The 230686-nt window shown below is 41.0% G+C and carries 224 protein-coding genes and 6 pseudogenes (2 of these 230 cut by a window edge); 79 read left to right on the plus strand and 151 right to left on the minus strand.

Annotated features, from left to right (window positions below):
• The 12 genes from C2M33_RS00780 to C2M33_RS00835 form a co-directional block, all read right to left on the minus strand.
• On the minus strand, nt 1-861 hold the 5' portion of the coding sequence (locus tag C2M33_RS00780; protein WP_233999097.1) for an SLC13 family permease. The gene continues 570 nt to the left of window position 1, outside the view; only the first 861 of its 1431 coding nucleotides appear in the window; it begins with the start codon at nt 859-861; the stop codon falls past the left edge of the window.
• Nucleotides 862-918: 57 nt separating this feature from the next.
• Nucleotides 919-1878, minus strand: a complete 960-nt coding sequence (locus C2M33_RS00785; RefSeq protein WP_105173415.1) for a porin — start codon at nt 1876-1878, stop codon at nt 919-921.
• Nucleotides 1879-2091: 213 nt separating this feature from the next.
• Nucleotides 2092-3462 carry a sigma-54-dependent transcriptional regulator gene (locus C2M33_RS00790; RefSeq protein WP_105173416.1) on the minus strand — a complete coding sequence of 457 codons (1371 nt, stop codon included), beginning with the start codon at nt 3460-3462 and terminating at the stop codon, nt 2092-2094.
• A complete protein-coding gene (locus C2M33_RS00795; RefSeq protein ID WP_105173417.1) occupies nt 3459-5198 on the minus strand; it encodes a sensor histidine kinase in 1740 nt (579 codons plus the stop codon). The genes C2M33_RS00790 and C2M33_RS00795 overlap by 4 nt, the downstream gene beginning before the upstream one ends.
• Before the next feature lie 23 nt (nt 5199-5221).
• A complete protein-coding gene (locus C2M33_RS00800; protein ID WP_233999065.1) occupies nt 5222-7204 on the minus strand; it encodes a TonB-dependent receptor plug domain-containing protein in 1983 nt (660 codons plus the stop codon).
• Between the two features lie 193 nt (nt 7205-7397).
• Complete coding sequence (locus tag C2M33_RS00805) at nt 7398-7667, minus strand: CBU_0592 family membrane protein (RefSeq protein ID WP_054552127.1); 270 nt, start codon at nt 7665-7667, stop codon at nt 7398-7400.
• A 147-nt stretch (nt 7668-7814) separates the two neighbouring features.
• A complete protein-coding gene (locus C2M33_RS00810) occupies nt 7815-8066 on the minus strand; it encodes a hypothetical protein (protein ID WP_105173418.1) in 252 nt (83 codons plus the stop codon).
• A 39-nt stretch (nt 8067-8105) separates the two neighbouring features.
• Nucleotides 8106-8510 (minus strand): DUF1761 domain-containing protein, encoded by a 405-nt coding sequence (locus C2M33_RS00815; RefSeq protein WP_063703553.1) that lies wholly within the window; start codon nt 8508-8510, stop codon nt 8106-8108.
• A gap of 152 nt (nt 8511-8662) precedes the next feature.
• Complete coding sequence (locus C2M33_RS00820; RefSeq protein ID WP_105173419.1) at nt 8663-9196, minus strand: response regulator transcription factor; 534 nt, start codon at nt 9194-9196, stop codon at nt 8663-8665.
• Nucleotides 9193-10404, minus strand: a complete 1212-nt coding sequence (locus tag C2M33_RS00825; protein ID WP_105173420.1) for an ATP-binding protein — start codon at nt 10402-10404, stop codon at nt 9193-9195. The genes C2M33_RS00820 and C2M33_RS00825 overlap by 4 nt, the downstream gene beginning before the upstream one ends.
• A 17-nt stretch (nt 10405-10421) precedes the next feature.
• Nucleotides 10422-10826, minus strand: a complete 405-nt coding sequence (locus C2M33_RS00830) for a nuclear transport factor 2 family protein (RefSeq protein ID WP_063703547.1) — start codon at nt 10824-10826, stop codon at nt 10422-10424.
• Nucleotides 10827-10834: 8 nt separating this feature from the next.
• A complete protein-coding gene (locus C2M33_RS00835; RefSeq protein ID WP_105173421.1) occupies nt 10835-12145 on the minus strand; it encodes a metal-dependent hydrolase family protein in 1311 nt (436 codons plus the stop codon).
• A 151-nt stretch (nt 12146-12296) separates the two neighbouring features.
• Between C2M33_RS00835 and C2M33_RS00840 the strand changes: the two genes are divergently transcribed.
• Nucleotides 12297-13370: a ketoacyl-ACP synthase III gene (locus C2M33_RS00840; protein ID WP_105173422.1), complete on the plus strand. Its 1074-nt coding sequence runs from the start codon at nt 12297-12299 to the stop codon at nt 13368-13370.
• 70 nt (nt 13371-13440) lie between these two features.
• Nucleotides 13441-13827 (plus strand): SMU1112c/YaeR family gloxylase I-like metalloprotein, encoded by a 387-nt coding sequence (gene gloA2, locus C2M33_RS00845; protein ID WP_063703538.1) that lies wholly within the window; start codon nt 13441-13443, stop codon nt 13825-13827.
• Nucleotide 13828: 1 nt separating this feature from the next.
• Here the strand turns inward: gloA2 and C2M33_RS00850 are convergent, their stop codons facing one another.
• Together C2M33_RS00850 and C2M33_RS00855 are read right to left on the minus strand one after the other, a co-directional pair.
• A complete protein-coding gene (locus C2M33_RS00850) occupies nt 13829-15190 on the minus strand; it encodes a leucyl aminopeptidase family protein (RefSeq protein WP_105173787.1) in 1362 nt (453 codons plus the stop codon).
• Between the two features lie 88 nt (nt 15191-15278).
• Nucleotides 15279-15689 (minus strand): hypothetical protein, encoded by a 411-nt coding sequence (locus tag C2M33_RS00855; protein WP_105173788.1) that lies wholly within the window; start codon nt 15687-15689, stop codon nt 15279-15281.
• A gap of 106 nt (nt 15690-15795) precedes the next feature.
• Here C2M33_RS00855 and C2M33_RS00860 point away from each other — a divergent pair, with 106 nt between their 5' ends.
• From C2M33_RS00860 to C2M33_RS00870, 3 genes and pseudogenes are all read left to right on the plus strand, one after another.
• Nucleotides 15796-15948, plus strand: coding sequence for an oxidoreductase-like domain-containing protein (locus C2M33_RS00860; RefSeq protein ID WP_082401749.1), 153 nt, complete (start codon nt 15796-15798; stop codon nt 15946-15948).
• Between the two features lie 297 nt (nt 15949-16245).
• Nucleotides 16246-18831, plus strand: a pseudogene (locus tag C2M33_RS00865) (TonB-dependent receptor plug domain-containing protein).
• Nucleotides 18832-18976: 145 nt separating this feature from the next.
• Nucleotides 18977-20461, plus strand: coding sequence for a tetratricopeptide repeat-containing sulfotransferase family protein (locus C2M33_RS00870; protein ID WP_105173423.1), 1485 nt, complete (start codon nt 18977-18979; stop codon nt 20459-20461).
• Here the strand turns inward: C2M33_RS00870 and C2M33_RS00875 are convergent.
• The 13 genes from C2M33_RS00875 to C2M33_RS00935 all read right to left on the minus strand — a co-directional run bounded on the left by C2M33_RS00875 (nt 20394) and on the right by C2M33_RS00935 (nt 27882).
• Nucleotides 20394-21296, minus strand: coding sequence for an alpha/beta fold hydrolase (locus C2M33_RS00875; protein ID WP_105173424.1), 903 nt, complete (start codon nt 21294-21296; stop codon nt 20394-20396). The two genes, C2M33_RS00870 and C2M33_RS00875, sit on opposite strands and share 68 nt — an antisense overlap.
• A 479-nt stretch (nt 21297-21775) precedes the next feature.
• Entirely contained in the window at nt 21776-22309 is a 534-nt protein-coding gene (locus C2M33_RS00880; protein WP_105173425.1) for a hypothetical protein, read from the minus strand.
• A 94-nt stretch (nt 22310-22403) separates the two neighbouring features.
• The gene (locus C2M33_RS00885) at nt 22404-22781 is read right to left on the minus strand and encodes a hypothetical protein (protein ID WP_105173426.1); all 378 of its coding nucleotides are present in this window, start codon (nt 22779-22781) and stop codon (nt 22404-22406) included.
• Between the two features lie 88 nt (nt 22782-22869).
• Nucleotides 22870-23268 (minus strand): hypothetical protein, encoded by a 399-nt coding sequence (locus tag C2M33_RS00890; RefSeq protein WP_105173427.1) that lies wholly within the window; start codon nt 23266-23268, stop codon nt 22870-22872.
• 481 nt (nt 23269-23749) lie between these two features.
• The gene (locus tag C2M33_RS00895) at nt 23750-24082 is read right to left on the minus strand and encodes a hypothetical protein (protein WP_062565550.1); all 333 of its coding nucleotides are present in this window, start codon (nt 24080-24082) and stop codon (nt 23750-23752) included.
• A 115-nt stretch (nt 24083-24197) separates the two neighbouring features.
• Entirely contained in the window at nt 24198-24704 is a 507-nt protein-coding gene (locus C2M33_RS00900) for a hypothetical protein (RefSeq protein WP_105173428.1), read from the minus strand.
• 103 nt (nt 24705-24807) lie between these two features.
• Nucleotides 24808-25086 carry an Imm32 family immunity protein gene (locus C2M33_RS00905; protein ID WP_105173429.1) on the minus strand — a complete coding sequence of 93 codons (279 nt, stop codon included), beginning with the start codon at nt 25084-25086 and terminating at the stop codon, nt 24808-24810.
• Between the two features lie 103 nt (nt 25087-25189).
• Nucleotides 25190-25447 carry an Imm32 family immunity protein gene (locus C2M33_RS00910; protein ID WP_058032185.1) on the minus strand — a complete coding sequence of 86 codons (258 nt, stop codon included), beginning with the start codon at nt 25445-25447 and terminating at the stop codon, nt 25190-25192.
• 124 nt (nt 25448-25571) lie between these two features.
• Nucleotides 25572-25850, minus strand: coding sequence for a hypothetical protein (locus C2M33_RS00915; RefSeq protein ID WP_055022527.1), 279 nt, complete (start codon nt 25848-25850; stop codon nt 25572-25574).
• A 101-nt stretch (nt 25851-25951) separates the two neighbouring features.
• Nucleotides 25952-26254 carry a hypothetical protein gene (locus tag C2M33_RS00920; RefSeq protein WP_105173430.1) on the minus strand — a complete coding sequence of 101 codons (303 nt, stop codon included), beginning with the start codon at nt 26252-26254 and terminating at the stop codon, nt 25952-25954.
• Nucleotides 26255-26346: 92 nt separating this feature from the next.
• The gene (locus tag C2M33_RS00925; RefSeq protein WP_105173431.1) at nt 26347-26958 is read right to left on the minus strand and encodes a hypothetical protein; all 612 of its coding nucleotides are present in this window, start codon (nt 26956-26958) and stop codon (nt 26347-26349) included.
• A 112-nt stretch (nt 26959-27070) separates the two neighbouring features.
• On the minus strand, nt 27071-27475 hold the full coding sequence (locus C2M33_RS00930) for a hypothetical protein (protein WP_105173432.1): 405 nt from the start codon (nt 27473-27475) through the stop codon (nt 27071-27073).
• 107 nt (nt 27476-27582) lie between these two features.
• Nucleotides 27583-27882, minus strand: coding sequence for a hypothetical protein (locus C2M33_RS00935; RefSeq protein WP_105173433.1), 300 nt, complete (start codon nt 27880-27882; stop codon nt 27583-27585).
• 246 nt (nt 27883-28128) lie between these two features.
• Between C2M33_RS00935 and C2M33_RS21170 the strand changes: the two genes are divergently transcribed.
• Nucleotides 28129-28350 (plus strand): phage integrase N-terminal SAM-like domain-containing protein, encoded by a 222-nt coding sequence (locus C2M33_RS21170; protein ID WP_199776345.1) that lies wholly within the window; start codon nt 28129-28131, stop codon nt 28348-28350.
• A gap of 234 nt (nt 28351-28584) precedes the next feature.
• Here C2M33_RS21170 and C2M33_RS00945 read toward each other — a convergent pair whose 3' ends face one another.
• The 19 genes from C2M33_RS00945 to C2M33_RS01035 form a co-directional block, all read right to left on the minus strand.
• Nucleotides 28585-28986 carry a DUF4259 domain-containing protein gene (locus C2M33_RS00945; protein WP_105173434.1) on the minus strand — a complete coding sequence of 134 codons (402 nt, stop codon included), beginning with the start codon at nt 28984-28986 and terminating at the stop codon, nt 28585-28587.
• 124 nt (nt 28987-29110) lie between these two features.
• Complete coding sequence (locus C2M33_RS00950) at nt 29111-29437, minus strand: hypothetical protein (protein WP_105173435.1); 327 nt, start codon at nt 29435-29437, stop codon at nt 29111-29113.
• 107 nt (nt 29438-29544) lie between these two features.
• Nucleotides 29545-29997 carry a hypothetical protein gene (locus C2M33_RS00955; RefSeq protein ID WP_105173436.1) on the minus strand — a complete coding sequence of 151 codons (453 nt, stop codon included), beginning with the start codon at nt 29995-29997 and terminating at the stop codon, nt 29545-29547.
• A 445-nt stretch (nt 29998-30442) separates the two neighbouring features.
• Complete coding sequence (locus C2M33_RS00960; RefSeq protein ID WP_105173437.1) at nt 30443-30805, minus strand: hypothetical protein; 363 nt, start codon at nt 30803-30805, stop codon at nt 30443-30445.
• Between the two features lie 142 nt (nt 30806-30947).
• Nucleotides 30948-31139 (minus strand): hypothetical protein, encoded by a 192-nt coding sequence (locus tag C2M33_RS00965; protein WP_062565556.1) that lies wholly within the window; start codon nt 31137-31139, stop codon nt 30948-30950.
• A 563-nt stretch (nt 31140-31702) separates the two neighbouring features.
• Nucleotides 31703-32206, minus strand: coding sequence for a hypothetical protein (locus C2M33_RS00970; RefSeq protein ID WP_105173438.1), 504 nt, complete (start codon nt 32204-32206; stop codon nt 31703-31705).
• A gap of 99 nt (nt 32207-32305) precedes the next feature.
• Entirely contained in the window at nt 32306-32776 is a 471-nt protein-coding gene (locus tag C2M33_RS00975; RefSeq protein WP_105173439.1) for a hypothetical protein, read from the minus strand.
• Between the two features lie 128 nt (nt 32777-32904).
• The gene (locus C2M33_RS00980; protein ID WP_158685545.1) at nt 32905-33261 is read right to left on the minus strand and encodes a hypothetical protein; all 357 of its coding nucleotides are present in this window, start codon (nt 33259-33261) and stop codon (nt 32905-32907) included.
• A gap of 116 nt (nt 33262-33377) precedes the next feature.
• Complete coding sequence (locus C2M33_RS00985) at nt 33378-33950, minus strand: hypothetical protein (protein ID WP_233999066.1); 573 nt, start codon at nt 33948-33950, stop codon at nt 33378-33380.
• A gap of 56 nt (nt 33951-34006) precedes the next feature.
• The gene (locus C2M33_RS00990; protein ID WP_105173441.1) at nt 34007-34492 is read right to left on the minus strand and encodes a hypothetical protein; all 486 of its coding nucleotides are present in this window, start codon (nt 34490-34492) and stop codon (nt 34007-34009) included.
• Entirely contained in the window at nt 34458-35339 is an 882-nt protein-coding gene (locus C2M33_RS00995; protein WP_105173442.1) for a leucine-rich repeat domain-containing protein, read from the minus strand. The genes C2M33_RS00990 and C2M33_RS00995 overlap by 35 nt, the downstream gene beginning before the upstream one ends.
• 147 nt (nt 35340-35486) lie before the next feature.
• Entirely contained in the window at nt 35487-35924 is a 438-nt protein-coding gene (locus C2M33_RS01000; protein ID WP_138625644.1) for a hypothetical protein, read from the minus strand.
• A gap of 564 nt (nt 35925-36488) precedes the next feature.
• Nucleotides 36489-37043 (minus strand): DUF7638 domain-containing protein, encoded by a 555-nt coding sequence (locus C2M33_RS01010; RefSeq protein ID WP_105173444.1) that lies wholly within the window; start codon nt 37041-37043, stop codon nt 36489-36491.
• Between the two features lie 99 nt (nt 37044-37142).
• On the minus strand, nt 37143-37439 hold the full coding sequence (locus C2M33_RS01015; protein ID WP_105173445.1) for a YrhB domain-containing protein: 297 nt from the start codon (nt 37437-37439) through the stop codon (nt 37143-37145).
• A 139-nt stretch (nt 37440-37578) separates the two neighbouring features.
• The gene (locus C2M33_RS01020) at nt 37579-38088 is read right to left on the minus strand and encodes a hypothetical protein (protein ID WP_105173791.1); all 510 of its coding nucleotides are present in this window, start codon (nt 38086-38088) and stop codon (nt 37579-37581) included.
• Nucleotides 38089-38211: 123 nt separating this feature from the next.
• The gene (locus C2M33_RS01025; RefSeq protein WP_105173446.1) at nt 38212-38586 is read right to left on the minus strand and encodes a hypothetical protein; all 375 of its coding nucleotides are present in this window, start codon (nt 38584-38586) and stop codon (nt 38212-38214) included.
• 29 nt (nt 38587-38615) lie between these two features.
• On the minus strand, nt 38616-38783 hold the full coding sequence (locus C2M33_RS21175) for a hypothetical protein (RefSeq protein WP_188729789.1): 168 nt from the start codon (nt 38781-38783) through the stop codon (nt 38616-38618).
• Between the two features lie 215 nt (nt 38784-38998).
• Nucleotides 38999-39436 carry a hypothetical protein gene (locus C2M33_RS01030; RefSeq protein ID WP_058584251.1) on the minus strand — a complete coding sequence of 146 codons (438 nt, stop codon included), beginning with the start codon at nt 39434-39436 and terminating at the stop codon, nt 38999-39001.
• Between the two features lie 176 nt (nt 39437-39612).
• Nucleotides 39613-40071 carry a hypothetical protein gene (locus C2M33_RS01035; protein WP_054563847.1) on the minus strand — a complete coding sequence of 153 codons (459 nt, stop codon included), beginning with the start codon at nt 40069-40071 and terminating at the stop codon, nt 39613-39615.
• A 326-nt stretch (nt 40072-40397) separates the two neighbouring features.
• Between C2M33_RS01035 and rlmF the strand changes: the two genes are divergently transcribed.
• Both rlmF and ltaE read left to right on the plus strand, forming a co-directional pair.
• Nucleotides 40398-41303 (plus strand): 23S rRNA (adenine(1618)-N(6))-methyltransferase RlmF, encoded by a 906-nt coding sequence (rlmF, locus tag C2M33_RS01040; protein WP_105173447.1) that lies wholly within the window; start codon nt 40398-40400, stop codon nt 41301-41303.
• Between the two features lie 10 nt (nt 41304-41313).
• On the plus strand, nt 41314-42321 hold the full coding sequence (ltaE, locus tag C2M33_RS01045) for a low-specificity L-threonine aldolase (protein ID WP_105173448.1): 1008 nt from the start codon (nt 41314-41316) through the stop codon (nt 42319-42321).
• Here the strand turns inward: ltaE and C2M33_RS01050 are convergent.
• The 9 genes from C2M33_RS01050 to C2M33_RS01090 form a co-directional block, all read right to left on the minus strand.
• Nucleotides 42304-42888, minus strand: coding sequence for a thymidine kinase (locus tag C2M33_RS01050; protein WP_062565567.1), 585 nt, complete (start codon nt 42886-42888; stop codon nt 42304-42306). The two genes, ltaE and C2M33_RS01050, sit on opposite strands and share 18 nt — an antisense overlap.
• A gap of 108 nt (nt 42889-42996) precedes the next feature.
• The gene (locus C2M33_RS01055) at nt 42997-43464 is read right to left on the minus strand and encodes a methylated-DNA--[protein]-cysteine S-methyltransferase (RefSeq protein ID WP_105173792.1); all 468 of its coding nucleotides are present in this window, start codon (nt 43462-43464) and stop codon (nt 42997-42999) included.
• A gap of 2 nt (nt 43465-43466) precedes the next feature.
• A complete protein-coding gene (locus C2M33_RS01060; protein WP_105173449.1) occupies nt 43467-44816 on the minus strand; it encodes a DNA-3-methyladenine glycosylase 2 family protein in 1350 nt (449 codons plus the stop codon).
• A gap of 87 nt (nt 44817-44903) precedes the next feature.
• The gene (locus C2M33_RS01065; protein ID WP_105173450.1) at nt 44904-45515 is read right to left on the minus strand and encodes a superoxide dismutase; all 612 of its coding nucleotides are present in this window, start codon (nt 45513-45515) and stop codon (nt 44904-44906) included.
• Nucleotides 45516-45530: 15 nt separating this feature from the next.
• On the minus strand, nt 45531-46037 hold the full coding sequence (locus C2M33_RS01070; protein WP_105173451.1) for a hypothetical protein: 507 nt from the start codon (nt 46035-46037) through the stop codon (nt 45531-45533).
• A 122-nt stretch (nt 46038-46159) separates the two neighbouring features.
• On the minus strand, nt 46160-46645 hold the full coding sequence (locus tag C2M33_RS01075; RefSeq protein ID WP_105173452.1) for a GNAT family N-acetyltransferase: 486 nt from the start codon (nt 46643-46645) through the stop codon (nt 46160-46162).
• A 127-nt stretch (nt 46646-46772) separates the two neighbouring features.
• Nucleotides 46773-49883, minus strand: a complete 3111-nt coding sequence (locus C2M33_RS01080) for an efflux RND transporter permease subunit (RefSeq protein ID WP_105173453.1) — start codon at nt 49881-49883, stop codon at nt 46773-46775.
• Between the two features lie 9 nt (nt 49884-49892).
• Nucleotides 49893-51020 (minus strand): efflux RND transporter periplasmic adaptor subunit, encoded by a 1128-nt coding sequence (locus C2M33_RS01085; RefSeq protein ID WP_105173454.1) that lies wholly within the window; start codon nt 51018-51020, stop codon nt 49893-49895.
• A gap of 56 nt (nt 51021-51076) precedes the next feature.
• Complete coding sequence (locus tag C2M33_RS01090; RefSeq protein WP_105173455.1) at nt 51077-51454, minus strand: hypothetical protein; 378 nt, start codon at nt 51452-51454, stop codon at nt 51077-51079.
• 170 nt (nt 51455-51624) lie between these two features.
• Between C2M33_RS01090 and C2M33_RS01095 the strand changes: the two genes are divergently transcribed.
• The 6 genes and pseudogenes from C2M33_RS01095 to bfr (C2M33_RS01120) all read left to right on the plus strand — a co-directional run bounded on the left by C2M33_RS01095 (nt 51625) and on the right by bfr (C2M33_RS01120) (nt 57499).
• Complete coding sequence (locus C2M33_RS01095; RefSeq protein WP_105173456.1) at nt 51625-52485, plus strand: cation diffusion facilitator family transporter; 861 nt, start codon at nt 51625-51627, stop codon at nt 52483-52485.
• A gap of 64 nt (nt 52486-52549) precedes the next feature.
• A complete protein-coding gene (locus C2M33_RS01100) occupies nt 52550-53620 on the plus strand; it encodes a PepSY-associated TM helix domain-containing protein (RefSeq protein WP_105173793.1) in 1071 nt (356 codons plus the stop codon).
• 28 nt (nt 53621-53648) lie between these two features.
• Nucleotides 53649-53984, plus strand: a complete 336-nt coding sequence (locus C2M33_RS01105; RefSeq protein WP_105173794.1) for a DUF3703 domain-containing protein — start codon at nt 53649-53651, stop codon at nt 53982-53984.
• Nucleotides 53985-54205: 221 nt separating this feature from the next.
• Nucleotides 54206-56340 (plus strand): annotated as a pseudogene (locus tag C2M33_RS01110) (TonB-dependent receptor).
• Between the two features lie 209 nt (nt 56341-56549).
• Nucleotides 56550-57023: a bacterioferritin gene (gene bfr, locus C2M33_RS01115; RefSeq protein ID WP_063530309.1), complete on the plus strand. Its 474-nt coding sequence runs from the start codon at nt 56550-56552 to the stop codon at nt 57021-57023.
• Between the two features lie 11 nt (nt 57024-57034).
• Nucleotides 57035-57499 (plus strand): bacterioferritin, encoded by a 465-nt coding sequence (bfr, locus tag C2M33_RS01120; RefSeq protein ID WP_105173457.1) that lies wholly within the window; start codon nt 57035-57037, stop codon nt 57497-57499.
• A 57-nt stretch (nt 57500-57556) separates the two neighbouring features.
• Here bfr (C2M33_RS01120) and C2M33_RS01125 read toward each other — a convergent pair whose 3' ends face one another.
• Both C2M33_RS01125 and C2M33_RS01130 read right to left on the minus strand, forming a co-directional pair.
• Nucleotides 57557-58030: a mechanosensitive ion channel family protein gene (locus C2M33_RS01125; RefSeq protein ID WP_062565577.1), complete on the minus strand. Its 474-nt coding sequence runs from the start codon at nt 58028-58030 to the stop codon at nt 57557-57559.
• A 58-nt stretch (nt 58031-58088) separates the two neighbouring features.
• Nucleotides 58089-58544 (minus strand): hypothetical protein, encoded by a 456-nt coding sequence (locus tag C2M33_RS01130; protein ID WP_105173458.1) that lies wholly within the window; start codon nt 58542-58544, stop codon nt 58089-58091.
• Between the two features lie 184 nt (nt 58545-58728).
• Between C2M33_RS01130 and C2M33_RS01135 the strand changes: the two genes are divergently transcribed.
• On the plus strand, nt 58729-59160 hold the full coding sequence (locus C2M33_RS01135; RefSeq protein WP_063707330.1) for a hypothetical protein: 432 nt from the start codon (nt 58729-58731) through the stop codon (nt 59158-59160).
• A gap of 480 nt (nt 59161-59640) precedes the next feature.
• Here C2M33_RS01135 and C2M33_RS01140 read toward each other — a convergent pair whose 3' ends face one another.
• The 7 genes from C2M33_RS01140 to hutH form a co-directional block, all read right to left on the minus strand.
• Nucleotides 59641-60198 (minus strand): YbhB/YbcL family Raf kinase inhibitor-like protein, encoded by a 558-nt coding sequence (locus tag C2M33_RS01140; RefSeq protein ID WP_063530382.1) that lies wholly within the window; start codon nt 60196-60198, stop codon nt 59641-59643.
• Nucleotides 60199-60273: 75 nt separating this feature from the next.
• On the minus strand, nt 60274-61086 hold the full coding sequence (locus C2M33_RS01145) for a helix-turn-helix transcriptional regulator (RefSeq protein WP_105173459.1): 813 nt from the start codon (nt 61084-61086) through the stop codon (nt 60274-60276).
• 283 nt (nt 61087-61369) lie between these two features.
• Nucleotides 61370-61732 carry a hypothetical protein gene (locus tag C2M33_RS01150; protein WP_062568001.1) on the minus strand — a complete coding sequence of 121 codons (363 nt, stop codon included), beginning with the start codon at nt 61730-61732 and terminating at the stop codon, nt 61370-61372.
• Nucleotides 61733-61758: 26 nt separating this feature from the next.
• Nucleotides 61759-62151 carry a hypothetical protein gene (locus tag C2M33_RS01155; RefSeq protein ID WP_105173460.1) on the minus strand — a complete coding sequence of 131 codons (393 nt, stop codon included), beginning with the start codon at nt 62149-62151 and terminating at the stop codon, nt 61759-61761.
• A 526-nt stretch (nt 62152-62677) separates the two neighbouring features.
• Nucleotides 62678-63088: a GFA family protein gene (locus tag C2M33_RS01160; protein WP_105173461.1), complete on the minus strand. Its 411-nt coding sequence runs from the start codon at nt 63086-63088 to the stop codon at nt 62678-62680.
• 121 nt (nt 63089-63209) lie between these two features.
• Nucleotides 63210-65210: a urocanate hydratase gene (locus C2M33_RS01165; protein ID WP_063707338.1), complete on the minus strand. Its 2001-nt coding sequence runs from the start codon at nt 65208-65210 to the stop codon at nt 63210-63212.
• 11 nt (nt 65211-65221) lie between these two features.
• Nucleotides 65222-66715 (minus strand): histidine ammonia-lyase, encoded by a 1494-nt coding sequence (hutH, locus tag C2M33_RS01170; RefSeq protein WP_063707340.1) that lies wholly within the window; start codon nt 66713-66715, stop codon nt 65222-65224.
• A gap of 120 nt (nt 66716-66835) precedes the next feature.
• On the opposite strand from hutH, the gene C2M33_RS01175 reads away from it, so the two are divergent.
• Nucleotides 66836-67732, plus strand: a complete 897-nt coding sequence (locus C2M33_RS01175; protein ID WP_105173462.1) for a LysR family transcriptional regulator — start codon at nt 66836-66838, stop codon at nt 67730-67732.
• On the opposite strand, the gene C2M33_RS01180 is transcribed toward C2M33_RS01175, so the two are convergent.
• The 8 genes from C2M33_RS01180 to C2M33_RS01215 all read right to left on the minus strand — a co-directional run bounded on the left by C2M33_RS01180 (nt 67710) and on the right by C2M33_RS01215 (nt 70949).
• The gene (locus tag C2M33_RS01180; RefSeq protein ID WP_105173463.1) at nt 67710-68210 is read right to left on the minus strand and encodes a hypothetical protein; all 501 of its coding nucleotides are present in this window, start codon (nt 68208-68210) and stop codon (nt 67710-67712) included. The two genes, C2M33_RS01175 and C2M33_RS01180, sit on opposite strands and share 23 nt — an antisense overlap.
• Nucleotides 68203-68592, minus strand: coding sequence for a DoxX-like family protein (locus C2M33_RS01185; RefSeq protein WP_105173464.1), 390 nt, complete (start codon nt 68590-68592; stop codon nt 68203-68205). Before C2M33_RS01185 ends, C2M33_RS01180 begins: the two co-directional genes overlap by 8 nt.
• Nucleotides 68593-68641: 49 nt before the next feature.
• Entirely contained in the window at nt 68642-69058 is a 417-nt protein-coding gene (locus C2M33_RS01190) for a DUF805 domain-containing protein (RefSeq protein WP_199775193.1), read from the minus strand.
• A 189-nt stretch (nt 69059-69247) separates the two neighbouring features.
• Nucleotides 69248-69775: a DUF4240 domain-containing protein gene (locus C2M33_RS01195; RefSeq protein WP_105173465.1), complete on the minus strand. Its 528-nt coding sequence runs from the start codon at nt 69773-69775 to the stop codon at nt 69248-69250.
• A complete protein-coding gene (locus tag C2M33_RS01200) occupies nt 69772-69966 on the minus strand; it encodes a YwbE family protein (RefSeq protein ID WP_036971837.1) in 195 nt (64 codons plus the stop codon). Before C2M33_RS01200 ends, C2M33_RS01195 begins: the two co-directional genes overlap by 4 nt.
• 59 nt (nt 69967-70025) lie before the next feature.
• Entirely contained in the window at nt 70026-70475 is a 450-nt protein-coding gene (locus C2M33_RS01205) for a hypothetical protein (protein WP_063707351.1), read from the minus strand.
• Nucleotides 70476-70477: 2 nt separating this feature from the next.
• On the minus strand, nt 70478-70750 hold the full coding sequence (locus C2M33_RS01210) for a hypothetical protein (protein WP_063707353.1): 273 nt from the start codon (nt 70748-70750) through the stop codon (nt 70478-70480).
• Nucleotides 70743-70949 (minus strand): hypothetical protein, encoded by a 207-nt coding sequence (locus C2M33_RS01215; RefSeq protein WP_063707355.1) that lies wholly within the window; start codon nt 70947-70949, stop codon nt 70743-70745. Before C2M33_RS01215 ends, C2M33_RS01210 begins: the two co-directional genes overlap by 8 nt.
• Nucleotides 70950-71037: 88 nt before the next feature.
• On the opposite strand from C2M33_RS01215, the gene C2M33_RS01220 reads away from it, so the two are divergent.
• Nucleotides 71038-71844, plus strand: a complete 807-nt coding sequence (locus C2M33_RS01220; RefSeq protein ID WP_171038308.1) for an ion transporter — start codon at nt 71038-71040, stop codon at nt 71842-71844.
• Between the two features lie 291 nt (nt 71845-72135).
• Here the strand turns inward: C2M33_RS01220 and C2M33_RS01225 are convergent, their stop codons facing one another.
• The 18 genes and pseudogenes from C2M33_RS01225 to C2M33_RS01310 form a co-directional block, all read right to left on the minus strand.
• Entirely contained in the window at nt 72136-72423 is a 288-nt protein-coding gene (locus C2M33_RS01225; protein ID WP_105173466.1) for a hypothetical protein, read from the minus strand.
• Between the two features lie 6 nt (nt 72424-72429).
• Complete coding sequence (locus tag C2M33_RS01230; protein ID WP_105173467.1) at nt 72430-72810, minus strand: VOC family protein; 381 nt, start codon at nt 72808-72810, stop codon at nt 72430-72432.
• 506 nt (nt 72811-73316) lie between these two features.
• A complete protein-coding gene (locus tag C2M33_RS01235) occupies nt 73317-73751 on the minus strand; it encodes a GNAT family N-acetyltransferase (RefSeq protein WP_105173468.1) in 435 nt (144 codons plus the stop codon).
• Between the two features lie 249 nt (nt 73752-74000).
• Nucleotides 74001-74612 (minus strand): FMN-binding negative transcriptional regulator, encoded by a 612-nt coding sequence (locus tag C2M33_RS01240; RefSeq protein ID WP_105173469.1) that lies wholly within the window; start codon nt 74610-74612, stop codon nt 74001-74003.
• A gap of 61 nt (nt 74613-74673) precedes the next feature.
• The gene (gene asd / locus C2M33_RS01245) at nt 74674-75816 is read right to left on the minus strand and encodes an aspartate-semialdehyde dehydrogenase (protein ID WP_105173470.1); all 1143 of its coding nucleotides are present in this window, start codon (nt 75814-75816) and stop codon (nt 74674-74676) included.
• 119 nt (nt 75817-75935) lie between these two features.
• Nucleotides 75936-76832: a lipid kinase YegS gene (yegS, locus tag C2M33_RS01250; RefSeq protein WP_105173471.1), complete on the minus strand. Its 897-nt coding sequence runs from the start codon at nt 76830-76832 to the stop codon at nt 75936-75938.
• A 392-nt stretch (nt 76833-77224) separates the two neighbouring features.
• The gene (locus C2M33_RS01255) at nt 77225-79858 is read right to left on the minus strand and encodes a TonB-dependent receptor domain-containing protein (protein ID WP_063707375.1); all 2634 of its coding nucleotides are present in this window, start codon (nt 79856-79858) and stop codon (nt 77225-77227) included.
• Nucleotides 79859-79936: 78 nt separating this feature from the next.
• Complete coding sequence (locus tag C2M33_RS01260) at nt 79937-82690, minus strand: hypothetical protein (RefSeq protein WP_105173472.1); 2754 nt, start codon at nt 82688-82690, stop codon at nt 79937-79939.
• A 291-nt stretch (nt 82691-82981) separates the two neighbouring features.
• Entirely contained in the window at nt 82982-84289 is a 1308-nt protein-coding gene (locus C2M33_RS01265; protein ID WP_105173473.1) for a tetratricopeptide repeat protein, read from the minus strand.
• 17 nt (nt 84290-84306) lie between these two features.
• Nucleotides 84307-84912 (minus strand): energy transducer TonB, encoded by a 606-nt coding sequence (locus tag C2M33_RS01270; protein ID WP_062568031.1) that lies wholly within the window; start codon nt 84910-84912, stop codon nt 84307-84309.
• Nucleotides 84913-84924: 12 nt separating this feature from the next.
• Nucleotides 84925-85338, minus strand: coding sequence for an ExbD/TolR family protein (locus C2M33_RS01275; RefSeq protein WP_063707380.1), 414 nt, complete (start codon nt 85336-85338; stop codon nt 84925-84927).
• A 45-nt stretch (nt 85339-85383) separates the two neighbouring features.
• Complete coding sequence (locus tag C2M33_RS01280; RefSeq protein ID WP_054552070.1) at nt 85384-85911, minus strand: MotA/TolQ/ExbB proton channel family protein; 528 nt, start codon at nt 85909-85911, stop codon at nt 85384-85386.
• Nucleotides 85912-85914: 3 nt separating this feature from the next.
• On the minus strand, nt 85915-87282 hold the full coding sequence (locus C2M33_RS01285) for a MotA/TolQ/ExbB proton channel family protein (protein WP_063707382.1): 1368 nt from the start codon (nt 87280-87282) through the stop codon (nt 85915-85917).
• Between the two features lie 10 nt (nt 87283-87292).
• A complete protein-coding gene (locus tag C2M33_RS01290) occupies nt 87293-88045 on the minus strand; it encodes a DUF3450 domain-containing protein (protein ID WP_054552068.1) in 753 nt (250 codons plus the stop codon).
• A gap of 176 nt (nt 88046-88221) precedes the next feature.
• On the minus strand, nt 88222-88827 hold the full coding sequence (locus C2M33_RS01295; RefSeq protein ID WP_105173474.1) for a DsbA family protein: 606 nt from the start codon (nt 88825-88827) through the stop codon (nt 88222-88224).
• A pseudogene (locus C2M33_RS01300) lies at nt 88828-89822 on the minus strand (diguanylate cyclase).
• A gap of 103 nt (nt 89823-89925) precedes the next feature.
• Nucleotides 89926-91815, minus strand: coding sequence for a methyl-accepting chemotaxis protein (locus tag C2M33_RS01305; protein WP_105173475.1), 1890 nt, complete (start codon nt 91813-91815; stop codon nt 89926-89928).
• Nucleotides 91816-92161: 346 nt separating this feature from the next.
• On the minus strand, nt 92162-93433 hold the full coding sequence (locus C2M33_RS01310; protein ID WP_105173476.1) for a sugar MFS transporter: 1272 nt from the start codon (nt 93431-93433) through the stop codon (nt 92162-92164).
• 137 nt (nt 93434-93570) lie between these two features.
• Between C2M33_RS01310 and C2M33_RS01315 the strand changes: the two genes are divergently transcribed.
• Complete coding sequence (locus tag C2M33_RS01315) at nt 93571-94788, plus strand: AGE family epimerase/isomerase (RefSeq protein ID WP_063707397.1); 1218 nt, start codon at nt 93571-93573, stop codon at nt 94786-94788.
• Nucleotides 94788-95741: a carbohydrate kinase family protein gene (locus C2M33_RS01320; RefSeq protein ID WP_105173477.1), complete on the plus strand. Its 954-nt coding sequence runs from the start codon at nt 94788-94790 to the stop codon at nt 95739-95741. The genes C2M33_RS01315 and C2M33_RS01320 overlap by 1 nt, the downstream gene beginning before the upstream one ends.
• A gap of 58 nt (nt 95742-95799) precedes the next feature.
• On the opposite strand, the gene C2M33_RS01325 is transcribed toward C2M33_RS01320, so the two are convergent.
• The gene (locus C2M33_RS01325) at nt 95800-97443 is read right to left on the minus strand and encodes a M1 family metallopeptidase (RefSeq protein WP_105173795.1); all 1644 of its coding nucleotides are present in this window, start codon (nt 97441-97443) and stop codon (nt 95800-95802) included.
• 212 nt (nt 97444-97655) lie between these two features.
• On the opposite strand from C2M33_RS01325, the gene C2M33_RS01330 reads away from it, so the two are divergent.
• Both C2M33_RS01330 and C2M33_RS01335 read left to right on the plus strand, forming a co-directional pair.
• A complete protein-coding gene (locus tag C2M33_RS01330; protein ID WP_105173478.1) occupies nt 97656-98423 on the plus strand; it encodes a hypothetical protein in 768 nt (255 codons plus the stop codon).
• A gap of 75 nt (nt 98424-98498) precedes the next feature.
• On the plus strand, nt 98499-100235 hold the full coding sequence (locus tag C2M33_RS01335) for a hypothetical protein (protein ID WP_105173479.1): 1737 nt from the start codon (nt 98499-98501) through the stop codon (nt 100233-100235).
• 26 nt (nt 100236-100261) lie between these two features.
• Here C2M33_RS01335 and C2M33_RS01340 read toward each other — a convergent pair whose 3' ends face one another.
• The 3 genes from C2M33_RS01340 to C2M33_RS01350 form a co-directional block, all read right to left on the minus strand.
• Nucleotides 100262-100786, minus strand: coding sequence for an RNA methyltransferase (locus tag C2M33_RS01340; protein ID WP_105173480.1), 525 nt, complete (start codon nt 100784-100786; stop codon nt 100262-100264).
• On the minus strand, nt 100786-101283 hold the full coding sequence (locus tag C2M33_RS01345) for a YcgN family cysteine cluster protein (RefSeq protein ID WP_105173481.1): 498 nt from the start codon (nt 101281-101283) through the stop codon (nt 100786-100788). The genes C2M33_RS01340 and C2M33_RS01345 overlap by 1 nt, the downstream gene beginning before the upstream one ends.
• Nucleotides 101284-101349: 66 nt before the next feature.
• Complete coding sequence (locus C2M33_RS01350; RefSeq protein WP_105173482.1) at nt 101350-103173, minus strand: DUF885 domain-containing protein; 1824 nt, start codon at nt 103171-103173, stop codon at nt 101350-101352.
• A gap of 147 nt (nt 103174-103320) precedes the next feature.
• Here C2M33_RS01350 and C2M33_RS01355 point away from each other — a divergent pair, with 147 nt between their 5' ends.
• The 4 genes from C2M33_RS01355 (at nt 103321) to C2M33_RS01370 (ending at nt 108625) form a co-directional block, all read left to right on the plus strand.
• A complete protein-coding gene (locus C2M33_RS01355) occupies nt 103321-104589 on the plus strand; it encodes a Xaa-Pro dipeptidase (protein ID WP_105173483.1) in 1269 nt (422 codons plus the stop codon).
• 196 nt (nt 104590-104785) lie between these two features.
• Nucleotides 104786-107197, plus strand: coding sequence for a TonB-dependent receptor (locus tag C2M33_RS01360; RefSeq protein ID WP_105173484.1), 2412 nt, complete (start codon nt 104786-104788; stop codon nt 107195-107197).
• Nucleotides 107198-107369: 172 nt separating this feature from the next.
• Nucleotides 107370-108230, plus strand: a complete 861-nt coding sequence (locus C2M33_RS01365; RefSeq protein ID WP_105173485.1) for a tetratricopeptide repeat protein — start codon at nt 107370-107372, stop codon at nt 108228-108230.
• A 98-nt stretch (nt 108231-108328) separates the two neighbouring features.
• Nucleotides 108329-108625 (plus strand): hypothetical protein, encoded by a 297-nt coding sequence (locus C2M33_RS01370; protein WP_063529932.1) that lies wholly within the window; start codon nt 108329-108331, stop codon nt 108623-108625.
• 215 nt (nt 108626-108840) lie between these two features.
• On the opposite strand, the gene C2M33_RS01375 is transcribed toward C2M33_RS01370, so the two are convergent.
• From C2M33_RS01375 to adhP, 5 genes are all read right to left on the minus strand, one after another.
• A complete protein-coding gene (locus C2M33_RS01375; RefSeq protein ID WP_233999067.1) occupies nt 108841-109137 on the minus strand; it encodes an energy transducer TonB in 297 nt (98 codons plus the stop codon).
• 98 nt (nt 109138-109235) lie between these two features.
• Entirely contained in the window at nt 109236-109655 is a 420-nt protein-coding gene (locus C2M33_RS01380) for a hypothetical protein (protein ID WP_105173486.1), read from the minus strand.
• A 106-nt stretch (nt 109656-109761) separates the two neighbouring features.
• Entirely contained in the window at nt 109762-110160 is a 399-nt protein-coding gene (locus C2M33_RS01385) for a hypothetical protein (RefSeq protein WP_063707418.1), read from the minus strand.
• A 115-nt stretch (nt 110161-110275) separates the two neighbouring features.
• Nucleotides 110276-110752 carry a hypothetical protein gene (locus C2M33_RS01390; RefSeq protein WP_233999068.1) on the minus strand — a complete coding sequence of 159 codons (477 nt, stop codon included), beginning with the start codon at nt 110750-110752 and terminating at the stop codon, nt 110276-110278.
• A gap of 406 nt (nt 110753-111158) precedes the next feature.
• The gene (adhP, locus tag C2M33_RS01395) at nt 111159-112169 is read right to left on the minus strand and encodes an alcohol dehydrogenase AdhP (RefSeq protein ID WP_105173488.1); all 1011 of its coding nucleotides are present in this window, start codon (nt 112167-112169) and stop codon (nt 111159-111161) included.
• A 250-nt stretch (nt 112170-112419) separates the two neighbouring features.
• On the opposite strand from adhP, the gene C2M33_RS01400 reads away from it, so the two are divergent.
• Nucleotides 112420-112977, plus strand: a complete 558-nt coding sequence (locus C2M33_RS01400; protein WP_054552053.1) for a GbsR/MarR family transcriptional regulator — start codon at nt 112420-112422, stop codon at nt 112975-112977.
• 364 nt (nt 112978-113341) lie between these two features.
• Here C2M33_RS01400 and C2M33_RS01405 read toward each other — a convergent pair whose 3' ends face one another.
• Together C2M33_RS01405 and C2M33_RS01410 are read right to left on the minus strand one after the other, a co-directional pair.
• Complete coding sequence (locus tag C2M33_RS01405) at nt 113342-114367, minus strand: lytic murein transglycosylase (RefSeq protein WP_105173489.1); 1026 nt, start codon at nt 114365-114367, stop codon at nt 113342-113344.
• Nucleotides 114360-114641 (minus strand): YcgL domain-containing protein, encoded by a 282-nt coding sequence (locus tag C2M33_RS01410; protein ID WP_063707425.1) that lies wholly within the window; start codon nt 114639-114641, stop codon nt 114360-114362. The genes C2M33_RS01405 and C2M33_RS01410 overlap by 8 nt, the downstream gene beginning before the upstream one ends.
• A gap of 156 nt (nt 114642-114797) precedes the next feature.
• Here C2M33_RS01410 and minC point away from each other — a divergent pair, with 156 nt between their 5' ends.
• From minC to minE, 3 genes are read left to right on the plus strand one after another with little or no spacing between them, the layout of a single operon-like run.
• Nucleotides 114798-115502 carry a septum site-determining protein MinC gene (minC, locus tag C2M33_RS01415; protein ID WP_054552049.1) on the plus strand — a complete coding sequence of 235 codons (705 nt, stop codon included), beginning with the start codon at nt 114798-114800 and terminating at the stop codon, nt 115500-115502.
• 5 nt (nt 115503-115507) lie between these two features.
• Entirely contained in the window at nt 115508-116317 is an 810-nt protein-coding gene (minD, locus tag C2M33_RS01420; protein ID WP_063707427.1) for a septum site-determining protein MinD, read from the plus strand.
• A 1-nt stretch (nt 116318) separates the two neighbouring features.
• A complete protein-coding gene (gene minE / locus C2M33_RS01425) occupies nt 116319-116582 on the plus strand; it encodes a cell division topological specificity factor MinE (RefSeq protein ID WP_054552047.1) in 264 nt (87 codons plus the stop codon).
• A gap of 38 nt (nt 116583-116620) precedes the next feature.
• Here the strand turns inward: minE and C2M33_RS01430 are convergent, their stop codons facing one another.
• The gene (locus C2M33_RS01430) at nt 116621-117037 is read right to left on the minus strand and encodes a GNAT family N-acetyltransferase (RefSeq protein WP_105173490.1); all 417 of its coding nucleotides are present in this window, start codon (nt 117035-117037) and stop codon (nt 116621-116623) included.
• Nucleotides 117038-117110: 73 nt separating this feature from the next.
• A complete protein-coding gene (locus tag C2M33_RS01435) occupies nt 117111-119900 on the minus strand; it encodes a TonB-dependent receptor (protein WP_105173491.1) in 2790 nt (929 codons plus the stop codon).
• Nucleotides 119901-120290: 390 nt separating this feature from the next.
• Between C2M33_RS01435 and C2M33_RS01440 the strand changes: the two genes are divergently transcribed.
• Entirely contained in the window at nt 120291-121019 is a 729-nt protein-coding gene (locus tag C2M33_RS01440; RefSeq protein WP_105173492.1) for a copper homeostasis protein CutC, read from the plus strand.
• A 23-nt stretch (nt 121020-121042) separates the two neighbouring features.
• Complete coding sequence (locus C2M33_RS01445; RefSeq protein WP_233999098.1) at nt 121043-121822, plus strand: BadF/BadG/BcrA/BcrD ATPase family protein; 780 nt, start codon at nt 121043-121045, stop codon at nt 121820-121822.
• Nucleotides 121823-121877: 55 nt separating this feature from the next.
• Here the strand turns inward: C2M33_RS01445 and C2M33_RS01450 are convergent, their stop codons facing one another.
• Nucleotides 121878-122603 carry an AraC family transcriptional regulator gene (locus tag C2M33_RS01450; protein ID WP_105173494.1) on the minus strand — a complete coding sequence of 242 codons (726 nt, stop codon included), beginning with the start codon at nt 122601-122603 and terminating at the stop codon, nt 121878-121880.
• A 163-nt stretch (nt 122604-122766) separates the two neighbouring features.
• Here C2M33_RS01450 and C2M33_RS01455 point away from each other — a divergent pair, with 163 nt between their 5' ends.
• The 7 genes from C2M33_RS01455 to C2M33_RS01485 all read left to right on the plus strand — a co-directional run bounded on the left by C2M33_RS01455 (nt 122767) and on the right by C2M33_RS01485 (nt 130296).
• Entirely contained in the window at nt 122767-123927 is a 1161-nt protein-coding gene (locus tag C2M33_RS01455; protein ID WP_105173495.1) for a Gfo/Idh/MocA family protein, read from the plus strand.
• Nucleotides 123928-123933: 6 nt separating this feature from the next.
• Complete coding sequence (locus C2M33_RS01460; protein WP_105173496.1) at nt 123934-124986, plus strand: sugar phosphate isomerase/epimerase family protein; 1053 nt, start codon at nt 123934-123936, stop codon at nt 124984-124986.
• Between the two features lie 34 nt (nt 124987-125020).
• Nucleotides 125021-126241 carry an MFS transporter gene (locus C2M33_RS01465; RefSeq protein WP_105173497.1) on the plus strand — a complete coding sequence of 407 codons (1221 nt, stop codon included), beginning with the start codon at nt 125021-125023 and terminating at the stop codon, nt 126239-126241.
• A gap of 24 nt (nt 126242-126265) precedes the next feature.
• On the plus strand, nt 126266-126958 hold the full coding sequence (locus tag C2M33_RS01470) for a 3-keto-disaccharide hydrolase (protein ID WP_054552038.1): 693 nt from the start codon (nt 126266-126268) through the stop codon (nt 126956-126958).
• A 1-nt stretch (nt 126959) separates the two neighbouring features.
• Nucleotides 126960-128639 (plus strand): GMC family oxidoreductase, encoded by a 1680-nt coding sequence (locus C2M33_RS01475; RefSeq protein WP_055199003.1) that lies wholly within the window; start codon nt 126960-126962, stop codon nt 128637-128639.
• A gap of 2 nt (nt 128640-128641) precedes the next feature.
• The gene (locus C2M33_RS01480; protein WP_105173498.1) at nt 128642-129397 is read left to right on the plus strand and encodes a gluconate 2-dehydrogenase subunit 3 family protein; all 756 of its coding nucleotides are present in this window, start codon (nt 128642-128644) and stop codon (nt 129395-129397) included.
• A gap of 68 nt (nt 129398-129465) precedes the next feature.
• Nucleotides 129466-130296, plus strand: coding sequence for a sugar phosphate isomerase/epimerase family protein (locus tag C2M33_RS01485; RefSeq protein ID WP_105173499.1), 831 nt, complete (start codon nt 129466-129468; stop codon nt 130294-130296).
• Nucleotides 130297-130380: 84 nt separating this feature from the next.
• On the opposite strand, the gene C2M33_RS01490 is transcribed toward C2M33_RS01485, so the two are convergent.
• The 4 genes from C2M33_RS01490 to C2M33_RS01510 all read right to left on the minus strand — a co-directional run bounded on the left by C2M33_RS01490 (nt 130381) and on the right by C2M33_RS01510 (nt 135763).
• Nucleotides 130381-130632 carry a hypothetical protein gene (locus C2M33_RS01490; RefSeq protein WP_063707448.1) on the minus strand — a complete coding sequence of 84 codons (252 nt, stop codon included), beginning with the start codon at nt 130630-130632 and terminating at the stop codon, nt 130381-130383.
• Between the two features lie 1320 nt (nt 130633-131952).
• On the minus strand, nt 131953-133083 hold the full coding sequence (gene rnd, locus C2M33_RS01500; RefSeq protein WP_105173501.1) for a ribonuclease D: 1131 nt from the start codon (nt 133081-133083) through the stop codon (nt 131953-131955).
• A gap of 48 nt (nt 133084-133131) precedes the next feature.
• On the minus strand, nt 133132-134793 hold the full coding sequence (gene fadD / locus C2M33_RS01505) for a long-chain-fatty-acid--CoA ligase FadD (protein ID WP_063707457.1): 1662 nt from the start codon (nt 134791-134793) through the stop codon (nt 133132-133134).
• Between the two features lie 118 nt (nt 134794-134911).
• A complete protein-coding gene (locus C2M33_RS01510; protein ID WP_063707459.1) occupies nt 134912-135763 on the minus strand; it encodes an alpha/beta fold hydrolase in 852 nt (283 codons plus the stop codon).
• A 110-nt stretch (nt 135764-135873) separates the two neighbouring features.
• On the opposite strand from C2M33_RS01510, the gene C2M33_RS01515 reads away from it, so the two are divergent.
• A complete protein-coding gene (locus tag C2M33_RS01515; RefSeq protein ID WP_063707462.1) occupies nt 135874-137163 on the plus strand; it encodes an alkaline phosphatase in 1290 nt (429 codons plus the stop codon).
• 88 nt (nt 137164-137251) lie between these two features.
• Here C2M33_RS01515 and C2M33_RS01520 read toward each other — a convergent pair whose 3' ends face one another.
• The 5 genes from C2M33_RS01520 to C2M33_RS01540 all read right to left on the minus strand — a co-directional run bounded on the left by C2M33_RS01520 (nt 137252) and on the right by C2M33_RS01540 (nt 144514).
• Complete coding sequence (locus C2M33_RS01520) at nt 137252-137575, minus strand: hypothetical protein (RefSeq protein ID WP_062565644.1); 324 nt, start codon at nt 137573-137575, stop codon at nt 137252-137254.
• Nucleotides 137576-137663: 88 nt separating this feature from the next.
• Nucleotides 137664-138356 carry a tRNA (adenosine(37)-N6)-threonylcarbamoyltransferase complex dimerization subunit type 1 TsaB gene (gene tsaB, locus C2M33_RS01525; RefSeq protein WP_105173502.1) on the minus strand — a complete coding sequence of 231 codons (693 nt, stop codon included), beginning with the start codon at nt 138354-138356 and terminating at the stop codon, nt 137664-137666.
• Between the two features lie 10 nt (nt 138357-138366).
• A complete protein-coding gene (locus C2M33_RS01530; protein ID WP_105173503.1) occupies nt 138367-140283 on the minus strand; it encodes an ATP-dependent DNA helicase in 1917 nt (638 codons plus the stop codon).
• A gap of 104 nt (nt 140284-140387) precedes the next feature.
• Nucleotides 140388-142250, minus strand: a complete 1863-nt coding sequence (locus tag C2M33_RS01535; RefSeq protein WP_105173504.1) for a M28 family metallopeptidase — start codon at nt 142248-142250, stop codon at nt 140388-140390.
• Between the two features lie 68 nt (nt 142251-142318).
• Nucleotides 142319-144514 carry a M4 family metallopeptidase gene (locus tag C2M33_RS01540; RefSeq protein WP_105173505.1) on the minus strand — a complete coding sequence of 732 codons (2196 nt, stop codon included), beginning with the start codon at nt 144512-144514 and terminating at the stop codon, nt 142319-142321.
• Nucleotides 144515-144876: 362 nt separating this feature from the next.
• Here C2M33_RS01540 and C2M33_RS01545 point away from each other — a divergent pair, with 362 nt between their 5' ends.
• From C2M33_RS01545 to C2M33_RS01565, 5 genes are all read left to right on the plus strand, one after another.
• Nucleotides 144877-145302 carry a MarR family winged helix-turn-helix transcriptional regulator gene (locus C2M33_RS01545; protein ID WP_063707468.1) on the plus strand — a complete coding sequence of 142 codons (426 nt, stop codon included), beginning with the start codon at nt 144877-144879 and terminating at the stop codon, nt 145300-145302.
• A gap of 13 nt (nt 145303-145315) precedes the next feature.
• Nucleotides 145316-146356 carry an HlyD family secretion protein gene (locus tag C2M33_RS01550; RefSeq protein ID WP_105173506.1) on the plus strand — a complete coding sequence of 347 codons (1041 nt, stop codon included), beginning with the start codon at nt 145316-145318 and terminating at the stop codon, nt 146354-146356.
• A 7-nt stretch (nt 146357-146363) separates the two neighbouring features.
• Nucleotides 146364-147896, plus strand: coding sequence for a DHA2 family efflux MFS transporter permease subunit (locus C2M33_RS01555; protein ID WP_063707471.1), 1533 nt, complete (start codon nt 146364-146366; stop codon nt 147894-147896).
• Between the two features lie 65 nt (nt 147897-147961).
• Nucleotides 147962-149041 carry a mechanosensitive ion channel family protein gene (locus tag C2M33_RS01560; protein WP_105173507.1) on the plus strand — a complete coding sequence of 360 codons (1080 nt, stop codon included), beginning with the start codon at nt 147962-147964 and terminating at the stop codon, nt 149039-149041.
• Between the two features lie 225 nt (nt 149042-149266).
• On the plus strand, nt 149267-150550 hold the full coding sequence (locus C2M33_RS01565) for a cation:proton antiporter (protein ID WP_054563878.1): 1284 nt from the start codon (nt 149267-149269) through the stop codon (nt 150548-150550).
• Between the two features lie 27 nt (nt 150551-150577).
• Here the strand turns inward: C2M33_RS01565 and C2M33_RS01570 are convergent, their stop codons facing one another.
• Nucleotides 150578-151543: a sensor domain-containing diguanylate cyclase gene (locus tag C2M33_RS01570; RefSeq protein WP_105173508.1), complete on the minus strand. Its 966-nt coding sequence runs from the start codon at nt 151541-151543 to the stop codon at nt 150578-150580.
• A 90-nt stretch (nt 151544-151633) separates the two neighbouring features.
• Nucleotides 151634-151867, minus strand: coding sequence for a hypothetical protein (locus C2M33_RS01575; protein ID WP_054563880.1), 234 nt, complete (start codon nt 151865-151867; stop codon nt 151634-151636).
• A 345-nt stretch (nt 151868-152212) separates the two neighbouring features.
• Between C2M33_RS01575 and hisG the strand changes: the two genes are divergently transcribed.
• The 9 genes and pseudogenes from hisG to C2M33_RS01620 all read left to right on the plus strand — a co-directional run bounded on the left by hisG (nt 152213) and on the right by C2M33_RS01620 (nt 160414).
• On the plus strand, nt 152213-153112 hold the full coding sequence (gene hisG, locus C2M33_RS01580; protein WP_054563881.1) for an ATP phosphoribosyltransferase: 900 nt from the start codon (nt 152213-152215) through the stop codon (nt 153110-153112).
• A 6-nt stretch (nt 153113-153118) separates the two neighbouring features.
• On the plus strand, nt 153119-154420 hold the full coding sequence (gene hisD / locus C2M33_RS01585; protein ID WP_105173509.1) for a histidinol dehydrogenase: 1302 nt from the start codon (nt 153119-153121) through the stop codon (nt 154418-154420).
• Nucleotides 154410-155506 (plus strand): annotated as a pseudogene (hisC, locus tag C2M33_RS01590) (histidinol-phosphate transaminase). The gene hisD and the pseudogene hisC overlap by 11 nt, the downstream one beginning before the upstream one ends.
• A complete protein-coding gene (hisB, locus tag C2M33_RS01595; RefSeq protein ID WP_105173510.1) occupies nt 155503-156564 on the plus strand; it encodes a bifunctional histidinol-phosphatase/imidazoleglycerol-phosphate dehydratase HisB in 1062 nt (353 codons plus the stop codon). Before hisC ends, hisB begins: the two are co-directional and overlap by 4 nt.
• Entirely contained in the window at nt 156561-157151 is a 591-nt protein-coding gene (gene hisH / locus C2M33_RS01600) for an imidazole glycerol phosphate synthase subunit HisH (protein ID WP_105173511.1), read from the plus strand. Before hisB ends, hisH begins: the two co-directional genes overlap by 4 nt.
• 27 nt (nt 157152-157178) lie before the next feature.
• Entirely contained in the window at nt 157179-157913 is a 735-nt protein-coding gene (locus C2M33_RS01605; RefSeq protein ID WP_105173512.1) for a 1-(5-phosphoribosyl)-5-[(5-phosphoribosylamino)methylideneamino] imidazole-4-carboxamide isomerase, read from the plus strand.
• The gene (gene hisF / locus C2M33_RS01610; protein ID WP_054552014.1) at nt 157895-158674 is read left to right on the plus strand and encodes an imidazole glycerol phosphate synthase subunit HisF; all 780 of its coding nucleotides are present in this window, start codon (nt 157895-157897) and stop codon (nt 158672-158674) included. The genes C2M33_RS01605 and hisF overlap by 19 nt, the downstream gene beginning before the upstream one ends.
• The gene (gene hisIE / locus C2M33_RS01615) at nt 158665-159279 is read left to right on the plus strand and encodes a bifunctional phosphoribosyl-AMP cyclohydrolase/phosphoribosyl-ATP diphosphatase HisIE (RefSeq protein ID WP_054552013.1); all 615 of its coding nucleotides are present in this window, start codon (nt 158665-158667) and stop codon (nt 159277-159279) included. The genes hisF and hisIE overlap by 10 nt, the downstream gene beginning before the upstream one ends.
• Before the next feature lie 172 nt (nt 159280-159451).
• Complete coding sequence (locus C2M33_RS01620) at nt 159452-160414, plus strand: alpha/beta hydrolase (protein WP_105173513.1); 963 nt, start codon at nt 159452-159454, stop codon at nt 160412-160414.
• A gap of 107 nt (nt 160415-160521) precedes the next feature.
• On the opposite strand, the gene C2M33_RS01625 is transcribed toward C2M33_RS01620, so the two are convergent.
• Entirely contained in the window at nt 160522-161436 is a 915-nt protein-coding gene (locus C2M33_RS01625; protein WP_062565660.1) for an AraC family transcriptional regulator, read from the minus strand.
• 176 nt (nt 161437-161612) lie between these two features.
• Between C2M33_RS01625 and C2M33_RS01630 the strand changes: the two genes are divergently transcribed.
• The 3 genes from C2M33_RS01630 to C2M33_RS01640 all read left to right on the plus strand — a co-directional run bounded on the left by C2M33_RS01630 (nt 161613) and on the right by C2M33_RS01640 (nt 165890).
• Nucleotides 161613-162104, plus strand: a complete 492-nt coding sequence (locus C2M33_RS01630) for a (R)-mandelonitrile lyase (protein WP_105173514.1) — start codon at nt 161613-161615, stop codon at nt 162102-162104.
• 14 nt (nt 162105-162118) lie between these two features.
• Nucleotides 162119-162466, plus strand: coding sequence for a cyclophilin-like fold protein (locus C2M33_RS01635; RefSeq protein ID WP_062565934.1), 348 nt, complete (start codon nt 162119-162121; stop codon nt 162464-162466).
• 259 nt (nt 162467-162725) lie between these two features.
• Complete coding sequence (locus tag C2M33_RS01640; protein WP_105173515.1) at nt 162726-165890, plus strand: glycoside hydrolase family 2 TIM barrel-domain containing protein; 3165 nt, start codon at nt 162726-162728, stop codon at nt 165888-165890.
• 13 nt (nt 165891-165903) lie between these two features.
• Here C2M33_RS01640 and C2M33_RS01645 read toward each other — a convergent pair whose 3' ends face one another.
• The 3 genes from C2M33_RS01645 to C2M33_RS01655 all read right to left on the minus strand — a co-directional run bounded on the left by C2M33_RS01645 (nt 165904) and on the right by C2M33_RS01655 (nt 169073).
• Nucleotides 165904-167292 carry a serine hydrolase domain-containing protein gene (locus C2M33_RS01645; RefSeq protein WP_105173516.1) on the minus strand — a complete coding sequence of 463 codons (1389 nt, stop codon included), beginning with the start codon at nt 167290-167292 and terminating at the stop codon, nt 165904-165906.
• A 165-nt stretch (nt 167293-167457) separates the two neighbouring features.
• Nucleotides 167458-168639, minus strand: a complete 1182-nt coding sequence (locus tag C2M33_RS01650) for an NAD(P)-dependent alcohol dehydrogenase (RefSeq protein ID WP_105173517.1) — start codon at nt 168637-168639, stop codon at nt 167458-167460.
• 11 nt (nt 168640-168650) lie between these two features.
• Nucleotides 168651-169073, minus strand: coding sequence for a (R)-mandelonitrile lyase (locus C2M33_RS01655; protein WP_105173518.1), 423 nt, complete (start codon nt 169071-169073; stop codon nt 168651-168653).
• Between the two features lie 185 nt (nt 169074-169258).
• Here C2M33_RS01655 and C2M33_RS01660 point away from each other — a divergent pair, with 185 nt between their 5' ends.
• The 4 genes from C2M33_RS01660 (at nt 169259) to C2M33_RS01675 (ending at nt 171748) form a co-directional block, all read left to right on the plus strand.
• Nucleotides 169259-169996, plus strand: a complete 738-nt coding sequence (locus tag C2M33_RS01660; protein ID WP_105173519.1) for a DUF4097 family beta strand repeat protein — start codon at nt 169259-169261, stop codon at nt 169994-169996.
• A 152-nt stretch (nt 169997-170148) separates the two neighbouring features.
• On the plus strand, nt 170149-170661 hold the full coding sequence (locus C2M33_RS01665; protein ID WP_063707486.1) for a hypothetical protein: 513 nt from the start codon (nt 170149-170151) through the stop codon (nt 170659-170661).
• Nucleotides 170662-170703: 42 nt separating this feature from the next.
• Entirely contained in the window at nt 170704-170889 is a 186-nt protein-coding gene (locus C2M33_RS01670; RefSeq protein ID WP_063707487.1) for a DUF1289 domain-containing protein, read from the plus strand.
• Between the two features lie 64 nt (nt 170890-170953).
• Entirely contained in the window at nt 170954-171748 is a 795-nt protein-coding gene (locus tag C2M33_RS01675) for a glycosyltransferase family 25 protein (RefSeq protein ID WP_063707488.1), read from the plus strand.
• Nucleotides 171749-171768: 20 nt separating this feature from the next.
• On the opposite strand, the gene C2M33_RS01680 is transcribed toward C2M33_RS01675, so the two are convergent.
• On the minus strand, nt 171769-173550 hold the full coding sequence (locus C2M33_RS01680) for a M61 family metallopeptidase (RefSeq protein ID WP_105173520.1): 1782 nt from the start codon (nt 173548-173550) through the stop codon (nt 171769-171771).
• A 201-nt stretch (nt 173551-173751) separates the two neighbouring features.
• Between C2M33_RS01680 and C2M33_RS01685 the strand changes: the two genes are divergently transcribed.
• The 9 genes from C2M33_RS01685 to ilvN all read left to right on the plus strand — a co-directional run bounded on the left by C2M33_RS01685 (nt 173752) and on the right by ilvN (nt 185159).
• Nucleotides 173752-175287, plus strand: a complete 1536-nt coding sequence (locus C2M33_RS01685; protein WP_063707490.1) for a GGDEF domain-containing protein — start codon at nt 173752-173754, stop codon at nt 175285-175287.
• A gap of 71 nt (nt 175288-175358) precedes the next feature.
• Entirely contained in the window at nt 175359-176702 is a 1344-nt protein-coding gene (ppnN, locus tag C2M33_RS01690) for a nucleotide 5'-monophosphate nucleosidase PpnN (RefSeq protein WP_105173521.1), read from the plus strand.
• An 11-nt stretch (nt 176703-176713) separates the two neighbouring features.
• Nucleotides 176714-177487: a flap endonuclease Xni gene (xni, locus tag C2M33_RS01695; protein ID WP_105173522.1), complete on the plus strand. Its 774-nt coding sequence runs from the start codon at nt 176714-176716 to the stop codon at nt 177485-177487.
• Between the two features lie 71 nt (nt 177488-177558).
• The gene (locus C2M33_RS01700; RefSeq protein ID WP_063707493.1) at nt 177559-177942 is read left to right on the plus strand and encodes a DUF3192 domain-containing protein; all 384 of its coding nucleotides are present in this window, start codon (nt 177559-177561) and stop codon (nt 177940-177942) included.
• An 18-nt stretch (nt 177943-177960) separates the two neighbouring features.
• A complete protein-coding gene (locus C2M33_RS01705; protein ID WP_158685546.1) occupies nt 177961-179646 on the plus strand; it encodes a hypothetical protein in 1686 nt (561 codons plus the stop codon).
• Between the two features lie 215 nt (nt 179647-179861).
• Nucleotides 179862-180869, plus strand: a complete 1008-nt coding sequence (locus C2M33_RS01710) for an isocitrate dehydrogenase (protein ID WP_063707498.1) — start codon at nt 179862-179864, stop codon at nt 180867-180869.
• Nucleotides 180870-181178: 309 nt separating this feature from the next.
• A complete protein-coding gene (locus C2M33_RS01715; RefSeq protein ID WP_105173524.1) occupies nt 181179-182153 on the plus strand; it encodes a transposase in 975 nt (324 codons plus the stop codon).
• A 784-nt stretch (nt 182154-182937) separates the two neighbouring features.
• The gene (locus C2M33_RS01720; RefSeq protein ID WP_105173525.1) at nt 182938-184662 is read left to right on the plus strand and encodes an acetolactate synthase 3 large subunit; all 1725 of its coding nucleotides are present in this window, start codon (nt 182938-182940) and stop codon (nt 184660-184662) included.
• Entirely contained in the window at nt 184662-185159 is a 498-nt protein-coding gene (gene ilvN, locus C2M33_RS01725) for an acetolactate synthase small subunit (RefSeq protein ID WP_063707505.1), read from the plus strand. Before C2M33_RS01720 ends, ilvN begins: the two co-directional genes overlap by 1 nt.
• An 82-nt stretch (nt 185160-185241) precedes the next feature.
• On the opposite strand, the gene C2M33_RS01730 is transcribed toward ilvN, so the two are convergent.
• The 15 genes and pseudogenes from C2M33_RS01730 to C2M33_RS01800 all read right to left on the minus strand — a co-directional run bounded on the left by C2M33_RS01730 (nt 185242) and on the right by C2M33_RS01800 (nt 196453).
• Complete coding sequence (locus C2M33_RS01730) at nt 185242-185517, minus strand: HU family DNA-binding protein (RefSeq protein ID WP_036972004.1); 276 nt, start codon at nt 185515-185517, stop codon at nt 185242-185244.
• A 204-nt stretch (nt 185518-185721) separates the two neighbouring features.
• Entirely contained in the window at nt 185722-186255 is a 534-nt protein-coding gene (locus C2M33_RS01735) for a DUF3833 domain-containing protein (RefSeq protein ID WP_063707507.1), read from the minus strand.
• The gene (locus C2M33_RS01740) at nt 186248-186745 is read right to left on the minus strand and encodes a chalcone isomerase family protein (RefSeq protein ID WP_105173526.1); all 498 of its coding nucleotides are present in this window, start codon (nt 186743-186745) and stop codon (nt 186248-186250) included. Before C2M33_RS01740 ends, C2M33_RS01735 begins: the two co-directional genes overlap by 8 nt.
• Nucleotides 186746-186800: 55 nt before the next feature.
• Nucleotides 186801-187295 carry a DUF2878 family protein gene (locus tag C2M33_RS01745; protein WP_063707512.1) on the minus strand — a complete coding sequence of 165 codons (495 nt, stop codon included), beginning with the start codon at nt 187293-187295 and terminating at the stop codon, nt 186801-186803.
• Nucleotides 187273-188534: pseudogene (locus C2M33_RS01750) on the minus strand (class I SAM-dependent methyltransferase). The gene C2M33_RS01745 and the pseudogene C2M33_RS01750 overlap by 23 nt, the downstream one beginning before the upstream one ends.
• 4 nt (nt 188535-188538) lie before the next feature.
• Nucleotides 188539-189288, minus strand: coding sequence for a DUF1365 domain-containing protein (locus C2M33_RS01755; RefSeq protein ID WP_063707517.1), 750 nt, complete (start codon nt 189286-189288; stop codon nt 188539-188541).
• Nucleotides 189281-190537: an NAD(P)/FAD-dependent oxidoreductase gene (locus C2M33_RS01760; protein ID WP_105173527.1), complete on the minus strand. Its 1257-nt coding sequence runs from the start codon at nt 190535-190537 to the stop codon at nt 189281-189283. Before C2M33_RS01760 ends, C2M33_RS01755 begins: the two co-directional genes overlap by 8 nt.
• Entirely contained in the window at nt 190534-191244 is a 711-nt protein-coding gene (locus tag C2M33_RS01765) for an SDR family NAD(P)-dependent oxidoreductase (protein WP_105173528.1), read from the minus strand. The genes C2M33_RS01760 and C2M33_RS01765 overlap by 4 nt, the downstream gene beginning before the upstream one ends.
• Complete coding sequence (locus C2M33_RS01770) at nt 191244-191690, minus strand: nuclear transport factor 2 family protein (RefSeq protein WP_105173529.1); 447 nt, start codon at nt 191688-191690, stop codon at nt 191244-191246. Before C2M33_RS01770 ends, C2M33_RS01765 begins: the two co-directional genes overlap by 1 nt.
• A 1-nt stretch (nt 191691) precedes the next feature.
• Nucleotides 191692-193083 (minus strand): deoxyribodipyrimidine photo-lyase, encoded by a 1392-nt coding sequence (phrB, locus tag C2M33_RS01775; RefSeq protein ID WP_105173530.1) that lies wholly within the window; start codon nt 193081-193083, stop codon nt 191692-191694.
• Nucleotides 193083-194036, minus strand: a complete 954-nt coding sequence (locus tag C2M33_RS01780; protein ID WP_063707535.1) for a YbgA family protein — start codon at nt 194034-194036, stop codon at nt 193083-193085. Before C2M33_RS01780 ends, phrB begins: the two co-directional genes overlap by 1 nt.
• Nucleotides 194037-194046: 10 nt before the next feature.
• Complete coding sequence (locus C2M33_RS01785) at nt 194047-194697, minus strand: ChrR family anti-sigma-E factor (RefSeq protein ID WP_105173531.1); 651 nt, start codon at nt 194695-194697, stop codon at nt 194047-194049.
• Nucleotides 194690-195313, minus strand: a complete 624-nt coding sequence (locus C2M33_RS01790) for a sigma-70 family RNA polymerase sigma factor (protein WP_105173532.1) — start codon at nt 195311-195313, stop codon at nt 194690-194692. Before C2M33_RS01790 ends, C2M33_RS01785 begins: the two co-directional genes overlap by 8 nt.
• Nucleotides 195314-195375: 62 nt before the next feature.
• On the minus strand, nt 195376-195954 hold the full coding sequence (locus C2M33_RS01795; RefSeq protein WP_063707545.1) for an LON peptidase substrate-binding domain-containing protein: 579 nt from the start codon (nt 195952-195954) through the stop codon (nt 195376-195378).
• A gap of 220 nt (nt 195955-196174) precedes the next feature.
• Nucleotides 196175-196453 (minus strand): hypothetical protein, encoded by a 279-nt coding sequence (locus tag C2M33_RS01800; protein WP_063707548.1) that lies wholly within the window; start codon nt 196451-196453, stop codon nt 196175-196177.
• Nucleotides 196454-196711: 258 nt separating this feature from the next.
• On the opposite strand from C2M33_RS01800, the gene trhA reads away from it, so the two are divergent.
• The gene (gene trhA / locus C2M33_RS01805; RefSeq protein WP_063707551.1) at nt 196712-197341 is read left to right on the plus strand and encodes a PAQR family membrane homeostasis protein TrhA; all 630 of its coding nucleotides are present in this window, start codon (nt 196712-196714) and stop codon (nt 197339-197341) included.
• Here the strand turns inward: trhA and C2M33_RS01810 are convergent.
• Nucleotides 197338-197646, minus strand: coding sequence for an MGMT family protein (locus C2M33_RS01810; RefSeq protein WP_063707554.1), 309 nt, complete (start codon nt 197644-197646; stop codon nt 197338-197340). The genes trhA and C2M33_RS01810 overlap by 4 nt on opposite strands.
• A complete protein-coding gene (locus C2M33_RS01815) occupies nt 197630-198541 on the minus strand; it encodes a LysR family transcriptional regulator (RefSeq protein WP_063707562.1) in 912 nt (303 codons plus the stop codon). The genes C2M33_RS01810 and C2M33_RS01815 overlap by 17 nt, the downstream gene beginning before the upstream one ends.
• 117 nt (nt 198542-198658) lie before the next feature.
• On the opposite strand from C2M33_RS01815, the gene C2M33_RS01820 reads away from it, so the two are divergent.
• From C2M33_RS01820 to C2M33_RS01835, 3 genes are all read left to right on the plus strand, one after another.
• A complete protein-coding gene (locus C2M33_RS01820; protein ID WP_063707563.1) occupies nt 198659-199744 on the plus strand; it encodes an efflux RND transporter periplasmic adaptor subunit in 1086 nt (361 codons plus the stop codon).
• Nucleotides 199744-202815 carry an efflux RND transporter permease subunit gene (locus C2M33_RS01825; protein WP_105173533.1) on the plus strand — a complete coding sequence of 1024 codons (3072 nt, stop codon included), beginning with the start codon at nt 199744-199746 and terminating at the stop codon, nt 202813-202815. Before C2M33_RS01820 ends, C2M33_RS01825 begins: the two co-directional genes overlap by 1 nt.
• Nucleotides 202816-203409: 594 nt before the next feature.
• Nucleotides 203410-203952, plus strand: a complete 543-nt coding sequence (locus C2M33_RS01835) for a hypothetical protein (RefSeq protein WP_063707579.1) — start codon at nt 203410-203412, stop codon at nt 203950-203952.
• Between the two features lie 72 nt (nt 203953-204024).
• Here C2M33_RS01835 and rluF read toward each other — a convergent pair whose 3' ends face one another.
• The 12 genes from rluF to C2M33_RS01890 all read right to left on the minus strand — a co-directional run bounded on the left by rluF (nt 204025) and on the right by C2M33_RS01890 (nt 220653).
• Nucleotides 204025-204969: a 23S rRNA pseudouridine(2604) synthase RluF gene (gene rluF / locus C2M33_RS01840; protein ID WP_105173534.1), complete on the minus strand. Its 945-nt coding sequence runs from the start codon at nt 204967-204969 to the stop codon at nt 204025-204027.
• A gap of 89 nt (nt 204970-205058) precedes the next feature.
• Nucleotides 205059-206081, minus strand: coding sequence for an ABC transporter substrate-binding protein (locus tag C2M33_RS01845; protein WP_063707782.1), 1023 nt, complete (start codon nt 206079-206081; stop codon nt 205059-205061).
• 112 nt (nt 206082-206193) lie between these two features.
• Complete coding sequence (locus C2M33_RS01850; RefSeq protein WP_105173535.1) at nt 206194-207276, minus strand: DUF418 domain-containing protein; 1083 nt, start codon at nt 207274-207276, stop codon at nt 206194-206196.
• A 7-nt stretch (nt 207277-207283) separates the two neighbouring features.
• The gene (locus C2M33_RS01855) at nt 207284-208498 is read right to left on the minus strand and encodes an EAL and HDOD domain-containing protein (protein ID WP_105173536.1); all 1215 of its coding nucleotides are present in this window, start codon (nt 208496-208498) and stop codon (nt 207284-207286) included.
• Nucleotides 208499-208589: 91 nt separating this feature from the next.
• Nucleotides 208590-210128 (minus strand): glycogen synthase, encoded by a 1539-nt coding sequence (locus tag C2M33_RS01860; RefSeq protein ID WP_105173537.1) that lies wholly within the window; start codon nt 210126-210128, stop codon nt 208590-208592.
• Nucleotides 210129-210250: 122 nt separating this feature from the next.
• Entirely contained in the window at nt 210251-211552 is a 1302-nt protein-coding gene (gene glgC, locus C2M33_RS01865) for a glucose-1-phosphate adenylyltransferase (protein ID WP_105173538.1), read from the minus strand.
• An 18-nt stretch (nt 211553-211570) separates the two neighbouring features.
• Nucleotides 211571-214093, minus strand: a complete 2523-nt coding sequence (locus C2M33_RS01870) for a glycogen/starch/alpha-glucan phosphorylase (RefSeq protein WP_063707596.1) — start codon at nt 214091-214093, stop codon at nt 211571-211573.
• On the minus strand, nt 214086-216143 hold the full coding sequence (glgX, locus tag C2M33_RS01875) for a glycogen debranching protein GlgX (protein WP_105173539.1): 2058 nt from the start codon (nt 216141-216143) through the stop codon (nt 214086-214088). Before glgX ends, C2M33_RS01870 begins: the two co-directional genes overlap by 8 nt.
• The gene (gene glgB / locus C2M33_RS01880; RefSeq protein ID WP_105173540.1) at nt 216133-218370 is read right to left on the minus strand and encodes a 1,4-alpha-glucan branching protein GlgB; all 2238 of its coding nucleotides are present in this window, start codon (nt 218368-218370) and stop codon (nt 216133-216135) included. The genes glgX and glgB overlap by 11 nt, the downstream gene beginning before the upstream one ends.
• Nucleotides 218370-220088 carry a 4-alpha-glucanotransferase gene (gene malQ / locus C2M33_RS01885; protein ID WP_233999069.1) on the minus strand — a complete coding sequence of 573 codons (1719 nt, stop codon included), beginning with the start codon at nt 220086-220088 and terminating at the stop codon, nt 218370-218372. Before malQ ends, glgB begins: the two co-directional genes overlap by 1 nt.
• On the minus strand, nt 220067-220345 hold the full coding sequence (locus C2M33_RS21220) for a hypothetical protein (protein ID WP_233999070.1): 279 nt from the start codon (nt 220343-220345) through the stop codon (nt 220067-220069). Before C2M33_RS21220 ends, malQ begins: the two co-directional genes overlap by 22 nt.
• 8 nt (nt 220346-220353) lie before the next feature.
• On the minus strand, nt 220354-220653 hold the full coding sequence (locus C2M33_RS01890; RefSeq protein WP_054562386.1) for an isoamylase early set domain-containing protein: 300 nt from the start codon (nt 220651-220653) through the stop codon (nt 220354-220356).
• A gap of 1209 nt (nt 220654-221862) precedes the next feature.
• Here C2M33_RS01890 and C2M33_RS01895 point away from each other — a divergent pair.
• Both C2M33_RS01895 and C2M33_RS01900 read left to right on the plus strand, forming a co-directional pair.
• The gene (locus C2M33_RS01895) at nt 221863-223785 is read left to right on the plus strand and encodes a putative bifunctional diguanylate cyclase/phosphodiesterase (RefSeq protein ID WP_105173541.1); all 1923 of its coding nucleotides are present in this window, start codon (nt 221863-221865) and stop codon (nt 223783-223785) included.
• 42 nt (nt 223786-223827) lie between these two features.
• Nucleotides 223828-224750: pseudogene (locus C2M33_RS01900) on the plus strand (hypothetical protein).
• Nucleotides 224751-224759: 9 nt separating this feature from the next.
• Here the strand turns inward: C2M33_RS01900 and C2M33_RS01905 are convergent.
• Nucleotides 224760-225908 (minus strand): cellulose-binding family II protein, encoded by a 1149-nt coding sequence (locus C2M33_RS01905; RefSeq protein WP_138624908.1) that lies wholly within the window; start codon nt 225906-225908, stop codon nt 224760-224762.
• A gap of 71 nt (nt 225909-225979) precedes the next feature.
• Complete coding sequence (locus C2M33_RS01910; RefSeq protein WP_054554593.1) at nt 225980-226408, minus strand: Lrp/AsnC family transcriptional regulator; 429 nt, start codon at nt 226406-226408, stop codon at nt 225980-225982.
• A 203-nt stretch (nt 226409-226611) separates the two neighbouring features.
• On the opposite strand from C2M33_RS01910, the gene C2M33_RS01915 reads away from it, so the two are divergent.
• The 4 genes in view from C2M33_RS01915 to C2M33_RS01930 are tightly spaced (at most 46 nt apart) and all read left to right on the plus strand, a layout consistent with a single transcriptional unit that may run on beyond the window.
• Nucleotides 226612-227817, plus strand: coding sequence for an aspartate aminotransferase family protein (locus C2M33_RS01915; RefSeq protein WP_063707612.1), 1206 nt, complete (start codon nt 226612-226614; stop codon nt 227815-227817).
• 46 nt (nt 227818-227863) lie between these two features.
• Nucleotides 227864-228898 carry an arginine N-succinyltransferase gene (gene astA, locus C2M33_RS01920; protein WP_063707614.1) on the plus strand — a complete coding sequence of 345 codons (1035 nt, stop codon included), beginning with the start codon at nt 227864-227866 and terminating at the stop codon, nt 228896-228898.
• Nucleotides 228899-228916: 18 nt separating this feature from the next.
• Complete coding sequence (gene astD, locus C2M33_RS01925) at nt 228917-230389, plus strand: succinylglutamate-semialdehyde dehydrogenase (protein WP_105173543.1); 1473 nt, start codon at nt 228917-228919, stop codon at nt 230387-230389.
• Between the two features lie 40 nt (nt 230390-230429).
• On the plus strand, nt 230430-230686 hold the 5' end (the start) of the coding sequence (locus C2M33_RS01930) for a DUF1338 domain-containing protein (protein WP_063707620.1). The gene runs 547 nt beyond the window's last position; only the first 257 of its 804 coding nucleotides appear in the window; it begins with the start codon at nt 230430-230432; its stop codon lies off the right edge, out of view.

Raw genomic sequence — 230686 nt, forward strand, 5'->3', positions numbered from 1 at the left:
ATCAGCCAGTAGAGGCCTGAAGATCCAGCATACTGCCGCTAAAACAAACACGGCTGCTACGCCTTTTTCAGCACGTTGCATTGCACCAAGCTCTTGTAACTGCGATAAGAATAACGATTTAGTATCTTTACTCGCTGCTTTTGCACATTGTGTATCTACTTTGTAGGCAAATTTAGTTAGCCACACCCAGCATAAAATAAGCATCACGGTTGCAAGTGGTACACCGACTTTCATCCACTCAGCAAAACCAATATCAATCTTGTAGCTGTCTGATAAATACGCAGCCATTAATGCATTGGGTGGTGTACCAATTAAAGTAGCAATACCACCGATACTTGCACCATAAGCGATTGATAATAACAACGCTTTACCAAATTGATCATTTTCAGGGTTAGACTGTTTAACCAACATAGTAATCGACATAGCAATTGGTAACATCATCACAGCAGTTGCTGTATTTGACATCCACATTGATAAAAATGCCGTTACTAACATCATGGCTAAAATTTGTAGGCTTGGCTTAGTACCAGCACGAAGCATAGTATTAAGTGCAATGCGCTTATGTAAACCCCAACGCTCCATCGCGATTGAGATCAAAAAGCCGCCTAAGAATAAAAAGATCAAAGGGTGTGCATAAGGTGACGCGACCCCTTTGATTGCTGCAATGCCAGCAAGAGGTGATATAACCAGTGGCAATAATGAAGTTGCAGGAATTGGCACTACTTCACTCACCCACCAAGAAGCCATCCAAAAAGCAAGGCCTGCGGTACGAAGTGCTGGTACGCTCATACCCGCTGGTGGATCAATTAAGCACGTTAATAACATCACTAATGGGCCTAGCAGTAACATTACTGTGCTCATTAATGGGCGTGGCTGTGAGCCATCTTTTGTTTGATTTACTAATGACATACCGACTCCTTAGAACTTGTATTTAAGGCCAAGTGCAACGCTGTTGTCTGATTCAAGTTCTAAATCTAAATCAGTATAGAATAAGTATGCTGTAGTTTGTTTATCGAAGTTATAGTCAACACCTGCTGTCCATTGTTTACCTTCTTCAGCATGGCGGATCTTTGAGTCGTCTTTAACGTATTGCAGTTTCGGTACCCATTTATCGATTGCGTAGCTTGCACTAATTGCATAACCATTGCCTTCTTTCGTACCGTCGGTAGATTCACTGCGTTGGAATAAACCTGCTAACTGTAGGTTTTCATGTTTCCATGCGGCAACCACACGGCTTGCTGTTAACTTATTTAGTGCATCAACATGGCTGATAGCGACATAGTAGTCTTTAGATTTTAATGCACGGTCACCATAAATAACCGTTGCAGCATAACCAGATTCATCATTGCTGCTATCATCTTTTGGTGCATAAGTTAGCGCAAGTGATGCGCCACCATACGTTTTTGAGCTGTAAGTAATGGTATCGCCGATACGGTCTTGACCAGGGATCAGCTGAGCGATATCAGCTTGGGTTTCGTTAAAGCCGTCAATTTTACCTTCAGAATATTTAAAACGGGTGTCGTTACGGCCTACAACGACTTCACCAAAATCGCCTGCAAGACCTAAGTAAGTATTACGAGCTGAAAATGGCTCATCAGTATCATCATGCTCAAAGCCTTTTACTTGTACTTCGTATTTGAATACTGCTTTAAGTGACTCAGTTAATTTGTGGCTACCTTTAATACCAATACGCGAGAAAGGGGCTTCGATTTGAGTGCCCTCTTCTGCATAACGCATAACGCCTGTATCTGTGTTTGCTATTTGAACTTCTGCTTTACCGTATACCGCGTAATCTGCTGCCATTGCTGAGCCTGCTGTGCTCGCTAACACTACTGCCGCTGCTACACGTGTTTTTGTATGAGTGAATATTGTTGTCATTATGCGCCCCTTATTAGGTTCAAATTGTTGTTCCTAACTAGTAAGGCAAGTTGGTTGCCAACTTAGATAATTTAATAAAAACCCTTAAATAACAGCAATTTAACTTTATTGACATTTTTTAGGCTGGCTTTTATGGGTGGATCTCCACACATTTTTAAACCTGTGCTGTCACCAGTTCCACCCATTGAGAAGCGTTTAATGTGAGAGGTTTGTTTAATCTTTGAACATTTCGCGATTAATACCGTATTTGCTCATCTTGTCGTAGAGGGTTTTACGTGCAATTTGTAATGTGACCATGGTGTCTTTTATGCTGCCGTTGTTTCGCTCTAACGCTTCTTCGATGAGTGACTGCTCATAAAAGCTAATCTTCTCGGCAAGACTTAAATCCTGAGCAAGTTCGTTTTCATTGTTTGTATCACTATAAGAAGCAAAAGCCAAATCAGAACCTAGCAATACCGCACGTTCAGCCTGATTTCTAAGCTCTCGCACATTTCCCGGCCAATCATACGCAAGGAGTCGCTGCTTTGCTTGACTACTTAGTGGTGCAGGTGGTTTATGAAAACGTGTCGCTGCTATCGAGCTAAAATGCTTAAACAGCAGTGGAATATCAGCTTTTCTATCGCGTAATGCCGGGATACTCACTTTCACTAAGTTTAAGCGGTAATATAAATCAGCTCTGAACTCCCCTGCTTCAACTAAGCTCATTAAATCAACTTTGGTGGCAGCAACAATACGCACGTCTAAATCAATAGCATGGTTATCACCTACAGGCGTTACTTTTCGCTCTTCAAGTACCCTTAATAACTTTACTTGTAAACTTGCGGGCGTTGACTCTATTTCATCTAAAAAGACAGTGCCGCCTTTGGCAAATTCAAACTTACCTTGGCGAGATTGTGTTGCCCCAGTGTATGCGCCACTGGCTGCACCAAAGAGTTCGCTTTCGATAAGTTGCTCAGGGATTGCACCGCAGTTTATGGCAACAAAATTAGCCGCTGATCTATTACTTTGATCGTGCAAGTAACGAGCGACTAACTCCTTACCCGTGCCTGTTTCACCTTCTATAAGCACATCGGCGGGGGTATCGATTACCGCATTGAGTAAATGCATCATTTGTTGCATTTGCTCGGTTTCACCTAAAATTCGCACACCAGGTGCAGAGGTTTTCTCTACGGCAATTTTTAAGGCTCGGTTTTCCATCACTAAAGCACGTTTTTCTGAAGCGCGCGCGATACAGTCTAACAATTGCTCTGTCAGTGGTTTTTCAAATAAATCATATGCGCCAAGTTGCATGGCTTTAACGGCCACAGATACATCAGCAAAGCCGGTAAGAAAAATAACCGGTAGCTCACTATCAAAGGCTTTAACTTGCTCTAAAAAAGCCAAACCGTCCATTTTGGGCATGTTTATATCACTTAATACAATCCCTTCAAAACGACGACTTAATTTTGAAAGTGCCGCTGTAGGCTCACTAAAACACTGAACTTGATAACCTTCAATCTCAAGGAGTTGCTTTAATGAATCGCGGATCACCGCTTCGTCATCAATAACGATTACCTGATTACAGGTCGCTGCAACTTCACTCATGAGGGTTCCTTATTTGTTTGTAAGGTTATTATAAATTGTGCGCCGCCTTCAGGGCGGTTGTGCGCAGATAATCGACCATTAAATGAGTCGATAATTTGCCGTGAAATAGATAAGCCCAAACCTAAACCATTGCTGGTTTTAGTACTGTAAAATGGCTCAAAGATGTTACCTAATGCGTGTTGATCGATACCCGGGCCAGTATCAAGAATAGAAAGTTTTACGCGGTCGTCGAATAGTTCGAGCTCGAAACTCAATTCGCGCTTTTCTGATTCACTCATTGCTTGGCTGGCATTGGTGATCACGTTTACCAAGACTTGTTCAAACTTAACGCTGTCGACCCACACAGTGATGTTTGCGTCAATATCAGCGGCTTTTACCTCGATATCGTCTTGCTTAAGTTGAGCGCTGGCAATCATTAAAGCATTCTTTAACATGCTCGCTAAGCTTTGCTGCCTCAATTGAGTTTGCGCAGGTTTACTAAAATGCTTAAGCTGCGCGACAATCTTATGGACACGCTCTATGAGTGACTGCACTAGCACTAAATTTTCACTGGCTTGCTCAATATTGCCTTTAATAAGTAACCGTTTTGCACTCACTAAATATGTATTCATGGCACTTAGTGGCTGATTGATTTCATGATTAATGCCCGCACTTAATTGACCTATCGTTGCAAGTTTAGCTGTTTGGATCAGCGCTTTTTGGGCTTTTTCGAGCGCTTGAGTTCGCTCGATCACTTCTTGCTCAAGGCTGTGCCTTGAAAACAGAAGCTTTTTATAGCCCGCAAAACGCACCATAGCCATATGAATTAACACCACGGCAATGGCATAAAACACACTAAACCACAAAAGCCTTGGAATTTGTGCAAGTTCCACATTCGTTACATCCACCAGCACAGTGGCGTTAGCGTTAATAATCGCTATTTTTTCTGAAGCGCTGATATAGCGCGCTTGTTTGCCATCAAGTTGTATATTTTGCTGAGCGGTCTGTTCACTTAATGGCTTATTAGTATAAGCCAGTAAACTCGGTTTATGAGACAAGTAGCGCCGCGACTTAATCAAAGCGGCCATTTGTTCATCATTAAGTGATGTAAGTGCTTTTAAGCGCCAATCCTCAACGTCTGACATCACTATGACACTGTCTTCTAATGCGATATAAAAATGAGTGCTGTCTGATGCATTAAGTAGCTGACGGTCTTGTTCAAACTTTTTAGCATTCACTTTTAAAGTGACAACGGCAATAACGTTACCTTTATCGATAACAGGCTCTGAAAAGTATATGCCTCGCTCACTTGAGCGCATGCCTAAAGCAAAATAAGCCACTTTTTCACCTTGCTTGGCTAAATAAAAATAAGGCCTAAAAGCAAAGTTGCTGCCCAAAAAGGTGTAATCAACCTGCCAATTACTACTTGCCACAACTGAGCCTGTTAAATCCATCAAATAGACATCAGATGCACCACTGGCACGTTGAATATCTTCTAAATAATAATTAACGGCTTGCTCGCCAATCCCTTGCTTTACAACAAAAGATTTAACTAAATCATTGGCGCTCACTAGGGTAGGAATGGTTTTAAATCGGGCTAATTCACTTGAGAAATAATGACTTAACTGAGTCGCTTGTACGCGACTTTGTTGCTCTGCTTGTTGATAATCGTGAGCGCGTCCAACGTAAAAAACTAACACAAGCAACAACAAAAGCATTGCACCTGCAATAACTAACTTTTTACTTAATGACGACATTCAAACCTTTGTGAGCAGCGCAACTAGAAATTGAATTGGTAGTGTAACGATAAATCTTCGCTTGTACCAGCGACTGCGCCATTGTCCATTCGAGGATCAAACACGTTATATTTTTTGCCGAATAGGTTTTCAGCTTTCAGCATAAGTTGGCTATTGGCGTTTAACTGCCATTTTACACTACCACCGACTAAGCTATAGGCCGACTGTTTGAAGTGAGCACCGGTAACTGAACTTACCTCAACTTTATCACGCCACAATAGGTTTAAACTCACTTGCCAACTGTCAGATAAGTTATAACTACTCACTAAGCTTGCAAAACGTTTAAAGCTCGCATTAATTGGATCTTCAAAGTATTGCGTATAAGTGCCCGTTACAGAGAACTCTTTACTTGATTGCCAAGTGCCATCAAGCTCGATACCACTGTTTTGGGTATTAAATGAATTTGCAAATGTAAACAAAGCGTCCGTAGATTGTGTTGGCTCAATGTTAATAAAATCATTGAGTTCATTATAAAAAAGCACAGCATTAGCTTGTAACTCTGAGGTTTGATAATGCCAAACAAGCTCAGTCGTTTTTACCGACTCAGAGCGAAGTGATGGGTTGCCTACGGTGACATCATCATTTGAAAAAAGCTCATTAGTAACCGGAGTTCTGAACGATTCTCCATATTGCACTTTAACGGTATGCTCTGGGTTTATTACATAAACAGCGGCAAGACGAGGCGAGAATTTACTGTCGATGTCCTTCACATCGTCATAGCGTGCCCCTACAAATAAAGTAAGTGCATCTGAATAAGGTATTTTTAACTGCCCGTAGGCGCTATATGTTTCGAAGGTATATTTAAGTGATGCAAATTCAGGGAAGTCCATCACAGTCACAATACCTTGCTGATAATAAGCGGGATCAATAATGACTAACATCGACTCATCATCATAGTAACTAGTACGCACCCCTGCTTCGACTTGTTTAGCCTCTGCGTATTCTATACCCGCAGCAAGCTGCCATTGATTTTCAAACTGATAACTCAGTTCAGTCTCAAATTTGCTATCGGTTGTTTGCCAAGCTGGGCCAAGTAAAAAGTCAGGTATATCGTCAAATGCAGCGATTAAACCAGCACTTGAGATATTATGTTTGGTGTACGAGTAACTAGAGTCTAGCTTTAACCTATCGTTATTAATCCAGTTATATTTAACGCCAACAAAAGTGTTATCACTGGTGTGTTGGTTTTGCGTTGAATAGCCAGCAAGGTTTAAAAATTCATCAAGAGAGGTTTCGTTGTAGCGCGCGCGTAGTTTAAGCTTTTTGTAATCAACACCTGCTTCTAGGTAAAGCGCTTCAAGAGGATCTTTTACCCCTTGCGGATAGCTTTCGCCGTCTTTTTGATCATAAGAAATACTCGCAAAGAGTGATGTATCATCACTAAAAGAGGTATTAAACTGCCCTGTTGCCCCATAGCGACCATTGTTGCCAACCACAAGTTGCAGTGCGTTTCGTTCTTTAGAGGTAACAATATTCATCACCCCTAAAAACGCATTACTGCCATATAGCGCCGAGCCGGGGCCGCGAATAAACTCTATTTTTTCGATCACTTCAATAGGAATATAAGGCATGTAAACAGAGGCTTTACCAAATGATGATTCATTGACTCGCTCACCATTGATCATCACCAGTACATTACCGCTATCAAGATACACTCCCCGAGCATGATCTTTAGGCACGGCACCAACCCAATCACCACGGGTTGATTGCATACCTGGCACAAAATTCATTACTTCATAAGCGTTATCAACACCAAGTGCTTGAATTTGTTTACGGCTAAATACACTCATTGTCGAGGGAACAGAAGACAGGGTTTCGCTGGTTTTACTAGCAATATCGACTTGAACATCAAGCAAGTCTTCAAAACTTAAAGAGAATAAGTCTTGCTCGTCTGTTGCGTTTGCAACCAGTGGAATGGTTGAGGCAACTGCAATTGAAAAAAGTGCTGAACATCTTAAAAGCTTCACGCTGCGAGATACCTGTACTAAAAGCCCATGCTGCAAAAGCAACACCTTGTTTACACTATTAATACAAAAGATTGGCAAGCTTGCAATGTTTTTATAGTTTTAGTTGAAGAGTTCTCAGAAGTAGAGACAAAAAAACCCATTTTCAGCTGTAAATGGGTCTTTAAAAAGGTCTGGTTTAGTGAAATAGGCTTAATTAAGCTGTTTCAACATTTCCAGTACGCTTTGCTTTGATGTACTTATATAAACCAATAAGTGACGCCGCTATCCAGAATATTTCGATAACAAAACTAGCAAGGTTGAAGTTATAACAAAGACTAATCAGTAACAGGATTGCACCTGTTAAGTTCATCATGTTATACACAAGGCCAGTTGGCGATGCTTTATTCAATTGTAATAAAAAGAAAGCACCAACCACTAAGAATGTGCCTGTCATGCCAATAATATCAAATAAAAGTGCTATCACGTGCGTGAATCCATTTTGTTCATGTGTTTATACCCATACAACTGGCCCAATCCATGGGGAGGGTTGTTTTCATTCATTGAAACAGCAAACCGGTCAATAGTATCAGAGCATAAGGGAGAAACGAGGATAAATGTCCGTATTTTAATTCTATTTATGGGTCACCTTACCACCGATGATTTTTAGAGCAGGTGCGCCGCGGATCATGGTTTCGCGGGCGAATTGACGTTGGCAGTCAGGGCATGTTCCGGTTTCATTGGTAAAGTCTTGGCTAATGCGTTCGACAAAACATTTAACCAACGCGCCCTTTCCACCTTTGCGGTATTTAAATAATTGGCTTTTACATTGAGAGCAAAAAATATCGACCGTTTTAGTCGGGCCTTTTTTGTTAGGTTTTGCCATGACAACTACATTGCTAAATTAAAACCTTACTTTACCATGTTAAGGCCAGAGCCCCAAAACTAAGCCGATAATAGAAAACTGTAATATTGAATAACTTGCATTAACTAAAAACAATTTTAATGGGCGTTGTTCAAAGATATAACCAATCCCTAAAGCACAGCTTACCCAACACAAGCCAATAATAAAGCCAGTGCCTACGGCCACTCCCACATTGACATTTGCACCAATAAATAGCGATAAACTAAAGGCAATTAAACAACATAAAACAAAGCTGCCACCAAACACCATAACCGGGTTGATGCTTTGCAGGTCAAGCTCAGTTAAACCACAGCTTTCCATCCAAATACGTTTAAAAAGCCAAGGAGAGTACCACACAGCGCCCAATAGGAAAGATGCAAGGGCAGCAAAAAAAATCGCGAAGAAATTAAGTTCAGAAAAATGCATACACCAGACTCATAAAACTAACAGGGTTAATTTGACTTTAGTTAAGTATCAGCGATGCGGCAAATCAAAAAGGCTGAGATTTGTACCCATTTACACTTAAACCATACTTTTGCATTAAACCCTGCATTATTTCAGATTAATAAACAATCAATTTAGTGTTGTACGGGTTTTTTCTGTAATTTACGTTGTAGGGTTCTTCTGTGCATATTAAGTTGGCGCGCAGTTTCAGAGATATTACCATTGTTGCTATGCAATACATGTTGAATATGCTCCCACTCAAGGCGCTCTGGCGACATTATTTGGCTTGGCTCTGTGCTTTCCAACGAAACGCCTGCTTCAACATCACCCAAAATTGTTTTTAACAATGAATTAAAATCGACAGGCTTTGGTAAGTAGTCATCTGCACCTAGCCGTATGGCTTCGACGGCACTGGCAATACTGGCAAACCCCGTGAGTAATACGATACGCGCTGAAGGAAATTGTTCTCTTAAAGGCTTAATTAACGCAAGGCCGTTATCATCCCCAAGTTTTAAATCCACTAGAAAGTGGCTTGCCTCAAAAGTGGTTATTTGTTGTAAAGCTTGCTCACTGTTATGAGCGAGCTCACATGTAAAGCCTTGTTTTGTAAAGCGCCTTGCCAGTGTAGTAGCTAGGTTTACATCATCTTCAATAATTAAAAGTTTCATACAATTTTTAAACTAACCATCGCAATCGCGCCTTGCTGCGGGTGATTACTGAGTGTTAATGAGCCATTCAAACGCTCTAACGTCACATTCGAGAGCATCACAGCCATCCCCATTCCATCGCTACTTGGCATAAGCTGACCACCTAATGATGCCATTTGCTGCTCACTAAAGCCTTGACCGAAATCACGCAACGACAATGAAAGTGTTTGCTTATCGATTTGCCACTTAGCCTCAATCTTGTGTTGCTGATTGTGGTTGTTTGCCGCTACGGCGTTTTGCAGTAAGTTCAAAATAGCTGGCAACAGCATGGCATCACTTAAAATCGAGCATTCAGGGGCGTCATTTTGCCACTCTAAACTTTGCTCTGGAAAATGCAGAGTCATCGCATCTTGAATGGTGTTTTGTAGTGTTTTAGCGCTAATCACCTGTTTCGTTTCACCGGTTCTTAACGCATTTGAAAGTGATCTAAAGTGCTCAAGCTGCTCTTTACACTGGGCTAATGGTTTAGCCATTTCTTGCACAATAGGATCATTAGCTTGCTGCTCTTTAAGCTCTTCAAATAACAGCTGTAAGTTTGCTATCGGCGTTGCTAGCTGGTGCGTTACTTGTGCTGCTGCGCCATCAAGCGTTAATAACTGCTCATGCCTTAATTGTTGCTCGCGAGTGCGTGCAATGGTGGTTTCTCTGGCTCTTAACGCACTGTTTAATGTGCCAATTACAAAGGCAATAACAATGGCGCTGATAACAAAGTTAATCCACATACCAATAAAATGATGTGTCATCTGCATTTGGTGCATGGTGTGTTCAGGCATTTTTATCAGTAAAAAACTATAAGCGGCGATTGCCAGCACTGCCGTGTAGGCAAGCCCTTTTGCATTAACAGACACCGCCGCTATCATTATTGGTAACAGCAATAACGAAACAAACGCATTGGTTGCCCCGCCACTTAAGGAGAGCAAAATAGTTAAAAACAATAAGTCGGCTGTCAACTGCATTAACACAGCAGCAGGCTTGGCTTTCGTTACTTTTCTATATGCAAATATACTTAACAGCTGAAAGATTGCTTCAACACAAATAACAGCAAGTAAAGGCAGTAAAGGAATTTGGTATTCAAATAAAAAATACACCGCTATCACAGCAACAAACTGCACAGCGATTGCGGCGCTTCTTAAAATTAGCAGGCGACTTATCGCCGGATCGGTTTGCATAACGGACTCTTTAAAGCTTAATCATCGTCCATAGAAATAGTAAAAACAGCACAAGGCGTTCCTTGATGAAACACCATTTGCCATTGTTTACCATTAAAACGCCACAGTGACATACGCACTGAGTAGTTAAACTCTGAGCGAGCAGAACGTCTAAAGGCCGCTTGATAGCTTAGCTGTGCAACATCGTCACTGAGCATACGACCTTTAAAATGTTGATTATAAAACTGCGGTACCACCTCAGTTGGTAGGCGGGTTAAAACTTGGAATTTATTAAATGACGTGCCATCAGCGGCTATTTCAATAAAATCATCATCTAGTAATGCATCAAGCGCTTCAGCAGATTGCCGAACCTCTGGCTCAAGAAGCTGTCGTTCTGCATCAATTAAATGATTAAATAACGTCTCTTTAATTTTACCGCCCATAGTAACCCTTACTGTTTGAGCACTTTACCGCCCTTCATAACAAACTGAACCTGACTAAGTTCACTAATGTTATCAAGCACATTCATATTTACGCTGATAATATCTGCTTGTTTACCAACACTCAAGTCACCAAGGCTTTCACTTTGACCTAAAAGTTTTGCAGCTTCGACGGTAGCTGATTTAATTGCTTGCTTTGGTGTCATGCCATATTTAACTAATAACTCAAACTCTTTGGCATTATCGCCATGCCTAGATACGCCAGAATCAGTACCGAAGGCTATTTTAACGTTATTTTTTAACGCTAACTTAAACGATGCTTCCATTTTTGGGGCGACTACTTCTACTTTATCAGCAATCGCTTTTGGCATATTTGGGTTATTTAGCACTTCTTCTTTTACTGTAGCGCCAGCGAGTAACGTTGGAACTAAATACGCGTTTTGCTTTTTGAAAAGCTTAACAGTGTCTTTATCTAAAAAAGAGCCATGTTCGATTGAATCAACCCCCGCTCTAAGCGCTGCTTTTATGCCCTCTGTGCCATGAGCATGAGCGGTTACTTTACGGCCTAAATGATGAGCCGTGTTGACAATGGCATTGAGCTCTTCATCTGTAAATTGCTGGTTCACACCCGCAGCGGTATTACTTAAAACACCACCTGTGGCGGTAATTTTAATCACATCGGCACCACTTTTGATTACATCACGCACTGCACGAGTACAATCATCAGCGCCATCACACACACCCAAGCCACCCCCTTCTGTTGCTTTAGTAATATCACGACGATAACCATGCATATCACCGTGGCCACCGGTCGGTGTGATCATATCCCCTGCTGCAAAAATGCGCGGGCCAACAATGTCGCCACGTTCAATCGCTCGCTTTAATGGGAAGATAACTTGATAGCTGCTACCTAGGTCACGCACAGAGGTAAAACCTGCATCAACCGTACGTTGTAAGTACTTTAAAGAACGAAGTGCATAGTCAGCTTCGTATTCAGTTGTCCACTGATGTGGGTTACGTTTTGCATCACGCTCAAAAGTAACATGAACATGCATATCAATCAGACCCGGCAATACCATCTGATTTTTTAAATCAATAATATCTGCATCACTGAGGTTTAACTGCTGCTTTGTTAAATAGCCTGCTTTTATTGCAGCAATTTTATTATCTTCAATAACCAGTGTTTGTTGTTCTTTGACATCTTGTACCGTGCCTACCAGCACCTTTCCAGCATATATAAGCGTTGTTTGTGCATTAACCGCAAACGCTGATAATAAAGATAGTACCGATAATGTGCTTATTTTTAGGTTTATTTTTTTCATAATCGCCTCTTTTTTATACTAGGTTTAACTTAAATACGCGGTAATTGCCATTATTTACGACATAGCAAAGCAATGAACTAGTGTTAACAAGTGAATTTTGATATAACTTCGGGAAAATTTAACAAGTCTGACCACATAAAGAGAACACATTATGTCTTATGCCCAAATTACTGGCTGGGGTAAATGTATACCACCAGCAAGCATCAGCAACGATGAAATTAGCAATATTGTTGATACCAACGATGAATGGATCACCACACGTACAGGCATCAAATCTCGCCGTGTCAGCCATGTTTCTACTGCCGACTTAGCTACGGTTGCTGCAAAACATGCCCTTGCCTGCGCGGGCGTTGATGGCAAAGACATTGATCTTGTGATACTTGCAACTTGTACTCCATCAACAATGGTGGCAAATACAGCGTCTCTAGTGCAAAAAAATATTGGTGCGGTAGGCGCAGCAGCAATGGATACTAACGCTGCATGTTCAGGCTTTTTATATGCATTACAAGCAGCCACTGCGCAAATTCGTGCAGGTATGATCAAAAAAGCAGTCGTTATTGCTGCTGAGCGCATGACGTGGTACATCAACTGGGCGCGCCGCGACAGTGCTGTATTATTTGGTGATGGTGCTGGTGCCGTTGTATTAGAAGCCTCAGATACACCATCTGGTTTACTTGCAACTAAAACCGGCTGTGACAGTGAAGATCGCGATATCTTACACATCGAAAACTTTGGTAGCGATTTAAATAAATACGAGCCAATTGGCCCGTCTAACTTGTTATTCGAAGGTCGTGAAATCTTCAAGCGTGCAGTTAAAGGTATGAGCGAAGCCTGTGATGACGTGCTAAACCAAGCACAATTACAGCTTGATGATATTGACGTATTAGTTCCTCACCAAGCAAACTTACGTATTATCCAAGCTATTCAGCAACGCTTGAAAGTAGCTGACGAAAAAGTCATGGTGAACATTGCCGATTACGGTAATACGTCTGCTGCGACAATTGCGATTGCAATTTGTGAAGCTGTTGAACAAGGACTAATCAAGCCAAACTCAAACATTATGTCAGCAGCATTTGGTGCAGGCTTAACGTGGGCGGCAAGTTACATTAAATGGGGCGAGCGCGTGACACCAATTGCGGTGTCTGATGCAGCTTTACCTGAGTGTGATAAAACAGGTCTTGAACTTGTTGCACCGGCTGTTGCGGCATGTAAAGCGGCAGAATAAAAAGCTGCATTCATTAATAGAAAAGCGCGGCTTAGTCCGCGTTTTTTTATGAGCATAAAAGGAATCGACCATGGAATTATTAGGCATCCATCACGCTGCAATCATCTGTAGTAATTACAACAAATCAAAGCATTTTTATAGTGAAGTATTAAAACTGCCGATTATTCACGAGCTATACCGCGCTGAACGTGACTCGTATAAATTAGATTTAGCACTTCCTGATGGTAGCCAATTAGAATTGTTTTCGTTTCCCGGAGCGCCACAAAGACCCAGCTATCCAGAGGCACAAGGGCTTCGACATCTAGCATTTAAAGTTGCCGACATTGCAAACGCTAAGGAATATTTAGAGCAACAAGGTATTTCAGTTGAAGAAATAAGAGTGGATGAAATCACCGGGAAGCAATTTACGTTTTTTGCCGATCCCGATGATTTACCGTTAGAGCTTTACCAACTCTAGATTATTGAAAGCGATCTTGTAGGTAGTTAAACACGGCGCGAATACCCAGTGCTTCCCCCCCTGCAGGACGACCTGGTAATGAACGTAAGTTCCAAGCCATCACATCAAAGTGCACCCACGGCGTGCTTGGCTCGACAAACTCTTTTAAATAAAGCGCAGCAGTGATTGCACCACCGAATGGGCTTGATGCACAGTTGGCAATGTCAGCTACGTCGCTTTTTAATAATGCTTTGTATTGATCAAATAACGGTAATTGCCAAATTGGATCATGACAGCTTTCGCCGGCATCCATTAATTTGTTCGCAACATCTCGGTCATTTGCGAAAAAGCCAGGCAATTCAGTCCCTAAAGCGATACGACAAGCACCTGTTAGGGTTGCAAAGTCAACAATCAGCTCTGGGTTGTCGTTTTGCGCTTCAGCAAGTGCATCGCACAGTACTAAACGACCTTCAGCGTCCGTGTTATCAATTTCTACAGTGATCCCTTTGCGTGTTTTGATCACATCACCGGGTCTAAATGCATTACGAGAAACCGCATTTTCAACTGCAGGTACTAGTACTCGTAAACGAATTGGTAAGTTGGCAGCCATAATTAACTGTGCAAGGCCAATAACATGCGCAGCACCGCCCATGTCTTTTTTCATGTTGCGCATGCCTGAACTTGGTTTTAAATCTAAACCACCAGAATCAAAGCACACACCCTTACCTACTAGGGTGATCTGCGGAGCATCTTTTGCACCCCAACGTAAATCAAGTAAACGCGGTTTATTCTCAGATGCGCGACCAACCATGTGGATCGTTGGGTAGTTTTGCTCTAATAATTCATCACCAACCCACTCGCTAAACTCACCATCAAAGGTGTCTGCTAAATCTGCCATCACTTGAGAAAGATGTTGCGGCATCATATCTGCAGCAGGCGTATTAACTAGATCACGGACTAAATTAATCGCACTTGCATGCTGCGATAAACGCTTAACTAAGCTTTCATCTTTAATAGCTAGTGTGGCACGTGGCGATGGTTTTTCTTTATATTCACTAAACTCGTAACCACCTAACACAAAACCCAGCGCTACTTGTTCTACAAAACTATCATCACCTTGAATTTGATAACAACCTGCTGGCAGTTTTGTTGATAAGTCACCTGCTAACCAAAAGTCTTGTAAATCATTAACTAAACAATACACATGCTCAAGTGAACCGGTTTCACTATCAGCAATTAAGGCCATGCCTTTGTTTTTGAAATCACAATTTGTTAGCCAATTTTGTAAGGCTTGCGGCTGCTCGGTTAACCACGTTGATAGGTCAGCTTTAGCAATAAATGACAGGGGAATTCCCGTAGAAGAATGGCGAATTAATGAACTCATTAAACGACTCGATATAAAGAAAAGGTATTTAAGCATACCAATATCTTGATACAAAAGGTATAGGCAAAATCAGATAAGCAAAACCTAATCAGTGTTTGTTTTGCTTCTCTTTTTCTTCTTTTTCGACTTGTTGATCAAGCTCTTTAATTGAGCGGTTCATATTGAACGAACTAGGTAAAACATCAACACCGACCCATTGCCCTAGTTTAACAACTAAAGGAATGGTGATAGGTGAAAATGGTAATACAGCAAAGACACCTAAACCGAGCCCTTTTAAAATATCTAAAAACTGCTCATTGGCTGTATGTAACTCTTCTTTAGTAGCTAAGCCTTGAGTGTATCGCCTATAGATATGAAGCATCTCTTTTGTTTCTTGCTTTTCTTGGGCAAGTGCGATTTTAAGTGCTACCATAGCGCGCTTGAAACGTAGGGTCTGACGCTTTTTGGTAATTTTAGCCACTCTGAATGGGGCTCGATGAATAACTTTGTATAATCGCATTTGGCTATTTTCACACAGCATGCGAAGTTCACAAAGCATAATTTACTTATATTAGTTTTTGTTTTATTCTTCATACTCTATTCGTAATTATTTTTCAGTATTAAAAATGAACACACCTATACAACAGGCTGAGCCAAAACCCCAAAAGCCGGCCCCAGATGAATGTTGTGGTGGTGGTAGTTGTTGCCCATGTGTGTGGGATGAATACCGAGAAAAATTAAAACAATGGCAATTAAACAACATTCCGCAACAAGCCTAATAGACCGTTCCAAATCCAATTCCGCTCAAAAACCAATCAAAAAATTCCTTTTTTAAAATATTTTTGGATATTTTATATACTTTCTTACACATAAAAGAAAAAACAAGAATAATTTATCCCCTGCAATTTCATGCACATAATTAAAAAAACAATAATAACTTGCAAATTAAAAAGCCAAAAACAACATCGTATTAACAATTTGCAAAATAAATTTACAGGCTGTATAAAAGATTTACACCAAGTTTTTTGATTAGCTTTGGTGACATAATCATAAATATTCTAACTGGGGAAGTCGGAATGAAATTCAAAAATAATGCGCTACAACAAGCAATTAAATTTGCTTTAGCGACAACAACAGCAGGCCTGTTTGTGTCGGGTTCAGTTGTTGCTGCAGAGCAAGCAGCAGAAGAAACTAAAGTTAATAAAAATGTAGAAAAAATTGCCGTGGTAGGTACTCGTTCAGCACCACGTTCAATCGGCGATTCACCAGTACCGATTGATATCATCGGTGGTGAAGAGCTAGATAAAGGCGGCAACACTGATATGCTTGAGCTTTTAAAAGGCTCAGTTCCTTCTTTTAACGTTCACCAAAACCCAATCAGTGATGCAGCGTCACTTGTTCGCCCTGCTAACTTACGTGGTCTTCCATCAGACAGCACATTAGTGCTTGTTAATGGTAAACGTCGTCACCGCGCATCAGTTATCGCCTTCTTAGGTGGTGGTATCAATGATGGTGCTCAAGGTGCTGATATCTCAGTTATTCCAAGTATTGCTTTAAAGCAAGTAGAAGTACTTCGTGACGGTGCTGCGGCACAATACGGTTCTGATGCAATCGCAGGTGTAATGAACTTTGTATTAAAAGACGCGTCTGAAGGCGGTTCATTTGAAATACGCCAAGGCGAATACTACGAAGGCGATGGCGATACAACGCAAATTTCAGGTAACGTAGGTTTACCATTTACTGACAGCGGTTTTGCTAACTTAAGCTTCCAATATAAAACAGCTGATGCAACTAGCCGCTCAGTGCAACGTCCTGATGCAGCAGCGCTTAACGCTGCAGGTGTGCCAGACGTTTCTTCTTTAGCACAAGTTTGGGGTGCGCCTGAAGTTGATGATGATATCTCAATCTTCGGTAACATCGGTTTAGACTTAAGCAACACATCGCAATTCTACATGTTTGGTAACTACTCTGAGCGTGATGTACGTGGTGGTTTCTACTATCGTAACCCACACACTCGCCCAGGTGTTTACTCAAATGATGGTGGCGAAACACTGCTTGTTGGTGATTTAACTGGCGATATGAGCGGGAACTGTCCTACCGATATCATGATTGATGATAACGTTTTAGATAACCAAAGATAAATCGATCTAGTTGCTAACAACCCAGACTGTTTTGCATTTAACGAAATGCTTCCAGGCGGTTTTACACCTAACTTCGGTGGTAACATCACAGATACTGCTTTAACAATTGGTACTAAAGGTGAAATCACATCTGGTTTCCTTGAAGGTGCTTACTATGATTTAAGTGGTACAGTTGGTTATAACGAATCACGTTATTTCATCTATGACACAATCAATGCGTCATTAGGTCCAGATAGCCCACGTGATTTCAGCCCAGGTAAATACTCACAGTTAGAGAAAAACTTTAACGCTGATTTATCAAAAGGGTTTGATTTTGGTTTAGCTTACGATGTAAACGTTGCCGGTGGTCTAGAATGGCACGAAGAAACATTCACAGTTGTTTCTGGTGACGAAGCGTCTTTCACTGCGGGTCCACTAACTGAACAAGGTTTTGGTATCGGTTCGAATGGTTTCCCTGGTTTTAAACCATCTGATGCGGGTGAATACACACGTCGTAACTACGCAGCGTACGTTGATGTTGAAGCTCCATTCACAGAAGACTTCCTAATGGGCTTAGCACTACGCTATGAAGATTATGATTCATTTGGTTCAACAACAAACTACAAGTTAACGGCTCAATACCACTTAACTGAAGACCTAAACGTGCGTGGTTCAATCAGTACTGGTTTCCGTGCACCAACCGTTGGTCAAGCAAACGTAAGTAACGTTCAAACAAACTTAAGCAGCGGTGTACTTGTTGACTCAGCACTTTTACCACCAACAAACCCAATTGCCGTGCAATTAGGTGGTACAGAGCTTGAACCCGAAGAATCACAAAGCTATACATTTGGTGCAGTTTGGACAATTGGTGACTTATTCTTCACTGTTGACTATTACAACATCCAAGTAGATGACCGTATCAGTCAATCAGATAAAATTGAGTTAAGCCAAGCTGATAAAGACACACTTGAAGCAGCGGGTGTACCAAACGTACAAAACTTAGCGCAAGTAAGCTTCTTCACGAATGACTTTGATACAACAACGCAAGGTATTGATGCAGTTGCTAACTATTCAACTGACCTACTAGGCGGTAGTTCAACATTCAGCTTAGCGTACAACTGGAACGACACTGAAGTAACTAAGTCAACAGACATTACTGGTGAGTTTAAAGTAAGCCGTTTAGAAAATGACTTACCAAATCACCGTGCAACGCTTAGCTGGGCACAACAGTGGGAAAACTTCTCTGCATTTACACGTGTTAACTACTATGGCGAATACCAAGGCGTACACGTAGATTACGATGCAACAGCGAAAACAGCTGATGCAGCAGTAACGATTGATGCAGAAGTAACTTACTTCCTAACTGAAGAGCTTAGCTTCTCTGTAGGTGCTACAAACTTATTCGACCAAGAAGCAGAGAAACTTGATTTCTATGACAGTACTGGCATCCCTAACAACAACTGGGGTGGTAAATACTACGAAACGTCGCCGTACGGTATCAACGGTGGCTTCTATTACGTGAAAGCTACGTATACTTTCTAAATAGAACCGCTTTCTAGGTTGAGCAATCAGCCTAGAAAGTCGATACCCCGGATTTATTCTGGATATTTATAGTTATTCAAGGCGAAAGACATTTCGCCTTTTTCGTTTTATAGTAAATAAAAATAACAAATAACCCGCCATTCCTATGCTGTTAGAAAAAGCGAACCAACTACTGAATGAAAACAAGCTTAAAGAGGCCGAGTTTCATTTTAAAACCATTCTCGATTCAGATCCTGAAAATGGCGAAGCGTTATTTGGATTAGGCCGCATTGCCCTGCGTTTAGAGCGTTATGATGCAGCGGTTTACCTTCTACAAAGAGCCTGTGAACGACTACCTCACATGCTTGAACCACTCCATGCCCTTGCCGATGCTTTTAATGGCGTGCATTCGCCACAAGATGCCTTAACCGTACTCGAATATGCAAAGTCAATTGCCAGCCATAACCCTGAGCCACATTACTATCTTGCTCAGCATTATTTAACCTATGGTGAGCTAGACAAAGCCTACAATATTTTAAAACATGCCCTTGGTATGGGAAATTACCCTGTAAAAGCATACATTTTATTTGAGTTAGTGCAGTTTGGACGTTTTAACAACGAACAAAATTACATAAATGAGCTACACCAGTTTTTAACTTTAACCAATAATCTGCGCTTAAAAATGGTGTGTTATTATGCACTGGGTAAAAGCTATGATCAGTTAAATGATACAGAACAAGCTTTTAACTACTTCAGCCTTGCTAATAAGCTACAAACAAAACTCACGCAGTTTAAAACCCGTGACTTAGTGCCTTTTTATCAGCGCATCATAGAGCAAAATACAGCTGAGCTAATTGATGCCAGAGACAAAACATTCACAGGCACAATTACCCCCATTTTTATAATTGGCATGCCAAGAAGTGGCTCAACGCTGGTAGAGCAAATGCTGGCAAGCCACAATGACTTTGCCAGCCTTGGCGAAGATGCCAGTATCAGTAATCAGGTTGTTGCATACCTTGAACAACAAACGCAAGTCCCCTACCCAGATTGCTTAGCAGAGCTAAACCAAGGGCTAATTAACAATGCCCGCACTATTTATATTGAACGAATAAAACAAGCGCCAGTTGTACGCCCCTTTATGATCAATAAGCTGCCTGCTAACTATCAGTCACTTGGATTGATTTACTTACTCTTTCCTAACGCCAAGTTTATTAATATGCAGCGCGAGTATAATGCAATGGCTTGGTCAGTTTTTAGCAACTATTTTGCTGAAAACGAACCTTATTTTTGTTCACTCCCAGAGTTTAAACAGTACTTTGATTTGTATCAGCAGTTAATGGAACATTGGCAAAACGTGATGCCAGAGGCGGTTTTTGATTTAAGCTATGAAGCACTTATCAGTGACAGCGAACAAACACTAACAGCCCTGTGTAAGTTCTTAGACATTGAGTACAGCACACAATTTTTAGATTTTTATAAGTCAAAAAAACCGGTGGCAACGCTCAGCAAAACGGCTGTGAGACAGCCGTTAAGTGATAAAGCATTAGAGAAATACAAACGCTACGAGAGCGCAATGCACACGCTTATGCGTGAGTCTCAAACCAGTTCAACAAGTCAACAAACTGATCAAAACGCGCCTGTGGGTGAGTAAGCATATTTATGTGATCATAATCGACCTTATGGCCAAACTTACGGCCATAAATGGTCATCGTTTGCTTGCCGATGCCAGACTCTTCCATAAACTTTTCAATATCAATCGGCTGGCATAGGGCTTTATCTTTAATACCCGCCACATGCATAATGGGCGGCAGCGCCTTATCAGCTAATGCGTTGGCGTAATCAAAGCCATCGTCAGTATCGACCCAAGGTTTACGCTTAGCCCACTGCATACTTTGATAATGCGATTTACGGGTTTCATCATCACTGCCCCACTTCAGCTTTTTAGCCGGAACAAAGCCATGCTTACGGGCAACTAAGGGTGCCAAGCCATACCAAATTAAATTACCTTGAATATACTTGCTTGGATGATGGTTATACAAAGACCGTTTAGAACCAAAATAGCCGCAGGCTTTAACATCATCAATCAACTCAGGAAAACGGGCAAACACACTGTTCATTAACACCCCGCCCCATGAGTGCGCCACCCAATAACGAGCAGGCTCGCCTTCAAGCTGCTTAATTTTATCTAAAAATGCAGGGATATCTTCTAAAATAGCCTCGGTTTGACCATACTTTGCATGCTTTGAAATCGCAGGTTTACTCTCACCACGACCACGTAAATCTGCCACATAGCAAACATAGCCATGCTCAGCTAAAAATGGTGCTAAACCTTTATTGCTGTGGGTGTAAAAGATTTTGCCATTTTCAACGGCACCATGCATAAAAAACACCGCAGGGCCTTTCGCATCATTCTTACTAATACGGCGTAAATGTAAGGTTTGGCTTTCGGCGAGTTTAATAAACACCGATTCTTGTTTAATCGTCACGTTTGACCTTTTTATTCTTATAGACTCATCGTACCAGTGTTAAATTACGCCAGTCTCTTCAGCAAAGCAAGTTTTGGCGTGGCGATTGCCATTCAAAATGAGAATCTCAGGCACGATGAGATTTTGACTAAATTGTAACACCAATGCAGAGCCATTATTCATTGAAGTTAGAAGTTCGAGATACATAAGCCTTTGGCTAAATGAGCACTAATGAAAAGCTATGAAATGGTGCTGAAAAAGTTTGTTTGATGATTTTAATGCTACGTAATTAACATATGCGGAGGAGACAGCCATTAGCTATCTTAAAGCCATCGTTGAGTACGAGCAGGCGTTGAGCATGACTTTGACTTTATCTGGACAAAAATGTTTAGAGTATTTATTTGGTAGCGCCACACTAAGAGGCTGGTAATGCAGGGCATAAACTTGTGTAGCGAAGCGAAACTGAGCCAAGCGTTAGCAGTCACACCTTAATTAGATTGTTATGTTTTATTAGTTGTAAAATATTCTATAAGCTTGTTTAAATAAATACGTTTAATCAACCTAGAATTACGATTGCAAGTAGCTGGAACCTCGATTTCTTCATATAATTGCTCGGGGATTTCCTCAATATAATAAAAAGAAAACATACTAGAATCTGTATAGATCTTTCGGTTAGTGTAATTTTTTTCGAGTTCCCAGAATGACTTACCCAATGCCGCTGCACTATATTTTCCGTTCTCGTTTTTTTGCAGAAAAACGACATGATCTTTATATATGTTGAATAAAGCAGATTGAATTGTACTTATTTTCCAATCAATAAGAACAAAGTCAGTCTTATTGTCGCCTTTGAGGATTTTTTTTATCTTTACTTTTGACGTGCCTGAACCCTCCGAGTTTTTCATTACCTCTTCAATTGAAACTTGCGCTATTAAATCCGAACGAGATACTAAATCACTCCAAATAGTGAAGCCTTGTTTAGCATGCACAGAAAATGGCAGGAGAGTTAGAGACAAAAAAATATGTTTTAATTTCATTAGAGTAAAAATCCGTGGTAATAACTAACGCCGCCAGAATGGGCCAAAATTGCGAAGCATATTTGGGGCCTGCATGGCTGGCCTTGTTAAGTGCCTACTTTGCTTTTGACACTGTTTTATTAATTAGATCAACATTAAATTTACGACCTAGTTCATCTGTTACTTTTAGACTAGTACCAAAGAAATTAATCTCAGTGTTTGTGATAAAAACATCTTGAATATCTTTCTCGATATTTGGGTCATATTCTGTTTTGTAAATTTGAATACCCCAATCTTTAACACCTGTCTTTGCATCTAGTACGCCAATGTAGCCACCATTTTGATCTGTGCCGTTATCATGAGCCCAATGAGTTACAACATAAACATAGTTACCATGAATGATGGCAGACACCTCTTTAGGCGCAGGTCTCTTGGCATAACTTATTGATGCAATCATCAAAAGCATGATTGTAAATAATGTTTTCTTATTCATTTGCAGTTTACAATTGCCTAACAGCCGCAAAATAGCAGGCTAAACTTATGAAAGAATGAGCGCAGCCCTGCTGTTCTGCGTCCATTGTTTAATTAATTTGTTCTGTTCTCTTTTTAAACTGTACGTATTTAACATGTACTTTATTACCGTATGTACCAAATGCATTAGGTAAGACTATTGCTTTTCTCAGCCCTCTTAATATTACCCTTGAATGTATTCGTGGTGGATTAATACTCAATATTTTTAAATTTATTACTTTACCTTCATTTGATACATCAAATTCCACGGTGCCTTCTGTATTTGTTACTGCACAAGCAGAAGGTAATGAAGAGTTGAACCGTATTGTACTGGGTTCAAAAATACTGTCTTTACCTTCTATTGGTGCTGCGATGCTTATGGGCTCATCTAGCAAATCAACATCAGGGTCATTGCATGCTTTAGTTACGCCGAATTGGACACCAACCACAAGTAATAATGTGCTAATCATTATACCTCCTGAGAATATAACGCTTTGCTAAGGGGCAATTGACTGTTGGCAATACTTGCGCGAAGCGCCAAGCCAACTGTTAATTGTCCCAGTGAGTTTACGAACGAACTTGAGCAACTTGTTATAAGCCATCTTTAGCACCATGCGTAAACAGTAAAAACTTGGGGGCATAACCCGTAAATACAACATGCCCTGATATATATGACATACCAAACGTCACGATACCTAATAGCCAAATACTATGATCATATGGTTCAGTGAACGCAAAAGTTCCGTAGCTAAAATAGCAAACAATGAGAGTACAAAGATGAAACCCGCAAGCACCCTAAAAGGAGTTCTAACTTTAGCTAATTGTTCCTTCGGTAAACTCATATCTTCCTTTGGCTTATAACGCTTGGCTAACCGGCGCAAAATAGCAGGCTAAAATTAGCGACGAAGGAGCGCAAGCCTGCTGTTTTGCGTCCCTAGGTTTAGGCACTTGTTATGTATTTTTTAACCTTAGCTTATACAAACCAGTTAACCTTTTTGATAAGCCCATACAAATCATCACTGCATAGAGCAATGCAACAATATTCCACCCTAGATAAATTAGAACTCCAGTATTAATAAAGCTATTAATATACAAAGCCCAACCTAAATTTCGGTCTATTGCTCCTTGGGCAAAGTCAGTACTATTTACTGTAAATAAAGCAACAGTCCCCATTAACGCAAAAATGAAGAAAAGTACTGAAACAGGATAATAAATCCACACAACTTCAAAATATGCACTTAAAGCGAAGATTATGGTGATTATTGCCCACCTAATTGTTTTCATACTCAAAACCTAAGAAATACATAACGCTTGCCGTAAACGGCACAAAATAGCAGGCTAAAATTAGCGACGAAGGAGCACAAGCCTGCTGTTTTGTGTCCTTTGTTTAACGGCCTTGTTAGCAGTTGCTTTGTTTCCGCCATGCTCTTATTTTTTTAACTAAAGAGACTTCATTTTCACCAGCTACTGAAGAGCCATAAAACTGCGGGTTAATTTTGAAACCATAAGGCCCCATAACTCTGTACTCTGGAGCAACTGAGATAATTACGAGACCGGCTTTTAGGCCTCCAGTAGCTCTATGAACTGGATTTTTGCAACCTCTCACGGCTTTTTTAGGTATGGTCTTCATCCCAAAAACTGTGCAAACTTTTAAAGAATCAGAGTTAAGCTCCAATGCTCTACCACGTGGGAAGAACAGCATTATTTGATAACCAAATTCACACAATACAATCCATATGAGACACGCAACAAAAACAATAAAGTAAAAATCACTTAACTCATTAAAATTAACAACGCTATCAACAAGATCTTGCCACAAAACATTGATCAGCCACACTCCACCAATAAAAAGAAGTATGTTCAGAATTAATGTTGATAATTTGAAGGTAAAATTTTCGTTGTTCACTTTTGACTGCTAACGCCCTGTTAATGGGCGGATTACGCTTGGCTAAAATTAGGAACGAAGTGACGCAAGCCAAGCTTTATTAGTCCATGCGTTGATGCGCTTGTTAGGTTTCGGACTTCCCGATATTTAATTCAACACCTTCAGGTTTTATTGAGACCTTAGGCATTTCGACTTCATCTAAGTGTTTGTGATAACCCGGCACATCACAATTGGCGACCTCAATTAATTTGGCAGCTAAAGCCAATAGTCCATTTTTATCACCTGACAGATAAACCGATTTATCAGCTACGTCCAATTCTATAGAGCCACTATGCTCAGTTTCACTAAAAGGAATTCCACTTTTATTGACAATGAATTTGTGACTGAACTCAACTTCTTTCATAAGAAACCTAACGCCGCAAATAAACGGCAAAAATTAGTTGGCTAAACTTGTGAGGAACGAACAAAGCCAACTGATTTTTGTCCGCCCTTTTTAATTTGCTTTGTTATATGCCTGTTGTCTCTATTTTATGGCCGTAAATAACAAGGTGATTAATAATCTCTCGAGACTCGGGGTTACCAATTAACTCATTGGTTAACTCATGACCTCCCCAATCTTCTGTCATTAGATGATCATGTGCATTTCCAGACTTTTCGGCTTGCGCTGCAATAGCCTCTAATCGAGATGCTAACCAGCGAAGCTTTTCTGGTGATGCATGAATGAAAACTTGTTCAGCTTTTTCGTCTTTTTCTAAAGTTAACATCCGAACCCTTTTGGCATATAACGCCCTGTTAATGGGCGGATTACGCTTGGCTAAAATTAGCGAAGAATGAGCGCCAGCCAAGCAGTAAGGCGTCCATTTTAAACAGCTTGTTAGGTTACTAACCTCAATCTACATTGTGATACTGTGCTGCTTGTTCGTAACAGTTAACACATACGACTGACATTTGATTAAACTCTCTGAATCTTTCTGTCATGCCGTCCTCTTCCTCAAAAACAGCCTCACATTGATAACACCAAGCTTGAAGATCATTTGGAACGCTTGAATTTTCAATGAAACCGAGAGGCTCTCCCTCAGGTTTGACAAGATGACCACATAGTACGGCAGCCACTCGCTTTCCATGCTTACCGCAATCAATATACATCGGTTCTATATCTGTACTCATTAGTAACCTAACGCCCGCATAATGGGCGGATAATGCTTGGCTAAAATCAGCGAGGAACGAGCGTCAGCCAAGCTTTAGACGTCCGTTCATTAATGCGCTTGTTATACGTTTTTACCACTGATAATGATGTTACAAGCTTTAGTAACACTGTCCCGGTAATACTCGATAGTTTCTTTTAATTCTTTATCAGCTTTAGCCAGAAACTCTTCTGAGCACTTTGACCTAACATGAGTTAAGGGTAAATGATCTGTTTCTGATTCAATTTCACCAAAAATATGAAATTCAGTGTTCCAGCATTGGCCATACTTTTCATTACCAATACGCCATAGCTTAATTACGTTATCTAAGTAATCTTCATCGCTTTCCAGCAGCTTTTTCGCAAACGTAATTGCTTCTTCAGGCACTTAATTTACTCCGAACTCTAGAAACGTATAACGCCTCATTCAGAGGCAAATAATTGTTGGCTAAAATCGCGACGCAGGAGCAAAGCCAACTGTTATTTGTCCTGCTGTAATGACTTGTTAGGCATATTCTCATCCAACTTGTTTATTAAAGAATTTGGTACCATTATTTTAAACAAATCCAATGGTAAAAATTTACTGATTTCACGCATTGATTGATTATGCGATTTTGAAGTTCCGTAACTAATACCGGGATAATTTAAGGCTGTATTTGCAAAGTACGCAGCTTCCATAAGTAATTCCTTGATATCAATTTCGCCCATATAAACGGGTGGAACAAGTAAACGACCTATAGTAGTTCTTTGTAAGTTAACTTGACCAATATACTCACTAATTTCAGGGTCAGTATCTTTGCCGTATTCAAATAAAAAAGCCGAACCTTCAGAATACCAATCGGTTTCCATAGCGTCTTCCCATGAGATTTCACCTTTGCAAAGTTTCTCAGCAGCTTCAACACCTTTTCTACTACCTGAGTCAGGAAGTAGCTCCCAGATTCGCCTACAGCATTCAAGTAAGTATTTTTGAATAATAGTCATTGATTCGGGATCTTTAAGGTGTCCACGCTCTCTTAAAAGATAAATAATCTCCCAAGAGGATTCTTCACATGCTTGATCTACAGGTTGAATATTATCGACAGGGTTCACCATATGCCTAACGCCGCCATATGGGGCGCACAAATGCTTGGCTAAACTTAGCGACGAAGGAGCGCAAGCCAAGCGTTTTGCGTCCAATTGCCATGATGGCCTTGTTAGTTGCCAATTACTCTAAATTCTGCAAAATATCATTAGCCTTATCATCAAGGTTTCTCACCCAAATATCTGAACCTTTTTTGAGTAAAACTATTCTATCCATTAAGTCTCCATAAAACGAACAGCCAGTTTTGACTTGGTTAATATCACCAGCGACTCCTTTAAGAGAGCGCTCTGTAATTAACCTGACACTCTTTTGAACAGGAATCATAATGCGCAATTCAGCTTCCTCTGATGATTCGTTTGAATCACCTAGCAATACAGCCTCTGCTTCTGGAGAATAGATCCCTGTTATGTAAGCTATTGCTACAACATCAGCCTCAGCAACCTCATTTGCAAGATCAAACGGGGCTGGTCGACATGCCAGTACAGGGAAACAAGCTATGGAAAGTAAAAAAGCTAGAATCTTATGCATAATCATCCTTGGCAACTAACGCCTTACTAATGGGCGCATAAATGCTTGGCTAAAATTAGCGACGAAGGAGCACAAGCCAAGCGTTTTGCGTCCTTTTGAGTAACTTGTTAGCTGTACTTAGCCACAAATTTAAACCTTTCTGTATAATATTGAATTAGCTTCTCTAACTCTTTATTTCCGTCGAATTCAATATGTAGAGCACAAATATTTTCTTCTTCTGAACCATCAAAAGTAATCGTAATTAAGTTTTTGTCTAGTTCCCAAATCGAAGTGTTACTAGTGAAATTATAATAATTCCAACGTCCACCATGCTCTTTGATACTTATATGTTCAAAAACGACGCCTTCTACTTTTGTTGAATCTAAAAAAGTAGACCAGCCTTGCTTTGGAGATAACTCAATTTTCAAATTACTTCCTTGTACAGCTAACATGTTTATAGCGAGCGAATCGCGCGTTTTTCTTCTATAGCATCGCTCGCTTTTCTTATTAGATTATTTTTAACAAACATGTTAACTAATTGCCAGTGTTATTAAAATTTAGGAGTTCTCGCTTATACCTCAGGATAAAAACGAGCGATTGGGTCGTTTTCTTGACTATACGAGCGACTGAGCTAAAACTGTATATATACACAGCTTCATTTCAAAGGAATGAAAATGAAAACTCGCTCTCCTTATTTAAACTACATTGCAGACTATATGCTCACTCGTCAGTATTCATTAAGAACAATTAATGCTTATTTAGGTTGGATCACAAAATTTATTCTCTTTCACAACAAACGTCACCCAAGCTCAATGGGAGATGCAGAAGTCAAAGCGTTTTTAGACCATATTGTATTAAAACGTAATATGTCACCTAAACACAAAGCGCAGCTTTAAATGCGCTGGCTTTTTTATATAAACATATTGTCAAAAATGAGCTTTCTTTAAACTTGAATTTTGCACGAAGTAATCGACAACCCAAGCTGCCTGTAGTGATGACGCCTGATGAAGTAAAGCAATCTCTTACTCACCTGCACATATTGCAAAGAGCGACTTTGTGTAAAAAAAATGAGCGCCATAACAGACATAAACAAAACGGGCGTAGCAGTATGTGTCAGGTGCAGCAATTTATTAGCCGTTTAAGTTTGACAATATACTTTCTATATTCCCCTTCCATGCAGGGTAATCTTCTTCATTTTCTAGCCACAACTCATTTAGTTCTGACTCTCCTGATAAAACTCTCCGCAGGCCTTCAGAAATATCAGACTTTAAATCTTCAATTCCTTCTTTTCCTTGCTTCGATAGCCATTCGTCATAGCCTTCGGTATTATGATTATATTTTGTACCGTTTAATAAGTAGTCCATTATAGAAGCAGCAACAATAACTTCGTGGCATTCATCGTATTCCAGATACTCCGCATCTTTATGGTTTTGTGCTTTTTTGATAAAGCTGAGAGCGTCTGTTTCCATAGCTTCATAAAGTAAGTCACAAGAAGTATCATCATCAAACACTCCCATTCCCCATGCACCCATATCATTTCTCCTTTGTTGATTTGATTTCGGCCAAAGCCTTTATAACCGGCAGCCTGCCGCGAAGCTGCGTTTAGTCTGTCTAGCGTCGCAGTGGCGGTGGCTGTTAAACTTGTTAGGTGACTGGCTACGCATTTTTTATTACACCAAATTCATACTCATATGCCGCCCCCCCCTCATTAAACACCCAACCTTCTTCGATAGCTCCTTTAATAATATTACGAATGATATTTGGGGTTATTTGAGTTTGATGACTAGATAGCCAATTATCTGGCCGATCAATATTCAGAGTAACATATAAAACCTTGGGCATTTCACAGTCCAATTCTTGAATACCTATGGTCATTGGGCTTTGAAATGCCCCCTGAGTGTAAGTTGGCATTGAACGAATTAACCAACCGTATGTATGCCCTTCATACTCAATTTTTCTAATTCCTTTTTTAGGTAGTGCCATTCAACTTTTTAACCTAACGCCGTAATAAACGGCACAAAATAGCAGGCTAAAATTGGCGACGAAGGAGCACAAGCCTGCTGTTTTGCGTCCATTGTTTTATGGCTTTGTTAGGTAGCGAAAACCTCTGCTTTACCAATCACTTTTACAATAGGGCTTTCTCGACAAACAACCTCTAAACATTCGTCAGAAGTAACTATTAAGTGAGACCATTCACCATCATTTCCTATAAAGAAGGTGAGCGGACTTTCTTTGTGCCAGCCGTGACCTCTTATTTTAAAAGTATTGAACTTTGGTCGTTTTTCGCTCCAAACTTCAGTCAACCCATGCTCATCAAGACAACGAAAGCCATTTACAGATTCAAATAATAGCTGGTATATAGTTTGTGATTCTTCGTGAAATACACGAGCAACAAGTTCATGGTTTTCGTGTTTTGCGTCGCCTTTAATCAGGTACTTTACACCATTCGATTTCTCTAGAGTCCACTCTTTAGTACCCCATGACAAATCAACTAACCACAAACTGCCATTTTCAAAAGGTGTTGGCCAACTCTGAAATTCCATCTAGCTACCTAACAATTCAATAGTGCGCGCGTCACGAATCTTTCTGCCAATGTCACGCTCATGTATTTAATAAATCTATTAGTAACAAATAACTTAAGGCATCGGCAACTCGTATTTTTAATTAATCCTAAAGGGTTTCAGAAAAATAAAATGCGCTCGTTGCTCATTTTTTAATATATGTGCGTACTACATAGTTTGGAAACAAATTAACTATTATTTTAAGCCAACCTCAATGTTTAGCTATCTCTGAAAATAGACATTTAGGGTATTTGCGTTAACTAACTACTGGAAAAAACATTTTAGAGAGTCGGATGTATTAGGTGAATTTCGCATAAACATTTCTATTGGCTAGCGCACCACTGAAGAGCTAGAAATAGCAACAAAGTGACGCAACCCATTTGTTAGCGCCTCAGCGAGAGTATTTAGTGGTTTGTTATAATCCGAACTAAAGCCCACGTTGCCACCGCTTTGGATAGATACCTTTAAATACGATATTATTAAGTTCTTGCCTATCGATATGCCCTTTCTTGCACTTAATTCCATAGTAAATAAAGGCAGTTAAAGCACAAAATGCGTATAGTGATAAACAAAGAATTAATAAGCATATTGTGAACATTACAGATACTGTACCAACATCGTAGCTACGTATTGGGATATCTGACTCAATACCAAAGCTCGAGGCAATTATAAAGAATAACGGGTACGCTACTGAAAGCCCAAGCAGGCAACCAATACCACCAACTTTAGCAGACTGCGAGTAGAAATATGGTTTTAGTCTTCTCTGACTATTAATCGCTTGAATTAGCACAAAGCTTTCCTATGGTGTATAACGCCGCAATATGGGACGTATTAAGTTTGGCTGAAATTTGAGAGGAACGAGTGCCAGCCAAGCTTAGACATCCATTCATTGATGCGTTTGTTATATTTACTATGCTACTGAAAGCATATAATCATACCCACAATTCACCACCATTTTTCAGAGCCTTAAGTTTTTTTAAAACCTCTTCAGCGTGCTCCCAGTCTCTGCAAGGAATAGAAATTTTGCCTTTACTTTTTTTTCTATTCCAGATCAAAGGAGTTCCAGCCCTGGATTCAATAATTTCGCATTCACCAACATTTTTAGGAATTTGATATTTAGGCACAGATCGAATCCTTAAGTAAATATAATGCTTAGCTAACGGACACAAATTGTAGCGCGAAAATGCCAAAGGCGCGCCCCGTTTTTCTCCCAGTGAACGTGTTAAGCGTCTTTTATGTTCAAAGCAGGAATTTAATTCATTATCTCGAAAACGCTAAAACTTTCACAACGGTTATTTTTTATAGAAATAATTAAGGATAAACCCGGTCTCTGTGGTTTTGATATCTCTACGAAAACATGCAGCTCACTTTGATTTTTACCAATCAAGCGAGCATACTTGAAATGTTCATTTTCTGAACTTGTTAGCTCATTTATCAAGTCAAACTGCTTTTTACTGTATTTGCATTCTGAGCCTTCATTTTTATGACTACGAACATCCTCAATCAGTTGATTTAGATAAACGATACCTACGTCTGAGTAGCAAAATGCCCGAGAGCTTCAAATGCCAATAATAAAAATATACTAAAAGCTTTTCTCAAAAAAACTCCTTGTTAAATAAGAACATAACGACCGCATATGCGGCTGGTTTGGAGCGCAGCGGAAAACCAGTCCGACAATATGCGCTTGTTAGGCATTCTTGTACTCTTTCTTGGTTTTCCACCATATATAAGGCCCACCAATTAAAAATAGTACCAATATAAACGGCATAAGTAGGTTATCTGATTTCCACGCCTTTTCTGATTCGGCATAGGAACGGATTACATTTTGCTCTATCTTGACTTCAAATACATCGTGAAACTCTTTAGTTGTATATATTGGCTTCGTACTTTCTCTAGGTTCAAATAGAACCTCAACTCTTTTCCCTTTAGAGTTGAATAATGAGTCATAAACTATGCTCTGGCCGTTAGATTTAGAAGGGTAATTGAAATTATAATTATCATCTACAAATGCAAAGCGAATTCCGTAATCATACTCCTGCACCCAATCGATATACCCATCACGACTAACCAGCTCTTTTTTATAAGGGAAGCCACCGTTTTTTTGAGTTAGTTGAACATAGCTAATAGATATACCAAGAGCAACACAAACAGCAGCTAATATAAGATTTCTATAATATGTAAACTTGGACATGCCTGATTGCCTAACGCTATATTAACGGTTAAAAAATTGTGGGCTAAAATTGAGCGAAGCGAATAGCCCGCAAGTTATTTATCCCTGTTTAATTGCTTGTTAGCTCTCGTTTACTAACTTTGCCTCAACTAAAAATTCATAAAGCCCTGTAGCGATAAAGCGGCCATAACTATCCTGAGTGTAACTTTCACCATCATAAACCCGATCTACAACAACAAAATACATTTCACCTCTTTTGGTAAGTGGAACCATCAAATTCAAACCTATGGTGTCGTTCTTTGTTTTAATTCTAATATATAGTTTGGTGTTTTTGGGTGGTCTCTTAGCGATTGATGCTTGCTCCGCACTAGTAATAGCATTAATTAATAGTTCTTTTGATTGGGTAGAATTTAATGCTGAATTTGTCACATTAATATACTCAGAATTTATCGCTTCAATTGAGACAATATCTTCAATAGTAAGACTACTAAATTTAGCTAGTTTATTTGATCCTTCTGAATTATCCCAAAAATAACCAATCCACCCATAAAAAATATAAGTGACAATTATAACAGCTAAAACTTTCCTCAATAGTCAATCCTTACTTTAAAAGCTAACGCCAGCATAATGGGCGGATTAAGCTTGGCTAAAATAGCGAGGAACGAGCGCCAGCCAAGCGTTAGGCGTTCATTATTAATGCGTTTGTTATATGCTCTCAGCTAACCAGTTACAATTCTATGTTTTTGTTTGGCTGGTTCGGTTAGTGACCAACCCATCTCTTTAGCAACCAGCTTGGCAAGTGACCTAATTTTATCCCAATTAGAATCTTCATATAGAGCATTATTTTCAAGGTACATGGCTGAGAATTGCGCACCTGAATGCTGATTAATGAAAACATCTAACGCTTCAATAGATGCTGCTTGTTCAGGTGTTAAATCACTAATTTTCAAGTCGTCTAAGCATTCATTAAACTCAAGCACCAACTCATCACCAACAGCCGCGAAACTTGGATAAAGTGCCTCTTGAACTTTTGCTGATGCGGCAAGTGCCATAATCGAACTTTTCAGGTTGTCCATATTTCTACCGGAATACATAACGCCCGGCTCACCAAGCAAATTTTTGATGGAAACTTTTTTGCCACGCCAAAAAGGTGACAGCGAAAATTTGTCCGGTGCAGCCGTTTGTTAAGCCTTTATTGCAACAATGAACGTAATAATGGCGCACGATAATCATTGTCCTTTTCATTGAACTCCAGCCTTTTCTCAGAAAGATCAATGTTTATGAAAACCTCAGAATACAGCGCTTCCTCTCCGTCAGGATTGAAGAAGAACTTCATTCTGCAGGGTGAGACCTCAAGCTGATCAGGATTGCATGCAAGCCCAACCACTTGGGCGTATACCTCATTTGAAACCGATGCACCACTTACGGTAGCTCCGTAGAGACTAGCTAGTGATCTTATAAAGGCAACTGACTCCGCCCCGGTATTCTTGAAGAATGCCTCTCCCCAATAAAAGGGAGAATCAATACCTTCTACTGCTTGCGGGTTCCATGATGGCAACAGCTCGATTGCAAACCCAACTATATTGCCTTTCAGGTTGCCTTTAACGACAACTTCATATGAACCAGATTCTAGCTTCTTGGAGTTTGAAATTGTAAAGGTCAGATCGACAAAACCATCTTCCTCACCAACAACTACTTCAGGATAGTCTTTGGCGGAAGAAAAAATACTCCAAATCATTATTAGTATTCCTAAAACGTATTTCATATATGCGCCTAGAGCCTTAACGCCAAGCTCTCTATGTTCGCCATTTAAGCTATTTGTTATGTGCGTTTGTATGCATTTTCATGTGAGATACCAAGATTTACTAATAAATCTTCAAAATAGCCAACACCTTCTAACTCGCGATTATCTTCATAAGCCAAGCACAAAATAATTCTCATCTTTGCTACTTCTGGGTCAGATATGTTGTAACCATCGTTACTATCAACCCAAGACCACAAATCATCTTTTAACTGCTCAAGGTTAATATATTTATGTTCAACCCAATAACCTTTTAGCTGTGAAAATGCACTTTTTGCCAAAGGAATTTCCGGCACACCAAGCTTCTCTAACCAAGAAATCATATGGGCTGCATACTTATAATTTTCGTTCAAGCTAGGAAGCTCCCCTGATCTCATAACGCCGTAATAAACGGCACAAAATAGCAGGCTAAAATTTACGATTAATGAGCGCCAGCCAAGCGTTTGGCGTCCTTTGTGGTTAAAGCGTTTGTTAGGAATACGTCGCCACCAAACCCAAAAACTCATCTTCTAGTTTTTTTACTTTTTGCTCACTACAAACTGTACAAATCTGCCTTTTTTTCTTAGCCATAGGCTGCACCATCTCCCCTTTCATGCACTTTACACAAACTTCATTTGTCTTACGGTAAGCATAAATATCATGATCACAATTTGGTAGCGCTGCATAAATACGAGCAAACTCGGATAAAGGGTAATAAATGGGAAGGTCTAAATATTTGAGATTTTTCAATCTGGTAATAGCTGATACATCTTCACTTTCTACTTTTAACCTATGAAAATCTAGAAATTCAAGATTCTCTAAATGAGAGATTGCATCAATATTAGTTAAGAATTGCTTACCAAACACACCGCCTGTAAATGTTAAACCAATCAGGTTCTTCAGATCTTTAATGGCAGTAATATCTTTAATTTTTTTTAGCTCATGCATTTCTAACCATTTCAGGTTAGTTAATTCCTTCAAGCTATCTAATGTTTCTAACTGAGTACAACTACCAATGTACAGTCTTTCTAATGTTTTTAATTCACCAAGGTTTACTAAATCAGTAATTCCATTACCGCTCCATTTGATAAATAATGATCTTAATTTCGGTAAGCTTGCAACCGAGTTTAGTAGTTTTTGAGGTACGCGACTATAAAACCAAATATGCTCTACATCGGTTAGAGTTGGTATTAATTCGGTCCATTCCTCGACTAATTTTTTCTGCTTTGATTGTGGTAAATTTAATTGTGTACAAGCGATACGTAGGTCTGTTTGCCCATCATACTCGGACGGGAAACTAATAGTTTTCGGGCATTCCTTACGATGCTCCCATGACAGGAACTGCTCAATACTTAAGTCTACGTATGAATTCAATAGTATTCCTAACGCCCGCATAACGGGCAAAAATACGTAGGCTACAATACCAAGCGAAGCGCAGGGAGCCTACGTGTTTTTGTCCCTAGCGAGCGCAGCGAGTGTTAATGCGTTTGTTATGTGCGCACTTGATAATACATGCGCCCTTTATTGTGTGGTAAAAATAACTGGAAATTGGATATACATCCCACAATCTTCTCCATACGTAATGGAAAGGTAATTCTCGCTAGCTAGATATGACTTAACTGTATAAAAAATATGACCATAGCCATCTTCTTTTTTCCATGGCGCGATAGGCATGGAAAAATCGTGATTCATTAAAGTTGCATCAAAGACAGGTTGACCCTTAAATAACCAAATACCTTCAAACTCTGATTCTCCCAGCTTAAGCGGAAATGAAGCTTCAACGAGAAACTCACCGTCCTTTTCTTTAGCTGTTATCTGAACGTCTTCACCATATTTTTGATTCCATTCATTCACCATATCTTCGGTGATATAGCAGCTACTAGCACAGACTGAAGACGCAAAGCAGATTGAAGCAATAAAGGAGAGCGCGCGATAATAAAAAACTTTTAAGAAACTCACTTTCCGTAAAACTCCCTAATGCACATAACGCCGCAAATAAACGGCAAAAATTAGTTGGCTAAAAATTTGTAAGGTACGAACAAAGCCAACTAGTTTTTTGTCCGCACTTTTTAATTTGCTTTGTTATATGCCGATTACCAATTCGCCTGCTTAGTTTTTTTATAACCTAGCCACATAGTAATTACTAGTGTTAAACATCCCAACAAAATGAAAATAGCTGTTACATTTGGGGACTCTTGCACTATGCCAAGTTTTCCATTTAACCATGCAGGGAAGAATATACTAAACGGAATGTAGGTAACGATAAACAACAGAAACCAAATATATTGGCTAAACACGTTTAACAAACTACGACGATTAACCAGTTTAAGTTTATCTGCTAAATGTTTATGGAACTTTACGATACCCCCAAACATAGACCACAAATGAAACTACAAAAATAGCAATATTCACATAACTCTCTTAGGCATATAACGCAGTTGTAAATTGCAGTTTTGGAGGAGCCCGTTTGTGCTATTAAGCACAAAAAAGAGCGACGGAAAAACTGTCAATTTGACAACTTTGTTAGCTGCTGTGATTGTACCGTTCACGCCAATACTTAAGCCGCTCTTCATCCACTTCCTTCCCCTCCAATACGTATCTTATTGGACCATCTTTAGAATCCATATCACCCAAAACATATCTTCTTAAGTGCTCAGGTGTAGATTCATATTCATCTTTTAGCTTCTTGGCAATATCCGAGTTCGGATTTCGAAGGAATTCACTAAATGCTTCTCGACATCTTTCAGAGCTTGATTTCCTACCCTGAAGCTCATCAAGAGTATCTCTAACTTCTTTGATAAACTCTCGTTCATCTATGTAGGTGTTTAAATCATCAGATTTACCAATAAACGAGTGAAACCTAGAAACATCTTCCCCTTTAGGAACTTGGGTAACAACCCACCCGGAATTAACTTTATTAACGAAGCCCTCGAAATCAACTTTTTCCCAGCAATCAATTACCCCATCTTCATAAACTTTGATGGTTACAAGGTGATATTGCATATTGTGAATAAAGGCAGGTAAACCAATGCCTTTTACAATCTTTCCGTCTTTGCTCTCTCGATATATTTTTTCCATTCTTTATACCTGTAAAGCTAACGCCCCGCTAAACAGCGTGCGTTAGCGAGTCCGGTGGAGGCCATGCTTTTTGTGGCCGGAACGAATTTGAGCGGCTTGTTATGTGTTTGCTGGTAATTTAGCTTCATATTCGCTTATATAATGTTCCACTTCATGAGCTGTGCCAGTATGAAAAAGCTCGCCTGTATTGCGATTTACAATTATTGGAGCATTGCCACCTAGCATTTCACGGAAATCACCCGTTTCAACATATGATTTAGCTTGGTAGAAAAACACCCAACCCCACTGCTTTTCAATAGTTTCTTCTTCAAGAATGACACACTCTACTGGATCGAATTTATCGGCACTTTTTTCAAGTTCAACTTCTACCAATTTTTGTGCTTCTTGCTTATTCATGCTCCGAACTCTTTTGACACATAACGCCGCGTTAAGTAGTGAACAACGCGACCACTGAACCTAAACCATTGTGCTATAAACACTAAAGCTGATTCGAACTAAAAATGCCAAGCGTTGTGAATCCGTCTTAAACGCTTTGTTATGTGTATTTTTCCATCTCAACTTTTACTGACACCTTTAGTCCTGCCAACACTTCTTTCACCGCTTTTGTTGAGTCTTCATAAGATACATAAGTACTTGGATCTGATTTGTTATTAAGCTCTAACATATCGAATTGATGATGAACTTTGTATATTGTCTTCTGCGTCAACTTTGAATCAAATGGGATGTTTGAAAAATACAATGATGACAGCATTTCGATTTTATCTGAGAGCTCTACACTCTCCACCATCTTGTTAATAGTAATTTGATCTGATGCAGACTGCTGATAGAGACGCGAAAGAATATCAAAGCAAAGCCTTTCGTATGCATAAATCGTAGTCGCAAACTCCTCCAACTTAGAAACTCGAAGATTTCGTTTATCTTTTCGGGTACTAAACCACTGATTTAGCAATAATAGGACTACCGCTAATGTTGTAGAAACAGCTATTGAAAACAACGTCGCCTGTTGAGACGATGATTCAAAAGTTTTACTAAACCATTCAAACATAAAAATTAACTCAATCTTTACTAATACACATAACGCCCGCATAAGGGGCGGATAAAGCTTGGCTAAAATTAGGAACAAAGTGACGCAAGCCAAGCTTTAGACGTCCCACTTATAATTGCCTTGTTAGGTGAACTTTTCGACTATTTCAATAGCTCGTTGTTTTGTAAAAACACCATTAATTTCTGGATCTGTTAATTCAGCTACGTAGTCAAAAATTCCTTCCTCTTCAAAATCAACTAAATCACATAGTTGAAGAGCATCAGCGATAAAGCATAAGTGATTTATATTTAGTTTATCTTGAATGAACAATTCACATAGTTTCTTTATATCAGCAAAAGATATAACAATCTCTTCATCTTCAATGATATCGAGAGTAATAGAAGAACCTTTGATATCCAATTTATTTTCATAATCTGAAAATTCAGTTATAAACTCTCCTAGAAACATTTCTGGAGATATGTACTCATTTAATAATTTGGATAGCGATGAAAGCTTCACCTTTACTCACCTAACAGTGTATTTGTCCATTAGTCTTTACACTCAAAACCTTTAGAGTCGACTTTGGCGACGTTGTCTTTATTGCCACACTCTTTAATTGCCATCTCTGTGTGATTGTGCTCATTGTATTGTTTAGCAATTGCGCCAAGGCTTAGCACAATTACTACAGCTATCACTATTTTTTTAATTTTAGACATAAACATTCCTTTGAAAATAAACTATTTAAAAACAAACAGTTGCGCTTGCTATTATTGATAAAACTAAATCATATTGAAACCGATTTAACCATTCAAAAATGCAGCAAAATATTTTACAGCTCTGTTTAACTACCGACAACGAACCATAACCTTACCTTTTAACCCTTACAACAATGTTTTTTAAAAGTAATTTAATTTATATCATGCAAAATCTGCTATGGTTTCCTCGGTGGTGGGATAACTTCAGGAGGGCTTTCAACGAATAATAAATCATTGATATTTAGCTTTACTCTATTACCGCCACACATCACAAGGCCACCATCTTTGGTTGTTGAGTAATTTAAATAAATCTCGAAAGTGTTTACCAAGTTAGGGTTAATAACGATGTAAGTTTCTTTAAAATCTGGGTAAATGTGAGCATCTTCAAATTTTAAGCTAACACTTTGCTCGTTCTCTTTGTACAAATTAATCTCTGTTAAAAAAAGATCACCATTTTTCTTAGGAACAAAAATTTCGTAAAGCCTTAGGTTATTTTGCTCATTCCTTTCATCTGATTTTGCAAATGGTACTTTTTCAGCTTGCTCAGTATTTCCCATTGCTTGAGATGTAAAAGATATAAAAATGAATAAACACACCGCGAATAGTTGTTTCATTGGCTTCCTTGTTGTTATGGCTTTCCAAACACAATATTAACCCATTAAGGGCCTAGTAGAGGGTTTATGCGATAGCATATATAGTCCTTTTTGCATTAATACGTGACATTTTGGCTCATCAACTATTAACGAAAAGACTAAAACAATGAGACCAGTCGTTACTCTTACCCCTAAACTTAATCAATAAGCGCCATAGAATTTAAATTGAAGTTATAAATAGAAAATGACTCACCTTCTTCTTTCAACGTGACGGTTATTTTTGCGTCTCCATTAGTGTATGAAGCTGGAATTAAATAAGTAACATAAGTACCAGAACCACCTCCAGTGACAGCTTTAGAGCTAACATTTATAAATTCAAATTCACCTAGTTCTTTTAATTCGCCCAACTTTGAGAATGCACGCATGATTTTAGAAATATCTTCATCTGTGGCATTTTCAATTGATGATGGGGTCATATAGTTTTTGAGAGTCTGAGGGTCCCATTGAGAGATATCTGTAATTGCTGAATTTAGGTAAGGAATAGCAGTTTCTTTGTAAGCAGAGGATTTATTCGCAGTCCAAATTGCTAAAAGTACAAATAAGCTAATTAACACTAAAAATGTTATACCAATTCCTTTAAGTATCTTTTTAACCATGATTTTTATTATTTTTCCTTGATTGAATTACTTACGAATTTATCAGCTTTAAATGTCTTATGGTAGTACCCAATGTGGCCCAATTTGTGTCGAAATTTTTTAAACACAAATTTTAGTTGCTTGTATCATCCCCAAAATCTCCGTTCTTTCGCTCTTAACCTCAACTAGCCCATACTTTGAGTAAATCCACTCAATCAGTTTTCAACTTATTTTACTCACCATTTATTAATGCTACTAAGCAAAAATATCCACCGCAAACTAACTCAGAGCAAAGATTTATTTGGTACAATCAGCCTTTGATATGGCTAACAGATAGGTTTTCCTTAATGCATCCGCGAAATCGCCACTTAAATGGCTACGACTTTACTTTGCTATGCAAAGATACTCCTGCCCTAACACCTTATATAACGCAAACGCCAGCGGGCACTGATAGCATTGATTTCACCAATGCATTAGCGGTTAAAACCCTCAACCAAGCGTTATTAAAAAGCCATTATAAAATCGATTTTTGGGATTTACCCGACAACTACCTTTGCCCACCGGTTCCTGGCAGAGTGGATTACATTCATCACTTGGCTGATTTATTAGCAAGCGATAACCAAGGGCATATTCCGACGGGTAAGCAAGTAAAAGTGCTTGATGTAGGCACGGGTGCAAATGTGATTTACCCGCTTACAGGTAATCACGAATATGGCTGGCACTTCACAGGCTCCGATATTGATGCCTTGTCTGTTAAAATTGCCAAACAAATCGTGCAATTCAACCGCCTGAAAATTAATGTTAAGCAGCAAAACAACGCCGATAAAATGTTTAAGGGCGTGATATCGAATAAAGATGTTTTTCACCTAACTTTATGCAACCCACCGTTTCATGCCAGCGAGCAACAGGCCAAAGCAGGTACTGAGCGTAAATGGAAAAACCTAAACAAAGTGCCACAAAAAGCGCTTAATTTTGGTGGCCGCCAAAACGAGCTTTGGTGTGAAGGCGGTGAACGCGAATTTATCAGTAAAATGTGCATTGAGAGCCAAGAGTTTGCAGAGCAATGTATTTGGTTTACATCGCTTGTTTCTAAGTCTGACACTTTACCGCATATAAAAAAGCTACTTAGCACACTTGATGTGAAAGAAGTAAAAGTTATAAAAATGGCACAAGGCCAAAAAATCAGTCGCTTTATTGCTTGGAGCTATTTTGACCAAGCCGACCGCGAAGCCATTCTTAACGAACTAGTATAAGGATAATAAGATGATCGACTTTCGTTCAGACACAGTTACAAAACCAACAGCAGCTATGCGCGCGGTCATGAATGACGCCCCAGTAGGCGACGACGTTTATGGTGACGACCCAAGCGTTAATCAACTTGAACAATTTGCTGTTGAGCGCCATGGCTTCGAAAGCGCCCTTTATTGCAGCTCTGGCACGCAAGCAAACTTACTAGCATTGATGGCACATTGTGAGCGTGGCGACGAATATATTTGTGGTCAACAAGCGCATAACTACAAATTTGAGGGTGGCGGTGCCGCTGTATTGGGTTCTATTCAACCACAACCAATTGAAAATAATGCCGATGGCAGCATAGATTTAAACAAAGTTGTGGCTGCAATTAAAGCTGATGACTTTCACTTTGCTAAAACCAAACTACTTAGCTTAGAAAACACCATTGGTGGCAAAGTTCTCCCGCTAAGTTATCTAAAAGAAGCCAGAGAGTGTGTTGATAAACATAACCTTGCTCTGCACTTAGACGGTGCCCGCGTGTATAACGCGGCGGTTAAGTTAGGTGTTGATATCACTGAGATCACCCAGTATTTTGATTCAGTGTCTATTTGCTTATCAAAAGGACTCGGTGCGCCTGTTGGCTCACTATTACTAGGTAGCAAAGCACTGATTGATAAAGCACGCCGCTGGCGTAAAGTACTTGGTGGTGGTATGCGCCAAGCGGGTATGCTGGCAGCCGCTGGCCAGTATGCACTTGAGCATCACGTAGCAAGGCTTGCTGAAGATCACGATAACGCGGCGTATTTAGCTGAGCAGTTAAACACGTTAACTGGTTTTGATACGTCAACTTTTCAAATCGATACCAACATTGTTTACGCAAATGTTGCCGAACATATCGATTTAAAAGCAGTGGCACATGCACTAAAAGAGCAAAATATGCTGTTTTCACCGGGTAAACCACTGCGATTAGTGACCCATTTAGGCGTCACTAAGCAAGATATTGATAGCTTTATCTCGGCATTAGCGGCCGAGATTTAACGCTTCTTTATAATGTTTGCGGCACACCGATACATATCGGTCGTTGCCGCCAATTTCTACCTGATTACCGTCTGCAATCGCATTGCCATGCTCATCAGTACGCAGTACATGGTTAGCTTTACGACCACAGTGACACACTGTTTTTAACTCAATTAGTTTGTCTGCCCAGGCAAGTAGGTATTGTGAACCACTAAATAGCTCACCTCTAAAATCGTTACGTAAGCCATAACACAGCACCGGAATACCAAGCTCATCAACCACATCTGTTAATTGCATTACTTGGTCTTTTGATAAAAACTGACACTCATCAACTAAAATACAATGGCGCTTTTGCTCTGCATTTAATGATTTGATTAGCTCAAATACATCTTTATCTGCATCAAAAATATGCGCATCAGCCTGTAAACCAATACGTGAAGACACCTTGCCAACACCTGCTCTATCATCAATAGCCGCTGTTAAAATAACCGGTTCCATACCACGTTCGCGGTAGTTAAATGCAGATTGTAAAAGTGTGGTAGATTTGCCTGCATTCATTGCAGAATAATAAAAGTACAGCTGTGCCATGATGTTGCCCAAATTTTAAAGTCGCAATATGCTACCTTAATCGCGCGACAACATCATCTATTACCTTACTCTTATTACCTCAATCGTTGTCCCAGTAAAATTGCTGTTTTATAACAAGCCTTCGTGTTTCAGTAACCACTCTTTTCTTTCAAGGCCACCTGCATAGCCTGTGAGTTTACCGTTTGCACCAATAATTCGATGGCACGGCACAATAATGCTAATCGGGTTTTTACCATTTGCAGCGCCCACTGCACGCACCGCTTTTGGGTTATTAATGGCAAGTGCAATATCTTGGTAGCTTTTGCTTTGACCAAACTCAACATCCATCAGCGCACGCCACACTTGCCTTTGAAAGTGAGTACCTTGGGTATCAAGGGGTACTGTAAAACGTATACGCTCACCGTTAAAGTATTCATTAAGCTCACTTATACAAATTAAAATGGGTGTAAGAGTGTGCTCATCAACAACCTCTGTTTGCATTGCAACCACCGGGTAAAAGCCAACGTAACTGACGCCTTTTGATGTACTTTGAATGGTTATATCGCCAATCGGGCTTGGCATAATAACTTGTTGCATACTCATAATTGTTGCCATAGTTGAAAAGTTAAATAAGAGCGAAATGGCGCACAGTGCTCGCTATTAAATTCGCAGATTCCAGCGAGGGCTTTTTTAACCCCTAAGTCGCCCGCCAATAGAATATCAGGGTGGCTTTGACCGCGTAGTTTGGCGTAATTAACGGTCCACGGGCCAATACCTTTGAGCTCTAACCAATTATCAAGCTCTTGATTATCTGGGTTTTGCTGACAATAGGCACTTAAACGCCGTAGCGCATCTTTGCGTGATTGTGGCATTTTAAAAAAATCGAGTTCAGAATTAGCAACCCATTCAGGGCTTGGAAAATAGTGGTTATTACTTTGCTGATTAAACTCACTTACAAGCTGTGTAACGAGATTGTGAGCTGCTGTAACACTCACTTGCTGACCAAGTACCGCACGTATGCCCGCTTCATAGTCTGACCAAATTCCCGGCAAACGCAGCCCAACACAAAGCGGCATCGCGCCTCTAAGCTCTGCATCTAAATGCTGTTCAATAGTGTGCGTGTCGGCGTCTAAATCAAGCACACGGCGAATGTTATGGATCACTTGCTGTAAATAGCGGGTGTTATCAATATCAATTGCTACTTTAAAATGGTTTTTATGCTCAACAAAATGCGCTGTGAATTGCCCTTGGCAATATTTATCTTTAAAAGTGCGACCATAGCTTGTTGCGCTCAACCATTCTAGGCCGCTAATTAAACGGCGCTGCAAAAAATCATGGAGTGCTTGCCAGTTATAAGGCGGCCTAAATGCCAGTGTTAGAGTTAATGTTGAGGCTGGTTTTTTATCTGACTTGCGTAACTTTGAAGGGGCAATATTTAACTGCTTTAAAAAAGCATCATTAAAACGACGAATACTATTAAAGCCTGCCGCAAAAGCGATATCAGCTACCGACAAATCAGTTTGTTGTAATAGCTGCTTGGCAAAATTGCATTGGTTAAATAATCGATACTGGGTGATCGACAGTCCAAAATGTTGGTTAAACAAACGGCGTAAATAGCGACTCGACACCCCTAGCCTGTCTGCTAAAACCTCACAGTCGTAAGCCTCACCTTTATCAATCAGTTGTTTTGCACGTAATGCGGTGGTTTTAGTACCTAGCCAAGCGGGGCTATTCGGTGCACTATCTGGGCGACAACGAATGCAGGGTCGAAAACCATCTTGCGCAGCCAAGTGCGCATATTGGTAGTATTCAACGTTCTTTTCTTGTGCCGTTGGTGCAGGGCAAATGGGTCTGCAATAAATGCCAGTGCTTTTTACCGCCACAAAAAACACCCCATCAAAGCGTGGGTCGCGGCTTTGCCTTGCTGTTTGCCATTGTTGGCTAGTCATAATTATTCTCGTTACACGCTAATACCCTTAGCTTAACTGAATATTATTTTTTGACTAGCCAGTTTCGGACCTTAACTATTTAAACAGCTATTTAACTGCTGCTAGATATCGGCGCTCAACTTCCGGCCAATTGATCACTTCGTAAAATGCAGCAATATATTCAGGGCGACGATTTTGATACTTCAAGTAATACGCATGTTCCCACACATCAAGCCCTAAAATAGGCGTTTGATTATTCATTAGTGGGCTATCTTGATTGAGGCTACTTTCAACGACCAACTGGTTATTTTCATCAACACATAACCACGCCCAGCCACTACCAAAGCGGCTTACCGCGGCATTAGTAAATTGCTCTTTAAATGCGTCAAAGCTACCAAATGTATCAACTATTGCAGTGTTTAACTCTGCACTTGGCGTACCACCGCCATTAGGAGACATAACTTGCCAAAATAATGAGTGATTATGATGACCACCCACATGCTCTTGTACTGCTTTTTGTAAAGACTCAGGCATTGATGAAATAGTGAGGAGTAATGTTTCAGCATCTTGCTCTGAATAATGGCTGCCCTCTAGTGCAGCATTCGCTTTATTAATATAGGTTTGATGATGCAAGGTGTGATGTATTTCCATGGTTTTCGCATCAATGTGCGGTTCAAGTGCATCATAGTCATACGCTAAATCGGGTAATGTAAAAGGCATACTGATTCCTTATCGTTAATGTAATAACTGCGTTTTATGGGGATGGTCAGCTAATAGCTGGTTGATTCGGTTAATAAGTGCCGGAAATGCCGATGCCATGCTCGCAAACTTAACCAGCTCATAATAGGTTTTATGATGATGGTGCAGCACCAAGGTGCGAACTTGCTGCTCTGGGTGATTTAATAGCACGCTTAATCGTTGATGAGCATGACAAAGCCAGGTGCATGCTTTATCGTGTTTTTGCATGACTTTAAAGGTGTCGGCAAGATTCAAAGTGGCAACAACAAATGCTGCAATACAATGCTCTAACGAGCGAGTTACCGAATGGTTGATTGGAATATTAGAAAATTGCGCCAGTAGTGTTTCGGCGCAGCTGCTTGCAACCGTGTAATGATCACGCGCAGTAATAAGCTCGCCAGATTCAAATGCTAAGTTGCCTTGATAAATAGCACTTTGCCAAGGAGCAAGCGCATCATCAATGGCGTGCGAAGTTAACGGTGTGTGGCGTGTTGTTTGAGTCATAAAAATCACCTGCACTTATACCAATCATTCTATGTGTATTTAAACTACACACAGAAAAGATCAAATGCAAATGATTTTTATTTATATTGTTATTTGTTGATTTTTATTTATAGCAACATTACTTATTGATGCGCAAAGTCGATAAGCTCTTGGCCTGTTAGGCGGTAAATAATCCATTCGTTTTGCGGTTTAGCACCAATGCTGTCGTAAAAATCAATGGCTGGTTTATTCCAATCAAGTACCACCCACTCAAAACGACCACAGTCTTTTTCGAGTGCTTGCTTAGCAAGATATTGCATAATTTGCTTACCAGCGCCTTTACCACGGCTGTCAGCACTGACGTAAAGATCTTCTAAATACAAACCATTTTTACCAAGCCAGGTTGAGTAATTATAAAAATACACAGCAAAGCCAATTGGTGTGTCGCCGTCTAAACAAATAACACTATGCGCCGTTGCGCCTTCACTGAACAACGTTTTTAAAATAGCTTGCTCGTCTGTTTTAACTGCGTCGGGTTCTTTTTCGTAAATAGCAAGTTCGGTAATAAAATGTAGGATTGTTGCAGCATCACTTGCGACTGCCGGACGAATTGTAATTTCGTTACTCACTCTGTATTCCTTTTTTACATCATTATTGTAACGCCCAGTTTATAAGGGCTTTAGCATGGTGTAAACGCCCTTTACAGAAATACACGGCATTTAAAAAGGGGCTACTAAAAGTTAGCCCCATTATGCTTTATTTACTCATCGACTTATAAAGTACCGGAAGTACAAATAAAGTTAAAAAGGTTGCACTGACCAAGCCGCCAACAATAACCGTAGCAAGTGGCTTTTGTATTTCGGCCCCTATTCCTGTGCTAAGGAGCATTGGAATTAGCCCAAGCATTGAAGTAAGCGCAGTCATGAGTACGGGTCTTAGCCTTGAAACAGCGCCTTCAAATACTGCTTTATCTTTGCTATCTCCTGCACTAATCCTTTGATTAATACTTTCGACCATCACAACACCATTCAATACAGCAACACCAAACAGTGTGATAAACCCTACTGAACTGGGTACAGATAAGTATTGTCCTGACACATACAATGCAATCACCCCACCAATTACAGCCAAGGGAACATTGACAAGAATAAGCACCACTTGCGATAGGTTACTAAAAGCAAAATAAAGCAATAACGCAATCAGTAATAAGGCCACTGGCACTACTATCATTAGCCGCTTTTGTGCCCGTTGTTGGTTTTCGAACTGACCGCCAATCGCCACACTGTAACCACTAGGTAACTGCATTTTATCGGCAATGGTAGCGCGTATATCGGCAACTACAGATCCCATATCTCGCCCCTGCACATTCGCTTGAATAACCACCCGCCTTTGAACATCATCGCGACGAACTTGCGGAGCGCCAGACTCAATTTGTACATCAGCTACATCCCCCACCCTTACAATGGCACCCGTGGGGGTTTGCAGTCGAAGATCAGCAATCACATTTGGGTTTTGGCGAAAGCTTTTTGCTATACGCACATAAATATCATAGCGCTCATTGGCATTAATGATTTGCCCTGCGGATTGCCCGCCAATACCGTGCTGAACTACATCCATTAAATCAGCCACCGATAAGCCAAAACGCGACAATGCCAAACGGTTAGGTTTAACTATCAGCTGCGCTTCGCCGCCTATTTGCTCCATAGCGACATCTTTAGCGCCAGGTATTTGCTGAACTAGCTGCTCAATTTGTTGGCCTTTTTCAGTTAAAACGCCTAGGTCACTACCAAATAATTTTATGGCCAATTGCGCTTTAACACCTGATAAAAGCTCATCTACTCGGGTTGCTATAGGCTGTGAAAAGTTAAACAAAAGCCCTGGGAACTGCTCAAGCTTGGCTTCCATTAGTTGCTGTAATTCGACACGCGTTTTCGCGTTTACCCATTGCTCATGAGGTTTTAAGCCTAAATAGATTTCAATGTTGTTAACTGGTTCTGGATCTCCCCCTACTTCAGCCCGACCGATTCGGCTCAGCGCATATTCCACCTCACTAAATTCAAGCAACATGGCTTCAAGCTTTGGTGCAACTAAGATTGCCGTATCGAGACTTGCAGATGGAGCTAGTGTCACAAGTAGGTTAATAGTGCCTTCTTCAAGCTCTGGCACAAATTCAGTACCCAACCTTGGAAGGATAACAGCCGCTACAATCAGTAATAACCCTGCTATAGCTAAAACGCTACGTTTAGCCTGCAATGCTTTTTGTAAAGCCCGTTGATAAAGCATATCGATAGGTTTTAACAGAATACTTTGCTTTACTGTCACGCCCTTGGCAAATAAGTACACGCACAGAGCTGGCACCACAACCAAGGCAACGATCACAGCGCTAATAATCGCAAGCATAATACTTACAGCCATTGGCTGAAATAACTTCGCCTCAACGCCTTCAAAGCTAAACAGCGGTAAAAATACCGTTAGTATGATCAAAGAGGCAAAAAAGATAGGCCGTGCGACTTCTTTTGCAGCAATAGCAACCAGCTCCGAAGAAGGCTTATGTTGATTATGCTTAAGCCCTAAGTGCCTAAATACATTCTCAACCATCACAACTGAGCCATCTACCAGCATACCGATTGCAACAGCAATCCCACCTAACGACATTAAGTTTGCCGACAAGCCAAGCCATGCCATTACACTCAGTGCTAAGCCAATCGAAATAGGGATCGACAACAACACCATAAATGTTGCTCTTAAATCCAACAAAAATAGCGCTAATACAATGATAATAAAAACAAAAGCTAAAAGCAGTGCATCAATAACCGTTTGTACCGCTTGGCTAATAAGTTCTGCTTGATCGTAAATGGCTTTAAATTCAACCCCTTTTGGCAGTGCTTGATTTATCATCTCGATACGCGCGTTAATGCCATCAATCGTTTGCTTGGTATTTGCCCCCATTCTTTTCAGCACGATACCAGTCACCACTTCACCACGATTGACTATTTCCCCTTGTTCATTGCGTTTAGACAAGGTGACAGCGCCTTGGCGAATTTCACTTCCAAGCTCAACATTTGCAACATCGGCCACTTTAACGACTGTACCATCAATGGTTTTGATAGGTGTTTGCGCAATCTCAGCAAGCCCTTTGTCTCCTGGGGTAAACCAACCTGTACCACGAATAACAAGCTGCTCTTGACCACGATTCATATACCAGCCACCCACATTACTGTTGTTAGCATCTAGAGCGTCACTAACATCTTGCTGTGTTAAGTCATAAGCAAGTAACTTATTGGGGTTTATGTTCACTTGATACTGCCTAACCTCACCGCCAAATGACAGAATATCGGTCACACCATCAATGGGTAATATAAGTAATTTAACCACCCAATCATTTAAGCTACGCAGTGCCATGCTATCAATGTTGGCATCTGGCTTTGCTTCAAGTAGATATTGGTAGACTTGTCCAAGTCCTGATGTATTAGGGCCCATGGTTGGCATACCCACACCATCTGGGATCAACTCTTTAGCAGACTGCAAACGTTCAAAAACCAGTTGCCTAGCAAAGTAAATATCGACGCCTTCTTTAAACACCACAGTGACGCCCGATAACCCTGTTTTAGAAATAGAGCGTACCTGCTCTACATCGGGCAGCGCATACATAACCGCTTCTATCGGGTAGGTGATCAGCTGCTCAACTTCTTCAGCCGCAAGCCCTGGCGCTTCGGTATTCACCGCAACTTGCAAATTCGTCACATCAGGAAAGGCATCTAAATTAAGTTTTGGGATCATAAATGCACTCACCGCAATCGCTGCAAGCAAGGCCAATAACACCAGTAAACGGTTCTTTATAACCGCCTCTATTAATAAATTAAACATGCATCACCTCTAGTGGTTATGCGGATCAAATCCGCCTTTAGCTAGCTGTGATGCAATAAAAAAAGCACCTTGGGTGACAACTTCAAGCCCGGCTTTAATACCTAACACTTCACGATAATCACCAAAACTTCTGCCAAGGGTTACTTCTTGGGCAGCAAAGCCACCATCGTCATCAACGACAAATAACTGCCAGTCACCATCTGCACTGCGTGTTAATGCATTTTCTGGTACGGCAAGTACCTCTTGCTCTGTCTCAAAATGAAAATACACATCCGCAAACATGCCTGGGTGCAAACTATGCTGGGTGTTTTTTACCTCGAGCCTAACAGTTCGTGAACGTGTTTGTTCATCAATGGTATGTGCTTCTTGAATAACCCTTGCTTGATAGCGATTGCCGTTAACTTCTAACAGCGCCGTAGAGCCATTACTGATAGTACGGTCTTGATTAGCTGAAAGCTGAGCAGCAACCCAAAGCGCAGATTCATCGGCTATTAGCATCAGCTCAATCCCCGAATCAACTCGCTGACCTTGGGCAAAGTTATCGGTTAAAACAGCCCCCGATGTTTGTGCAAACAAGGTGTATTCACCGAGTTTTTCTGGGCTTATGGTGAGTGTTTGTGCAATAGCTTGTTTTGATAAACCAAAGGCAACTAATCGGCTATAGGCGACTTCATACTCGGCTTTGGCAGTTAAGATTTGTTTTTCGCTGACTGTGCCCGCGGTCATTTTAGTAACACGTTGCCACTCGGCTTCTGCTAATCTAAATTCAGTTTGCTGGCTGGCTACTTCGCCACTAAATAAAGTGACTAAAGAGTCTCCTTTATTTACATGCTGCCCTAATAAGGCATGGCGTTTTACAACGATAGAATCAACACGAGGTGACACCACATAACTGACGTAGCCATTGGCTTTAATTTCGCCCGGTGCATACAAGGTTTGATTTTGTTTTTTCAACACAAGGCGCTCAACCTTGATATTAGCTAGTTGCTGTTGCTGCTCAGTTAAACTGACTTCATTAGCATGCTCAGCTTGCTCATTTTCTTGATGATTATGCGCTTGTTCTGTCGCATAAATATTTGTCACAGTCATATAGCATACGCACAGCAATGCGTAACGCATAAAATTTCTTAAATACATAGAGTGTCTCTTACTTAAAATGGGCTAAGCCCAAAAAATCTAAAAAGGGTTTTTGATTAAGTAAGAGCTAAAATAGGTGGGCGATGTAGCGGTGCTAAGTCAGCCGATTTGAAGTTGAAATCAAGTGATTCGATTTTAGTGAAATAGATACCAGTAGGTTCAGACAATTGCAGCGAATCGACAAACGCAGGGCTGTGACAAACATGACAATGGCCTTTTTCGGCTGAGTCAGACAACTGTTTGCTAAGCTCGGCATGCTCTGATTGATGTAACTGGTGATCGCCATTGGCAGTGCAATGGGCTTCAAGGTCAATTTCTTCTGATAACAGTACCGAGGTGTGATTAAACGCAGCATTATGATCGGCCACATCAAAGCTATCCAGCAGTGGCTGGAGCAATAATACGCTAATCAAAATAAAAAATGCAGCTTTCACATTGAGCCTAAAAATTAGAACTAAAAATTGGTACAACGGCGCTAAATTAACAAATCTACCGGCATTTGAACAGTAAATTATAATCTGCACACGAACAATGCATTACAAACATTTCAATACCACGGCACGCATGGTATAAAAATAAAGCAAATCAATAACTCGGTATTTTTATGGGACACGGACACCACCATCATCACGATACAAATAACCAAAGCACCCGCCAACTCATGCTGGCAGTTGCAATCAATGTGTTATTAACTGTCGCTCAGGTGATTGGCGGCCTTGTTTCTGGCAGTTTATCGTTAATTGCTGATGCACTGCATAATTTAAGTGATGCCTCGTCGTTATTCATTGCCCTAATCGCCCGAAAAATTGGTGCCAAACCTGCTAATGATCGTTATCAATACGGCTATAAACGCGCTGAAATTTTAGCAACCCTATTTAACAGCTTAAGTTTAATTGTGATTGGTGGTTACTTAATTGTTGAAGCTATCTCCAACTATTTAAACCCTGAGCCCATTGATGGTTGGATCATCATTTGGGTCGCTGGACTTGCGCTCATTATTGACCTTGTCACCGCCCTTTTAACTTACAAAGCAGGTGCTAAAGACAGCATGAATATTCGTGCTGCGTTTATACATAATGTGTCTGATGCATTAGCTTCAGTGGTGGTGATCATAGCTGGTACCTTAATCATTCTTTATCAATGGTATATTGTTGATTTAATTGCCACTATGCTGATTTCTGTGTATGTCATTTACCATGGTGTTTTGTTGTTAATAGCTAGCAGTAAAATTTTGATGCAGGCAGCCCCTGATAATTTTGCTTTAACAGCAGCTATTACTGAGCTTAAAGCCCAATTTGCCATCACTGATGTTGATTACCTCAAAACGTGGCAAATAGATGATCATCACGTTCATTGCGAGCTCAAGTTTAGTGCCAAGCAAAACATCAATAACGATGAAATACGTCACTTTTTACATGATAACTTTGCAATTGAGAGCTGCACCATTGAACAAGTTTTAGTGTAAATGTTACGCGTTATCATTTACTATTCAGTTTTGTTTTAACAGCAAACTGAAGGAACAAACCTTGTTGAAGTTGTGGTTACGTCGTACGCATTTATTGCTTGCCTTAGTAAGCGGTTTATTTTTGATTTGTTTAAGTTTGACCGGTGCGTTGCTTATTTACGCAAAAGACATTCAATACCTTACTCAAAGCGATAAATGGACGGTAAAACCAGCGGCTTCAGCTCTTGATTTTGATGACCTCATAAAACACGTTTCAGCTTCAACTAAACAACCAGTTACCCTGTTAATGCCTGATCAGCGCAGTGATCTTGCTTGGCAATTACAGTTGGCAAACAACCGCTATGTCAGTGTAAATCCTTACAACGGCCAAGTGTTACATGAGTACGATTACTACAGTACGATTTATGGCTTTACCATGGCTTTGCACCGCTGGCTGCTATATGAAGATGGCGATAAAAACCGCCCATTAAGAAACTGGGTTTCGGTGTGTGCGCTCATTCTTATTATTGAAATTCTGCTCGGTTTTTATATTTGGGTTAAACCAAAAAATCGCATGAAGCGCTTGGCTATTAAGCGTAAAGCAAAATTTAGAGTGCTGATGTATCAGCTACATACCGTTCTGGGTGTGTATTTTTTAATTCCACTCATTTTAATTGCTTACACAGGTATGGCGTTTCATTGGAAAGAACAAACCAAAGCCGTATTAGAATTTGTGATGCAAGGCACTGTTGAAGAGAGACCTAAACCGCCAGCCGTTATTCCCCCTTTAGCGGACACGCCTTTACAAGTGCAAAAAGCGTTTGATAACGCACAAACTGTATTTCCGGAGGGTAAGTTATTTAGAATTTATTTACCGAAAAAACCAACTGATAACATAGGCTTTAGAATAGAAAACCCGGGTGAAAGCCATGCCTATAGTTGGGTATGGGCAAACCCATATTCAGCAGATATTGTTGCAAGCTATGATGCCAGCCAAAGCTCATGGACCACGCAAACATGGAACTTTAAATATAAGTTTCATATTGGTGATTTTGCAGGCCCTATCGTGCAATTACTGTGGTTACTATTGGCTTTGTCACCGTTATTTTTCACAATTTCAGGTATTTACTTTTGGTACAAACGGCATTACAAATAAACAACCATTACTGAAAATGACATTCGCCATGAATAGTGAGCTTAAACATGCCTTTAACACCGAAATGATATTGGCTAAAACGAGTTATGAGAAAGCAGATTACACAACCGCTTTTTATCACTTAGAGCGAGCTCATATTCTGGGTCAAAGCTATATCATTGCGCATACTTACTCGCATTGGTGGATGTGTAAAATTGGTTTTAAAACCCATAATGCCAAGGAAATAATTGGTCAGTTTGCTCGCATGGCTGCTTCAATTGTGTTTTCGCGTATATGGGTCCCTCTCGGTAACACTGGTGGCACTAATGTTAGCCCCTTCAAAACAATGCCTATACCTGATGACTTGAAACGTTTTTTAAGCTAAAGCCGCTTTAATCTGCAGTTACTTGGTAGCTATTAAACACGACAATCCCCTATTTATCATGACTCTCCATTTAAGCCCTTTGGCTTAAGCAAGCAAATACAAATGACTAAAACCTGTCAACTTATTATTGCAAATAATTATCATTAGCCTTGCCTTTACACTTCTTTACATTTAGACTGCCGCACAATCACATAATAAATACTGATTTAACAAGGACAAGCATGTTAAAAACTTCACTGACTCTGGTCGCTCTTGCACTAAGCAGCCAATCATTTGCTGATGAAGCCATCAATAAAAAACTTACCGCAGAAGAAATGGAACACGTTGTTGTATCAGGCAGCCGTGTATTTGAAAGCATTGATGAAGTACCCGCTTCCGTCACGATTATTAGCCAACAGCAAATTGAAGAGCATTTAAAAGTTAATCCAGAACTACAAAGCTTACTTGCGCAAATGGTACCAGGCCTTGCACCAGATACAGGTAGTTCGAGTAATACAGGTCAGAGTTTACGCGGCCGTGCACCACTTGTGATGATTGATGGTGTGCCACAATCTACACCTCTCAGAAACGGCTCGTTAGGAGTTAAAACACTCGACCCAAGTGCCATTGCGCGTATCGAAGTAATTAAAGGTGCTACCTCTGTTTATGGTAATGGCGCATCGGGCGGTATTATTAACTACATCACAAAACAAGCAACAAGTGATGGTCAGCCAGAAGGTGAGATCAGCCTATCGTCACGCTTTAGTGCAGTTAAGTTAGAAGAAAGCGCTGGTGCGCGAGTCTCCGCGGCAATTAATGGTCGTGCTGATAAAATTAGCTATTTATTCACCGCAAGTTACGAAGAAAATGGCGTTCAACGTGACGCTGAAGGCGATATTCTTGGCTTACAGTACGGTTTATCTGATGCAGTAACCGAAAACTACTTCACCAAACTTGGTTATGATTTTGACGATGAGAAGCAACTGCAATTTAGCTATAACTACTTTAGCTCTCAACAAAAAACCGATTTAGGGGATGTTGTAGGGGATCTTAATGATGGCGAAAAAACCTATGCCATACATGTACCTAAAGAGCTGCAAAAGCAAGGTAAACCACAAGGCCCAGACGGTAACGAAAACATTACCTTAAAATACACAGACTACGCCCTGTTTACTAATACCCAAATGACACTCGACCTTTACATGCAAGACATCGAGAATGTGTTTTTCTTTTCTACAAACTTAGCTAACCCAGACGAAGGCTACGAAGGCGGCCAATCAATTATTCGCTCTGAAAAGAAAGGTGCACGCGCTACCTTCAATACCCTTGTAGATTTTGACAATGTTGAAGCTACCTTCATTTATGGCCTGGATGCACTTAATGATGTGACGTCTCAACCACTTGTTGATGGTCGTGTTTGGGTACCAGAAATGGATATGGAAAGTCTTGCTGGCTTTTTACAAACAAAATGGGTTATCAATAATGATTTAGTTATTAAAGCGGGTGTGCGCCAAGAGAGCATTGATTTAACCGTTGATGACTACGAAACCTTAAAGCTTTGCCGCTCTGAAACACAGTGCTCAGTGCCGCTTAGTGTAAAAGGTGACACCATAGATTACGATGCAACCACTTATAACGTAGGTGTGAAATACAATTTACTTGAGGTCTTCAGCCCGTTTGCCAATTATTCACAAGGGTCTGATATCTCAGATATTGGCCGCCTATTACGTGCTGCAACGGTAAACGATATTGGTTTAATTCAAACAGAAGCATCAATCATCGATAACTATGAAATTGGTTTTACCTCACAGTTTGATGACTTACGTTTTGAATTTGCAGCTTACCGTAGTACATCAGAATTTGGCACCACGAATAGCTTTAATGAAGTAACCGGTGTGTATGAGCCGGTACGTGCACCGCAAGAGATTTGGGGTTACGAAACATTAGTTGATTATAAAATTAACCCAACTCTAAAACTGGTTGCAACTTACAGCTATGTTGAAGGTAAAAACACCAAAGACGACATTTACTTAGGTTCGCGCCAAATAAGCCCACCAAAAGGCACTGCTAACTTAAACTGGCAACCTAATGATGAATTATCACTGACGGTAAGTTATTTATATGTGGGTTCTCGCAAACGCTTTGAACCAAATGCAGACGGTGACTATGTTGGCGACCAAGGGCCAATTAGCAGTTACAACCTATTTAACCTAAGCGGTCGTTATAACTTTAGTAAAAACTGGCAAGCGTTTATGGGGGTAGAAAACCTATTCAATAATGATTACTACCCTGCCCGTGCCCAGTCATACACCTATGGTGGCTATAACATTAAAGGCTAGGTACCACTGTTACACTTGGTGCAACTTATAGCTTCTAAATTACTTTAATGAAGAACAACAAGCCCTTCTTAGTAAGGGCTTTTTTCATTTAAGAATAGAAACGATAGATTGTTCATTTATCAACCATTAACGCAAACTTAAACGAGAATCACACTCAATAGTAAACAACTGATTTACAAAGGAAAAAGTTTGCAATCTTGTTTTTATATACTACAATTACCGCAACTTGGAATTCGAGGACAGCATTATGAAAGGTAACCAAAAAGTCATCGATAGTTTTAACAAACTACTCGCAAACGAATTAGCCGCTATAGATCAATACTTTATTCATTCTCGTATGTATGATGATTGGGGCCTAAATAAGCTGTATGAGCGTCTTAACCACGAAATGGAAGAAGAAAAAGATCACGCTGATTGGTTGATCAAACGTATTCTATTTTTAGAAGGCGTACCAAACATGACTAAACGTCGTGATCTATTAATTGGCTCAGACGTTAAAAGCATGATGCAAAATGATTTAACACTTGAGCTAGAAGTTGTTGACTGCGTTAAAGAAGCAATTGCTATCTGTGAAGAAGAAAAAGACTATCAGTCACGCGAAGTGCTTGAAAAGCTATTATTTGATACAGAAGAAGATCATGTTTACTGGTTAGAACAACAGCTTGGTCTAATCGACAAAATTGGTAGCCAAAACTACCATCAATCTCAAATGGGCGAATAGAGGCTAATTGTATGAAAGGCGATAAAAGCGTCATTGCTGCACTTAATAAAGTATTAGCGAATGAATTAGTAGGTATTAACCAATACTTTTTACACGCTCGTATGTTTAAAGATTTTGGCTTTTCAAAATTAGATAAAGCTGATTACAAAGTATCTATTCAAAAAATGAAAAACGCCGACCGTTTAATTGAACGTATTTTGTTTTTAGAAGGTTTACCAAACTTACAAGATTTAGGTCGCCTACGTATTGGTGAAAACTCTGAAGAAATGATCGGAGCGAATATGAGCTTTGAACTGGATTCATTACCTGATCTTAAAGCGGCAATTAAACTTGCTGAAGAGAAAAAAGATTACATCAGCCGTGAAGCGCTTGATCACATCTTAGATGAGCAAGAAGAACAGATTGATTGGCTTGAAACACAGCAGCAGTTAATCAAAACCGCAGGGCTTGAGAATTACCTGCAATCTCAAATGTAATTTGCTAAAACTTAAAAAAGCAGCCTAGGCTGCTTTTTTTATAGCTAAAATTTGTGATTAATCGTCTTCGCGATCAATGATTGACACTTTATTACTTAAAATTAAAGAGTTAGGAATTAAATGCACCGCTCCTTCGCCTTTAATTGTGATATAGCGCAAATTAAGATCAATCACAGTGCCCTTTGAATTACTCACTTCAATGTAATTACCAAGCTTTATGGGCTTATAAAGCACAATCATCACACCTGCTACTAGATTTGAAATAGCATCCTTCAACGCAAAACCCAATGCAAAGCCTGTTAGGCCTAAGCCGGCAACTAACGCGGCTACGTCAAAACCCAGTTTCGATAACGCAAGCACAATACCTATGAATAATAAAATAGCGCGCTGCGAGTTAGAAATAAGCCGAAAAGTTTCAAGAGCGGTTGAATCAAAGCGACGTTGAAACTGTTTAATAGCACGGTCAATAATAAGGCTTGCTATGTAAAAAGCAGCAAGTACTAAAAATGCTTGAATAAGTTGGCTAGTCATAAGATTTTCAAGTAAAAATAAAGCCCATCATAGGCTTAAAATTGTATGAGGAAAACTATTATTGCTTTTCAAACACACAAGAAACATCAGGTTTACTCAGTGTATAAGTGATATTGCCATTGTCTTTAAAACGCAGATCTTCTGTTGTTGAACCGTTGTCGTCTTCATTATCACAGCGAAAGTAGCGCTTGGTTCTAACAATGCCATTTACAAAGTATTTTAACTTCGAACTGACAACGCAAAAGTGTGGTATCTTTTTTACCTGCGTGCCGTTATGTAAGTCACTAAAATCGATTAACGTCCCTAAGCTAAAGCCTTGCGTTGATTCTTTTATCAATGAAAAAGATGCGTTTTGGCAAACCGCATCACTGCCCTCTTTTGTTTTGTAATCACCTTGTTTGTCTTTTATCAGTGCCAAAAACTGCGTTTTATTGCTCGGTGTTACATCCAGCAGAGCACTGGCAATTGACGAAGTCGAAAGGAAAAAAGCCACTAAACAAAAGTAATATCTCATTGAAAATCCATAAACTTATAGACACTTTACTAGCATAGCATGCTGATTAAGGTTGGTGAATTTATAACGTATTAGTTAATACGATTAAAAAATGCTTTTGGTTCTATTTTATGAACTTTGCATAGGCAACCAATCTGTTTATATGCTATAAATTTAAATGATGATAACTTTTGGAGGGAATCAAATGAAAATAGTCAAACTCATCGCTTTAACAACATTTTTAGCCTTAACCAGCGTACAAAGCCTAGCAAGTGATGACGACTGGAAAACGATTGCTGAGAAAAAAGTCAGCTACAAAAGCGAAACCGATACCGTTAACCCAATCACCAGCAGCAACTACAGCCATATTAAAATCAAATGCACTCATGGCACGGTGAATCTTAAAAAAATTAAAGTCGTTATGAACAACGGTGAAGAAAAAGTATTTGATAACCTTGGTGTTTTAACCAAAGGAATGTCATCACGTAGCTTAAGTTTGCCAGACAAGAACGACGCCAAACTCGATAAAATCAAACTGGAATATGAATCGGTAGGCAGCACAGCCCTTAGTATGGCAGGTGTAACTGAAAAAGCCGAAGTTGAAATTCTCGCGAAAAAAGCAAAGAAAGAAGATTAAAGTTGCGAGATGCGAGATGCGAGATGCGAGATGCGAGATGCGAGATGCGAGATGCGAGATGCGAGATGCGAGATGCGAGATGCGAGTCAATGATGTTTGAGTCTATACAGTTTCACAAGTAGCGGCGTCTTTCCGCCGCGATTATTTAAAAACAAACGCGCGAAACAAATTTTACACTTTCGAGTGCCCATGTAGGTCGTCATTTATGGCGACAAAAACCGTGGAAATTTTCACGTAGGAACGGCTTCAGCCGTGAACCTGAGAGGTTCGGCGTTAAAACGCCTCCTACAAGCTTTACCCTCGAAACTCACTCACTTTACCCTTTTAACGCGCTAAAGCACGACCTACAAACTTGTATCTCGCAAACTTTACTCTCGTATCTCGCAAACTTTACTCTCGTATCTCGCTAACTTTACTCCCGTATCTCGCTAACTTTACTCTCGAAACTCGCTAACTTTACTCTCGTATCTCGCTACTCTCTTAACGCTTATAAAGCGCTTCAATTGTCGCTGAATCAAGTGAATAGGCATTAATCATATAGCCTGCTAACGCACCTGATGCGTTTTCTGGTAATTCAAGTTTTTGTGATAATGCATGTAGTGTAAATTGATATCGGTGAGCGCCATGGCCTTCTGGAGGACAAGCGCCGCCAAAGCCTTTGAAACCATAATCATTTGTGATCTGCACACTGCCTTTTGGCATTGCATTCTTCTTTGTACTGCCTGCACCGCTTGCTAAACTTGATACCGACTTAGGGATATTCACAACTTGCCAATGCCACCAGCCACTCCCTGTAGGCGCATCTGGATCATAAACGGTCAATGCGAATGCTTCAGTTCCTTTAGGTGCATTTTGCCAAGCGAGTTGTGGAGAAAGGTTATCGCCATTACAACCAAACCCTTTAAACTCTTGCGCACTCCCCATAAAGTCACCATGGGCAATGTCTTTGCTTGTTAGCGTAAATGTCTCAGCGAATGTGGTGCCAGATAAACATAGCAAAAATAACGGTGTAGCAATTTTCAATGTTGATGATTTCATAATATTCTCCGATTAATAAGAATAATCATAATACCTAGCAAAGACAGATCAAATTAGTACCAAAACTGTCAATTATTAGCCTGCTTCGCTCATTATTGTTTTACGAAGGGCTGTTGGAGTCGTATTAAACAAAAGTTTAAACTTATCGGTGAATCTAGATTGCGACGAAAAACCACATTGCTGGGCAATAGTGCCAATAGATTGTGAGCTACTTTGAATCAAATGTAGTCCATGGCTTAAACGCGCGTTATCTTTAATTAACTGAAAACTACTGTCTTCTGCGGTTAACTTTCTTCTGAGTGTCGATTCGCTCATCGCTAACGTCGCTGCAATACTGCTTGCATCCCAATCACGCGTTAAATCACTCGCGATAATAGTATGTACTTTGTGAGTCAGTGTTGGTGGCTCAATAATTGAACCTAAGTCTTTGAAGCCCTGCGAATATAGTACTTGCAGCAGCTCTTGTCTTCTAATTGGCCATAATTGTGGTGGTGTTACTGCAGCCCATTCAATAAATTGTTTTAAGGTCATTTGAAACAGTGAATCGACTTGCCCAGTAATAAACTTTTTCTTTGCGCCGGCTTGATATTTCAAACACTCGAAGTCGGTGTAATCAAATTCAATCAATAACGCAATATAGCCAAAGTTTTGTGGAATATTGCGCATTGCTACCTGTGGTGTATTTGCCAATAAGACAAAATTACCTGCATCACAGTTAACTTCTTCTGTATCTATTAGCGTTTTGCTGCCAGATAACACAACGACAAGTAATGGGTTTGCGATAGGCACATTTACAATATGTTGTTCATCATTAGCGCAGTAAATCGAAAACGGTAAAAACGGATGTCGCTTTACAGTGCTTAAACCTATCTCTATCAATTCATTCATAATTTACAGTGTTTTTTATTGGACTCGAAGGAACGGATTGGACCGTGATTCTTAGTTATTCGGCGTTAAAACGCTACCGGCTAACTTTACACTTTAATCGGGCTAAAGCACGACCTACAAACGCGTGAAAAAACATTAGGCACTAGGGTTTAGGCTCTAGGGCACGATGTAAAATCGCTGCTACTTGTTCGGCGTTGAAACGCCTCCTACAAACTTGTATCTCGCTAACTTTACTCTCGTATCTCGCTAACTTTACTCTCGTATCTCGCTAACTTGAACCCAATCAAACAAGCATATTGTTTAACATCATTCCTGGCATTAAAAATACCATTGCAAAAGAGAATGAGCCGGTGAGTGCAACTGCAATACAGCAGAATACCGTTTGCATTAAAAAGACGTTGGGTTTACCAGAGGCACTTTTTTGAAATGACACATAGGCAAGTAACAGTTTTTCTCTAATTTTTTGAAGGTAAGAACGCACTACTCTGATAATAGGCAAGCTGTACATTGCTAAAAAAGCAAATACAACTTCTATTCCACCAAAATGAAATAACAGTGCAATCTCAGGTGAGAACCAACCGACAATAGCTATCAAGCACCAAAATGCAGCTTTTTGATATTTATTTAGTTCGTGCCATTTGATCATCGTCTTCCTTGTATTTCCAATTATATTTAAATTAAGTGAGCAGCTGATTTATCTAATTTAGTTATATACGCTTTAAGCTCTGCAAGCTGAAGTTTTTCGCCTTGGTGAGCATTCATCGCTTTTGCAAAGTAGCTATTGGCTTGCTGCTGATCACCTGCATGCTCATGAATGAGTCCAATGCGAAGATAAGTAAAAGCAAGATTATTCGGGCCTATTTCTGTTTGCAGCGTTTTAGCGCTATCAAGCTCAAGAATTCTTGAAAGTGCATTTAACGCATAGAGCGCACTATCGCTCGAACCTTTGATGTACTGAGAATGAGCAAGTTCTAGCTCTTTTTTAAGAAATTCGCTTGTAATTTCATTTGCGTTTGTAGGTACTGCTAACGAGACTAAAACAGCTAAGGTTAAAACTTTAAACATATAAAACCTCCTTTTAAAATGTGCTTTACAGATTAATCAAACTCGACCAACTGGTCAAACTTTACTCTCATATCTCACTAACTTCTCTTTTGACGCGCGAAACAAGTTTCACGCCTACGATTGAAAGCATAAGGTGCTAGGATTTAGGCTCTGGGACGCGATGTAAAATCGCTGCTACTTGTTCGGCGTTAAAACGCCTCCTAGAAACTTTACTCTCGTAACTCGCAAACTATACTCTCTTATCTCGCTAAACACTCTTTTAACGCGCTAAAGCACGACCTACATAATATCGCGCGAAACAAGTTTCACGCCTACGAAAGAAAACATTAGGCGCTAGGATTCAGGCTATGGGACGCGATGTAAAATCGCTGCTACTTGTTCGGCGTTAAAACGCCTCCTACAAACTTGTAACTCGCTAACTTTACTCTCGTACCTCACTAACTTTACTCTCGTATCTCGCTAACTTCTCTCTCGTATCTCGCTAACTTTCCACTTGAGTCTCGCTAACTTTACTCTTTAACCGAGCTTAATCGCGACCAAAACCTATCAGCTTTTTACCATTTAATCCTTTTTTATGCCATTCGGTTTGCTCTTCGCAAAATATTTGCGCGTCTAATTCTTTACTTGGCTCTTCATTTAAACTGCCTGCAGGTACAAGTAGGTATTTACTGTCTTGTGATTCAAATGGCAACGCAGAGCCACAGGTTTTACAAAACGCCCTAGATAATGCACGACCAGGGTAATTAAACCGCGTAATGTGATTTTGGCCTTTAACCCATTCGATAGCATCAGGTGAGGTAAACAAGTTTGCAGCGTGAGCAGTGCCAGTTAGTTTGCGGCATTGTTCGCAATGACAGAAGAAAAAACGCCTAAAGTTATCAGCGACTTTATAACTCACTTCGCCGCAGCAGCATCCACCAGTAAGTCTTTTAGTCATATCTATCTCCTTATTCGCTAAGCTAAAAATTTATACCCTAAACGATGCGCTATTTACTAATTTTTGGCAATAAAAAAGGCCATATTGCACTTACAACATGGCCTTTTTGCATTGACACAACTTAGAAATCTAAGTTTGATAAAACTTCATCATCAACGTTATTAGACAAGGTCACTTTAAGTTTAGGGGTACGAGCCATTTCACGTTTAATAGCAAAATTAGCTTCTTCGTTACGCGCCCAACTACGACGAGCAATACCGTTGTTTACATCAAATAATAGCATAGATTTCAAACGACGCTCTGCGGCTTCACTACCGTCTAGTAGCATACCAAAACCACCGTTGATCACTTCGCCCCAGCCAACACCACCACCATTGTGGATAGATACCCAAGTAGCACCACGGAAACCATCACCAATTACATTGTGAATCGCCATGTCTGCGGTGAAGCGGCTACCATCATAAATGTTTGATGTTTCACGGAAAGGTGAATCTGTACCACTTACGTCATGGTGGTCACGCCCAAGTACAACCGGACCAATTTCGCCACGATTAATGGCATCATTAAAGGCTTTAGCAATTTCAGCGCGGCCTTGTGCATCTGCATAAAGAATACGAGCTTGCGAACCAACAACCAGTTTGTTTTGCTTCGCATCTTTGATCCACGTGATGTTGTCTTGCATTTGCTGTTGGATCTCTTCAGGCGAGTCTGCCATGATTTTATTTAAAACGTCTGCAGCAATTGCATCTGTTTTATCAAGATCTTCTGGTTTACCTGATGTACATACCCAGCGGAACGGGCCAAAGCCGTAGTCAAAACACATTGGGCCAAGAATATCTTGTACGTAAGATGGGTATTTAAAATCAATACCGTTTTCAGCCATTACATCGCCACCAGCGCGTGATGCCTCTAGCAAGAACGCATTACCGTAATCAAAGAAGTAAGTTCCTTTTGCCGTGTGCTTGTTAACAGCATCGGCGTGGCGCTTAAGCGTCGCTTGTACTTTTTCTTTAAATACTTCTGGCTCTTCACGAATTAAACGATTTGACTCTTCATAGCTGATATCAACCGGGTAGTAACCGCCTGACCAAGGGTTATGAAGTGAAGTTTGGTCTGAACCTAAGTGAATGAAAATATCTTCAGCTAAGAAGCTTTCCCATACATCAACCACGTTACCGATAAAGGCAATTGAAACCACTTCTTCATTTTGCTGAGCCGTACGTACACGCTCAACAAGCTCTGGCATGTTATCAATTAGCTCATCAACCCAACCTTGTTGATGACGCTTAATAGCTGCCTTAGGGTTAACCTCGGCACATACGGTGATACAGTTAGCAATGTTACCCGCTTTAGGTTGCGCACCACTCATACCGCCTAAACCAGCAGTTAAGAAGATCTTACCTTTTGGTGATTCGCCTTTTTCAAGTACTTTACGGAATGCATTCATTACCGTAATGGTTGTACCGTGCACGATGCCTTGTGGGCCAATGTACATAAATGAACCCGCAGTCATTTGACCGTATTGAGTTACACCTAGTGCATTGAATTTTTCCCAGTCATCCGGCTTTGAATAGTTCGGGATCATCATACCGTTTGTCACAACCACGCGCGGTGCTTCTACTGATGATGGAAATAACCCCATAGGGTGACCCGAATACATGTGCAGCGTTTGGTCTTCTTCCATTTCGCTTAAGTACTTCATGGTTAATAAGTACTGTGCCCAGTTTTGGAATACCGCACCGTTACCACCGTACGTGATTAGCTCTTCAGGGTGCTGTGCTACTGCTGGATCAAGGTTATTGTCGATCATTAACATGATAGCGGCAGCTTGTTCGCATTTAGCTGGGTAATCGCTGATTGAGCGCGCTTTAAGTTCATAGTTAGGCTTAAAGCGATACATGTAAATACGGCCAAATTGCTTAAGCTCAGCGGCAAATTCGACGGCTAATTCTTGATGCCATTCTTTAGGGAAATAACGCAATGCGTTACGAATTGCTAATTGCTTTTCGTCAGCTGATAAAATGTCTTTACGTTTTGGAGCTCGGTTTGCATCATTTGGATACGGTTTTGGCTCTGGCAATACGCTTGGGATACCTTGCTTAATTTGTTCTTGAAAAGTCATTATTTGCTCCCTTAGTTAACTTTAAACGCTTGCGATTTAACAAGTGCAACCATGGCATCAATGTCTGGCTTAAGTAAGCGGTCTTCTTCTAGTTTGGCAACTTTGCTGCGAATGAGCGCAAAGTTTTCTTCAATAATGTCTGAACACTTGTTAGGACGTCTAAATTCGATTGCTTGCGCTGCATACATCAGCTCAATCGCAAAGATTTTATCAAGGTTACCTAAAATCTGGTTTAACTTACGACCAGAAATACTACCCATAGATACGTGATCTTCTTGGCCCATTGATGTTGGTACGCTGTCTGCTGATGGCGGGAAACACAATGATTTATTTTCTGTTACCAGTGCAGCTGTCACGTATTGCGGGATCATCATGCCAGAGTTTAAGCCACCCGATGTCGTTAATAAACGTGGTAAGCCGTGTAAGCCCTCAAGCAGTAAATAACAACGACGATCAGCAATGTTACCAAGCTCTGCCGCTGCGATTGATGCGTAATCTAATACCATAGCAAGTGGTTGACCGTGGAAACCACCACCCGAAATGGCTTCTTCTTCGCTGATCACAATTGGGTTATCTGTTACAGAGTTCATTTCTGTTTCAGCAAGCTCTTTTAAATGGTAGTACGCGTTACGTGATGCACCATGAACTTGTGGAATACAACGTAATGAGTAAGGGTCTTGAACACGGTCACAATCAGTGTGTGAAGCCATGTTTTCAGATCCTGCAAAAAAGCTACGCATACGCGCTGCAACTTCAACGTTACCTTTAAAAGCACGAATTGCGTGTAACTCTTCACGGAACGGCGATTGGCTACCCTGCATACCTTCAATACTCATAGCACCTGCGATATCTGCAAGGTCTAATAAGTAACGCATTTTAGTAAGCGCAGTAATGGCATGCGATAAAATAAACTGAGTACCGTTAATTAACGCTAGGCCTTCTTTAGCATGTAATTCTAAAGGCGCTAAACCGTGCTCTTTTAATACCTCTGCTGCTGGTTTGATTGTGTCGTTTACCCAAAACTCACCTTCACCTAAAAGAGGTAAGAATAAGTGCGATAACGGTGCTAAGTCACCCGATGCGCCTACTGAGCCTTGCTCTGGTACTACAGGGATAATATCAAGTTCAATAAACTTAAGCATACGCTCAACAACGGTTAAACGAATACCTGAAAAACCTTGGCTTAATGCATGTACTTTGGTGATTAGCATCAGCTTTGAAATAGGTTTAGCGATTGGCTCACCCACACCAACAGCGTGTGTGATCAATAAGTTCTTTTGTAATAGGTTGGTTTCTTCTGGAGAAATTTGTGTATCACACAATGGGCCAAAGCCCGTATTGATACCATAAATGGCTTTATCTGAGGCAGCCATTTTGTCTACGTTTTGGCGGCTTTTATTTATTTTATCAATTGCTTCTTGGCAAAGCTCTGCCTCTAACGTACCGGCTGCAATAGCATTAACGCTGTCTAACGTTAATTGGTCAACACCATACTTAAATGTCATTTATAACTCCTAAAGAACAGGATTAAGTTTTATTTAGATGAAGTCTAGCTTGCTCTAGTTGTTTTACAAATGCATAATTATCGTTATTCATTCCAGATTTATCGAACTAAAAGAAGAGCTATGCAAGTTCATGACGTAGACCTGCGCTTATTGCGCGTTTTTGTAGCAATTGTTGAGTGTGGCGGGCTTTCAGCCGCAGAGTCACGTTTAAATATTGGCCGCTCAACGATCAGTGCGCATTTATCTGATTTAGAAGTAAGGCTTGGCATTAAATTATGTAAACGTGGCCGCAGTGGTTTTGAAATTACAGACGCTGGTGCCATCACTTATCAGGCATCGATTGAACTGCTTCAGCAATGCGAAGCCTTTGCTAATACCGTAGCAAGCTCTAAAAACGAGTTATCGGGGCGTTTAAGTATTGCCATGATAGATACCATGGTCAGCGACCCACGTTGTGCCATTCCACGCGTAATCGCAAAGTTAAAAGGCAAAGGTAAAAACATTCAGTTCGATATTAATGTGTGCGAGGCACGAGAGGTAGAAACCGCAGTAGCCAATGGCCGTTCATTAGTGGGAATTGGTGTTAGCCGCCATCATATTCGTGGGTTAGATTACACTGCCCTACACAATGAAACTAACTTTTTGTATTGCGCAGTCGGTCACCCATTATTTAAGTGTGAAGAAAAACAAATAAATGAGCTCATTAAAGAAGCCGAAGTCATTACCAGTAACTACATGCGCGATAAAGAAAGCCGAAACGACGGTTTAAACTATCAAAATAGTGCTGTGGCTTATCACGATGAAGGTATTGCACATTTAATTTTATCGGGTGAGTTTATTGGTTATTTACCCGACCACTACGCACAGTTCTGGGTTGATAAAGGTATTTTCAAAGCTATTCAACCGAGTAAATATCACTACGATATTCCTGTGGTATTGATCACCTCAAAAACAAATGCCAGCTCGCCTTTAGCAAACGCCATGATTGACGAAATTAAGCATTGTTACGCGGTTTAGTTTTAAACTTATTGATTAAACTAAAAACAATCAAAATCAGACCAAAAATACCAAGCAATATACGCGTAATATTGCTTTTAAATATTGCCTGTTCATAACTTTGGATCATCTTACCATTTAGTTGTAACTGATGAACTTTATACGCTTCGGCACTTTTATTATATGAAGCTAAAACATGAACGTGATCATTTAATTCAATTGGTAAGTTCGTTGGTCTTAGGTATGTAGTCGTCTTTTCCGTTCCTACAACTGTCATAAGTTTACATTTATTGTGTTGCCCACAATTTCTATGTGATTCATAAAAGCGCTTTACTACACCCTGCTCATCTAGTAGCTGTTCTTTTATAGGCAAATCCAAAAAATAGAATGCGGCAATTATTTGCAATAGGCCTATTAAAAATAAATAAGAAGATAAAAACTTTTTTTCTTCTTTTTTCGTGTATTGAGTGATTGGCGACTGATGCGGTGTATTAAGCATTGAGCTGCGGCTCTTTAGTTTCTTTAATTAGCACAAGGCTAAACGCGATTATGGCAAAGTTTGTAGTCACAGGATTAAACGCTTCGATTAAAAGTGCAGGTTGTAAAACGGCAACAAACAGCATTAGTCCAACTAAAGCGACTATATTGAGAATATTGATTAAGATTGAACGGTAGAAGATAAAAAACAGCACGGCAAATATAATTTCACCTATGCCAGCTGCCCGAGTAATGAGCATTGAAATTTCAGCATTAAAACCAAAACTTGCCGTCATTTGTTGTTCTAAGGGGGCAATATGAATTAGTTTTGGCATCAGCCCATGATAAAGCCAACAAAAGCTGATAATAAATCGAGCGATGTGAATCGTACTTAAATGCTTCATTGGGTAAGTTTACTTTGTGTACTCTGATATTCAGAGCACACAGTATAGCTTATAAGCTAGTAGGTTTACCGAAACGGTTCTCAGCTTCATCACCCGCTAAAAAACCATTTTCAATTAACGCCCAGATACCACCAATAACGGGAACTAAGCCAATCAGTACCCACCAACCTGATTTATTACGGTCATGCCAGCGCTTTACTTGAACCGCAAGCGAAACCCACATAAGTGGGATATAAAAGATGAGTGTGATCACAGAAATTGCTGTTTCATTACCCGCTGTTAATAATGCGACTAAGAACATAAAAACAAATGAAGCTACGATAATACCTAAGAAAGAATACCAATAGGTTTTTCTAGGTATACGACCATTAAAAGAAAACAAAATTTCTTTCATCGTTAAAGTGGTAGTTTCTGTTGATGCCGAAGCGAGGTTTGCTTCTGGGGCTTGATATACGTTTTCTGACACTGTCATTTCCTTTGATATGTGTTGTAGCAGACCGAATTAATCTAGTCTGCTGATTTATGTTGTTAATAGTGCTGAATTAAGCATGAATAATATAACACAAAATGATTGGATTTGGGTACTAAGAAATTGTTGATAAGCTTTAGACAGGTATGTACTAGGCCATAAAAAAGCACCCTTAGGTGCTTTTAATTAATTCGGTTGTTGCCAATATTTGGCGTATAAATTTGGATAGGTTTGTTTTAAATACTTGGCTTTATCTTTAAAGCGTTTACCTTTTGGTTGCTCAAGGCCTGATGGTACAAAAGGTAATTCGTCATCATTACGTTCTTCGTAAAGCATACCGGCAATTAAATCGTATTCATCTAAATACGGGTAAGGCTGTTCGTTTAAATGATAAACTGGCTTACACTCAGCAATTGAGTCTGGGTTTTCAAGCGCCTTTAAAAAAGCCTGTTCACCACGTGAAATAAGCCAACATAAAAACTCAGAAAAGCCATAATCATCGTTACAACCGGCCATTACATAAGCGGCACCAAATAAGTCCCAGGTATAGGCTTTGCGCAAACGTAGGTTAAACTGCTTATCAAATTCCATCAGCTGCTGGTCAGATAAATCAGTCAGCTTTGCTTTTAATGCATTACAAACAGATTCAGGCTCAGCAGTTTTATCTTCGGCGGTTACGAGTTGCCAAAATTCACTTTCACTTAAAACACTCATGATAAAATCTCTTTCACGCGCCCTACTTGACCATCATCAAGTTGAACTTTAATACCATGCGGGTGGTTTGGGGATTTAGTTAAAATACGTGACACCACACCTTGAGTTAACTGACCTGTTCGTTGATCTTGTTTTAATACAATGTTGACTTCGCAGCCAATTGAAATTTGTGAACGCGTAGGCACTGCCATTGCTATATCTCTTTCAATAATTTTTGCCGATTATAGCCATTTGCCGCTAGCTTACCAAATTAAACCTGTTTGATTGGGCTGTTTTTAAGCAGCGCCTTTGGCAATACCTCATTTAAACGTTCGATGATGGCTTCAGCTTTACCCTTTATTTGAAAGTCATAACCTTGCCCGTTGCCATCTAATATGACGGCTAAATAGTTATCAGCAACTTTCAATTGCGAAATACGACTTAATTCAAGTATCTCTTCTTTTTCGCATTGGTAGTACACCTGCTTAACCGTTAGGCTTGTGTCTGTTGCAGTGATTGTATTACTAAGCGCTGCTTTGGCTACGAATTTTTCTGTTGAGTAATAAGCCTGCACCACACATGCAATTGCCAAGGTAAAGCAGGTATAAGGTGAAATAGGTAATGAATCAGATTGCAAGCCGTACACGCCTACACCACTAAACAACACAGCAAGAGCACGATTTAACCTAACCATCTGTTTAGGGGTTAAATTAAAGTACATTATTATTCCTTTAAAAACGTAATTGCTTTTACATTGATAGCTAAATCTACAGCGCTCAATTCTTTGATAATTAAACTGGTAATTAACTGGGTTTGCTCAGCGGTTATCGGCAGCTCTTTGCAATAACAACTTACTTTTAGTGATTGTGGTAGCTTTTTTAGGTCAGCAGTATGCGTTAACCATGAAAATTCGTGTACGTGCTCTTTTGCTTGTTCGCAGGCTTGCGTTAAAGCCTCTCGAATAGCCTTATCTAGGCGCTTTTCAGTTTTAGTCATGTTCTGCTTGTTGTTTTTTAAATTCTTCGTAGCTATCTTGCTGGCGCTTTACACACTCATGGTACTCTTTATCTGCCATATGATTGCATTCACTTAAGCGCGCTGATTGAATTTCATGATAACGGGCATCTGAGCTACACGCTGATAAAACCACAGCAAGCGTTGCAATCACGGCCAATTTTAAAGCATTAAAAAACATTAAATTTCCTTTATGTAGTTATACATTGGTGCTGCGTTTTCCTGTATATTGCGGGGGTTTAAATATTATAACCAAAGGGTTCTATATGATGTTGTCGCAGTTACAAGAGCTGTTTCAGCGTATCGATAAAAGTAAAATTTTTCAATCATTTGTTATTGCTGTCATTGTTATTTCAGCGCTAACAGTGGGGGCACACACCTACTCATTACATCCAACTGCCGAGCTTGCCTTACACTGGATGGACTTAGGGATTACAGTATTCTTTTTAGTTGAACTGGTGATCCGTTTTATTGCCAGTCGTGGCTTTAAAGATTTCTTCAGCAAAGGCTGGAATATTTTCGATTTTATAATCGTGGTTGGTAGCCTTTACCCTGCTGCTGGCTCAACCCTTTTCATCGCCCGATTATTGCGTATTTTCCGCGTATTGCGACTAGTGTCGATGATCCCAGAACTTAGATTGCTGGTTAACTCGCTTCTAAAAGCTATTCCGCAAATGGGCTATATCGCCCTGCTTATGTTCGTGATCTTCTACATTTATGCCGCCATGGGTAGCATGCTGTTTGCTGACATTAACCCAGTATTGTGGGGCGATGTATCAATTTCTATGCTAACTCTATTTAGGATTGCAACGTTTGAGGATTGGACCGATGTTATGTATGAAACGATGGCTGTGTATGAACTCAGCTGGATTTTCTATCTAACGTTCATCTTCTTAACGGCCTTTGTATTTTTAAACATGATGGTTGGTGCGATTTTAGAAGTTATGTCTGAAGAGCATCGTAACGCCCGTGAAGAGCAAACATCTGATGCCGACATGCCTGCAACCAAAGGGCAAATTGCTCAGCTGCAAGCTGAAATGGCCGAACTCAAACAACTATTGAAAGAAAAGCAGTAAGGCTTTTTGAGCTAAGCTTTTTAGATAATAGTTTTTAGCTATTAGGCGCTAGGACCTAGACCCTAGCGCTTCTACTTTAAAATTTATAAATATGAAGCAGCTTTTTGCAATCGAACTCAACCTGAAAATTTACGATCCAACTCGATAATTTCTTCTTTTATAGCTTTCACTTGCTCTTGTGCAGCGGATGCTCTAGCAAACCCAATTCAATAATGCCTGTGCATTTATTTATAAATGTTATCTAGCCCACTATTTAACCTCAAAGCACTTGTTTAAATTCATGGATTATTATCAAAATAAGCTTGATATCTGGCCTTCTGCTATTTTTGTATGACATACAAACAATTCAAAAGGCATACCAATATACATACCTTGAAGAGCGGATGAATCCAACACTTCTATAAATATATCAGCAGTTTCTCCATCAAAGAACTCTTTACCCTCTTCAAAAATAAGTCTACAGCTGGTATCGACACGGTTCAAATATGAAATTCGAGGGTAACAACCACTTCCTGTATATCTAAATGCATGAGGCGTGCGTTCTATGACTAAGAAAGTAACTTTTGCTGTAATATTCATTACATATCATCCTCTTTTTTCTACCTTCCATGGCGGGTTTAAGCGGTTTTCTCCGGCCCAATATAATTTAATTTTATTCCCTGATGGGTCTTTTAGAATTGCTTCCGTCCATAAATAGCGCTGTGCGGTTGGCGGCTGTTCAAAGCGAATGCCTTTTTCAACAAGGCTTGCATAGAGCTCATCGAGCTGCTCATGTTCAAAATATATTACCGCACTGTTACTAAACTCTTCAGTTTCTAATGACAGCGAAAATGTGGCATCACCATCTGGGCATTGAAAGCGCGCATAATGCGGGGTATCCACTATCTGAATCATTCCCAGTGTTAAGTAAAAAGCCACCGCTTCATTCATATCCTTTACAGGTAACGTCACCTGATTGAGATTCATTTGCTACTCCCTTGTAATGCTTTATTCGTTGCTTCAGCATATCGCGTTCATTAAATTAAGCAAAAGATAAGTGACGAGTTAGCGAGTTACAAGTTGCGAGAGTAAAGTCAGTAAGAGTTTGTAGGAGTCGTTTTAACGCCGAACATCTAAATTCACGGCTAAAGCCGTTCCTACGGGATTCATCGGAGGCGTGAAACTTGTTTCGCGCATTGTAGGTCGTGCTTTAGCGCGTTAAAAGAGAAGTTAGCGGGTTGCGAGAGTAAAGTTTGTAGGAGGCGTTTCAACGCCGAACAAGTAGCAGCGATTTTACATCGCGTCCTAGAGCCTAAATCATAGAGCCCAATGTTTTAAATCGTAGGCGTGAAACTTGTTTCGCGCGTTTGTAGGTCGTGCTTTAGCGCGTTATAAGAGAAGTTAGCGAGTTTCAAGTTGCGAGAGTAAAGTTAGTAAGAGTTTGTAGGAGGCGTTTCAACGGCGAACATCTAAATTCACGGCTGAAGCCGCTCCTACACGAGCTCCAAGTGCAATATTGGAAATGGTTTACCCATATCATCTAAGGGCGAGCGTGAGGCAACTTTAAAGCCCATATGCTGATAAAAGCCAACTGCAAGTGGGTTTTGCTCATTTACATCCACTTTGTGAGAAGCTAATTGCTCAACCGCATAGTTTAGTAGGGCTTTACCTATACCCTTACCTCTTGCGGCATCTAAAATAAACAGCATTTCAATTTTGCACTCATGTACGCCAACAAAGCCTAAAATTGCCTGATGCTCATCCTTAATACACTTTAAAGTAACATTAGGAAACGCCTGCTCTATGATAATTGGCTTAAAAAAAGCGATGTCGTCTTCTGTTATAAAATCATGGGTTGCTCGTACTGAGTTTTCCCATACAGCAAGTAGCTCTGGGTAATCTTCAGCGTTCACATTGTCTATTTTCATTGATTAAATACTCATAATTGCTGCTAGCAAAGTAACATCAGGTTTTAGAATTCACACAAGTATTATTCAAGCAATAAACCAAAGTAAAGCATTGTCACGATTTCAGACATAACTCCCGCGAGCGATAAATATGACATTTAGTTGACAGGGGCATGGAATGTACTAACTTTAGTTTTAGTAATTAACATGCTTTTAACAAAGCAGTGCTTGATACTTTCCAACCAATTGGCAGCATTTGCGGGATGCAAATTAGCTGCCTATTCCTACTTCATGTTTAAGCATATAGCTAAGTAAAGCTTGGGCATCTGGGTGTTTATCTGCCCTTAACCCTGTTACAACACCTTGTTGATCTGCCGCCGATTTATGCTGGCCTAACTTCTCTTTTGCCTGAATTGAATCAAGTTCGATTTTAATACCCACTATGCCACGGAGTAATTTGGCTTGATAATCAGCTGGCAACAAACTGGTGTCGTTTAAAATACTTGGCTCGTATTGGCTAATTAGTTCATCTAGGCAGGCTAAGGTGTTGTCATCATCGAGGTATTCTACTTTGCCCTGGGCATGCACCGCAGCGTAGTTCCAAGTCGATACAGCTGGCTTCTCACTATACCAAGTCGGTGAAATATAACTATGTGGGCCATTAAAAACCACCAATACACGGGTATCTTGCAAGCTTTTGCCATGACGATTTGCCCGTGACACATGACCATACAAGGTACCAAACTCGCCCTCATCGGGTTTATAAACTAATGGTAGATGGGTTGCCTCAAACTCACTATCAACCATCAATGCAAAGCTGTAGGTTTTGATGAACTGCGATACTCGCTCTGGTGTCATTTTCCATTTATTAGGGGTGTGCATTACTTTCCTTTAGTGCTAAAAAAGGCCAGCAAACTGCTAGCCTTAATATTGAGTTGTATGATTAATGTTGACCATCAACAATAATGCGTAACATACGACGAAGTGGCTCAGCAGCCCCCCATAGCAGTTGGTCACCTACTGTAAACGCACTGATATATTCTGGACCCATCGCTAATTTGCGAATACGACCTACCGGAATAGACAGTGTGCCGGTTACTTTTACAGGTGTTAAATCAGTTGATGTAATGCCACGATCATTCGGGATCACTTTGACCCACTCATTGTGAGAAGCAAGAATTTCTTCAATTTGCTCAACGCTAATGTCTTTGCGCAGCTTAATTGTCATTGCTTGTGAGTGACAACGCATTGCGCCAATGCGAACACATAAGCCATCAACAGGGATAGGTTGTTCGCTGCTGCCTAAAATTTTGTTCGCTTCAACTTGCGCTTTCCACTCTTCTTTACTTTGACTGCTTGGCATTGGTACATCAATCCAAGGAATAAGGCTACCTGCTAGAGGCACACCAAACTGGTCTTGTGGTAAATCGCTTGAGGCAATTTTTTCGGTGACTAACTTATCAATCTCAAGAATCGCAGCATTTGGATCTGCAAGTTTGTCAGCAACAGTTTCGTGAATTGCACCCATTTGCGCAATTAACTCTTTCATGTTGCGAGCGCCTGCACCAGACGCCGCTTGATATGTCATTGGGCTTACCCATTCAATCAAGTCTTGCTCAAATAAACCGCCTAGTGCTAATAGCATCAGTGATACGGTACAGTTACCGCCCACATAGGTTTTAACACCTTGCTCTAAACCCGCACTGATAACGTCTTTATTTACCGGATCTAGCACAATAATACTGTCGTCACTCATACGCAGTGCCGATGCCGCATCAATCCAGTAACCTTGCCAACCTGATTCACGTAATTGCGGGTAAACGGCTTTGGTATAGTCACCGCCTTGGCAAGTAACAACAATATCCATCTTCGCAAGCTCAGCGATATCATTGGCATCTAAAAGCGGTTTAGCAGGACCCGCAAGATCAGGACCTAATTGACCGGTTTGTGAGGTGGTGAAAAAAGTCGTGTCGATATTAGAAAAATCATTTTCTTGCTGCATACGTTCTAATAACACAGAGCCAACCATGCCCCGCCAACCGACTAATCCTACTTTTTTCATTGTTTGTTCCACTGTTTGATTCATTCCAATTACCTAAACTGTTAAAAATTAAAGTCCATTGCGTGAGAGTTTAATTTTTACAGAAGTAATCTAGCATTGCGGCCCAAGCAAAACCAGCGCTAACCGAGTAACATCAAAATTTTTCATCTTAGCATTGGACATGCGTCTGGTAGCACTAAGTTTAGCGCACCAGCATGCACTTCAAAACGTTGTTGCTTTGAGGTGATTGGCTCGCCATCTAAGTTTATTGGCATTTCTGTTTGTGTTTGCCATTCAAGCCAAGGCACTTGAAAGCGTTTTACCCACTGTTGTGATGAGTTAGGGTAATTGCTGAGCTCTTCGATAACCGCTGGTACATCTGAAATTGCAAATGAGGTAAACGCCACTAAATCAACCAAGCCATCATTTATGTACGCATGGGGCGCAAGGGGCTGACCGCCACCCGCTTGGCGTCCATTACACACGGCAGCGGCAATAATATCGCCCGAAGTTCGTTCACCATCAGGCAGCGTTAACTCGCCACTGTAAGGCACAAAACTTAGCGCTTGTACAAGCCCTGCCAAGGTATACGCGCCGCCACCGAGTAAGTTTTTCAGTGCAGGCGGTGTGGTTGCGGTAATTTTTGCCCCAAAGCCAGCACTGGCTACATTTACGAAATAACGCTTATCAACCTCTACCGTATCAATTGCATACGGCTGACCCTGTGCGGCAAGTTTAAGCGCTGGCAAGTACCCGTGGGGAATATTAGCGGCTGTAGCAAAATCATTTGCTGTGCCCATAGGTAAAATTGCAAGCTCTAAACGTTGTGACTTTTCTAGTTTCATTAATGCATTAACGGCTTCATTAACGGTGCCATCGCCACCAGCTACGACAATACGTTTTACACCTTCTGCGACGGCTTCATTGATAAAGCGCTCAATGTCACCGCCTTCATAGGTAACACGCACCGCCAGTGGCTGACTAGTTCGAAATTGACCAATGGCATCACGAAGCTGCTCATCAGCCGCTTTTTTACCATTTATAATTAACCGTAAGTCCATTTTTAATCCCTGTTTAAACACGTTGAACTACCATAACACGCAATGGTTTAATATACCCAAACTACCTCAAGATGCGAGTTTCAGTTGGAATTAAAAGCGATTTAGGCAAGGCATTGATTGCAAGTAATAGTGGTTCTATTGTTAAAATCAATAACGCAGTATAAATCGCTTTTAAACCAACCCTTTGGGCGCTTCACAGGCACTTACTCTCATCGTTGTTACTTCTTAAAAGGGACTGCCATTCTTGCAAAGTAACGCCTTGATATTAAGCACCTGTGAAACGCTGAATTCTGCATCTTGAGGTGGTTTGGGTATAGAAACAAAAAAGCCCTGCTAGTGCAGGGCTGAATCAACGTTAGGATTTATTATTGTATCCTTCCTTGGTCAGAGATTTAAAACTGATATTTGTACTCAATTGAGAACTCAGTGCCTTTCTCTTTAGAGCGAGTTAAGGTACCCGCTGACTCTATTTCAGATTTTGCGCCCAAGATATTCGTCACTTTAAACTTCAAGCTTGAGTTGAAATCAGGGAAATAGGTGTAGTTAAAGTCTAGAGAGTGGAAAGGTTGCTCCATCCAATCTTCTTGACCTTCAATGCCAGGAATTATAATTCGCTCACCAAATACGTTATAGATTAGCGTTGAAGCATGTTGCCCACTAGGTGCGTCATAGCCTAACTGCATGTTTACAACATATTTTGAGTGACCCGTCATGCGACGTGTTGTATTTGTAACCGCTGCAGAAACCCCTGTTTGTTCAACAATCGCCTGACGGTCCATGTTGATTTCTGAGTCACTTAAAGTCACGTTACCAGTCATGAATACGTCTTGCCAGAATCCACCTAAGAAAGCGAAATCTTTCAAGTATTCAAATTCAACACCCGCAACATAGCCATCTTCTGCATTAGCAATACGTACCAGAGGTGGACCATCTTGTGCAGGTGATTGAACAGACTCAATTGGGTCAACCATGTCTTTATAGAACACACCAACAGAGAAGTTCTCGCCCGTATCAAAATAGTTTTCCCAGCGGAAATCATAGTTTTTGATTTGGGTTGTACGGAGACCTGGCGTACCACCTACAGGGTATTCAGTAAGCGGATCGATGTAAGTTGCATCAGAAATCTCACGTAAATCTGGGCGAACAACAGTTTCACCATAGCTTAAGCGCCATTGCGTTTCGTCACTTTGTACATAAGTTAATGCAAGTGCGCTATAAACGTCATCTTCACGGAATGCGAGCTGATCTAACTCATCATAATCGATTGAAGATGCAAGGCCACCAGTGAATGGGTCAAGCGGAACAGATACTTGACGGAAATCTTCCCAACGTAAACCACCGGTAATACGCCATGTGTTATTGAAGAAGAAATCAGCTTCGAAGTAGTATGCATCCACTTTTTGCGCTGACTTATAGTCATCGCCTGATACCGTTGTGTCGTTTAAGATTGGCTGCGTTAGTGACGCGTTTGTAAGTACATCATCAGATAAAATGGTGTTTAACTCATTTCCGTTTAAGTCAACATCTGAGAATGCACGTGTATTGATATCAAAACGACGGTTAGTTGCTGAGCGCTCTTTAGAGATAAAGTCAGCACCTGATTTAAGCTCAACATCCACGCCATCTAGCATGATAGGCAACGTAAAGTTAAAACCGTAGTTCTCTACTTCATCATCCAAATCTTGGAAAGTGTAACGTGCAGCTGTTGTTGCATTCGTTAGTGCGCTTTCGTTAACTGTATCGTAAAACCCATCTTCGTTAGCATCAGTAACAATAAAACGCGTTTCCATATTACCTGGTGCGTAACGATTTGAGCGACCAATTGAATACTTCCAATCGAGGCCAGCATAATTTAACCATTCAAAGGTATGCATACCTTTTAATTGATTAACAATCAGTTCACGTTCTTCATAACGAACATCGTACGAGCGTACACGCTTGTTATCAGAGGTATTGTTGTTTTGGTCAATACCTAAACGGTCTGAAATTTTATCTTCAGTATCGCGTAAGATTAAAGCCGTGTAGTCAATTTTATGCGCTTTGTCATACTCAACACCAACCGTAACCATTCCTGATGTCTTAACCGTGTGCTCTGTACTTAGTACTTGGTCATAACCACGGATCATGGTTGTTGAGTTTTCACCAATCAAGAAACCTTGACCTTGATACTCATCTGAAACAACGTGCTTATTATCGTAGCTAAGCGACGATAAGAAACCGTAGCGCCATTTATCAGATTCAAAGCTGTTACCTAACGTGGCAGTGAACTTTGTATTTGGATCAACCTTTGCTGATTTTGGATCATAATCGCGATTTAACGACAGTGCTAAAGCACGGCTTTGCTCAGGTGTTAAATCATCAAGCGATTGACCACTTTGGTATACATCAAGGATAGGACGCGGAATTTCGCGTGTGCCATCGTCAACACCGTACCAGTCATCCGAACCACCGTTGTATTCAAGACCATCATCAAAGTTATTGGTGTTATAACCAAGCTGACCCGTCACATCAAATACAAACTGATCAGGAATTGATTTCAAGCGAATATCAACGTTACCACCACCAAAAGATGCTGGCATTGACGGTGAATATGATTTTTGTACTGATAAGCTTTCGATAATACCTGATGGAAATAAATCCAGTGGTAATACAGAACGCGTTGGATCTGGGCTTGGTACAGCAGAATTATTTAACTGTGTACTTGAATATCGTTCACCTAGACCACGTACATAAATAAACTTACCATCAACAAGTGTTAAACCTGTTACACGGCGTAGCGCTGCAGCAGCGTCACTATCACCACTACGTGAAATTTGCTCTGCACCCATAATATCAGCAACGAATGCTTGCTGTTTACGCTCTTCTAGAACAGCTGTTGCAGTGCCTTTTAAACGACTTGCACTTACAACAACTTCTTCAAGAACAGCTTCTTCGTCTGCTTCAGCTGCGTGTGCTGAGACACTCAATCCGCATAAGATAGCTGCGCTTAGTGCTGTTAAGCTGAACTGTTTTGAATATTGTTTCATGTTTACCTCTATCTGAAATAAGTTACAGAAAGTTGTTTAAAGGTGCTAAACACGTTGTTTAGCACCTCGCTTACTGTGTTATTCCAGACCTACTGTCCAACCTTCAGTCCAGTTGTTATCAGCAGATACTGCACCAATGTGCGTTGTTGTATCGAAGAAACCGTCGATTGCTTTAACGTCTGTCGCTGTTGTTGTATCGATAGTGAAGATACCATTTACAACTTGCGTTTGACCTGTAGCAACTAAGTTACCTAATGTGTTTGTCCACCAGTTTTCAACACTGAAATCTACACCACTTGGGTCTTTGAAGTTTTCAGAACATGCAATCACTGATGATTTAATCATTAAAGTACCATCTTGAGCATTCTTAACTGTTTCACTTTCACCTGAAGCAGCACCTTCAATCTCTAGACATTCGCCCATACCTTCAGGGCCGGTTACGATTGCGTTATAGATTTGCGCACCCGTACCTTCACGGAAGTACATACCTTCTGAGTCATCTTCACCATCAAAGGTATTACCGATGATTGTTAAGTTAGCAATTGTTGGGTTTGACTTAGGTGTTTTAGACGGTGAAGAACCATCGTTGTCTGCTTCAATACCACGGTTTGCGTCTGAGTTATCAGCTGCCTGCTTAACAAGAATGTGCTGCATTTTACCTTGGAAACCATTGTCCCAGTCGATGCTGTCATCTTGAATGCTTGTTAGTACTAAGTACTTCGCTTGAACATTACCACCGAAGAACTCAACACCGTCATCCGCATTTTGGTGTACTTGTACATACTCAACAGTTGTACCAGAACCAACACCACCGAACGTGATACCGTTTAATTCGTTATCTGGTGCGATTTCGTAACCACCATTCATCACACGAACATAACGCAGTGTACCTGAGTTATCCGTTGTATCAGTACCACCGAACACCGCACCTGACTCAACACCTTCAACTTGAAGTGCGCAATCACCTTCTGCTGGACACTTGTTTGATGGTGCGTTACCAAGAAGTACTAAACCACCCCATTGACCAGCGGCTGTAGTACCACCCATCACATCTTGGCTTGAAGTGAACGAGATTGGCTCATCTTTAGTACCGTTAGCATTAATTTTTGAACCACGGCTAATTACTAAGTAATCATCACCTGTACGGCCATATACTGTTACGCCTGGCTCGATTGTTAAAGTAGCTGAATCTGCATTATCTTCACCTACAAATACTGCGCCGCTTAATGCGTAGTAGTTACCCGCAGTAAGAGTTAAATCAGCGGTGATACGACCAGACACCTCACATGTTGTTGTGCTGCCATCAACTGGAGAAATTGACGTTGTACCTGATGGACAACCTGCTACTGCTGGTGGTGCAGTTACTTCACCGCCACCGTAACCAAATGCCCAACCTTCACGCCAGTCATCTGAATCATTCAGTGCACCAACAAAGTCAACTGTATCGAAGAACGCATCAACAGTATTCGCTACATCTTGGCCCGCGCCTAGTAATGGAGAACCTGCAATTGGTTGACCGTTTGCACCAAGCATTGGCTTATCATTGATTACGTTACCAGATTGTGCTGTAAACCACGTTTCAAGCTCTAGTAATGAATTGCCGCTACCATCAACTGGGTTTTTGAAGTTTTCGCCATTAGTACACGACATGAAAGTGTTTTGAATTAAGATAGTACCATCGTTAGCGTTATTAACTGTTTCGCTTACACCGTCTTCAGCACCTTCAATTTCTAAACACTCACCCATTTCGTCAGAACCAGTGATCACAGAGTTGTAAAGGTGTAAACCTGTACCTTCACGAAGGTAGATACCCTCAGCATCGTCTTCACCGTCGAAGTTGTTGCCGATGATTGTTAAGTTAGAGATGATTGGTAATGATTTTGGTTCTTTAGAAGGTGTGCTACCGTCGTTATCTGCTTCGATACCACGGTTTGCATCTGTTGAATCTGGATCTTGTTCAACGTAAACGAATTGCATTTTACCTTGGTAACCATTGTCCCAGTCGATGCTATCGTCGTCGATGCTTGTTAATACAACGTGCTTCAGATTTACCGCACCACCGAAGAATTCAACACCATCATCTGAGTTGTTGTGAACTTGTAAGTACTCAACCGTTGTACCAGAACCAACAGCACCAAATGTAATACCATTTAATTCATTATCTGGGGCAATTTCATAACCAGCATTTTTAACAACAACGTACTTTAAAGTACCCGAACTATCTGTATTGTCTGTACCGCCGAATACAGCACCAGATTCAACACCTTCAACTTGAAGAGCACAATCGCCTTCAGCAGGACACTTATTAGAGATACCGTTACCAAGAAGCACCATACCGCCCCATTGGCCTGCAGATGTTTCTTCACCAACTACGTCTTGCTTAGAAGTAAAGATGATCGGGTCGTTTTTAGTACCTGTAGCTTCAATTTTAGAGTCACGGCTAACAACTAGGTAATCAGAACCGCTGTTACCGAATACTACCGCACCCGCTTCAATTGTTAACGTTGCACTGTCTGCTTTATCGTTACCAACGAATACAGCACCATCAAGCGCCCAAAATGCGTCTGTTGATAATGTTGTATCTTCAGTGATTACGCCTGAAAGAACTTGTACTGTCACATCACGACCTAATGCAGCAGACACTTCGTTCGAAAGACTTTGGCTGTATACACCCGGTAACTCTTCAGTTGTTGGTGGTGTAGTTGGGTTAGTAGGTGTAGTTGGTTGCTCAACTGTTTCTTCTACGTTGATGTTGATATCACCACCGCCACAACCTGCTAGTGAGATTGCTGTAGCTACAAGACTAACCTTGAATAAGCCAGATAATTTCATTGTTCACTCCGTTAAGATAGATATTTAATTATTGTGTTAGCGCATAAACTCAAGTCACCGAAAAAGCACTGCAAAATAATGCTTTTGGGTCACTTGAGTTTTAAACTGCGACTACCTTACGGGAGCTGTATGACAAACTAGTTACACTTTAATAAACATAAAATGACAATATTAATTATTTAAAAAAGAGTAAGTTAGTTAATTTTAGGAACGGAAAAAAGCCGCCCGAAGGCAGCTTTGGTGTTGCGATTATAAATTAGTTCTTTTGTACGCTTACCTGTTGAATACGATTTAGAGTAAAGCGGTACGTAATGTTTCGGCGTGCACTTTTTCACGCTTCACATACTTGATCCATTGCTCAGCTAAACGCTGTGACTTTTTGTGTTTTTCCGCTTGCTCAAACGCTAAAATCGAGGCATCAAAATTTTGTAAATTGTACTGCGCCATACCTAAGGCAACATACACATTTGATTCAAACTCTAAGCCGCCTTTATCTAGGGCTTTACGTGCTGCATCCGCTGCTTCTTCATATTTTTCAAGGTTAATGCTTACCTCTGCAATACGTTGTTCGTACTGACCATGCGTAACTAAATCAGCGGCTTTTGCAAAGTAAGGAAGTGACTTTTCACCCTCTTTTGCTTGTACCATCGCTTCTGCAACAAAGGCATAGTTTTTCGCTGATTTTTCAGCGACACCGTCTTGCATTGCTTTACTCATCACGTTCGCCGCTTTAAAAGCCAGGCCGTTGTATAAATACACTTGTGATAATTGACGTAAATCTGATTTAGATTTCATGAAACCTTGTTGATATGCCGCTTCTAAAATCGCTAATTGCTTTTTCTCTGCGCCCGTTTCACCGTACATGCCACCTAACTGAACCCAGTACTCAGGCTTGTTGTAAAGCTTAACTAAACGCTCAAGTACCTCGACCACTTTGTCAGACTGGTTAAGTGAGTAGTACATAGCACGCTGTAAGATTAACCAGTTTTCTTTTGGCATTTCACCTTTGCTGTCGGCTTCTGCGATAGCAAGGTTAATGTTTTCAATGCCTTTTTGGTAATCTTTAAGCTGATAATATGCTTGTGACTTTAATACGTAATAAGCATCTGTTTTAGGCTTGTCGTTAATCACATCCCACTGCGCTAAATATTTGATTACCTTTTCGTAATCGCTATTAGCCATTGCAAGTTGCGCTAAGCTAAAGGTGGTGCTTACACGTAATGTTTCTGGGATCGCATCTTCGTTTACTACTTTTTCAAACGACGCAATTGCTTTATCTAAGTCGTTTTCGTTGTAGTAAATAAAACCGTAGAAATTATGCATCATGGCAATTTCATAGGAGTTCATGCTTGAAGAGCGCTCTTGAATACTATCAAGGGCTGCTAATCCTGCTTTTGCATCACCATCATCAGCTAGCTTTTGTGCTCGTGCTAATTGGCTATACACTTTTTCACGCAGTGCAGGTACGCGTTTGGTTTTTTGTTCTTCAGCGTAAGCTGTTGCCAGTGTAACACCTGGTAACATGCTAACAACGCTTGGAATTACCAGGCTGCTTGTGAAAGCAGCCGCGCAAATCACGGCAACTTTTAAAGGTTTCATAATCGCATTCCTCTTTTCTAACCGTTAATTTGGAAAGAAATTTTGTTCTGTACGCCCGCTACTTCAACAGCTTCACCGTTAACAACGCGCGGTTTATATTTAAATTTAAGTGCTGCATCCATCGCAGCGCGGTCAAACAGTGATTCTGGTTCAGCTTTCACTACTTTCGGGTCACGTACTGTGCCTTGTTTAGTTACTGTAAACTCAACTATCACATAGCCTTCGATACCACGCGATAAAGCTCGGCGCGGATAAACAGGCGCTACTTTTACAATCGGTAGGTATTCACCGTCACTTGATTCAAGGGCTAAACCACCGGCTAAGTTAACGTCGGCTTCAACACTGGCACCAAAGTCAAAGTTCGCATTGCTCGCGTTAGGATCACTGTTTTGCATTTGCGGTGATTCCATTGGCGGAGGTGGCTCTTTTGGCGTTGGTGGCTTTTGCGGTTTACGTTCTTTCTTTTGCACTGTCTCTTCTTTTTTCAGACGAACAAAATCAAGTACGTTTCCTTTTACGGGCTCAGACATGGCCCCTTCACCACCGGTGATCAGTGCCTGCATGCCTAAAAACAGCATGACAGTCACGATACCCGCGATGATTAATGCAACTATATAACGCATCGCTCACATTCCTTATGATGCTTCTTGCGCAGCAATCGACACATCAAATGCGCCTGCAGCACGCGATGCATCCATTACTTTGATAAGTACATCGGTTGTGGCTTTCTTATCAGCTTGAATAACCACGCTACCTTGTGGGTTTTCTGCTTTTAAGCGTTCGATATTTGCTTGTACTGCACGAATATCTACTTGGCGTTTGTTGATCCAAATTTCACCTTTGTCAGAAATAGCAACTAAGATGTTGGCACGTTCTTTTTTCACTGCCGTTGCCGCTTCAGGACGGTTTACATCAATACCGGCTTCTTTTACGAATGATGCTGTTACGATAAAGAAGATAAGCATGATGAAAACAACGTCTAGCATTGGCGTCATGTTGATTTCTTCTGCGTCGTCTTCTTGAAATAAGTTACCTAGTGGCGCTCTCATTGTTAGTCTCCTAGTGGGTGATGCTCACATCACCCTAAAATTCGTTTAGTGGTCTAAGACCATGTTGTCTTCAAGTAATTGCACTTCGCGTTTTGCACGACGTTGTAAGAACGTTGAGGCGAAAACCCCTGAAAGTGCACCCACCATACCGGCCATTGTTGGGATAGTGGCTTTAGACACCCCTGATGCCATCGAACGTGCACTGCCTGTGCCTGTGATTGCCATTACATCAAATACTTCGATCATGCCGGTTACGGTACCTAACAGACCTAAAAGTGGACATAACGCAACCATTACGTTGATTAGCGCAAGGTTATTATTTAGTTGCATGCCAGCGCGTGAAATCATCGCTTGGCGAATTTGCTCTGCGTTCCAGCTGTTACGCTCTGCTCTATTGCTCCAAGTGCTTTTTACGTCTTTCTTGTAGCGTTTAAAGCCACCAAAGAAATACATAAAACGCTCAAGTATCAATAACCACATCGCGAAGATGAGGACCCCGATGACCAAGAGAACTTGGCCACCTGTGTCGAGGAAATCACGTAGAGCATTGATTGCATCAATCAATAGCACCATGATTTATGCTCCTTTCTCGCTTCGCTCTGCGATGATACCTGCGCTTTGCTCTTGTAAAATCAACAGCATGTTTTTAGAGCGCGTGTTAAGAAGTGTGTATAAGAATACTGTTGGGATAGCCACAACCAGACCAAGTACCGTTGTTACAAGTGCCTGAGAAATACCACCCGCCATTAGTTTAGGGTCACCTGTACCGAACAAGGTAATTGCTTGGAAGGTGTTAATCATACCGGTTACCGTACCTAGTAGACCAAGTAGCGGTGCTACCACAGAGATAATCTTGATTAGCGTCAGGTTACGAGTAATTTTTGGCATTTCACGAATGATTGCTTCGCTTAATTTAAGCTCAAGCGTGTCGTACGCTACATCTGGGTACTGATCTTTCACTTTCATTACGCGACCAAGTGGGTTGTCATCACGTGCCACGGTGTCTTTAAGCTGACGACGGATTTTGCTACCCATAATCATCAGAGATACAAAACGCTCAAGTGCGATTAGTAAAGCGATTAAGCCAACACCTAAGATGATGTAACCTACTGTACCGCCTTGGTGAACTTGCTCTTCAGTATCTGGTGCTTGTACTAAAAGACCTAAAATTGAACCACCTGTAGGGTCAAGCGCGAACTGCACAACACCTGATTTTGTTTGTTGTAAGTCAGTCGCAGTTGCAGTGTAACGGCTGCTTGGCTGACGCGTAAGCTGGCTGATTGTGTTCGTAGCCGGTGTGTACTCTAGGTATTTACCATCTGCGATTAAGTTAAATGCACCAACACGCACCACTTCTTTTTGTGCTTTGCTGCCACCTTCAACGATAACATCTGTTGTAAAGCGAGATACTTTACCTTGCTCAGTCATTTCGCGTTGTAATTCAAACCATACTTTTTCGATATCATCGATTGAAGCAAGCTTTGACGTTGAACCCATTTTTTGTGCCAGCTCATCCATGAAGTTACTACGACCTGGAAGCTCAGCAGAAACAACTGACGTCATGAATTTGTTGCTTGAATCGCCCGCTACTTGTTGTAACACACCGAATAGCTCTTTAAGTGAACCCATGCGGTTTGAAAGCGTGTCTGTTAAGTTAGCAAGCTTTACTTCGTTCTCTTCAAACTGAGTTTCTAAACGCTCAGACTCGTTAAGCATTGCAGCTCGCTTTGCTTGCGTATCTTTAAGCATTTGTACTTGTTCGTTTTGACGTGCCACGAACTCTTGCTCACGTTGCTTATTCTCAACGCTTTGCTGTGCTTTACCTTGCTCTAATGTTTTTAGTAATGAGTCTAAATCCATTGGCTCAGCCGCTAGGCTGCTACCAGCAAAACCAAGGCCAGCTGCAAACACGGCCATTTTTGTCATTTTCGTTAATAATTTCATCTCAAACCTCTTATTCAGCAGCGTGGACTGGCAGTGTTAACATATCTGGGGCAAGTTGCTTACGTGCAATGCGTAAACCTTTGTTGATTTGGCTGATTGCAGAATCTGGTAATTCAACAAATGATTTTGTTTCTTTATCCCAGCTACCTGCTTTTTTGCCGTCGCGTGTTAAATAAATAAGTTCTAAACGACCGATGCGTAAGAAATCCACTTCGCGCTCTTGGCCATCTACATTAAGTAATGATGTGTACGCTTCGATAGTGCGACCGTAATCCACTTCTACTTGGTAAGCTTCAAGTAAGCGGCGGAATTTTTCACTAGAAGTGATGTCTGCGCGATCCATCATTTCTTTTAATGATGCAATACGCTTGCTACGTTCTTCAGTTAAGAAAGGCACGTCTAGTGCAACGAATTGCTCAAGACCTGTGATCATTCGCATCATTAACGGCGTAATTTGACGCTCGATAACCGATACCTGATCCATTGACTCGTTTAACGCGTCCATTTCAGCAATTTGGTTGTTTAATTGCTTAGTAAGTTGCGCGTTATAAACAGTTAAGCCGTCAATTTCTTTATTAAGGGCTTTGAATTGTTGTAAACGACCTTGCATTGAATCTGCAATCTTGTCGATTTTAGTTTGTGATTGCGCTGCAGATTTGTTTATCTCGCTGCTTTTATCAATTACTTTATCTAGATCGTTTGCATGTACTGCTGCAGATGCCGCTACAATACCTGCTAAAATCAGTGGTTTAACGCCTTTCATCGCATACACCTTTACTCGTTAAGTTAGCTTAATTTGCTAGTTGGGTTGTTTTATTGTGCGAAAGGATAACGATGAAAAATGACAAGCATGTTGCGCAAAAAATACAAAAATATGACAGCTGTAACAATTAGTTTATATTGCGCAAAGATAAGGCAAAAGTTGCAGGGTTTCAGGAACTAAATATGGGATGTTATTTGCTGATAAGTGCTTTGCCAGTCTTGATAATTAACCGGGATAGCAGCGTAGAGCCCTTTATTTTCAAGGACTAAAGACGGAAAACCTTGAATAGGTAAGCTTCTCGCTTGGTTTATTTCGGCCATGAGTAACGAATTTATTTTTTCACTTTCAATTTCGTGAATAAATGCGTTTTTTTCTAAGCCAATTTGCTCAGCAAGGCTTGCAAGGGTGCTGATGTCAGATGGATTTTGTGCATTTAAGTAGTAGGCTTTTTGAATGGCATAGAGCATCTCGTGCTCTTTATTGTACTGCCTTGCAACAAGCACTGCACGGCATGCTGGATAAGTAGAGCGGCGTGGTTGCGCGAAATGCCAAAACTCATGATTAAATGGCGTGCCAAGTTGCTGTTCAATACGCTGCCATGTTTGCTGTAAAAACTGCTGCATCTCTTTTGGCATAGGCTCATCTGAATCAGGCGCGAGGCCACCCACTTTATATTCAATAGCCAGTTTATCGCCAAGGGCTGCTTTTAGTTTTAACCAGGTTTCTCTGTAGCCCCAACACCAACTACACATTGGGTCGTATACATAAATTAGCTTTGCCATTTAGCTTATCTCAGTTAGATCAGAGACCACTACATTACGCCCTTTTGCTTTGGCTTTATAGAGGTTGTCGTCTGCTTGTTTAATCGCTTTACTAAATTGGCTGCCTCGTTCAAGGCTAGCAATGCCAATACTACAGGTAATAGTCACAGACTGCCCCACATCATAAGGGATCTGTTTTTCGGCGACATAACTACGCAGTTTTTCAGCCACGGCATGGGCAATGTTAAGCCCGCTTTTGGCAGCAAAATAATAAACTCTTCACCGCCATAACGGGCTTTTATATCTGTGCCACGTAATTTATCGTGCAGCATAGAGGTAAAGGCTATTAAAGCCTGATCGCCAAAATCATGACCATAACTGTCATTAAGTGATTTAAAGTTGTCTAAATCAATTAATAATACCGACATAGGTAAGTAGTTTGCCGCTTCAGCTTCAAGGCGCGGTTGAATATGCTCATAAATGTAACGACGATTGGCAAGGCCTGTTAGTGGGTCAGTCAATGCATCGCGTTTTTCTATTAAAGTGATGTCAGCAATTTTTTGATGGCTTTTTTGTCTAAAGTATTCACTAATTGCAGAGAATAAAATCACTAAACTAAATGATGCTAAAAAGCGCGAGGTTTCAACTTGCCCGTAATGTGCTTGGCCAAAATTAGGGCTAAAAAGCAGTGCAACTGCACTAGCGTACATAATACCAACCAACACACTGCCTACTTTTAACCCTAAGGTGACATAAGCCACAATGGGGTAAAACATAAGCCAATATAAAGCGGTGTTTTCTTTGCCGCCGGTGTACACCAAGGCCACACAGAGCAGCAAGATAATCGATAAAATAATGCAACTAATAGAGACCAACGCGCCGGTGCGAAAGTAATACACCATGCAAAGCACAATAGTGACATCGCTCACCACTAACATAATAGTGAGCGGCAAGGCGTAAATTTGATAGTTAGATAACACTAACGAAGTGATTAATACGATGGCAAAAAAAGCCATGGTAAATAAGGTGAAGGCACGGCGCTGTTTATCCGCCGTGTCGACACTGTTTAACGTTATGGCACTAAGCCAATTTTGATCCAAAATTGCAGTCTCTTAACAACTAAACTTTAAATTTAAGTACCAATTTTTCAAGCTCATAGAACTGGGCTTTTAATTTAGTGCACTCGCTCAAGGTGTTATTAAGATTACTTTGACCTTGAGTAGACAGCTCACTAATTGAGTGTATGTCACTGTCTAAGCTTTGAATTACTTGGTTTTGCTCAGTTGTGGCATTTGCAACACTGTGGTTCACCTCATCGATTGACTCAATAGCACGGGTAACCTCAGCCATTTTTTCGCCCGCTATATGAGCTTGTTCAACACTCTTTTCACTATCGCGAATACTGGTTGTCATTACCTCAACCGCAGACGCAGAGCCTTGTTGTAACTGAGAAATAGTGTCTTCGATTTCTTGTGTTGATTGCTGGGTACGGTGCGCAAGTTGACGTACTTCATCTGCTACAACCGCAAAGCCACGACCTGCTTCACCCGCACGGGCCGCCTCAATAGCTGCATTAAGGGCTAGTAAGTTAGTTTGCTCACTAACACCTTTGATCACTTCAAGTATTTGGCCGATGCTTACAGTGTGCGCATCTAAACTATTAATGGTTTTTTGTGCCTGCTCCATATTGCGAGACAAGGCATTAATTGCTGTTAAGTTATCAGCTAATGCAGATTGGCTTTGTAATGATTGGCTATTCGCACTCGTTGCTAACGTTGACGCATGACTTGCACTGTTTGAGATTTCTACCGCGCTCGATGTCAGCTCGTTAATAGCTGTGGCAACGTTATCTGTACGCTTTGTTTGATCAGCATACATGGCTAATGTGCCTTGAGTTTGGTTAACTAAACTCTCAACTAAACGCTCAAGCTCAACGGTGGTATTTTTAACTTGTTCAATTGATGTGTGAATTTTCTCGATGAACGCATTAAAGTAATGGCTTAGCTCGCCAAACTCATCATTATTTTCAACCTCAAGACGACGGGTTAAATCACCCTCTCCTTGCGCAATATCTTTAATTGCATCGTTTAAGCGCTGCATTGGGCGCATTAAATAACGAAGCAAAAATTGCATCATTAATACAATCGCGACAATACCCATTAGCATGTAAATAGCCGCCATGTTTCTAAATGAGGCAACCGATGAATAAGCAATTTCTTCGTTGATCACCACACCTAAATACCAATCAACGTTTTGAATTCCTTTGATTTTGGTGAATGACACTAATTTGTCTAAACCACCCACTTGTACTTCTACAAACTCAGATTGTAACGACAGGCTCTTGCCGAATAAATCACGCATGTTTTTGTCGTTAAATTTAGTTTCTGGGTGGCTTAAAATACGGCCTTCACTATCTAGTAAAAAGCCATAACCAAACCCTAGAAAGTCAATTTCGTTGACAATTTTAGTTATCGTTTTCATGTCAATGTCAGCACCTGCAACACCGCTAAACACACCGTTAGCTTGCATTGGCGCTACAGCCGAAATAGTCAGTTCATTGGTGGTTACATCAATATAAGGCGCTGTAAAGGCTGTGTTCGTTTTGTTTTCTACAAGTTTGTACCACGGGCGTGTTGTAGCATCGTAATCCGGTGGTAAAACAACCGATTGGTCATTCAATACAAAGGTGCCGTCAGTGATACCGATGTAGGTGTTTTTAAAACCACCGGCTTTGTCAGCAGTATTGAGCTGTGTGAGCGTAAGCTCTTTGCTATCACCAAGTTGATAGGTATCAGCAACAGACGAAACAATCGCTAATTTAGCATTTAACCAGTTAGCTATGTTTTGCGACACTGACTGAGAAATCTCTTGAAGAACAAGCGAAAGCTGCTCCTGCGTTTGGCTGCGCATAGAGATGAAGTTATTAATCGTGAATAAACCGAGCACTATCACTAAAACCAGTGATGCAGCCACAGTTACCTTGGTGGTAAATTTAAGAGTGCTTTGCATGACAAACCTGTTTGTTATTTTTTTCGTTGTTAGCCTCTTTATATTTAACAAATTTAAAGCTCTTTGTCTTATAAAATTAAGCTAAAACTAGAAAAACGTTCCTTTTATTAAAGTACGCTTTCTTTGAAAATCAATTACTTTGTTAACGGCAGCACATTCAACTTCTTAAGTCGCCTTTAATAAATAACAGCAAAAACAACCTTGGAACGTTCCTACAAATTACTACTTTAACCACCCCTGAATACGTATTCATTAAATCATTTTGTCATCAAGTTTTGTTGGCTCTAGCAAAAAATGGCACAAAAAAACCCCGCAACTCAGTGCGGGGTTTTATTAATCGTAATTGTTAGCCGATGCGTTTTTTCCAGCTATCAGCTAAGCGAACAACGTTTAAGCCGTACCAAGCGATAAATGCATAACAAATCACTGGTACAAAGAAGCTTTGTTGAATACTAACAGTATCTGCAACCACACCTTGCACTAACGGTACTAATGCACCACCCACGATTGCTAAACATAACCAACCCGACCCTTTACTGGTCAGTGATCCTAAGCTTTCGATTGCAACTGAGAAAATCGTTGGGAACATGATTGAGTTAAATAAACCAATCGCAAGTACTGAGTAAAGCGCAACATTACCTTCAGTGAAAATAGTCACTAACAGTAATACAATTACCATCATGGCATTAAAGAATAACGCTTTTGAAGGCGCAATCTTTTGCAGTGCTGCAGAGCCAATGAAACGACCTACCATTGCACCGCCCCAATAATAAGCAATTAGGCTTGCAGCCGCATGCTCTTCAAGGCCAGCAATGTGTGCTTCACCAAAGTAGTTTACTAAGAAGCTACCAATTGAAACCTCTGCACCTACATAACAGAAGATACCTACAACACCCATCATTAAATGAGGCGCTTCAGCTAGGCTGTGGCCTTTTGCTTTGCAGTCTTGCTCTTCTGAGTGCTCAGAAATAACCGGTAATTTAAAGAAGGCAAATACCACAGCAATGGTCAGTAGTGCTGCTGCAAGCACAAGGTATGGCACTTTTACAGATTCAGCAGTGGCCGCGTTTGCAGCTAGTGTGCCCGCTGTACCAAAGAATAAAATACCACCCACATATGGTCCAACTGTAGTACCAAGTGAGTTAAGTGCTTGAGCTAAATTTAAACGTGACGACGCCGTTTTTTCAGGACCTAACGCCACAACATACGGGTTAGCAGATACCTGTAATACGGTAATACCTGATGCTAAAACAAATAACGCACCTAAGAATAACCAATATTCATGCACAACAACTGCTGGGTAAAATAACATACAGCCAATTGATGCCACGACTAAGCCGGTTAGCACGCCATTTTTATAGCCCAGTTTTTTAACCAACATGCCCGCTGGTAGCGAAACAATAAAGTAAGCACCAAAGAAACAAAACTGAACCAGCATTGCCTCTGTATAGGTTAAATCGAATACCCCTTTTAAGCGCGGGATCAACACGTCATTTAAAACTGTAATGAAACCCCATAAAAAGAACAGGGTTGTCATTGCCGTCAGTGGTAGCAGGTAGTTTTTATTTTGCTGCGAACCATCGGCGACAAACGATTGGTTTGTATTTATTTCACTCACGTGGTTTTCACTCCGTTAACAAGTTACCTTTGATTCTACACATTGAAGTAAAAATAGCACAAAGATTTACTAGGAACGTTCCAATATTTTTATTTCCTGCTATAGTTGCTAAATGTACACAGATTTATTGATAGACCATGGCAACAGTTGACTTTAAAAGCCCTGATTTTCTTAAGCAGCATATCCAAGATACCCTTGCTTTTTATCACCCCCATTGTGTTGACCATTCAGCTCATGGCTTAGCGGGCTTTTATCAGTTCTTTAAAAATAATGGCGCGATTTACGATAAACACACTCGCCATTTAGTTTCGAGTACCCGCTTTGTATTTAACTATGCGATGGCATACATCGAATTCAAAGAGCCAGAATATTTAAGCCTAACTAAACATGGTTTAGCCCACCTTGAACATGCGCATAAGCAAGCATCTGGTGGTTATGCTTGGCTTATTAAGCAAGAAGATAACGGCGCAGTCACTGTGTTAGACGATACTAACCATTGTTACGGGCTTGCCTTTGTTATGCTTGCAAACGCAGTAGCCTTAAAAGCAGGGGTAAACGACTGCAAAAATACAATTTCTCAGGTTTGGGATTTATTAGAGCAGCACTACTTTGAACCCCAGCATAATGCCTATTTAGATGAGCAAAATGCCGATTTTAGCTGTGCAGATGACTATCGCGGCCAAAATGCCAATATGCATTTATGCGAAGCCTTACTCATGTGTTTTGAAGCAACCAACGAGACCCGTTATTTAAAACGTGCTAAACAACTTGCCGAAACTTTTACGGTAAAACTGGCAGCACAGAGCCAACAGTTTGTCTGGGAGCATTACGCTAAAAATTGGCAAATCGATTTAGATTACAACAAAGATGACCCGCAGCATTTATTTAGACCTTGGGGATTTCAACCAGGGCATCAAACTGAGTGGGCAAAACTGTTACTTATTTTAAACCGCCATATAGATGAACCTTGGCTGGTAACGCGTGCTAAAAGCCTGTTTGATGAAACCCTGAGCATCGCGTGGGATCAGCAACATGGGGGCATTTTCTATGGCTTTGCACCAGATAAACAAATTTGTGATAGCGATAAATACTTTTGGGTGCAAGCCGAATCATTAGCCGCAGCAGCCCTACTCGCTGATGCCACACATGACGAAAGCTATTGGCAATGGTACGAAAAAATTTGGCAATACAGTTGGCAACATATGGTAGATCACCAATATGGTGCGTGGTATCGCATTTTATCAGCACAAAACCAACCATACAGTGACGAAAAATCGCCAGCAGGTAAAACCGACTACCATACTATGGGTGCCTGCTACGAAGTATTAAGAACCTTAACCTTGAGGAATGCATAATGAGTTTAGTGTGTTTTGGCGAAGCATTAATCGACTTTTTATCAGATGGTAAACAACCAGAGTCATTTACCAAATACGCAGGCGGCGCACCTGCTAATGTGGCTGTTGCAGCAGCAAAACTAGGCCTAAACACCAGCTTTTGCGGCATGTTAGGCGATGACATGTTCGGTCACTTTATTAAACAAGAACTTGACCAGCATGCAGTAAACACCCAGTACTGTACATTCACCGATGCCGCGAAAACAGCGCTGGCGTTTGTATCACTTGATGACAGTGGCGAACGCTCGTTTAGTTTTTATCGCCCACCAGCCGCTGATTTACTGTATCGCGTAGACGATTTTGACCATGCAATGTTTGCAAATCACGCCATCATGCATGTATGCAGCAACAGTTTAACTGAGCACAACATCTATCAAACCACAATTTATGGTTTAACGCAGGCGAAAAAAGCCGGTGCAATTTGTAGCTTTGATATGAATCTGCGCGAAAACCTATGGCCAAGTATGCGCCATACTATAGATAGAATGTGGCATGTTATTTCACTGGCAGATATCGTTAAACTCTCATTTGAAGAGCTTGAGTTTTTAAATCAAAAAAGCCATCAAGAAATGCCTCTTGAGCATACTATCGATGCCATTTTAAAGGCCGGTGTAACCTGTTTGCTAGTTACCAATGGCGGCGAAGCAATCAGCTTTTATCACGCAGACTTTAAAGGCCAAGTTAGCCCACCAGCGACAAAAGTGGTTGATACCACAGCCGCAGGCGATGCATTTATTGGCGGCATGCTGTCAAAGATTGGTCAGCACTGTGAAAACAAACAAAGCTTTAAAGCGTTTTGCCAAACGCCAGAGAATATCGAACAAACTATTGCTTATGCAGCTAAAGCCGGCGCTTTTGCTGTAAGCCGTTATGGTGCATTTGCGTCTTTACCAAGCGCAGCCGATTTAGCCTAGAACTTTGTTTAGGTTGAGTAATAAGCCCAGCATTAGTAATTAATGCCGGGCTTATTCGCTATTGTTCAGCTTTACATTTATCGATAATTGGTAAATACCTAAACACCTTCATGTTTGGATCGATCACCACATGATCCCCCGCTTTTAAAGCAATGCTAATCTCGCCATTTTCAACAGAATAAGTTTGCAACGAGCCGTTTATTTGCACCGGAACTGGCATAGGGAATGGCTTACCTTGCAAAGAGTTTTTGTTCCATTTCAGCGTCAGGCTGTTAGCTGATTGAATAACATCAAGTTCCGGTAATTGAGCCTGTTTTAAATACACATCAAACAGCCAGCTATAATCTTTCGCCGTTAAGCGGTTAACAATAGCAATAAACTCATCGGTATTTCGATATCGCGGTGAAATTGGATAAGCCAATTGCTTGGTGTCGTTCACCCCATAAAGCAGCTCACGGGTGGCTTGCCAAAATAACTCATCACCAATCAACCAACGTAAGGTATGTAAAGTCCAACTGCCTTTGCCATAAATATCAGGGTTGAATGCTTGATCTGAGGTTATATCGCCATCAAGAACAATGGCTTTACAGTTTTTCAGCCCTAAATACGACTTATACATGCTGTGGTTATAGGCCGCTTCACCGAATTTATACAAGCTATAACTTGGCTGCATGTAACTGCCAAAGCCTTCGTGTAGCCATGCATCGTTGAGTTTTTCATGGGTCATTAAATTACCAAACCACTCATGAGCTAACTCATGCTGTAATAACCAATCATAACCGCCTGCATCACGCTTATATTTTTTACCATAGGCATTGATAGTTTGATGTTCCATACCTAAATGCGGTGTTTCAACAAAGCCCAGTTTGTCATTCCCCCATGGGTAAGGCCCTAAAAAGCGCTCAAAAAACGCGACTTGAGAACGTAAATCCTGCTCTATTAGCATCGACGCTTGCTGTGTGTGTTTAGCAAGTGCCCAAAATTCAATCGGAACCTCAGTGCCATTAATACTGGTATAACTGCGCTCAATACGTTGATACGGGCCTATGTTCAGAGCAATGTTATAGTCGCTTGCAGGCACAGATAGCAGCCAATCAAATTGTTGTTTGTGTGAACCGACTGGTTTTACGCTTTGCAATACCCCGTTGGTTACCGCACTTAAACCATTTGGTACTGTGAGCCTTATGCGCATGCTATCGGCTTTGTCAGCAAAATGATCTTTACATGGCCAGAATAAATCACAGCCCTCGCCCTGCACTGCGGTAGCTATCCACGGCTCGCCGCTTTCGGTTTCAGCAAATACAAACCCGCCATCCCAAGGGGCGTTTTTAGCAATATGGGGGTTGCCTTCATAGGCCACCGCAACACTCACTGTGCTGCCCGCAGCGTATTGCTTACCTAAATCGATATTTAGCACACCTGCATTGCGGGTATAGTTAAGTGTTTTATCGTCAGAGGTTATGGCAGTGATTAAAAATCGGCTATCAAGTTTTAGTTCAACAAATTGGCTTGCAGATAGCATTTTAAACTGCGTTTTCGACACGCCTTTAATGCGTTTATCATCAGGAAACACTTCAAGTGATAAGTCGTAAAATTGCACATCGCTTTTTAGTGCAACTGCCGATAATGGCTGACCTGTATCACCAACGCTTGGATCAAGTGGCAAAGGTTTAACACTACAGCCAGCTAAAATGGCGGTCATAGCAATCGCTGTAGCGCTTTTAAAAAAATGAGTTACCTGCAAAACATCTACTCCATGTCGTTATTATTGTTATTAAAATATGACATAGCTGAAAGATTAAAACTGTGCTTTGCGTTGAATAACAAAACGAAAATAATTCATCATCAAATCAAGGAAAAAAAGCCCAAGCGTTTCTATAATTAATACTGTGATTTATTTAAAAGGATTTGATTATGCTCACTTTAAAACAACCTCGTATGTTAACGCTTTTATCTTTCGGTTTAGTATTCGCCTCACCAACCGTTTATGCCGACCAATGGCAATTTTCTGTAGAGCCTTATTTAATGGCCACTGCGATTGATGGCAGTTCGGCAATCGGCACTATAGAAGCTCCCCTTGAAGTCGAATTTGATACCATTTTAAACAACCTCGATAGCGCATTTATGCTCCATTTTGAGGGCTATCATCAATCAAACTGGGGCTTTATTGCTGACTGGGGCTATATGGATTTAAGTAAATCTCATAACGCCCCAAAACTTGGGGTGCTCAGTGCCCGGGTGCGCCAAGCCGTGCTCGAATTAAGTGTTGCGTACCGTTTTTCTAGTCATTCGATGGGTGATTGGGTTAACTATGTGGGTATTCGTCGTTGGGATAACAGCTACGAATTCGACCTTGACCCTAACTTTATGTCACAAGTGTCAGTGGTCGACAGAGATGAAGATTGGATTGACCTAATTTTTGGCTTTCACTTGAACAAACAATTAAGCGAACATTGGCAGTTAACAACTGCTGGGGATCTCGGTGGCTTTAACTTAAACGCTAAATTGACTGGCAGCTTTAAATTAGGTGCGGTGTATCAAATAAACCCGCATTGGGATCTGGGTATGAGCTATAAAACCACTTATGTAGATTACCAAACAGGCCAACGCGGAAATAAAAACTTCTTTAGTTATGATACGTTTACCCATGGTCCGCAAATAAGCGTGAGCTATCAGTTTTAGTCGTTAGCCTGCTAGTAATTTGTTTCTATTTCATGGTATGTTTTTTAACTAATTAAAGAAAAAGGAATTCATCCTATGAATAATAAGCTTCTTGCTGGGGGCGCGATTGCGATTGTTGCAGGTGCGTTGTTGTACTCACAAAATAAAGCCAGTGTTGATGTAGATTTACCTGAGCTTGCATACGTACCTGCCGACACGGCGGTTTTTTATGGTCAACTTAAACCGTTTCCGTACAGCAAATACTTCGCGCTTATGCCTGATGCAATGAAAGGCACGAGCGATTTAACGCCCATCATTGCTGAGCTTAAAACTGTTGATGATAAGAATGCCCTATTCCTTGCATCACTGATGGAAAAATACCAACAATCACTGAGCTCTTACGATGCCTTCAAATCGATTTGGGGCTTTGGTGATGACTACAAAGGCATGATGTATGCGCAAGGTTTAATGCCGATTGTGCGTTTTCAGGTCGCTGATCAAAGCAGCATTATCAATAGCATTAAGCAATCTGCTGATGAAGCAGGTATTGCGTATACAACTGAAAGCCTTGAAGGCGTAAGCTACACACGCTTTGCCATTGAGCTTGAAGGCTTAGATAACTTCAACCTAATTGCATCAACTCACAACAATTGGGCTACCATCACGCTAACCACAGCGCTTTCTAACGATCAAGATTTACGTATTGCCCTTGGCGTAGAAAAACCGGCTCAATCACTGGCTGAAACTAAAAAACTACCTGAGCTTATTAAAACTTTTTCGCTTGATGGCAACTCGGTTGGCTTTGTTGATCATCAACGTATCGCCAACGCTGTAACAGGCAAAGAAGACTCTCGCTTACACCAGATGCTTAAAGAGCTACTTGATAAAGCCCAGCAAGCGAATGCGTTAGCAGCAATTTCAACACCTGAGTGTCAAGATGATATTGCAGCCATTGCCGCTAAATGGCCTGCAACAGTATCGGGCACAACAAAAACCCGTATTACCGCCGACTACGCCGACTTTGACGTAAAAGCAGTATTGCAAAGCACAGATCAAGACTTACTAAATACGCTACAAGCTGTGCGTGGTTTTGTGCCAAAACATACCACTGGGCTTGACGGGCAAATGATGAGTGTTGCTTATGGTATTGATGTAGCAAAAGTCCTGCCGCTAGCCAACACATTAACGGGTGCAATTAAATCAGCTGAGTTTAACTGTGGGCCAATTGTCGCACTACAAAATGAAATGCAAGAAGTAAGCACCGCAGGCCTTGCTATGATGTCGGGCTTTGCAAATGGCGTACAAGGCATGAGTGTCAGCGTTCAAGATGCTGCATTTACTATCGATGACTACAATGGCCCACAAATAGACAAGCTTGATGCCATCGTTACCCTATCGGCGACTGATGCCCATGGTTTGTATTCAATTGCGCAAGGTTTTGTACCGCCGCTTGCTAACATAAAACTACCAGCCAATGGTGATGCAGTACTGATCAATGAATACATTCCATCGCCTGTGCCACTTAACTTTGATATAAAAATGGCGCTTAAAGGCAATCATATTGTGATTTTCACGGGTGATAAATCTGCACAAATTGCCGAGACCTTAGAGTCGCAAAGTGTCACTAAAAATGGCTTTGTGAACATGGCATTCGACGTACAAAAAATCTTATTACCTTTGCTTGATACGATTGCTGCAACGGGTCAATTAAGTGATGAAGAAATGGCTGAGCTTGATTCCCTTCGCGACCAACCTGTCGGTGTTTATTTTGCCACAGACATTACCGATAACGGCATTGGCCTTGAAAGTAACGTACAAATTACTAAAAAGTAATTTTGAATTTGAATCTAAAAAGAGCGCTATTTAGCGCTCTTTTTTTGTTGCCATTTTAGTGAGTTGTTAGTGTCTCGACTATTGCAAATGGTGTCGTTTGAACTATCAATACCACCGAGTTTGGCAAGTCGGTCGTACAGCACAACATTGCAGGTTGCAGCTAAGTTCATACAGCCTATGGTTGGCACATACACTACTTCATCACACCATTTCAGCACGTCTTTACTAACCGAGCCATCTTCAGGGCCAAACACATAAAATGCGTTTTCAGGGTGCTTAAATTCAGGCAGCGGCGTTGCACCTTCAACAAGCTCAATCACCACCGTTGTGGCACCCTCAGGCTTTGCTTGCTCTAGGCTTTCGACTTGCGTTAGCGGAATATGCTCAAGCACATTTTTGGTATCTGTGTGATACTTATTAGCGCGTAAATAGCGGCTACCAGTAAAAAACACCTGCTTGGCATTGTAACAACCCGCGGCACGTAATACGCCTCCCACATTGGTTGGGCTTTTTGGGTTTAACAAGCCAATGCTTGCTTTAAGGGCGCTCATTAATCAATGTCTCTGGTTGGCCACTCGGCCACGTAAAGGTCAAAGTCATCAAGGTCTACATCACAGTCTTTCACTGTTTTGTCACGCACAGAAATACCTAACTCATGCATCAAATCTTTACTGCCACCGTTCAGTAACGGGTGCCAAGACGCAAGGCCACGGCCTTCGTAAAGGCGACGGTAGCTACAGCTTTGCGGCATAAAAAAGATATCTTTGAGGTTTTCTTTAGTGAGCTTTACACATGAAGGCACCAAAGTTTGGCGGTTCGCATATTCGCTACACCCACAGGTGTCGTTGTCTAGGTATTGGCAAACGATATTAGTGAAGATCAGTTCTTCACCCTCGCGAAGTTGATCCGTTGCGGTAAATTCATCTTCGTCTTCACTGTCGATAAATGTGTTTAAACAACATTTACCACAGCCGTCACAAATGGCTTCCCATTCGGGTTGTGACATTTGCTCAAGCGAGCGCTTAAGCCAAAATTGATCTTCTAACATGGTATTACTCAAAGCCCCTAAACAGCGCGCATTCTAGCGTAAAGCCAGCATGCGCGCAAAGTTTAGCTATTTTTGCTCGTTAACCCAACGCTTAATTTTCTCTTCAAGAATTGGCATAGGTAATGCGCCATCAATCAGCACTTGCGTATGGAAAGCTTTAATATCGAACTTATCGCCTAGCTCTTTGCTCGCGTAGTCACGTAGTTCTTGAATTTTGAACTGACCTAACTTGTACGACAGCGCTTGGCCCGGCCATGCAATGTAACGCTCAACTTCGGCAATAATGTCACTTTCGGCCATTGATGAGTTAGCCAACATGTAATCAATACCTTGTTGACGTGTCCAACCTTTTGCGTGGAAACCAGTATCAAGCACTAAGCGCATTGCACGTAATTGCTCATCTGATAAACGGCCGTACCACATGTAAGGGTCGGTAAATAAGCCAAGCTCTTTACCTAAACTTTCTGCATACAATGCCCAACCTTCTGCAAATACCGTGTAACCACCAAATTTACGAAACAGCGGTAGTCCTTCAATTTCTTGTTGCAAGGCAATTTGAAAGTGGTGACCCGGTGCGGCTTCGTGAATAGACAAGGTTTCAAGCAAAAACTTAGGCTGTGCTTTTAGGTTAAAGGTATTGATATAGAAAATACCTGGGCGTGAGCCATCTGGCGCTGGTGACTGATAAGATGCACCCGCAGCTGATTCTGCGCGGAAGTCTTCAACTGCTTTTACAACGTATGGCGCTTTTGGCGCAATATCGAACATTTGCGGCAGCTTAGCATCAATCTTTTCTTTTACAGCTTCGTACGCGGCAATTAACTCTTCTGGCGTATCGTAGTAAAACTCATCTGAAGTTCTTAGGTGTTCAAAAAACGCTTTTAAATCGCCTTCGAAACCGACAGTCTCTTTGACTTTTTTCATCTCAGATAAGATGCGCGATACTTCGCTTAAACCAATGTCATGAATTTCATCGGCGTTTAAGCTCAGCGTTGTATGCTGTTTAATTTGGTACTCATACCATGCTTTACCATTTGGTAGGTCACTGTAACCAATGCTTTCACGGGCATTTGGAATGTATTCATTCGCTAAAAAGTCAGCCATTTTTTGATACGCAGGCACTAAACGCTCGCTGATCATCGCAGTGTACGCGCTTGTTAGCTGTGCTTTTTGCTCGTCGCTGAAAGATTCAGGTAACTGAGCAATTGGCCCCCAGAATAATGACTCTTCTGGTTTTTCTACAATATGAGTTTGAAATTGCGGTAATAGTTTTTCAGCGAGCGGTTTAGGAAGAACCACTTTGTCTTTAATGCCTTGGCGCATTGATTGTTCAACACTGTCTAACCAAGCGATGAAACCGTCAGCACGTTTTTCAAATGCTTGATAATCTTCAACCGTGTTAAAAGGTTGTGCGCTTTGCCCAGAACCTAATGCAGCAAAGGTATTATGCGCCCCGCCCATTTGGTTAATTGGCATTAAGTAACTTGGAAACTGAGCGCCTTCAATCGCAAGGTCTAAATCGCGGGCTAGAATTTCGTAGCTCAATAATGACTGACCCTTTAATTGCGCTTTGTCGATATTTGCTAGTTTGTTCTTGTATTCTTTAACAAAGTTAAGCTGCTCATCGCGGTTTGCTTTACTAATAGGTGCAATAAATTGGTCGTTATATTCGCTACGGCCAATGTAAGTACCACCAATTGGATTAAACTTTAAGCCTGCTTCAAAGTAGTCTGCTAGTAATGTATCAAGTTGCTCTGTGGCTGACGTTGCGCTTGGCGCTTGTTTGCTCACTTCTTGAGTTGGTTTTTCGTTGCTTGGCGTTGATTCATTACAACCAAGTAATGCAAACATCACTGCCGAACTAAGTAGTGCTAGTTTTACGTTTTTCATTCTTTCCCTGCCCTTATATTAAGTACGCGTAAATTATGAGGGTTTAGTTCCCTATTTAGCAAGTATCGCTGCAACTTATCGCAGTTTATTTACACTTTGCAAGCTGATTGCTAGAGTGGCGGCTCGACTTACCAATTTTGAATAAAAATGAAAAAGACAGCTCTTGCTATTAGCCTAGGCCTAGCTTGCCTAACCTCTCTAAATACCTACGCAACAACCTACTTATCGGCAAAAGCCATGGTAGATGTAAATTCAGGTAAACTGATTAAATCACCACTTATCAGTATAGATAATGGTCAAATTACAGCTGTACAAAGCAATAAACAGCCAAACTTAAAAGACGGCGATAATCACATTCAATTATTAGAACTGACTTTGGTGCCGGGTTTAATGGATATGCATGTGCATTTAACGAGCGATCCGACCGTGCCGCGCAGTGAGCGAATTGGTCAATCGATTCCGCGTAAAGCGATTAAAGCGGCGCACTTTGCCGAAAAAACACTGTATGCAGGTTTTACAACGCTGCGTAACTTAGGCGCAGAAGGCTACAGCGTGATTGCCGTACGCGATGGCATTAACGCAGGCGATATTGTTGGCCCACGTATTTGGGCAGCTGGCCCGTCTTTAGGTGTTACTGGCGGTCACTGTGATAACAACCGTTTACCACCAGAAATGAAATACACCGCCGAAGGCGTTGCTGATGGCCCATGGGCTGTGCGCGCTAAAGTACGTGAAAACATTAAGTACGGTGCTAATGCCATTAAGTTTTGCGCTACAGGCGGGGTATTTTCAAAAGGCACAAAAGTCGGTATTCAACAATATAGCCAAGACGAAATGAACGCCATTGTTGACGAAGCTCATTTACGTGGCCTAACCGTTGCAGCCCATGCGCACGGTACCAGTGGTATTAAAGCAGCCATTGTTGCTGGTGTAGACAGTGTTGAGCACGTTAGTTTTGTCGATGACGAAGCCATTAAACTTGCCAAAAAACACGGCACTTGGTTCTCAATGGATATTTACAACACTGAGTACACCCTTGCCTTTGGCGAACAAAACGGGGTTGCAGAAGAAAACCTCAATAAAGAACGCCAAGTCTCTAAAAAGCAACGCGATAGCTTTAGCCGTGCAGTAAAAGCTGGCGTAAACATGGTGTTTGGTACTGATGCAGCGATTTACCCTCATGGCGATAACGCGAAGCAGTTCTCGCGTATGGTTGAATTTGGTATGACACCACTGCAAGCCTTACAGTCTGCCACCATCAATAGCGCTAAACTGCTAAAAATGGATGATCAACTTGGGCAAATCAAAAGCGGTTTCTTAGCCGATATTATCGCCGTTAAAGGCAACCCACTTGAAAACATTGCAGTACTTGAAGATGTACAATTTGTTATGAAAGACGGCAAGGTTTTTAAATAAGCTATTATGCTGGCTTTGCATGAGTGGAGCCAGTAACCTTTCCTTGTATCTATATCGTAAACAAAATTACCAATCATAAAACCAATTGTTAGCAACCTGTGTCCAAACAAAGAAATTACCTAAAACAGATAAATAAAACTTGGAATGAAAATAGCTCGCATTATCATTACCGAAAAATTTCGACAATTTACCTGTAATGACGACACATAAATACTCAATTTTAGCCCTAGCCTGCTTAAGCGCATTCAATGCAAACGCCAACGATTTAGACTCAGTTGAACGTATCACCGTTTACGACAAACAAAACCGTGTAGTACTTGATTCGGGCCTTGCCACTAAATCAAATATGACCCTAATGGAAACGCCAGCCCCGGTTGTAGTTGTTGATCAAGAACTTATCAACTCGCAAGGCGCAACAAACTTACAAGACTTAGTGCGTAACATCAGTGGTGTAACCCAAGCCGGTAATAACTACGGTATTGGCGATAACTTAGTGATCCGCGGTTTAGGCGCTAACTATACATACGATGGCATGTACGGCGGTGCAGGCCTAGGTAACACCTTTAACCCTACACGCTCAATGACCAACGTTGAATCTGTAGAAGTACTTAAAGGCCCTGCAACGGGTTTATATGGTATGGGTAGCGCAGGCGGTGTTATCAACCTTATTGAAAAGAAACCACAATTCACTGAAAAACACACCGTTAATGCCGAGCTTGGTCAATGGGATAGCTACTCACTAGGCTTTGATAGCACAGCAGCATTAACAGAGAACCTTGCTTATCGCCTTAACGCAAAAACCGCTCGCAGCGATGGTTACCGCGACTTAAAAGACGACCGTGATGAAATTTATGGCGCGTTAAAATACGTTTTAAGCGACAAACAAGACATCATGATTTCTGCCGCTTATATCAAAGATGCCATTGCCGTTGATTCAATTGGCCACCCTATACGTATTTTTAACAGCGACTCAGTGAATGGTAAAACCGCAGATGAAGTAACCGCTGCCGATTTAATTAACGATGCAACGGCAAGAGGCCTGCAACTAACCGAACAGCAACGCCAACAATTAGCAGACTCACTGGCAGCAAATGATGGCCTAACGCCTTATACCTTTGGTCATAACGGTATTATCTCGCCAATGGCAAATGATAACGAAGGCGAAGAGCTGCGCTTTAAGTTAACCCATAACTACTTCATTACCGATAATTTATTTTTAAATCAGCAACTACAATACCGTAATTACGAATCGAGCTTTGCCCGCCAAACAGGTGCTTATAACTATGTTTATTGGAACCGTAATGGCGTGATCAATGCCGACCCGCGCGCTCCTTTAGTAGTTGATGACGTACTTTACCCATTTGCAGCGCGTCGCCAAGAATACCGACAAGTAGAAGCTGACGAAAAATCATGGCAATACTTTGCTGACTTGCGTTATGACTTTAGCTTTGCCGGTATTGATAACGAACTACTGGTAAACGCCAACTACGAAGACCGCGATATTCGTTTTAAACAATATTCAATTTACGATGCTGATCAGGTCATTAAAAACAAAGATGGAGAGGTTATTTACCAAGGTCAATTACCTTACATTTTTGATATTCGTAACCCGAACTGGGGCGAAGGCAGCTTTTTTGATTACGATCCGCTAAAAACCAGCGATTACAACAAAAAGGTTCAGGCTTGGGGTGTGGGTATTCAACATGTTGCCTATATTCACGATACCTTTACAACCCGAGTAGGCGTTGCCTTTAACCGTATCAAACAAAGCTACGAACACTTTGGTGTTGATGCACGCTACCGCGCCAGTGCCGCCGAGCCAACACCAGAAGCAGATACATCAGACAGCGGAATGACCTACAACCTAGGTGCAACCTACAAACTGAGCGATGATATCTCGTTCTTTGTAAACCACTCTAAAGGTCGTACAGCCTACAGCGTGCTTGGCAGTGTATCGGGTAACGAAGCAGACCGCGATGACGCCGAGTCAGTCAGTAACGACATTGGTATGCGTGTAAAAGCCTTTGACGATCAACTACTAGCCTCACTTGTGATATTTGATAGTGCCCGTACAAACCTTGAGTATGCCAACCCAGATTACGAAACCGGTGTATCTGATGCCTCAGTACCAAAAAGCTTTTACGATGGTGAAGAGCAAACCAAAGGTGTTGAACTTGATTTAAATGCCGATTTAAACGAGCAGTGGAAACTTAACGTAAACGCGGTGTATCAAGACGCGCGCGATAAGCAAAATCCAAATTCATCAAGCTTTGATTCTCGCCAAAAAGGTGTGCCTTATGTAACAGCAAGCAGCTGGTTAAGCTATGACGCTAAATGGTTTGATTTAGCCGAGCCACTGACAATTAGCGCAGGCGTACAGTATGTTGATGACCGCAGCACTCATTCAACCTCGTTTGGTATTCCTGATGGCTACGTACCGAGCTACACGGTTTACGACGCCGCAATTCAATACCAAACAGATGATTGGAAACTACAGTTAAACCTAAATAACTTGTTTAACAAAACCTATTACTCAAAAGCAATGTTCTTAGGCGGCATGCCAGGAGAAGAGCGTAATGCTAAATTAACTTTTAGCTACACACTTTAATTGTGAATTGATAGCAAAAAGCGCGGCTTAGTTAGGTCGCGCTTTTTTGTTTGGATTTTTGGTAATAAACATAAGATGATAGATTATAAATGACAGATAATTTTGCAGAGATTTTGTGAATTTTAAGACAATTTTTCTAGTTACAACGCTAGTTTCATTTAAAGGAATCACAATGGAAAACACATACTTCACATGGGCGGCGTTCTCTAAAAATTATAACGATGAAATTAATAGTGCAGATTCTGTTTATTTCAGCATGGAGTCGAATGGCTTAACACCGTATTCAATGCTCGCTTTCGATTTTCATTTTCTTTCTGACAGTAAAGCCAAATTAAATAATTTGGCTTTACTTCTGAAAAATAGTTACGGATATAAAGTTTTAGAGCCAGTTAAGACCGAAAATGGTGTATGGGATTTATCAGGAAAAACGAGTCCCTTTCCTGTAACTGCTGATAACTTGGTGTATTGGACATTAGATATGTACAAAAGAGGATACGAGTTTGATGCAAAATTTGAAGGGTTTGGAGCGCCATTCGATAAAAACAATCAATTTTTTCCGCCATTTGAGGCAACAACAGCAGACGAATTTTTTAACAAAGGTTTTGATTACTATAATCAAGGCAATCTTTCTGCTGCCATTGCGCAATGGACAAATACACTTAAAGTGAATAGCAAAGACGTAGACGCTCTTTATTCGAGAGCGATAGCAAAGAATGAATTATATGCTTCTAATGCTGCAATGATTGATTATGATAAAGCGATAGAGATTGCACCAAACTTTTCTAGCGCATTATTAAATAGAGGAGCGTTAAAAGATGACAACGGCGATCATCTGGGGGCAATTGCTGATTATGGTACTGTAATTGAAATTATCCCGAAGGATGAAATTACATTGCAGCGCGCTTACGCTAATATGGCAAACTCCTTCAAAGCCTTAGGCGATTTAGAAGCCGCTTGTCAGAATTGGAAAAAAGCAAAAGAGCTTGGTGCAGATTACGTTAATGCACTACTAGCGGAATACTGCAAGAGTTAGATAGGCTATTACAGTCTGTACTGTAACTTCGATGAGAGTTGATAGGATAACAGCCAAACTTTAGCTATACATGTTATGAAATACCAAAAGGTCTGCCATTGAAATACTACAATTCGACAATTATAAAGACTGCAGCAAAAGCATCGTTCTTTTATATCTCTTGGCTAGTTGCATTAATCGGTATTCCAATAGTGTTTTTTAGGGATGGACTTGATCTCATTGAAAAAGCCTTATTATTCACAGGGTTTCTGTTATTTTTCTGGTTGATGTATTTGCTTTTATGTATTTCATTTCATCGATTTAGTATGCGAAATGAACAAAGTCGTATCAGCTATTTAGCTAAAGAGGATATTGAAAAGGGTAAAGAACTAGGTACATATTTGGATGGTTGGTAAGCATTCAAGTTTTATAAATTTGAGTATGTATAGTCTCATTTATAAATTAACCCGACAGGTTAGCGTGTTTCTAACTGGTGTAGCATTTATATGCTTGAAACGAGTATCGTCGAATTTAAAAAGAAATTCCTTTTCAATTTCAAGATTAGCACCCGCTTTAGCCTATTGTGATTGTTTAAAACAAAGAATGAGTAATATGAGCTTTTATTGGATTATTAATTTTCGTCATTCAACTCAAAATCCAATCTCACTTGCATTTCCTTTTGAGCAACTGGAACACCATTTACAACTTTAGGTTTGAATTTCCATTTCTCCAAGGCAATAATAGCTTCTTTATCAAAAACGATAGACGGATTTGACTCAAGAACTTTGATATTAATAGGATTTCCATTGCTATCAATATCGAACGAAAGCAAAACCCAGCCTTTTGGAACAGGTTCCACATCAGAAGAAGCACACCCCGATAAAGCATAGATAAGACAAATCAATATTAGCTTTTTAATTTTGAACATCCTTTTGACAGTTACCGACCCATTTAGGTTGTAAGTAATACAACGGGATCTTACGCTCTAATAATTAAGCACATAATCAATGTTTGATAAATTGCTTATTAATCCCACCAAACTGCTACTGGGCGGGTTTCAGCGGGTATTTCATAAGCCTCGTAATCTTGATTAACAAAGCCCTCCCAAATTTCGTCGGGTTTTAAGTGTTCAGGGAACCATGAACCTACCTCAGATTCAGAAGCAGAGGTCATTATGTACACTGTATCCGAAAATGGCCAATCTGGATCATCAAAAGCAGACTCTTGGATTCTAATATCCTTCACATCAGGTCGGTGGATAATAGCCTTAAATACTCTTAAAAAATCATTGGGATGCGGAATATCAATTAAATTGCATCCTATGCTTCCTACTACATCGTTTCCCTCGAAAAACTCATCAATTGAAAGTAATGGTCTTGGTGTCTCCGGGTCATCTGGATGACCGTTGCGACATACTCTTTCAGTGATTCGTTCTAGTGCTTCCATGGATAACTCTCTCCTAATTAATAAATTTATAGTTCGCTGACACTGTTGAACACAATGAAAACAGCCAACTGTTAATTTACCCACTTACTGTCTTGTTATAACCCCTTTACTTACCTGTTCTTATTTGAGGGAGTTGTATTTGCAATATAACAAATGCAGGAATCAATGGTAAAAAAGCCAACCAAGATAATGGATTAACAACCCAAAACCAGATAAACCAAGCTTCTGCGATAATTAAAAGAAGTAATTTATTAACGCGCTTGAAAAGAATGCATTCACCGATAGCTAATAAAGGTAAACCAAAACATAACGAGCCAAATAAGACTATAAATGGGTGCGGAGCCTCAATTTGAATGTTTTTTATCACAGAAAAGTAAAATTCGTTGCCATAGCTAAATAACAATGGGCTCATTAGTAAAAACACCCAAACTGCGCTCCAGCTAGCATTACGCTGATGCTTAGAGTGGATTTTATTTTTTTCTTGAAGCTTACTCAATGCATCCATTTAACTCAGGCTCTCTAAGTAGATAACGAAAAACTATGTGCTATTGTTTAGGCACGAAAGCGCACGCCAAGGTTTTGAGTCCCAACGAGCGGTAGCGAGTACAATAACCTGTTTGTTATACTTTTGACTGAGCAAAAAACTGCCTCATGCCAGTGCTAAAGAACACATAGTACGCCCAAAAAGCAATTATTGTCCCACCTATTACTACCCCAGTTAAAGAATAGAAAGACATGAAGGCAATAATAGATGCCCAGTATAAAAAAGTACCTACACGGCCAGCCCAGTGTTTATTCACTGAAGCGAAGCAAATTGCAATGATTAGTATGCAAAATAATAGGAAACCAGGTGCCATGCCTGTTAACCAAAATTCTTGGTAAGTAAGGCTGCGCCCATTCAACGAATAGTCTTCGTTTGGCCAAGGCCAGAAAGCAAAAAGTACCATTAGTGAATATGTAATTGAGTTAAGCATATGCTGAAACTGGAATAACTTTGGCATCCCTTTCGTTTCTTTGAATACTCTAATGAATTTATTAAAAATCATCTGTGATGCCTGTTCGACGTATAACAATTTTATATTGCGCGCTTCGCGCATCTTTCTGCAGATGTCACGCTCATGTATTAATAAATCTATTCTTAACAAATAACGTATGTATTACCAACTATAATTTTTTATTAATACTAGAGAGATTCAGAAAGATAAATTGCGCTCATCGCTTATTTTTTGAATATGGAAGCACAACAAGAAAACTAATATATTTACACAGTCCCTCGTATTGGTAATAACATAAAAGTTATGTGGTATGTCAGATTTATGGAGTTTAGCCAATAGCATTAAATGCATGGCACCGTATCGGATCACTCAAAGCAGACCTATTGAGTAATTACGTTAGCTCATCTAGAGGCAATAACGAGTTACAACCCCCCTATTTTCTAGCATATGAAAAACTGTCAGATTCAATTGATTACTCAACAAACCTGACAGCGTTAACTGACTCAGCTTAAAGCGTCATCACGATTCGGCCTGTGATATCGCCTTTTAGCATGTCGTCAAAAATATCGTTGATATCTTCTAGGCGTTTTTCTTCAATAATGGCTTTAACTTTACCTTTGGCTGCAAAGTCGAGGCATTCTTGTAAGTCTTTACGCGTACCAACGATAGAGCCTACAACAGACACACCATTTAACACGGTATCGAAAATTGGCAATGGCATATCTTCGGGTGGTAAACCTACAAGCACGCATTTACCGCCACGGCGCACGCTTTTATAGGCTTGCTCAAAACCGGGTTTTGAAACAGCAGTACACACAACACCATGTGCGCCGCCTACTTGTTCAAAAATGGTTTCTGAAGGCACTTGCTTCATAAAATCTATGGTGATGTCTGCACCAAGCTCTTTAGCCAGTGCCAACTTGCTATCACCTGTATCAACGGCAATCACATTAAAACCCATTGCTTTCGCGTATTGCACCGCTAAATGCCCTAGTCCGCCAACACCGACAATTGCCACCCAATCGCCTGCCTTAGCATCAGTCACTTTAAGCGCTTTATAGGTTGTAACCCCCGCACAAAATAGTGGTGCGGCTTCTGAAAAACCTAATCCTTCAGGAATTTTAACCACGTAATCGCCATGGGCTACACAGTACTCGGCGTAACCTCCATCAACTGAATACCCAGTGTTGTGCTGTTCAAGGCATAAAGTTTCTTTACCTTCTAAACAAAACTCACAATGACCACAGGCGCTATATAACCAAGGAACACCGACACGGTCGCCTACTGATAGGTGTTTAATGTTTGCGCCTACTTTTTCGATAGTACCTACCCCTTCATGACCCGGCACTAATGGCATTTTAGGTTTTACTGGCCAATCTCCATGACAAGCATGTAAATCTGTGTGGCACACCCCACACGCGGCAATTTTAACTAGCACATCGTTAATTCCCACTTCTGGGCATGGGATATCTTCGATAGTTAATTTACCTTTGTACTCTTTATTTACTGCAGCTTTCATAACGTTCCTCCATGGTATTATTAGATTTCAGCCTATACGATAAACTTATTAACTGTCACTATTATTGATCCACATCAAATAGCTAATCACCACGGCATTTAATTAAACTACACTTTAAATTCAATAACTTAAATTTAAAATATGGCGTATCTACACTTTAGTAGTAGCAGATTGCATAGTGGCTATTTCTTTTAGTTATACCCCGAGCGTGCTAGCATTTAATTTCTGAAATTTTTGAATACTAAAAATTATGAGCCTATCTGAAAAAAATTTAGCTTTTGTTATGCACTGCGGTGAAATGGGTAGCCGTTGGGGCTTTAACCGCACCATTGGTCAAATGTGTGGTTTATTAACCATTACTAAAGAGCCAATGACCGCCAATGAAATTGCCGATACCTTAAGTATCTCGCGCGGAAACGTCAGCATGGGCATTAAAGAGCTACAGTCTTGGCGCTTAATTAAAGTGCATCATATTCCGGGTGACCGCAAAGAATACTACGGCCCTGCTGGCAGCATTTGGGATATGGCCAACCGCGTATTCGAAGAGCGTAAAAAACGCGAGATAGACCCAACCCTTAGCCTGCTTCGCGATAACATTTTAGAAGAAGCCCACAATGATGATGAGCGCTTTGCTCAACAACAAATGCAAGAAATTCACGACCTGCTCGAAACCGTAACCAAATGGTCTGCAGAGCTACAACGCTTAAGCCCTGAACAGCTTCAAAGCCTTATGAAACTAGGTTCTGGCATTGGCAAGGTACTTGATTTTAAAGACAAGATTTTGAAAAAACCGGGGAAAGGGGAATAAGTTAGCGAGTTGCTAGGGGCGAGAGGAAAGTTAGCGAGTTACAAGGGGAAAGTTAGCGAGTTACAAGGGGAAAGTTTCGAGTTACAAGAGTAAAGTTTGTAGGAGGCGTTTTAACGCCGAACATGTAGCAGCGATTTAATATCGCGTCCCAGAGCCTAAATCCTAGCGCCTAATTTTTATATCGTAGGCGTGAAACTTGTTTCGCACGTTGTTTTGTAGGTCGTGCTTTAGCGCGATTGAGGGGAAAGTTTCGAGTTACGAGAGTAAAGTTTGTAGGAGGCGTTTTAACGCCGAATAAGTTAGCAAGTTGCTCGGGTAAAACTTATTGCTTTACCCTTGATACTTGCTAACTTTTATTACTCGATTACTTAATCGCTGGGTAACCGATGCGATCTGATAAGTAACCAACACTGGTTGCAAAGTAATACGAGCGATTCCAGTGCATAAGTGCTTTGTAGTTATCGTAGGCTAGGTACATACGGCCATTGGTATCATCTGGCATTACCATTGCGGCGGTAACATCAACGTTTGGTAAGTCGCTACCATCCATTTTACGCACACCAAGAGCTTGCCAGTCAGCAAGGCTGCGCTCTGAGTTTTTCCAATACTCTAGCCATTGACCGCGCGTTTTGGTGCCACGCTTAAGAATATTTGCGTTATCAAAGCCTTCAGGTAATTTAACTTGGCGACCCCAGGTTAAATCATCGTTCCAACCTTCTTGCTTAAGGTAATTAGCAATTGAAGCAAAAGCGTCTTCTTCTGTGGTCCAAATGTCTTTACGACCATCGCCGTTATAATCTACTGCGTATGAATTAAACGACGTTGGCATGAACTGTGTTTGACCCATTGCACCAGCCCATGAGCCTTTGAACTTATCAAGGGTAATGTGGCCCTCTTTTAAGATATCAAGCGCAGCCCAAAGTTGGTTTTTGTACATGGTTTCGCGGCGACCATCAAAAGCAAGTGTGACTAATGATGCAATCACACTATGACCACCTTGAATTTTCCCGAAGTTACTTTCAAGGCCCCAAAGTGCCACAATAAAACGCGCTTGAACGCCGTATTCTTTAGCTACTTTTTCAAGTACGTCTTGGTGTTCTTTGTATAATTTACGGGCGCGGTCAATTTTCCATTGCGGCACACGTTTAGGTAAATAGGTTTCGAGGGTTTCTTTTACTTCTGGCTGATTTTTATCTGCTGAAATAACTTTCTTTTTAAATTTAGCCGTTGCGAATGCTTGGTCGATAAGTGCTTGATCATAGCCCTTTTCAATCGCTTCTTTTTTTAATGCAGCAACGTATACGTCAAAATCAGCTTGTGTCTTTTCTTCTGCCAATACTGAAGTGCTTAATGAAGCACTGAGTAAAATAACGGCAAGTTTTTTAATCACTCTCAACTCCCTTGTCTTTTTTAAATTGGGTTAACAGATTTTCTTCCGGCGGAGGTAATTGCAAGTAAAAGCCTTTATCAATTAACGCTTGCTTAACCGTTTCTAAATCTGCCACACCTAACTTTTCACGGCTTGCTAGATTGATGATCATCACATACTTAGGTTGACCGAACGTTTCTAGTAAAGGTTCAGGTACGCGAGAGAAATCATCTCTTTTTTCTACAAAAAGGTATGTATCCGCTTTTTTAATACTTTTATACACCGCAGTTAGCATTATGACCCTATAATATCTTGCTTAACGAAGGCGCACACTATAACATGAGTCATATAATAAGTTAGAAAAAATAGATTAGATTTTTACTGTATATGCCTTGTTCAGCCTGTGTTTATACTTAAATAATGCTAATCCAGACAATTCAATTGAGCGTGTATGTCGGAACAAATTTTTGAATTAAAAGGGAACCTTTTTACGTTATCTGTTTTACATTTATTTTCAGCAGATACAGCCCTTTTAAGTAAGCAGTTAGATGAGAAAATCGCCCAAGCACCTAAGTTCTTTGCCGGTGCGCCTATCGTAATCAACTTAAGCGACGTACAAGATGAAGCGCTTGATTTCTCTTTCTTAAAATCAATGTTAAGTGGTCTTTCGTTAAACCCAGTTGGGGTTTGTAATGGCTCTCAAGAGCAAAACGAAAGCGCAAAAGCTGCGGGCCTGTCGGTTTTAAATTATTCACAAGACGTTAAGGGTGCGACCGCTAAACAACAAACAAATACATCTATCGTTGAAAAAACCGTTCACCTGCCTGCGCAAGTTATTCATGGCACTGTACGTTCGGGCCAACAAGTGTATGCTAAAGACCGCGATTTAATCGTGATTGGCGCTGTAAGTCATGGTGCCGAAGTGATTAGCGATGGTAATGTGCATATTTATGGCACCTTACGCGGCCGTGCAATTGCAGGGGCAAAAGGTTACAACGAAGCAAATATATTTTGCCAAAAATTAGAAGCAGAACTTGTTTCAATTAATGGTAGTTATTGGATCAGCGACTCTCTTCAGGGTGAACACTGGGGCAGCGCAGTACAAATCCAACAAAAAAATGATTCATTAGAAATTTCAGCTTTGGTTAAAGGATAAATCTCATGGCAAAAGTGATTGTCGTTACTTCTGGTAAAGGTGGTGTTGGTAAAACCACATCGAGTGCTGCGATTGGCACAGGTTTAGCGCTTAAAGGCTTTAAAACCGTTATTATCGACTTTGATATTGGTCTGCGTAATCTTGACCTTATCATGGGTTGTGAACGCCGTGTTGTTTATGATTTCGTAAACGTAATCAATGGTGAATCAAACCTAAATCAAGCACTTATTAAAGATAAGCGCGTCGATAAACTATACATTTTACCTGCCTCACAAACACGTGATAAAGACGCCCTAACCCGTGACGGTGTTGAGCGCGTACTTAACGAGCTGAAAAAAGATTTTGATTACATTGTGTGTGATTCACCAGCGGGTATCGAAGCCGGTGCAATGATGGCAATGTACTTCGCTGATGAAGCGATTGTAACAACGAACCCAGAAGTATCATCAGTACGTGACTCTGACCGTATTCTTGGCATTTTACACAGCAAGTCAAAACGTGCTGAAGAAGGCCTAGAAAGCGTAAAAGAACACCTACTATTAACACGTTATAATCCTGAGCGTGTTGAAAAAGGCGAAATGCTTTCGGTAGAAGACGTACAAGAAATCTTAGCGATTAAATTACTGGGCGTTATTCCAGAATCACAAGCTGTACTTAGTGCATCAAACTCTGGTCAACCGGTTATCTTAGATTCTGAATCGGATGCAGGCCAAGCGTATACAGATGCTATCAATCGTTTATTAGGCGAAACTGTTGATTTTCGTTTCTTAGACGTAGAGAAAAAAGGCTTATTCAAACGGATTTTTGGAGGTTAATGTGTCTTTACTTGACTACTTCCGCTCAGAAAAGAAAAGCAGTGCGTCATTAGCAAAAGAGCGATTGCAGATCATTGTCGCGCACGAACGTTCACAGCGTGGTACACCAGATTACTTACCACAGCTAAAACAAGACATCCTTGATGTTATTCGTAAGTACGTGAATGTAAACACTGATGCAGTTCAGGTTCAGTTTGATCAAAACGAAGATGACTTAGCAGTACTTGAGCTAAACGTCACCTTACCTGACGAAGAAAAGAAATAGTCAAAATTGGGCGCTTAGTTTTTTAACAGCGCCCTTTTTTATTTCTGCCACTGCATATGAAACTCATAGTCGTCTTCGCCTAGCGTTTTAAACCCTGTCCGTTGATATAATCCATACGCTGGATTCGCTTTTAGCACCGTTAAATTAATCTCTGCTGTTTGCGCTTTGAGTGCATCTAACACCTTAGTGCCTAACCCCTTGCCCTGCTCTTTAGGTTCAATTTGTAGCTGTAACAAACTGATAGCTTGGTCACTCAAGATGAACTTTGCAGCGCCTACACATTGCCCATCATTTAAAACTAAATGACTGTGCTCAAAATGCTCTGCCACTCTTGCTTGATGTTGCTCAAGTGATAAAAATAACCCTTGATTCTCTAAGTGCTCAACCATGGTATTTAATCTTAAGTCGAGTAAATAGGCTTTGTCTTGCTCCGTTGTTTTTACAAATTCAATCATTATTGTCTTAAAAAAGAAAAAGGTACTTTAATAAAAGTACCTTTTTAGGTTGCAACAAACAACATGTCTTGGGTTAGAAATTATAATTTGCGCCTAAGTAAAAACGGCGGCCTGAATATTGGTTATAGGTAAAGCGATTGCTTTGTTTCCAATATCCTTCTTCTATTTCTTCTGTTAAGTTCACCACTGACGCGGTAAACGAAAGATCCTCTGTTAAGTTATACGAGGCATTCACATCTAGCTGACCATAGTCTTTGGTATATAAGTTGTAGCCTTGGTGAATACCGTTGGCACGGTCATCTTTCCAGTTATATGACGCACGAACACTAAAGTCGTCATTCTCAAAGTACACCGACACATTATATTGGTGCTTAGCGGTGCCTGGTATTTCGGCCTCTGTTTTTTGTCCGTCTGTCGAGACTTCGCTGGTGCTGGTATCTGTGTAGGTATAGTTAGTTAAAATACCAAAACCATTATCAAACGAGTGCTGGAAGAACAGCTCTAAACCTTCTGATTTTGCATCACCCCCACCCACTTTGGTGTTCATTTCGACCTCAATTGGGCCGTTACAACAATCATGTTCACGCTCTACAATTTCTACTGTCGAGATTGGTAAGTTAGAAATATCTTTTGAGAATAACGTGGCACCCAGTGCAGAGCCATCGCCGTAATACCATTCAATACCTAAATCAAATTGGTCAGATAACATAGGTTCAAGCCCTGTGTTTACCGAGGTACCATTACCACGGCCTGTCCATGAATCAGGCGAGTTAATGTTCACTGGAGGACCGTATGACTCTGCTTGGCTTAAGTCTGAATAGCTCACTCTTGCCATAGTGCGTGCTGCGGCAAAGCGCACCACTAGATCTTCAGTTGCATCCCATGCAAGGTTAAAGCTTGGTAATACTTCACTGCCATCACTACTGCGCTCATTTGGATCCGTGTCGTCATCGTCTTGACCTATAACATCATCGTAGGTCAAGGTGCTCAGCTCTGTATTTACATAACGCACACCAACATTACCGCGGAAATCTTGCCATTCAAAATCCGCTTGGGTGTAAACAGACCAAATTTTTTCTTCTAGGGCATAGGTACCCGAAAGTGTTGGCACCACTGTCTGACTAAAGTTTTCTTTTAAGTAATCATCCAGCGCTCTGAAATCGAACGCTAAGAAGTTAAATGCGCCTGTATCACCCGCACTGTTATCAACCACATGGTCGCTTACTAAGGTTGGCGCATCTGGGTGAAAATCTGGATTATGGAACCACTCAGTGCCTGGCAAGTAACCGCGGTAACCGCCGTTATCAGCAATGCCGTCATCCCAACGAAAGTCATTACGAATGCCTTTAATTTCGTGGTCGCGGTATTTACCACCCACATAAACACGAGTGAAAAAACTGCCATCAAGGTCAAATTTCACATCTGTTTGAAAGTAATCTTCTGAGTCCTCATTTTCAGATGAGTATGAGTCAAACCAATCGTAATATTGATATGCTTCTTTATCAGAGGCTAAATCAGTCGACACTTCGTAGCTTGGTTTTCCGTTTTCAATTGACCACAACCAGCTGTTTACTGAGCCTAAACGTGCATCAATATTGGCGTAGGTTTCTTTTGAGGTTCCGCCTTTAGCTACAGTATGACCAAGCTTTACTGTAATGCTGTAAGTGTCGCCATAATAAGTACCTTCAAAATCATAGGTGTTTGATTTTGACTCGCCAAAACGCTCACGCCCTGTTAACTGCGGCGATAACAAACCACGGCGAACAGCCACACCGTCATTTACATCGGCATCACCCCAGTTATTATCATTAAGTAAACCATTATCGCCATTACCGTAGGCAACCACGGTATCGCCATCAAGTACAATGCCGTAATACGGGTTGTGGTTATCGTTCCACTCGGCAAAAGTAATACTTTGCCCTGTTTGGTCGTAGCCTAACTTGGCACCAAAATAGTTAAAGTTTAAATCAAGTCTGTCACTCGGTGCCCACTGCACAGCGACTTGATAACCATCGCGTGTACGGTCTTGGTTGGAGTTTGTAACGTACATAGCCCGTGGCGCCCATACATTGTTATACACTTCGCCAGTGGCTTGGTCTACCAGCGCTGGGCGCTCTGCCCCTTCAACGGTATCTGAGTGAAAACGCCAGTGTGATGCATTGTTAGTGATGGTTGTTACGGTGCGATCTTGACGAGTAAAACCGGCCAGTACACCAAAGTTTTCGTCGTCATTTTTCCATGAATACAGCACGTTGACTTGCGGCTTAGTGTCTTCAGACACATCATCGTAAGTCACCTCTGCACTTAGTGCCCCTGAGTTTGCTTCCATTTCAAGCGGTTTACGGGTGTGTAAAATAACCGTACCACCAATACCGCCTTCATCGATGCGTGCTTCAGCACTTTTGTACACTTCTACACTTTTGATCATGCTTGAAGGCAATAACGTGTAATTAAAACTACGGGTAGGAGTACCAGAACCTGATGAAGCAATATAGTTACCGTTTAATTGGGTGAGAGTCCAATCCGGTGACGTACCACGAATACTCACGCGGCTACCTTCGCCACCGTCGCGGTCAATCAAAACGCCCGATACACGTTGCAATGAATCAGCGACGTTTTTATCAGGAAACTTACCAATATCCTCTGCGGTGATTGCATCAACTGTCGCCGTTGAAAGTCGTTTTATTGCTAAGTTTTCTGCGGTTGAAGAACGAATACCTCGTACTTCAATCACTTCTACATCATCATTAGCTTGCTCTGCTGCATAGCTTGTATTAATTGCAGCCAGTAGCGATATTAAAATTGCATTACGCTTAAAATGCCTTCCTTGCCCTTTTGTTTTTATTACAGTTTGCTTGCCCATGCCTATCTCCAGTTGTGTGTTCTGTTTTTGTTTAAGAGCCTTTAGCCCCTGCAAAAACGATTTATTGTTGTCGGTTTTTAAACTGATTTTCGGTAGTTAACAGCTTGTTAAACTCAAACTCAGAATAGGGTGAGCGGTCAAAAAGTGATAATAAAAATTCGGTGAGAGATATGACAAAATCGGCGTTAGGAATATTTTATATTCATTTTTATATTTTCTGAATTATAGTTAAGCTCAGCGATTTTGAGTTTATCGGCTCAGCAAAACAAACTCAAAATAACATTTAAATTATTGATAATAAATAATAATTATAAATTCCATGTATTTGTTAATCACTCACAAATTGAGTAACTAAAAAATAGGTGTAATAGATATGGTAAAAACACGCCCATGAATAATGGTAAATTTCTTGAAGTATGCCTAAACGAAGGGTGCTTAAAGCAGCTTGCTAACAACATTTCAATGGCTAGTAACTTAGGCGCGAAACGCTTTGAATTGTGCAGTAATTTACACCTAGGTGGCTTAACACCAAGCGTTAATGCGATTGACTGTGCGGTGAAAAACCTGACTAATAGTGCAGAGTTAGTGGTGATGATACGCCCCGAAGCAGGCAACTTTTTTGTTAGTGCTGAATGTCGCAACCTAATGCAAAAACAAATTACACTGGCAGCGAACGCGGGGGCGCATGGCGTGGTATTTGGTGCAATTAAACACGGCGAACTTGATTTAGAAGTGACCCGCTCTTTAGTTGCCACAGCCAAACAGCATGGCCTGATGGTGACCTTTCACCGTGCATTCGATACCCTTACAAACCCGTTAAGCGCACTTGAGAAACTGATTAGTTTAGGAGTTGACCGCATCTTAACAGCAGGCACGCCATGGCAAAGCTGTCAAAGTGCTGTAGATGGCTACAAGCTGCTCAACACATACTTAGCGCACTGCGCTAATCAAATTGAAATTGTTATGGGTGGTGGCGTTACTTTAGAAAACGCGGCAACACTTTGGCAATTAATAGAAAATCATTCAGCACATGCATCTGTGCATGTACACTCATGCGTGCATAACGAAAACGGTGCAATTAACGCTGAGGCTATCAATAAGCTTCTTTCAAAGGATTAAGCATAGCAACGTATTTTTTAGGAATTGATGGTGGTGGCAGTAAGTGTAAAGTCCGTTTAGAAAACGAAAACGGCACTCTACTCAGCGAAGCTATAAGTGGCTCGGCAAACGTGGCCACCAGCTACCAACAAAGCCAAGAGTCAATACTCCACGCGACTGAACATGCTTTTCATGAGGCAGGGCTTGCCTTAAGCGAGCTAAAAAACACTTATGTGCATGCAGGGCTTGCCGGAGCTAATATCGACTCAGCTTACCAAGCTATGACCAAGTGGCAGCACCCTTTTGCCAAGTTTACCCTGTCAACAGATATGCTGATTGCCTGTAAAGGCGCTCATCAACACCATGATGGCGCGGTGATTATTCTTGGTACGGGCTTTTGTGCGGGTTACCAGCTGCAAAACCAATTTAGCGAATTAGGGGGTTATGGTTTATTACTGAGCGATGGTGCCAGTGGTGGTTGGTTAGGTTTACAACTTTGCCGTAAAGCATTTGCAGTACTTGATGGTGTTGCGCAAAGTTCAGCTGCAATAGATACCCTACTCACCCAGCTTAATTGTGACTCAAGCCAAGCGTTAAGTCAGCGTTTAATATCAGCGCGCCCTGCAGAGCTTGCCAAATTTGCGCCCCTAGTTTTTAGCCATTCTGACGATACTTTTTGTCAGCAATTAATCAATGAAGCGTGCGCATACATTAGCCGCTATATCGCTTACTTTGAAAAACAAGGTATTGAAAACGTCACCTTGATGGGCGGCATTGCCAGTGCCATCACGCCTTACTTAACTGATGCCAGTAAAGCGCTTTAACCCCCGCCCTTGCCAGTGCAGAGCAAGGGGCTATTTTAATGGCAAGAGCTGCAATTTAATCTCCTAATTGCGAGCGCATTTGTGAGGGAATTTCACCAAACAAACGCCGAAATTGTTTGCTGAAGTAACTCGGCTCCGAAAACCCACACTGGTAGGCCACTTGTGAAATGGGCAGTTGCGTTTTAATCAGTAGCTTGCGGGCATTTTCGAGACGCACTTCGTTAATAAATTGATTAGGTGTTTTTGCTAAATGCTTTTTAAAGCGGCGCTCTAAAGCACTTACCGACAAATGCGCAAGCTCTGCTAATTCATCAATGCTGATCTGACGATGGTAATGCTCGCGAATAAATTTTACCGGCTCTTCAATTGCCCTTACATGAGAAAGCGCTTTTGAGGTTTTTTGTAGATGTCGGGTTACTCCGTAAGTGCCAATCACATTGCCATCGTGATCTTTTAAAGCATGCTTTGATGTAGAAAACCAACCAAGCTCACCTTGTTGGGTTTGGTTCAGCTCTAAACGGTCAGTCACTATGTAGCCTTCCATCACCCGTTTATCGTCATTGACGTACTGAAACGCAAGGTGCTTTGGTGAAAAATCGAAGTCTGTTTTTAGCAATATTTGCTCCAGTGTTTTATAACCCTGATGCTCAATAAAATGCTGATTACAATGCAAGATTCTACTATCTGTGTCTTTTACCCAAAAGAGGATATCTGGCAGTAAATCAAATGCAGCAATTAGCTGATTTACGCCAGCTTTTTTTATTATTTCTTGAATATCCATCGCTTAATTTTGTCTCAATAAAGAACAGCCCTATATATTTTAAACGCCGATTTTGTTGCATTGTCAACCGAATTTTTATTAGCGCTTATTGGCTAAGCTTTCCTATTATCAATAACATGACATTAACAGTAGCAGACGCTATTTAAATTTAGGAGCGCTTAAGATGAGCAAAGCTAAGATCCGCATGGCAATGGTAGGCGGTGGCGATGGTGCCTTCATTGGCGCTATTCATCGAATTGCAGCGCGATTAGACGGAATGATAGAGCTTGTTGCAGGCGCATTCAGTTCAGACGCAAACAAATGTAAAGCAACTGGCGAACTACTTGGGCTTGATAGCAGCCGTTGCTACGACAGTTACCAAACGCTTTTTGCCGAAGAAGCAAAATTACCTACTGATAAGCGTATTGATTTTGTGGCTATTGTCACACCAAACCACTTACATTTTCCGGTCGCGAAAATGGCGCTTGAACATGGTTTTCATGTGCTCTCAGATAAACCTGCAACGCTTACTCTCGCAGAAGCAGAGCAATTACAAAGCATTATTGCAAAACAGCAGGTTTTATATGGGTTAACCCACACTTACACCGGTTACCCTATGGTCAAAGAAGCCAAGCATCGCGTAAAAGCAGGCGAGCTCGGCTGTATACGTAAAGTCATTGTTGAGTACACTCAAGGCTGGTTAGCACACAGCGAAGACGAAGGTTCAAAACAAGCAAGCTGGCGTTTAGACACTAGTAAGTCTGGCATTAGTTGTTGTATGGGCGACATTGGCGTGCATGCAGCTAACTTAGCCGAGTATGTCTCTGATCTCGAAATCACCGAGCTTTGCGCTGATTTAAATCATGTGGTTGAAGGCCGAGCCCTTGATGATGATGGCACTGTGCTTCTTAGATTCAACAATGGCTGTAAAGGCGTTTTACTGGCAAGCCAAATTGCTATTGGCGATGAAAACAACTTACGCCTGCGTATTTATGGCGATAAAGCCAGTCTTGAGTGGTCGCAACTTGAGCCTAATAGCTTATGGCTAAGAGGCCACAATCAAGCCGCCACATTACTTAGAGCAGGCGTGGGTGAATTACACCCTGACACGCAAAATGCCCTGCGTGCCCCTGCCGGTCACCCAGAAGGCTACCTTGAAGCCTTTGCCAATATTTACCGCAATTTTGCAGCTCAGATCCACGCTTTTAAGCAAGGCGATAACGCAACAAATTCAGCATTTGATGTGCCTGGCATCAATGAGGCTGTGCGTGGTATGGCGTTTATTGAGCATGTTGTTGCTTCATCGAAGCAAGATACTAAATGGCACAAATTACAGATTGGATAAAAAAGAATGAATAAAATCAAAGGGCCAGCAATATTTTTGGCGCAGTTTATTTCAGATCAAGCACCCTTCAATAGCTTTCGTGGTTTATGTGAGTGGGCAAGCGGTTTAGGTTACAAAGCGATTCAAGTGCCAACCTCAAACCCGACTATTTTTGATTTAGAAAAAGCAGCTCAAAGCCAGCATTACTGCGATGAAGTCACTGGTATTGCCACAGAGTATGGACTTACAATTTCAGAGTTATCAACACATTTGCAAGGCCAGTTAATTGCTGTTCACCCTGCCTACGATGAAATGTTCGATAACTTTGCCGCAGAGCATGTAAAAGGCAACCCTGCAGCGCGAACAAAGTGGGCAACAGAGCAACTGATGATGGCTGCTAAAGCAAGTAAAAACCTTGGCTTAACAACCCATGCGACATTCTCGGGTTCTTTTTTATGGCATACCTTTTACCCGTGGCCACAGCGTCCACAAGGACTTGTCGAACAAGGCTTTAGTGAACTTGCTAAGCGCTGGTTACCCATTTTAGATTGCTTTGACGAGCAAGGCGTGGACGTGTGTTATGAATTACATCCGGGTGAAGACCTACATGATGGTGTGACATTTGAGCGCTTTTTAGCAGCAACCAATAATCACCCTCGCGTTAATATTCTTTATGATCCGAGCCATTTTGTATTGCAACAGCTCGACTATTTAGCGTTTATCGATATTTATCATTCGCGCATTAAGGCGTTTCATGTCAAAGATGCCGAATTTATCGCAAATGGCCGCTCAGGTGTTTATGGCGGATTTCAAAACTGGCAAGACCGACCAGGGCGTTTTCGTTCTTTAGGTGATGGCCAAGTAGATTTTAAGCAAATCTTCAGCAAGTTAACTCAATATGGTTTTGATGGTTGGGCTGTACTTGAATGGGAATGCTGCTTAAAGCACCCAGAAGATGGGGCAAGAGAAGGCGCTGAGTTTATTAAAGCACACATAATAAACCCAACAGATAAAGCCTTTGACGATTTTGCCAGTGGCGCAACAAACACTGAGCGTAATAATCGAATTTTAGGTTTATAAAACCGACAACAATAGAACACACAGGACACACAATATGGACAACAATAATTATAACCGCATTGTCTTTCGGCTTTGCTGTATTGCACTGATTGTGACCTCTATGACCTTTGCCATCCGTGCTGGTATTTTGGGTCAACTTGGCAGTGAGTTTGGCTTAACCGACACCGAATTAGGTTGGGTTAATGCCATGGCATTTTTAGGCTTTCCGGTTGCGACTATGGTCGGCGGTATTATTTATAATGCCATTGGCGCGAAGAAATTAGTGGCGTTAGCGTTTATCTGTCATTTACTTGGTCTTGTTTTGACGATAACAGCTGATGGTTTTTGGGGCTTACTGGTTTCTACCTTTTTAATTGGTTTTGCCAACGGCGCTGTTGAAGCTGGCTGTAACCCACTGATTGCAGAAATGTACCCTAAAAATACCACCACTATGCTAAACCGTTTTCATGTTTGGTTCCCTGGTGGCATTGTGATAGGCGCACTTGCGTCGAATTTTATGTCGGGAGCAGGTTTAAACTGGCAATGGCAAGTAGCATTAATTTTAATTCCTACGGTTATCTATGGCGCTATGCTGATCAAAGCACAATTTCCACGCTTTGATACGCGTACTCACTCAACAAGCAGCAATATTCGCTACTTATTTACGCCGTTATACATCTTTTTAATTGCCTGTATGACGTTTACCGCAACCACTGAATTTGGCACTCAGCAATGGATTGAGCGTATTTTAGGTTCATCAGGTGCCTCTCCTATGGTGGTCTTAGCCTTGATCACTGGCCTAATGGCGGTTGGTCGTTTCTTTGCAGGCCCCATTGTGCATAAGCTCAACCCTACTGGTGTATTACTTGGATCTGCCATTTGTGCAAGCTTAGGTATTTTTATGATGAGCCAAGCCGAGGGCAGCATGATTTATCTAGCAGCGATGCTTTTTGCACTTGGCGTAACCTACTTTTGGCCGACCATGCTTGGCTGCGTTGCTGAATACATTCCAAAGTCAGGAGCGCTGGGTATGTCGTTAATGGGCGGTGCAGGCATGTTTGCTATGAGCATCTGGAACCCTGTAATTGGTAGCTGGATAGATACGGCACGCTCATCGGCAGAAGCAAGTGGCGCAAGCGCTGAACAAATTGAAATTTTAGCCGGACAGGCTGTATTACAAAACCTACTGATCTTCCCAATTATTTTAATCGTCGCATTCATTGGGTTGCATTTAGTAATTAATAACAACAAACGCACCGAAAAATGTGCGTCTTAAGCAAGTAAATCGTCGAGGAACACTATGTTTAAATCTCTTAAAGCACTGACTTTAATGCTCACCGTTAGTAGCTGTGCACTCGCTAATGCGGCTGACAATCAGCTAACACAACAAGAAAAGCAAGCTGGCTGGCAGTTGTTGTTTGACGGCAAAGATATGTCGCAATGGCGTAACTTTAAAAGCGAATCTTTAAATCCTGCATGGGTCGTTGAAGATGGCGCTATGACATTAACCAAAGGTGGTGGCGACCTGCTTACTAAAAAGCAGTACCAAAACTTTGAATTACAGATTGATTGGAAAATCTCTACCAAAGGCAATAGCGGTATTTTTGTCTTAGCTGATGAAACCGGACAGATGATTTACTCTCATGCACCTGAAATTCAAATTATCGATAACGAAGAACACCCAGATACCGAAATTGACTCGCACTTAGCAGGGTCAATTTACGATTTATTTGCAGCGCCAGTTGCGGCGCACAAACCAGCAAATAGCTGGAACCATGTACGCATTAAAATGCAAGACAACCACTTACAAGTTTGGCAAAACGGTATTAGCACCACCAGCATTGTGATTGGCAGTACAACATGGAACACCCTTGTAAAAGGCAGTAAGTTTGCAACCTGGAAAAACTTTGCAACGGCTGAACAAGGTCATATCGGGCTTCAAGACCATGGTGACAAAGTGTGGTTTAAAAATATAAAAATCAAGGAGCTATAAGATGTCTGATTTTAAACATAAGGTATTAGTTGTTGGCTCTGGTGCTGGCGGTGCAATGGCCGCTTATACGCTAACCAAACTTGGCCACAAAGTGTTATTACTTGAAGCGGGTCGTAATTATGACCCGAAAACAGAAAGCCCGATGTTTCGTCGTAACAACGAAGCCCCACTTATGGGTGCAGGTAACAAAGACAAAAACTTTGGCTTTTACGATGCAACCGTTGATGGCGGCTGGCAAGTACCTGATGAGCCATATACCAGCGCCAAAGGAAGCGACTTTTATTGGTGGCGCGCACGTATGTTAGGTGGTCGAACTAACCACTGGGGCCGCTATTCATTACGCTTTAGTGAACACGATTTTAAAGGCAAAAGCCGTGATGGTCATGGTGCCGACTGGCCATTTGAATACGCTGACTTAGCACCTTGGTACGATAAAACCGAAGAACTTGTGGGTGTATGTGGCACCAATACAGGCCATGAAGATATGCCAGATTCGTCACCGGGTATTTTACAGCCACCACCAAAGCCGCGTGTTCCTGAGCTTTTAATTGCCGCTTCTGCAAAGAAAATGGGCATTCAAGCAGTGCCTATGCACCGTGCGGTATTAACTCGCCCGAAAGATGATCGCATGGCGTGTTTTTATGCAACGCCTTGTGGCTCTGGTTGTTCAATTGGTGCTGCTTTTCAAACTACTACATCGCTATTACCTATGGCAAAAGCCACTGGTAACTTAAAAGTTATTACTGATGCCATGGTTAAATCAGTCAAAGTTGATGAGCAAGGTAAAGTCACTGGCGTAACTTATGTTGATAAACACACGGTAACCGAACATGCTATTGATGCCGATGTGGTTATCTTAGCCGCCAGCGCCTGTGAATCAGCGCGTATTTTATTAAATTCAAAGAATCAAAAGCACCCTAAAGGCCTTGCTAACTCAAGTGGCCAAGTAGGTCGAAACTTGATGGATTCGACGGGTGCATGGTTAGGTGCGCAAATTCCGGCACTTAAAGGTCGCCCACGTTATAACGAAGATGGACATACCGCTAATCACTTATTTATTCCTTGGTGGGGTCATCAAGCACAAGCTAACAATGAATTAGATTTCCCACGTGGTTATCACTTTGAAATTGGCGGTGGCTTTAGACAACCAGGCTCGGGTGTATCGGGTGATAAACAAGGCTATGGCCCTGCCCTTAAACAGCAAATTCGTGATGCATATGGCTCTTACGTTGGTTTTGCTCTGCGTGGCGAGATGTTACCGAACAAAGATACCTACATGGAAATTGACGAAAACGTTAAAGACAAATGGGGTATTCCGGTATCAAAGTTCCACTTTAAGTGGTCTGACAGAGAATTAAAGCAAATCGAACATGGTTTAAAAACTGCGAAGCAAATTCTAGAAAACATGGGTGCGACCGTTGGCGAACTCCCACCTGCTGAAAAAGCAATTTCAAAAGGTGGCGAAATCATTCACGAAGTGGGCACCACACGAATGGGCAGCTCAAAGAAAGACTCTGTCACCAATCAATGGGGTCAAACATGGGATTGTAATAACCTATTTGTAATGGATGCGGGTGTATTTGCTTCTAACCCTCATAAAAACTGTACGCTCACCATCATGACACTGGCAATGCGTAATTCAACTTGGCTTGCTCAACAAATTGATAACGGGGTACTTTAATTATGCATCATCGTAACGAACACGACTCATATAACTATGTTTCAAACATGAGCCGCCGTGAGTCTTTAAAATGGCTTGGTCTATTAGCTGCGGGCTCGGCGATTGGTTTAACTGCTGGCTGCACAAAAGCACTGGAAGATGACGTTGCAGTCTCTGCAAAAGAGCATTGGCCTGATTTAGATATCAAGCCTGTAACCGCTAAAGGCTATGGCCAAGATCCTAATTTGGTGATGCCACCAGAATCACCTTGGCCACTGACCTTAACCGCAGACGAACTCACGTTAGTAGCGCTTTTATCTGATTACATTGTACCGCGCGAAGGCGCTATTCCTTCAGCCAGTGAGCTACAAGTACCGGCTGTTATAAATGAATGGGTGAGCGCACCGTATGAAGGCCAACAACGCGATAGAATTAAAATTTTAAATTCATTAGCATGGCTTAACGATGAAGCACAACTTCGTTTTAAAAAGCAATTTGTTGCACTTAACGAAAAGCAACATCGCGCGATTTTAGACGATATTGCGTTTTTAAACGAGCAAACACCTGCGCAATTTCAGCGTATTGGTAAAGCCTTTTTACGCTTTAAAGAGTTAGTGCTTGCTGCCTTTTTCTGTACACCTGAAGGCTGTAAAGACATTGGTTACCTTGGTAATGTACCTATTGCAGGTGATTACCCTGGTCCTTCTGATGAAGCAAAAGCCCATTTAGATCAGGTTTTAGCTGAGCTTGGTTTAAGCGAGTACGCCTATATCGATTAACTTTCCCCCTTGTGTTATTTGTAACACAGTGCAGGGGGTCAGCCCCCTGCTTTTTTTAGGATTGAAGAATGTTTAAAACCCGCATTTTATTGCTCATTATTAGCCTTGTATTTAGTGGTCAATTATTCGCAAAACTGCCAGTGAGTGTGCAGCTATGGTCAGTCAAAGACACCTTAAAAAATGACTTTCATGGTACGCTTAAGTCTCTTGCCGAAATGGGGTTTGACGGCGTGGAGTTTGCCGGAGACTTTGGCCCATATTCAAATAATCCAGCAGCCTTAAAAGCAGAGCTCAGTGAATTAGGCTTAGTTGCCAGTAGTGCCCATATAGGCTTTGATGCACTCAGTGAAAACACTATTGATAGCACCCTGCTGTTTTACAAGACCCTTGGCGTTACTACACTTTATGTACCTTGGGATGAAAGAGCATGGCACCCTGAGGGAGTTAAATCTCTAGTTAAAGAGCTTACTAAAGTCAGTGATTATGCGACCCGCTTTGATATGAAGATCGGTTTTCACAATCATAATAAAGAGTTTAATGCTTTTAATAATGCAACGTTTTGGGATTACATTGCCAGTAATACCCCCAAGACCATGCCATTGCAGTTAGATATTGGCTGGGTCAATTACGCAGCTAAAGATCCAATCTACTTTATTAAAAAGTACCCTAACCGCACGCTTGCTACACACATTAAAGTACGTACGATTGAGGGAAGCAACATGAGCCCTATTATCGGCGAAAACAACATTGATTGGCCTGCCATCATCGATACTTTAGAGTCGCACGGCAACACCAAGTGGTTAGTGCTTGAGCAAGAAGAATACCCAAGCGGACTAACCCCACTACAAAGCGTTGCTAAATCAAAACAAAACTTAGATAAGATCTTACTTGTTTTATAAGGTTATTTAGGAACGAGCTCACTTTAAACTAGTGAGCTCATGGCTTGGATTTAATTTGAATAGTCGTTCACTCATAGCTCTTTATTAGGGTTCATCTTGCCAGGAGCTATTGCCTTCAGAACGTTTTGCAAAGCTTTCTGGTTTCCTGATTGGTTTATCTATACTTTTATAGAATATCAAGATTCCCGCTCCACCTATGACAGGGAGTAACCAAACCAACACTATTTGTGCTACTTTTTGAAAAGTTTCAAAATCATTTCTTTTATAAATTACTAAACTAATCAATATATTGAACAGTACCAGTAACCCCAAACCAGCTAGTACATAGTTTTCCATATCTTAATCCTATTGATGCCAAAAACACACTGTGGAAACGACCGAATGACGGCTTAAATTGTTTGTTATACGCTTTAAAACAAACAGCTAATCGTCCTTTCTTCGGTGTTTAAAGATAAATCGCCCAAATTGAAAACATAAAACTAAAAAATACAATGAGAAAAATGAGCCCATTTGCCCACTCAGGCAAAAACGGCACAATCTTCGGAGCAATGAGTTTAAGAATACCAAAAACAACAACGATGAGAAGAATGAATGCAGTCCCTTTCACAAAAGCGCTCCTAAATTTCCATTCATAATATCCATTTATATTTTAAGAATACCAATGTCAAAATAATTTGCGGGAATATCCTTCGATGTACCCCATCTCGCATAGAGGCAAAAAGGAATGGGCTATATTAACAAGCAAGTTTCTACTAGGTCTACAGCGGTTTGTTATGTGGTCCCCTCCTGATCTTTATATAGTTTTAAAAAATTACTTAAAGAATTGCTATTACAAAGTTTTTTAAGACTTTAATGTAAAGTTAAACACTATAATATATTCGCATCGTTCATTTCCATGTAAATATACGCAAAGAATAATTCGGGCGTTATCAATGACTCAGTATCCTTAATGCAGATATATACCTTGAGTTATTACACCACCCTCTTTTACATATATTCTTATATCTTTCATCGTTTAATATCTCATTTAATTTCAACAAGCTAAATAAATTACACTGCAAAAAATAATAATAAAACATTAAAAACAGCGTTTACTTTCATTTGTTCGGCAGATTGTATTATCTAAGTAGCGAAGTACTATATTAAAAAAGCCTCTCAAGGACTGAGAATGAACGTATTGAATTTAAGGAAGAGTTCAGAGAAAAGCACACTTGCGATCCTCGTGACTTTAGCTGTTTTAACATTGTCTATTCTAAAAGCGACATCCCAAAAGCACCCGCTTTATGAGCTACTTTTGCTAGCTTTTATGCTTACATCGTTAATAATTATTTTGTTGGTATTGAGCAGTAAAAATGAGCTGACTATATGTCGTCATGGAATTTTTTACAGTTCAGTGTTTGGGAATGTTCATATTGAACCGAACAAAACTAAACAAATTAAACAATTTTCTAAATATGGCTTTAATTGTGTGGTAATCATTGGCCATGGCTACTTTATATTCGCGCCATTTTATTATTTAACGTCGAAACAAAAACAACGATTAAAACGATATGATAATAACTTACTGCATTGGTTAGAGGTTACGCGTAAACGCAGTAAGTTTCAGGGCTTTTAATGCAAGTCAAAGCATAAAAAGCCCTTTAAAAAGTTAGTTACTTAGTTTTGCCACTCTTTAAGTACGTCTTTCACATACTCATAGCGCCATGAGTTAAACAGATCTGGCTTTGATGCAGCTTTACGCTCATCAGCATCGAGCTTCCAATTCCAGCTGATAAGCTGGTTAATCTGTTTTTTAGAGGCTAATACATCTTCAGGAATGCCCTGCTCTTTTGCAGCTTTGGTAATTTTTTGTTTAATATCTTTAGCGGCTTTTTTGTAAGCCGGAAAATCAATTAAACGTTTTAATTGTGCAGGTTGTTCGTTGACAGGAACGGCTTTACCACGCTCAATACATTTTAAAATTTCAACGCCCGAACGGTTCACTTCCATTGGCTCAACACCCGGCACTCTGCGTAACGCATTTAAACTTGCAGGCTTACGCTTAGCAATTTCAACCATATTGTGCTCTTTTACTACAAAGTTAAGAGCGAGGTTTTTGCGCTCTGCCTTTTCGCGGCGCCATGCAGCAAGCTCGCGTAATACTGCTAAGTCGTGCGGTCGTAATTGCCAAGCATTTTTAATATCTTTATAAAGCTGATCTGCTGGTGGTTGGTAAGCACGTTTTTGCGCGACTAACTCGCTTTCGCTGATCACGATGTCAAAAAAGCCAGCTTCATCAATTTGTTTTTTAATAATTTCAAAACAAGGCAGTAAGTGATACGTATCGGCAGCGGCATAATCTAGTTGTTTTTCTGTTAGCGGTCGCTGTAACCAGTTAGTGCGCGATTCGCTTTTATCAATTTCGATATCAAGCAACTCTTTAACCATGTGGGCAAAGCCCATGCAGTTACCATGACCTAATATTTGCAGTGCAAATTGAGTATCAAACAGTGGTGTTGGTACAAAGCCAGCATATTTTTGAAACACTTCAATATCTTCTGACGGTGAATGCAATACTTTTAACACCTCTGGGTTTTTAAGTACTTGCCAAAAATCAAAAAGCGACAACTCAGCCAGAGGGTCGATTAACGCTAAATGCTCACCATCATATACTTGAATAAGTGCAACTTCAGGGTAAAGCGTACGACGACGCATAAACTCGGTATCAATTGCCAGTACCGGTTTACCTGTAATTTTTTCTACAAAATCATTTAATTGATTTTGTGTTTCGATCAGTTGATATTGCACTTATACCCCTTTCTATACCATAAAAAAGCCGGCTAATGCCGGCTTTAATTATTTCTTTTCGTCCTTTAAGGCTCTTCTTAGAATCTTACCAACGTTTGTTTTTGGTAGTTCATCTCTAAACTCAACGAGTTTAGGCACCTTATAGTTCGTTAAATTATCACGACAGTGTTTTATTATATCTTTTTCAGTTAAAGATTGATCTTTTTTCACGACAAAAACTTTAACTTGTTCGCCACTGACCTCATGAGGGATACCAATAGCTGCCACTTCAAGCACGCCTTCGTGCATAGCAACAACTTCTTCGATCTCATTTGGGAACACGTTGAAGCCAGATACAATAATCATGTCTTTCTTACGATCAACAATATAGAAGAAACCTTCATCATCGTAAGTTGCAATATCACCCGTTGCAAACCAACCGTCTTTTAAGCATTCGGCTGTTGCATCTGGGCGGTTGTAATAACCTTGCATAACTTGTGGGCCTTTAACCCAAAGCTCGCCTGGCTCACCTTTTGCTGCCTCTTCACCATTTTCAAGCATAAGCTTAATATCAGTGCTAGGTGCTGGTAAACCAATTGAACCGTTATAACCTTCAAGGTCGTAAGGGCTGACCGTTACAAGTGGTGCACACTCAGTTAAGCCATAACCTTCCATTAATTTGGTTTTCGTTACAGCTTGCCATTTTTCAGCAACTGGGCGTTGTACCGCCATGCCACCGCCAAGTGACATTTTTAATGTTGAGAAATCAAGCTCAGCAAAACCTGGGGTATTTAGTAAACCATTGAATAGCGTATTTACACCCGTTACCGCGGTAAACTTGTGTTGTGCTAACTCTTTTACAAAGCCAGGCATATCACGAGGGTTCGTAATAAGTACGTTTAAACCACCGTATTTCATAAATGTTAGGCAGTTCGCAGTCAGAGCAAAGATGTGGTAAAGCGGCAGTGCCGTAATAACCACTTCTTTTCCGCGCTCTAATACTTTGTCTAAACAACCTGATACTTGTTCAAGGTTACCAACCATGTTGCCATGCGATAGCATTGCACCTTTAGATACACCCGTTGTACCACCTGTGTATTGCAAGAATGCTAAGTCATTTAAATCAACTGCTGGCTTTTTATAGCTTGCTTCGTTACCAGCAAGCGTATCTGCAAATTTGATTGCATTTGGCAATGTGTAGCTAGGCACCATTTTCTTAACGTGCTTAACCACAAAGTTAACGATGTGCTTTTTAAGGCCGCCCACCATGTCACCCACTTGGGTAACCACAATGTGCTTAACGTTGGTTTTTGGTAATGCTTTTTCTAGGGTATCGGCAAAGTTAGCAAGAATGAAAATTGCTGATGACTCTGAGTCATTTAACTGATGCTCTAATTCACGCACGGTGTAAAGTGGGTTTACGTTTACCACTACACAGCCTGCACGAAGAACACCTAAAATAGTCACAGGCGTTTGCAGTAGATTCGGCATCATAACCGCTACTTTGTCGCCTTTTTTCAGACCAAGATCATTTTGAATGTACGACGCAACACGTTTTGTAGCACTGTCTAACTCACTATAGGTCAACACTTTACCCATGTTGGTAAAGGCTGGAAGGTCACTATAGTCAGCAAAACTTTTTTCAAACAAGTCGAGTAGCGAGTGATAATGCTCAGGGTCGATTGTTTCAGGCATACCTTCTGGGTAGCGTTTAAGCCAGATTTTTTCCACTCTTAGCTCCTGTTTATAATTATATTTTTTTAATAACCTTAATCTAACTAAGGCCGTTTCTCAATGGAGTAAATACTCTAATGGTGCAGATAATCCCACATTTGGTGCAATTATACAATTAACTTGCTTTATACTGCCCAATAAATGCATGAATGTGCTCTAAGGTTAATGCAGGACTTTGCATATGGCAATGGTGACCTCCAGGTATCTCATGAATTTTTAACTCCTTGTAATATTTACCATATGCCTCTAGGTTATCCCTAACAAAAGGGTAACCCTTATCTCCTAAGAGAAGCTGACATGGTGCGTTAATTTGTTTGATGGTTGCAATACATTGCGCCTCATCAAAGCGAAATCCTGAGTGATTTTTAAGCTTTGGATCGGTTGTTAAATACCACTTCCCTGCTTTTTCGTAACTATTTCGTGTCATTAAAAGCTCTGCTTGTGGGTATTCAAGGTCACCACTTGCAAGCCTTGCACTAATAATGTGCGCTATTGAGTCAAATGCGCGAGGGCCTTTACTGTTTACCCGCGCTCTATTTAATATTGCTTTTCGAAGTTGGCTGCTCACTTCATTGCTGTTAGTTGTAGCGCAGCCGATCCCCTCAATAAAGTTTACCGATGCGACCTTTTCAGGGAAGCAACTAGCAAAAACGCCAGCCACCATGGCGCCCATAGAATGACCAACTAAATGCACTTTCGTTACATCAAGCGACTCAATAAACTTATAGACGTCATCAATGTAGTCAATAAAGTAATAATGGGCGTCACTACTTCGCCAATCAGATAAACCATGGCCAGGAAAATCAAGACAATACCAGCGCTGATTTAGCTGCGCATTTTGTAACATAGGTATGTAACTATGTGCGTTATCAAGCCAACCATGTAAGGCAATCACAACCTCTTCGCCATGACCAAAGGTTAGGCCATGCATTGCCTGAGTGCCAGTTTGAAAAGAAAAAGGTTGCACAATTGCTCCTATTTATTAAGCGTTTCAACTTAAAGGCGTTTATTTATCGTCTGGCTAGTATACAATAATCCTCGCAGTATAAATAAGGGCACAATAATAAGGTTACATCAATGAAATTAAAATTAAGTCTTTTAGCATTATTATGCTCAGCAGGCTCAGTAATGGCTGAATCAGCACCAAAAAACATCATTTATATGATTGGTGATGGTATGGGCCCAGCGTACACAACTGCATATCGTTACTTTAAAGATGATCCAAATACTAAAGTTGTTGACCCAACTGTTTTCGATACGATTTTACGTGGTATGGCTCATACCTACCCAGACGATCATACCTATGTAACAGACAGCGCTGCTGGTGCAACAGCACTGAGCAGTGGTCATAAAAGTTATAATGGTGCAATTGCTGTTGATACTGATAAAAAACCAGTAAAAACCATGCTTGAAGTTGCCAAAGAGCGCGGTATGACAACAGCACTCGTAGCTACTTCGCAAATTAACCACGCTACACCAGCAAGCTTTGCTTCACATAACGAATCACGCCGTAACTACGACGAGATTGCTAACGACTATATCGATAACAAAATCGCGGGTAAATTACCGGTTGATTTAATGTTAGGTGGCGGCACGAAATATTACGTTCGTGAAGACCGTAACCTAGTGGAAGAGTTTAAAGCAGCAGGTTATCAGTACAGCGATGACTTTGCAGCAATGAGTGACTTAAAACAGGTTCCAGCACTTGGTTTATTCGCTGAAGTAGGTTTACCGTTTGCGCTTGACGAAAATCCAACGCGCCTTACGCAAATGACAACTAAAGCGCTTGATTTACTTGATGGTCAAAACGACAAAGGTTTCTTTGTGATGATCGAAGGCAGCCAAATTGACTGGTGTGGTCATGCAAACGACATCGCATGTGCTATGGGCGAAATGGACGACTTTGCTAAATCGATTGAACAAGCAAAAGCGTATGTTGATAAAAACCCTGATACTCTGCTTGTTATCACTGCCGACCACTCAACAGGTGGCTTAACACTTGGTGCTCATGGTCAATATAAGTGGGAAACTGACGTAATTAAAGGTGTTAAAGCAACAGCTGGCACTATCACAAAAGATCTACTTGAAAGCGATGACTTAAAAGCAGTATGGCAAAAGTATTCTGATATCGAATTCACTGATGCTAACAGCATTAAGCTAAGCGAAGCTAAGAAAATGGGCGAGAAAGCACTGCTACTTGCTGTAAAAGATATCATCAATCATGCCAGCTTCACGGGTTGGACTACTGGCGGCCACACCGCTATTGATGTGCAAGTGTTTGCCTATGGTAAACGTGCAGAAGATTTCTACGGTTCGCAAAACAATACCGCGATTGCCGACAAGCTGATTGATTTTATTAAGCAGTAATTTATATACCTTAGTAATCCAATCCAATCATAAAAAAAGCCTAAACATTTTGTTTAGGCTTTTTTGTGAATTCAGTATTAGCAATTAGCTAAGCATATACATCAACGCCAATAAGGCTTTGCACTTCGGCGCGACGCTCTAAGTTAGCAAATTCCGTATAGGTTGAAATAGCGCGACTGGTTTTTGGGTTGCTTGGTTTGTCATAAATTGTTTGCTGATAGCTTTGCGACTCAGCTTTAAACTCATCAGCAATAGCAACAGCTTGAGGGCTTGATTTAACATACTCTGTTGACGATTTTTGCTCAGCCGTTTGGTCTGATATCGCTTTAGGCTTATCAGTAACGGTATTTTTACGGCTATATTGACCGGGAATGTCACCAGTATAAAAGCCTGAGCCAATAGGTAAAGTCAAACTCGTAATTCCACATCAAACATGACTAAATTATGTGCCATAACTGACGGGCACGCAAGTCCCGTTACTCTCTCAGTTAATATCTCTGTTACTCTCGGCCTGGTAGCTTTTTCCAAGTCACTGTATCACGAACATATTTAGGCTGTGCATTGGCTGCAGTCACTGTATCACCGTAAGCAAAAGCCGTTGCAACCGAGGCAAGCATATACTTCGCATCAGGCAATAAAATGTTTTTATTTAGACTTACATTTGCAAGTTCTGAAACAAGCGAAGGATAGGTCTGCCAGCCAGTACCCACCGCAGTTGCCGCTATTTCAGGTAGCGTAAGCAACTCAGGTTTAATAACTTGCTCTTCATCAACAAGTAGCATTAAGCCATTATCATCAGCTTTATAGTGAGCGTAATAAATCTCGCCCATACGTGCATCAATCGCAGAAAACACATCGCTGGCTTGGTCTTGCTCAGACGCTTGTTGCGCCATCATCTGCAATGTTGATACGCCAACCAAAGGTAAACGTGCGGCATACGCTAAACCTTGAGCAATCGCAACACTAATACGCACGCCCGTAAAGCTACCCGGTCCTTGACCAAAGCCAATCACATCTAAATCGGTTAGTTTACATTGCGCCTTTGCGAGTAACTCATCAATTAAAGGCAAAATCTTTTGGCTGTGCTGCTGTGGGCACTCTTCAAAATGATGAAATGTTTGCCCTTGATAATGTAGCACCAGCGATAACGCTTCAGTTGATGCATCTAAGGCAAGAATATTGTGTTTAATCATCTAAGTTACTCTAATTGATATGTTCTAAAAACGCGTTTGCCATTGCTAAGTCGCGCGTGCGGCGCATGGGTGGCAAACTTTTTAAAAATACTTGGCCGTAATGGCGTGTTACTAAGCGGTTATCACAAATAACCAACACACCTTTATCTTTACTATCGCGAATAAGTCGCCCTACCCCTTGCTTTAATGCAATGACCGCTTGAGGTAATTGAATATGCGCAAATGGGTCTTTACCTTGCAGCTGGCAATCTTGCATTTTTGCTTGCAATAATGGGTCATCTGGTGCGGCAAACGGCAATTTGTCAATGATAACACAACTTAATGTACTGCCTCTAACATCTACGCCTTCCCAAAATGAGGCTGTGCCGAGTAAAACGGCATTTCCATGACGGGTAAACTTCTCAAGGATAATGCGTTTAGACATTTGCCCTTGCATATAAACCGGATAATCCATTTGCGTGGTTAAACCTTCCGCCACTAAGTGCATCATACGATAGCTAGTAAACAGCACAAAGCAGCGACCTTTAGCTGATTTAATTAACTCAAGGGTCAGCTTGATAATTGCATGGGGCATATTATTCGCATGAGACTCAGGTAAGTAGCGCGGCAAACAAAGTAGTGCTTGTTGTTGATAATCAAATGGACTTTCAACAATCATGCTTTGCGTTGGTTTTAAGCCAAGGCTAGCGTTAAAATGCGCTAAGTCGTTATCGACTGATAAAGTCGCCGATGTAAACACAAAACCTGCTCCTGTGTCTTTCATCATCTGAGCGAATTTAGCCGATACATTAAGCGGTGTAATATTCACAGTTAGGTATCGGCGAGTGGTTTCGTACCAATAACTATAGCCCGTTTGTGCGGTATCAAATACCCGCTCTAACTGACCTTTAAAGGCCAGTGTACGCTCAAATGGATGCTCTATTTTTTCGCTACGGTCTAAGCATAACTTTAATACTTGGTATAAAAAGTCGAGGTCGCTAATGACCCGGTGCAGTGCTGCACAAATATCTTTATCAGCCAGCTTTTCACGCCAATCACCTCGGCTACCATCAACCCCAAACTGTAAGCGTAAATCTGCTACGCTGGTTTCTAACTTGTTGAGGGTTTTACCTAATTGCAGCATATCCGGGATATCTGCACGGTATATTGCTCGTAAGTCATTAATTAAATCCACCAGCTTTTTAGTGCTAACACTTTCACCAAAATAGTCACTGGCAATTTCACTAAGCTGATGCGCCTCATCAAAAATATAGGCATCTGCCGTAGGCATTAATTCCGCGAAGCCTGTGTCTTTCACGGCCATATCGGCAAAAAATAAATGATGGTTGATCACCACCACGTCAGCTTCCATGGCATTTAAGCGCGCTTTACGAATATAGCAATCTTGAAAATCGGGGCACTCTTTACCCAAACAGTTATCAGCAGTTGAGCTAACATAAGGCAGTACCTTGGCATCTTCTTCTATGCCGATACAATCTGCTAAATCGCCGGAACGGGTTTCACTTGCAAACTTTGCCACCATCGCGAGTTGATGCATTACATCAGGATCATCAGTTGGCACATGCGCAACATGCTGACTTAAACGATACGTACACAAATAATTCGCGCGGCCTTTTAAAAGGGCGACTTTTTTAGTGGCGCTCAGTGCTTTGACTAAATTGGGTAAATCACGGTGAAACAACTGCTCTTGTAGTGCTTTTGAACCCGTAGAGATGATGGTTTTGCCTTTTGATTTTAACGCAGGCGCTAAGTAAGCATAGGTTTTACCCGTGCCTGTGCCCGCCTCAACCACTAATTGGTGACGTTTTTTTAAGGCATCGTCAACTGCAACAGCCATGTCAATTTGTGGCTGCCGAGGAGTATATCCATCAAGAGAAATTGCAAGGGGGCCAGTGGCACTGAAAAGTTGTTTGATAAACTTCGCCAATAGATTAAAAGTGATGGGCAGATTTTACGTAACTGACTTGCCAAGGGCAAGACTAAATGAGGAAGCAAGGCTTCCTCATGGTTAAAAGTATGATTGCATTTAAATCATTGTCCTTGAATCGTTAATGTCACGCCCGATGCAGCTCGGTAACCCTGTAAATCTATGTACCAAGTTCCACTTTGTGGGTTCTCAAATTGACAACTTTCTTCGTTACCATTTTTGTAGGGCCGACATAGATAATTTGAACTTGTTGACGCTGAGCCATAGTTAACATACAAATCTGCATCGCCACTACCGCCAGTAATCGTCACCGTTAAATTACCAAGGCCTGCTGGTATTTGTTGAGTAAAGCGCTGCCAACTGCCGGTAGCAACACTCACGTTTGTCTCAGTTCGATCAACGTTGTCGCCGCCACCTGAGTTGCTATAACTTCCCGTGAGTGACACATTCGAAATCTCATTCCACGCTTCAACCATGACATGATACGTGCCAGTTTGAACTGACGACATCACACAGCTTTCATTACTTGTAGAGGTTGTGCTTTTACAATCAAAGTCCTGTAAGGTCGGCTTACTGCCAAATTTAACGTATAAATCGGCATCACCGGAGCCCCCCTCAGTTACAAACTCAAGGTTACTGCTCATTGCAGGTACTTCAAGCGTAAAGAATAGCTGCTCTTTTGCTGCGCCCGCCAAACCCGTTTTAGCTACGCCATTTTCAAGCTGATTAGTCGGCTCCGTTACTACATCACCGGCATTTTTTGCCATTTCAGCAACATAACTCACTGCTAGTTTTGCAAATTTACTCGCGTGAGCCGCATCAAATTGGGCATCATTTGATGTGTGGATCAAAGGGTTAATGTCACTCATTGTTGATTCAAATGGCATTGAGGCGGCAAACCCTTGTTGATACCAAGAGGCATGATCTGAGCAGCCATAACCACATTGATCAAAGCCATAGCTCACTGAGGGCTGGTAAGCATCGAGCAACTGAGATAAATACTGATTTTGCGACGAGTTTGTGTAATCGGTCATCATCACAATATCTGTGCTACTGCCGTTATTACCAGTCATATCAAACTGCACCATGCCTACAACATTCTTACCCAGTGTTTTATAACTTTGGGCAATATCTTTTGAGCCTCTAAGGCCTACTTCTTCAGCGGCAAAACCCATAATTTGTATGGTCCGCTGAGGTTGGTAGTTATTTTCCACTATTGCTTTTAGGGTTTGTGTGAGCACTGCAATACCCGAGGCATTATCATCTGCACCAGGAGCTCGACCATTGCTTGGATTAGACTGATTGATTGAGTCTAAATGACCACCAATAATGACGATTTCATCTGCTTTTTCTGCACCAGGAATGGTCACAATAACTGATGATTGAGAAAAGCTATGGTTAAAATACTCAACAGTTATATCACTGCGGCTACTGGCTATTTGTTGCCAATGGCCCTTTAACCAATCTGCTGCATCAACACCACTTTGCACTGCATAATATCGGTTATGAAAGTTCATCATGCTATTAACCGTATCACTCAGTTCACTACTATCAATCGATGATAGTAGCGCATTAACTGTCGCGGCATTATCAATACTGTAATTAACAAGGCTCGCATTCATTGTACCTTGCGAAACCGCATTTAATTGCTGAGTATAAAGCTCGGCATCTGCTAATGATTCATGGGCGACAAAACCACCGCAGCGATGATAGTTATCGTGCATAAACTCACTTAAACCAGCAATATCCTGCTTGTTAACGCGCATAAAATTAACTTGATTCAAAGCCGATTTTTGCATCGCAAAATTACTGCTTTGTTTACGTTTACTCACTGTATCTTGTTGAAAATGTTGTGCAGCAAGGGCATCAATGGTGACCCAAATTGTTTCGTCTTGCGCTGCATAACTTACTTGGCTCAGTGATAGCGTGGCAAAACCCACGAGGCACTGCGTTAGACGGGTTGTCATAATCAATCCTTTTATGATGTGTATTTTAATAAAATAAAAAAGGGAGCCGAAGCTCCCTAAAAGGGTGGCTAGTTAGCCGAAATGGTGAGAGTTACACCACTTGCAGCGCGATAGCCGCGAAGGTCGATATACCAAGTACCCGCTTGTGGGTTTGTAAATGTACAGGTTTCGCTATTGCCGTTTTTATAAGGACGGCAGTCATAGCTAGATGTTGTCGATTGCGAACCAAAGTTCACATACAAGTCAGCATCACCAGAGCCTCCAGAAATAGTCACATCCAGTGACGAGTAACCCGCATCGAGGTCTTGCGTGAAACGAGTCCAGCTATTTGTACCAACACTTAAGTTAGACTCAGTGCGGTTAATTGGTGTTACACCACCACCGCTGCCCGAATCAAAGCTACCTGTAAGTGATACACCTGAAATTTGATTCCACGCTTCTACCATTACATAGTAAGTACCCGCTTGCACATTACTAATAGCGCAGCTTTCTGTGCTAGTAGATGAAGTGCTTTTACAATCAAAGTTGCTCAGTGTTGGTTTTGCGCCATACATAACGTAAAGGTCTGCATCACCACTTCCACCAGTTGTATTGAATTGTAAATTCGTTGCACCTGCTGGCACTTCAAGAGTAAAGAACATTTGATCTTTCGCTGCACCACTGATCCCTGTGCGCGCAACGCCATTAGTTAGTTCTTCATCACCGCTTGGAGGTGGCTCAGTCGTGCCACAGCTACTACCCGCACTTAAGCTTGAAGTCACACCCACCGCCGCAAGTGCCGCTTGAACATCTGCTGGGTCATAGCTTAAATCACACGCCGCATCCATCACGCCATTACCTGCTAAATCCCAGTTTGTGCTGGCTGTCCAGTAAAGTTGGTTAGCACGCGCCATCACAACAAATGCCTTTTGCGTATCCCAACCTGGTGTGGTTGCAAGGTTATAAAATGCCTTGTTGAATACACCTGAGCTGTAGTGCACATCCATACCAGAGTAGTAATTGTTTTGATGGTCAATCGAGCTGCCATCTTGGGTTGGGTTATTCATGTAACGAAGTGCACCGTTACCTTTGAAGATTTCCTGACCCACTAACCAATCGTTTGAGCCTTTCATATAAAACTCAGCCGCTTCACCTGCCATATCAGAAAACGCTTCGTTCAAACCACCTGATTTACCAGAATAAACGAGGCCTGAGTTTTGCTCGGTAAAACCATGGCTTACTTCATGCGCCGATACATCAAGACTAACCAGTGGGTAGAAGGTATTTTGACCATCACCAAAGGTCATAGCACTACCATCCCAAAACGCATTTTCGTAATTACTGCCGTAATGAACGCGCATTTGCAATTGGAAAGTTAATGGCGCAGTACCAACCCAATCGTTATACATATTAAAAATTACGTTACCGAAATAATGCGCATCATTTAAAGGCGAGTACGCACCGTTAATTTCTTTAAAGGTATTTTCTGGGCATGTAAACGAATATGCTGTCGAACCACTTGTACCACCATTTAGGTTAATGGTTTTTACATTGGCGTTGTTCATCGTACAAGTGCTGCCCGACTGAGCAACATCTAGGCTGTCAAAATCAGTACCATAAATGTACTTACCCGTTTTTAAGTTACCACCTGGGCCTGTTGCACTGGCATGTTGTAAGTTATCGAAGCTAAATAAAACTTCACCGCTGTTAGCATCAATAATTTGATATGGACGAGATGGGTTGTCGCCATACGTCACATAAGATACTTCATACACGAGGTGTGCAACACTGTCTTCATCCAGCCAAATAGCTAAACGTGTTTTTTCATTATGCTTTTTTAACCCAACTGATTTAATTGCAGCTGGTGAGTTAGCAAGGCCTTTTGCCATTGCTTTTTTCTTGTTCAGTGCCGGAGACACTGAGTCGATGTCGGCGGCAATGTCATACACCGCTGCACCATGTGCGCGCTTTAATTGGCCATTACCATCAAATGTAAGGCTAACCGTATCGCCGATAACAGGTAGACCTTGATACATCTGCTGATAACGGCGCGTGGTGTTGCCGTTACTGGTTTTGATTTCTTTTAATACAACTAAATCATTCCCTGCACCTAAACCAACTAACTGATTTGGATTTGCACTCAATACTGATGATGCATTGGTTTGCAAAGCTTGGTTAATCCCTGTTTGTTCGTTTAGGTATTTCTTGTTCGCAGCTACTGCACTTGTTGCTTGAGTCAAAGCAAAAGCAGCAAGAGTTGCTAATGTGATTTTAGATAAATTCACGTTTACGCTCCGTTAGATTGTTATGTATTTAATATTTTCCTAGTAACCGGACTGCACTGTTCCCGATTAGTGACCAGCCTAGATTGAATGGAGCGAAATTGAAAATGAAACAAAAAATTTACATTTAAATTATTCAAAAAACCATACATATTATTAAAAAACAATAAGTTAAATATTGAATTGTGATTATTTTGTTAACCCAAGAACCTTGAAATGTAAAAATATAATTACAGATCATTAACAAATTGGATACATTCGTACCTGTTTTATTTTTAGCTACAACAAAATAGATCATCATTAAGTATTGAAAAAAGCAAAGCCAAGCATATAATAAGCAAACGTTACTATATGGTTTGTTTACTATGTCTAATTACAACTGCAGCTTTTTACTCGCGGATGTTACGCGATTAATGCGCCGAAACTTTATCCAGCAATTAGAAGGTTCATCAATAACCCTCGCACAAGCAAAAGCACTCAAGTACGTCGCCCGACAACAAGGTGTTAGACAAGTTGAATTAGCCGACAAACTCGAAGTACAACCTATGACTCTGGCAAGGCTAATAGACCAACTTGAGCAACAACAATTAGTTGAGCGTCGTCCTGATCCGAGTGACCGTCGTGCCTACCTTATTTATTTAACCGAGCACGCTGATGATCATCTAAAAGAAATTGAGCTAGCGGGTAATAAGGTCATCGAACATGCTCTTGGTGATTTGAGCCAACAGCAAGCTGACGAGTTTAAACACGCCCTACAAATTATCCGTAACACTTTGCTAAACAAAGAATAATGCAGGAGTAACTATGCAAGCGTCGAGCAAAAGCAATGGCTTAAAACGTGCCTTTCTGTTAGTTGGAATACCGGCAGTAATGGCTGTTATTGGTGGCTATCTATATTTAGCTGGAGGTCAAACCGTCGAAACTGATAATGCCTATGTAAAGGCTGATATAGTGCGTGTAAGCCCAGAAGTTTCGGGCGTGGTTGATCAAATTTTTGTCAAAGAAAACCAAGTTGTCGAACAAGGACAACTGTTATTTAGTTTAGATCAAACGCCTTATAAAATGGCTGTTGCACAAGCAGAAGCAAAAGTTGCGCAAGTAAAAACAACCCTTGCTGAGCTTAAAGCGAGTTACCATCAAAAAGAAGCGATTATAGCGTTAGCTAACAGCCACTTAAATTTCACTGAAAAAGAGCAAAAGCGTCAACAAGACCTACTGACAAAACATTATGTTTCAGCCTCTGAATACGATGAAGCAGATCAAAACCGTGATCTAGCCCGCTTAGGTGTCGTAGCACAACAAGCGGATCTTGAGCGTATCGCTCAATCATTAGGTGGCTCAGTCGATGCACCCGTTGAACAACACCCGGATTACAAAGCCGCGATTGCTCAACTCGATCAAGCTAAGTTAAACCTTAAGCGAACAAACATTTATGCACCATTGACGGGGATTGTTAGCGAGCCGCCTAAGCATGGCCAATACCTTGCGACCGGTAATGCAGCGATGACACAAGTGTCTCGTCAGCATCTTTGGCTAGAGGCTAACTTAACCGAGAAAGAGCTTACTTATGTTCGCCAAGGGCAAGCTGTTGATATTGAAATTGATACCTACCCAGATCTGCATTGGCATGGGGTTGTTGATAGCTTAAGTCCAGCCACCAGCGCAGAGTTTTCAATTTTACCGGCGCAAAATGGTACTGGTAACTGGGTAAAAGTGGCGCAACGTGTTCCTGTTCGCATTAGTATTGAGCAATCGGCTGATTTACCTGAGTTAAGAGCAGGTTTAAGTGCAATTCCACATATTGAAACAGGTCATAAACGCAGCCTTTTCGGTATTACGCTGTAGGCCTACCATGACGCAATCAACCACAGCAGATAGCAACGAGAACGCTGATGGCCACAAAGGACTGATTGCCATCTCAGTAATGCTTGCAACGATTATGCAAGCACTCGATACCACTATTGCCAACGTCGCCTTGCCCCATATGCAAGGTGCCATGGGGGCAAGCCAAGACCAAATTTCTTGGGTTTTAACGTCTTATATTGTTGCAGCCGCAATATGCATGCCCTTAACCGGTATTTTAACAGCTAAATTTGGCCGAAAACGCGTGTTTAGTTGGTCGGTAATTGGTTTTACCGTGGCCTCAATGCTTTGCGGCGCGGCGCAAAATCTTGACCAAATAATTTTATTTCGATTATTACAGGGTGTCTTTGGCGCCAGTTTAGTCCCGCTTTCTCAATCAGTGTTACTCGACACCTACCCTGTAGAAAAACATGGTTCAGCCATGGCAATGTGGGGCGTCGGTGTGATGCTCGGGCCAATTTTAGGCCCTTCATTAGGTGGCTGGTTGACTGAGTACTATAACTGGCGCTGGGTGTTTTATATCAATTTACCGTTTGGTATTTTGGCGTGGTTAGGTATCTCAAGTTTTGTTAAAGAAACTGCGATTGATAATTCAAGGCGCTTTGATTACCTGGGCTTTGCCTTTTTAGCTATCGCGATTGGTGCTTTACAAATGATGCTAGACCGAGGCCAATCAGAAGATTGGTTTGCGAGTTCAGAAATCGTCGTTGAAGCCATTTTAGCAATAGGTGCATTTTATTTGTTTGTTGCACATATTTTTACTAAATCACACCCGTTTATAGACCCCGCTATTTTTCAAGACCGTAATTTTACCATTGGTATTATCTTCATTTTTATCATCGGTATTATACTGCTTGCGACGATGGCGTTGCTCCCCCCATTTATGCAATCACTCATGGGATACCCAGTAATCGATGTTGGGCTACTGCTTGCTCCACGCGGTATGGGCACCATGGTTGCGATGATCATCGTAGGTAAGCTTTCGGGTAAAGTCGACATTCGTTACAAACTTTTACTCGGGCTTGGCTTAACCGTGTTTTCGCTATGGCAAATGACGTTATTTACCCGTGATAGTAGTTCATTCGATATTATTAGTACTGGGGTGATACAAGGCATGGGATTAGGCTTTTTATTTGTGCCTCTATCAACTATTAGCTTTGCGACATTAGAGCCAAAATACCGCAATGAAGGGACCGCTTTATTTAGTCTGATGCGTAACATTGGCAGTAGTATTGGTATTTCGATTGTGATGACTTACTTAGCGCAGCGAATGCAGATCAATCATGCATTTTTCAGCGAGTTTATAACGCCATTTAATCAATCTTTACAACAGGCTGCGAATGCTGGTCTGGTCAATACTGATTCTGCAAAAGGACTTAGCCAACTCAACGCCATGGTTAATCAAGAAGCAGCAACACTAGCCTACCTGCAAGACTTTAGATTAATGATGTGGATCACCTTAGCTGCCACGCCGTTAATCTTATTATTCAGCAGTAAAAAACCAAGTTTACAACCCGCATAGCCTTATATTTTCCCTAGGTACATAACTTGCAGCAAAGCTAAGTACCTAGGGTTTAAGGACTAAACATGATTACTGAACTGATACAAAGCGAGTGGCTAAATGAGCCTTGGTTAATCGTTATTGGCGGCACAATTTTAGCTGCCATAACTTTGTTTTTATTAAAGTTTGTAATCATCTACTGCCTAAAAAAGTGGACGCAACGTACTGACTTTGTGTTCGACTCGTTACTGGTTGACTCACTCTCTACACCATTAACCTTATGCACAATGATGGTGCTTGTGATCGTTTTTGGTCAGTTATTAAACACCACCGGCTTTATGGCCGAACACCCCTTACCTATTGCGGCCACCGCTAAAGCCATTTGTATTTTTGCCTTAGTGTTATTTTTAGACCATTTCTTATTTGGCACCGTTGATTATTACAGTGCCCGCTCAGTAGTGGTTTCGAATAGTCATAGCATCATTAAAGGCTTGATCCGCTGTGCAATTGTATGTGTTGGTTTATTGGTGTTATTAGGTACGTTAGGCATATCAATCACTCCGATTATTGCCTCTTTGGGCATTACCTCTCTTGCCGTCGCTTTGGCTTTACAACCGACACTCGAAAACTTCTTTTCTGGCGTTCAGTTGGTGATTGATAAACCTATTCGGGTCGGCGACTTTATAGAGCTTGAAAGTGGCGAGCAAGGGTTTGTTGAAAAAATTGGTTGGCGCTCAACCTGGGTAAAAATGTTGCCTAACAACATGATAGTCATCCCCAATAGTCAGCTGTCTAAATCACGCATCATTAACTACTTTTATCCCGAAAAAGAGCTCAGCGTTCCCGTTGAGGTGGGTGTTCATTATGGCTCAGACCTTGAAAAAGTTGAGCAAGTGACTTTGGATGTAGCAAGACAGATTTTAAAAAGCCATGAATGGGGCATCGACGATTACGAGACCTTTGTGGTCTTTCATACCTTTGATCAATCAAGTATCAACTTTACCGTCATGTTAAGAGTAAAAGAGTATTTTAATCGCTTTTGGGTGAAATCTGCGTTTATCAAAGCATTACATCAACGTTACGCAGAAGAAGGAATTGTGATCCCTTATCCAATTAGGGCAATTAATACCAGCCAAGAATCAGCTCAATTTAAACAGGCTGATTGACCTAACTGAGGTTATCACTATTGCGCTTTTATCAGGTTTATTTTGTCTCTTTTGAGACATTATTAACAGCGATTATACATATGCAATCAGCCCCTTGAATTTTTACTCTAAAATGTCATAAAAATCGCATAAACACTGTGACATACCTATATTAGAGGCGTACTATATGCGGCCAGAAAGTGACAGCTTTCTGCGTCTTGTTATACAAATATTTAAGGTCAAACAATGAATGCTTGGTACCTCATTTGTTTTCTTTCAGCATTAGCTATTTTTATTGCTTTTGCTAACCAATATATCCTCAAAATGCAAACCACGATTGCTATAACAACAGGCTCTGTTGTTATTTCTTTACTTCTTATACTTGCGGTTAAAATGCTCGGTGATAGCACGGCCCTCGAAATGACTCAAATTGTCTCAAGTATCAACTTTAATCAGTTGCTATTAAAAGGCATGCTCGGGTTTTTACTGTTCGCAGGTGCGCTGGAAATCAACTTAGCAGCCCTTCGTAAGCAACGCTGGGAAATTACCGCATTAGTGTTATTTTCAACCATAACCTCAACGGTCATTGTTGGTTACTTAAGCTATTATTTGTTTGCTTTTGTAGGCTGGCCTGTACCGTTTATTTACTGCTTGTTGTTTGGTGCTTTGATCAGCCCAACCGACCCGATTGCAGTGTTAGCCATTATTAAACAAATGCGAGCCCCAGAAGGTATTTCTGTGCAAGTTGAAGGTGAGTCTTTGTTTAATGATGGTATTGGTTTGGTGATTTTCACAACGATATTTTCAGTGGCCTTTTATGGCACCGAAGCCACCTTTACTGACGTTGCTGAATTGTTCTTAGTTGATGCAATTGGCGGTATCGTGTTTGGTCTCGTGATTGCGTTAGTCGGGCATTTTTTAATTATTAATAGCCGCGATGTGAACATTCGTTTGCTACTAACCTTGACCATTCCAACAGCCGGCTTTGCAGCAGCGAATATTTGGGAAATCTCAGGTGCGCTTGCTATGGTCACCAGTGGTATTTTACTTGGCAATATTACTCGTTCAAAAGCAACAGAGCGTACGGGGCCTGAAGATACTCGCTACGTGAAAGACTTTTGGCATGCCACCGATAGTTTTTTAAACGCCTTGCTGTTTTTGATTATCGGTATGCTCATCGTCACCATGCCTATTACTCTTGAAGAAATTGGCTTAGGTTTACTGATGGTACCTGTGGTGTTGCTAGCGCGATTCATAAGTGTAGGTGCGCCATTTGTATTCTTTAAAAAGTATCGCCAATACGATAAGCACTCAGTGAAAATACTCACTTGGGGTGGCTTGCGGGGTGGTTTAGCGCTGGCAATGGCAGCTGCCATCCCACGCGATCAAGTAATGATTGCAGGCTCTGATCTTCACAACCTAATTGTTATTGTCACCTACGTAGTAGTGATCTTCTCGATTATCGTACAAGGTTTAACAATTTCGCCGCTGATCCAAAGTAGTATTCAATCAGCAGAAGCGAAAAATTAAGCAGTACTTTTTACTTTAAAGGCTCGATTATCGAGCCTTTTTTTGTGCTTTATCGGCATACATTCGCGCGTCTGCAACAGCGAGTAACTTCGTCAGTGAACAAGGTTGCTGATCAGAAAAATCGGCAATACCATAAGAAAAGCCAAGTTCAACTTGGTTATTAAAGCTATTAGGTAAGTCACTGAATGACAACAATAAGCGTTGCATTATGGTGTCGCATTCGCTGGTATTTAAATCTGTAAATAAAATCACAAACTCATCACCGCTCAAACGTGCATATAAATCAGCCTTGCGACAACAGTTTTCTAGTAATCCTGCAAAATCTCTCAGTACTCTATCCCCGGCTGCATGACCAAATTTATCGTTAATTGCTTTAAAATTATCTAAATCAATAAACACTAATTTTGCTTTTAAATGCTGGCGAATACACAAATCAAGGTAATGCTCTGCGGTGCTAATAAAACCGCGACGATTAGGCAATAAAGTAAGCTCATCGGTAGTTGCTAACTGCACGATTGCAAACTCTCGTTCAACGATTGCAGCAAAGTCTATTAGCGCTTTAGTTTCTTGTTCGTTAAAACTACGCGGTTGATGGTCGATAAGGCACAAAGTGCCTATCCTATTTCCTGATTTAAGTGTAATTGGGCAGCCCGCATAAAAGCGAATATTTGGGTCACCCATTACCAGTGGGTTGTCTGCAAAGCGCTTGTCGTTTAAGGCATTTTCAACCACTAGCGGGTCTTTGTATAAAATAGCATGGGCGCAAAATGAAATGTCTCTTGCGGTCTCTGTTACATCAAGCCCCACACATGACTTAAACCACTGTCTATGCTCATCAATTAAGCTGACAACACAAATAGGTACAGAGAAAAATTGCTGGGCAAGGCGAGTGATTCGGTCAAAGGCGGGTTCACTTTGAGAGTCTAAAACATCTAATGAGCGAAGCTCTTCAAGCCTAGCTTGCTCATTTAATGGTACTGAGGGTCGTTCCATTGAATTGCCTTGTAAGTTACAACACAAGTGTTTCTTAACGTTAGCAGAAAAAACCGCACAGTTGCATAAAAACAAATTTTATATTGAGTATTAAGCCCATGTATCTAGGTGTTTATTACCCTCTTCATCTTCTTCTATGGCACTTTTGTTGCCTTTATCTTCTTTTTTTGCGGCTTTTTTACGACGTTCTATTTCACGCTTTTGACGCTTTTCAAGCTCAATTCGCTGCACGTTCGCATCTTTTACGCCCGCAATGTGAAACGCACCTTTACTTTCCAATTGTAAGCGCGTAATTCGACCTAAAAAGGGGATCATGATATCCATTTGTACCTCCTATCTATCCATTTATTATCGGCAGTTATAGCATATACTTTAATTTCGCAAAAAAAATGCTTGCCAAATATTAGCAAAGCATGTTTATCTATATACATAACTTATTTAAACAGATTTACGCACTGGTTTACACAAACGAGTGCAATACAGGAAAAATTATGCGCTTCAATCTGACAACTATCCATCATCACCATCATTCACCGGAATAGCCTGTCAGGTTTTTCGCTGAGAGGTTATTCCTAAAAGGAACCTCTGGCGAGCAATCAACCAAATTATTTATTTTCGCCCTGAGGTTCCCTCGGGGTTTTTAGTTTTTGAATTAAAGGAAAATGAATAATGAGCAATACCAACCGTTTACGAATCGCCATCCAAAAAGGCGGCCGCTTATCAAAAGACTGCCAAGAGTTACTAAAACAACTTGGTGTTAAATTAAATCTTCGTGAACAACGTTTAATCGCACACTCTACCAACATGCCAATTGATGTACTTCGTGTACGCGATGACGATATTCCAGGCCTTGTAATGGACGGTGTGTGTGACTTAGGTATCGTTGGTGAGAACGTACTTGTCGAAGTACAAGCCGAGCGCGAACGCCAAGGTGTGGCATTTGAAGTGAATAAACTTTCTAAACTTGATTTTGGCTACTGCCGCCTAGCGCTTGCATGGCCACAAGAGCTTGGCCCACAAGATAAAAGCTGGTTCGAAGGTAAACGCATTGCCACTACTTACCCAGAAATCTTAAGCCAATATCTAAAACGCGAAGGCATTAACGCAAGCACAGTCATGTTAACGGGCTCTGTTGAAGTCGCACCGCGTGCTGGTTTAGCTGATGCAATTTGTGACTTAGTGTCTACTGGTGCAACGTTAGAAGCAAACGGCTTAATGCAAGGCGACACCATCTTAGAATCAAATGCATGTTTAATTCAAAACAAAGACCTTACTGATCAAAGCAAACTTGATTTAATCAACACGTTAATGCCGCGTCTACGTGGTGTACGCCAAGCAAAAGAAAGTAAATACATCATGCTACACGCACCAAAAGCAAAGCTTGATGAAGTGTGCGACTTACTACCGGGTACTGGCCAACCTACTTTACTATCGCTTGCTGGTAGCGACGATTATGTTGCACTACACATGGTTAGCAGCGAAACCCTTTTCTGGGAAACAATGGAACAGTTAAAAGCACTGGGTGCCAACTCAATTCTTGTTATGCCAATTGAAAAAATGATGGAGTAATTATCCATGTTTCGCTGGAATGAGGAAAATCAACAAGCACAGCAGGCGGTACTTACCCGCCCTGCTGTTACTGCAAGTAAAGAGGTTGAAGCAATTTGCATCGACATCTTAAATGCAGTTAAAACACAAGGTGACGCAGCGTTATTAAAAATGGCAAAAGAGTTTGATAAGCGCGAAACACCTCGCTTATTAGTGCCAGTTGAAGAAATAAACCAAGCTGAGCAGTTATTATCAAACGAGTTAAAAGCCGCCATCGAAACGGCCTACGCCAATGTAAAACGTTTTCACCAAGCACAATTACCTAAAGACATTAAGTTAACAACACAACCAGGCGTATTGTGTGAACTTAAATATCAAGCCATTGAAGCGGTAGGTATTTACGTGCCAGGTGGCAGTGCGCCATTGCCATCGTCAGTGATCATGCAAGGGGTGCTTGCACAATTAAGTGGTGCACAAACCGTTGTGCTTACTACACCTGTGAAAGCCGATGAAACTATCAACCCTGCCATTTTATATGCGGCAAAACTATGTGGTATTAAAACCATTGTAGAAAGTGGCGGCGCCGGAGCGATTGCAGCTATGGCTTACGGTACAGAGTCAGTGCCTAAAGTGAACAAGATTTTTGGCCCGGGAAATAGCTTTGTCACCATGGCAAAACAACTTGTTGCACAAACTATTCCGGGCATGGCGATTGATATGCCAGCGGGCCCTTCTGAAGTGCTAGTGATCGCTGATGAGCGTGCAAACCCAGAGTTTATTGCGGCAGATTTATTATCGCAAGCGGAGCACGGTGCTGATTCACAGGTTATTTTGCTGTGTAACAGCGAGCGCATTATTGAAAAAACACAGCAAGCATTAACAGAGCAGCTAGCAAAATTAAGTCGTAAAGACACTGCCGAGCAAGCCCTTGCAAACTCAAGCTTGATATTAGTGAACTCGGTTGAGCAAGCCTTTGCTGTGTCTGCTCAATATGGTCCTGAGCACCTTATTTTACAACTTGCTGATGCGCAGCCTTATCTAAGCTTAGTGAAAAATGCTGGTTCAGTATTTGTAGGTGATTACACTCCGGAGTCTGCCGGAGACTATGCATCGGGTACTAACCACGTACTACCAACGTATGGTTACAGTGCGACCTATTCGAGCTTAAACTTACTGGACTTCTTTAGAACTTACACAGTGCAAACCATCAGTAAAAATGGCTTACGTGAATTATCTAAAGCAATTTTACCTTTAGCTGCAGCAGAGGGGCTTGATGCTCACGCTAATGCTGTTTCAATTCGTCTTGAGGCTATGAACAATGAGCGATAATTCAAAAATAACAACGCTGTTGCCAGATAACATTGCAGCGCTTACAGCCTATAGTTCAGCGAAAAGTGAAAAACTAACAGGCACAACGTGGTTAAATGCCAATGAAAGCCCGTATTCACGTACGCCAAATATCAATTTAACTGATTTAAATCGCTACCTGATCCGCAGCCTCAGCAAGTGATCACTCGTTACGCTTGCTATGCTAATTTAGAGCCAGAGCAAGTACTGATGACTCGTGGCGCTGACGAAGGTATTGAGCTATTAGTACGTACTTTTTGTAGCCCTGCTAAAGATAGCATTGCACTCTTTTTGCCAACTTACGGCATGTACAAAGTGACTGCTGATACCCACAACATTGCGATTAACGGTTTAACTCAAGAGCTGTTATTAAAAGGCACCGTTGATGAGATTGTCACTGCGGTTGCTGATTCAAAGCTGGTGTTTATTTGTAATCCAAATAACCCTACCGGCAGCATGACAAGCCTAGACAAAATCAGAAAAATCACCCAACAACTTGCGGGTAAAGCGATTGTAGTGGTGGATGAAGCTTATATAGAATTTTGCCCAGAACAAACAGCGGCAAGCCTGATCAACGAGTTTAGTAACCTTGTGGTATTAAGAACCTTATCAAAAGCATTTGCACTTGCGGGTTTAAGAACAGGCTTCACATTAGCCAACAGCGAGCTACTTGCACCTATTCGTAAAGTGATTGCGCCTTACCCTGTATCAACGGTGGTTGCGAGCATTGCCGCAGATGCATTAAGTAGCGACAACATCGCTTCAATGCGCCGTCAGGTAACGATTTTAAATAGCTTAAAAGCCAAACTGAAAAGCTGGCTTGAGCAATCACCTGCTGTTATCAAAGTACTGAGCGGTGAAGGTAACTTCGTCACCTTAAAACTAAAAGACAAACAATCATTTAATATCGCACTTGAGCAAGGACTCGTGATGCGTGCCTTCACTTTATATGGCGAAAATGATTGGTTACGAATTTCTATCGGTAACGAGCAAGAACTAGAACAAGTAAAAATTTGGTTAGATGGCTTATCACTGACCAGCAATACAGTAGAACAGGAATTATCATGAGCAACCCGTATTTATTTATTGACCGCGATGGCACGATTATCGAAGAGCCGATCACCGACAAACAGGTTGATAGCCTAGAAAAATTAGTGTTCTTGCCGAATGTGATCCCTGCTCTATTACAACTTCAAGCGGCAGGTTACCGCCTTGTGATGGTTTCAAACCAAGATGGTTTAGGCACTGATAGCTTCCCGACCGCTGATTTTGATATTGCCCAAGACAAGATGATGGATATCTTAAACAGCCAAGGGATTAAATTTGATGAAGTACTGATCTGCCCGCACTTTGATGAACAAAATTGTGACTGCCGTAAACCAAAAACCGGCTTACTTACTGAGCTGATGCGCTCAGGTAAAGTCGATTTATCACGCTCATTTGTGATTGGCGACCGCCAAACTGACATCGGACTTGCCAATAACTTATGCTGCGAAGGTATTTTGTATGATGGCAGTTGGGATGCCATTGTCACTAAGCTGACAACCGCGAACCGTGAAGGCCGCGTCACTCGCAATACCAAAGAAACGCAAATCGATGTGCAAGTTAATTTAGACCAAACAAAAAATGGCGAAATTAGCACTGGCCTTGGCTTTTTCGATCACATGCTTGACCAAATTCGTACACACGCCAATATCGGACTTAATATTCAAGCCACTGGCGACTTACACATTGATGAGCACCACCTAGTTGAAGATATCGGCATTGCACTTGGCCTTGCCCTTAAACAAGCGCTAGGTACAAAAACGCAAATTGGTCGCTATGGCTTTGCACTCCCTATGGATGAATGTAAAGCAGAATCGCAAATTGACTTATCGGGCCGCGCCTCGTTTGTATTAAATGCCGATTTTAGCCGTGAAAAAGTGGGCGACTTAGACGTGCAAATGGTTGAGCACTTCTTTAAAAGCTTAAGTGATAATGCCGCAATGAGCCTAATTCTGTCGGTTAGCGATGGTAATTGTCATCACCAAGTTGAAGGCCTTTTTAAAGCGTTTGCAAGAGCACTTCGCGCTGCGATTGCAAAAGATGCCTCGCAACAAACTGCCAGCTCTAAGGGGTGTTTATGATTGCCATAATTAATACCGGTTGTGCCAACATTAACTCAGTTCGTTTTGCCTTTGAACGCTTAGGGAAAACGCCTGAGGTGATCACCTCACCTGAGCAATTAAAAGGCTTTGAACGTGCTATTTTACCTGGTGTAGGCCATGCTTCTGTTGCGATGAAACGCTTAAAAGACGGTGGTTGGCAACAAGCAATTGATGATTATCAGCGTCCGTTGATGGGCATTTGTTTAGGTATGCAATTACTTTGCGACAGCACTGAAGAAGGCAACGTTGATTGCCTTGGCAAAATTCCAGGTGTTGTTAAGCACTTAGAAGTGGGCACATTAACCTCACCACATATGGGGTGGAATGACCTAAGCGTGCTAAAAGAGCATGCCCTTACCAAAGGGTTATCGGCACAAGATCAAGTGTACTTTGTGCATAGCTTTGCGCACACAGTAAACGATGCCACCCTAGTTAGCGGTGAATACGGGCAAGCTTTTTCAGCGATAGTTGCCAAAGATAACTACGCAGGCATGCAGTTCCACCCTGAGCGAAGCGCCAAAGTAGGCACGCGACTTTTACAAAACTTTTTAGATTGGCAGCTGTAAGCGCAGCAAAAAATAAGAGAAATAAACGTGATTATTCCAGCACTCGATGTATTACAAAACCAAATTGTGCGCTTATACCAAGGTAAGTATGATACAGCACAATTTTACCCTTACGAACTTGGCGCACGCTTACAAGAGTACGCAAACAGCGGCGCAGGCAAACTGCACCTAGTGGATTTAGAAGGCGCGCGCGATCCAAATAAAAAACAGTGGCAGCATATTCAAGCTGCAACCAAATCGCTTAATGTGCCTTATCAAGTGGGCGGTGGTATTCGCTCAGAACAAGATGTTGCTGACTGGCTTGAAGCCGGTGCTAATCAAGTCGTGATCGGCTCAATGGCCGTTGAAAAGCGCGAACAAGTAAAGGCGTGGATTGAAAAATTTGGCAGCTCTCACTTTGTTATCGCACTGGATGTTAATAAAACTGACAACGGCTGGGCACCCGCAACACATGGTTGGTTAAGTGAATCTGAGTTTGGTTTGTTCGAACTTGTTGATTTTTACGTGGCACTGGGTGTGGTTGATTTTCTGTGTACTGACATCAGTAAAGACGGCACCATGACCGGTCCTTCGTTTGCACTTTATGAAGATTTAACCAACCACAACAGCGAGATTAAAGTTCAAGCTTCAGGCGGTGTAAGCTCACTGGATGATATTGCAAAGCTGAAGAAACTGGGCGTTGGCGGTGTTATCTTAGGTAAATCATTGCTTGATGGTGCCTTTAATGTTGAGGAGGCGCTAGCATGTTATCAAAACGCATAATCCCTTGTTTAGATGTAAAAGACGGCCAAGTCGTAAAAGGTGTTAAATTTAAAGGCCATGAAGTAGTTGGTGATATTTTAACGCTTGCTAAGGCATACAGCGATGCCGGTGCGGATGAACTGGTGTTTTATGAAATCAGTGCCAGCGTCGAAAAACGCCTACTTGATGTTAATTGGGTAGAGAATATTGCACGCCACATTGATATTCCATTTTGTGTGGCAGGCGGCATTAAATCTGTTGCCGATGCAGCACGTGTTTTGGAACGTGGTGCAGATAAAATCAGTATTAACAGCCCTGCTATCGCACGCCCTGAGCTTATCAAAGAGTTACACGATGAGTTTGGTAAACAGTGCGTGGTTGTGGGAATAGATAGCTTTTATGATGAAAACACTGGCGAGTATTTAGTGTATCAGCTGACTGGCGACCCAAATGCATCAAGCCGTACTCGCTATAAAACTGAAGAATGGGTTAAGCGTGTGCAAGATCTAGGCGCTGGTGAAATCGTACTTAACTGCATGAACCAAGACGGCGTGCGTAAAGGCTACGACAATGTTCAGCTATCAAAAATGCGTGCACTGTGCGATATTCCTCTGATTGCTTCAGGTGGCGCAGGGACGATGCAAGACTTTGTTGATGTATTTCAACAAAGCCAAGTTGATGGCGCGCTCGCTGCAAGCGTATTTCACAAGAACGTCATTGATATTGGCGAACTAAAACAATTTTTAACTGATAATAATGTAGCGGCAAGACTATGCAATTAACCAAAGATACTCTTTCTCAAGTCGATTTTGCCAAAAGCGAATTGATCCCAGCTATCGTGCAAGACGCACGCTCTGGGGTAATTTTAATGCAAGGCTTTATGAATCAAGATGCATTAGCTGCCACTTTCGACAAGCAAAAAGTAACCTTTTACTCGCGTTCTAAAGAGCGCTTATGGACCAAAGGCGAAACATCAGAAAACTACCTTGAAGTAGTTTCTGTGCACACCGACTGTGATTACGACTCACTATTAGTACTGGCAAACCCACTTGGGCCAACATGCCACCTAGGTACACAAAGCTGCTTTGGCGATGATGCTAAACCTAGCTTGTCGTTTTTAGCTGAGCTTGAACAAGTGATTGTTTCGCGCAAAGACGATGATCCAAGCAAAAGCTACACAGCGTCTTTGTTTGCAAAAGACTTAAGCCGTAGTTGCCAAAAAGTGGGTGAAGAAGGTGTTGAAGTTGCCCTTGCAGCCATGAAACATGATAACGATGAATTAACCAATGAATCGGCAGACTTACTGTATCATTTAACTGTGTTATTGCAGCGCCAAGGCCTATCGCTGGCTGATGTGGTGAGCTGTTTACAAGGCCGCCACAAGTAAATGAATAAGCTGCAGCGCTTGCTGCAGCTTTTTATACATTCGACACTTTTAGGCAATAAATCGACTGTTCTAATATAACGCCAAACTGCATAAATATCCGACAATAACCTCATCAAAGCTGCATTGTGAAAACAAATTGCAGTCCCTGTTAATCACAAAATAGGAGAGTGTTATGACTACCTCAACGGATAATTTTTACCAAAGCGATGCTGTTAACTTTGAAAAAGTAATTTTCAAAAACCAATTACAGATGAATGTAGTCGGTAATCTTTTTACACCAAAAAATGCTGAGAAAGGCGCGAACCATCCGGCACTTGTAATTGGTCACCCTATGGGTGCGGTAAAAGAGCAAAGTGCTACTTTATATGCAACTAAACTTGCAGAGCTAGGCTTTGTAACTTTGGCAGTTGATCTTAGCTTCTGGGGCGAAAGTGACGGCGAACCACGTAATACTGTGCTGCCTGATTTATACGCAGAGTCATTCAGTGCGGGTGTCGATTACCTTGCTAGCCGTTCATACGTCAACAAAGAAAGCATTGGTGGTTTAGGTGTATGTGGTAGTGGTGGTTTCATCATTAGTGCCGCTAAAATTGACCCACGTATCAAAGCTGTAGCAACAGTGAGTATGTATGACATGGGTGGCGCAACGCGAAATGGTTTAGGTAACTCTATCGACCTTGATATGCGTAAAGGTATGCTTGATGAAGCCGCTGAGCAACGTAATGTTGAGTATTTAGGTGGCGAAGTGCAATACACTGGCGGCTGTCCGCATCACATTGATGAAAGCTCACACCCAATTGCAAAAGAGTTTTATGACTTTTATCGCACTGAGCGTGGCGAATATACACCAGAGCGCTCATCAGCAGATTTAACAACACACCCAACATTAAGCAGCAATGTGCGTTTTATGAACTTTTATCCATTTAACGATATTGAGACTATTTCACCACGTCCATTACTGTTTGTTGCCGGTGAACACGCTCACTCATTTGAGTTTAGCCAACAGGCCTATGACTTAGCTGCTGAACCTAAACAATTATTGGTTGTACCAAATGCAGGTCATGTTGATTTATATGATGATGTGGGTTTAATTCCATTCACTAAAATTGCTGAATTTTTCAAAGCAAGTCTTTAACTAAAACGTGTCATGGTAACGAATGGGACATAGGGATATGCCCATTCGTTTTTTATACCAATTCGCTTAATTAACTATTATTGCCCATTGGTATTATATGTAGCCGGCTATTTAGCCGTTGCTAAAAACGCCTCTACATCTCGTTTTGGTGATAAACCAAAAAACCGAGAATACTCACGAGAAAATTGTGAAGGGCTTTCGTAGCCAACCTTAAAAGCAGCACCTGAGGCATCCATACTCTCGCCAACCATCAACCTTCTTGCTTCCATTAACCTTAAACGCTTTTGATATTGCAACGGACTCATTGAAGTTAGATCTCGAAAATGATGGTGGAAAGTCGATTTACTCATTTTCGCAAGACCCGCTAAGTCCTCTACACTCAAGGGTTGATCATAGTTTTCTTTTAACCACTTAACACTACGTGCAATTCTAAGCCCTTGGCTACCTGTTGACACTATATGGCGAAGCTCTGCCCCATGCTCACTGTTAAGTACACGCCAAAAAATTTCGCGTTTAATTAATGGCGCAAGTACTGACATAGACTCAGGATCATCAACCAGATCAATTAATCGTGTAAAAGCGTTAAGTAGTGGCTCAGTCATCTCACCTAAGGTCATTCCCTTATTGAGTGATTGCTTGTTTAATTTGTCGAGCGGTATTTGCGAAATCAGTTCACCTAACATAGCCAAATCAAGCTTTAACACTAAGCCTAAATAAGGTGCGTCGTCTTTTGCTTCAAGAACTTGCATTTTTGCAGGCAAATCAATTGAGGTAATCAAGTACTTGTGTGGGTCATACTTGAAAACATCTTCGCCCAAGGTCATGCTTTTTGCCCCTTGTAGCACCAGTGCAATACTTGGTTCAACCACACACATTGAACAAGAGGTGGCGGCCTGTGTTTGTCGATAAAAAAACAAATCCTCAATCACGCTATCAGCGGTTTCTTGCTGGCCAATAAGCGGCGCAATCTTATCTGCTAAAGCAGCGCTCATTTTAGCAATAGCATCATAATCTGAATGCATAACCAACCCAATTAAATTCAAGATACTTAACTATACGCTCGGTTATACAATATTGACCAGTGGTAAATTTGCCGCCTCGGACTAATAGGCAATAACTTGCGTGCATTGTACTTTTTAAAGGCACAGTTTTTAGCCAAAATGAAGATTCGTTCGGTTACAAACACATGGAGAAAAGTATGAAGTATATTATCGGTACCCTTATCTTAACGATGAGTGCATTTAGTTATGCAGAAAACGCCTCTTCACAACGTTTAGAATTACCGCAAATCACAGTGCAAAAAAATGGCACTCAGTACCCAATGACTGGGCTCGACAAGTATTTCACGGGCAAAGTACGCGTCGAGCCTAGTTTCCAAGCTCATGGCGAAGCGAAAGCCGCTGGTGCCATGGTAACCTTTGAGCCAGGTGCTCGCACAAACTGGCACACTCACCCTGTTGGCCAAACCTTAATTGTTACATCAGGTATGGGTTGGGTTAATCAGTGGCACGGACAACCTCAGGTTATAAAACCAGGTGACGTTGTACATATTCCTGCTAATGTTAAACATTGGCACGGTGCTACAGATAAAACAGCCATGATGCACTTAGCTATTCAAGAGTCAAAAGACGGTAAGGTTGTTGATTGGTTAGAGCCAGTAACAGATAAGCAATATTTAAAAAAGCAGTAAAGATGGTAAGTGAAATGCAAATAAAGTTCACCAGTAACGGCAAAACTATGCAAGCGACTCTAGAAAGTAACAATGCCGCTAAGCATTTTTATCAACTTCTACCACTGACTCTAAAAGTAGAAGACTTTGCCAATGCTGAGAAAATTGCCACTTTACCAGAGAAATTAAATCTACAAGGCTTACCTGCTGGCACCGATGCTAACGCAGGAGACATTACTTATTACGCACCTTGGGGTAACCTTGCGCTCTTTTATAAGCAGCAAAGTTATGCAAATGGTCTGATAAAACTTGGTAAAATAACGGGCGATAGTCAGTTTTTTAAAAGTTTAGGCCAAGCGGATGTCACTATAGAGCCCTTGTAGTAGATACTAACTCTCCAGTTAGCAAAGCTGCTTTTTATGCATTCTAAAAGCAGCTTTTATCTTGCCTAATACTCTCATTTTCTTGCCTGTTTGTCCGAGCTCTCTTCATACAGCATCCTACACAACCATAACCAACTGAATTTTATGAATAAAAAACAAAAGCCAATCAGTCTTGGTATTTTTGCTTCATCTTTACAAATCACGCTAAAAAGTAATATTGTATTAACAATAAAAAGAACACACAATTAAAGGACTTACAATGAACCGCTCTCTTTTTGGCAAGTTTAAACTTCCGCTACTTTTATTAAGCAGCTCATTCCTACTCACTGCATGTCAGCAAAACTCAACCAAAGTAAATAAAAGTAATGTATCAAGCAGTCCTAAAAACGATTGGGAAAACCCGGCTGTTTTTTCTGTCGGGACACTCGCAGAACGTGCGTATTTTGCAAGTTACAATTCAGAGAATGCTGCGGTACTTGCTGATGACAAAGCATCATCACAATACCATACGCTCAATGGAGACTGGCACTTCAATTTTGCTGAGAAACCAAGTTTACGTCCTATGGATTTCTTTAAACCGAGTGTTGACGTTTCTGATTGGCCTACCACACCAGTTCCTTCGAACTGGCAATTACAAGGTTACGACTACCCTATTTATGTTAATCATGGTTATGGCTTTAAAAAAAATAAGCCTTATGCGCCTGACTATAACCCTGTCGGTTCGTACCGACGAGATTTCACGATAGCTGACGATTGGCAAGATAAGCGTATTATCCTTCATTTTGGTGCAGTTCGCTCTGCTTTTTATGTTTGGGTGAACGGTAAAAAACTAGGTTATAGCCAAGACGGTAAACTCCCCGCCGAGTTTGATATAACAGAGGTTGTTTCGCCTGGTAAGAACACACTTGCTGTTGAAGTATTCCGTTGGAGTGACGGCAGTTATTTAGAAGATCAAGATATGTGGCGAATTAGTGGTATTCAACGTGACGTTTTCTTGCAAGTCGTGCCAAAAACTCAATTATGGGATTTCCATGCTGCAACATCGCTAATTAACAATTTTAAAGATGGTTTGCTTAATTTAGACGTCACTGTAGAAAATACGAACGATGATGCTAGCAGCTCAACATTACATAGTGCTATTTTCGATGGTGACACCCTACTTTGGCAAAACACACAAAAACTAAAAAGCGAAGCTGGAGAAAAACACACGATTAGCTTCAATACAACATTGAAAGACATCACAGCTTGGTCGGCTGAAGTCCCTAAGCTGTATGACTTACAGCTTACTTTGACACAAGATGGGCAAGAGCAACAAGTCGTTCGCGAAGCTATTGGTTTTAAAAATGTTGAAATAAAAGATGGCTTATTGTTAGTAAATGGCCAACCAATTGTGATTAAAGGTGTTAACCGTCATGAGCATGAGCCTGAAAATGGCCAAGCAATTGGTCGTGAAAGCATGCGTAAAGATATTGAGTTAATGAAGCTTAATAACATCAACACCGTAAGAGCATCACATTACCCCAATGATCCTTACTGGTACCGTTTATGCGACAAATATGGTCTATATGTCATCGATGAAGCAAATGTTGAATCTCATGGTTATGGCTTTGAAGAAGATAGCCTAGGTAATGATCCACAATTTAAAGAAGCCATTTTAGATCGCGTAAATGGCATGATTGAACGAGATAAAAATCACCCTTCTATTATTTCGTGGTCTTTAGGAAATGAGATAGGCCCAGGCCCGAGTATTCGTGAGGCTTATCTTCTTGCCAAATCAAAAGACAGCAATCGCATTGTACAATACGAAACCCGAGCTAACTGGTATAAAGAAACCATGACTGATGTTGTTGGATGGATGTATGCTGACCGAAATGAAATTACCAGCCAATACTTAGGTAATTACCCTGATAAACCTTTCATTTGGGTTGAATACGCCCACACCATGGGAAATAGCGGTGGCAATCTAAAAGAATTATGGGATTTCGTTTACCAGCATTCGCAAGTTCAAGGTGGTAGCATTTGGGATTGGGTGGATCAAGGTCTCTATAAAACGGATGAGCAAGGCAAACGTATACTCGCTTATGGTGGTGATTTTGAACCTGAAGGTACACGAAATGCTAATAATTATCTGGCAAATGGTCTAATTGGTGCAGACCGAGTACCTCACCCAGTCTTATTTGAAGTTAAAAAGCTTTATCAGAATGTCGCTGTAAAAATGGTTTCAGCAAGCCAATTTAAGATCAGCAATCGAAACTTTTTCCGTGATTTAAGCTATCTAGATACACACTGGCAGCTACTTGAAAATGGCTTAGTTGTTAAGCAAGGTTCATTAAAGCAATTAAGTACACCCGCTCAACAAAGTGAGTTGATTACTCTTAGTGAACTCAATGACTACACGCGATTAAAAAATGCAGAATATACTCTCAATATTCAATTCAAACTAAAACAAGAAGAAGGCGTTAGAAATAAAGGGCTGGTCGTCGCAAGCGAGCAATTTATTTTACAAAGTAGTTTGTCTCTTGCCCACTTAAAAGCTGATGACAGCCTAAGAGTTGCAGAATCTGACCTTCAGGTCACAGTTAGTACAGCTAAAACTAAGCTGATATTTAATAAAGAGACAGGGCGACTTTCGAGCTATCGTTCAAACGAAGTAGAGCTAATCAAGCAAGGTGTATTTCCAAATTTTTGGCGAGCGATGACCGACAAAGATAATGGCAACCGGTTATGGGAAAAATCTGCTGCAGCTTATAAAAATGCATCGCAACTTGCTGAGGTTACGCATGTAGATGTTGTCTCATCAGCAGGTAAAGCAAAGGTGACATTCACGCTTCATTTTCCAAGTTTAAATAGTGATGCCCAAATAAGTTACACTGTTGGCGAATTTGGCCAAGTCGACATTGATTACCAAGCAACCCTTGATAAAGGGCTACCTGAAATGCCTCGCTTTGGGTTACAGCTACAAATGCCTGACGGCTTTGATTTTGTAAAGTGGTATGGTCGAGGACCATGGGAAAACTATCAGGACCGTAAATATGCAGCGGATTTAGGTATATACTCAAGCTCAGTAGCCGATTTATACACCCAGTATATTCGTCCACAAGAAAATGGAAATCGCAGCGATACCCGCTGGCTTGAAATTCGTAATTCGCAAGGGGTTGGTTTAAAAGTTCAGGGAGAGCCAAAATTGGACTTTACTGCACACCATAATACGGTTGCCGACTTTGACTATCCTAAAACTGGCACAAACCGTCATGCTACCGATATCACTCCAAGACCATTGACTGAGCTAAATATTGATTTACGCCAACGTGGTGTCGGTGGTGATAACAGTTGGGGAGCTAAGCCTTATGACAATTACCGTTTAGAGCCAAGTGTTCAGCAACACTACCGCTTGCAATTGAGGTTAACGCCACTTAGCCATTAACCTCAAATCTAAATTAGTGACTGACTTTACCCAGTGCTTTTAAAACATCACGGGTAAAGTCATGTTCACTAAAGCCTTTAAGACCCGCAAGGTCATACCCTCGCCTAACAATCACTAACTGCTCGCTTGGAATAATCACCAAATATTGACCACGGTTGCCTCGCGCCGCAATAGTATCGTTTGGTAATTCAGGAAAACGTTCGTTATAAAGCCACCACTGTGCGCCGTATCCCGGTGCCGTTTCTGGGGGTTGAGCAGGAGCTGGTTCACTAATATAACTTAACCAGTCTTTTGGTAATATTTGCTCCCCTTGCCAGCGACCATTATTGAGGTGTAATAGCCCTAAGCGAGCAAGATCCCTTGAGGTAGTCCACACTTGCGATGACAAAATAAAGTCACTTTGCCAATCTGTCTCTAAAAATGTGTGCTGCATACCGATTTTATCGAGTAAATTGTCATACGGATAACGCAAATAGCTCGCCTCATCGTTGAAAGTTTCTCGTAAGGCACGTAGCGCTAACATGGTGTCGTTATTGGCGTATTTCCAGCGGCTACCAGGCTTTACTTCTAATGCGGTATGCGTTGCAGTATCAGACACTAAACCGCCGCCCATATACACACGGTCTGTCCGGTTGCCCGCTTTATTACTGTCTAAGCCTGATGCCATGTGAAGCAAATTTTCAAGGGTAATTTCGCCACGAGGGTCAAGCGGGTGAGACCAGCTTTCAAGCCCCGCAGGCTTTGTAACATCAAGTCGTTTTTGTGCTACCGCCACACCAATGATGCTCGCGCCAATACTTTTTGCAACAGACCAAGTACGCTGTGCGGTTTCTGGGGTAAAGCCTGCTTTATATTGCTCTGCTAAAATCGCCTCAGGGCTTGCTATTAAAATTGCTGAAGTGCGTGCGCCTTCACCATAATGACGAGTAAAAGCCTGAGCAATAACCTCATCAAGCGCCTTATTACCCGTTGCTTTATTAACACCATTTAACGTTTGCCAAGGCTTACCATCATCCTTTTGGTAGGCTAAATTTTCTTTAAACGGTGCTTGCACGAGTGTTGCAGCTTTAAGGCTTGCCCCTACGGGTAAATCAACACAGCCTAAACGAGGACGCCACACCGATATGCGCTGTTTATCTTTATCGTAATCAACAATGACTCGCTTGTGCTCAGTATCAATGTTCGCTTGCAGTGTTTTTACGGTGTCTGCGATTAAAGGGTAAATACCGGTAAGTTCATCAATATCGATTTGATCTTTGCTTTTACCAGCGTTAAACGTGGCACTACAGGTAAAATTGGCGACGTACCCAGCGGCATAGGCTTTTAAGGTTGTATCTGTTTCTTCGCTACAAACAAAAAAGCTGGTGCACAACAACGTACTTAGGAAGGTTATTCTTTTCATTATTACTCCTTGGGGGCCAAAGAGTTTAAATTAGCAAAAGAAAAAAATAATGATATGTTTTTACGGCAGTATTCGCTCTTTAAGCGACAAATCGCCGAATAAAAAAGGAACAACAAAAAACGCCATACTGGGTATGGCGTTTGGCTTACTCAATCTAAAAATTATTTAAAATGTTGAGGCATCAATGACATAACGATAGCGCGCTTTTTTATCCACCACGCTTTGCCATGCATTATTGATTTCAGAGGCTTTGATTAACTGGGTTGCTGGCAGAATATTATTCTTAGCACAGTAATCAACAACGTCTTGCGTTTCTTGCATATCACCAATTAACGAAGCATTAAAGTTTACGCGGCTTGCAGCCAATGCTAATGCATTCATGTTTAATGAAAATTCTTCTGGCATCCCCACTTGGGTGTAGGTGCCAAATGGTTTTACTAATGAAGCATATTTAGCGACATCATATTTAACTGGCAAGGTATTAATTAAATAATCAAGCTGCGACTTATGTTCGTTGTAAGCGTCTTCACCGTCCACAACAACCACTTTAGCGCCAAAGGCTTTAATATCGGCTACTTTGTCTTTAGAGCTAGTGAACGCGTAGACATCAGCACCTTGCGACGCAGCCAATTTAACAGCTAAGTGCCCAAGCCCACCAATACCAACAACACCTACTTTATCGCCTTTTTTCAAGTTGAATTTAAGCAGCGGAGAATACGTTGTAATGCCGGCACATAATAAAGGAGCAGCATGCTCTAAACTCATGTTTTCAGGAATATGCACTGCAAAATGATCGCGAACAACAATGTTATTCGAGTAACCACCTTGTGTGATACCCGTCGGTGAGCGCTCATCAGGGTATCCATAAGTGAATTTTGTTACTGGGCAATATTGCTCGCCTTGATCTTTACAGCTATTGCAGTCAAGACAGCTATCAACCATACAACCTACACCAGCACGGTCGCCCACTTTAAACTTAGTCACATTCTTACCGACCGCAGTTACGATACCTGCAATTTCATGACCCGGTACTTGAGGGTATTGCTGTGCGCCCCAATGGCCTTTCATCTGATGAATATCTGAGTGGCAAATACTGGCGAATTTAATTTCGATTAAAATATCGTTATCACCAACTGGGCGTCTTTCAAACTCCCATGGTTTTAGTAAGCCTGAATTATCAAAAGCCGCATAGCCTCGAGATTTTATATTGCCATTTGCAAGCTGCTCAGATGATGCTGCAAACGAAGGCGCCGCAAAGCCACCTAATAACAGGCCTGCGCCTAAAGCCGAACTCGTTTTAATAAAATTACGACGTGATAAGTCTTGCGTTTCATGTTTGTCACACATTCCAATGTACCTTATGCTAAATAATCTTCATCAGAAACAGCTTCGAACCAATCAACAGGTTTACCATCCAGTGCTTCTTGAATTGCTACGTGCTTCATTGCACTATCAGCTGTTGCACCATGCCAGTGCCTTTTTCCGCAGTTACACCAAATTAAATCACCTGGATTGATGACTGTTTTCTCACCACCCTCGCACTGTGTCCAACCTTGACCTTCTGTAACTAATAAAACTTGGCCGAGTGGATGAGAATGCCAATTGGTGCGAGCACCTTTTGAAAACTCCACCACAGCAACACCAACGCGTGCAGGTGCAGGGGCATTAAATAAAGTACTAACTTGCACTTTACCTCTGAAACATTCGGCTGGCCCTGCAATTGGATCTTGAGAACCTGACTTAATCACTTGCATATCGTTTGTTTGCGCTGAATCACTCATGTGTTTCTCCTTGGCTTGCTTAGGTTATGGTCTACTATTTCAGTCTAAAGCATCGCGAAAAACCATAAATGCCTGAAGCTCGCGCATTCTTGCCTATTTGTGTAAAGAATTTTTAAACCCTTTAAACCTTTTTATCAGCACCTGCGACTAAGCTAATAACACCACACATTTGAAAGGGAAGAACCATGTTAAGTACAGTAAAAACACTCTCACTCATTGCCGCAGGCTTATTATCAGCACAGACATTTGCTTGGGGTGAAATGCCTCTACAAGCAACTAAAAACCTAACGCTAGATGCAGCATCATTAAGTGCTTTAAAAGTAGAGGCAGGCTCAGGTTTTTTACACATTACCGGTAGTGACAGTGATCAAGTGACCGTTAAAGCCGAGATTTATCAAGAAAAGCCACATGATGAGTATTGCTTAACGCTTGAAGCTAAAGATAAGCGTGCTGCGCTAAGTGCAGGCCAATGTGAATATCAAACCAACAAACAAACTCGCATTGATTTAACTGTTTCTATCCCTCGTTCATTTAATGTTGATGTGCACGATGGGTCGGGTGAAATTATTATCAGCAAAGTCGCTAATACAGTGATCAACGATGGTTCTGGTTCAATTACCGCGAATGACATTACAGGCACATTAGAAATCAATGATGGTTCGGGTAGCATTGATGTCCGTAATGTAAGCCATGATATTAAAATTCATGACGGCTCTGGCAATATTAATGTTGCTAAAGCACAGGGCAATATTGAAGTACACGATGGCTCAGGCGGTATCGACTTAAATGATATTTCGGGTGATGTTGTCGTTTCAGATGGTTCGGGCAGCATTCGCGTTGATACCGCAGCAAACTTTGAGTTACTAAGTGATGGTTCTGGCTCAGTAAAAGTGACCAACATTGCTGGTAAAACTAAGATGTAAGCCTACGCTTTCACAGTTATTAGCAACTAAAATGCCTTCCTTTGCGAAGGCATTTTAAATTGTAATCACCAATCTTTATTAGCATTTTTACAAGGGCTTAGGTATCCTTTAGGAAACGTTTAAGGAACTGCTATTTAAAAGGATAGCCTGATATGAAAAAGCCACTCGCCGCCTTACTAACTGGCCTTGTTTTAACTGGTTGTACAGGACTGACAACTGAACAACAAGCGGCCATTGATAACCTAACCCCTTGCGAGAAAATCAATGCCCTATTAGGTGCTTACGACAACCGCTTTGAAGGCTTAAAACGTAGCCGTGTAAATACTAAATACATGGAAACATGGACAGCAAAATACAACCTTATTGCCGATAACTGTCAAATCACAGCGCTTGATAAAGACAATGTCACCTACCGCTGTGTAGGCAACTATGAGCAACAGCAGCAAGCTGTCGCTGATCACACCCGTGCGGTTAACTTTACCCAAGCGTGTTTAGCAGGTAATAATTGGCATCAAACACAAAAAGAATCTGCTGAATCGTTACGCACCACGTTTGTACTTGACGAAAACAACCCTGTTATTTCAATTCACTCGGGTAAAACCCTGTCGCGTAAACAGCCTTGGTCTACCACCCTTGAAATTGGTAAGCCAGTTGAAGGTAAGTAATACACTTTGGAAGGCTAATAGACATTAGCCTTCACATTAACTATGACAAAATCAAAAATACCAACCAGCCACTTTAAAACAGATTGCATCGGTCAATGTCATCGCCTAAACGGCTTTTGTACTGGCTGTGGTCGCAGTAATGATGAAATTTTTGATTGGATCATTTTATCCGAGCAAGAAAAACAAGCGATTTTAAACACTCCCCGTCCTGACATAAAAGCGAAATAGTTCTGACACCCAAGCGTCATTAAAGCTTGTTAGCCTGATTAAAACTGACCATCAGGTAACGATAATGACCGCAATTTTTGTAATCAACTTAGCAAGCTCTACTGAACGATTAAACCGTGTAAGCCATGAGCTCAACGCACAAAATTTGGCATTTGAACGCCTTGATGCAATTGATGGCAGGACACTGTCGGATTCAGCGATTGCCCAGTATTACAGTGCTGATTTAAACCTGAAAAAATATCATAAGCCCTTGAGTAAGGGTGAAATTGGCTGCTACCTGAGTCACAGAAAAGCATGGCAAACTATTGTCGATAGGCAGTTAGAATACGCGATTATTTTAGAAGATGACTTTGTTCTCGACCGCTCAATTCACAGTGCAATTGAAAACATAAATACTTTGAAACAGCCTTGGCAACTAATAAAGTTGGCAGCTTATAAAGACCGTAATCGCGACATTGCTTTTACAAAACCCCTTGCTGATGAGCAACATTTAGTTATTCATAAAAAGCTTATGTCTGGCTGCTGTGCAACGGCTGTTAGTTTGGCCGGAGCAAAAGCGCTATTAAAAGCCACTGCCACATTTGGCCGCCCCGTAGACTGCGATTTACAGCACGTTTGGGAAACTGGCGTATATGGATACTCTTTACTGCCCTACCCGGTATCACAACCCGATAATTCACAAAGCGATATTCGTGATAGATCAAGCAAAGTTAAAAAGTCGTTTTGGCGACGTAAAAAGCAGCAACTTCACAGTGCACTATTAAACGCACAATACACTAAGCAGTTTGTAAAAGCGCAGCAAACACCAAACAAAAAGAAAGGAGCCGCAGCTCCTCTCTTACCAATCAAAAATCATTAACGAGTTATTTTGCTTGACTGTTATTTAGCTTGATTTGGGTGGTCAACACCCATCCATGCTTTAAACAATGCCATTTGAGCTGGTGTTGCATCTTTTAATGCTTTAACCTTTTTCTCTTTATCAAAGTCTTCGCTCAGTGTCAGCGTTGTGCTTTGCAGTGCATCACGTCTAATGAAATCAACAGTGACTGTGTCGCCTGCTTTAAAGGTTTCGAGGCTGGCAGTTAAATCTTTACCCACATGCTTTTTGTTGAACGCGACAATTTTATCTTCAGTCGTTAAGCCCGCTTGCCATGCAGCGCCACCACGACGAACATGAGTAAGGGTAAGTAACTCACCGCTATCTTTTGCCATAGAATCAATACTCGGTACTGATTTTGCGCCTTCTGGGCGAGTTAAACCTAAACCGACTTTTGCAAGTAGCGAATCAAAGTCGATAGCAGCTGGCTCATCCACATTCGCTTGCCACCAAGCACTGTAATCGCGACCTGTTAGCTCTTTTAAAATCGCTTTAACATCATCTGGGGTAAAACCATCTGGTAAACGATGCTTGTTGTAAAGTGCACGGTGAACATCGCGGTAACTGATTTTGCCATCGCTCTTTTCTAGTAAATCAATATCAAGCGCCATTGAGATCAATGAACCTTCTAAATAGATATTGGTGCTGTAGTTACGAGCGTGGTCGCCGCCTTGGTTGATCCACTTATCAAAACTGGTTTCGGTTGCACTTTGCACTTCACGACCTGGTGTTTGTAAGTGACGATTAATCGTTTTAGTTAACGTACCGAAGAACTCATCCGTTGTTTCAATACCCGATCGCACCATTAAGTGATCTTCAAAGTAGCTGGTTGAGCCCTCAGCAATCCATAATGTTTTTGCGTAGTTAATATTGGTGTAGTCGTACGGTGCAATACCTTTAGGACGGTACGCTTTTACGTTCCACGTATGAATAAATTCGTGTGCTGCGGTGCTGATAAACGCAAGGTAATCTTTGCGAGAACCAAAACGGTCACGTGGGCGCTGGATAATTGTTGAGTTTAAATGCTCTGTGGCACCGCCGGCACCTGACGTAGCATGAACCATAAATACATAACGCTCATACGGGTAACCATCCCAAATAACATTACCCGTTGTGACTAGCTTTTTAAGGTCGGTTAGCATTTTATCTACGTCGTAGTTGCCATCACCCCAAATAACGAGTTCGTATTCACGGCCATCAACGGTGAACTTATGTAGCTCATTGATGCCACTTTCGATTGGTGAATCGACTAAGATATCGTAATCAGCGGCTTTAAAGCTGTGTTTAGAACCCGCGTTTTCCATTCCCGATACTGAACGCCATGCTTTTGGTACATTTAGTTTTACGGTTACCGGGTCTTGACGAAATGATTCGCTGAACATGAAAAAGCCCGATGCATCAATAAATGCATGGCTGTCATCAATGTGACGAGCACGTTTACCTAGCTCGTTTGCGTACACTTGGTAATCCACATTAACTTGAGTTGGCTCATTTAGGTGAACACGCCAAGTGCTGTGATCAATTTTTTCCCACTTTAGTGGTTTACCGTCATCGTCTTTTGCTTCGAAAAAGCGTACGCCATTGGCAAGGTTTAAAATTTCGTAACGACCAGTTCGCCATGCAGGTAGTTTAATATCTAAATGTGCTTGAGCAGTTTGGGGAAATTCAACACTCACATTACCTAGATGATGCTCAGGCTGAGTAATAGACAGTGAGTAGTTTACATCTGCAAACGCACTGCTAGAACAGGCCGCCAAAATAGACATTGCCAAAAACTTTTTCATAACAACTCTTTTTATTACTATCAAAATTGCGAAATAGCCTAACAATTGCGAGAAAAAATGTGAATTAAAAACCGATAAACTGCCATTGCAACAAGTTTGATAGACAAAATAGCTAAGTTTTTGACTTGGAACCTACATTTCGTATTAATTTGTTGTAAACTTAGCGTATAGCAATTTGAATCTTGATGGCGGTATTACTAGGTGCAGCAGCAGCATGATGTTCTTAATAAAAAGTTAAAGCAAGCGATCGACGCTCGAACAGTGGTCGAGGACGCGCGCAAGCATCAAGTTGATGTACTTTCTCAGTTCGCAGCGAAACTCTCGCTCAGCTGTAAAGGACTAGACATTGAGTTAGACAATCGTTTAGCTAAATTCAGAAATGCCCTTAAGAAAGGGGTTAAGTTTGAATTGCTGACGCCATTTATCGATGACGTGCTTGGCCTATTAAGGCAACAAGAAACCAAGCAGATGACATTGCAACGCGAATTGAACCAAAGCGTTACAGATGCAGGTAAACAGCTACAAAAAGTAAAAGGCTTACCCGATGATGCCCGTCGCTCATTACGCTATTTACTCGATCATGAATTAAATAATATTCAGTCTAATCATGACTTTGTACCACTACTTTCAAAGCTAGTGGTTATCTATCATCAAGCACTTCAAGCTAAGCTTGCAACAACAAGTACAGCTGAGGCGCAAATTAAACCTGAACTTGCTAGACAGCTACTAACCCTAGCAAATGACTTAGTGCTTGAAGATGAAAGTGCCGAGCAAATTAAGACTATCAAAAGTCAAATTACTCATAATGATAGTGTTGACGACCTGCTTGATTCGGCGCTGAACATTATCAGCATTGTCACGCGTAATATGAGTAAAGAGCGCCAATCTGCTCAAAGCTTTTTGATCTCTTTAAATCAAACAATCGAAGATTTACATCATTCTATTGTTTCTACCAGTAAGCATTCAGAATCACTCAGCGCTGAATACGAAACGCTTAACAAACAAATTGAAGCAAAGATAAAAAACTTGCACACGCAAACGCAGCAAGCCACGTCTATTTCTTCGCTTAAAGAGCTAGTAGAAGAAGAGTTAAAATCATTAAGTGATGATTTAATTGCAAAAGAAAAACTAGAACAAGCAGAACGCGAGAACTTACTTGCAAGCTTTAACGATATTAATAGCCGCATTAGTCATTTAGAAACAAAGCTTTCGACCTACAAACAGCGCCTCAATGAGCAGCGCTTTAAAAGCTTACTCGATGGCCTAACTAAGTTGCCAAACCGTGCTGCTTTTGATGAGCGTTTTAGTCATGAATTTAACTTATTTAATGTGCAAGAATCAGACATTACCTTTGTGGTGATAGATGTTGACCACTTTAAATCAATCAATGACAAATATGGCCACAGTGCTGGTGATAAAACGCTGCAAGTGATTGCTAAAGCACTACAAAAATCAATTCGTAAATCAGACTTTATTGCCCGTTACGGTGGCGAAGAGTTTGTGTTATTAATGACAGGAATGTCGATTGAAAATGCCGCTATGCCGCTTGAAAAACTGCGCAAAACAATTCAAGGCATTCCGTTTAAATTTAAAGATAAGCAAGTAGAAATCACCATTTCTCTTGGTGCAACCCAATTGAAAAAAGGTGATACCCCGCTGATTGCCTTTGACCGTGCAGACGAAGCACTATACAAAGCCAAGAACGAGGGACGAAATAAAGTTTGCATTAGCAAATAAAGGCCTCACCTACTAAGTGAGGTCTTTGACACACAATGATAAAGGCTCATTGACGAGCCGGGAGAGTGCTTATGTTAAAACAACTGAATCCTACAGGTGTACTGGATTTACTATCGCAACTAGAAGTTGATCTACTCGAACAATCATCCACCAGCGAGCGCTATAAATTATTTAGGAACTGTGTGCTCGCGGTTCTCAATGTGGGCAGCCACACCGACTCAAGCTCTGAAATTTACAATAAATACGAAGACTTTGATATTCGCTTATTAAGCCGCGAACGTGGGATTAAAATCGAACTTGAAAACCCACCTGAATCTGCTTTTGTTGATGGCGAAATTATTACCGGTATTCATGAACATATCTTCTCGGTTATTCGCGATATTCTGTTTATTTGTCAAAAGTACGAAAAAGATTTAACAGAGCAAAAAGCCATTACTCATATGGTCTTTGATATGCTGCGAAACGCAGGTGCGCTAAGAGTAAATAGCGACCCAAGCATGATAGTTTGTTGGGGCGGCCACTCCATTAACGAAGTTGAATACAAATACACCAAGCAAGTTGGTTATGAGCTTGGCCTTCGTGGCTTAAATATTTGTACTGGCTGTGGCCCTGGGGCAATGAAAGGCCCGATGAAAGGTGCCACCATTGGTCATGCCAAGCAGCGTATTACGAATAATCGTTACTTAGGTTTAACTGAACCAAGTATTATTGCTGCTGAGCCGCCTAACCCGATTGTAAACGAGCTAGTGATTTTACCAGATATCGAAAAGCGTTTAGAAGCATTCGTTCGTACTGCCCATGGCATAATTATTTTCCCTGGTGGTGCGGGTACCGCAGAAGAGCTGTTATACCTTTTAGGTATTTTGCTTCACCCAGATAACGAAAAGCAGTGTTTACCTGTGATCTTAACTGGCCCTAAACAAAGTGAAAATTACTTTATTGAGCTGTGTAAATTCGTTGAGAAAACATTGGGTAAAGCTGCACTTGATAAGTTTGAAGTGATCATTGATGACCCAGAACGCGTTGGTAAAACGCTTAAAGCCAAAATGGCTGAAGTACGTGAATACCGTAAAAGCCAAGGTGATGCTTATTACTTTAACTGGACACTTAAAATCGATCATGATTTCCAACAGCCGTTTGCACCAACACATGCTAATATGTCGGGCTTAGATTTGCATTTAGATCAACCCACTCAGCAACTCGCAGCAAATTTACGCCGTGCGTTTTCAGGCATCGTGGCTGGTAATGTTAAAGATGAAGGCTTACAAGCCATTAAGCAACATGGCCGCTTTGTGCTAAGTGGCGAACCCGCGCTTATGACTGATATGGACAAACTGCTGGCAGCATTTGTTGAGCAAGGCCGTATGAAGTTACCCGGCAGTAAATACATTCCTTGCTATGAGATCAAAGCCTAACAGGAGCCAATGTGACAACCCAATTACTTTTAATAGATGCGCTAAATCTTATTAGGCGCATCTATGCTGTTGATAGTAATCAGAGTCATCACAGTGAAGAACATATGATAAAAGCAAGCTGTGCCCGCGTGGCACATGCTTGTAAAAAATTACGCCAGCAGTGTAATGCGACTCATGCTATTGCCGTGTTTGATGGCGAGAAAAGCTGGCGCTATCATTACTTCGAGGCATACAAAAGTACTCGTTCACCAATGCCTGTCACCCTCAAGCAAAACTTATCACGCTTTAAACAAGCAATTGAAGACACTGGCATTGTGGTGTTTTCACCTGATAACGATGAAGCCGACGATATCATTGCCACCCTTGCTCACAAAGCCGCGACTAACAATGTAGCTTCGACAATTGTTTCTACCGACAAAGGGTTTTTACCGTTTTTATCTGAGCAAATTGCAATTTTTGATTACTTCAAAAAGCAATACATTGAGCTTGAAGATATCAAGCAGCGCTTTGATGTACCAAAGCATCGACTTGCTGATTTTTGGGCTTTAGCTGGTGATAAAACTAACGATATTCCGGGCGTTAAAGGGATAGGTAATAAGTCGGCGCAGCAACTAATAAACGATTATGAATCAATAGAAGCAGCCATTAACGATGATGAGCTCAACCCAACTCTAAAACGCAAGCTGAGTTCAGAAATGGACATGTTTGTGATATCAAAAAACCTCGTTATGCTGCGTACCGATATTAACTTAGGCTTTAGTTTAAAGCAGTTAAGACTCAATTAGTCGCAATCTCGTAGCACAGTTTGCTAACTGAGCGTATACTGAAAATTCGCGTTAGTTTTATAGAGTTACACATGTTTAAAAAGGTTTTCCAATATCTGGTACTTGGGTTAGGTGTTTATGCACTGATAGCAACCCTTGTGATCACTTTTTATAAAGATGATCCGCAAGCCATGATCTGGCAAGACCGTGAAGCTTTTAATAAACGCTACATCGCAAAACTAACGATTGATAAGCCTGAAAACCTTAATGCGGTGCTTGATTATTTAGGCAGCCCCGATCTAACCTATGCTAAACGAGTCAAAGACAATGTTTGGCAGATTATTTTTTACCGCACTCAGCATGTTAAATCTGATGGGATAACCACCATAGATGAATGCACAGGCCTACTTTTTAAAAATGGTCAGCTGGTATTATGGGGGCCAAGTGCCTATGAAAGCTATCAACAAGAAACCTAACCGCTTATGATGGAAAACGTGACGCCACGGGAATTGGCACGCTTATTTGATAGTACGCACCAGCTACTTAAGCTTTATCATCAAAAGCAAAAATGGTCACAAATTTTCCCTTTATTAAGTAACCTTGCTGAGCGGTATTACCTAATATACCAAGCTTGCCCAAAAGGGATGCAAGCGCAACTAAGCCTGTATGTATCAAACCACGGCTACACCACAAATTTAGTCGTAAACCAATGTGTTATAGCTTGTATATTGTGTCGTAGTCTTAACTACAACCAAGCTATTAGTGAACAAATTATTAGCTGCTGTTTAGCGAACTATCTTTGCGTGCAATCCCAAAGTAATAAATTGGCCGCAGGTCAGGCACTGACGCCTCAAGATAAAAAGCTTTGGCAGTGTCGCCATCAGTTAGCAGCAAAATTGCTAAAAGACTCAGGCCCACATACACTCTCGATTCAGCATTTATTAGCGCGTTTAAATAAATATAAGCAAGCCCTATTAAGCGCGCCAAAAATTATGATTTACGATGGCGCAACAACCCTAGTTGCTTTGGCTAATATTATTGCCATGAATACGACTTATCGCGAATCAGGTGGTCACATTAGTGTGCATAAAGCCTTAGCTGATATTTATTTGCGGACACCGAACGAGTTTGCTCAAAATGCAATAAAAGCACTGATTGCACATATTGGCCCTTATATTCCAGCCAGTGAAGTAAAGTATGCGGAACAAGTGCTTATCTATTTAACCACTGATGAACATGGCCGCCATATTTTGGTTGATGCCAGCCGCCCTGAAAAGATTCGCTGGCATCGCTTTAAAGCAAATCTAACCATATTTGATAAACAAAGACCTTGCCAAGACACTCGTTTGCTATACACAGTATGGTTTAGTGAAAACATTAACTTTGCTGAGTCACAACCACTTAATCAGCAGCGCAGGCAGCACTATTTAACGTTAATCAGTGCGCTAAAAGTATCAAAAGAATACAGCTACAGTGGCTTAAATAAGCTTTTGAGCCCCTACCCTGAATTGATTACGCAACTTACAATTGCTGTGAAGCCATACAATAAAGAACAGCAAAGAGCCAAAGATTTACGCCATTGTTTATCAATGGTCGGATACGATAACGCCCCTGCAATTATCCAAAAAGTCTTGTTTCAGCGTTTAGTTGCAACCACATCGCACCCGCTTTTTCAGCATATTTCTAAACGCCTAGAAAATATGGTGCGAATTATTCAGGCGCTATTTAAACACTCAGAGACCGTTCAATTTGAGCAGGTTGCTTTACCTTTATATGCTTATGTTTTATACCTTTGTGAGCATCAAGCAACGAGCCTTTCTCGCAAAACCGTATTTGAGCAGGCCGAAGAGCAGGTAATAAGCCCACCACTTGCCTGTTTATTTGGAGTAAACCACCTAGATCAGGCTCCTTTGACAGAGTATTTAAATCAACTGATTGGTGATAATAGCTGGACACAGCATTTACTTGGCAGTGAGCAACAAAAGAAACAACAGCTTGATATCAATGAAAAGCATTGGGTCGCGATTAAGCTATTTACCTATTACGTTTTTCAGCCTAAGGCGCTGTTTAGTAGTTGGCAAGAACAGATTATTTTCGACAGTTTATCGGCTGCTGGTTGGCACTCAAAAGCAGATTTTTATGCATATCTGAAAAACTGTGAATTTGCAGACAATTTTTAGAATGTGTTGTTAAAAAGTGCGAAAACGTTAAATAAATATGAACTTTAGTCTGTTTATAGTCAGTATTCACAGGATAAACTGGCAAAAAGCTGAATAAATTGCTATAAAAGCCGCTTAAATTTTCAAACACATCCACGTAAACCTTCTAACAAGTAAATCGCATGCTATTTCGCGACGAGTTTACGTGTTTATCTACTCATAAATAGGAAAAGTAAATGGCTAAACAAACCATCACAGTGATCAAAGGCGACGGCATTGGTCCTAGCATTATTGATTCAGCACTTGAGATCCTTAAAGCTGCAGGTTGCGATTTTGATTATGAATTCGTTGATGCTGGCCTTGCTGCCCTAGAAAAAACTGGTGAGTTACTTCCGCAAGAAACAATCGACACAATCGCGCGTAACAAGATCACTTTAAAAGGTCCATTAACGACACCTGTAGGTGAAGGTTTTACATCAATCAACGTAACTTTACGTAAAAAGTTTGGCCTTTATGCAAACGTTCGTCCTGTTAAATCATTCGCAGGTACGCAAGCTCGTTACGACGATATCGATATCATTACAGTTCGTGAAAACACGCAAGGTATGTACTCAGGTCTTGGCCAAGTTGTTTCTGAAGATGGTAACGAAGCAGAAGCGATGTCAAAAATCACCCGTGAAGGTGCTGAAAAAATCGTCACTTTTGCATACGAACTAGCGGTTCGTGAAGGTCGTAAAAAAGTAACGGCTGTACACAAAGCTAACATCCTTAAATCAACATCTGGTTTATTCTTAAAAGTTGCACGTGAAGTCGCTGAGCGTTACCCACAAATCGAATCAACTGAAATGATTGTTGATGCAACATGTATGAAACTAGTTATGACTCCTGATGAGTTTGATGTAATCGTTACTACAAACTTATTCGGTGACATCTTATCTGATCTATGTGCTGGTCTTGTTGGTGGTCTAGGTATGGCTCCTGGCGCAAACATTGGTGAAGATGCAGCTATCTTCGAAGCTGTACACGGTAGCGCACCAGACATCGCTGGTAAAAACCTTGCAAACCCAACATCAGTGATCTTAGCATCTATCCAAATGCTAGAGCACCTAGGTATGGCTGACACTGCAGAGCGTATCCGCAGCGCTGTTGCTGATGTTATCAAAACAGGCGACCGTACAACTCGCGACCTTGGCGGCAGCCACGGTACTACAGACTTCACTCAAGCTGTAATTGAGCGTCTATAAGAGAACTCTTGTTTAAGGCTTATTAAAAGCAAATAACCCTTAAACACCTCTTTATCAAAAGCCAGTCTCCGACTGGCTTTTTTGTTGCCCTACATTATTGGATTCTTATTTGGACATCCACTTTTATCTAAGAATACTTAATTGGACATCCACTTTTAATCCACTTTTATCTAACAAGATCTAAAACATAACTAGACACCCACTTTACCCTTGCTCTTCAACAAAACTAAATAGACGTCCAACTTAATATTTCTCACTTCTCAAAACTATGACTAAACTTAAATTGTTCAACTCATGGAGGAGAAGAGCATGGCAACCCCTCGTAAAAACTTAATTAGCGTTTCAAACACACCCTACTATCACTGTATTTCACGCTGTGTTCGTCGCGCTTATTTGTGCGGACAAGACCCACTAACTGGCCGTTCATATGAACACCGGCGCGATTGGGTTGAAAAGAAACTTCTTCAACTTGGCAGGATATTTTGTATTGATATTTGCGCCTACGCTGTTATGAGTAACCACACGCATTTGGTCCTTCACATCGATATAGCAAAAGCAAAGCGTCTGAATAATAAAGCAATTCTGATTAGGTGGCATAAGGTATTTAAAAGTACATTCTTATGTCAACGATTCTTAAATGGCGAATTACTAACACAAGCCGAACTCGTTGCGGTTAATGCCAGAGTTAATTTATATCGAGAACGACTCAGCAGTATTAGTTGGTTTATGCGTGTGCTTAATGAGAGCATTGCACGAAAAGCGAATCTAGAAGATGGATGCAAAGGGCGGTTTTGGGAAGGTCGCTTTAAATCACAAGCTTTACTTGATGAAGCAGCACTTGCCGCTTGCCTTGCGTATGTTGACCTAAACCCTGTAAGAGCAAAAGTGGCTGATTTACCCGAAGATTCTGACTACACCAGTATTAAATCTAGAATTAATGCAGCTCAAAATAATAAACAACCAAAATCACTAATGCGCTTTGCAGGTAAACCACGCAAACACATGCCTAGAGGGCTACCATTTGAGCTCAAAACATATCTAAAACTTGTTGATTGGACGGGCCGCTCAATACGAGAAGATAAGCCAGGGAAAATCTCAGAAGATGCGTTACCAATTCTTGAAAGACTAAATATTTGTAGTGATAACTGGCTTACACTCACCACCTCTTTTACACGTTCATTTAAAAATACAGCGGGTAAAGAGCAAGCTATAAATACTTATACAAATCACATGAAACGAAAACGAAGAAGCTCTATAGCAAATAGCTTAGCCTTATTTGCTTAATTGAGCATTCGACACTAGAAATCAATCTTACAGATCCAATCCTTTTCATTCGAGAGGCAAAATGACTTATGCAACTAGAGATATCCAATCTGCAAAACTCAAGAATATTTCAGCACATAAGGCTGAAATTTAATTGATGACAATGAAAAATCACTACTTTCCTAGCAATTCAACTTGTTCGCAATAATTCACATCTATATTAAGCTGCATCATATTAAAAATAAGATGGGTGTCTGGTTAAATTTAAGTTGGCTGTCTTTTTAAAAATTAGCCAAACCTTATGGTAGCGAGGTGTTAAATTGGGTGTCTAATTATAAAAAAAGAAACCGATTCTGATAGTAGCTAAGTTATGCAAGGCAGTTATGTAAATGCATTATCTATTGGTGTAGTTAGCAATTTGCCACACGAACAATTCAATGCATAGTTCCACCCAAAAATAATGACAATTAAGCATGTAGATGCAACAAAAATATCAAAAAATCGATATAATGAAAAATTAATGCAAAAAGCCACATTTGCGGTTGACATCAGTTTCCAAAACGCTTAAAAATACTCCTAACATTTTTTAAACAGCAGCTATCTAGTCGGCTGTGCATTTTTTAGAAGAAAATTAAAAAATAATGAATATTCGCCGTCACCTTTTAGTCGTCAACGTTCTCGTACTGGTCTTAGTTACAAGCCCAGCGGGAGGCTATTAAAAGGTGAAAGCACGCTTTTTAAAAAACCCCCGCCATATGCGGGGGTTTTTTTATGCATTTATGCTTGCACACACAGAGGAATGAGGATGAGTACAACTGAATACAATGGATCCGAACTAGTTGTTCGGGCACTTAAAGAATTGAATGTTAAATATATTTTTGGCTACCCAGGTGGGTCAGTTCTTGATTTATACGACGCGTTATTTCAACAAGAAGATATTGAACATATCCTAGTACGTCACGAACAAGCCGCAACACATATGGCTGATGGTTATGCCCGTGCTACCGGTGACGTCGGTGTGGTGCTTGCAACTTCAGGCCCTGGGGCTACAAACTGTATTACTGGTATCGCGACTGCTTATATGGATTCTATTCCAATGGTGGTGTTATCTGGCCAAGTTCCTACTGGTTTAATTGGTGATGATGCATTCCAAGAGACTGATATTGTTGGTTGTTCTCGCCCTATCGTAAAACACAGCTATAACTGTCGAAGTGCAAAAGAGATCCCTGCCATCTTAGCAAAAGCTTTCTACTTAGCCAGCACAGGCCGCCCTGGTCCGGTTGTGGTTGAATTACCAAAAGATATGCTTAATCCTGAGCTAAAGTTCCCATTCGAATTTCCAAAAACCACTGAGCTTCGAACTTATAACCCAAATACTAAAGGTCACTCAAAACAAATTCGTAAAGCAGTGAACGCTATTTTAGAAGCTAAAAAGTTGGTTATTTACTCAGGTGGCGGCATTATTCTATCAAATACCTCTGAGCAACTTACTCACTTGGTTGAATCATTAAACGCGCCTATCACTAACACCTTAATGGGTCTAGGTGGTATCAGCGGTACTCACCCTAACTTTATTGGTATGTTAGGTATGCATGGTAGCCTTGAGGCAAATAAAGCGATGGCAAACGCTGATGTTATTTTAGCTTTAGGTGCTCGATTCGATGATCGGGTAACGAATAATGTTAAAAAATTCTGCCCTAATGCCACGATTGTTCATGTTGATGTTGACCCAACTTCAATTTCTAAAACAATTAAAGCGCACATCCCGGTTGTTGGCTGCTTGCAAACAGTACTTGAGCAGTTACAAACCGCGATTGATAAGAGCCCTATTTCAATTGATCGTTCAGCACAAGAAGATTGGTGGCGTCAAATCATTAGCTGGCGTGAACAAAAATGCCTAAGCTACAGCACAGATGGCGATAAAATCAAACCTCAAGCGGTTATCGAGGCAATTTACAAAGCAACCAATGGTGATGCTTACATCAGCTCTGATGTAGGTCAGCATCAAATGTTTGCTGCTCAGTATTATCCGTTTAAACATCCTCGCCAATGGATCAACTCTGGTGGCTTAGGCACCATGGGCTTTGGTTTACCTGCAGCAATGGGCGTTAAGCTTGCCTTCCCTGGTAAAGAGTCTATCTGCGTGACGGGTGATGGTTCAATTCAGATGAACATTCAAGAGCTATCAACTTGCTTACAATACAATTTGGCTGTGAAAGTTGTGTCGTTGAATAACCGTTCACTGGGCATGGTACGCCAATGGCAAGATATGATGTATTCAGGTCGTCACTCATCATCTTACATGGAATCACTTCCTGATTTCGTAAAATTAGTAGAAAGCTATGGCCACGTAGGTATTCGCGTTGATCATATTGATGAGCTTCAGCCTGCTATTGAAAAAGCCATGTCTATTAACGACAGATTGGTATTTTTAGATATCTGTGTAGATGAAAAAGAACATGTTTACCCAATGCAAATCAAGCTAGGGGCAGTCGATGATATGTGGTTACGTAAAGGAGTAAAAGCATAATGCGCCGTATTTTATCAATCTTATTAGAAAACGAACCTGGCTCGTTATCGCGCATTGTAGGCCTATTTTCACAGCGCGCTTACAACATCGATAGCCTAACTGTTGGCACGACCGACGATCATTCTCTTTCGCGTATTACCATTACAACCATGGGTGATGATCGCATCGTTGAGCAAATTACTAAGCAAGTTAACAAACTGGTAGATGTTCTTAAGATTATTGACTTAACCGAAATGGCGCATATCGAGCGTGAGCTATTATTGGTGAAAGTTTTTGCCCAAGATGAAACCACTCGAGCAGCGGTAACGCGTGTTGCTGATGTGTTCCAAGGTGCTATTTTAGATATGGGTCGCCACAGTTACACACTGCAACTTGTAGCGAGCACAGAAAAGGTTGAATCTTTCCTTGATACACTGCGTCACGAATCAGACATTATTGAAGTTGTACGTTCAGGTGCGGTTGGTATTGGTCGTGGTGATAAAGCGTTAAAGGCATAAGCCTTTTTCGCTAACGCGACAAAACGCAAGATACAAAAAAAGGGCTATAAGCCCTTTTTTCAATAATTAGTAAGTTACCCTATTAAGGATTAACTTGGTCTTTAAGACCTTTACCCGCTTTAAAGCTTGGGATAGTTGCTGCTGCGATTTGGATTTCTGCACCAGTTTGTGGGTTACGGCCAGTACGCGCTGCACGCTCTTTTACTGAGAAAGTACCGAAACCAACTAATGCTACTGAGTTACCTTCTTTAAGAGAGTTAGTAACTGCGCCAGTGAATGCATCTAGTGCACGAGTTGCTGCCGCTTTTGAGATTTCTGCATCAGTAGCAATTTTTTCAACTAATTGAGCTTTATTCATTGTTAGATTCCTATTCGTTATTATTTTGCCTTCGCAAAACCTATCTTTATGCATTTTTGAGAAGTTAGCAACAGCAAATTGCTATTTTTACGTAATTTATTCAAAAATGACTACTATTTAACTATCAATCACAAGGTTAGTGACATCAGTATTAATAAAGACTTAATTTAACTACCATCACAAAAATTTATGATAGCCAAACCATCATTCAATTTTCTCGATAACCAAGGTAACTTCCCCGACCTCAAAGCCAAACTTATCAATAGCGGTACGGTTAATCAAGCGTGATTGTGTTACCAAGTACATCCAATCATCGAAATTTACCACTAAAGTACTATCATCGTACGGAAGCTCGACAGAATATGTCCAATGGAACACACTGCCATTGCTGTCACCTTTTGCTTCGCCAATAACATCAGATGCAGTCCCTGTGATACTGCCATCATCATTAATGGTGATATACCAAGTACGCGTTTGCTTTTCGCCGTCATCATAAACAAATTGCTCGTCAATCACTCCCTGATTGCCGTTCCAAGACGCTTGCATATCAACTACCAGCTTACGGGTTAATTCACCTTTGTGGTCTTGTACAACGCCGTAGGCTTTGAGCTCACCGCTAAAAAACTGCTTAAAGTCAAACTTCGGCTCTGTGCCCTGATAATAATCAACATCTGGTGCAGAGCAGCTGGTAATTAACAGTACCATAGCAAAAATAAAGAATGCTTTGAGCTTAATCATGTTTCCCTCCAATAAGCTGTTTACGAAGTGATGGTTCAGACGTGTCGGCGCTTAACCAAATTGCTAAAAAGTTGTCAGCAAATTTATTATCATCGATCTGACCTAGCTCTTTGCCATTAAAGTAAAAAGTACCAATTCCTTGCTCGTTTGTTTGAAACGACAATGAATCGTTTTTTTTGATATCAGGCCAAAGAGCTAATAACTGTTCGTCAAATGCGCCTACCATGTCATTGAGCTTTAAATGTTGCCATTGCTCGTTGGTAGCCTTAACGATGTCTTTGGCATCGAAATCTCGCAAATAGGTCAGTGTAAGTTTGCTAGGGTGTTGGCCAAACTGATACGAGCCCGATGGGGTCTCTAATTTGGCGTTATACACATCCCAAAACAGATACTCCATCTTGGCCTGGCCCACTGTTTTAAAGCCATTTGCATACACACCTGCACAGAACGATAACGCAGCAAATAAACTTAAATTAAGTGATTGTTTCATCAAATAACCCTTAAAGTTGTATTATTAAACACTACGAAAAACCACTTAAAACTGATCATTCAGCCGCTAAAAATCGCTTATTTATAGCGATTATAGCCATAAACATACTTGCCCAACCTAAGCCATAAACAAGCCAAAATTGCCAAAGAACAAGCTCAGTATTAAGTACTTCAAAGCGCATTCCAGCGTAGTAACTAGCAGGAGCAAATAACACACAAACACCCCATGCAATATACCAAGGCAGCTTTTGTAGGAATTGCATCGAAGTATTAATGGTTAAAAGCAGTGCTGCCCAAAGTACAGCAAGCCATAAGGGAAAGGGGCTCTCTTTAAAGGCAAGTAAGTTTAAGCTGCTGGCAAGCCATTCGTAGCCGAGTGCGAGAGGTAAACCACATAAAAGTAGCCAACTATCTTGCTGACGTTGCTTTGATAGGTAAATCATCAAAGCAACAACAGCTAAAGCGGGTATTAGAGAGTTGCGCTCAAGGAGTAAGGCCATAAACCATACTCCTTGAAACAAAACAAAGTTAATAATCGAGCGCGATATCATCGCCAGAATGACCAAAACGAGGTTTACGGGCAACTAAATGACTGTACTGATAGCACGGGTTCTAAACGCACCTTCACAGTAAGCTAAATAAAATAACCATAAACGATAGAATCGTTGGTCAAATTTGACTTTATCTATTTCAGGCCAGCTAGCGACAAAGCGCTCGCGCCAATCAGCCAATGTTCTTGCATAGTGAACGCCAATATCTTTTACACTATGCACAACCATGTCTGTTTGCTGCTTTATTTGCTTATTCATTTCATCTAAACAAGGCAAACAACCACCCGGGAAGATGTACTGCTGGATGAAATCGGAATTTTTAAGGTAGTGGCTGTAACGCTGATCAGCTATGGTGATTGCTTGAATAAGCATTGCACCACTGTCTTTTAATAAAGACTTACATTTTGCAAAAAAGCCAGGCAAATACTCATGACCGACAGCTTCAATCATTTCGATTGATACAAGCTTATCGTACTTGCCGTCTAAGAGGCGGTAATCCTGCTTTAATAAAGTAATTTTATGCTCTAGGTTAAGCTCTTTAACCTTTTGTTCCACATAAGCATGTTGCTCGTCAGAAATGGTGGTCGTCGTTACATGGCAATCAAAATGCGTTGCGGCATAAATCGCAAAGGCGCCCCACCCTGTGCCAATCTCAATCACCGAATCACCTGGTTGTAAATCAACCTGCTCACAAATCAATGCTAGTTTGTGCGCTTGGGCCTGTTCAAGGCTAGCTTGTTTTGACGGATAAACAGCACATGAATACAACATTTCGTCACTTAAAAATGCACTGTATAAATCGTTGCCTAAATCATAGTGCGCCGCAATGTTCTTTTTTGAACCACTTGCTGAGTTTTTATTTTTAATGTGATTAACTCGGTGCGCAATGCCACTTAAAAAGGCAAATTTTTTCTCGAATGCATCTAACTGATCTTGGTTTAAAGCGAATATTTCAATAAGTTTAGTGAGGTTGTCACAATCCCAATAGCCAAGAATATAAGCCTCGCCGGCACCCACACTGCCAGATAACGCAAAAGACTTATACATAGCAGCATCATTTACCGTGACCGTTGCGTGTAAATCACTTGTAATGTCACCGAATTGCTCTTTTTGATTACCCTCTTTTAGGGTAATGCAACCGACATTGATACTATTGAATGCACCTATTACCAGTTTTTTATAAAGTTTTGTCATCCAGCCGGTCGTTGGGGCTTGTGTTAAATTTGATACTTTTTCCATCACATCACCTAGTTGAATTCTCTTGTTTGCCCGAGTGGCCAATAAATGGCACACGTTTGCAAAACAACTTCAAAGCATGAAGGTAAATACCTTTAAAAATACTTAACGTCATAGCCGGAAACTGTTTAAGCACGGCACTAACCTGCTCTTTCGTGAGAGGGTGCTTTTGCAAACGCAGGGTTGCATCAAACAAAAGAGTGTCGTCTTTTTTATTTTCAATATGAATCATGGTGTTATCAGAATTCATTCTAATATGCCAATGATAGTTCATATCTAAGTTCATGAAAGGTGATACGGAGAAAACCTTTTTAAAGTTCACTTTTTTTTCAAGGGGTACGACATAATAATGACGTTCATTCCAAGGCGTGTTACTGACTTCAGCAAGCATGTGAGTGAACTCGCCATGACTAGTTTGAAAGAAGAAAAAGTTAACCGGGCTAAAATAAATTCCTAAACAGCGCACCTGTCCGAGCATAAAAACATGGGTAAATTCATCGTCAATGCCAAGCTCTTTAATTTTATTAAGTGCACGCTGTTTGAGTGGCAGTTGCATATCAGTTTGAAAATTAAAATAGTCGCTCTGATTAAATTTAAGCGCCTTAAAGCCACTTGAGCCAAGCCAAGGGTGAACACCATTAAGTTCATCAGGCTTAGCTAAATCAACCCACATCATATAAAGCGGGTACTTAAAGTGATGCTCTTTGACGGCAAAGCGCCTGTGGCGAACATCACCTACATATATGGCGCTATTCAAACTCGACTCCGAGTTGCTTTGCCACATTTACAGCACTTCTTACACCATCTTCGTGGAAGCCGTTGTACCAATAAGCACCGCAAAAATAGCTATTATTTTTACCGTCTATAAGAGGCTTTTGCTGCTGTGCGGCAATCGACTGTTTATTAAATACCGGATGATGATAAGTAAACTCACGCAGAATTTTGTCTTTTCTAATGCCGTCAAGGTGATTAAGCGTGACACAAAATTGCGTGTCGCTTTGAATGCCTTGCAGAATATTCATCTGATAAGTTACAACAGCGGCTTTATCTGTGTTGTTATTTAACAGGTAATTCCAGCTCGCCCATGCGGCTTTGCGTTTTGGTAGCAGTGTAGTATCTGTGTGTAGTACCACTGAATTAGCCGTATAAGGTATAGCTGAGAGAACGCTTTTTTCGTCCTCGCTTGGGTCTAACAACAGCTTTAAAGCTTGATCTGAGTGACAAGCAAACACAACTTTATCGAATGTTTCACTGTGGCCATCATCAAAATGAACATGCACACTGTCATCTTTTCGAGATACCGAGCTGATATTACTATTTAAACGAATTTTATCAGCAAAACCTTGGATCATAGGTTTAATGTATTCGCGAGAGCCACCCGGAATAACATACCACTGCGGGCGATTAGTGATATCCAACAAACCGTGGTTATAAAAAAACTTAACAAAAAACTCTACGCCAACTTGCGCCATTTCTTTAATGCTTGTTGACCAAATAGCAGCGCCCATCGGCAAGATATAATGAAAACGGAAGAACTCGTTAAAATCATGCTCGTCTAAAAACTCACCTAGGGTTTGATTTTCTTTGTAATTTTTTTCAGCATGTAATGATTTACAGACATCATTAAAGCGCACAATGTCTTTTAAAAGTTTCCAGAATTTAGGGCGAAAGATATTGCGTTTTTGTGCGAACAAACTCCAAAAAGTATGACCGTTATATTCAAAGCCTGTTTGTTCATTATGCACACTAAAGCTCATTTGGGTCTTCTGACGCTCTACACCCAAGCGCTTAAGTAGCTTTTCAAAATATGGGTAAGTTCGGTCGTTAAAGACAATAAAGCCAGTATCAACAGCGTACTCAACGCCATCAACTTTTACGTCTATGGTTGCAGTATGACCACCTATGTAGTCGTTTTTCTCAAATACGGTTACATCGTAGTGTTTATCCAATAGGTGCGCACAGCTTAAACCTGCTATGCCAGATCCAATAACAGCCACTTTTTTCAACGTGATAATCCTTTTGCAAGCTTCAGCCAAAGTGGCGTAGGAAGCATTCTTAAAAATTTTAAAATGAGGGTAAAACGGTGCGGAAAGTGCACTTCTTTGCGCCTTTTCGCGATCCCTTTATAAATATAATTTGCCGCTTTTTCTGCACTCACCGCCATTGGCATAGGGAAGTCATTTTTATCAGTCAGCGGCGTTTTAACAAAACCTGGGTGAACTAAAGTGACATCAATATCTTTTAAATCAACCGCTAAGCTATTAGCTAAATAACTTACACCGGCTTTAGACGCGCCATAAGCTTGGCTGCGCGGTAAGGGTAAGTAAGTCACACTAGAGCTTACGATGACCAGCTGACCACCGGGCTTTATTTTTGGTAATAGCGCCTCAAGGCAATAGCCCATACTGAGCAGATTGGTCGTGATCACCCGTTCAAACAAGCTACTGTCAAAATTGCGAGCATCATCAATGTATTCACAATTGCCGGCATTGAGAATAACCCGGTCAAATTCTGTATAAGCCACTGTGCTCGAACGAATGTCTTGAAGGTCTGTTGCATCAAATTGGCAAGACTCAATATTTTGATGTTGGCTCAATTTAGCAAGCTTTTCTGAATTTCTACCGCATGCAATGACCTGCTCATCGTTGTCTGCATAAAGCGTTGCTAATGACTCGCCAATACCTGAGGTTGCGCCTGTAATTAATGTCGTCATTATGCACTCGCTCTTTTGTCAATGTATTTCACAGCTGAGCCGAGTACCGGAATATGCCTGTAAAGCATAGCGCCTACGTCAAAATAATCGCGATGGTTAATTATTTTTTCGCCAGAAAATTTTAAACGACTATGACCTGCAACCGAAATCGCTTGGCCTTTATTGAGCTTTGGATGGCGATATTGCATGGTCCAATAAATAAATGCAGTGTCGTCTTTACCCTCTGTATTTTCAGTCACATAGCTGTCTTCGATAGCAAATTCACAAGAAAGCACATTGGCATAGAGATTTTTAAAATAATCTCGCAGCGAGCCAAGACCAGTTACCGCATGCAAGGGATCTGCAAACTGGATATCAGGATGATAAATTTCATCCAGTAACTGTAAATTGTCTTTATTGAGTGTTTGATAAACATCAATAAACCTATCAAGGATCGCCTTGTCCATGTCACACCTTAAATGCGTTTAGCGCTCGCTCTCGCGCGGCTTTATGATCAACAATTGCTGGCCAATAGCTGCTCGACTTACCCTGTTTCGCTAAATAGTCATGCGGAAAATGGATTTGCTTGGCAGGTATTTTTTCCAGCTCTGGTAAATATTTACGGATAAATTCACCATCTGGATCAAATCGCTCGCTTTGGGTGATAGGATTAAAAATTCGAAAATATGGCTGAGCATCACACCCCGTACTTGCAGCCCATTGCCAGCCACCGTTGTTAGATGCAAGGTCGCCGTCTATGAGATGCTGCATAAAAAAACGCTCGCCTTTACGCCAATCAATTAATAAATGCTTGGTTAAAAAGCTCGCAACCACCATGCGTAAGCGGTTATGCATCCAGCCAGTTTGCAGAAGCTGCCTCATTGCAGCATCAACTAACGGGTAGCCTGTTTTACCTTCGCACCATGCTTTAAAGTCGCTGTCATCATCACGCCATTTCACAGCGTTGTATTTGTCGTTAAAATTTTCGTACTTATTTAGGTTTGGATAAATCGCGATAAGATGGCGATAAAATTCACGCCAAATCAATTCGTTAACCCAACAAAACAAGTTACTTTTACTGCTGCGTAGTACATCAGGGTGACGCTGCTGGATCAGTGCCAATAATTGATGAACGCTGACAATACCAAGGGCTAAGTAAGGGCTTAAACCCGAGGTGCCTTTAATGCTTGGGATATCTCGTTGGTCTTGATATGTTGCGAGTTTTTCTTCAATAAAGCGCGCGCAAACGTGGCTGAGCGTGTCATCATCAACAGGCCATTTTTCTGAGCTGCCGTCTGAGGCCAATAACTCACTTGGCTGCCACTCAATGGGCTCAAACATCTGCGGTGGTTCAGCAAAATAAAAGTGGGTGCCTTGATAAACTTTTAGCCATGCATTTTTAAATGGCGTAAATACTTTGAACATCTCACCGCTTTGATTTTTAATGCTTCCCGGCGGCGCAATCACATCACCGTCGTATGCGTAAAAAGCAATCCCATTGCTGTCAGCGTGCTGTAAAAAGGCTTTATCTCGGTTTACTTCGTTAAGCTCATATTCGTTGTTGGCGTAGACATTTCTTACTTGATGTTGCTCGCAAAATGACGCTAATTTTTCAACACAACCGGCATAATCGGCTGCATCAATAATGTGTAATTCAATACCTTTACTGGCTAAAAGCTCACCTAAAAAGTGAAGCCTACGCTTTAATAAATCTAGCTGAATAGCAGCCACATCATGCTTTTGCCATTGCTTTTCAGTAATAAAAAACACTGCATTTCGGCAGCCATTTTCGATTGCCTGATACAAGGCATCGTTATTAAAAAGGCGCAGATCGCGCCTAAACCAAAATAATGTGTTCATTAAATTCCGTAGCGTAGTTTTAATTCGTTCGGATAAGGGTCAAGGTACACTTGCTTAGCAAGGTACTCATTTGGATGCACTTTTAAATGATGCTTAATTAACGTAAGAGGTACGTAAAGTGGCACTAAACCTTGACGGTATTCATCAATGGCATCTCGCAGTTCTTGCTTTTCAATCTTAGAAAGCGATTTTTTAAAATAGCCTTGTAAATGCATTAAAGTGTTGGCGTTATTTTTACGAGAAGCTGGTTTTTTAAGGGCTGTCATTAACCCTAAAATGTATTCATCAGCCAAAGTTTGGATATCTTCGCCGTCAAAAGTGCCAAGCAAGTTCCCCAGACTACGGTAAGCCTCGTAGTTATGCGCCATCAATAAGTACTTATATTGGGCGTGAAACTGGGTCAATCTATGAACTGTTAATGGCTGCTCGCTTAATGTTTGCCAGTGCTTATAGGTATAAACACGCATTACAAAGTTTTCGCGAAGATGCATATCATTTAAACGACCGTTTTCTTCGCAAGGTAACAATGGGTTATGTGCCATTATTTGCTCTGCAAAAAAACCCACACCTTCTGAAGTATTGCCAGTACCCGCTTCGTTATAAATTTTAATACGTTCCATACCGCAACTAGGACTTTTCGCGCAAAACACAAAGCCGCTTAACTCAGCGGTTTGCTCTGTTGCCACTCGTTTACCATATTCTGTTAGTTTAGGGCCAACATCGCCAGTGCCATCTGGACGACACACTTTAATGGTATCGCCAACACGCACTTGACGAATAGTTGGTCTGGGGATTGGTAGCCCTACCGCTACTTCAGGGCAAAACTTTTTATATTCGACATGCTTGCCAAGCTCATCCATACAGAAATTTGATTTTTTATGGCCTGTATCAAAGCGTACTTTATCGCCTGCTAAGCAAGCACTTAAACCAATTTTTATTGTTGATTGCTGCATATAAACCCTACTAATAAATAAGATTACCAATTGGATTCAGGAGTTTGCTAATACCTTTGTTGAAGTGCAGCGCACTGCTAACTACGGTAAAACATAAACAACCTTGTTCAGTTTTTGGCGTGTGATTATGACGACCATCAAGCATCATAAAATCACCCGGTACATAGTGTCCGTCTTCATCACTGAACTCACCATCTAACAATAACGTTAGCTCAAAACCCGTATGTGTGTGCTCAGGAATTTCACCACCCGCATCAATATGGAGCAGGCTTGCTCGTAACGCGCCATCTTCTAAATCAATGCGAGAGCGGGCAAGTTTACCTATTTGCATAAACTTACTATGACCAATCCGGGTAAGCGCTCTAGGTAATGTGTAAGTTTTGTCTTTAACATCTACCGACACCTGTGCTTGCTCGTAAACTTCATCAATAGTTTCATCAGCTGTGATCGCATCAAACATACTAGAATCAAACATGTCATCCATATCAATAGCGGATTCTGCAAATAAAGTGTCTGCATTTTTGGCTTCAAGCGCAGCGAGCTCTTTTTGACACACAGGGCACATTTCAACATGAATAGCGACTGCAACACTCAAAGTGGCAGGTAAATTACCTTCGCTGAACTTGGCAAGTAATTCATTGCTAGGATGGTGCTTAATCATGGTGATCTCCCATTTCATTGCGTAACTTCTGCAAGGCTAAGCGAAGACGAGATTTCACTGTGCCTACGGGAATGTTTAAATGTTCAGCAAGTTGTTCTTGCGACATATCTTGAAAATATACGCCGCGCACAACTTCTCGTTGCGCAAGGGGTAATTTATCAAGGTATTGCTTAATCTGTTTATCTTCTAAATGGTCACTAAATTCGTGTTGGCCCGGCTCGGCTTCATCTATCAATGGCCAAATATCTTCACTAATACACTCTTCTTTGCTGATCTTCATTTTTCTTAGCATATCGAAAGAAGCATTACGCATTACTGTGTATACCCATGTTGTCGCCGCACCTTTTTCTTTGTGATAAAGATGCGCTTTACGCCAAACTGAGGTTAGTGTTTCTTGAACTAATTCCATCGCTTGCGCTTCAGAACCAAATTGTTTGATCCCAAAACGTTTTATTTTTGGCGAAAAATATTGGAACAGCACTGCAAACGCACGTTTATCACGGTGCGCAGCAACAGCAAATAAGGCATCAGCAAGCTCTTTGCTTGGTGTATCTGGCATGGCAGAGTATTGACCTGTGTTAGGTTTACAACCTGTTTGAAGTTGTTGACTTACCATCTTTGTGTCATCCAATTATTGTCGTAAGAATTTATACGCCAAAAAGTTGATGTGAGATCACATTAATCAGTAAATTCGTTGTTAATTAGAGTATGGAGGAAACTTAGCAAATTTTCAAAATTAGATTTAAAGGCAAGTTGTTGTTTTTTAACTAATGAAATAGGCAAAATTTCAAGCCAGCGGGCAACAACCCAAGCAAGATTGTCAAATTGTGGGGTTTTATATAGACCTGCTAAATCAGGCTGATTTGCAAACACAGCACGAAGCGTGTCGCTTAGTAAGGTGTTTTCGTCATTGATTGGTGTGTTTACATACCATGAAGGCGACGTAATTAGTTCGATGTCGGCATGGCGTAGTTGCTGCTTATCTTGATATGCGTTATGCATAGACACTGCATGTTCAGCATAAACATCAATTAATAATTGGCCACTATCATCTTGATTGAAGTCGGTTATTTGCACTAAACAACCCATTTCTGGCAAGTTAAGATCTGTGTCGTGTTGGTAAGTGCACAGCACAAAACCTGTATTATTTTGTACAGCTTCTTTGACCATCGTTAAGTAACGCTGCTCAAAAATTCTTAGCTTGGTGAACCCTTCAGGTAAAATAAAAACCGGTAAAGGAAAAATCGCACGCTTCATAAAGTCTACTATTCTAAAACCACATGCCTTTAATTACGTGCGTTTTTAATCCGCCGATCAATATTTCATGAAATCTTAATATCTACTTTGTACTCTAGAAGTTGAACCATTGCGCAACGTTACGAAATAATTCGATTGATGCATACGCACTGAGTAAACTCAAAACCGGTGCAACCATAAGTAAAAATAAGCTGATTTCACTACTCATTGTCTTGTTTCCTTACTGCTTGTTTGTTGCTTTAGGAGCTTGAGCAATTTTTACTTCGTCTTCTTTCGAAGCAATTGCATCTTCACTCATGTAAGTATCTAGTAACTTTTGAGCATCAAACTCAATGCTGTTCATTACGCTTTCTTTCAACTCAATGCTTGCTTGTTGAACATAGCTTTTAACAGATTGTGTAATTGTGTTGCTGATATCTAATTCAAAGTCAGTAGCGCTTGCTTGAGTTGACCCTAATACAAGTAACGCAGCAGTAGTTAATTTAAGTGAGTTATTCATAGTGGTATTCCTTGTCTCTTTAAGTAATTAGTCGTAATTACTTAATCAAAGGTTGTGCCACCCTGAAAATATTTTTTAATTTATTGATTTTTAACGATTTAAAAATAAATTAAATTTTCAACCGCATTCAGGTTTGGTTAATAAAACCAACGAATTTAAATATTTTGACCAACATTTAGTGAAAAAATAAGCATTGCTAACTTCAGCGCACACTTGTACACTGAAACTGTTTTATTCACTCATTTTTAGTAGATAGATATGACACAACAACTCCCTTATTCACGCCAAGAAGAACAACTTAACGTGCTCACTCACGGTATGGGAGTCCTGTTTGCGGTATATGTGCTGTGGGACTTAATTTCACAATCTAAAGTTGTGTCAGCTACGGTGAGTGCTATCGTGTATGGCTCAAGCCTACTGGTATTATTTTTAGCCTCGACCTTATATCACGCTAGTACCAGAGAGCGTATACGAGCCATTTATAAAAAATGTGACCACTGTGCGATTTACTTGCTTATTGCCGGAACCTACACGCCTTATTTGGTTATTTCGTTATCTGGGGCTTGGGCAATTGCTGCTTTAGTGTTTATTTGGTCTTTAGCGCTTGGTGGTGTTGCATATAAATTACTGGTCAAAAACACGAATAAAAAAGTCTCTCTCGCTACCTATTTATTAATGGGCTGGTTTGCATTAGCACTTGTTTATCCACTTTATTTGAACCTTGATTTAAGCGCTTTATGGTGGCTGCTAGCTGGCGGGATTGCGTACAGTTTAGGCACAGTGTTTTACAGCGCTAAAACCCGCCATTACAGCCATGCAATTTGGCACGTATTCGTGTTAGTTGGCTGTGTTTGTCATTATCTATCAATTAGCTTGTATGTTTATTAGTCCCACTGGTGCAGGCGCATATTAATTTTAGCCTTATTAAAGGTAACACCTTCACTGAGTAGTTTTTGTCGTTGCTCCAGATGCTTATTGCTGCCTTCAGGAAACGATATTTTACCCTGGCTATTAACTACCCGATGCCAAGGAATGTTTGAGCCTTCGGGCATTACTTTTAATAACCTGCCCACTAACCTTGAGTTATTAGGGTATCCTGCAAGCTTTGCTACTTGCCCATAACTGGCAACTTTCCCCTCAGGAATGGCACAAATAATGGTATAAATTAAATCTTCTTTAGTTGCCTGCTGCACGACTCGACTCCAAATAGTGTTTACTGACCTCGCTAAAATCTTGCCAAATAGCTCTTGCAACAGGGCCATGATGAACCGAGTGCTGTCTAAAAACTCGAATTTCTGCGCCAAACTGGTGTTCACGATCGACAATTTTAATTTGCTGCAATAAACCAGCGTCGATTTCGGCTTGGCAATGTTGCAAACTGATCATTGCCCAGCCCGCACCAGAAAGTAAAAACGACTTAACACTGGTTATATCGTCAATTTTCATTAATGCAGAGCCTAGCGTATACGAAAGCCTATCACTGTCAAAACTCAAGTCGCTTTCAAACATGGCCAAACACGGGTAATTTTGAATATCTGAAAAGCTGATTTCACTAGGCACCACATCAGGTGCACTGACAATACCGATATCAAATTTACCAATCGGTAAACTTTCGAGATCCCCTGTTGCATGAAACAAATCAAACCAAGGGCCAATTCCTAAATCAGCCTGATGACTATTAACCTGCTCAAGAGATACAAAGCGCTTCCCTGAGGAAATACTAAACTCTGTACTGGCGAAACGTTTAAAGGTTTTGCTGATCACTTGGTTATAACTGTTTTGATGGCAAAGTTGTTCATAGCAAATTTTATAATTGGCTTCATTCCCTAGTGCCAGTTCTTTAGCAAGTGAGCTTAACTCACTGTTTGCATTAAGTAATAAGCGGGCCTCACGATAAAAAATACGGCCTTTTTCTGTTAAGTGTAACCGATATTGACTGCGGTCTAGTAGCTCAAAACCTAGCTCTGATTCTAGCTTTTTGATTGCTAACGTGAGCGCGGGTTGAGTCTTATGCAATTTAAGTGCGGCTTGGCTCAAACTAGAGCTTTGCACAATAGCATCTAGAATGATTAATTGATTTAAATTCATTAATGGCAAACTATATAAATAAAATTTATGCTGTTTCTAAAATTTAATAATTTTTATTTTATATCTTTGCAGCGTATCCTGCAGCAAATTTATGCTTTCTTATCTATGGAGAAGACAATGAGATTGGCACCCGCCGTGTTAATGAGCAGCATGTTTCTGTTACTTGCGGCATGTTCAGAGCAAGCACAACAAAGTGAAGCAGAGCCGGTAGTTCGCCCTGTTAAACTTTTTAATATTGGCAATAATTCAGAGCAAAGCATTCGCAGCTTTCCTGCTGAAGTGGTTGCTAACCAAGGTTCTTATCTTGCCTTTCGTGTGAATGGTGAGTTACTTGAGTTCCCTGCTCTTGCGGGCCAACACGTTGAGAAAGACCAGCTTTTAGCCAAACTCGATCCTGAAGATTTTCAACTGCAATATGATGAGCGCAAAGCACGCTATGAACTAGCAGAATCTCAACTTGAGCGTGTGCAAAAGCTATTTAACCGCTCAATTGCCAGCCAATCTGAGTTAGACCAAGCGCTTGCTAATAAACAGGTTGCTGAGTCAGCGCTTAAAATTGCCAAAACCAACCTAGATAATAGTGAATTACGCGCGCCGTTCGCCGGTACTGTGGCAAAGGTGTTTGTGAAAAACTTTGAAAACATTCAAGCAAAACAAAACATCCTTCGCCTTGAAACCCGCGACCTAATGGACGTGGTTATTCAAGTACCCGAAAAACTCATTGCACGCATCGATAAAGATGTTCACTACCAACCTGATGTTGTATTTGATGGTTACCCAAACAAGTCATATCAATTAACGGTCAAAGAGTTCGATACCCAAGCCGACCCAATTACTTTAACGTATAAAGTTGTGTTTTCATTACCTGTGCCAGAAGATTTTAATCTACTTGCCGGTATGACTGGCCGCGTTGATATAGATTTAAGCAAAATCACCAGCTCACAATCACCTTATACATTGCTGCCAGTTGAGGCGGTATTCTCAGAGCCTACTGAGTCTGAAAACAACAACAGCTATGTATGGCTTTATGACGAAAACACTGGTTTAGTGCACAAACAAGCTGTTGAAGTTGGCCAATTACATCGTGATGGCATTGAAGTACTCTCAGGTATTAAAGAAGGCCAAATCGTTGTGGCTGCTGGTGTGCACTTTTTAGAAGAAGGCATGAAAGTGCGTCCATGGCAAAAAGAGCGAGGCTTATAATGAGCTTTGCAGCACTCGCTATTGAAAGAAAAGTCATTAGCTGGATGTTCGCGCTGTTTTTACTGATTGGTGGAACGGTCGCTTACTTTGGCTTAGGACAACTAGAAGACCCTGAATTCACCCTAAAAAAAGCCATGGTAATCACCCTTTATCCGGGCGCGTCACCACAGCAGGTTGAAGAAGAAGTCACCTTCCCTATTGAAAATGCAATTCAACAACTACCGTATGTTGATTACGTAACCAGTATTTCATCACCAGGTAAATCGCAAATTACCGTCGAGATGAAAAGCAATTATCGTAAACAAGACTTACGCCAAATATGGGACGAACTGCGTCGAAAAATTAACGATCAAGCATCGTCGATGCCCTCTGGTGTTTATCCAAGCAAGATTATGGATGACTTTGGGGATGTATACGGGGTGATGTATGCAGTCACTGGCGATGGTTATTCTTACGATGAGCTTAAAGATTACGTTGATTACTTAAAACGTGAGCTTGTTTTGGTTGATGGCGTTAGTAAAGTAACCGTGGGTGGTGAGCAACAAGCACAAGTCATGGTTGAGATTTCAACCCGCAAACTTGCCCAGTTAGGTATTTCGCCTAATCGTATTTATCAGCTTTTACAAACTCAAAATAGCGTGTCGAACGCAGGTAAAGTCCGCGTTGGCGATGAATCAATTCGCTTACACCCAACCGGTGAATTTAAAGACGTAAAAGAGCTCGAAAACTTACTTATTTCTAAGCCAGGTGAAAATGAGCTTATTTACTTAGGTGATGTTGCTACCGTTTTTCGTGAGTATGCAGAAGTCCCTAACAATATTATTCGCTATAACCAGCAGCAAGCATTACTGGTAGGCGTATCGTTTAGCACAGGCGTTAACGTTGTTGATGTAGGTGCAAATATTGATGCCCACTTAGCGTCACTGGAATATCAACGACCACATGGTATGGAAATAAACAGCGTTTATAACCAACCAGCTGAAGTAGAAAAGTCAGTAAGTGGCTTTATTATCAGCCTACTTGAAGCCGTTGCCATTGTTATTATTGTGCTTTTAGTCTTTATGGGCTTTAAAAGCGGTGTATTGATTGGTGTAATTCTCCTCCTGACCGTTCTAGGTACCTTCATTTTCATGAAGTTGTTTGCCATTGATTTACAGCGAATTTCGCTTGGAGCCTTGATCATAGCCTTAGGGATGCTGGTTGATAATGCCATTGTAGTAACCGAAGGCATATTGATAAACCTAAAGCGCGGACAAACAAAACTGCAAGCAGCAACCAATATCGTTGAACAAACCAAGTGGCCGTTACTAGGCGCAACGGTTATAGCCGTTACGGCCTTTGCGCCAATTGGCTTGAGTTCAGATGCCAGTGGTGAATTTGCTGGCAGCTTGTTCTGGGTATTGTTTATTTCATTATTACTTAGCTGGATCACCGCCATTACCTTAACGCCGTTCTTCGCTGATTTAATGTTTAAACAGGCAACGGAGAAACAACCGCATCATGATGAAGACCCTTATCAAGGGGTTATCTTTAATGTCTATAAAGGCGTGTTACATGCAGCAATGCGTTATCGTAAAACGACACTACTGCTAATGGTTATCATGCTTGTAAGCTCTGTATTTGGCTTTAAATTTATCAAGCAGTCGTTCTTCCCTGCATCTAATACACCGATGTTTTACGTTGATTATTGGCATACACAAGGCGCTGATATTCATACCACAATGGATGGCGTCGCAAAGCTTGAAAAGTTCTTACAAGCAGACCCACTGGTTGAAGAGGTAACCACAACGGTTGGCCAAGGTGCACCGCGTTTTATGCTGACTTACGCACCTGAAAAATCATACCCAGCCTATGGGCAATTAATTATTCGTGTTAAAGACCGCGAAGCTGTTACTACCATGATCAAAAAAGTGCGTGATTACCAACATGAGCATGTACTTGATGCTCAGCTTAAAGTTAAACGTATGGAAATTGGCCCATCAACAGATGCAAAAATTGAAGCGCGTTTTTCTGGTGCTGATCCTGTGGTACTTCGCCAATTAGCGAAACAAGCGAAAGATATTCTGCATCAAGATGCGGGAGCATTTAATATTCGTGACGATTGGCGTGCTCGCTCGAAGTTAATTCGTCCGCAATTTAACGAGCAAAAAGCCCGTCGTTTAGGAATTGCTAAATCAGACCTTGATCAGCTGCTTCTCACTAGCTTATCGGGTAAACAAGTGGGTGTTTATAAAGACGGCACACAAATGCTGCCAATTATTGCTCGCTCGCCTGCTGAGGAGCGCTTAAACGTTGAAAGCCTGCGAGACTTACAAATTTACAGCCCAGTGTTAGGTGTGTTTGTACCGGTGACACAAGTAGTTGATGATTTTATTGTTGAATGGGAAGACAGCTTGATCATGCGACGTGACCGTAAGCGAACCATCACAGTGATGGCCGACCACGATGTCATTGGCGATGAAACACCTGCTAAACTCTTTGCCCGTGTACGAAAGAACATTGAGGCAATTGAGCTCCCACATGGTTACGAATTGCAATGGGGCGGCGAATTTGAATCATCAAGCAAAGCACAAAAAGCGATTTTTGGTTCATTACCACTTGGTTACTTAGCCATGTTCGCAATCACAGTGCTGCTGTTTAACTCGGTTAAACAACCTTTAGTAATATGGGCGACGGTGCCATTGGCAATCATCGGTGTATCGGCAGGTTTATTACTAATGAATGCAGCATTTAGCTTTATGGCCCTGCTTGGCTTACTTAGTTTAAGCGGCATGCTCATCAAAAACGGCATTGTGTTAGTTGACCAAATTAACCTTGAACTCGATAGCGGCAAAGACCCTTACAAAGCTGTGTTTGACTCAGGTGTAAGTCGTGTGCGTCCTGTAGCGATGGCTGCGATTACCACCATTTTAGGCATGATCCCACTGCTATTTGACGTGTTCTTCCAGTCAATGGCGGTAACTATTATGTTTGGCCTTGGTTTTGCCACAGTGCTGACCCTGATTGTTGTGCCTGTGCTTTATACCATGCTGTTTAAGATCAAAGTACCTAAACAGCGTCACGCTAATTAATACAGATTGACTCTCAACCAAAAGCCCTATCAGCAAATTGTTAGGGCTTTTTTATTACCTTTTATTTTAATAAACAAAAAGGTAATAAAATCCGCCACAGCCAGCAAATGAAAATAAGCAACACCAAAAATAAAAGCGCACTGGTTCTTGGTGCTTATAAATGGTGCTAATGCTCCCTGTATAACTTCGGCTACCTACACGAATTTTATTCGTTAATAACCCCAACACCCCATAACCAACAAACAATAGGGATGCGATAAAGATAAATACATTCTGAAAGCTAGCCATTGATAACCCTGTTTATGAGTCGTGCAAAATTGGTCAGCTATCAATTATTAACTTATTTATAATTCTCGGTAAAGTCGAATGCAGAGAGCTCGCCTGTGTCTAGCATAAGTATTTTGTTATTTAAGGTTTAAGGTGGGTGTCTAGTTACTTTTAGAGTGGGTGTCCATTTTTGATGTTCTGGTTGTGGTTTTAAATAAAGTGGGTGTCTGTTTAATGATTATCTTTAAAGTGGGTGTCTATTTAATGATTAATCTATCAGCTTGTGTGCTAACCTATTTCTGCTGATTTAATACTTGAAGGGCTAAGATGCGTAGAAAAGTACTTTACTTATTGATTGCAATATTCAGTGGTACCTTAAGCGCCAATGAAAATACACACTATCAGCATGAGTCTAATGTAGCTTTTCATGTTGCCGTTGAAAGTTTATCTGATGCTGTTTTAGCAATTGAAGGACAAAATGGATTGATATTTAACTCAAGATGGATTTTTGGGGAAATAGGCACGCCAATCGCAGATATTTGTGAAGGGCAACAATCAGCCGATTTAGAGCTCGAGTGTGATTCTGTTTCAAACCGCACTGTTGAATCTCATTATGACTTTCCACAACACAGCCAGGTTGCTCTGTATTTTAGACCTAACTTGATTGTGAATGGACTCAAATTGATTGAAGCAAGCGTTAAAAACAATGAAGTAGCACTATTACTATTTGAAGATAACAATACAAAAGAGCTGTTCTTTGTAAACAAACATCAACTTAACGATATTATCGCGAAAAAACTCTCTAAAAAAGAATTTAAACCGAAAAGAGACCTTTTGGAAGATGATGCCATTTACCCTAATAAAGGCTAAGGTTGAAATCTGTATCATTTAGAACCCTGAAGCAAACCAGTAAAGACTAGTCAGGGCTCTAATGCACTAAGTTTACTTTTTCAGGCTTAATGTGCCGATGCGTTTAGTACTGCTACGCTTCGTTTGGTTTGGTTTTGATGAGTGTGGATTGCCAGCTTTTGATCTTGATTGACCTTGCTTAGCATCACTGCGTGCTTTTTTCACGTATTTAGAAAAGTCGCGCTTTTTTTCTTCTTCATTATGTGGCTTTTGCTTGGCACGGGCTTGGGTTGACTGCTTGTTTTCATCAATTGAACGCTCTTCCGTTTTACCTGAGTCGACAATTGAATTATTGATCTCAGCCATTTCTTGTTCGGTTAAGTGACGCCACTGCCCTACTTTTAAACCCTTTAGGGTCACGTTCATAATTCGTGTGCGCTTTAGAGTCACCACTTCATAGCCTAAATATTCACACATACGGCGTATTTGGCGGTTTAAGCCTTGTGTTAGCACTATAGTAAATTGCTGCGGGCCTGTTTGTTTAACCTTACACTTTTTAGTAACGGTATCGAGGATAGGAATGCCGTTTGCCATCTTATTCACGAACTGGCGGTTTAGCGGCTTATCAACCGTTACTACGTATTCTTTTTCATGATTATTACCAGCACGAAGAATTTTATTAACGATGTCGCCTTCGTTAGTTAAGAAAATTAAGCCTTCTGATGGTCTATCTAAGCGTCCAATCGGGAAAATACGTTCTGGGTAATTAACAGCTTTAACAATATTGCTTTGGATTTTTCGCTCAGTTGTACAAGTAATGCCAACAGGTTTGTTGTAGGCAATATAAACCAGCTTAGGCTTTGCTTTTAAAGGTTTGCCATCTATAAGTACATCATCGGCGTCACTAACTTTTACGCCCATTTCAGGCAAGTTGCCGTTAACAGTAACACGACCTTCTTCAATATATTTATCTGCCTCACGGCGTGAACAAAAACCTGTTTCACTGATAAATTTATTTAATCGCTTTAACTCTGTCATGGCACACTTCTGTCTGGATTTTAAAGCCGCTAGTTTATACCAGAAGCCTTTACCAAGCTAGGTAGAATCTAGGCTCTTTGACTACACTTTTAGTGTTGCGCTGCGTTTTTGGGCTTTTCGCTCAATAAACTATGTAGCGTATCAAAATCGAAGGCGTACTCAGTGCTTTTGCTGTTTTGCAGTAAGAAGGTTTCAAAAGGGATAACCGACCAATCTTTGATGTTTCTTAGCCAGCTGTAACTTTGAATATTGTGCTTTGTGATCACCCCAAGCTGAAACTTAATCTCATCGTGATTTTGCCAATAAGGGTTACCATTATGATGATCGACCACGCTAATTAAAGCCCATGCTCCCATCATAAAATGCCCGCCAACACTGGCAGTGAGTTTTTGTTGTTCTATTAAGTCTAAATTATCATCAAGCCAATCAATGCCACCTATGAAATAGGCTTTATCTTTTTTACCTTTTACTGCTTCTAGGGCACCTTGCGCCATCAAATCAGACGCACACCAAATCACATTCGTATCTGGGTATCGTTGTAATAATCGGCTCACTTTATTCTCGGCTTCTTGCTTATTCCAACTGGCATACACAACTTGCTCAAGCTCAACATCTTGTTTTCGTAAATAATGAACAAGGCCGTCACTGCGGGTGTCTGACTCTGTGCCATAATGACCATTAATCGCAACAAAGTGAGGCGTTTGCTTTGCATTTATTGCCTCATTAAGTAAGGCTTTACCAAGTTGCTCACCGGCTTTGAAGTTATCGTGAAATACTTCACCTAACCAATACTTAAAGCGCTGACGGGGTTTACCCACTTCGTCACGCTCTACGCCAACAATCGTTTCTTCGAGAGTGATAAAATTCACTTTGTGTTGTTCAAGCAAGCTCATTGACTGCTCTGCGCCACCTGGGTAATTAATTAAAATGGCGTAATCAGGTTTAGGGTTATATTGCAGGTATTGTTTGAGTTCGGCTAATTGAATGTGGCGATTTCCACCGCCATAAATTGTTGTGAGAGAAACATTATTTTGCTTTGCAGCAACCTGCATCACATTAGTCACTTTTTGCCAAAACAAATCAGTTTTAACTGAGGGATTAACTAACAGCACAGAGAATTGCTCGCCAGCATAAAGTGGTGAACAGCAAAGCAATGTAAAAACCAACAAGCAAACTCGCATTACCACCCCGCTTTGTTTTTCTTTGATTGTAGTATACGAGGAATTATCTAGACAATTTTCGCCAAATTAATTCACACGGACCATGTGTAAAGTACTGACTATACACTTTACAAAAAAACAATTGAAAAACAAGCACAACAGCAATGACCAACCAATAATCTATGCGATCAAAATTAACTGCTGCGGTTGGGTATGCGACTTTAAAAAACAGGATAAATATGACTGTTTGCATTAGATATAACGTCAATGACATGCGTCCAGCCTGCTGTAGCAGCAACCAGTTACTGGGAGAGTTTTTAACTATTTTCACAATGATGTGGCAATAACAAATGGCCATGGCTAAAGCTGCCAGCCAATTAATCGGTTCTAAAATCGCGTACATAAATACGCTCTGATCCGAGTTTATCAGCAACCTCAGAGCCGTAAAACTTATCGCTGCAGCAGTAATCAACTTAAGCTGAGGGTGTGTTAAACCATGAACAAATACCCCTTGTTTATATAAATAAACACCCACCAGCATTAACCCTGCAGCCATCCACATTGTGATGAGTGGCACAGCAATAAGCATTATGATAAACATCAAAAAATTGCTGACGAATCCTGCAAAATAAGAAGAATAAGCTGCATCATACGCCATTAAAAAGCTCTCAGAGCTTCTCGTTACAGGGCTAAACTCTGGCTCTATAAAGGAGAGTAAAAATGAAATGAAGGCACCAAGAAGTAAAAACAGCATGCCCATACGCAGTATTTTTTCGTCATCTTGCTGGCTAAATTTAAGCGTTAACCAGCCTGCACAAGAATAAATAAACAAAATATCGCCAGCCCACAATAAAAAACCATGGGCAAGGCCTATACATGCCAAAACTTTTAGCCGCTTATGTTGCTTCTCGACGCTTTGCCAAAGTTGCCATTGAATAACTAAAGACGCACCGAATAACAGACAAAAAAGGCTTCTAAAACGCCCATCAATAAACACTGTATTGATGGTGTAAATGAGTGAATCTGAAAATGGTGGCGTAGCACTTGGCGTATAGTCATACTCAAACACTGCAAAGGTGTAGATGTTCATAAACATCAAGCCGAGTACCGCAATACCCCGTAAAACATCCATATTTATATTGCGCATAAATCCCTTATAGGTTTTGCCTGCAGCTATCGCTCCAATTTACTGCATTTTCGTATATCTTGGGAAGATCAGAACTTTCAATACTTAGATAGGCAACAGCCTGTTCAAGCGCCCACCAGCTACCAGTTTCGTACGCTTTAACCGTTTCAAGTATGTAATAGAGGATATTTTTTTCTTGCATAAGAGCAGCATGAATTTCGTCAGGAAACGGCAATCGATCCAATAGCTTTTCCATTGGCTGATCTAAGATAGCATCAAGTAATGAAAACAGCCCCGTTAAAAACGCTTCACCAGTTTGCTGTTTTGCGACACGCTGCGCAATAAGCTCACAAAATCGCGCTCTAACAACACAAAGCCGAGTAAGCTCAGCGGGTTTTGATTGAGCACTGTGGGCGGTAATAATTAAGCTTACAAACTTTTTCAGTCGTTCATGGCCTAAATAGACAAGCGCTTGTTTTAAAGAGCCAATTTTACTCTTTATTGGAAACACGCCGCTATTAATTAAGCGCAGCAACTTATAAGCAAGTGCGGTATCTAACGAAAACAAACCAGCAATCTCGCTGATGTTTGGATCTGGGCGCATGACTTCAGCATAAATTGATAATACCAGTGCGTAGTTGTAATCAATATCGCGATGCTGAATCATTTTGGGTTTTGCAAAGAAATAACCTTGGAAAAAATCAAAGCCCATTTTATAGGCTTTGTCGTAATCATCGGCTGTTTCAAGCTTTTCTGCCAAAAGCTTTATTTTTTTATGTTTTTTAAGTTTATTAACAACAGGGGCAATTTCTTCAAAGGGTGTTTGCTGAACATCAAATTTGATAAGACGAATGAGTTTTAAAAAGCGATCCCACTCAGGTTGGTAAACAAAATCATCCAGTGCCAACTTGTAGTTATTGTGAAAAAGCTCACGACAATATTCGTAATTTTCGTCGGTAGGCTCCATGGTTTCGAGTAACTCGATCACCACATCTTTGGTTGGCAAAAACGCGCAAAGGTCCAGCTTCAAAGACTCTGGACCTATATTAATTAACGCTTTTTTGCCCGACGTTATATGACGGGTACCTAAATTGAGCTGGTTTTCCATAATGAGTCGAGCTGTTGCTGTACTCTCAGACACATCAGGAAAACTATTCTGTAAACTATCTCTAAATAGTAGCTCATAGGCGACAACTTGTTGACGACGATTAAAGACCGCTTGCCTAGCAACAAATACAGCCACTTTACCTACTTTTTATATTTTATCTCACACTAAGTAATTAATAGCTGAAATTGACAAAAAAGTCACTTAATTACCATGAATCACGCATTTTTTATTGATATAAGCCTGATAAATAGCCTTCTGCAACGGATTGCCATGTAAAACGGGCATTTTTAGCCTGTTCACATATTGAACACCATTGCTCTGGTTGTGATTTCTTAAGCTCAAGCGCATCGCTAAAACTAGTAACAAGTTCGTAGCTTTGTGATGCTAAACTCTCACCTTGGAAACTAAAACCACTCACATGATGCTCTACCGTATCACGCAAACCGCCTACACCATGTACTAAACACGGCTGACCTGCTCGCATCGCTAACATCTGACTGATACCACAGGGCTCAAACGAACTTGGCATTAAAAATAAATCGCCTAAGTGATACATGTATTCGCCAACAAAATGTGCGTACCCTTTTAAAAATAGCAGGTTTTCTTGGCGAGCCATAACCGATGTCATTATTTGCTCAAGTTCAGCATCCCCAGAGCCTAAAATAATCATATAGCCGTTATATTGTTTTAAGCGCTGACATAACTCATCTAACACCAGTCCTTTATCATAAGGCTGGCGAAGTAACAGCGCTTTTTGGTCCGTTAAACGACCCACACTGGTGACTAATGGCCCAGAAAACGGCTGAGTTTTAAATTTGAGTAAGCGTTGATGCGCGATGTAATAGCTTGAATCTAATACCGGGCTTTTTGCCATCCATTGAAATAACGCATTTTCGGCATGTTGATAAAGACTCGCTAAGCTAATGTCATCAAGCTTCATTCCTGGGTATTCGCAACCATTAAGAATGCCCACTACGCGGCCTTGTTCATAGGCTGCTTGCAAGTCTGCTTCAAGCCCTTCACCACCAAAAAAGCCCTTTTCAGCATCACTTGGACGCAATACTTCTTGGCAATAGGTTGGCGAAACGAGGTGTACTTTATCAACCAGATTAATTGCTGTACGCATTGGATTGAAGCAATCAAAATAACGCGGATCGCATAATCGTTCGCCGTTATAGCCTAAGCTTGGGAACCAGGCTTCTAGGCTTGAGCTATCCCCTTTAAAAGGTCGTATCCCTTGCAATGCAAGGTTATGAACAGTGTAGGCTAAAAATAAATGCGCTAGCTTTCTATAGCGGTTGTCTGTTTTAAGTAACAAAGCAACACAGGCACTATGCCAATCATGTAAGTGAACAACATCAGGAGTGCGAATAAGTCCTTGCAGCAGTGCCTCACAAACAGCAGCGTTGAAAAGCGCAAACTTACTTGCGTCTGTAGCAAACGGGCGACCTGGTTCATCATTACAATAAACAGCGCCGTTATGGCGGCTAAATTCCCAATGAGATATAAGCAGTTGCGTTACACCTTCATCACTCTTAGCAAGCTTCCACACATCCAGTTTTTGCATTTGACCTGCAAATGGTACATGCACTACACCTATGTGATGACGCTCTAAATAATCAAAGCCATAATCAGGGATCACTACATCAACACTAAGGCCTTTTTCAACTAACGCTTTAGGGCAATCTCTAACAACATCCGCTACACCACCGACTTTTGCATTCGGTAATGCATCATTCTCTGCAGCTACCATCAATACATGCATGCTTTGCAGTACTCCATAAAACTGTTATACCAATCCGCACTACCACTTAATTAACGAATTGGTATTATTCAAATATAAATAAGGGAGGGACATGCCCTCCCTTTTTCATTTAGCGTAATTGCTTAAGCAAGTCGTTTATTATCTTGCTCTTGTTGCTTTAACTTCTTTGCAAGTTCATTCAACATATCACGAGTTACCAATACAATCCCTTTTTTCGAAACTCTAAAGCCATTTTCTCTGTCGGCTTTGTGATCGTAACCAATTTCAAGACCCGCTGGGATCTCACAATTGCGGTCAATAATAGCACGCCTAATTCGGCAGTTTCGCTGTATTTTTGCACCAGGTAAAATCACAGACTCTTGAATTTCACAAAATGAATGTACATACACATTCGAGAACAATAGTGATTTTCTCACTAACGATCCTGAGATAATACAGCCACCCGATACCGTTGAATCAACTGCCATACCACGTCTATCATCATCATCAAAAATGAACTTAGCAGGAGGTAATTGCTCTTGATATGTCCAGATTGGCCATTTTGGATCATAAAGGTCAAGCTGAGGCTCTGGCATTACCAGCTCCATGTTGGCTTCCCAGAACGAATCAAGGGTACCTACATCGCGCCAGTAGGGCTGACCATCGGTGTTAGAGTCTCTAAACGGATAAGCAAACACGTTATGCTCTTCGATGATAGCAGGGATAATATCGTGACCGAAATCTCGGCCCGAGCCTTCCGTTTCAGCATCTTTTTTCAATTGTTCAAATAAGAATTCAGTATTGAAAATATAGTTACCCATTGATGCTAAGCAGGTGCCTGGCTTACCCGGCACAGAGGTTGGCGCAGCTGGTTTTTCATCAAAACGACGAACTCGATTACTTTCATCAACCGTCATTACACCAAATGTATCAGCAGCTTCTTCGCAAGGTACTTCAATACAACATACTGTCATATCTGCACCTGTTTCAACGTGTTTTGCCAATAAACCGCCGTAATCCATACAGTAAACGTGGTCACCAGAGAGGATCATTACATACTTAGGCAGCTCATGACGGATTATATCCATATTCTGGAATACCGCATCGGCTGTGCCGCAGTACCATTCATCACCGTAACGCTGTGATGCTGGTAAGATCTCGACTGATTCGCCAAGTTCTTTCTTAAAGTGGCCCCATGCACGGTTTACGTGACGAATTAATGAGTGCGACTTATATTGAGTAGCAATACCAACACGACGAATACCTGAATTAATACAGTTCGACAGTGGAAAGTCGATAATTCGGTGTTTACCACCAAAATACACTGCTGGTTTAGCACGCCAGTCTGTTAATTCATGTAAACGCGAACCTCGCCCCCCTGCTAGGATAAGGGCATACGTTTCTCTGGTTAAACTACTTATGTATCGATTTGCATAACTTGGCATAACTCTCTCCGTCTTAAGCTAGCTGCTTTTCTTCTGTGTGTTTTGCTGTGCACTAGTATCCAGTAATGGCTCCAAATGCCAGATGTCGTCACTGTATTGACCAATGGTTCTATCGCTCGAAAACATGCCACTGGCTGCAGTATTCAAAATACTCATTTTGGTCCAGTGAGCAGTGTCTAAGTAGGCTTGTTCAACTTGCTCTTGCGCTTCTACAAAGCTGGCAAAATCATGAGCGACTAACCATGGATCGTGCGGGCTCTTAATCGCCGCGATAATGTCGTCAAATAAATTAGGCTCAAACAAGTTGAAGTGACCGCTCTCAAGTAATTGCATTACTTTATAGAGACTGTCAGTTTGGTGAATAATCTGCTCAGGATTATAGTGCGCTTTGATATCATCAATTTGCTCTGCACGTGCACCAAATAAGAAGAAGTTGTCAGCACCCACTGCATCACGAATTTCGATGTTAGCGCCATCTAACGTACCTATAGTCAATGCGCCGTTCATCATGAACTTCATGTTACCTGTGCCAGATGCCTCTTTACCTGCTGTAGATATTTGCTCAGATAAGTCCGTCGCTGGGCAAATAGTCTCCATTGCTGTCACGTTGTAATTAGGTAAAAAAGCAACTCTTAAATACGGTTTAGCTAGCGGATCTTTGTTGATCACTTCTGCTACGTTATTAATTAATTTAATAATTTTCTTCGCCATGTAGTAACCTGGTGCAGCTTTACCGCCCAATAGCACACAACGAGGAACAATGTTTGCTGTATCGCCTTGGCGAATACGGTCGTAAAGGTGAATAACGTGCAGTACGTTTAATAGCTGACGCTTATATTCATGAATACGTTTAACTTGCACGTCAAACATCATTTCGGCATCAAACTCTACGCCACAGCGGTTTTTCACTAATTCAACAAGGCGTTGCTTATTGCTGTGTTTTACAGCTTGCCATTGCTTATGGAATTTAGGGTCGTCATATAAACGGCGTAACTGGCTAACTTTACTAAAGTCAGCAACCCATTCATCGCCAATATGTTGATTAAGCAGTTTAGCCAACTCAGGGTTACAGTGTGCTAACCAGCGACGTGGTGTTACACCATTGGTTTTGTTGTTGAATTTTTCAGGCCAAAGCTGATAAAACTCATTGAATAAGCCCGCTTTAAGAAGCTCAGTGTGAAGTGCAGCCACACCATTCACCGAATAACTACCCACAATCGCTAAATACGCCATGCGGATTTGTGGCTCAGGGCCTTCTTCGATAAGTGACAACGCACGTTGCTTTTCAACATCACCAGGCCAAGCTAACGCCACTTCAGCTAAGAAACGCGCATTGATTTCGTAGATAATCTCTAAAATACGCGGTAATAATCGGGCAAATAAAGATACTGACCACTTCTCTAATGCTTCAGGAAGCAAAGTGTGGTTTGTATACGCCATAGTTTTAGTCGTGATAGACCAGGCTTCTTGCCAATCAAGCTCATACTCATCAACCAAAATACGCATTAGCTCTGCTACTGCAATACTTGGGTGTGTATCGTTTAATTGAAAAACATGGTAATCGGCAAAGTCAGAGAAGTCTTCGCCATGTTTGCTAACCCACGTATCAATGATGTCTTGTAAGCTCGCTGATGATAAGAAGTATTGCTGACGTAAACGCAGTTCTTTACCGTTCTCACTACTGTCATTCGGGTAAAGAACCATAGTGATTTGTTCAGCTAAGTTTTTACGCGCTACTGCTTCAGAGTAACTACCCGCATTGAATTCGCTTAAATCAAATTCGTCGGTGGCTTCTGATTTCCATAAACGTAAGGTATTAACGATATCGTTTTTATAGCCAGGAATTGGCACATCATAAGGCACAGCTAACACATCTTGAGAATCTAGCCATTGGCGGTGCTCACGACCGTATTTATCAGTATAGCTTTCAACATGACCAAAGAATTTTACGCGTTTTGATTGCTCTGGTGCACTCAGCTCCCACGGGTGCCCTTCACGTAACCAATTATCCGGTTGCTCAATTTGATGACCATTTTCAATCGCTTGATTAAACATGCCGTATTCATAACGAATACCATAGCCAATTACAGGTAATGCAAGACTTGCACAGCTATCTAAGAAACAGGCAGCTAAACGACCTAAGCCACCATTACCCAGACCTGCATCGTGCTCAGCCTCAGCAACTTGCTCAAGTTCAGTGCAGTATTCTTGTAACGCTTTAGCTACTTGCTCATCTAAGTCTAAGTTTAAAATCGCATTACCAAGGGCACGGCCCATTAAAAACTCAAGTGATAAGTAAGCTGTTTTACGGCGTTTTTGTTCATGAATTTGCTGTTTTGTCACACGGCAACGAGCAACTAATCGGTCACGAATAGTTAATGCTAATGCATGGTATAAATACAGTTGTGATTTACCCACTTTGTCACGCCCAAGGGTGTAATAAAAATGGCGTGATAAATCATCGTCTAAGGTACTTTCATCAACTGTAGGCGCATCCTGCCAGCCCTTAACAACACATACTTGATCGGCATTTTTAGCCATGATTTAGATCCTCTGAATTGGCGGTAAAAACCCAGCTGCTCATTGCAGCAATCTGGTGTTCCTTATCAACAAACTGTGTTGACATAGGATGAATGCTAGTCAGTGCTAACTGCCACTTACCTTTATCTAAACTTGGAAGTTGGCAAGTTACCGGCTCTGATCCTGCATTTAATATGATCAATAAAGCTTGATTTGTGTGCTTGTCTGTCAGGCTGTATATCAACACTTGACGATCGCCTTGATGCCAATCGTCTTGTTGCATATTGCTGCCTGATTCGGTGAACCACGCCACGTCATAACGCGGGTCATTATCGTGCACAAAAAAGCGATGTTTAAAAATGCTGAACTGCTTACGAATGCGCAGTACGTCATCAATGAATCGAGTTAGAGGATGGCTTAACTGTGAGTCTTTCCATGCTAACCAGCTTGTGCGATTGTTTTGACAATAGGCGTTGTTGTTACCACCTTGTGAGTGTGCCATTTCGCTTCCTAATGAAAGCATAGGCACGCCTTTAGAAAGTAACAAAGTTAACAGCATATTTTTTTGTTGTTGTAAGCGTAATTTGCTCACTTGTGGGTCATTGGTAAAGCCTTCGACACCACAATTGAATGAATGATTATCGCTGTGGCCATCACGATTTTGCTCACCATTCGCTTCGTTGTGTTTATGCTCGTAGCTGACTAAGTCTGCAAGCGTGAAGCCATCATGACTGGTGATGAAATTAATACTGTTAAGTGGCCCACGTAGGTTATGCTCAAACAAGTCGAACGACCCATGTAAGCGTTTTGCAAGCTCGCCAATTACGCCCTGCTCTTGTTTCCAAAAGCGTCTAATCGTATCGCGATATTTATCATTCCATTCACGCCAAGGCGCAGGGAAAGCCCCTAATTGGTAACCACCTGGGCCAATATCCCATGGCTCTGCAATGAGTTTAACTTGGCTGAGTACAGGGTCTTGATTAATCGCTTGGAAAAACGCATGTGCCTGATTAAAGCCATTTGGGTTACGCGCTAAAATGGTTGCTAAGTCAAAACGAAAGCCATCGACACCCATCACTTCAACCCAATAACGCAAGCTATCAAGTACCAGCTGTAAAGAGCGAGGCGAATCAATATTTACCGTGTTACCACAGCCGGTATCATTAATATAATGCTGTGGTTTATCAGCAATGGTGCGGTAGTATCCTAAGTTGTCTAAGCCACGTAGCGACAAGATAGGTCCATCGGTGCCCGCCTCTGCTGTGTGGTTATAAACCACATCGAGTATCACTTCGATATCTGCTTTGTGAAGCGCCGCGACCATTTCTTGAAACTCACTAATATCATCATTAACGAGATACTCTTTATGCGGCGTAAAGAAGTTAAGCGTGTTGTAGCCCCAGTAATTTTGTAAGCCTTTGGCTGTTAAAAACTGCTCGCTGATAAAAGCATGAACTGGTAATAACTCTAAGCAAGTCACACCAATAGTGCGTAGGTGTTCAATAAAGCTAGGGTGGCTTAAACCTAAAAACTTACCTTGTAACGATTTTGGAATTTCAGGGTGACGGCAGGTTGCACCAACCACATGACATTCATAAATAACCGTTTTTCCCCAGCAGTGATTCGGTTTTTTACCGCTGTAAGGTGCTAACTCACGGACTCGTGATTTTGGCATATCAATGGCATTGTTAACCTGACTTAACTTTCCTACAGGCATTTGCCCATAGTGACGTTCACTCCAAGTAAACTCACCATACAAATCTCGGGCATACGGGTCTAACAGCAGTTTGTGATTATTAAAAAAGAGTCCTTTTTCGGGTGCGTACTCACCATCAGCGCGAAAACCATACAAGGCGCCACTTTTCAGAGGGCTCACTTTTAGTGTCCAGATACCACCTTCATTCATATGCATCGCTAAGGTGAGAATTTCTGAATGACCACTGCTATCAAATAAGCACAATGACATATGTTGTGCTTGTGGCGCGTACACAGCAAAGTTCACGCCATTACCCACAACAGACGCACCCAACGGCGAGCTCACACCGACTTCGAGTTCGACACTATGACTCATCGTTCACCTTCTTAAGGTAAATTGTCGCAAGACCAGGCAAAGACACGCTAATGCTTTGATTAAAGCCATGGCTTTCTTTCGCTTGGCTTACAATGATTTGCTCAGCATGATTAGTTGCTGCAACGCCAGAGCCAAAATAGTCCGCCTTATCTGTATTCAAAATAACTTGATAAGCGCCAGCTTTTGGCACACCAATCACATAGTCGTGATACACCTGCGGCGTTAAGTTACAGATCACCACCACAAAGTCTTCAGCTTTTTTTGCATAGCGAATAAAGCTAAACATACTTTGTTCAGCATTATTGCTATCGAGCCACGCAAAACCCGCAGGGCTGGTATCTTGCTCGTATAAAGCTGGCGTACTGGTGTAAACAGCATTTAAATCTTTAATCGTTTGCTGCATGCCACTGTGGCTAATATGCTCAAGTAAATGCCAATCAAGCGATTGGTCGTGGTTCCACTCTTTACGCTGGGCGATTTCTGCACCCATAAACAATAACTTTTTACCTGGATGCGCCCACATAAAGGCATAGTATGCACGTAAGTTTGCAAACTTTTGCCAGTCGTCCCCTGGCATCTTTTCAATTAATGAGCCTTTGCCATGTACCACTTCATCGTGGCTAAGCGGTAAAATGTAGTTCTCACTGTAGGCGTAAACCATTGAAAACGTCATTTCATGGTGGTGATGCGAACGGTAAAGGGAATCGCGCTGCATATAATGCAAACTGTCGTTCATCCAACCCATGTTCCACTTATAACCAAAACCTAAACCATCATGGTCAACTTGGCGCGTAACACCCGGCCATGCTGTTGACTCTTCAGCCACCATCATAATGCCTGGGTTTTTCGCATAGCAGCGCATATTGACTTGTTTTAAACACTCAATGGCACCTAAGTTTTCTCGGCCACCGTACTGATTTGCAACCCACTGCCCTTCTTCACGGCTGTAATCTAAATAAAGCATTGAGGCAACCGCATCCACACGTAAGCCATCAATGCCAAATTCATGTAGCCAGTACATTGCATTCGCAATTAAAAAGCTACGAACCTCTGCGCGGTCATAATTGTAGATATAGGTATTCCAATCAGGGTGAAAGCCTTGTCTTACATCGGCATGTTCGTATAAGTGGGTGCCATCAAAACGATGTAAACCATGTGGATCACTTGGGAAATGACCAGGTACCCAGTCAAGAATAAGACCAATATCGGCTTCGTGACATTGCTCTACAAAGTAAACAAAATCTTCAAAGCTGCCATAGCGACTGGTCGGGGCAAATAATCCAACGGGTTGATATCCCCAAGAACCATCAAAAGGGTATTCACTAATTGGCATTAATTGCAGATGCGTAAAGCCGAGCTCTTTAGTGTAAGGAATAAGATTATCAGCAAGTTCACGCCATGTTAGATAGCGCTCACCGTTATCTCGTCTTTGCCAAGAACCCGCGTGCACTTCATAAATACTAACAGGTGCATTAACACTGTTTCGTTTCGCACGATTTGCTAACGCTTTTTCAGAAAGTTGAATTCCCGTTTTTAGCTTTTGCAGTACGGACGCCGTCCCCGGTGCTTGTTGCATCTTAAACGCAAATGGATCGGCTTTATCAAGCACTTCTCCGCTCAAAGTGGTGATAGCAAATTTATAGCATTGATGCTCTTTAAGCCCAGGGATAAATAACTCCCATACCCCACTGGCAGGATGAAAACGCATAAAATGACGGTTACGCTGCCAATAGTTAAATTCACCAATAACAGATACACTGCTGGCATTCGGCGCCCACACAGTAAAACGAACACCATCAACGCCTTGTTGAGTGACAAAATGCGCACCAAAATGCTGATAGGCATGCTCTAAACTGCCTTCATTAAACAGATACATTGCCTGTTCATCTAAGCTGCTTTCAAAGCTGTACTCATCATATTGTTGATGATTAAATTCATCGCTATAACTGACATCTAGTTGGTAGTCAGGTTTCAATTTTGATTTGATATTAGCGATAAATAAATGACTATCACCTTGTTGCTGCGCAACGATTTTTTCTGTGCCAAGCAGAACCGAAACACTGCTTGCGCCAGGCAAAAAGCAACGAATTTCATAGCTTGAATCGCCACTTTTGTGCGCCCCAAGAAAGCTGAAAGGATCTCTAAAACAACCACTGGCTAATGCATCAATTTGTTTTTGATAAATAACAGGTTGTGCACTTTGCTCTTGACGAACACGACTTCGCATTATTGATTCCTTATCGAAATTAAATTGGCTAACAATGTCTGTTGCGTTTTAATAATTTGCGCCGCTGGGCGCGACAATAAACGCCGCCAATTTGGGTACTCTTTGTCAGTACCGGGGATATTCACAGGCAGTATTTGCTGGTCTAAATCATCTATTTGAATAGTAAATAATTTTGCTGGTGCTGCCGCTAAAGAGGATGCCAACGCTTCATAAACTATAAAGGCATCTGTATCTAACGATAAATGCTGATTTGACTCTCGCGAGATAAAATTAAGCATGCGATGCTTTTCTATGTTTCGCGCATCGAATTGAGCCTGAGTTTGCTCTTCATCAAGCAAACCATATTGTTGTTTAATCGTAATATCATGACCAACCCACCAACCTTTAAAAGGTGGCACGTCATGGTTGGCTATCATTAAAAGACTATAGGGAGCAAAATGCTCAGCGGCTAAAAAATCCCCTTGGTGATCTTTTTCAAAATAGAACAACCCATTTGAATAGATTGCACTCGCTTTTAAAGCTTCACGTACTTCATTAGGTACCACGCCTAAATCTTCACCTATTACTACGCATTGATTAAGGTGAGACTCAATCTTAAGAACCGCTAATAATTGCTCAAATGGATAATAGACATAACAGCCATCTTGCTGGGCGTTATTTTCAAAACACCACCAAAGACGACGAATTGCCATTACATGATCAATCCTAAGACCACCCACATCTTCCATATTGGCGCGGATAAGTGAGCGATAAAAAGCAAAGTGGTCTTTACTTAGCTTTTGTGGATTGAGTGCCGGCAAGCCCCAATTCTGACCATGTTCAGCCCAAGGATCTGGCGGAGCTCCAACATGTGCATTATCTGCAAATAGCTCATTTTGGCTTTTGAACTCACTACCATCACCAGCACAGCCAACGGCTAAGTCATTAATAAGGCCAATTGCCATACCACTGTCTCGGGCAGCTTGCTGGCAGATATTTAATTGTAGGTGAGCTTGCCATTGTAAGTAGCTAGCATAATCACGGTCCCCGACCAACATGGTCGACAAGCTGTGTTTATGAGTTTCACAAAAACGAGCGAACTGCTGTTTTCGCTGTGCTGAAGCAAACTCACAAAAATGCTGATACAAGAGACTAAATACTTGATATTTGAAATCACTGACCGAAGTGTAATCAATATAAGGCGCACTATTGTGGGGCTTATCGGCCAATAATTTATCAAGTGCACTATTATTTTTGGCGTCTTCACATAATGACACTGCAATATACAGCGGGTTCAATAACGCTCGGCTATTTGGGCTGTAAGGACTTGCTCGCTCAGGGCTGTGTTCAAAGAGTAAATGCAGCGGGTTTAGTAACACATAATCCATGTTATGTGTTGCAGCTTCTGTAATTAGATTTGCTAAATCAGCAAAGTCACCAATTCCGAGCCCCTCTTCATTGCATAAGCTATAAAGCTGAATCGATAAGCCCAGACGCTTTTTATCATCAATAGAGAAGCACTCTTTTGGGGTAATCCATAACTGACTGTGGGATTGCTGATCTGCCACAGTAATGAGGGCATCATGATAACCAATTGGCATGTCAGGAACTGGTAAAGCAAGCTCAAGATAACGAATGCCGTTTAGACCATAATCACCAAGAACAGCTAAGTCCTGTAAGTTTTCACGCGTAAAGTGAATATCAAGCGAAGGCACGCTTAATGTACATGAACGTGACAATAAACGTCATCAACGCGTACTTTCAAAATTGGGTGGTGTGCCTCAATAATACTTGTATGAGGCAACAAGTTCAGCCAAGTACCTGCATCTAATGCAAAATTAAGTTGTTTAATTGCATCTGCATCTTGGGTATCGATACCGCAACAACTAAGTGCCTGCCTACGTGTACTTTCATCGAAAATAACATGTTCGCCAGTGTACTTAGTATATTCATAGCCTATGCCGTGCAGGTAATATAACTGGGAAAGTGACTGCATTAAAACACCTAAGCGCGTTGGGTATTAACAATGCTGTTATCAGTACCAAAACCGTTTGGAATATAACCATCAGCTTGGTGATCGTTATCCCATGTTTCGCCATTGATTAAGTAGCGGAAGTGAAATTCTTGATCAAGCGGTAAGCGCTGTTTGCATTTGAATACTTGTTCTTTTTTATTGAACTTCATTGGCACGGGTTGCCAATCTGTGAACTCTGCAACTAATTGTACGTCATCAGCGTCAGGGTGTTGGAATTCAAAGGTAACTTCTGTTTCGTCTTTAGTTTTAAAAAAACGTTTACTTAGCATAGTGGGCTCCAATTCAACCAATTGGTAAATTAATCCTTGCCACAGTACCGCATTGACGACTCATTCAGCGGAAGCTGTGCGTTCCAGGTCTCTAAACTTGCTTACTAAAACATCAAGTTCACTGTTAGTAAATCAAACCTATATTTACGCATTATGACAGTGCAGCTGTTTGTTTTTCGCACCACCATAGTGCACAAAACATACAAAAACTACAATAATCATATTGCTATATTATTACGAGCAATAACTGAACCAAGTTGATAATAAAATATACTTTATTTTCAGTACCTTTTTTATCAACTCACATCGCAACTTATAAAAAAAATAGATAACAATTTAGGTTGGGTAAAGTGAATAAAATTGAAGTGGAGAATTAGAGCAATCACACTAAAAGAAACACGACTTCGTTCGTCAAAAACACATTATCGATAATTTACAAAAACAAACTAAAGACATTTACATCATATAGCCTTGCCAAATAGATTAACGAACCCTATGAAAATAAAATATTTATTGTTCTGACTAATTATTAATTTTTTATCACACATTAACTTATAAAACACAACGCATATTTAGTTCTATAAACTAATCGTTAATTCAGCACTACCCAATTAACGTTTTTAAAAACTATCCCAGCGCATATGCAAACACAATAAGTAGAAAAGCGTAAATTCAAACAGGTTAGCCATCCATAAAAGCATTGACAGTGCTGCTTTCCAGCTTTTCTATCGCCACTTTTTCTGACCTTGTAACTTGCTATTCAGAAATCTGATTCGAATAAAACTCGCAATCCTTTTTGAAAAGTGACATATAACATTTAAAAATTTACAGATGGGTGAAGAAATAATTAATTCAACACACAAGAATTTGAAAGAATAAAACGTAGACAATGTAATTAATTTTTATTTAGCAGAACACTAACCATAGATATTATCAGTATGAAAATTTATCAGCGTTTTTGTCAGTACTAGAGAAAAAGATTACTTAATGAATGGCAACAATGCAGTATAAAAGTAAGGTCTTATAAAAATTATATAAGAAAAACATTTTAGAGCATTAACACTAATTACTATGAATTTTCACATTCTGTACTCATCCATGCCCAAAGTATGAGAAAGGTTTTGTCTAATCTAGATGCACACAATATACTCGGTGTATTAACTGGTGAGGTTTTATTGTAAAACAAAAACACCACAATGGTAGTAATGTATGGCCAATGCTCTTCGAACTTTATCAATAAGTATTATAACTTTAATAGCTTTTATATATGGCTTAAATATCTTCTTGACTAAACAAGTCAATGATCTGATGTACGCGCCAAAAGGCTTAGAACTACATACCTTCCAAGGTACTGATGTTACTGTGGTAGCGGCACCTTGGTATAACCTTGTCTTAAGTGGCCAGCATTTAATCTACGACAATAACATTTCTTATATTGTTATAAACACAACAACTGAGTCAGTCGTCACCGCGATGACTTCAGAACTTATACTCACTACATTATTCTCACCAGTCAACATTATCATTTTAATCTTGTTAGCATTAGCAGTCAGTTGGTTAGTTAACTTAAGATTCCAAAACAACCATGAGAAATACGCAATCAAAATGCTTAACACTAAGGCAATTGAATTACTCAACAGCCTAAATTTAGCCACAGACTCGGACCTAACAAAGCATACGCAACTTGATCAGTTACAAAATAACTTTCAGACACTTACTACCCATATCACTAATTACACGCGTGAATCTGAAGTCAGTATTTATCAAGATAAGTTAACCCACCTTATTGACCGACATGCCTATATAGAACACCTAGCAAAACAATTAAGACTCGCTGAAATGGATAAGTTCAGCTGTGCTTTACTATTTATAGATTTAGACGGGTTCAAACAGGTGAATGACTCATTTGGTCACAGTTTTGGTGATGATGTGTTAATTCAAGTAGCAACACGCTTGAGCAGTGTTTTACGACACCATAAGATAAGTAACATTTCACCCATTAGCCAATTAGAGCAAAATCTAGCACGTCTTGGTGGAGATGAGTTTTCTATTTTCATTAACTTAAAAGACGATAAAGAGAAAGCATTAGAAGTCGCACAAAATGTATTACACGAAATTGAACGAGACTTTGTATTAGGGAATAAGTTAATAAAAATTAGCGCCAGCATAGGTATTGCTGTTTACCCTGATAGCGCATCCACTCCACAAGCATTACTGCAAATGGCTGATGTAGCAATGTATCGAGCAAAAACAGATGGTCGTGGAATTTTTAAGGTGTATTCACCCGAAATGGGCAAAAAAATTCGCCGCTATCATTACTTGCTAGAAGAAATGCGTCTTGCTATTGCTAGCAGCAGTTTTCATTTGTCTTTTCAACCTATTGTACATGTAGATGACTGCGCCATTGATTATTTTGAAGCATTGGTTCGCTGGGATCATCCTGTTGAAGGCTCAATTACGCCTGACGAGTTTATCCCCATTGCTGAAGAATCTAATCTGATATTAGAACTTGGTGATTGGATCATGTTGGAATCATGTCGGCAAATGTCCGCTTGGTATAATGCAGGGATGAAAAAAGTGTCTATTTCTGTGAATATATCTGGCGTGCAGTTAAAGCATTACGATATTTATGAGTGGGTCATGGAAAAGCTTGCTAAAACGGGGCTGCCTGCAAAAGCACTAATGCTTGAAATTACCGAATCAACGTTAATCAAAGCAAGTAATAAAATCATTCAATCATTAGAAAAGCTTCGAGGTGAAGGGATCACTATAGCAATCGATGATTTTGGCACAGGTTTTAGCTCGCTAAGCACCCTTGCAGATTTGCCCATCGATGTAATCAAACTAGATAAACTGTTTGTAGCACAGGCTAACGATAATCTTAAATATAATGAAATCATGCACTCAGTCAGTGAGCTGGGCCGTAAACTCGGATTAAAAGTGGTGGCTGAAGGAGTAGAAGAACTCGCCCAATTCGAGCTTGTAAAATCGATGGGCATTAACAGTGTTCAAGGCTACCTAGTGAGCCACCCTGAATCGTCTGTTAATGTTGGGTATAAAGTGTTGCAAGATAACATTAACTTTATGTCTGTCACTGGAACAGGGGTTTGGAATATACAGCAACCGCTTTAGTAAGTTATACTGAACACATTATTCAAAGCCATTCCCTTGTTAATGTTAAAAAAAAGCTTACTTACGGTTTTTATCTTGTCAGTCACCATTATTGGATTACTGGTTGGCTCTTCTATTTATACTCTTTATAGTAAAAAACGTTTAACTGTAGACCCTAAACTTAGAGAAATCTCAGGGATTGAATTTGATAAATTTAATCGACTTTGGGCTATTAACGACAGTGGCGACGAGCCAAAACTTTACCGCCTTAATGAAGATGGCTCTATAGCGAAAGAAATTTTAGTTACCAATGCTAAAAACATTGACTGGGAAGACATGACACAAACAAATTTGGTCACTTTTTCTTGGGCGACTTTGGCAATAATAAAAACGACAGAAAATGGTTAACTATTTATAAAATCGAAAACCCAATCGATATTAAGGGCGACACAACAGAAGCAGAGATAATCAAGTTTACTTATCCTGAAATGGACGGCAGCCCAATCCAACCAGATCAACGTAACTTTGATTTGGAGGCCTTTGTCGCGCTTGGCCGACATCTCTATTTATTTACCAAAAATCGCACTGAACCATTTGATGGCATTACAAAAGTATATAAAGTCGGCGATCATGCAGCGAACTTTGATGCACAATTAATAGATTCATTTCAAACTTGCACCACAATGGAAAAACTTTGTTGGATCACTTCTGCGGCTCTGAGCCCTGATAGAACCAAGTTAGTTCTACTCGATTCAACCAGCATTTGGTTATTTGAAAACTTTCAGGGTGATAAGTTTTTTTCTGGTGATGTATCTCGTATTGATCTTGGGATCGTAACGCAAAAAGAAGCCATCACTTTTTACGATGACAACACGATTGTCTTTACAGACGAAGAATTTAAAGGCATTGGTGGTAATGCCTATGTCATTAAGCTCGATGAAGTAGAAAAGAAAGTTATTCGCAAAGTGCCCAAAGCGAATCAATAACCAAACACATTATTTAGAGAGCGCTTTTTCGATGTCTACACCTAAAATCAGCACCCCCATGTGCTGATTTTTCTCATCAAAGATAGGCACGCTAAACTGCACCTGAAAGTGTTTGGTAGATTCATCAAATTCCACAGTATCAATGTAGTAATCGTCATCTTGCTGATACATATTTAAAAATTTAGCTTCATCACCCTGCCAATAGTCAGTGGTGACTTCACTAATAATGACATTTTTACCTTGTTTATCAGTGACGATTATCTCTGTAATAACACCTTGCATTTGCTTTTGCCATACTTGTAAGAATTGTGAACCTTCAAATTTTAGATAGCGCTCTGCAAGTATCGGTGTATTGTCACGAACTTGTTGTGCCCACTGATTATCAAGCTGATCGAGGTCTTGCTGCGCGAGCGGTTGCCGATTACTTTTCATTACCGCTTGTTGTACATTGTCTGAATTCGCTAATTGCTTTATTTGCTCTAAAAGCACATTCACCAAGGTTAGTTTTTCAATCTTTGACAATACAAAGGGACTTTGTGAACAGCTACTTATATGACTGTTAAAGGCATTTAAAAAGTCAGGGAATTCCTTGAGCGTTTTATTTGCTGCAAATAAACCCAAAGGCACATAACGATAGAATGTTTGTGTATATTCATCAGGCTTTATTTGTAACTGCACAGCATTGAACTCAAACTCTTCTAAATCAAGCAAGATTCTATCTACCCGCTGCTTTTTGAACACTTTGATAAGCTCTTGTGTGGTGTTAACTTCGACTTCGATTTTCCGATTTGTCAATTGATACCAATCAGCCTGATGACTCCCTCTTACGACGCCATAACGCAAATCGTGTTCAGCTATTGAAGCCGAATCTGCATGGGTAAACCAGTACCAGTTTTCTAAAAACATCGGGGCAGAAAGCTCACCATACTCTTGCATTTGCGATAACAGGTTTGCGGTAAAGTAACCATCTAGCCGATCTAGCTGCACTTCCCTTTTAGCCCTTAACCAAGGTAGTTTCTGTAACTTAAATGGCACATTGATTTGCTTAAAAATACATTCAACATGATTAATTGCATTATGTGGTGCGTTAATTGGCAGGTTAGTACCTAACTGAAAAGGCTGAGCCACAGTGAGCGAAAGCAATAATGAAGCAAGCATCGGCATAAGCCTAAATAACTAACAAACTAAAGTCATTATAGACAATAGAGTCAGATTTACCTGATAAAGGGTTAACGCTTAAACTTTGTCTCTAAAATCACTGACGACGTTGTTCGCTCAACGCCATCTAAGTTACCAATGTCATCTAATAGGTGGCTTAACTTTTCAAGGTTTTGCGCTTGCACAACGGCAATCAAATCAAATTCACCGCTAATTGCGTAGAGCTGTGAAATAGCATCAATCTGCTTTAGTTCAAGATTCGTTTTGGTGGTTAGTTTTTGTTTCACTTTAATCGAAACATGCGCCGATACCATTTGGCTCAAATAGGCATCACCATAGTCTACGCTATAACCTTTGATCACACCTGTTTCTTCTAATTTCAACATTCGGCTTTGAACTGTTGAGCGCGATAAATTAAGCGCTCTCGCTAGGTCAGAAATACTCGCACGCGCATTGGTTCTTAAGATAGCTAATAGTTTTTCATCTTGAGAAGTTATCACTTTGACTACTCTTTTCGTTAATTTGCATTTTATTTTAGTCATTTTTCACAAAATAGCACTGCAAATTTAAGTTCCTAACCCAGATAATAAGAAAAATAGATAAGAAAAATAATCTCATCGTGCTTAATTAGGCAGGAACGGCTTAACTGACCTATTTTTTGCAATTTAACTTTTTCATACTAAGCCAGATTTAGGTGCAACAAATGCAAGTAACAAGAGAACTTTTTAACGACGTAATGGTACCAAACTACAACCCATCAGAGGTTATTCCTGTTCGCGGTGAAGGCTCACGTGTTTGGGATCAAAACGGTAAAGAATTTATCGATTTTGCAGGTGGTATCGCTGTTAACTGTTTAGGCCATTGTCACCCAGCGCTTGTCAATGCACTAAAAGAGCAAGGCGAAAAAATTTGGCACTTATCAAACGTAATGACAAATGAGCCTGCACTGCGCTTAGCTAAAAAATTAACGGACGCTACATTTGCCGATAAAGTGTATTTTGCAAACTCAGGTGCAGAAGCTAACGAAGCAGCATTAAAATTAGCGCGTCGCTGGGCATTAGATGTACACGGCGAGCAAAAGAACCAAATCATCGCGTTCAACAAAGGTTTCCACGGTCGTACATTCTTCACTGTTACGGTAGGTGGTCAAGCAGCTTACTCAGATGGTTTCGGTCCTAAGCCTGCTGCAATCGATCACTGTGACTATAACGATTTAGCTGCGTTTGAAGCACTTATTAGCGACAACACGTGTGCTGTGATGATGGAGCCATTACAAGGTGAAGGCGGTATCATTTCGCCAACGAACGAATTTATTAAAGGTGTTCGCGCGTTATGTGACAAACACAATGCTTTACTTATTTTTGATGAAGTACAAACAGGTGTTGGCCGTACAGGTGATTTATACGCATACCAAGGTTTAGATGTAACACCAGATATTCTTACGACAGCAAAAGCATTAGGTGGTGGTTTCCCAATCGGTGCGATGATCACAACAGCAAGCATTGCAGAGCATTTAAAAGTAGGCACACATGGTTCAACTTACGGTGGTAACCCACTTGCATGTGCAGTAGCAGAAGCGGCTTTTGATACTGTTAATAACGAAGAAGTACTTGCAGGTGTTAAACAGCGTGAACAACTTTTACGCGACGGTTTTGCTGCAATCAACGAAAAATACGACGTATTTAGTGAAGTTCGTGGTAAAGGTCTATTATTAGGTGCGGTTCTTAACAGCAAATTTGAAGGCCGTGCACGCGACTTCCTTGTAGCAAGCACTAAACACGGTTTAATGAGCCTTGTTGCTGGTACAAACGTTGTGCGCTTTACGCCATCTTTAGTTATTCCTTTAGAGGATATCAAAGAAGGTTTAGCTCGCTTTGAAAAAGCGGTTGCAGACGTTGTAAACGGTTAATCCTAGTTGGCGCATGCCTTAGGTATGCGCCATTGGAGTGCAATTAATGCAAGTATTACGTCCTATAACAGCAAATGATTTTGCCGCGTTAAAGCAAATTGCAATGGAATCCGGGCATGGTTTTACCTCGTTACCGGTCGACGACAATTTACTACAAGAAAAAATTGAACGCGCTGAACGCAGTTTTGCAAAAGACATTAATAAACCACAAGACGAAACCTACTTATTTGTTTTAGAAGACAGTAAAACAGGTGACGTAATTGGCACAACCGCTATTGAAGCTGCCGTGGGTATGTCGGTTCCTTTGTACCATTACCACCTTGGTAAAACTGTTCACCATTCACCTACTCTCAACGTATATAACACTGTTGATATTCTGAGTATGTGTAATGACTACACAGGTTGCTCTGAAATTTGTACCTTGTTCTTACGGGAGCAAAACCGCAAAGGCTTAACAGGTCGCTTTTTATCACGATCACGTTTTCTATTTATGGCTCAGCACAGCGAACGCTTTGCTGACACTATCATCGCAGAAATGCGTGGTGTGAGTGATGAAGACGGTCACTCGCCTTTCTGGCAGTGGTTACAAGAGCACTTTTTTAGCATTGAGTTCCCACAGGCTGACCATTTAGTTGGTTTAGGCGATAAAGTCTTCATCAGCGAGTTAATGCCTAAGTACCCTATTTATGCCAACTTACTGAGCAAAAAAGCCCAAGCTGTGATTGGTAAGGTTCATGAAAAAACCAAGCCTGCACTTAAACTCTTAGAAAAAGAAGGGTTTGAGCACCGTGGTTATGTTGACCTCTTCGATGCAGGGCCTACTGTTGAAGCAAAACTTGGTAATATTCGCAGTGTTCGTGAGTCACAAGTGTGCCCTATCAGCATTGGTGAGCTTGCGCATATCAATGAGCAGAGCTCAGATACATTAGCTATTTGCAACCAAGGCGTGAATGACTTTAGAGCAACATTCACCAAACATGCTCACTATAACCACGCTAAGCACACGTTAATCGTCAGCCAAGAAGTGGCAGATGCACTTAAATTAAAACAAGGGGATGCAGCACGGTTCTTCCGTTTGTAACCACTTAAGGAGTTTAAAATGAGTGTAACAACTCAACTTATTGCTAACCAATGGCAAGCAGGCCTTGGTCATGATTTTAGTTCAATCAACCCAAGTAATGGCGAGGTTGTTTGGCAAGGTAAAACAGCCACTGCTGAACAAGTCGCTGATGCAATCAAAGCTGCTCGCAGTGCTCAGCTTGGCTGGGCTGATATGGCCCTTGAAGAGCGTATTGCTATTCTTGAAAACTTTGCAGCAGAGCTTAAAGAGCACAGCGAAGAGTTTGCAACGATTATCGCCCGTGAAACAGGTAAACCACTTTGGGAAACACGTACCGAAGTAGGCGCAATGACAGGTAAGATTGCCATTTCAATTAAAGCCTATCACGAACGTACTGGCACCACAGAAAACCCAATGCCGGGCGCAAAAGCGTTTATTCGTCACAAACCACATGGCGTTGTTGCCGTATTTGGCCCATACAATTTCCCAGGTCACTTGCCAAATGGCCATATTGTGCCAGCTATTTTAGCGGGTAATACGGTTGTATTTAAGCCATCAGAACTTACGCCTCATGTTGCTGAGTTCACTTTAAAGCTTTGGCTAAAAGCAGGCTTACCAGCCGGTGTCATTAACCTTGTACAAGGTGAAGTAGACACAGGTATTGCTCTTGCATCTCACCAAGATATTGATGGCTTATTCTTTACGGGTAGCTCAAATACAGGTCACCTATTACATAAGCAATTTGCAGGTCATCCAGGTAAAATCTTAGCGCTGGAAATGGGTGGTAATAATCCACTGATCGTAAAAGATGTCGCAGATGTAAGTGCGGCTGTTCACGACATTATCCAGTCTGGTTTCATTACTTCTGGCCAACGTTGTACCTGTTCTCGTCGTTTATTCATCGAGAACTCGGCAAATGGTGATGCAATTTTAGAAAAATTAATTGCTGCAACAAAAAACATCAAAGTAGCCGACAGCTTCAGCGAAGATCAACCATTTATGGGGGCAATGATCAGCGAAAAAGCAGCACTAGGTATGGTTGCAGCTCAGCAGCAGTTACTTGATATGGGAGCAACTTCTCTTGTTGAACTTAAGCATCTTGAGCCGGGTACAGGTTTTGTAAGCCCAGGTATAATTGATGTAACCGCTGTTAAAGACATGCCTGATGAAGAGCACTTTGGTCCTCTTATCAAGGTTTACCGTTATACAGATTTCGATAGTGCGATTAATGAAGCAAATAACACCTCTTTTGGTTTATCTGCTGGTTTATTAAGTGATGATAGTGATGACTACCAGCATTTCTTAAAACGTATTCGTGCCGGTATTGTTAACTGGAACCGACCAATTACAGGCGCATCAAGCGCTGCACCGTTTGGTGGTATTGGTGCCAGTGGTAACCACAGAGCGAGCGCTTATTACGCAGCTGACTACTGTGCATACCCTGTTGCTTCTGTTGAAGCCGATAAAGTTAACTTACCACAGACCCTTGCGCCGGGCTTAATTATTGAATAATTGTTTGGCGGCCTCGCCGCCTTAATTGAAGGAATTAAACATGCACACAGATGTAAACGCCCTATTTGAAAACCTATGGGACAACTATTTATCAGTTACGCCATCGGCGGTAAAAGTACATGAGTTACTTGGCTCTACACAACAAGATGACGTGATCAACGATCACATCGCTTTACGTACTTTTAACCATGAAAAAATCGGTTTAGAAAAACTAGCTGCGCACTTTTTAGCAGTTGGTTACAAAGAATGCGGCGAGTACCACTTCGAAGCGAAAAAACTATACGCTAAGCACTTCGA

The sequence above is a fragment of the Pseudoalteromonas sp. T1lg122 genome (genome assembly GCF_002964825.1).
GTDB classification, from domain to species: domain Bacteria; phylum Pseudomonadota; class Gammaproteobacteria; order Enterobacterales; family Alteromonadaceae; genus Pseudoalteromonas; species Pseudoalteromonas gelatinilytica.

Coding starts and splice junctions, on each gene's coding strand:
- C2M33_RS00785 (WP_105173415.1), bottom strand. CDS start 1,878: ATGACAACAATATTCACTCATACAAAAACACGTGTAGCAGCGGCAGTA.
- C2M33_RS00790 (WP_105173416.1), bottom strand. CDS start 3,462: ATGAGTGAAGTTGCAGCGACCTGTAATCAGGTAATCGTTATTGATGAC.
- C2M33_RS00795 (WP_105173417.1), bottom strand. CDS start 5,198: ATGTCGTCATTAAGTAAAAAGTTAGTTATTGCAGGTGCAATGCTTTTG.
- C2M33_RS00810 (WP_105173418.1), bottom strand. CDS start 8,066: ATGGCAAAACCTAACAAAAAAGGCCCGACTAAAACGGTCGATATTTTT.
- C2M33_RS00815 (WP_063703553.1), bottom strand. CDS start 8,510: ATGCATTTTTCTGAACTTAATTTCTTCGCGATTTTTTTTGCTGCCCTT.
- C2M33_RS00820 (WP_105173419.1), bottom strand. CDS start 9,196: ATGAAACTTTTAATTATTGAAGATGATGTAAACCTAGCTACTACACTG.
- C2M33_RS00825 (WP_105173420.1), bottom strand. CDS start 10,404: ATGCAAACCGATCCGGCGATAAGTCGCCTGCTAATTTTAAGAAGCGCC.
- C2M33_RS00830 (WP_063703547.1), bottom strand. CDS start 10,826: ATGGGCGGTAAAATTAAAGAGACGTTATTTAATCATTTAATTGATGCA.
- C2M33_RS00835 (WP_105173421.1), bottom strand. CDS start 12,145: ATGAAAAAAATAAACCTAAAAATAAGCACATTATCGGTACTATCTTTA.
- C2M33_RS00840 (WP_105173422.1), top strand. CDS start 12,297: ATGTCTTATGCCCAAATTACTGGCTGGGGTAAATGTATACCACCAGCA.
- gloA2 (WP_063703538.1), top strand. CDS start 13,441: ATGGAATTATTAGGCATCCATCACGCTGCAATCATCTGTAGTAATTAC.
- C2M33_RS00850 (WP_105173787.1), bottom strand. CDS start 15,190: ATGAGTTCATTAATTCGCCATTCTTCTACGGGAATTCCCCTGTCATTT.
- C2M33_RS00855 (WP_105173788.1), bottom strand. CDS start 15,689: ATGCGATTATACAAAGTTATTCATCGAGCCCCATTCAGAGTGGCTAAA.
- C2M33_RS00860 (WP_082401749.1), top strand. CDS start 15,796: ATGAACACACCTATACAACAGGCTGAGCCAAAACCCCAAAAGCCGGCC.
- C2M33_RS00870 (WP_105173423.1), top strand. CDS start 18,977: ATGCTGTTAGAAAAAGCGAACCAACTACTGAATGAAAACAAGCTTAAA.
- C2M33_RS00880 (WP_105173425.1), bottom strand. CDS start 22,309: ATGAAATTAAAACATATTTTTTTGTCTCTAACTCTCCTGCCATTTTCT.
- C2M33_RS00885 (WP_105173426.1), bottom strand. CDS start 22,781: ATGAATAAGAAAACATTATTTACAATCATGCTTTTGATGATTGCATCA.
- C2M33_RS00890 (WP_105173427.1), bottom strand. CDS start 23,268: ATGATTAGCACATTATTACTTGTGGTTGGTGTCCAATTCGGCGTAACT.
- C2M33_RS00895 (WP_062565550.1), bottom strand. CDS start 24,082: ATGAAAACAATTAGGTGGGCAATAATCACCATAATCTTCGCTTTAAGT.
- C2M33_RS00905 (WP_105173429.1), bottom strand. CDS start 25,086: ATGAAAGAAGTTGAGTTCAGTCACAAATTCATTGTCAATAAAAGTGGA.
- C2M33_RS00910 (WP_058032185.1), bottom strand. CDS start 25,447: ATGTTAACTTTAGAAAAAGACGAAAAAGCTGAACAAGTTTTCATTCAT.
- C2M33_RS00915 (WP_055022527.1), bottom strand. CDS start 25,850: ATGAGTACAGATATAGAACCGATGTATATTGATTGCGGTAAGCATGGA.
- C2M33_RS00925 (WP_105173431.1), bottom strand. CDS start 26,958: ATGGTGAACCCTGTCGATAATATTCAACCTGTAGATCAAGCATGTGAA.
- C2M33_RS00930 (WP_105173432.1), bottom strand. CDS start 27,475: ATGCATAAGATTCTAGCTTTTTTACTTTCCATAGCTTGTTTCCCTGTA.
- C2M33_RS21170 (WP_199776345.1), top strand. CDS start 28,129: ATGAAAACTCGCTCTCCTTATTTAAACTACATTGCAGACTATATGCTC.
- C2M33_RS00945 (WP_105173434.1), bottom strand. CDS start 28,986: ATGGGTGCATGGGGAATGGGAGTGTTTGATGATGATACTTCTTGTGAC.
- C2M33_RS00950 (WP_105173435.1), bottom strand. CDS start 29,437: ATGGCACTACCTAAAAAAGGAATTAGAAAAATTGAGTATGAAGGGCAT.
- C2M33_RS00955 (WP_105173436.1), bottom strand. CDS start 29,997: ATGGAATTTCAGAGTTGGCCAACACCTTTTGAAAATGGCAGTTTGTGG.
- C2M33_RS00970 (WP_105173438.1), bottom strand. CDS start 32,206: ATGTCCAAGTTTACATATTATAGAAATCTTATATTAGCTGCTGTTTGT.
- C2M33_RS00980 (WP_158685545.1), bottom strand. CDS start 33,261: ATGGACAACCTGAAAAGTTCGATTATGGCACTTGCCGCATCAGCAAAA.
- C2M33_RS00985 (WP_233999066.1), bottom strand. CDS start 33,950: ATGAAATACGTTTTAGGAATACTAATAATGATTTGGAGTATTTTTTCT.
- C2M33_RS00990 (WP_105173441.1), bottom strand. CDS start 34,492: ATGAGTTTTTGGGTTTGGTGGCGACGTATTCCTAACAAACGCTTTAAC.
- C2M33_RS01010 (WP_105173444.1), bottom strand. CDS start 37,043: ATGGAAAAAATATATCGAGAGAGCAAAGACGGAAAGATTGTAAAAGGC.
- C2M33_RS01015 (WP_105173445.1), bottom strand. CDS start 37,439: ATGAATAAGCAAGAAGCACAAAAATTGGTAGAAGTTGAACTTGAAAAA.
- C2M33_RS01020 (WP_105173791.1), bottom strand. CDS start 38,088: ATGTTTGAATGGTTTAGTAAAACTTTTGAATCATCGTCTCAACAGGCG.
- C2M33_RS21175 (WP_188729789.1), bottom strand. CDS start 38,783: ATGTCTAAAATTAAAAAAATAGTGATAGCTGTAGTAATTGTGCTAAGC.
- C2M33_RS01030 (WP_058584251.1), bottom strand. CDS start 39,436: ATGAAACAACTATTCGCGGTGTGTTTATTCATTTTTATATCTTTTACA.
- C2M33_RS01035 (WP_054563847.1), bottom strand. CDS start 40,071: ATGGTTAAAAAGATACTTAAAGGAATTGGTATAACATTTTTAGTGTTA.
- rlmF (WP_105173447.1), top strand. CDS start 40,398: ATGCATCCGCGAAATCGCCACTTAAATGGCTACGACTTTACTTTGCTA.
- ltaE (WP_105173448.1), top strand. CDS start 41,314: ATGATCGACTTTCGTTCAGACACAGTTACAAAACCAACAGCAGCTATG.
- C2M33_RS01050 (WP_062565567.1), bottom strand. CDS start 42,888: ATGGCACAGCTGTACTTTTATTATTCTGCAATGAATGCAGGCAAATCT.
- C2M33_RS01055 (WP_105173792.1), bottom strand. CDS start 43,464: ATGCAACAAGTTATTATGCCAAGCCCGATTGGCGATATAACCATTCAA.
- C2M33_RS01060 (WP_105173449.1), bottom strand. CDS start 44,816: ATGACTAGCCAACAATGGCAAACAGCAAGGCAAAGCCGCGACCCACGC.
- C2M33_RS01065 (WP_105173450.1), bottom strand. CDS start 45,515: ATGCCTTTTACATTACCCGATTTAGCGTATGACTATGATGCACTTGAA.
- C2M33_RS01070 (WP_105173451.1), bottom strand. CDS start 46,037: ATGACTCAAACAACACGCCACACACCGTTAACTTCGCACGCCATTGAT.
- C2M33_RS01080 (WP_105173453.1), bottom strand. CDS start 49,883: ATGTTTAATTTATTAATAGAGGCGGTTATAAAGAACCGTTTACTGGTG.
- C2M33_RS01085 (WP_105173454.1), bottom strand. CDS start 51,020: ATGTATTTAAGAAATTTTATGCGTTACGCATTGCTGTGCGTATGCTAT.
- C2M33_RS01095 (WP_105173456.1), top strand. CDS start 51,625: ATGGGACACGGACACCACCATCATCACGATACAAATAACCAAAGCACC.
- C2M33_RS01105 (WP_105173794.1), top strand. CDS start 53,649: ATGAATAGTGAGCTTAAACATGCCTTTAACACCGAAATGATATTGGCT.
- bfr (WP_063530309.1), top strand. CDS start 56,550: ATGAAAGGTAACCAAAAAGTCATCGATAGTTTTAACAAACTACTCGCA.
- bfr (WP_105173457.1), top strand. CDS start 57,035: ATGAAAGGCGATAAAAGCGTCATTGCTGCACTTAATAAAGTATTAGCG.
- C2M33_RS01125 (WP_062565577.1), bottom strand. CDS start 58,030: ATGACTAGCCAACTTATTCAAGCATTTTTAGTACTTGCTGCTTTTTAC.
- C2M33_RS01130 (WP_105173458.1), bottom strand. CDS start 58,544: ATGAGATATTACTTTTGTTTAGTGGCTTTTTTCCTTTCGACTTCGTCA.
- C2M33_RS01135 (WP_063707330.1), top strand. CDS start 58,729: ATGAAAATAGTCAAACTCATCGCTTTAACAACATTTTTAGCCTTAACC.
- C2M33_RS01140 (WP_063530382.1), bottom strand. CDS start 60,198: ATGAAATCATCAACATTGAAAATTGCTACACCGTTATTTTTGCTATGT.
- C2M33_RS01145 (WP_105173459.1), bottom strand. CDS start 61,086: ATGAATGAATTGATAGAGATAGGTTTAAGCACTGTAAAGCGACATCCG.
- C2M33_RS01150 (WP_062568001.1), bottom strand. CDS start 61,732: ATGATCAAATGGCACGAACTAAATAAATATCAAAAAGCTGCATTTTGG.
- C2M33_RS01155 (WP_105173460.1), bottom strand. CDS start 62,151: ATGTTTAAAGTTTTAACCTTAGCTGTTTTAGTCTCGTTAGCAGTACCT.
- C2M33_RS01160 (WP_105173461.1), bottom strand. CDS start 63,088: ATGACTAAAAGACTTACTGGTGGATGCTGCTGCGGCGAAGTGAGTTAT.
- C2M33_RS01165 (WP_063707338.1), bottom strand. CDS start 65,210: ATGACTTTTCAAGAACAAATTAAGCAAGGTATCCCAAGCGTATTGCCA.
- hutH (WP_063707340.1), bottom strand. CDS start 66,715: ATGACATTTAAGTATGGTGTTGACCAATTAACGTTAGACAGCGTTAAT.
- C2M33_RS01175 (WP_105173462.1), top strand. CDS start 66,836: ATGCAAGTTCATGACGTAGACCTGCGCTTATTGCGCGTTTTTGTAGCA.
- C2M33_RS01180 (WP_105173463.1), bottom strand. CDS start 68,210: ATGCTTAATACACCGCATCAGTCGCCAATCACTCAATACACGAAAAAA.
- C2M33_RS01185 (WP_105173464.1), bottom strand. CDS start 68,592: ATGAAGCATTTAAGTACGATTCACATCGCTCGATTTATTATCAGCTTT.
- C2M33_RS01195 (WP_105173465.1), bottom strand. CDS start 69,775: ATGAGTGTTTTAAGTGAAAGTGAATTTTGGCAACTCGTAACCGCCGAA.
- C2M33_RS01200 (WP_036971837.1), bottom strand. CDS start 69,966: ATGGCAGTGCCTACGCGTTCACAAATTTCAATTGGCTGCGAAGTCAAC.
- C2M33_RS01205 (WP_063707351.1), bottom strand. CDS start 70,475: ATGTACTTTAATTTAACCCCTAAACAGATGGTTAGGTTAAATCGTGCT.
- C2M33_RS01210 (WP_063707353.1), bottom strand. CDS start 70,750: ATGACTAAAACTGAAAAGCGCCTAGATAAGGCTATTCGAGAGGCTTTA.
- C2M33_RS01215 (WP_063707355.1), bottom strand. CDS start 70,949: ATGTTTTTTAATGCTTTAAAATTGGCCGTGATTGCAACGCTTGCTGTG.
- C2M33_RS01220 (WP_171038308.1), top strand. CDS start 71,038: ATGTTGTCGCAGTTACAAGAGCTGTTTCAGCGTATCGATAAAAGTAAA.
- C2M33_RS01225 (WP_105173466.1), bottom strand. CDS start 72,423: ATGAATATTACAGCAAAAGTTACTTTCTTAGTCATAGAACGCACGCCT.
- C2M33_RS01230 (WP_105173467.1), bottom strand. CDS start 72,810: ATGAATCTCAATCAGGTGACGTTACCTGTAAAGGATATGAATGAAGCG.
- C2M33_RS01235 (WP_105173468.1), bottom strand. CDS start 73,751: ATGAAAATAGACAATGTGAACGCTGAAGATTACCCAGAGCTACTTGCT.
- C2M33_RS01240 (WP_105173469.1), bottom strand. CDS start 74,612: ATGCACACCCCTAATAAATGGAAAATGACACCAGAGCGAGTATCGCAG.
- asd (WP_105173470.1), bottom strand. CDS start 75,816: ATGAATCAAACAGTGGAACAAACAATGAAAAAAGTAGGATTAGTCGGT.
- yegS (WP_105173471.1), bottom strand. CDS start 76,832: ATGGACTTACGGTTAATTATAAATGGTAAAAAAGCGGCTGATGAGCAG.
- C2M33_RS01255 (WP_063707375.1), bottom strand. CDS start 79,858: ATGAAACAATATTCAAAACAGTTCAGCTTAACAGCACTAAGCGCAGCT.
- C2M33_RS01260 (WP_105173472.1), bottom strand. CDS start 82,690: ATGAAATTATCTGGCTTATTCAAGGTTAGTCTTGTAGCTACAGCAATC.
- C2M33_RS01265 (WP_105173473.1), bottom strand. CDS start 84,289: ATGAAACCTTTAAAAGTTGCCGTGATTTGCGCGGCTGCTTTCACAAGC.
- C2M33_RS01270 (WP_062568031.1), bottom strand. CDS start 84,912: ATGCGTTATATAGTTGCATTAATCATCGCGGGTATCGTGACTGTCATG.
- C2M33_RS01275 (WP_063707380.1), bottom strand. CDS start 85,338: ATGAGAGCGCCACTAGGTAACTTATTTCAAGAAGACGACGCAGAAGAA.
- C2M33_RS01280 (WP_054552070.1), bottom strand. CDS start 85,911: ATGGTGCTATTGATTGATGCAATCAATGCTCTACGTGATTTCCTCGAC.
- C2M33_RS01285 (WP_063707382.1), bottom strand. CDS start 87,282: ATGAAATTATTAACGAAAATGACAAAAATGGCCGTGTTTGCAGCTGGC.
- C2M33_RS01290 (WP_054552068.1), bottom strand. CDS start 88,045: ATGAAAGGCGTTAAACCACTGATTTTAGCAGGTATTGTAGCGGCATCT.
- C2M33_RS01295 (WP_105173474.1), bottom strand. CDS start 88,827: ATGGCAAAGCTAATTTATGTATACGACCCAATGTGTAGTTGGTGTTGG.
- C2M33_RS01305 (WP_105173475.1), bottom strand. CDS start 91,815: ATGCAAAGCACTCTTAAATTTACCACCAAGGTAACTGTGGCTGCATCA.
- C2M33_RS01315 (WP_063707397.1), top strand. CDS start 93,571: ATGGCAACAGTTGACTTTAAAAGCCCTGATTTTCTTAAGCAGCATATC.
- C2M33_RS01320 (WP_105173477.1), top strand. CDS start 94,788: ATGAGTTTAGTGTGTTTTGGCGAAGCATTAATCGACTTTTTATCAGAT.
- C2M33_RS01325 (WP_105173795.1), bottom strand. CDS start 97,443: ATGACCGCCATTTTAGCTGGCTGTAGTGTTAAACCTTTGCCACTTGAT.
- C2M33_RS01330 (WP_105173478.1), top strand. CDS start 97,656: ATGCTCACTTTAAAACAACCTCGTATGTTAACGCTTTTATCTTTCGGT.
- C2M33_RS01335 (WP_105173479.1), top strand. CDS start 98,499: ATGAATAATAAGCTTCTTGCTGGGGGCGCGATTGCGATTGTTGCAGGT.
- C2M33_RS01340 (WP_105173480.1), bottom strand. CDS start 100,786: ATGAGCGCCCTTAAAGCAAGCATTGGCTTGTTAAACCCAAAAAGCCCA.
- C2M33_RS01345 (WP_105173481.1), bottom strand. CDS start 101,283: ATGTTAGAAGATCAATTTTGGCTTAAGCGCTCGCTTGAGCAAATGTCA.
- C2M33_RS01350 (WP_105173482.1), bottom strand. CDS start 103,173: ATGAAAAACGTAAAACTAGCACTACTTAGTTCGGCAGTGATGTTTGCA.
- C2M33_RS01355 (WP_105173483.1), top strand. CDS start 103,321: ATGAAAAAGACAGCTCTTGCTATTAGCCTAGGCCTAGCTTGCCTAACC.
- C2M33_RS01360 (WP_105173484.1), top strand. CDS start 104,786: ATGACGACACATAAATACTCAATTTTAGCCCTAGCCTGCTTAAGCGCA.
- C2M33_RS01365 (WP_105173485.1), top strand. CDS start 107,370: ATGGAAAACACATACTTCACATGGGCGGCGTTCTCTAAAAATTATAAC.
- C2M33_RS01375 (WP_233999067.1), bottom strand. CDS start 109,137: ATGTTCAAAATTAAAAAGCTAATATTGATTTGTCTTATCTATGCTTTA.
- C2M33_RS01380 (WP_105173486.1), bottom strand. CDS start 109,655: ATGGAAGCACTAGAACGAATCACTGAAAGAGTATGTCGCAACGGTCAT.
- C2M33_RS01385 (WP_063707418.1), bottom strand. CDS start 110,160: ATGGATGCATTGAGTAAGCTTCAAGAAAAAAATAAAATCCACTCTAAG.
- C2M33_RS01390 (WP_233999068.1), bottom strand. CDS start 110,752: ATGCGCGAAGCGCGCAATATAAAATTGTTATACGTCGAACAGGCATCA.
- adhP (WP_105173488.1), bottom strand. CDS start 112,169: ATGAAAGCTGCAGTAAATAAAGAGTACAAAGGTAAATTAACTATCGAA.
- C2M33_RS01400 (WP_054552053.1), top strand. CDS start 112,420: ATGAGCCTATCTGAAAAAAATTTAGCTTTTGTTATGCACTGCGGTGAA.
- C2M33_RS01410 (WP_063707425.1), bottom strand. CDS start 114,641: ATGCTAACTGCGGTGTATAAAAGTATTAAAAAAGCGGATACATACCTT.
- minC (WP_054552049.1), top strand. CDS start 114,798: ATGTCGGAACAAATTTTTGAATTAAAAGGGAACCTTTTTACGTTATCT.
- minD (WP_063707427.1), top strand. CDS start 115,508: ATGGCAAAAGTGATTGTCGTTACTTCTGGTAAAGGTGGTGTTGGTAAA.
- C2M33_RS01430 (WP_105173490.1), bottom strand. CDS start 117,037: ATGATTGAATTTGTAAAAACAACGGAGCAAGACAAAGCCTATTTACTC.
- C2M33_RS01435 (WP_105173491.1), bottom strand. CDS start 119,900: ATGGGCAAGCAAACTGTAATAAAAACAAAAGGGCAAGGAAGGCATTTT.
- C2M33_RS01440 (WP_105173492.1), top strand. CDS start 120,291: ATGAATAATGGTAAATTTCTTGAAGTATGCCTAAACGAAGGGTGCTTA.
- C2M33_RS01450 (WP_105173494.1), bottom strand. CDS start 122,603: ATGGATATTCAAGAAATAATAAAAAAAGCTGGCGTAAATCAGCTAATT.
- C2M33_RS01455 (WP_105173495.1), top strand. CDS start 122,767: ATGAGCAAAGCTAAGATCCGCATGGCAATGGTAGGCGGTGGCGATGGT.
- C2M33_RS01460 (WP_105173496.1), top strand. CDS start 123,934: ATGAATAAAATCAAAGGGCCAGCAATATTTTTGGCGCAGTTTATTTCA.
- C2M33_RS01465 (WP_105173497.1), top strand. CDS start 125,021: ATGGACAACAATAATTATAACCGCATTGTCTTTCGGCTTTGCTGTATT.
- C2M33_RS01470 (WP_054552038.1), top strand. CDS start 126,266: ATGTTTAAATCTCTTAAAGCACTGACTTTAATGCTCACCGTTAGTAGC.
- C2M33_RS01475 (WP_055199003.1), top strand. CDS start 126,960: ATGTCTGATTTTAAACATAAGGTATTAGTTGTTGGCTCTGGTGCTGGC.
- C2M33_RS01480 (WP_105173498.1), top strand. CDS start 128,642: ATGCATCATCGTAACGAACACGACTCATATAACTATGTTTCAAACATG.
- C2M33_RS01485 (WP_105173499.1), top strand. CDS start 129,466: ATGTTTAAAACCCGCATTTTATTGCTCATTATTAGCCTTGTATTTAGT.
- C2M33_RS01490 (WP_063707448.1), bottom strand. CDS start 130,632: ATGGAAAACTATGTACTAGCTGGTTTGGGGTTACTGGTACTGTTCAAT.
- C2M33_RS01515 (WP_063707462.1), top strand. CDS start 135,874: ATGAAATTAAAATTAAGTCTTTTAGCATTATTATGCTCAGCAGGCTCA.
- tsaB (WP_105173502.1), bottom strand. CDS start 138,356: ATGATTAAACACAATATTCTTGCCTTAGATGCATCAACTGAAGCGTTA.
- C2M33_RS01535 (WP_105173504.1), bottom strand. CDS start 142,250: ATGACAACCCGTCTAACGCAGTGCCTCGTGGGTTTTGCCACGCTATCA.
- C2M33_RS01545 (WP_063707468.1), top strand. CDS start 144,877: ATGTCTAATTACAACTGCAGCTTTTTACTCGCGGATGTTACGCGATTA.
- C2M33_RS01550 (WP_105173506.1), top strand. CDS start 145,316: ATGCAAGCGTCGAGCAAAAGCAATGGCTTAAAACGTGCCTTTCTGTTA.
- C2M33_RS01555 (WP_063707471.1), top strand. CDS start 146,364: ATGACGCAATCAACCACAGCAGATAGCAACGAGAACGCTGATGGCCAC.
- C2M33_RS01560 (WP_105173507.1), top strand. CDS start 147,962: ATGATTACTGAACTGATACAAAGCGAGTGGCTAAATGAGCCTTGGTTA.
- C2M33_RS01565 (WP_054563878.1), top strand. CDS start 149,267: ATGAATGCTTGGTACCTCATTTGTTTTCTTTCAGCATTAGCTATTTTT.
- C2M33_RS01570 (WP_105173508.1), bottom strand. CDS start 151,543: ATGGAACGACCCTCAGTACCATTAAATGAGCAAGCTAGGCTTGAAGAG.
- C2M33_RS01575 (WP_054563880.1), bottom strand. CDS start 151,867: ATGGATATCATGATCCCCTTTTTAGGTCGAATTACGCGCTTACAATTG.
- hisG (WP_054563881.1), top strand. CDS start 152,213: ATGAGCAATACCAACCGTTTACGAATCGCCATCCAAAAAGGCGGCCGC.
- hisD (WP_105173509.1), top strand. CDS start 153,119: ATGTTTCGCTGGAATGAGGAAAATCAACAAGCACAGCAGGCGGTACTT.
- hisB (WP_105173510.1), top strand. CDS start 155,503: ATGAGCAACCCGTATTTATTTATTGACCGCGATGGCACGATTATCGAA.
- hisH (WP_105173511.1), top strand. CDS start 156,561: ATGATTGCCATAATTAATACCGGTTGTGCCAACATTAACTCAGTTCGT.
- hisF (WP_054552014.1), top strand. CDS start 157,895: ATGTTATCAAAACGCATAATCCCTTGTTTAGATGTAAAAGACGGCCAA.
- hisIE (WP_054552013.1), top strand. CDS start 158,665: ATGCAATTAACCAAAGATACTCTTTCTCAAGTCGATTTTGCCAAAAGC.
- C2M33_RS01620 (WP_105173513.1), top strand. CDS start 159,452: ATGACTACCTCAACGGATAATTTTTACCAAAGCGATGCTGTTAACTTT.
- C2M33_RS01625 (WP_062565660.1), bottom strand. CDS start 161,436: ATGCATTCAGATTATGATGCTATTGCTAAAATGAGCGCTGCTTTAGCA.
- C2M33_RS01630 (WP_105173514.1), top strand. CDS start 161,613: ATGAAGTATATTATCGGTACCCTTATCTTAACGATGAGTGCATTTAGT.
- C2M33_RS01635 (WP_062565934.1), top strand. CDS start 162,119: ATGCAAATAAAGTTCACCAGTAACGGCAAAACTATGCAAGCGACTCTA.
- C2M33_RS01640 (WP_105173515.1), top strand. CDS start 162,726: ATGAACCGCTCTCTTTTTGGCAAGTTTAAACTTCCGCTACTTTTATTA.
- C2M33_RS01645 (WP_105173516.1), bottom strand. CDS start 167,292: ATGAAAAGAATAACCTTCCTAAGTACGTTGTTGTGCACCAGCTTTTTT.
- C2M33_RS01650 (WP_105173517.1), bottom strand. CDS start 168,639: ATGTGTGACAAACATGAAACGCAAGACTTATCACGTCGTAATTTTATT.
- C2M33_RS01655 (WP_105173518.1), bottom strand. CDS start 169,073: ATGAGTGATTCAGCGCAAACAAACGATATGCAAGTGATTAAGTCAGGT.
- C2M33_RS01660 (WP_105173519.1), top strand. CDS start 169,259: ATGTTAAGTACAGTAAAAACACTCTCACTCATTGCCGCAGGCTTATTA.
- C2M33_RS01665 (WP_063707486.1), top strand. CDS start 170,149: ATGAAAAAGCCACTCGCCGCCTTACTAACTGGCCTTGTTTTAACTGGT.
- C2M33_RS01670 (WP_063707487.1), top strand. CDS start 170,704: ATGACAAAATCAAAAATACCAACCAGCCACTTTAAAACAGATTGCATC.
- C2M33_RS01675 (WP_063707488.1), top strand. CDS start 170,954: ATGACCGCAATTTTTGTAATCAACTTAGCAAGCTCTACTGAACGATTA.
- C2M33_RS01680 (WP_105173520.1), bottom strand. CDS start 173,550: ATGAAAAAGTTTTTGGCAATGTCTATTTTGGCGGCCTGTTCTAGCAGT.
- ppnN (WP_105173521.1), top strand. CDS start 175,359: ATGTTAAAACAACTGAATCCTACAGGTGTACTGGATTTACTATCGCAA.
- C2M33_RS01700 (WP_063707493.1), top strand. CDS start 177,559: ATGTTTAAAAAGGTTTTCCAATATCTGGTACTTGGGTTAGGTGTTTAT.
- C2M33_RS01710 (WP_063707498.1), top strand. CDS start 179,862: ATGGCTAAACAAACCATCACAGTGATCAAAGGCGACGGCATTGGTCCT.
- C2M33_RS01715 (WP_105173524.1), top strand. CDS start 181,179: ATGGCAACCCCTCGTAAAAACTTAATTAGCGTTTCAAACACACCCTAC.
- C2M33_RS01720 (WP_105173525.1), top strand. CDS start 182,938: ATGAGTACAACTGAATACAATGGATCCGAACTAGTTGTTCGGGCACTT.
- ilvN (WP_063707505.1), top strand. CDS start 184,662: ATGCGCCGTATTTTATCAATCTTATTAGAAAACGAACCTGGCTCGTTA.
- C2M33_RS01730 (WP_036972004.1), bottom strand. CDS start 185,517: ATGAATAAAGCTCAATTAGTTGAAAAAATTGCTACTGATGCAGAAATC.
- C2M33_RS01735 (WP_063707507.1), bottom strand. CDS start 186,255: ATGATTAAGCTCAAAGCATTCTTTATTTTTGCTATGGTACTGTTAATT.
- C2M33_RS01740 (WP_105173526.1), bottom strand. CDS start 186,745: ATGAAACAATCACTTAATTTAAGTTTATTTGCTGCGTTATCGTTCTGT.
- C2M33_RS01745 (WP_063707512.1), bottom strand. CDS start 187,295: ATGATATCGCGCTCGATTATTAACTTTGTTTTGTTTCAAGGAGTATGG.
- C2M33_RS01765 (WP_105173528.1), bottom strand. CDS start 191,244: ATGACGACATTAATTACAGGCGCAACCTCAGGTATTGGCGAGTCATTA.
- C2M33_RS01770 (WP_105173529.1), bottom strand. CDS start 191,690: ATGGACAAGGCGATCCTTGATAGGTTTATTGATGTTTATCAAACACTC.
- phrB (WP_105173530.1), bottom strand. CDS start 193,083: ATGAACACATTATTTTGGTTTAGGCGCGATCTGCGCCTTTTTAATAAC.
- C2M33_RS01780 (WP_063707535.1), bottom strand. CDS start 194,036: ATGCAGCAATCAACAATAAAAATTGGTTTAAGTGCTTGCTTAGCAGGC.
- C2M33_RS01785 (WP_105173531.1), bottom strand. CDS start 194,697: ATGATTAAGCACCATCCTAGCAATGAATTACTTGCCAAGTTCAGCGAA.
- C2M33_RS01790 (WP_105173532.1), bottom strand. CDS start 195,313: ATGGTAAGTCAACAACTTCAAACAGGTTGTAAACCTAACACAGGTCAA.
- C2M33_RS01795 (WP_063707545.1), bottom strand. CDS start 195,954: ATGAAGCGTGCGATTTTTCCTTTACCGGTTTTTATTTTACCTGAAGGG.
- C2M33_RS01800 (WP_063707548.1), bottom strand. CDS start 196,453: ATGAATAACTCACTTAAATTAACTACTGCTGCGTTACTTGTATTAGGG.
- trhA (WP_063707551.1), top strand. CDS start 196,712: ATGACACAACAACTCCCTTATTCACGCCAAGAAGAACAACTTAACGTG.
- C2M33_RS01815 (WP_063707562.1), bottom strand. CDS start 198,541: ATGAATTTAAATCAATTAATCATTCTAGATGCTATTGTGCAAAGCTCT.
- C2M33_RS01820 (WP_063707563.1), top strand. CDS start 198,659: ATGAGATTGGCACCCGCCGTGTTAATGAGCAGCATGTTTCTGTTACTT.
- C2M33_RS01825 (WP_105173533.1), top strand. CDS start 199,744: ATGAGCTTTGCAGCACTCGCTATTGAAAGAAAAGTCATTAGCTGGATG.
- C2M33_RS01835 (WP_063707579.1), top strand. CDS start 203,410: ATGCGTAGAAAAGTACTTTACTTATTGATTGCAATATTCAGTGGTACC.
- rluF (WP_105173534.1), bottom strand. CDS start 204,969: ATGACAGAGTTAAAGCGATTAAATAAATTTATCAGTGAAACAGGTTTT.
- C2M33_RS01850 (WP_105173535.1), bottom strand. CDS start 207,276: ATGCGCAATATAAATATGGATGTTTTACGGGGTATTGCGGTACTCGGC.
- C2M33_RS01860 (WP_105173537.1), bottom strand. CDS start 210,128: ATGCATGTATTGATGGTAGCTGCAGAGAATGATGCATTACCGAATGCA.
- glgC (WP_105173538.1), bottom strand. CDS start 211,552: ATGCCAAGTTATGCAAATCGATACATAAGTAGTTTAACCAGAGAAACG.
- C2M33_RS01870 (WP_063707596.1), bottom strand. CDS start 214,093: ATGGCTAAAAATGCCGATCAAGTATGTGTTGTTAAGGGCTGGCAGGAT.
- glgX (WP_105173539.1), bottom strand. CDS start 216,143: ATGAGTCATAGTGTCGAACTCGAAGTCGGTGTGAGCTCGCCGTTGGGT.
- glgB (WP_105173540.1), bottom strand. CDS start 218,370: ATGCGAAGTCGTGTTCGTCAAGAGCAAAGTGCACAACCTGTTATTTAT.
- C2M33_RS21220 (WP_233999070.1), bottom strand. CDS start 220,345: ATGCAGTCACTTTCCCAGTTATATTACCTGCACGGCATAGGCTATGAA.
- C2M33_RS01890 (WP_054562386.1), bottom strand. CDS start 220,653: ATGCTAAGTAAACGTTTTTTTAAAACTAAAGACGAAACAGAAGTTACC.
- C2M33_RS01895 (WP_105173541.1), top strand. CDS start 221,863: ATGGCCAATGCTCTTCGAACTTTATCAATAAGTATTATAACTTTAATA.
- C2M33_RS01905 (WP_138624908.1), bottom strand. CDS start 225,908: ATGCTTGCTTCATTATTGCTTTCGCTCACTGTGGCTCAGCCTTTTCAG.
- C2M33_RS01915 (WP_063707612.1), top strand. CDS start 226,612: ATGCAAGTAACAAGAGAACTTTTTAACGACGTAATGGTACCAAACTAC.
- astA (WP_063707614.1), top strand. CDS start 227,864: ATGCAAGTATTACGTCCTATAACAGCAAATGATTTTGCCGCGTTAAAG.
- astD (WP_105173543.1), top strand. CDS start 228,917: ATGAGTGTAACAACTCAACTTATTGCTAACCAATGGCAAGCAGGCCTT.